Annotated in this window: 220 protein-coding genes, 5 tRNA genes, 1 other RNA gene and 4 riboswitches (2 of these 230 running past the window's edge); of the genes, 140 read left to right on the top strand and 86 right to left on the bottom strand. The window is 65.7% G+C overall.

The genetic code is table 11. The features are described from left to right. On the top strand, positions 1-169 hold the 3' portion of the coding sequence (locus B0G38_RS01360; protein ID WP_413542010.1) for a DUF2630 family protein. It extends 74 nt beyond the left edge of the window; the window shows 169 of its 243 coding nt (coding positions 75-243); its start codon lies beyond the left edge, outside the window; it ends in the stop codon at positions 167-169. A 38-nt stretch (positions 170-207) separates the two neighbouring features. Beyond that, the gene (locus B0G38_RS01355; protein WP_264667767.1) at positions 208-978 is read left to right on the top strand and encodes an MBL fold metallo-hydrolase; all 771 of its coding nucleotides are present in this window, start codon (positions 208-210) and stop codon (positions 976-978) included. A gap of 25 nt (positions 979-1,003) precedes the next feature. On the opposite strand, the gene ku is transcribed toward B0G38_RS01355, so the two are convergent. After that, the gene (gene ku / locus B0G38_RS01350; protein ID WP_264667766.1) at positions 1,004-1,936 is read right to left on the bottom strand and encodes a non-homologous end joining protein Ku; all 933 of its coding nucleotides are present in this window, start codon (positions 1,934-1,936) and stop codon (positions 1,004-1,006) included. A gap of 69 nt (positions 1,937-2,005) precedes the next feature. Between ku and B0G38_RS01345 the strand changes: the two genes are divergently transcribed. The 8 genes from B0G38_RS01345 to B0G38_RS01310 all read left to right on the top strand — a co-directional run bounded on the left by B0G38_RS01345 (position 2,006) and on the right by B0G38_RS01310 (position 12,688). Then, positions 2,006-4,537 (top strand): ATP-dependent DNA ligase, encoded by a 2,532-nt coding sequence (locus B0G38_RS01345; protein ID WP_264667765.1) that lies wholly within the window; start codon positions 2,006-2,008, stop codon positions 4,535-4,537. A gap of 58 nt (positions 4,538-4,595) precedes the next feature. Beyond that, entirely contained in the window at positions 4,596-7,001 is a 2,406-nt protein-coding gene (locus B0G38_RS01340; protein WP_264667764.1) for a phosphoketolase family protein, read from the top strand. 102 nt (positions 7,002-7,103) lie between these two features. Further along, entirely contained in the window at positions 7,104-8,171 is a 1,068-nt protein-coding gene (locus B0G38_RS01335) for a LacI family DNA-binding transcriptional regulator (RefSeq protein WP_264667763.1), read from the top strand. 10 nt (positions 8,172-8,181) lie between these two features. Next, positions 8,182-8,943: an alpha/beta hydrolase family protein gene (locus B0G38_RS01330; RefSeq protein ID WP_264667762.1), complete on the top strand. Its 762-nt coding sequence runs from the start codon at positions 8,182-8,184 to the stop codon at positions 8,941-8,943. Positions 8,944-8,993: 50 nt separating this feature from the next. After that, a complete protein-coding gene (locus B0G38_RS01325) occupies positions 8,994-9,911 on the top strand; it encodes a carbohydrate kinase family protein (RefSeq protein ID WP_264667761.1) in 918 nt (305 codons plus the stop codon). Positions 9,912-9,940: 29 nt separating this feature from the next. Beyond that, positions 9,941-10,744 (top strand): HAD family hydrolase, encoded by an 804-nt coding sequence (locus tag B0G38_RS01320; RefSeq protein ID WP_264667760.1) that lies wholly within the window; start codon positions 9,941-9,943, stop codon positions 10,742-10,744. A gap of 13 nt (positions 10,745-10,757) precedes the next feature. Beyond that, entirely contained in the window at positions 10,758-11,570 is an 813-nt protein-coding gene (locus tag B0G38_RS01315; protein ID WP_264667759.1) for a glycerophosphodiester phosphodiesterase, read from the top strand. Beyond that, on the top strand, positions 11,567-12,688 hold the full coding sequence (locus B0G38_RS01310) for a glycerate kinase (RefSeq protein WP_264667758.1): 1,122 nt from the start codon (positions 11,567-11,569) through the stop codon (positions 12,686-12,688). Before B0G38_RS01315 ends, B0G38_RS01310 begins: the two co-directional genes overlap by 4 nt. Before the next feature lie 11 nt (positions 12,689-12,699). Here B0G38_RS01310 and B0G38_RS01305 read toward each other — a convergent pair whose 3' ends face one another. After that, entirely contained in the window at positions 12,700-12,951 is a 252-nt protein-coding gene (locus B0G38_RS01305; protein WP_074700244.1) for a hypothetical protein, read from the bottom strand. 153 nt (positions 12,952-13,104) lie between these two features. Between B0G38_RS01305 and B0G38_RS01300 the strand changes: the two genes are divergently transcribed. After that, the gene (locus B0G38_RS01300) at positions 13,105-13,758 is read left to right on the top strand and encodes a dienelactone hydrolase family protein (protein ID WP_264667757.1); all 654 of its coding nucleotides are present in this window, start codon (positions 13,105-13,107) and stop codon (positions 13,756-13,758) included. Between the two features lie 38 nt (positions 13,759-13,796). Here B0G38_RS01300 and B0G38_RS01295 read toward each other — a convergent pair whose 3' ends face one another. Further along, positions 13,797-14,006, bottom strand: a complete 210-nt coding sequence (locus B0G38_RS01295) for a dodecin (protein ID WP_074700241.1) — start codon at positions 14,004-14,006, stop codon at positions 13,797-13,799. 99 nt (positions 14,007-14,105) lie between these two features. Further along, entirely contained in the window at positions 14,106-15,434 is a 1,329-nt protein-coding gene (locus B0G38_RS01290) for a uracil-xanthine permease family protein (RefSeq protein ID WP_264667756.1), read from the bottom strand. A 224-nt stretch (positions 15,435-15,658) separates the two neighbouring features. Here B0G38_RS01290 and B0G38_RS01285 point away from each other — a divergent pair, with 224 nt between their 5' ends. Continuing rightward, positions 15,659-16,288, top strand: coding sequence for a malonic semialdehyde reductase (locus B0G38_RS01285; RefSeq protein WP_264667755.1), 630 nt, complete (start codon positions 15,659-15,661; stop codon positions 16,286-16,288). A 26-nt stretch (positions 16,289-16,314) separates the two neighbouring features. Here the strand turns inward: B0G38_RS01285 and pgm are convergent, their stop codons facing one another. Next, a complete protein-coding gene (pgm, locus tag B0G38_RS01280; protein ID WP_264667754.1) occupies positions 16,315-17,961 on the bottom strand; it encodes a phosphoglucomutase (alpha-D-glucose-1,6-bisphosphate-dependent) in 1,647 nt (548 codons plus the stop codon). A 175-nt stretch (positions 17,962-18,136) separates the two neighbouring features. Between pgm and B0G38_RS01275 the strand changes: the two genes are divergently transcribed. Next, complete coding sequence (locus tag B0G38_RS01275) at positions 18,137-18,601, top strand: DUF4190 domain-containing protein (RefSeq protein ID WP_264667753.1); 465 nt, start codon at positions 18,137-18,139, stop codon at positions 18,599-18,601. A gap of 63 nt (positions 18,602-18,664) precedes the next feature. Here B0G38_RS01275 and B0G38_RS01270 read toward each other — a convergent pair whose 3' ends face one another. After that, complete coding sequence (locus tag B0G38_RS01270) at positions 18,665-19,030, bottom strand: ArsR/SmtB family transcription factor (protein WP_264667752.1); 366 nt, start codon at positions 19,028-19,030, stop codon at positions 18,665-18,667. Positions 19,031-19,154: 124 nt separating this feature from the next. Between B0G38_RS01270 and arsB the strand changes: the two genes are divergently transcribed. Genes arsB through B0G38_RS01240 form a run of 6 tightly spaced genes read left to right on the top strand, consistent with a single transcriptional unit; the run spans position 19,155 to position 24,792 of the window. After that, a complete protein-coding gene (arsB, locus tag B0G38_RS01265; protein WP_413542009.1) occupies positions 19,155-20,282 on the top strand; it encodes an ACR3 family arsenite efflux transporter in 1,128 nt (375 codons plus the stop codon). Continuing rightward, complete coding sequence (locus B0G38_RS01260) at positions 20,282-20,725, top strand: arsenate reductase ArsC (RefSeq protein ID WP_264667750.1); 444 nt, start codon at positions 20,282-20,284, stop codon at positions 20,723-20,725. Before arsB ends, B0G38_RS01260 begins: the two co-directional genes overlap by 1 nt. Positions 20,726-20,772: 47 nt before the next feature. Then, positions 20,773-21,750 (top strand): thioredoxin-disulfide reductase, encoded by a 978-nt coding sequence (gene trxB, locus B0G38_RS01255; protein ID WP_264667749.1) that lies wholly within the window; start codon positions 20,773-20,775, stop codon positions 21,748-21,750. After that, on the top strand, positions 21,743-23,137 hold the full coding sequence (locus B0G38_RS01250) for an FAD-dependent oxidoreductase (RefSeq protein WP_264667748.1): 1,395 nt from the start codon (positions 21,743-21,745) through the stop codon (positions 23,135-23,137). Before trxB ends, B0G38_RS01250 begins: the two co-directional genes overlap by 8 nt. Further along, on the top strand, positions 23,138-23,563 hold the full coding sequence (locus B0G38_RS01245) for an arsenate-mycothiol transferase ArsC (RefSeq protein ID WP_264667747.1): 426 nt from the start codon (positions 23,138-23,140) through the stop codon (positions 23,561-23,563). It begins immediately after the preceding gene. A 50-nt stretch (positions 23,564-23,613) separates the two neighbouring features. Further along, positions 23,614-24,792, top strand: coding sequence for an ArsO family NAD(P)H-dependent flavin-containing monooxygenase (locus tag B0G38_RS01240; protein ID WP_264667746.1), 1,179 nt, complete (start codon positions 23,614-23,616; stop codon positions 24,790-24,792). Between the two features lie 149 nt (positions 24,793-24,941). On the opposite strand, the gene B0G38_RS01235 is transcribed toward B0G38_RS01240, so the two are convergent. The 4 genes from B0G38_RS01235 to B0G38_RS01220 all read right to left on the bottom strand — a co-directional run bounded on the left by B0G38_RS01235 (position 24,942) and on the right by B0G38_RS01220 (position 30,850). Further along, a complete protein-coding gene (locus B0G38_RS01235) occupies positions 24,942-26,417 on the bottom strand; it encodes a peptide MFS transporter (protein WP_264667745.1) in 1,476 nt (491 codons plus the stop codon). Positions 26,418-26,534: 117 nt separating this feature from the next. Next, a complete protein-coding gene (locus B0G38_RS01230; protein WP_264667744.1) occupies positions 26,535-27,917 on the bottom strand; it encodes an amidase in 1,383 nt (460 codons plus the stop codon). Between the two features lie 57 nt (positions 27,918-27,974). Next, positions 27,975-30,032 (bottom strand): ABC1 kinase family protein, encoded by a 2,058-nt coding sequence (locus B0G38_RS01225; RefSeq protein WP_264667743.1) that lies wholly within the window; start codon positions 30,030-30,032, stop codon positions 27,975-27,977. 74 nt (positions 30,033-30,106) lie between these two features. Next, entirely contained in the window at positions 30,107-30,850 is a 744-nt protein-coding gene (locus B0G38_RS01220) for a Type 1 glutamine amidotransferase-like domain-containing protein (protein ID WP_264667742.1), read from the bottom strand. A 110-nt stretch (positions 30,851-30,960) separates the two neighbouring features. Between B0G38_RS01220 and B0G38_RS01215 the strand changes: the two genes are divergently transcribed. The 3 genes from B0G38_RS01215 to B0G38_RS01205 all read left to right on the top strand — a co-directional run bounded on the left by B0G38_RS01215 (position 30,961) and on the right by B0G38_RS01205 (position 32,628). After that, on the top strand, positions 30,961-31,287 hold the full coding sequence (locus B0G38_RS01215) for a rhodanese-like domain-containing protein (RefSeq protein WP_074700228.1): 327 nt from the start codon (positions 30,961-30,963) through the stop codon (positions 31,285-31,287). Then, positions 31,287-32,213: a prephenate dehydratase gene (gene pheA, locus B0G38_RS01210; RefSeq protein ID WP_264667741.1), complete on the top strand. Its 927-nt coding sequence runs from the start codon at positions 31,287-31,289 to the stop codon at positions 32,211-32,213. The genes B0G38_RS01215 and pheA overlap by 1 nt, the downstream gene beginning before the upstream one ends. Before the next feature lie 85 nt (positions 32,214-32,298). After that, positions 32,299-32,628, top strand: a complete 330-nt coding sequence (locus tag B0G38_RS01205; RefSeq protein ID WP_169992234.1) for a hypothetical protein — start codon at positions 32,299-32,301, stop codon at positions 32,626-32,628. 33 nt (positions 32,629-32,661) lie between these two features. Here the strand turns inward: B0G38_RS01205 and B0G38_RS01200 are convergent, their stop codons facing one another. Continuing rightward, positions 32,662-33,771 carry a diacylglycerol/lipid kinase family protein gene (locus B0G38_RS01200; RefSeq protein ID WP_264667740.1) on the bottom strand — a complete coding sequence of 370 codons (1,110 nt, stop codon included), beginning with the start codon at positions 33,769-33,771 and terminating at the stop codon, positions 32,662-32,664. 73 nt (positions 33,772-33,844) lie between these two features. Between B0G38_RS01200 and serS the strand changes: the two genes are divergently transcribed. The 4 genes from serS to B0G38_RS01180 all read left to right on the top strand — a co-directional run bounded on the left by serS (position 33,845) and on the right by B0G38_RS01180 (position 36,711). Further along, positions 33,845-35,128, top strand: coding sequence for a serine--tRNA ligase (serS, locus tag B0G38_RS01195; protein ID WP_264667739.1), 1,284 nt, complete (start codon positions 33,845-33,847; stop codon positions 35,126-35,128). An 83-nt stretch (positions 35,129-35,211) separates the two neighbouring features. After that, a complete protein-coding gene (locus tag B0G38_RS01190) occupies positions 35,212-36,090 on the top strand; it encodes an HAD family hydrolase (RefSeq protein ID WP_264667736.1) in 879 nt (292 codons plus the stop codon). 54 nt (positions 36,091-36,144) lie between these two features. Beyond that, positions 36,145-36,342: a CopG family transcriptional regulator gene (locus B0G38_RS01185; protein ID WP_264667735.1), complete on the top strand. Its 198-nt coding sequence runs from the start codon at positions 36,145-36,147 to the stop codon at positions 36,340-36,342. Positions 36,343-36,345: 3 nt separating this feature from the next. Then, a complete protein-coding gene (locus tag B0G38_RS01180; protein WP_264667734.1) occupies positions 36,346-36,711 on the top strand; it encodes a type II toxin-antitoxin system death-on-curing family toxin in 366 nt (121 codons plus the stop codon). A gap of 15 nt (positions 36,712-36,726) precedes the next feature. On the opposite strand, the gene B0G38_RS01175 is transcribed toward B0G38_RS01180, so the two are convergent. From B0G38_RS01175 to B0G38_RS01165, 3 genes are all read right to left on the bottom strand, one after another. Next, the gene (locus tag B0G38_RS01175; protein ID WP_264667733.1) at positions 36,727-37,155 is read right to left on the bottom strand and encodes a DUF1761 domain-containing protein; all 429 of its coding nucleotides are present in this window, start codon (positions 37,153-37,155) and stop codon (positions 36,727-36,729) included. 60 nt (positions 37,156-37,215) lie between these two features. Continuing rightward, on the bottom strand, positions 37,216-37,845 hold the full coding sequence (locus B0G38_RS01170) for a hypothetical protein (protein ID WP_264667732.1): 630 nt from the start codon (positions 37,843-37,845) through the stop codon (positions 37,216-37,218). 104 nt (positions 37,846-37,949) lie between these two features. Beyond that, positions 37,950-38,513: an inorganic diphosphatase gene (locus tag B0G38_RS01165; RefSeq protein ID WP_264667731.1), complete on the bottom strand. Its 564-nt coding sequence runs from the start codon at positions 38,511-38,513 to the stop codon at positions 37,950-37,952. Positions 38,514-38,699: 186 nt separating this feature from the next. Here B0G38_RS01165 and dacB point away from each other — a divergent pair, with 186 nt between their 5' ends. The 21 genes from dacB (at position 38,700) to B0G38_RS01060 (ending at position 59,416) form a co-directional block, all read left to right on the top strand. Then, a complete protein-coding gene (dacB, locus tag B0G38_RS01160; RefSeq protein WP_264667730.1) occupies positions 38,700-40,124 on the top strand; it encodes a D-alanyl-D-alanine carboxypeptidase/D-alanyl-D-alanine endopeptidase in 1,425 nt (474 codons plus the stop codon). 137 nt (positions 40,125-40,261) lie between these two features. Further along, on the top strand, positions 40,262-41,440 hold the full coding sequence (locus B0G38_RS01155) for a zinc-dependent metalloprotease (RefSeq protein ID WP_264667729.1): 1,179 nt from the start codon (positions 40,262-40,264) through the stop codon (positions 41,438-41,440). After that, positions 41,437-42,609, top strand: coding sequence for a tRNA lysidine(34) synthetase TilS (gene tilS, locus B0G38_RS01150; RefSeq protein WP_264667728.1), 1,173 nt, complete (start codon positions 41,437-41,439; stop codon positions 42,607-42,609). The genes B0G38_RS01155 and tilS overlap by 4 nt, the downstream gene beginning before the upstream one ends. A gap of 15 nt (positions 42,610-42,624) precedes the next feature. Further along, positions 42,625-43,176, top strand: coding sequence for a hypoxanthine phosphoribosyltransferase (gene hpt, locus B0G38_RS01145; protein WP_264667727.1), 552 nt, complete (start codon positions 42,625-42,627; stop codon positions 43,174-43,176). A 161-nt stretch (positions 43,177-43,337) separates the two neighbouring features. Beyond that, positions 43,338-45,404 carry an ATP-dependent zinc metalloprotease FtsH gene (ftsH, locus tag B0G38_RS01140; RefSeq protein ID WP_264667726.1) on the top strand — a complete coding sequence of 689 codons (2,067 nt, stop codon included), beginning with the start codon at positions 43,338-43,340 and terminating at the stop codon, positions 45,402-45,404. Positions 45,405-45,413: 9 nt separating this feature from the next. Continuing rightward, positions 45,414-46,022, top strand: coding sequence for a GTP cyclohydrolase I FolE (folE, locus tag B0G38_RS01135; protein ID WP_264667725.1), 609 nt, complete (start codon positions 45,414-45,416; stop codon positions 46,020-46,022). A 28-nt stretch (positions 46,023-46,050) separates the two neighbouring features. Continuing rightward, entirely contained in the window at positions 46,051-46,956 is a 906-nt protein-coding gene (folP, locus tag B0G38_RS01130) for a dihydropteroate synthase (RefSeq protein WP_264667724.1), read from the top strand. 35 nt (positions 46,957-46,991) lie between these two features. Next, positions 46,992-47,351, top strand: a complete 360-nt coding sequence (folB, locus tag B0G38_RS01125; RefSeq protein WP_264667976.1) for a dihydroneopterin aldolase — start codon at positions 46,992-46,994, stop codon at positions 47,349-47,351. Continuing rightward, a complete protein-coding gene (folK, locus tag B0G38_RS01120; RefSeq protein ID WP_169992259.1) occupies positions 47,348-47,842 on the top strand; it encodes a 2-amino-4-hydroxy-6-hydroxymethyldihydropteridine diphosphokinase in 495 nt (164 codons plus the stop codon). Before folB ends, folK begins: the two co-directional genes overlap by 4 nt. 19 nt (positions 47,843-47,861) lie before the next feature. Then, entirely contained in the window at positions 47,862-48,359 is a 498-nt protein-coding gene (locus tag B0G38_RS01115; RefSeq protein WP_264667723.1) for a DUF3180 domain-containing protein, read from the top strand. Then, positions 48,352-48,864 carry a PH domain-containing protein gene (locus B0G38_RS01110; protein WP_169992263.1) on the top strand — a complete coding sequence of 171 codons (513 nt, stop codon included), beginning with the start codon at positions 48,352-48,354 and terminating at the stop codon, positions 48,862-48,864. The genes B0G38_RS01115 and B0G38_RS01110 overlap by 8 nt, the downstream gene beginning before the upstream one ends. Next, a complete protein-coding gene (locus B0G38_RS01105; RefSeq protein ID WP_413542008.1) occupies positions 48,861-50,393 on the top strand; it encodes a PH domain-containing protein in 1,533 nt (510 codons plus the stop codon). Before B0G38_RS01110 ends, B0G38_RS01105 begins: the two co-directional genes overlap by 4 nt. Beyond that, complete coding sequence (locus B0G38_RS01100) at positions 50,380-51,297, top strand: Rossmann-like and DUF2520 domain-containing protein (RefSeq protein ID WP_264667722.1); 918 nt, start codon at positions 50,380-50,382, stop codon at positions 51,295-51,297. The genes B0G38_RS01105 and B0G38_RS01100 overlap by 14 nt, the downstream gene beginning before the upstream one ends. Next, positions 51,294-52,199, top strand: a complete 906-nt coding sequence (panC, locus tag B0G38_RS01095) for a pantoate--beta-alanine ligase (protein ID WP_264667721.1) — start codon at positions 51,294-51,296, stop codon at positions 52,197-52,199. The genes B0G38_RS01100 and panC overlap by 4 nt, the downstream gene beginning before the upstream one ends. 118 nt (positions 52,200-52,317) lie before the next feature. Further along, entirely contained in the window at positions 52,318-53,772 is a 1,455-nt protein-coding gene (gene lysS / locus B0G38_RS01090) for a lysine--tRNA ligase (protein WP_264667974.1), read from the top strand. Positions 53,773-54,500: 728 nt separating this feature from the next. Beyond that, entirely contained in the window at positions 54,501-54,830 is a 330-nt protein-coding gene (locus B0G38_RS01085) for a histone-like nucleoid-structuring protein Lsr2 (protein ID WP_169992271.1), read from the top strand. A 215-nt stretch (positions 54,831-55,045) separates the two neighbouring features. Further along, the gene (locus B0G38_RS01080) at positions 55,046-57,547 is read left to right on the top strand and encodes an ATP-dependent Clp protease ATP-binding subunit (protein WP_264667720.1); all 2,502 of its coding nucleotides are present in this window, start codon (positions 55,046-55,048) and stop codon (positions 57,545-57,547) included. A 140-nt stretch (positions 57,548-57,687) separates the two neighbouring features. Continuing rightward, on the top strand, positions 57,688-58,293 hold the full coding sequence (gene nboR / locus B0G38_RS01075; protein WP_264667719.1) for a nicotine blue oxidoreductase: 606 nt from the start codon (positions 57,688-57,690) through the stop codon (positions 58,291-58,293). An 82-nt stretch (positions 58,294-58,375) separates the two neighbouring features. Next, on the top strand, positions 58,376-58,885 hold the full coding sequence (locus tag B0G38_RS01070; RefSeq protein WP_264667718.1) for an amino-acid N-acetyltransferase: 510 nt from the start codon (positions 58,376-58,378) through the stop codon (positions 58,883-58,885). Between the two features lie 121 nt (positions 58,886-59,006). Beyond that, complete coding sequence (locus tag B0G38_RS01065) at positions 59,007-59,228, top strand: hypothetical protein (protein ID WP_264667717.1); 222 nt, start codon at positions 59,007-59,009, stop codon at positions 59,226-59,228. Positions 59,229-59,230: 2 nt separating this feature from the next. After that, positions 59,231-59,416: a CsbD family protein gene (locus B0G38_RS01060; RefSeq protein ID WP_074700205.1), complete on the top strand. Its 186-nt coding sequence runs from the start codon at positions 59,231-59,233 to the stop codon at positions 59,414-59,416. Between the two features lie 69 nt (positions 59,417-59,485). On the opposite strand, the gene B0G38_RS01055 is transcribed toward B0G38_RS01060, so the two are convergent. Then, positions 59,486-60,010, bottom strand: coding sequence for a hypothetical protein (locus tag B0G38_RS01055; RefSeq protein WP_264667716.1), 525 nt, complete (start codon positions 60,008-60,010; stop codon positions 59,486-59,488). 38 nt (positions 60,011-60,048) lie between these two features. Further along, positions 60,049-61,017, bottom strand: a complete 969-nt coding sequence (locus tag B0G38_RS01050; RefSeq protein ID WP_264667715.1) for an HhH-GPD family protein — start codon at positions 61,015-61,017, stop codon at positions 60,049-60,051. An 87-nt stretch (positions 61,018-61,104) separates the two neighbouring features. Here B0G38_RS01050 and B0G38_RS01045 point away from each other — a divergent pair, with 87 nt between their 5' ends. Then, positions 61,105-61,767, top strand: coding sequence for a hypothetical protein (locus tag B0G38_RS01045; protein WP_264667714.1), 663 nt, complete (start codon positions 61,105-61,107; stop codon positions 61,765-61,767). A 50-nt stretch (positions 61,768-61,817) separates the two neighbouring features. On the opposite strand, the gene disA is transcribed toward B0G38_RS01045, so the two are convergent. From disA to B0G38_RS01030, 3 genes are all read right to left on the bottom strand, one after another. Further along, a complete protein-coding gene (gene disA / locus B0G38_RS01040) occupies positions 61,818-62,891 on the bottom strand; it encodes a DNA integrity scanning diadenylate cyclase DisA (protein WP_264667713.1) in 1,074 nt (357 codons plus the stop codon). A 179-nt stretch (positions 62,892-63,070) separates the two neighbouring features. After that, positions 63,071-64,462 (bottom strand): DNA repair protein RadA, encoded by a 1,392-nt coding sequence (gene radA, locus B0G38_RS01035; protein WP_264667712.1) that lies wholly within the window; start codon positions 64,460-64,462, stop codon positions 63,071-63,073. A 39-nt stretch (positions 64,463-64,501) separates the two neighbouring features. Then, entirely contained in the window at positions 64,502-65,629 is a 1,128-nt protein-coding gene (locus tag B0G38_RS01030) for an FUSC family protein (protein WP_264667711.1), read from the bottom strand. Positions 65,630-65,916: 287 nt separating this feature from the next. On the opposite strand from B0G38_RS01030, the gene pstS reads away from it, so the two are divergent. From pstS to pstB, 4 genes are all read left to right on the top strand, one after another. Next, positions 65,917-67,032, top strand: coding sequence for a phosphate ABC transporter substrate-binding protein PstS (pstS, locus tag B0G38_RS01025; RefSeq protein WP_264667710.1), 1,116 nt, complete (start codon positions 65,917-65,919; stop codon positions 67,030-67,032). A 147-nt stretch (positions 67,033-67,179) separates the two neighbouring features. After that, positions 67,180-68,109 (top strand): phosphate ABC transporter permease subunit PstC, encoded by a 930-nt coding sequence (gene pstC, locus B0G38_RS01020; RefSeq protein ID WP_264667709.1) that lies wholly within the window; start codon positions 67,180-67,182, stop codon positions 68,107-68,109. Next, on the top strand, positions 68,109-69,224 hold the full coding sequence (pstA, locus tag B0G38_RS01015; protein WP_264667708.1) for a phosphate ABC transporter permease PstA: 1,116 nt from the start codon (positions 68,109-68,111) through the stop codon (positions 69,222-69,224). Before pstC ends, pstA begins: the two co-directional genes overlap by 1 nt. A gap of 31 nt (positions 69,225-69,255) precedes the next feature. Then, the gene (gene pstB / locus B0G38_RS01010) at positions 69,256-70,035 is read left to right on the top strand and encodes a phosphate ABC transporter ATP-binding protein PstB (protein WP_264667707.1); all 780 of its coding nucleotides are present in this window, start codon (positions 69,256-69,258) and stop codon (positions 70,033-70,035) included. A 102-nt stretch (positions 70,036-70,137) separates the two neighbouring features. Here pstB and B0G38_RS01005 read toward each other — a convergent pair whose 3' ends face one another. From B0G38_RS01005 to B0G38_RS00995, 3 genes are all read right to left on the bottom strand, one after another. Beyond that, positions 70,138-71,148, bottom strand: a complete 1,011-nt coding sequence (locus B0G38_RS01005) for an inorganic phosphate transporter (RefSeq protein WP_264667706.1) — start codon at positions 71,146-71,148, stop codon at positions 70,138-70,140. Beyond that, entirely contained in the window at positions 71,149-71,766 is a 618-nt protein-coding gene (locus tag B0G38_RS01000; RefSeq protein WP_264667705.1) for a DUF47 domain-containing protein, read from the bottom strand. It lies immediately after the preceding gene. A gap of 343 nt (positions 71,767-72,109) precedes the next feature. Continuing rightward, positions 72,110-72,757 carry a hypothetical protein gene (locus tag B0G38_RS00995; protein WP_264667704.1) on the bottom strand — a complete coding sequence of 216 codons (648 nt, stop codon included), beginning with the start codon at positions 72,755-72,757 and terminating at the stop codon, positions 72,110-72,112. 125 nt (positions 72,758-72,882) lie between these two features. On the opposite strand from B0G38_RS00995, the gene B0G38_RS00990 reads away from it, so the two are divergent. From B0G38_RS00990 to thpD, 5 genes are all read left to right on the top strand, one after another. Continuing rightward, positions 72,883-72,955: transfer RNA gene (locus B0G38_RS00990), tRNA-Lys, on the top strand. Between the two features lie 338 nt (positions 72,956-73,293). Then, positions 73,294-73,803, top strand: coding sequence for a diaminobutyrate acetyltransferase (gene ectA / locus B0G38_RS00985; RefSeq protein ID WP_264667703.1), 510 nt, complete (start codon positions 73,294-73,296; stop codon positions 73,801-73,803). 132 nt (positions 73,804-73,935) lie between these two features. Continuing rightward, a complete protein-coding gene (gene ectB, locus B0G38_RS00980; RefSeq protein WP_264667702.1) occupies positions 73,936-75,207 on the top strand; it encodes a diaminobutyrate--2-oxoglutarate transaminase in 1,272 nt (423 codons plus the stop codon). Positions 75,208-75,256: 49 nt separating this feature from the next. Continuing rightward, positions 75,257-75,655, top strand: coding sequence for an ectoine synthase (locus tag B0G38_RS00975; RefSeq protein WP_264667701.1), 399 nt, complete (start codon positions 75,257-75,259; stop codon positions 75,653-75,655). 91 nt (positions 75,656-75,746) lie between these two features. Then, positions 75,747-76,646, top strand: coding sequence for an ectoine hydroxylase (gene thpD, locus B0G38_RS00970; protein WP_264667700.1), 900 nt, complete (start codon positions 75,747-75,749; stop codon positions 76,644-76,646). A 90-nt stretch (positions 76,647-76,736) separates the two neighbouring features. Here thpD and B0G38_RS00965 read toward each other — a convergent pair whose 3' ends face one another. Beyond that, positions 76,737-77,642 (bottom strand): LysR family transcriptional regulator, encoded by a 906-nt coding sequence (locus tag B0G38_RS00965; protein WP_264667699.1) that lies wholly within the window; start codon positions 77,640-77,642, stop codon positions 76,737-76,739. A 128-nt stretch (positions 77,643-77,770) separates the two neighbouring features. On the opposite strand from B0G38_RS00965, the gene B0G38_RS00960 reads away from it, so the two are divergent. From B0G38_RS00960 to B0G38_RS00950, 3 genes are all read left to right on the top strand, one after another. Continuing rightward, positions 77,771-81,259 (top strand): bifunctional proline dehydrogenase/L-glutamate gamma-semialdehyde dehydrogenase, encoded by a 3,489-nt coding sequence (locus tag B0G38_RS00960; protein WP_264667698.1) that lies wholly within the window; start codon positions 77,771-77,773, stop codon positions 81,257-81,259. A gap of 126 nt (positions 81,260-81,385) precedes the next feature. Further along, positions 81,386-82,837: an amino acid permease gene (locus B0G38_RS00955; RefSeq protein WP_264667697.1), complete on the top strand. Its 1,452-nt coding sequence runs from the start codon at positions 81,386-81,388 to the stop codon at positions 82,835-82,837. Positions 82,838-82,888: 51 nt separating this feature from the next. Beyond that, positions 82,889-84,013 carry an endonuclease/exonuclease/phosphatase family protein gene (locus tag B0G38_RS00950; RefSeq protein ID WP_264667696.1) on the top strand — a complete coding sequence of 375 codons (1,125 nt, stop codon included), beginning with the start codon at positions 82,889-82,891 and terminating at the stop codon, positions 84,011-84,013. A gap of 22 nt (positions 84,014-84,035) precedes the next feature. Here B0G38_RS00950 and B0G38_RS00945 read toward each other — a convergent pair whose 3' ends face one another. Beyond that, positions 84,036-84,587 (bottom strand): hypothetical protein, encoded by a 552-nt coding sequence (locus tag B0G38_RS00945; RefSeq protein WP_264667695.1) that lies wholly within the window; start codon positions 84,585-84,587, stop codon positions 84,036-84,038. A 268-nt stretch (positions 84,588-84,855) separates the two neighbouring features. On the opposite strand from B0G38_RS00945, the gene B0G38_RS00940 reads away from it, so the two are divergent. Further along, the gene (locus B0G38_RS00940) at positions 84,856-85,083 is read left to right on the top strand and encodes a hypothetical protein (RefSeq protein ID WP_264667694.1); all 228 of its coding nucleotides are present in this window, start codon (positions 84,856-84,858) and stop codon (positions 85,081-85,083) included. A 126-nt stretch (positions 85,084-85,209) separates the two neighbouring features. Here B0G38_RS00940 and B0G38_RS00935 read toward each other — a convergent pair whose 3' ends face one another. From B0G38_RS00935 to B0G38_RS00915, 5 genes are read right to left on the bottom strand one after another with little or no spacing between them, the layout of a single operon-like run. Beyond that, the gene (locus tag B0G38_RS00935; protein ID WP_169992307.1) at positions 85,210-85,488 is read right to left on the bottom strand and encodes an HPr family phosphocarrier protein; all 279 of its coding nucleotides are present in this window, start codon (positions 85,486-85,488) and stop codon (positions 85,210-85,212) included. 26 nt (positions 85,489-85,514) lie between these two features. Next, positions 85,515-87,200: a phosphoenolpyruvate--protein phosphotransferase gene (gene ptsP / locus B0G38_RS00930; RefSeq protein WP_264667693.1), complete on the bottom strand. Its 1,686-nt coding sequence runs from the start codon at positions 87,198-87,200 to the stop codon at positions 85,515-85,517. 57 nt (positions 87,201-87,257) lie between these two features. Next, complete coding sequence (locus B0G38_RS00925) at positions 87,258-89,339, bottom strand: PTS fructose transporter subunit IIABC (protein ID WP_264667692.1); 2,082 nt, start codon at positions 89,337-89,339, stop codon at positions 87,258-87,260. Between the two features lie 33 nt (positions 89,340-89,372). Continuing rightward, positions 89,373-90,344, bottom strand: a complete 972-nt coding sequence (locus tag B0G38_RS00920) for a 1-phosphofructokinase family hexose kinase (RefSeq protein WP_264667691.1) — start codon at positions 90,342-90,344, stop codon at positions 89,373-89,375. After that, positions 90,341-91,123, bottom strand: a complete 783-nt coding sequence (locus B0G38_RS00915; protein WP_264667690.1) for a DeoR/GlpR family DNA-binding transcription regulator — start codon at positions 91,121-91,123, stop codon at positions 90,341-90,343. The genes B0G38_RS00920 and B0G38_RS00915 overlap by 4 nt, the downstream gene beginning before the upstream one ends. Positions 91,124-91,293: 170 nt before the next feature. On the opposite strand from B0G38_RS00915, the gene B0G38_RS00910 reads away from it, so the two are divergent. Both B0G38_RS00910 and B0G38_RS00905 read left to right on the top strand, forming a co-directional pair. Beyond that, on the top strand, positions 91,294-91,704 hold the full coding sequence (locus B0G38_RS00910; RefSeq protein ID WP_264667689.1) for a hypothetical protein: 411 nt from the start codon (positions 91,294-91,296) through the stop codon (positions 91,702-91,704). A 71-nt stretch (positions 91,705-91,775) separates the two neighbouring features. After that, positions 91,776-92,396 carry an alpha/beta hydrolase gene (locus B0G38_RS00905; RefSeq protein ID WP_264667688.1) on the top strand — a complete coding sequence of 207 codons (621 nt, stop codon included), beginning with the start codon at positions 91,776-91,778 and terminating at the stop codon, positions 92,394-92,396. On the opposite strand, the gene B0G38_RS00900 is transcribed toward B0G38_RS00905, so the two are convergent. Next, on the bottom strand, positions 92,393-92,644 hold the full coding sequence (locus B0G38_RS00900; protein WP_264667687.1) for a DUF6458 family protein: 252 nt from the start codon (positions 92,642-92,644) through the stop codon (positions 92,393-92,395). The two genes, B0G38_RS00905 and B0G38_RS00900, sit on opposite strands and share 4 nt — an antisense overlap. 193 nt (positions 92,645-92,837) lie before the next feature. Between B0G38_RS00900 and B0G38_RS00895 the strand changes: the two genes are divergently transcribed. Then, a complete protein-coding gene (locus tag B0G38_RS00895; RefSeq protein ID WP_264667686.1) occupies positions 92,838-93,839 on the top strand; it encodes a hypothetical protein in 1,002 nt (333 codons plus the stop codon). A gap of 84 nt (positions 93,840-93,923) precedes the next feature. Here B0G38_RS00895 and B0G38_RS00890 read toward each other — a convergent pair whose 3' ends face one another. Beyond that, a complete protein-coding gene (locus B0G38_RS00890) occupies positions 93,924-95,204 on the bottom strand; it encodes a DUF445 domain-containing protein (protein ID WP_264667685.1) in 1,281 nt (426 codons plus the stop codon). Positions 95,205-95,307: 103 nt separating this feature from the next. Here B0G38_RS00890 and B0G38_RS00885 point away from each other — a divergent pair, with 103 nt between their 5' ends. From B0G38_RS00885 to B0G38_RS00865, 5 genes are all read left to right on the top strand, one after another. Further along, a complete protein-coding gene (locus B0G38_RS00885; protein ID WP_264667684.1) occupies positions 95,308-96,180 on the top strand; it encodes a glycerophosphodiester phosphodiesterase in 873 nt (290 codons plus the stop codon). 104 nt (positions 96,181-96,284) lie between these two features. Continuing rightward, positions 96,285-98,510 (top strand): glycoside hydrolase family 15 protein, encoded by a 2,226-nt coding sequence (locus B0G38_RS00880; protein ID WP_413542007.1) that lies wholly within the window; start codon positions 96,285-96,287, stop codon positions 98,508-98,510. 26 nt (positions 98,511-98,536) lie between these two features. After that, positions 98,537-99,343 carry an AzlC family ABC transporter permease gene (locus B0G38_RS00875; RefSeq protein ID WP_264667683.1) on the top strand — a complete coding sequence of 269 codons (807 nt, stop codon included), beginning with the start codon at positions 98,537-98,539 and terminating at the stop codon, positions 99,341-99,343. Beyond that, on the top strand, positions 99,340-99,651 hold the full coding sequence (locus tag B0G38_RS00870) for an AzlD domain-containing protein (RefSeq protein WP_264667682.1): 312 nt from the start codon (positions 99,340-99,342) through the stop codon (positions 99,649-99,651). The genes B0G38_RS00875 and B0G38_RS00870 overlap by 4 nt, the downstream gene beginning before the upstream one ends. 86 nt (positions 99,652-99,737) lie before the next feature. Beyond that, positions 99,738-100,004 (top strand): DUF1876 domain-containing protein, encoded by a 267-nt coding sequence (locus B0G38_RS00865; protein ID WP_264667681.1) that lies wholly within the window; start codon positions 99,738-99,740, stop codon positions 100,002-100,004. Positions 100,005-100,050: 46 nt separating this feature from the next. Here the strand turns inward: B0G38_RS00865 and B0G38_RS00860 are convergent, their stop codons facing one another. Then, complete coding sequence (locus B0G38_RS00860; protein ID WP_264667680.1) at positions 100,051-101,193, bottom strand: acetate/propionate family kinase; 1,143 nt, start codon at positions 101,191-101,193, stop codon at positions 100,051-100,053. Between the two features lie 114 nt (positions 101,194-101,307). Between B0G38_RS00860 and B0G38_RS00855 the strand changes: the two genes are divergently transcribed. The 3 genes from B0G38_RS00855 to B0G38_RS00845 all read left to right on the top strand — a co-directional run bounded on the left by B0G38_RS00855 (position 101,308) and on the right by B0G38_RS00845 (position 103,265). Further along, positions 101,308-101,637: a thiamine-binding protein gene (locus B0G38_RS00855; protein ID WP_264667679.1), complete on the top strand. Its 330-nt coding sequence runs from the start codon at positions 101,308-101,310 to the stop codon at positions 101,635-101,637. Next, positions 101,634-102,332: an O-methyltransferase gene (locus B0G38_RS00850; protein WP_264667678.1), complete on the top strand. Its 699-nt coding sequence runs from the start codon at positions 101,634-101,636 to the stop codon at positions 102,330-102,332. Before B0G38_RS00855 ends, B0G38_RS00850 begins: the two co-directional genes overlap by 4 nt. Before the next feature lie 78 nt (positions 102,333-102,410). Next, positions 102,411-103,265 carry a spermidine synthase gene (locus tag B0G38_RS00845; RefSeq protein WP_264667677.1) on the top strand — a complete coding sequence of 285 codons (855 nt, stop codon included), beginning with the start codon at positions 102,411-102,413 and terminating at the stop codon, positions 103,263-103,265. Between the two features lie 267 nt (positions 103,266-103,532). On the opposite strand, the gene B0G38_RS00840 is transcribed toward B0G38_RS00845, so the two are convergent. Beyond that, positions 103,533-104,993, bottom strand: a complete 1,461-nt coding sequence (locus B0G38_RS00840; RefSeq protein ID WP_264667676.1) for an NCS2 family permease — start codon at positions 104,991-104,993, stop codon at positions 103,533-103,535. A gap of 73 nt (positions 104,994-105,066) precedes the next feature. Between B0G38_RS00840 and B0G38_RS00835 the strand changes: the two genes are divergently transcribed. Next, positions 105,067-105,696 carry a copper resistance CopC family protein gene (locus tag B0G38_RS00835; protein WP_264667675.1) on the top strand — a complete coding sequence of 210 codons (630 nt, stop codon included), beginning with the start codon at positions 105,067-105,069 and terminating at the stop codon, positions 105,694-105,696. A 1-nt stretch (position 105,697) separates the two neighbouring features. On the opposite strand, the gene B0G38_RS00830 is transcribed toward B0G38_RS00835, so the two are convergent. Beyond that, entirely contained in the window at positions 105,698-106,246 is a 549-nt protein-coding gene (locus B0G38_RS00830; protein ID WP_264667674.1) for an FAD-dependent monooxygenase, read from the bottom strand. Positions 106,247-106,445: 199 nt separating this feature from the next. On the opposite strand from B0G38_RS00830, the gene B0G38_RS00825 reads away from it, so the two are divergent. Then, complete coding sequence (locus tag B0G38_RS00825; protein WP_264667673.1) at positions 106,446-107,459, top strand: universal stress protein; 1,014 nt, start codon at positions 106,446-106,448, stop codon at positions 107,457-107,459. Positions 107,460-107,486: 27 nt separating this feature from the next. On the opposite strand, the gene B0G38_RS00820 is transcribed toward B0G38_RS00825, so the two are convergent. The 3 genes from B0G38_RS00820 to B0G38_RS00810 all read right to left on the bottom strand — a co-directional run bounded on the left by B0G38_RS00820 (position 107,487) and on the right by B0G38_RS00810 (position 110,674). Further along, positions 107,487-109,097 (bottom strand): C40 family peptidase, encoded by a 1,611-nt coding sequence (locus B0G38_RS00820; protein WP_264667672.1) that lies wholly within the window; start codon positions 109,095-109,097, stop codon positions 107,487-107,489. Positions 109,098-109,379: 282 nt separating this feature from the next. After that, entirely contained in the window at positions 109,380-110,306 is a 927-nt protein-coding gene (locus B0G38_RS00815; RefSeq protein ID WP_264667671.1) for a cation diffusion facilitator family transporter, read from the bottom strand. A 2-nt stretch (positions 110,307-110,308) separates the two neighbouring features. Further along, positions 110,309-110,674, bottom strand: coding sequence for a metallopeptidase family protein (locus tag B0G38_RS00810; RefSeq protein ID WP_264667972.1), 366 nt, complete (start codon positions 110,672-110,674; stop codon positions 110,309-110,311). Between the two features lie 108 nt (positions 110,675-110,782). On the opposite strand from B0G38_RS00810, the gene B0G38_RS00805 reads away from it, so the two are divergent. The 15 genes from B0G38_RS00805 (at position 110,783) to B0G38_RS00735 (ending at position 120,795) form a co-directional block, all read left to right on the top strand. Continuing rightward, a tRNA-Glu gene (locus B0G38_RS00805) sits at positions 110,783-110,855 on the top strand. Between the two features lie 83 nt (positions 110,856-110,938). After that, positions 110,939-111,012: transfer RNA gene (locus B0G38_RS00800), tRNA-Asp, on the top strand. Between the two features lie 58 nt (positions 111,013-111,070). Further along, positions 111,071-111,146 (top strand) — tRNA-Phe (locus B0G38_RS00795). 232 nt (positions 111,147-111,378) lie between these two features. After that, on the top strand, positions 111,379-111,924 hold the full coding sequence (locus B0G38_RS00790; RefSeq protein WP_264667670.1) for a hypothetical protein: 546 nt from the start codon (positions 111,379-111,381) through the stop codon (positions 111,922-111,924). 70 nt (positions 111,925-111,994) lie between these two features. Next, positions 111,995-112,486: an Asp23/Gls24 family envelope stress response protein gene (locus B0G38_RS00785; RefSeq protein WP_264667669.1), complete on the top strand. Its 492-nt coding sequence runs from the start codon at positions 111,995-111,997 to the stop codon at positions 112,484-112,486. Between the two features lie 32 nt (positions 112,487-112,518). Beyond that, a complete protein-coding gene (locus tag B0G38_RS00780) occupies positions 112,519-112,710 on the top strand; it encodes a DUF2273 domain-containing protein (RefSeq protein WP_074700154.1) in 192 nt (63 codons plus the stop codon). Beyond that, positions 112,707-113,099: a hypothetical protein gene (locus tag B0G38_RS00775; RefSeq protein ID WP_264667668.1), complete on the top strand. Its 393-nt coding sequence runs from the start codon at positions 112,707-112,709 to the stop codon at positions 113,097-113,099. The genes B0G38_RS00780 and B0G38_RS00775 overlap by 4 nt, the downstream gene beginning before the upstream one ends. Further along, positions 113,096-113,728 carry an Asp23/Gls24 family envelope stress response protein gene (locus tag B0G38_RS00770; RefSeq protein WP_264667667.1) on the top strand — a complete coding sequence of 211 codons (633 nt, stop codon included), beginning with the start codon at positions 113,096-113,098 and terminating at the stop codon, positions 113,726-113,728. Before B0G38_RS00775 ends, B0G38_RS00770 begins: the two co-directional genes overlap by 4 nt. Beyond that, positions 113,725-114,336 carry a hypothetical protein gene (locus tag B0G38_RS00765; protein ID WP_264667666.1) on the top strand — a complete coding sequence of 204 codons (612 nt, stop codon included), beginning with the start codon at positions 113,725-113,727 and terminating at the stop codon, positions 114,334-114,336. Before B0G38_RS00770 ends, B0G38_RS00765 begins: the two co-directional genes overlap by 4 nt. Positions 114,337-114,548: 212 nt before the next feature. Next, on the top strand, positions 114,549-115,904 hold the full coding sequence (locus tag B0G38_RS00760) for an ABC transporter substrate-binding protein (RefSeq protein WP_264667665.1): 1,356 nt from the start codon (positions 114,549-114,551) through the stop codon (positions 115,902-115,904). Between the two features lie 88 nt (positions 115,905-115,992). After that, positions 115,993-116,958, top strand: a complete 966-nt coding sequence (locus B0G38_RS00755) for a carbohydrate ABC transporter permease (RefSeq protein ID WP_264667664.1) — start codon at positions 115,993-115,995, stop codon at positions 116,956-116,958. Next, positions 116,955-117,920: a carbohydrate ABC transporter permease gene (locus tag B0G38_RS00750; protein ID WP_264667663.1), complete on the top strand. Its 966-nt coding sequence runs from the start codon at positions 116,955-116,957 to the stop codon at positions 117,918-117,920. Before B0G38_RS00755 ends, B0G38_RS00750 begins: the two co-directional genes overlap by 4 nt. A gap of 7 nt (positions 117,921-117,927) precedes the next feature. Next, positions 117,928-118,941 carry a LacI family DNA-binding transcriptional regulator gene (locus tag B0G38_RS00745; protein WP_264667662.1) on the top strand — a complete coding sequence of 338 codons (1,014 nt, stop codon included), beginning with the start codon at positions 117,928-117,930 and terminating at the stop codon, positions 118,939-118,941. Positions 118,942-119,079: 138 nt separating this feature from the next. Next, positions 119,080-119,523, top strand: coding sequence for a YciI family protein (locus B0G38_RS00740; protein ID WP_264667661.1), 444 nt, complete (start codon positions 119,080-119,082; stop codon positions 119,521-119,523). 27 nt (positions 119,524-119,550) lie between these two features. Continuing rightward, positions 119,551-120,795, top strand: a complete 1,245-nt coding sequence (locus tag B0G38_RS00735; protein ID WP_264667660.1) for an RNA polymerase sigma factor — start codon at positions 119,551-119,553, stop codon at positions 120,793-120,795. Positions 120,796-120,808: 13 nt separating this feature from the next. On the opposite strand, the gene B0G38_RS00730 is transcribed toward B0G38_RS00735, so the two are convergent. From B0G38_RS00730 to B0G38_RS00680, 11 genes are all read right to left on the bottom strand, one after another. Next, positions 120,809-121,636 (bottom strand): hypothetical protein, encoded by an 828-nt coding sequence (locus B0G38_RS00730; RefSeq protein WP_264667971.1) that lies wholly within the window; start codon positions 121,634-121,636, stop codon positions 120,809-120,811. Between the two features lie 2 nt (positions 121,637-121,638). After that, the gene (locus B0G38_RS00725) at positions 121,639-122,442 is read right to left on the bottom strand and encodes an exodeoxyribonuclease III (RefSeq protein WP_264667659.1); all 804 of its coding nucleotides are present in this window, start codon (positions 122,440-122,442) and stop codon (positions 121,639-121,641) included. 34 nt (positions 122,443-122,476) lie between these two features. Continuing rightward, positions 122,477-122,842 (bottom strand): DUF5655 domain-containing protein, encoded by a 366-nt coding sequence (locus B0G38_RS00720; RefSeq protein ID WP_264667658.1) that lies wholly within the window; start codon positions 122,840-122,842, stop codon positions 122,477-122,479. Next, the gene (gene nadE, locus B0G38_RS00715; RefSeq protein ID WP_264667657.1) at positions 122,830-123,654 is read right to left on the bottom strand and encodes an ammonia-dependent NAD(+) synthetase; all 825 of its coding nucleotides are present in this window, start codon (positions 123,652-123,654) and stop codon (positions 122,830-122,832) included. Before nadE ends, B0G38_RS00720 begins: the two co-directional genes overlap by 13 nt. Before the next feature lie 66 nt (positions 123,655-123,720). After that, positions 123,721-124,716, bottom strand: coding sequence for a sugar phosphate isomerase/epimerase family protein (locus B0G38_RS00710; protein WP_264667656.1), 996 nt, complete (start codon positions 124,714-124,716; stop codon positions 123,721-123,723). Positions 124,717-124,746: 30 nt separating this feature from the next. After that, positions 124,747-125,928: a Gfo/Idh/MocA family protein gene (locus B0G38_RS00705; RefSeq protein ID WP_264667655.1), complete on the bottom strand. Its 1,182-nt coding sequence runs from the start codon at positions 125,926-125,928 to the stop codon at positions 124,747-124,749. 24 nt (positions 125,929-125,952) lie between these two features. Continuing rightward, on the bottom strand, positions 125,953-126,804 hold the full coding sequence (locus B0G38_RS00700) for a sugar phosphate isomerase/epimerase family protein (RefSeq protein WP_264667654.1): 852 nt from the start codon (positions 126,802-126,804) through the stop codon (positions 125,953-125,955). Positions 126,805-126,846: 42 nt separating this feature from the next. After that, complete coding sequence (locus tag B0G38_RS00695) at positions 126,847-128,064, bottom strand: substrate-binding domain-containing protein (protein ID WP_264667653.1); 1,218 nt, start codon at positions 128,062-128,064, stop codon at positions 126,847-126,849. A 30-nt stretch (positions 128,065-128,094) separates the two neighbouring features. Continuing rightward, positions 128,095-129,201 carry an ABC transporter permease gene (locus B0G38_RS00690; RefSeq protein WP_264667652.1) on the bottom strand — a complete coding sequence of 369 codons (1,107 nt, stop codon included), beginning with the start codon at positions 129,199-129,201 and terminating at the stop codon, positions 128,095-128,097. Continuing rightward, positions 129,198-130,250 (bottom strand): ABC transporter permease, encoded by a 1,053-nt coding sequence (locus tag B0G38_RS00685; protein WP_264667651.1) that lies wholly within the window; start codon positions 130,248-130,250, stop codon positions 129,198-129,200. The genes B0G38_RS00690 and B0G38_RS00685 overlap by 4 nt, the downstream gene beginning before the upstream one ends. Further along, entirely contained in the window at positions 130,247-131,908 is a 1,662-nt protein-coding gene (locus B0G38_RS00680; protein WP_264667650.1) for a sugar ABC transporter ATP-binding protein, read from the bottom strand. Before B0G38_RS00680 ends, B0G38_RS00685 begins: the two co-directional genes overlap by 4 nt. 115 nt (positions 131,909-132,023) lie before the next feature. Here B0G38_RS00680 and B0G38_RS00675 point away from each other — a divergent pair, with 115 nt between their 5' ends. From B0G38_RS00675 to B0G38_RS00665, 3 genes are all read left to right on the top strand, one after another. Next, complete coding sequence (locus B0G38_RS00675) at positions 132,024-133,223, top strand: ROK family transcriptional regulator (RefSeq protein WP_264667649.1); 1,200 nt, start codon at positions 132,024-132,026, stop codon at positions 133,221-133,223. A gap of 220 nt (positions 133,224-133,443) precedes the next feature. After that, entirely contained in the window at positions 133,444-134,010 is a 567-nt protein-coding gene (gene pyrE, locus B0G38_RS00670; RefSeq protein ID WP_264667648.1) for an orotate phosphoribosyltransferase, read from the top strand. 39 nt (positions 134,011-134,049) lie between these two features. After that, positions 134,050-135,060 carry an alpha/beta hydrolase gene (locus B0G38_RS00665; protein ID WP_264667647.1) on the top strand — a complete coding sequence of 337 codons (1,011 nt, stop codon included), beginning with the start codon at positions 134,050-134,052 and terminating at the stop codon, positions 135,058-135,060. Positions 135,061-135,064: 4 nt separating this feature from the next. Here B0G38_RS00665 and B0G38_RS00660 read toward each other — a convergent pair whose 3' ends face one another. Continuing rightward, positions 135,065-135,859 carry an HAD-IIA family hydrolase gene (locus B0G38_RS00660; protein ID WP_264667646.1) on the bottom strand — a complete coding sequence of 265 codons (795 nt, stop codon included), beginning with the start codon at positions 135,857-135,859 and terminating at the stop codon, positions 135,065-135,067. 266 nt (positions 135,860-136,125) lie between these two features. Between B0G38_RS00660 and B0G38_RS00655 the strand changes: the two genes are divergently transcribed. The 6 genes from B0G38_RS00655 (at position 136,126) to B0G38_RS00630 (ending at position 141,667) form a co-directional block, all read left to right on the top strand. Beyond that, positions 136,126-136,701 carry a TrmH family RNA methyltransferase gene (locus B0G38_RS00655; protein ID WP_264667970.1) on the top strand — a complete coding sequence of 192 codons (576 nt, stop codon included), beginning with the start codon at positions 136,126-136,128 and terminating at the stop codon, positions 136,699-136,701. Between the two features lie 154 nt (positions 136,702-136,855). Continuing rightward, the gene (locus tag B0G38_RS00650) at positions 136,856-137,950 is read left to right on the top strand and encodes an FUSC family protein (RefSeq protein WP_264667645.1); all 1,095 of its coding nucleotides are present in this window, start codon (positions 136,856-136,858) and stop codon (positions 137,948-137,950) included. A 40-nt stretch (positions 137,951-137,990) separates the two neighbouring features. Continuing rightward, positions 137,991-139,067 carry a class II fructose-bisphosphate aldolase gene (gene fbaA / locus B0G38_RS00645; protein ID WP_264667644.1) on the top strand — a complete coding sequence of 359 codons (1,077 nt, stop codon included), beginning with the start codon at positions 137,991-137,993 and terminating at the stop codon, positions 139,065-139,067. After that, positions 139,068-139,487, top strand: coding sequence for a DUF3151 domain-containing protein (locus B0G38_RS00640; RefSeq protein ID WP_264667643.1), 420 nt, complete (start codon positions 139,068-139,070; stop codon positions 139,485-139,487). A 282-nt stretch (positions 139,488-139,769) separates the two neighbouring features. After that, positions 139,770-140,900 carry an LPXTG cell wall anchor domain-containing protein gene (locus tag B0G38_RS00635; RefSeq protein WP_264667642.1) on the top strand — a complete coding sequence of 377 codons (1,131 nt, stop codon included), beginning with the start codon at positions 139,770-139,772 and terminating at the stop codon, positions 140,898-140,900. Between the two features lie 140 nt (positions 140,901-141,040). Next, complete coding sequence (locus B0G38_RS00630; RefSeq protein ID WP_264667641.1) at positions 141,041-141,667, top strand: thymidine kinase; 627 nt, start codon at positions 141,041-141,043, stop codon at positions 141,665-141,667. Here the strand turns inward: B0G38_RS00630 and B0G38_RS00625 are convergent. Next, on the bottom strand, positions 141,631-142,506 hold the full coding sequence (locus B0G38_RS00625) for a DUF72 domain-containing protein (protein ID WP_413542006.1): 876 nt from the start codon (positions 142,504-142,506) through the stop codon (positions 141,631-141,633). The genes B0G38_RS00630 and B0G38_RS00625 overlap by 37 nt on opposite strands. Positions 142,507-142,738: 232 nt before the next feature. Here B0G38_RS00625 and B0G38_RS00620 point away from each other — a divergent pair, with 232 nt between their 5' ends. The 5 genes from B0G38_RS00620 (at position 142,739) to B0G38_RS00600 (ending at position 148,141) form a co-directional block, all read left to right on the top strand. Continuing rightward, complete coding sequence (locus tag B0G38_RS00620) at positions 142,739-144,028, top strand: adenylosuccinate synthase (RefSeq protein ID WP_264667639.1); 1,290 nt, start codon at positions 142,739-142,741, stop codon at positions 144,026-144,028. A gap of 43 nt (positions 144,029-144,071) precedes the next feature. After that, the gene (locus tag B0G38_RS00615) at positions 144,072-145,484 is read left to right on the top strand and encodes a pyridoxal phosphate-dependent decarboxylase family protein (RefSeq protein ID WP_264667638.1); all 1,413 of its coding nucleotides are present in this window, start codon (positions 144,072-144,074) and stop codon (positions 145,482-145,484) included. A 75-nt stretch (positions 145,485-145,559) separates the two neighbouring features. After that, on the top strand, positions 145,560-146,366 hold the full coding sequence (locus B0G38_RS00610) for a carbon-nitrogen hydrolase family protein (protein WP_264667637.1): 807 nt from the start codon (positions 145,560-145,562) through the stop codon (positions 146,364-146,366). A 249-nt stretch (positions 146,367-146,615) separates the two neighbouring features. Then, entirely contained in the window at positions 146,616-147,170 is a 555-nt protein-coding gene (locus B0G38_RS00605) for an RNA polymerase sigma factor (protein ID WP_264667636.1), read from the top strand. Beyond that, complete coding sequence (locus B0G38_RS00600) at positions 147,167-148,141, top strand: hypothetical protein (protein WP_264667635.1); 975 nt, start codon at positions 147,167-147,169, stop codon at positions 148,139-148,141. The genes B0G38_RS00605 and B0G38_RS00600 overlap by 4 nt, the downstream gene beginning before the upstream one ends. A gap of 86 nt (positions 148,142-148,227) precedes the next feature. Here the strand turns inward: B0G38_RS00600 and B0G38_RS00595 are convergent, their stop codons facing one another. From B0G38_RS00595 to sfnG, 4 genes are all read right to left on the bottom strand, one after another. Further along, positions 148,228-153,957, bottom strand: a complete 5,730-nt coding sequence (locus tag B0G38_RS00595; protein WP_264667634.1) for a peroxidase family protein — start codon at positions 153,955-153,957, stop codon at positions 148,228-148,230. Positions 153,958-154,316: 359 nt separating this feature from the next. After that, complete coding sequence (locus B0G38_RS00590) at positions 154,317-154,817, bottom strand: CoA-binding protein (protein ID WP_264667633.1); 501 nt, start codon at positions 154,815-154,817, stop codon at positions 154,317-154,319. Further along, positions 154,814-156,175 carry an O-acetylhomoserine aminocarboxypropyltransferase/cysteine synthase family protein gene (locus B0G38_RS00585; RefSeq protein ID WP_264667632.1) on the bottom strand — a complete coding sequence of 454 codons (1,362 nt, stop codon included), beginning with the start codon at positions 156,173-156,175 and terminating at the stop codon, positions 154,814-154,816. Before B0G38_RS00585 ends, B0G38_RS00590 begins: the two co-directional genes overlap by 4 nt. After that, the gene (gene sfnG / locus B0G38_RS00580) at positions 156,175-157,359 is read right to left on the bottom strand and encodes a dimethylsulfone monooxygenase SfnG (protein ID WP_264667631.1); all 1,185 of its coding nucleotides are present in this window, start codon (positions 157,357-157,359) and stop codon (positions 156,175-156,177) included. The genes B0G38_RS00585 and sfnG overlap by 1 nt, the downstream gene beginning before the upstream one ends. A 118-nt stretch (positions 157,360-157,477) precedes the next feature. After that, positions 157,478-157,572: riboswitch (SAM riboswitch) on the bottom strand. A 150-nt stretch (positions 157,573-157,722) separates the two neighbouring features. On the opposite strand from sfnG, the gene B0G38_RS00575 reads away from it, so the two are divergent. Continuing rightward, complete coding sequence (locus B0G38_RS00575) at positions 157,723-158,562, top strand: hypothetical protein (protein ID WP_264667630.1); 840 nt, start codon at positions 157,723-157,725, stop codon at positions 158,560-158,562. Between the two features lie 188 nt (positions 158,563-158,750). Here the strand turns inward: B0G38_RS00575 and acs are convergent, their stop codons facing one another. From acs to B0G38_RS00550, 5 genes are all read right to left on the bottom strand, one after another. Further along, on the bottom strand, positions 158,751-160,787 hold the full coding sequence (acs, locus tag B0G38_RS00570) for an acetate--CoA ligase (RefSeq protein WP_264667629.1): 2,037 nt from the start codon (positions 160,785-160,787) through the stop codon (positions 158,751-158,753). Further along, positions 160,763-161,689, bottom strand: a complete 927-nt coding sequence (locus tag B0G38_RS00565; RefSeq protein WP_264667628.1) for an ABC transporter permease — start codon at positions 161,687-161,689, stop codon at positions 160,763-160,765. The genes acs and B0G38_RS00565 overlap by 25 nt, the downstream gene beginning before the upstream one ends. Continuing rightward, positions 161,689-162,735: an aliphatic sulfonate ABC transporter substrate-binding protein gene (locus B0G38_RS00560; RefSeq protein ID WP_264667627.1), complete on the bottom strand. Its 1,047-nt coding sequence runs from the start codon at positions 162,733-162,735 to the stop codon at positions 161,689-161,691. The genes B0G38_RS00565 and B0G38_RS00560 overlap by 1 nt, the downstream gene beginning before the upstream one ends. Positions 162,736-162,875: 140 nt before the next feature. Beyond that, positions 162,876-163,730: an ABC transporter ATP-binding protein gene (locus tag B0G38_RS00555; RefSeq protein ID WP_264667626.1), complete on the bottom strand. Its 855-nt coding sequence runs from the start codon at positions 163,728-163,730 to the stop codon at positions 162,876-162,878. Between the two features lie 362 nt (positions 163,731-164,092). Then, positions 164,093-165,304 carry a cobalamin-independent methionine synthase II family protein gene (locus B0G38_RS00550; RefSeq protein WP_264667625.1) on the bottom strand — a complete coding sequence of 404 codons (1,212 nt, stop codon included), beginning with the start codon at positions 165,302-165,304 and terminating at the stop codon, positions 164,093-164,095. 11 nt (positions 165,305-165,315) lie between these two features. Next, positions 165,316-165,430: riboswitch (SAM riboswitch) on the bottom strand. 92 nt (positions 165,431-165,522) lie between these two features. On the opposite strand from B0G38_RS00550, the gene B0G38_RS00545 reads away from it, so the two are divergent. The 5 genes from B0G38_RS00545 (at position 165,523) to B0G38_RS00525 (ending at position 171,896) form a co-directional block, all read left to right on the top strand. After that, positions 165,523-165,939, top strand: a complete 417-nt coding sequence (locus B0G38_RS00545) for a CoA-binding protein (protein ID WP_264667624.1) — start codon at positions 165,523-165,525, stop codon at positions 165,937-165,939. Positions 165,940-166,019: 80 nt separating this feature from the next. Beyond that, positions 166,020-166,133: riboswitch (SAM riboswitch) on the top strand. 76 nt (positions 166,134-166,209) lie between these two features. Further along, positions 166,210-167,451: an acyl-CoA dehydrogenase family protein gene (locus B0G38_RS00540; RefSeq protein ID WP_264667623.1), complete on the top strand. Its 1,242-nt coding sequence runs from the start codon at positions 166,210-166,212 to the stop codon at positions 167,449-167,451. Positions 167,452-167,480: 29 nt separating this feature from the next. After that, complete coding sequence (locus B0G38_RS00535; RefSeq protein ID WP_264667622.1) at positions 167,481-168,728, top strand: acyl-CoA dehydrogenase family protein; 1,248 nt, start codon at positions 167,481-167,483, stop codon at positions 168,726-168,728. Beyond that, positions 168,725-170,200, top strand: coding sequence for an APC family permease (locus tag B0G38_RS00530; protein ID WP_264667621.1), 1,476 nt, complete (start codon positions 168,725-168,727; stop codon positions 170,198-170,200). The genes B0G38_RS00535 and B0G38_RS00530 overlap by 4 nt, the downstream gene beginning before the upstream one ends. 110 nt (positions 170,201-170,310) lie before the next feature. Further along, positions 170,311-170,400: riboswitch (SAM riboswitch) on the top strand. Positions 170,401-170,489: 89 nt separating this feature from the next. Next, a complete protein-coding gene (locus B0G38_RS00525) occupies positions 170,490-171,896 on the top strand; it encodes an LLM class flavin-dependent oxidoreductase (RefSeq protein ID WP_264667620.1) in 1,407 nt (468 codons plus the stop codon). 79 nt (positions 171,897-171,975) lie between these two features. Here the strand turns inward: B0G38_RS00525 and B0G38_RS00520 are convergent, their stop codons facing one another. Further along, positions 171,976-172,815 carry a DUF1206 domain-containing protein gene (locus tag B0G38_RS00520; RefSeq protein ID WP_264667619.1) on the bottom strand — a complete coding sequence of 280 codons (840 nt, stop codon included), beginning with the start codon at positions 172,813-172,815 and terminating at the stop codon, positions 171,976-171,978. Between the two features lie 181 nt (positions 172,816-172,996). On the opposite strand from B0G38_RS00520, the gene B0G38_RS00515 reads away from it, so the two are divergent. From B0G38_RS00515 to B0G38_RS00500, 4 genes are all read left to right on the top strand, one after another. Beyond that, positions 172,997-173,389 (top strand): MmcQ/YjbR family DNA-binding protein, encoded by a 393-nt coding sequence (locus tag B0G38_RS00515; protein ID WP_264667618.1) that lies wholly within the window; start codon positions 172,997-172,999, stop codon positions 173,387-173,389. Further along, positions 173,386-173,934, top strand: coding sequence for a hypothetical protein (locus B0G38_RS00510; protein WP_264667617.1), 549 nt, complete (start codon positions 173,386-173,388; stop codon positions 173,932-173,934). The genes B0G38_RS00515 and B0G38_RS00510 overlap by 4 nt, the downstream gene beginning before the upstream one ends. Next, entirely contained in the window at positions 173,931-174,482 is a 552-nt protein-coding gene (locus tag B0G38_RS00505) for a DUF1990 family protein (RefSeq protein ID WP_264667616.1), read from the top strand. Before B0G38_RS00510 ends, B0G38_RS00505 begins: the two co-directional genes overlap by 4 nt. A gap of 66 nt (positions 174,483-174,548) precedes the next feature. Beyond that, complete coding sequence (locus B0G38_RS00500; RefSeq protein ID WP_264667615.1) at positions 174,549-174,869, top strand: putative quinol monooxygenase; 321 nt, start codon at positions 174,549-174,551, stop codon at positions 174,867-174,869. 11 nt (positions 174,870-174,880) lie between these two features. Here the strand turns inward: B0G38_RS00500 and B0G38_RS00495 are convergent, their stop codons facing one another. Then, positions 174,881-176,173 (bottom strand): serine hydrolase domain-containing protein, encoded by a 1,293-nt coding sequence (locus B0G38_RS00495; protein WP_264667614.1) that lies wholly within the window; start codon positions 176,171-176,173, stop codon positions 174,881-174,883. Between the two features lie 631 nt (positions 176,174-176,804). On the opposite strand from B0G38_RS00495, the gene B0G38_RS00490 reads away from it, so the two are divergent. Beyond that, positions 176,805-177,389, top strand: a complete 585-nt coding sequence (locus B0G38_RS00490) for a hypothetical protein (protein WP_264667613.1) — start codon at positions 176,805-176,807, stop codon at positions 177,387-177,389. Positions 177,390-177,447: 58 nt separating this feature from the next. On the opposite strand, the gene purL is transcribed toward B0G38_RS00490, so the two are convergent. Genes purL through purS form a run of 3 tightly spaced genes read right to left on the bottom strand, consistent with a single transcriptional unit; the run spans position 177,448 to position 180,883 of the window. Continuing rightward, on the bottom strand, positions 177,448-179,838 hold the full coding sequence (gene purL / locus B0G38_RS00485; RefSeq protein WP_264667612.1) for a phosphoribosylformylglycinamidine synthase subunit PurL: 2,391 nt from the start codon (positions 179,836-179,838) through the stop codon (positions 177,448-177,450). Continuing rightward, a complete protein-coding gene (gene purQ, locus B0G38_RS00480; RefSeq protein ID WP_264667611.1) occupies positions 179,838-180,611 on the bottom strand; it encodes a phosphoribosylformylglycinamidine synthase subunit PurQ in 774 nt (257 codons plus the stop codon). Before purQ ends, purL begins: the two co-directional genes overlap by 1 nt. After that, positions 180,611-180,883 carry a phosphoribosylformylglycinamidine synthase subunit PurS gene (gene purS, locus B0G38_RS00475; RefSeq protein WP_139003965.1) on the bottom strand — a complete coding sequence of 91 codons (273 nt, stop codon included), beginning with the start codon at positions 180,881-180,883 and terminating at the stop codon, positions 180,611-180,613. The genes purQ and purS overlap by 1 nt, the downstream gene beginning before the upstream one ends. A gap of 191 nt (positions 180,884-181,074) precedes the next feature. Between purS and B0G38_RS00470 the strand changes: the two genes are divergently transcribed. From B0G38_RS00470 to B0G38_RS00440, 7 genes are all read left to right on the top strand, one after another. Next, positions 181,075-181,245, top strand: a complete 171-nt coding sequence (locus B0G38_RS00470) for a hypothetical protein (protein ID WP_264667610.1) — start codon at positions 181,075-181,077, stop codon at positions 181,243-181,245. Positions 181,246-181,383: 138 nt separating this feature from the next. Beyond that, positions 181,384-181,716 (top strand): DUF6507 family protein, encoded by a 333-nt coding sequence (locus B0G38_RS00465; protein ID WP_264667609.1) that lies wholly within the window; start codon positions 181,384-181,386, stop codon positions 181,714-181,716. Positions 181,717-181,719: 3 nt separating this feature from the next. Further along, positions 181,720-182,865: a hypothetical protein gene (locus B0G38_RS00460; RefSeq protein ID WP_264667608.1), complete on the top strand. Its 1,146-nt coding sequence runs from the start codon at positions 181,720-181,722 to the stop codon at positions 182,863-182,865. Next, positions 182,856-183,278, top strand: a complete 423-nt coding sequence (locus B0G38_RS00455; protein ID WP_264667607.1) for a hypothetical protein — start codon at positions 182,856-182,858, stop codon at positions 183,276-183,278. Before B0G38_RS00460 ends, B0G38_RS00455 begins: the two co-directional genes overlap by 10 nt. A 5-nt stretch (positions 183,279-183,283) precedes the next feature. After that, on the top strand, positions 183,284-183,739 hold the full coding sequence (locus B0G38_RS00450; RefSeq protein ID WP_264667606.1) for a hypothetical protein: 456 nt from the start codon (positions 183,284-183,286) through the stop codon (positions 183,737-183,739). Then, positions 183,736-184,578, top strand: a complete 843-nt coding sequence (locus tag B0G38_RS00445; protein WP_264667605.1) for a hypothetical protein — start codon at positions 183,736-183,738, stop codon at positions 184,576-184,578. Before B0G38_RS00450 ends, B0G38_RS00445 begins: the two co-directional genes overlap by 4 nt. Before the next feature lie 38 nt (positions 184,579-184,616). Further along, positions 184,617-185,024 (top strand): hypothetical protein, encoded by a 408-nt coding sequence (locus B0G38_RS00440; protein ID WP_264667604.1) that lies wholly within the window; start codon positions 184,617-184,619, stop codon positions 185,022-185,024. On the opposite strand, the gene B0G38_RS00435 is transcribed toward B0G38_RS00440, so the two are convergent. Continuing rightward, positions 185,021-185,365 (bottom strand): subtilase-type protease inhibitor, encoded by a 345-nt coding sequence (locus B0G38_RS00435; RefSeq protein ID WP_264667603.1) that lies wholly within the window; start codon positions 185,363-185,365, stop codon positions 185,021-185,023. The genes B0G38_RS00440 and B0G38_RS00435 overlap by 4 nt on opposite strands. A 226-nt stretch (positions 185,366-185,591) precedes the next feature. After that, positions 185,592-186,551, bottom strand: a complete 960-nt coding sequence (locus tag B0G38_RS00430) for a 3-methyladenine DNA glycosylase (RefSeq protein ID WP_264667602.1) — start codon at positions 186,549-186,551, stop codon at positions 185,592-185,594. Between the two features lie 334 nt (positions 186,552-186,885). Here B0G38_RS00430 and B0G38_RS00425 point away from each other — a divergent pair, with 334 nt between their 5' ends. Beyond that, positions 186,886-189,930 carry a S8 family serine peptidase gene (locus B0G38_RS00425; RefSeq protein WP_264667601.1) on the top strand — a complete coding sequence of 1,015 codons (3,045 nt, stop codon included), beginning with the start codon at positions 186,886-186,888 and terminating at the stop codon, positions 189,928-189,930. Between the two features lie 66 nt (positions 189,931-189,996). Here B0G38_RS00425 and B0G38_RS00420 read toward each other — a convergent pair whose 3' ends face one another. Then, a complete protein-coding gene (locus B0G38_RS00420) occupies positions 189,997-190,452 on the bottom strand; it encodes a MarR family winged helix-turn-helix transcriptional regulator (RefSeq protein ID WP_264667600.1) in 456 nt (151 codons plus the stop codon). 99 nt (positions 190,453-190,551) lie between these two features. Between B0G38_RS00420 and B0G38_RS00415 the strand changes: the two genes are divergently transcribed. After that, positions 190,552-190,761 (top strand): hypothetical protein, encoded by a 210-nt coding sequence (locus tag B0G38_RS00415; RefSeq protein ID WP_264667599.1) that lies wholly within the window; start codon positions 190,552-190,554, stop codon positions 190,759-190,761. 51 nt (positions 190,762-190,812) lie between these two features. Further along, entirely contained in the window at positions 190,813-191,031 is a 219-nt protein-coding gene (locus tag B0G38_RS00410; protein ID WP_264667598.1) for a hypothetical protein, read from the top strand. A 90-nt stretch (positions 191,032-191,121) separates the two neighbouring features. Here the strand turns inward: B0G38_RS00410 and B0G38_RS00405 are convergent, their stop codons facing one another. From B0G38_RS00405 to ehuB, 5 genes are all read right to left on the bottom strand, one after another. Further along, the gene (locus B0G38_RS00405; RefSeq protein ID WP_264667597.1) at positions 191,122-192,408 is read right to left on the bottom strand and encodes an aspartate kinase; all 1,287 of its coding nucleotides are present in this window, start codon (positions 192,406-192,408) and stop codon (positions 191,122-191,124) included. 252 nt (positions 192,409-192,660) lie between these two features. After that, positions 192,661-193,506: an ectoine/hydroxyectoine ABC transporter ATP-binding protein EhuA gene (ehuA, locus tag B0G38_RS00400; protein ID WP_413542005.1), complete on the bottom strand. Its 846-nt coding sequence runs from the start codon at positions 193,504-193,506 to the stop codon at positions 192,661-192,663. Continuing rightward, positions 193,490-194,143, bottom strand: a complete 654-nt coding sequence (ehuD, locus tag B0G38_RS00395) for an ectoine/hydroxyectoine ABC transporter permease subunit EhuD (protein ID WP_264667596.1) — start codon at positions 194,141-194,143, stop codon at positions 193,490-193,492. The genes ehuA and ehuD overlap by 17 nt, the downstream gene beginning before the upstream one ends. Further along, the gene (ehuC, locus tag B0G38_RS00390; RefSeq protein WP_169992470.1) at positions 194,140-194,871 is read right to left on the bottom strand and encodes an ectoine/hydroxyectoine ABC transporter permease subunit EhuC; all 732 of its coding nucleotides are present in this window, start codon (positions 194,869-194,871) and stop codon (positions 194,140-194,142) included. Before ehuC ends, ehuD begins: the two co-directional genes overlap by 4 nt. Before the next feature lie 9 nt (positions 194,872-194,880). Further along, complete coding sequence (gene ehuB / locus B0G38_RS00385; protein WP_264667595.1) at positions 194,881-195,810, bottom strand: ectoine/hydroxyectoine ABC transporter substrate-binding protein EhuB; 930 nt, start codon at positions 195,808-195,810, stop codon at positions 194,881-194,883. Positions 195,811-196,141: 331 nt separating this feature from the next. On the opposite strand from ehuB, the gene B0G38_RS00380 reads away from it, so the two are divergent. After that, positions 196,142-196,921, top strand: coding sequence for a GntR family transcriptional regulator (locus B0G38_RS00380; protein WP_264667594.1), 780 nt, complete (start codon positions 196,142-196,144; stop codon positions 196,919-196,921). Positions 196,922-196,928: 7 nt separating this feature from the next. Here B0G38_RS00380 and recR read toward each other — a convergent pair whose 3' ends face one another. The 3 genes from recR to ffs all read right to left on the bottom strand — a co-directional run bounded on the left by recR (position 196,929) and on the right by ffs (position 201,172). Then, the gene (gene recR / locus B0G38_RS00375) at positions 196,929-197,525 is read right to left on the bottom strand and encodes a recombination mediator RecR (RefSeq protein WP_169992473.1); all 597 of its coding nucleotides are present in this window, start codon (positions 197,523-197,525) and stop codon (positions 196,929-196,931) included. A gap of 23 nt (positions 197,526-197,548) precedes the next feature. Then, positions 197,549-201,013, bottom strand: coding sequence for a DNA polymerase III subunit gamma and tau (locus tag B0G38_RS00370; protein ID WP_264667593.1), 3,465 nt, complete (start codon positions 201,011-201,013; stop codon positions 197,549-197,551). A 63-nt stretch (positions 201,014-201,076) separates the two neighbouring features. Beyond that, an RNA gene (ffs, locus tag B0G38_RS00365) (signal recognition particle sRNA small type) lies at positions 201,077-201,172 on the bottom strand. Positions 201,173-201,475: 303 nt separating this feature from the next. Here ffs and B0G38_RS00360 point away from each other — a divergent pair. From B0G38_RS00360 to B0G38_RS00340, 5 genes are all read left to right on the top strand, one after another. Then, entirely contained in the window at positions 201,476-201,796 is a 321-nt protein-coding gene (locus tag B0G38_RS00360) for an SDR family NAD(P)-dependent oxidoreductase (protein WP_264667592.1), read from the top strand. 75 nt (positions 201,797-201,871) lie between these two features. Further along, positions 201,872-202,267, top strand: a complete 396-nt coding sequence (locus B0G38_RS00355) for an SDR family oxidoreductase (protein ID WP_264667591.1) — start codon at positions 201,872-201,874, stop codon at positions 202,265-202,267. A gap of 211 nt (positions 202,268-202,478) precedes the next feature. Then, positions 202,479-202,563 (top strand) — tRNA-Ser (locus B0G38_RS00350). Between the two features lie 172 nt (positions 202,564-202,735). Beyond that, entirely contained in the window at positions 202,736-203,320 is a 585-nt protein-coding gene (locus B0G38_RS00345; RefSeq protein ID WP_264667590.1) for a GT-D fold domain-containing glycosyltransferase, read from the top strand. Further along, positions 203,284-203,730: a GT-D fold domain-containing glycosyltransferase gene (locus B0G38_RS00340; RefSeq protein WP_264667589.1), complete on the top strand. Its 447-nt coding sequence runs from the start codon at positions 203,284-203,286 to the stop codon at positions 203,728-203,730. The genes B0G38_RS00345 and B0G38_RS00340 overlap by 37 nt, the downstream gene beginning before the upstream one ends. A 71-nt stretch (positions 203,731-203,801) precedes the next feature. On the opposite strand, the gene B0G38_RS00335 is transcribed toward B0G38_RS00340, so the two are convergent. Beyond that, positions 203,802-204,365 carry a TetR/AcrR family transcriptional regulator gene (locus tag B0G38_RS00335; RefSeq protein WP_264667588.1) on the bottom strand — a complete coding sequence of 188 codons (564 nt, stop codon included), beginning with the start codon at positions 204,363-204,365 and terminating at the stop codon, positions 203,802-203,804. A gap of 76 nt (positions 204,366-204,441) precedes the next feature. Here B0G38_RS00335 and B0G38_RS00330 point away from each other — a divergent pair, with 76 nt between their 5' ends. Next, the gene (locus B0G38_RS00330; protein WP_264667587.1) at positions 204,442-204,936 is read left to right on the top strand and encodes a DUF4188 domain-containing protein; all 495 of its coding nucleotides are present in this window, start codon (positions 204,442-204,444) and stop codon (positions 204,934-204,936) included. A gap of 33 nt (positions 204,937-204,969) precedes the next feature. On the opposite strand, the gene B0G38_RS00325 is transcribed toward B0G38_RS00330, so the two are convergent. The 3 genes from B0G38_RS00325 to B0G38_RS00315 form a co-directional block, all read right to left on the bottom strand. Further along, positions 204,970-205,875, bottom strand: a complete 906-nt coding sequence (locus tag B0G38_RS00325) for an oxygenase MpaB family protein (protein WP_264667586.1) — start codon at positions 205,873-205,875, stop codon at positions 204,970-204,972. A 166-nt stretch (positions 205,876-206,041) separates the two neighbouring features. Then, the gene (locus B0G38_RS00320) at positions 206,042-207,070 is read right to left on the bottom strand and encodes an isopenicillin N synthase family dioxygenase (protein WP_264667585.1); all 1,029 of its coding nucleotides are present in this window, start codon (positions 207,068-207,070) and stop codon (positions 206,042-206,044) included. Positions 207,071-207,171: 101 nt separating this feature from the next. Beyond that, a complete protein-coding gene (locus tag B0G38_RS00315; protein WP_264667584.1) occupies positions 207,172-208,083 on the bottom strand; it encodes a Cof-type HAD-IIB family hydrolase in 912 nt (303 codons plus the stop codon). A 227-nt stretch (positions 208,084-208,310) separates the two neighbouring features. Between B0G38_RS00315 and B0G38_RS00310 the strand changes: the two genes are divergently transcribed. From B0G38_RS00310 to B0G38_RS00290, 5 genes are all read left to right on the top strand, one after another. Then, positions 208,311-208,874 carry a hypothetical protein gene (locus tag B0G38_RS00310; protein ID WP_264667583.1) on the top strand — a complete coding sequence of 188 codons (564 nt, stop codon included), beginning with the start codon at positions 208,311-208,313 and terminating at the stop codon, positions 208,872-208,874. Then, positions 208,867-210,450, top strand: coding sequence for a cupredoxin domain-containing protein (locus B0G38_RS00305; protein ID WP_264667582.1), 1,584 nt, complete (start codon positions 208,867-208,869; stop codon positions 210,448-210,450). The genes B0G38_RS00310 and B0G38_RS00305 overlap by 8 nt, the downstream gene beginning before the upstream one ends. After that, a complete protein-coding gene (locus tag B0G38_RS00300; protein WP_264667581.1) occupies positions 210,447-212,129 on the top strand; it encodes a multicopper oxidase domain-containing protein in 1,683 nt (560 codons plus the stop codon). Before B0G38_RS00305 ends, B0G38_RS00300 begins: the two co-directional genes overlap by 4 nt. A gap of 73 nt (positions 212,130-212,202) precedes the next feature. Then, positions 212,203-212,502: a type II toxin-antitoxin system VapB family antitoxin gene (locus B0G38_RS00295; protein ID WP_169992490.1), complete on the top strand. Its 300-nt coding sequence runs from the start codon at positions 212,203-212,205 to the stop codon at positions 212,500-212,502. Next, a complete protein-coding gene (locus B0G38_RS00290) occupies positions 212,495-213,169 on the top strand; it encodes a LytR C-terminal domain-containing protein (protein WP_264667580.1) in 675 nt (224 codons plus the stop codon). Before B0G38_RS00295 ends, B0G38_RS00290 begins: the two co-directional genes overlap by 8 nt. A 3-nt stretch (positions 213,170-213,172) precedes the next feature. On the opposite strand, the gene B0G38_RS00285 is transcribed toward B0G38_RS00290, so the two are convergent. From B0G38_RS00285 to B0G38_RS00275, 3 genes are all read right to left on the bottom strand, one after another. Then, positions 213,173-214,378 (bottom strand): MFS transporter, encoded by a 1,206-nt coding sequence (locus B0G38_RS00285; protein WP_264667579.1) that lies wholly within the window; start codon positions 214,376-214,378, stop codon positions 213,173-213,175. Positions 214,379-214,459: 81 nt separating this feature from the next. Next, a complete protein-coding gene (locus B0G38_RS00280; protein WP_264667968.1) occupies positions 214,460-215,161 on the bottom strand; it encodes a DsbA family oxidoreductase in 702 nt (233 codons plus the stop codon). Between the two features lie 16 nt (positions 215,162-215,177). Then, complete coding sequence (locus B0G38_RS00275) at positions 215,178-216,653, bottom strand: amino acid permease (RefSeq protein WP_264667578.1); 1,476 nt, start codon at positions 216,651-216,653, stop codon at positions 215,178-215,180. Positions 216,654-216,801: 148 nt separating this feature from the next. On the opposite strand from B0G38_RS00275, the gene B0G38_RS00270 reads away from it, so the two are divergent. The 3 genes from B0G38_RS00270 (at position 216,802) to B0G38_RS00260 (ending at position 218,374) form a co-directional block, all read left to right on the top strand. Next, complete coding sequence (locus tag B0G38_RS00270; protein ID WP_264667577.1) at positions 216,802-217,452, top strand: CG0192-related protein; 651 nt, start codon at positions 216,802-216,804, stop codon at positions 217,450-217,452. 78 nt (positions 217,453-217,530) lie between these two features. Continuing rightward, a complete protein-coding gene (locus B0G38_RS00265; RefSeq protein ID WP_264667576.1) occupies positions 217,531-217,863 on the top strand; it encodes an ArsR/SmtB family transcription factor in 333 nt (110 codons plus the stop codon). 13 nt (positions 217,864-217,876) lie between these two features. Continuing rightward, complete coding sequence (locus tag B0G38_RS00260; RefSeq protein WP_264667575.1) at positions 217,877-218,374, top strand: SRPBCC family protein; 498 nt, start codon at positions 217,877-217,879, stop codon at positions 218,372-218,374. A gap of 384 nt (positions 218,375-218,758) precedes the next feature. Here the strand turns inward: B0G38_RS00260 and aceB are convergent, their stop codons facing one another. Then, positions 218,759-220,393 (bottom strand): malate synthase A, encoded by a 1,635-nt coding sequence (gene aceB, locus B0G38_RS00255; RefSeq protein ID WP_264667574.1) that lies wholly within the window; start codon positions 220,391-220,393, stop codon positions 218,759-218,761. Between the two features lie 97 nt (positions 220,394-220,490). After that, complete coding sequence (gene aceA, locus B0G38_RS00250; RefSeq protein WP_264667573.1) at positions 220,491-221,807, bottom strand: isocitrate lyase; 1,317 nt, start codon at positions 221,805-221,807, stop codon at positions 220,491-220,493. A gap of 131 nt (positions 221,808-221,938) precedes the next feature. Between aceA and B0G38_RS00245 the strand changes: the two genes are divergently transcribed. Beyond that, on the top strand, positions 221,939-223,465 hold the full coding sequence (locus B0G38_RS00245) for a helix-turn-helix transcriptional regulator (RefSeq protein WP_264667572.1): 1,527 nt from the start codon (positions 221,939-221,941) through the stop codon (positions 223,463-223,465). Positions 223,466-223,594: 129 nt separating this feature from the next. Here B0G38_RS00245 and B0G38_RS00240 read toward each other — a convergent pair whose 3' ends face one another. After that, a complete protein-coding gene (locus tag B0G38_RS00240) occupies positions 223,595-224,383 on the bottom strand; it encodes a DeoR/GlpR family DNA-binding transcription regulator (RefSeq protein WP_264667571.1) in 789 nt (262 codons plus the stop codon). Positions 224,384-224,420: 37 nt separating this feature from the next. Then, on the bottom strand, positions 224,421-224,457 hold the final stretch of the coding sequence (pdxA, locus tag B0G38_RS00235; protein ID WP_264667570.1) for a 4-hydroxythreonine-4-phosphate dehydrogenase PdxA. 956 nt of this gene lie beyond the right edge of the window; the window shows 37 of its 993 coding nt (coding positions 957-993); its start codon lies beyond the right edge, outside the window — the gene reads right to left on this strand; the stop codon is at positions 224,421-224,423.

Here is a 224,457-nt window from a genome sequence, read left to right as displayed (position 1 = left end):
GGACAACGAGCAGGCAGAGGCACGGGCAAGGGAGCTCGCGCGGCTGGAAGAACAGCTGGACCAGTGCTGGGATCTGCTGCGCCAGCGCCGGGCCAAGCGCCGTGCCGGCGAAGACCCCGACGAGGCCCACACCCGCCCGGTTGAGGAAGTGGAGGGTTACCGGCAGTAGCACTGGCCAGGGCACTCCCGGGGCGGCATGGTGGAGGTATGAATAAATTAGCACTCACTCATATCGGCGGTCCCACGGCGTTTTTCAAGCTCGGCGGATGGACCTTCCTGACCGACCCGACCTTTGACCCGCCCCAGGAGTACCCCACTCCGGCCGGAACCCTCGTGAAGACCTCCGGCCCCGCCGTCGAACTCGCTGACCTGCCCGGCGTGGATGTCGTCCTGCTGTCCCATGACGAGCATGCCGACAACCTGGACAACTCCGGGCGCAAGCTGGTCGAATCGGGCGGGTGCACCGTCTTTGGTACGCCTGAGGCCGCCGGGCGCATCCCGGCCGTCACCGGCATGTCGGCCTGGGAGGAAACCACGCTGCAAGCCGCCGGCAAGCAGGACCTCACCATCACGGCCGTTCCCGCCCTGCACGGTCCCGAAGGCTGCGAGCCAGTCACGGGTACAGTGACCGGTTTCGTGCTGTCCGGGGCCGACCTGCCCACGGTTTACGTCAGCGGCGACAACGCCTCGGTGGCTGTGGTGGGGACCATTGCGGAGCGGTTTGCCCCCGTGGACGTGGCAGTGCTCTTCACCGGCGCGGCGCGGATCGGGATTTTCGACAACGCTCCGCTGACCCTCACGGCCGGGGCCGCGGCCGAGGCGGCGGCGAAGCTCCGGACACCGGCGGTCGTGCCGGTCCATGCCGAGGGATGGACGCACTTCAGCGAGGGCCACAAGGAGCTCCGCGCGGAGTTCGCAGCCAAGGGACTCGGCGACTCGCTGCGCATCCCCACCCCGGGACAGGAACTCGTCCTGTAGCGAAAATGGCGTCGTTAGCTGTTCGTCAAGCGCCCTTTTTCGCCTTGGTTTTCGAGGAGGACGTCTTGGCGGCGGACTTCGCGGCCGGTCTTTCCTTGGTGTCCTCCGATTTAGCCGAAGAGTTGGAGGCGGACTTGGCGGCGGCCTTTGGCTTGGATTCCGCGGGCTTCTTGCCTTCGCGGTTCTTCTCGACGCTGCGGCGCAGAGCCTCCATCAGGTCCAGGACCTTGCCGCCTTCTTCCTCGCCCTCTTCGCCGAAGGTTGCCTCAGTGTCCAGGGTTTCGCCCTGCTCGAGTTTGGCCTCGATAAGGGTGCGCAACTGCTCCTGGTACTCGTCCGTGAAGTCCTCGGGCTTGAAGTCGCTGGAGAAGGATTCCACCAGCGCCGCCGACATTTCGCGTTCCTTCGCGGAAACCCGCACGTCCTCCTCGAGCGAGGGGAACGCGGCCTCGCGGACCTCGTCCTCCCAGAGCAGCGTCTGCAGCATCAGCACATCGCCGCGGACGCGCAGCGCAGCCAGCCGGGTCTTCTGCCGCAGCGCGAACTTCACCACCGCGGTCCGGTCCGTGTCCTCCAGCGTCCGGCGCAGCAGCACATAGGCCTTGCTCGATTTGGAATCCGGCTCCAGATAGTAGCTGCGGTCGAACATGATCGGATCGATCTGGTCGCTGGGGACAAACTCCACGACGTCGATCTCGCGGTTCTTTTCCACCGGCAGCGAGTCCAGGTCCTCGTCCGTGAGCACCACGGTCTGCTCGCCGTCGTCGTACGCCTTGTCGATGTCCTTGTACTCGACGATTTCCCCGCACACCTCGCAGCGGCGCTGGTACCGGATCCGCCCGCCGTCCTTCTCATGGACCTGGTGCAGCTTGATGTCATGGTCTTCCGTGGCGCTGTAAAGCTTGACCGGGACGTTGACCAGGCCGAAAGCGACAGCCCCTTTCCAGATGGCTCTCATGGATCAATACAACACCAAGCATGCTGGCAATTACTAGCCATCGGCCACAATATTGGCCAGACTAAGCCTATGGCCCAGACAAGCTCCGGCCAGCGCCAGCTGGTCACGGTGGACGGACACCGGCTGAAGCTGACGAGCCTGGACAAGGTGATTTACCCCGAAACCGGCACCACCAAGGCCGAAGTGCTGGACTATTACTCGCGGATTGCCGAGTACCTGATTCCGCATGCCGCGCACCGGCCGGTCACCCGCAAGCGCTGGGTCAACGGGGTGGGCACGGCGGACAAACCCGGGGAGGTGTTCTTCCAGAAGAACCTGGAGGAACACGCGCCGGCCTGGGTCAAGAGCCACGCCATCGAGCACAAGAGCGGGACCAACGTGTACCCGATGGTCAACGATCTGGCCACCCTCACCTGGCTGGCGCAGATCTCGGCGCTGGAGATCCACGTTCCGCAGTGGAAGTTCGGGCCGCGGGGCAAGATCAACAATCCGGACCGGCTGGTGCTGGACTTGGACCCGGGGGAGGGCGCCGGGCTGGCCGAATGCGCCGAGGTGGCACGGCTGGTCCGCGCCGTGCTGGCCGGGATGGGGCTGGATCCGCGGCCGGTCACCAGCGGCTCCAAGGGCATCCACCTGTATGCCGCGCTGGACGGGAAGCAGACCTCGGAGGAGGTGTCCGCCGTCGCGCATGAACTGGCGCGCGTGCTGGAGGCGGACCACAAGGACCTGGTGGTCAGCGACATGAAAAAGACGCTGCGCAGGGGCAAGGTCCTGCTGGACTGGAGCCAGAACCATTGGAACAAGACCACCATCACCCCTTATTCGCTGCGCGGGCGCGCCCACCCGATGGTCGCCGCGCCGCGCACGTGGGAGGAACTCGATGACCCGGACCTGGCGCACCTGGACTATCTGCAGGTGCTGGAGCGCGTCGCCGAGCTCGGGGACCTGCTCGAAGGCATGGGCTCGGGGACCGCGGACGAGGAATCGCTGGCCGAGGCGGTGGAGGAAGCCGGGGGGGACCCTTCAAACAACGACGGCGGGGCGCGCCGTTCCGGGGCCGCGCACGGTTTCGACCGGCTCACCAAATACCGGTCCATGCGTGACCCGGCCAAAACGGCCGAACCCGTCCCCGAGGCTCCGCCCGTGGACCGCGGCGGCAACACGTTTGTGATCCAGGAGCACCACGCCCGGCGGCTGCACTACGACTTCCGGCTGGAGCGTGAAGGCGTCCTGGTGTCGTGGGCCGTGCCGAAGGGCCCGCCCACCAGCGCGGGCAAGAACCACCTGGCCGTGCAGACCGAGGACCACCCGCTGGAATACGGCAGCTTCGAGGGCACCATCGCCAAGGGCGAGTACGGCGCAGGCGAGGTCTACATCTGGGATTCGGGCACCTACGACCTGGAGAAGTGGCGGGACGGCAAGGAAGTCATCGTCATTCTGCACGGCAAAGAGGGCGGCGGGCTCAGCAAGGACGGCGGTCCCGAGGCGCCGCGGCGCTACGCCCTGATCCACACCGGCGGGGAAAAGGGCGAGAACAACTGGCTGATGCACCTGATGAAGGACCAGAAGCCCGGGACGTACCGGAAAGGCACGCCGCACGGGCGCCAAGGCGATGACCTGGCCAAGGAGGTGGAGCCGACGTTCATCAAGCCCATGCTGGCAACGCAGGGCTCCGCCGCGGACATCACCGCTGAACACCAGTGGGCGTTCGAGATGAAGTGGGACGGCATCCGTGCCATCGCCGTTATCGAGGACCGCGCCGTCCGGCTGATCAGCCGCAACGGCAACGACCTGACCGCCGGCTATCCCGAACTGGCGGACCTGCCGGATCGGGTGCACGCGGAGACGGCCGTGCTGGACGGGGAAATCGTGGCCCTTAACAAGGCCGGCCGCCCGGACTTCGGTCTCCTGCAGACCCGGATGAAGCTGACCAAGAAGCGCGACATCGACCAGGCAGCGGCGCGGACCCCGGTCCACCTGATGCTCTTCGACCTGCTGCAGCTGGACGGCAAATCGCTGCTCCCGCTGGAATACTGCCAGCGCCGCGAGATACTGGCACAGGCCGTGGATGCCGGCGGCGACGGCCACATCCAGGTGCCGCCGGACCTGGACACCTCGCTGCAGGATGCCGTGGACACCAGCAAGGAACTGGGCCTTGAAGGTGTGATGGCCAAGCGGGTAGACAGTACGTACGCGGACGGACAGCGCTCAAGGAGTTGGATCAAGATCAAGAACCAGTTGACGCAGGAAGTGGTCATCGTGGGCTGGCGGCCCGGCAAGGGCAGCCGGGAACGCAAGATCGGCTCGCTGCTGGTGGCCATTCCGGACGGAGCAGACCTGCGTTACCTCGGCCGCGTCGGCTCCGGCCTGACCGAGCGGGACCTGGCGGCCGTGGGCGCGCGCCTGAAGAAAATGGCCCGCAAGACCCCGCCGCTGGACGACGTTCCCGCCGCGGACGCCTCGGACGCCCACTGGGTCAGGCCCGCCCTGGTGGGCGAGGTGCAGTTCAGCGAACGGACCGAAGCCGGCAAACTCCGCCACCCCGTCTGGCGCGGCTTCCGGCCGGACAAGAAACCATCCGACGTCGTGGTCGAGGTCTGATCCGACGTTCCGGCACCACCGTCGCGACACCACCGCACCACCGCCCCAAGGAGGCTCCATGACTGAGAACAATGCAGTGCTGACCACCAATCCGGGCTCGGACCAGCGGAGCCTGGACGGCGTGAACCTGTGGTGGCGGGCGGCCAACTACCTCTCCGCCGGGCAGATCTACTTGCGCGACAATCCGTTGCTGCGCCGGCCGCTGGAACCCGAGGACGTGAAGGCGCGGCTGCTCGGACACTGGGGCACGACGCCGGGGCTCAACTTCATCTACGCCCATCTGAACCGGGTGATCGCCGAACAGGGCCAGGACGTCCTTTTCGTCACCGGCCCCGGCCACGGCGGCCCGGCCAATGTGGCCAACGCCTGGCTGGAGGGTACCTACTCGGAGATCTACACACATGTGGGGAAGGACGAGGACGGACTGCGGGAACTGTTCAAGCAGTTCTCCTATCCCGGCGGCATCCCCAGCCACGCGGCGCCGGAAACTCCCGGCTCCATTAATGAGGGAGGGGAGCTGGGCTACTCGCTTGCCCATGCCTTCGGCGCCGTGTTCGATAATCCGCAACTGATCGCGGCCTGCGTCATCGGCGACGGCGAAGCGGAAACCGGAGCGCTGGCCGCCAGTTGGCACTCAAGCTCCTTCCTGGACCCGGTGCAGGACGGCGCGGTGCTGCCCATCCTGCACCTCAACGGCTACAAGATCGCCAATCCCACGGTGCTGGCCCGGATGCCCCAGGAACAGCTGGCCGCACTGATGACCGGCTACGGGTACGAGCCGATCTTCGTCACCGTGCAGGATCCGCGGGACACCGTGCGCGCCCATGAGGAATTCGCGCACGCCCTCGAGCAGGCCCTGGACGGAATCCGGCAGATCCAGGATCAGCACCGGTCGGACCAGGCCGCGCCGTCGGAATACGCCCCGCGCTGGCCGATGATCGTGCTGCGTTCGCCCAAAGGCTGGACCGGACCCGAAAAGGTGGACGGCAAACCGGTGGAGGGGACCTGGCGGGCACATCAGGTGCCGCTGTCCGAGGTGCGGACCAACCCTGACCATCTGGCCCAGCTACAGAGCTGGCTGCAGTCCTACCGGCCGGACGAGCTTTTCGACGGCGAGGGCCGGCTGCGCGCGGAAATCGCCGGGCTCGCGCCGCAGGGCGACAAGCGGATGAGCGCTACGGCCTATGCCAACGGAGGCCGGCTCCTGCAGGACCTGAAGCTGCCCGCCTACGGTGGGCACGCCGTCGTCGTTAATCAGCCGGGAACCGAGCGCGTGAGTCCAATGAAAAACCTGGGTTCATGGCTGCGCGAAGTGGTGCGGCTGAACCCGGAAAACTTCCGGATTTTCGGCCCGGACGAGACGGCATCGAACCGGCTGCAGGACGTCTACGAGGTCACGGACAAGGTCTGGCAGCAGCGGCTCGACGAGGTGGACGAGCATCTGGGCCGGGCGGGCCGGGTGATGGAAGTGCTCAGCGAAAACCTCTGCCAGGGCTGGCTCGAGGGCTACCTGCTGACCGGGCGGCACGGCGTGTTCAACTGCTACGAAGCTTTTGTGCACATTGTCGATTCCATGTTCAACCAGCATGCCAAATGGCTGCAGGTGCACCGTGAACTGCCCTGGCGGCAGCCGGTGGCGTCGCTGAACTACTTGCTGTCCTCGCACGTCTGGCAACAGGACCACAACGGCTTTTCGCACCAGGATCCGGGCTTCATCGACCACGTGATGAACAAGAAGCCCGAGGTGGTCCGGGTCTACCTGCCGCCGGATGCCAACACGCTGCTCTGCGTCACCGAGCACTGCCTGCGCTCCCGCGACTACGTCAACGTTATTGTCTGCGGGAAGCAGCCGTCGCTGACCTGGCTGGGCCCGGAGGAAGCCCGGAACCACTGCGAACGCGGGATCGGGGTGTGGGACTTTGCGGGCAGCGAGCGTCCCGGCGAGGAACCGGATGTGGTCCTCGGCTGCGCCGGCGACGTGCCCACCGTGGAAGCGGTGGCTGCGGCGGCGCTGCTCCGTGAACAGATACCGGAGCTGAAAGTGCGGCTGGTCAACGTGGTGGACCTGATGCGCCTCCAGGATGCCAAGGAACATCCTCACGGCCTGGAGCACCGGGATTTCGACCGGTTGTTCACTACCGACAAGCCCATCATCTTCGCGTACCACGGCTACCCCTGGCTGCTCCACCGGCTGACCTACCGGCGCACCAACCATGACAATCTGCACGTCCGCGGCTACGTCGAGGAAGGAACCACCACCACGCCGTTCGACATGGCCATGATGAACCGCATTGACCGCTACCAGCTGGCCATCGACGTCATCGACCGGGTGCCTTCCCTGGGTGCATCCCGCACCGGACTGCGCCAGCAGCTACAGGATCTGCGCATGCAGGCACTGCGCCACACCCGTGAATTCGGCGAGGACCCGGACACCATCACCGAATGGATCCTGTCCGCCCAATAAATGTTAAAGGTTTCCGTAGCCTTACCCCTGTCAAATGAACCATGAATGGCTACGCTGTTAGCCAGGGGATTAAATTCTGTTGGGGGAGAAGGCAGACGGACCATGGGGAGTCTATTTAAGCCGACCATCCGCGATGTCGCGGAAAAGGCCGGCGTATCACTGGCGACAGTGTCATATGTGCTGTCCGGCCGCAGCGGCGGGTCAACACGGATCAGCGAACCCACCAAAGCGCGTGTCCTCGAGGCGGCCAAGGAACTGGGCTATGTGGCCAACAGCGCGGCACGCGGTATGCGCCGCGGACGCACGGACACAATTGCCGTGGTCATCGAGAACATGGAGTCGCCGTGGGACCGCGCGCTGGCGGAGACCGCCAACCGGATCCTGCCGGCCCACGGCTACCGGGTGGTGATCCTGCTGGGGCAGGAGGCCTGGCGGAACTTCATGCTCTCCGGCGGAGCCGACGGCGTCATCCTCGGTTTCAGCAACGAAACCGAGGATGAAACCCGGACCATCCTGGACCTCGCCAAACGCGGGGTGGCCCAGGTGGTGGTGTCCCAGTTCCTCGAGCCGCAGGGCTTCGATGTGCTTTCGGTGGACGCCGCCGGCGGGATCGCGGAGGCGGCCGAGTACCTGGGCGGCCGGCATAAACGGATCGGCGTGATCCACCGCGGAACCTCCGCCCCGGGTCCGCGCGGCACCAGGCTGGAACTGTTCCGTACCGCCCTGGAGCAGATCGGCGTGCAGCTCGACGACTCGCTGGTCCGCGCCTCGGGCGGTTCCTGGCGCACGGCCTTCCAAGGCGCGCTGGAACTGCTCTCGCTGCCGGATCCTCCCACCGCATTCTTCACCACGGCTGATCTTGAGGCACTGTGCGTCTCGGGAGCGGCCACGTGGAAGGGGCTGGAAATCCCGGACCAGCTGGAGGTCATCGGGGTGGAGAATTCGCAGCTGGGGAAGAACTCGGATCCCGCGCTGAGCACGGTGGGCCCGGATCCCTCCGAGCACCTGGCGGTGGATCTACTGCTGGCCCGGCTGAAGGGCGAAGCCGGCGAACAAGGACGAAAGGTTCCGGTGCCGTGGAAGATGCGCTTCCGCGGGACCACGCAGCGCCAGGACGCCGAGTCGGGCAACGGAGACAACGGAGTTGTGAGCACCACGGCCGCCACTTAGAGTCCTGCCTATGGACTGCACCAGCTATAGCTACGGACCGGATCCCAGCCAGTACGGCCAGCTGTACCTGCCCGCGCGACGCACACATGACGCCGTCGTGGTTATTATCCATGGGGGCTATTGGCGCTCCCGCTATGGTCTGGACCTGGGCGAGTCGGCGGCCCGCGACCTGGCCTCGCGCGGCTACGTGTGCTGGAACCTGGAATACCGCCGCGCCGGCAACGGCGGCGGCTGGCCCGGAACGTTCGACGACGTGGGGGCCGGCATCGATCTGCTCGCCGAGCTGGGCGGCCGGCTGGCGTTCCCGGTGGAGAACGTGGTGGCGCTGGGTCACTCGGCCGGCGGACACCTGGTTGCGTGGGCCGGCGGCCGTGCGTCGCTGCCCGCCGGGGTGCCCGGAGCGGATCCGGCGGTTGGAATCTCCGCGGTGCTGAGCCAGGCCGGTGTGCTGGACCTGCGGCGAGCCTGGGAACTGGGCCTGAGCGATCAGGCGGTGGAAAACTTCCTGGGCTGCGGCCCGGACGGTGAGCCGCAGCGGTTCCGCTGGGCCGACCCTCTCCAGCAGGTCCCGCTGGCCGTCCCGGTCTACGCGTTCCACTCGGAGACCGACGACGCAGTGCCGGTGGAGCTGTCCGAAAACTATGTGGCCGCGGCCCAAGCAGCAGGCGGCCGCGCGGAACTCGTCAGGGTGCCCGGGGACCACTTCGACATCATCGACCCCGGATCGGCGGCCTTCGAGAAGATCCGCACCGTGCTTCAGACATTGGGCTGACGCCAGGCATACCCCTGCCGCCGACCCGCGTGCTCTGCTACGTTGACACTGTGCTGACAGTTATCGGTGAAGCCCTGGTCGACGTCGTCTCGAGCGATACCTCTGCCGAGCGTGTCCATGTGGGTGGCAGCCCGATGAATGTCGCGGTGGGGCTGGCTCGGCTGGGCCAGCCGGTGCAGTTCGTCGGGCGGTACGGCCGTGATGACCATGGCGCCCGGATCCTCCATCACCTGCGTGCCAACTCGGTGCTCACGCCGCTGGCTGCCGACGGCGAGCCGACCAGCGTTGCCAGGGCGACCCTGGACCGGACCGGCGCCGCGCACTACACCTTCGACCTGCTGTGGGAACTGCCGCCGCTGGAGACGGCCCTGCCGAGGCTGCTCGAGGAAACGCTCTGGCTGCACACCGGCTCGATTGCCGCCATGCTCGAGCCGGGGGCGCACACCGTGCTGGCCACGGTCCAGCGGGCGCATCCGCGGGCCCTGATCAGCTATGACCCGAACTGCCGGCCTACCTTGATCACGGACCGGGACTTCGCCCGCCGGCAGGCCGAGAAGTTCGTGGCGCTGGCCGATCTGGTCAAGGCCTCCGAGGAAGACCTCCGGTGGCTCTACCCGGACCGTCCGGTGGAGGAATCGGCGCGTGAATGGCTGTCCCGCGGACCGGGCATTGTCGTGGTGACCAAGGGAGCCCGGGGTCCGTGGGGCGTGGTGCGCGACGGCGCGGCCGAAGCCCCGGTGCCTGAGGTCGAAGTGGTGGATTCGGTCGGCGCGGGGGACTCCTTCATGGCCGCGCTGCTGGCGGCACTCGTGGAGCGCGGGCTGGCAGGTTCCCGGAGCCGCGAGCATTTACAGCACCTGTCCGCCGATGTCCTGCGGGAAATCCTGGACTTCGCGGCCAGCGCCGCCGCCGTCACCGTTTCCCGCGCGGGTGCCAATCCTCCCACCCGGAACGAACTTGCCCGCTGAAACAGCGGGTGACGCATAGACTGGGCTGTATGCGCTTGATTGCCAGTGATCTGGACGGGACCATCATTGGCCGGGACGGGAAAATCAGCGCCCGCACAGTCCGGGCGTTCAAGGACGCGGCTTCTGCCGGCGTCGAAATTGTCTTTGTCACCGGCCGTCCGCCGCGCTGGCTGGATCCGCTGCGCGAGCAGATCGGCCACGAAGGCACCGTGATTTGTTCCAACGGCGCGGTGGTCTACGACCTGGTCCGCAGCGAGGTCATCTCGGCCAAGACGCTGCCGCACACCAATATCTTCCAGGCCCGCCAGATCATTCTGCGGCTGCATCCGCGCGCTACCTTCGCCGCCGAAACCACCTTCGGCTTCCAGCTGGAACCGGGCTTCGTGGAGCAGGGGTCGGTGGAGCTGCTGGACGGGATCGAGCCGATGCTGCTGGAACAGTCCCTGACGGAAGGGGACGCGGTGGTGAAGTTCCTGGCCCGCGGCCGGGACCTGGATCCGGATGCTTTCCTGGCCGAGGTGCAGGACGCGGTGTCCCACCTCGTAGCAGTCACCCATTCGGCGCCTACCGTAGCTCTGCTGGAGATGGCGCAGCCGGGCATCAACAAGGCCGTGACCCTGGCGGGCTACGCCTCTTCGCTGAACATCGACCCGCAGGACGTGATTGCCTTCGGCGACATGCCCAATGACATCGAGATGCTCGAGTGGGCCGGCCACGGGTACGCCATGGCATCGGGCCACCCCGAGGCGATCGGAGCCGCGCGCTACCAGGCACCGGCTTTCGCCGACGATGGCGTGGCCCAGATTCTCGAAGCCCGTCTCGCCGAGCTGTAGGCGGAGCCGGAAGGTGAGTAGGGATTCCCCGTATCTGCATAACCCGTTCGGGGCTGCAGCCGGCGCCGAACCCTGGCCGGTAGCCTTCGCACACCGCGGCTTCTCGCCCGCCGGACATGAGAATTCGATGGCTGCCTTCCGCGCCGCCGTCGAACTGGGCTACGGGTATGTGGAAACCGACGTGCGTACCACCGCCGACGGCGAACTGATGGTTTTCCACGACGAAACCCTGGACCGGGTCACGGACGGCTCGGGGCCGATCGCGGAGCACACCCTGGCCCAGCTGCGGCAGGTCCGGATCGGCGGCGTCGAGCCGATCCCCACCATGGAGGAACTCCTGCGCGAGTGGCCGGACCTGAAGATCAACGTGGACGTGAAGGAGCGGGCCGGCGGCCCGCTGCTGGCCCGGCTGATCGAGCAGTTCAAGGCCCACGACCGCATCCTCGTCACGTCCTTCTCGGACCGGCGGCGGCTCGGGGTCTTCCGCGGCCTGACCTTGCCCGCGGCCAGTTCCGGCGGCGTCGTAGCGCTGAGCGCACTGGTGGGTTTGGGCCGCGTGGGGCTGACCAGGGCGGTGGGCCGCGCGGCGCGCATGCACGCGGTGCAGGTGCCGGTGGCCTACGGGCGGTTCCGCGTGGTCACCCCGGCCTTCGTACGGCGCTGCCATGCGGCCGGGTTGCACGTGCATGTGTGGACCATCAATGAGCGTGATGAGATGAACCGGCTGCTGGATCTGGGCGTGGACGGAATCATGACGGACCGGGCCGAGGTACTGGCACAGGTGATGGACGAACGCGGTTTCTGGCCGCAGAGGGAGCAGGCATGAAGGTTTTGGTGGCACCGGACAAGTTCAAGGGCACGCTGTCCGCTGCGGAGGCAGCCCAGGCCATGGCGGAGGGCGTGCTGCGTGTCTACCCGGACGCCGAGGTGCGGACCCTGCCGGTGGCGGACGGCGGCGAGGGAACGCTGGAAGCCGCACTGGCTGCCGGCGCCCAGGAGCACACCGGCCGGGTCCGCGGGCCGCTGGACCGCGAGGTCACCGCCTCCTGGGCCATGCTGGACCGCGGCGGCATCAAAACCGCGGTGATCGAGACCGCCCGGGCCTCCGGGCTGCTGCTCACCGAGCCCTCCGTCCAGACCGCGCTGGCTGCGCACTCCTACGGCAGCGGGCAGCTGATCGCCGCGGCCCTCGACGCGGGCGCGGAGGAAATTGTGCTCGGGATCGGCGGTTCCGCAATGACCGACGGCGGCTCAGGTGCCTTGTGCGCGCTGGGTCTGAAGATTTACGACGACGGCGGGGCGCAGGTTCCGCTCGGCGGCGCCGGCCTGGCCACGGCACACCGGATCGATGCCTCCGGCCTGGACGCGCGGCTGGCCTCGGTTGCGGTCCGGATTGCCGCGGACGTGGACAACCCGTTGCATGGTCCCGAAGGCGCCGCGCATGTCTTCGGCCAGCAGAAGGGTGCGGACGCCACCGGCCGGCAGCTCCTGGATGAAGGACTGCAACGGTGGGCGGAACTGCTGCGGACCGAGACCGGGGCCGAGATCAACGTCCCTGGAGCCGGTGCCGCGGGCGGCTTTCCGGCAGGCTTCCTCGGCCTGACCACGGCACGGCTGGAGCGCGGCTTCGATCTAGTGGCCGAACTGACCGGCCTCGATGCTGCCCTGGACGGCGCGGACCTGGTGATCACCGGCGAGGGGTCCATGGACGAGCAGTCGGAATACGGCAAGGCGCCCATGGGTATCGCCGACCGTGCGCACGAGAGGGGAATTCCCGCCGTCGTTGTTGCCGGGAAGATCACCTTGACGCCGGAGCAGCTGGCCGCGCACGGTGTGGAGGCAGCGGTCAGCCTGCTGGACCTTGCCCGCACGCCGGAAGAAGCGTTCGCCCAGGCGGCCAAATACGTTACCTGGGGAACACAGCAGGCCCTCGAGGGAGCGTAAACGGCAGGCCGTTAGTCCTCGGGGACGGGTTCCGGCGGGAGGAAACCGTCCTGGCCCGGATCGTCCTCACGCTCCGGGTCCTGCCGTGCCTCGTACTCGCCGTCCGGACTCAGCCCCGGAACCCGCTGGCCGGCGTTGGTCAGTCCGGAGGTGAAGGTGTCGCCGTCGAACTCGGCAGCGGATTCCCGTTCGGGCTCCGCGGCGTTGATGTCCTGACGAAGGTGCTCGTCCTCGGGGAGGTTCTCTTCTGGTATCTGGGTCATGATTCCAGCCAACCACCGCCGCCGGAAGGGCACAATGGCTTTCGCGTTCCCCGCCGGTGCTGAGGGCCAAAAATTTGCGGGCCGGCCAGTGCGTCGTGTCCGCCGCACGGGCCGGCCAGTGCGTTGTGTCCGCCGCTTTGGCATGCTGGAGACATGGACCAAGAGATCACCGTGCTGCCCGGGGGACCGGGGCTGGATGCGGATCTGCACCTGCCCGCCGGTGCCAGGGGGATGGTGGTTTTCGCCCACGGCAGCGGTAGCAGCCGCCGCAGCCCGCGCAATGTCCTGGTGGCCAGGGAACTGCAGCAGGCGGGACTGGGCACGCTCCTCTTCGACCTGCTGACCTCACAGGAGGAGCGGCGTGATGCCGTCGACGCGTCCCTGCGCTTCGACATCGGGTTCCTGACGGACCGGCTGACCGCGGTCGTGGACGAGGTAGTAGCCCGTCCCCAACTGGCAGGCCTGTCCGTGGGATTGTTCGGCGCCAGCACAGGCGCTGCAGCGGCGCTTGGCACGGCGGCGGCGCGCCCCGGCGTCGTGCTTTCGGTGGTGTCCCGGGGCGGACGGCCGGATCTGGCCCCTGAAGCGCTGCCGGGAGTGCGCGCCCCGACGCTGCTGCTGGTCGGATCGCTCGACCGGCAGGTCATCGCCTTCAATGAACAGGCAGCCGCGCGGCTGCCGGCGGAGCATAAGCTGTCCATCATCCCGGGAGCGACGCACCTCTTCTCCGAACCCGGGACGCTGGAGGAAGTTGCCCGCCAGGCCGCCGACTGGTTCAGCCGGACCCTGCCGCCGGCCCCGGGCTAAGGCCTAAGGAAAGCCCTGGGCTGGCGGCGGACGTGGTCTCAGCCTTCGTGCCGGAAGCCCAATTTGATGGTGACCTGCCAGTCTGCAATGGCGCCGTCCTTCAGATGGCCGCGTGTTTCCTTGACTTCGAACCAGTCCAGATTGCGCAGCGTTTTTGACGCCTCGGCGACGGCATTGGCGACTGCCTTTTCCATACTGTCCGGGGACGTGCCGACAATTTCGGTGACGTTGTAGACGTGATTGGCCATGCTTCCTCCTTGAAGATGGCCCCAGGGCCGGACCCTGAGGCGCGCTGTCTGCAACGCTAGTCGCCAAGCCCGAATCGGTCTAGGGCTCCGGCCGTACGGTCAGCCGAGCTTGGACGGTTTTACCCCGGAATCTTCGGCCGAATCCAGCGGTTCCGTGCCGCGCCACCGGGCGATCGCGCTCATGCCGTGGAAGATCAGCAACGCGGCGCCCGTGCCCAGGGCGATGCCCTCGAAGGTCAGTGCGCCGACGCTCCACGTGAAATTGGCGATGCCGACCACCAGCGAGACCCCGGCGACGGAGAGGTTGATGGGGTTGGCGAAGTTCACGCGGTTCTGCACCCAGATGCGCACACCCAGAATGCCGATCATGCCGTAGAGCACGACGCCGGCCCCGCCCAGCACTCCCGGCGGCACGGTTGCGATGGCCGCGCCGAACTTGGGGAGCAGGCTCAGCAACACGGCGATGATTCCGGCCACCCAATAGGCAGCAGTGGAGTAGACCTTCGAGGCCGCCATGACGCCGATGTTTTCCGCATAGGTGGTGGTTCCGGACCCGCCGCCGGAACCAGCCAGGACAGTGGCCAAACCGTCGGCCATCAGGGCACGTCCGGTGTAGGGGTCCAGATCATCTCCGGTCATCGCGGCTACGGACTTCACGTGGCCGATGTTCTCGGCAACCAGCACCAGCACGACGGGGATGAAGAGGCCGACGACGGAAAGGTGGAACTCGGGTGCATGGAAGTCCGGCAGGCCGAACCAAGCGGCATCGTTAATCGAGGAGAAGTCCACCTCGCCGCGGAAGATCGCCGTGACATAGCCCGCCAGGACGCCGATCAGGATGGACAGCCGTCCCAACAGGCCGCGGAAGAGGACGGTGGTCAGCAGGATGGCGACGACGGTGACCAGCCCGGTGATGACGCCCTGCTCAAAGTTCAGCTTCGCGGTGGGCGCAAGGTTGAGGCCAATGAGCGCCACGATGGAACCGGTGACCACGGGCGGCATGACCACGTGGATCCAGTGCGTGCCGGCCTTGTGCACGATCAGGCCGATGACGAACAGCACGGCGCCGGCCATGACGAGGCCGCCCAGCGCCCCGCCCATCCCGTGCTGGTTCATGGCGGCGGAGATCGGCGCGATAAAGGCGAAGCTTGAGCCGAGGTAGCTCGGAACGCGGCCGGCCGTGATGAGCAGGAACAGGATGGTGCCCACCCCGGAGAACAACAGGGTGGTCGACGGCGGAAAACCGGTCAGCAGCGGAACCAGGAACGTCGCGCCGAACATCGCCACTACATGCTGGGCACCGATGCCGATGGTCCGCGGCCAGCTCAAGCGTTCCTGCGGAGAAACTACGGACCCCGGGCCGATGTGCTTGCCATCGCCGTGCGTCGTCCAGCCGAGGCCGAGTTTGGTGGAACCGAGCGTACCCATGGCGAGTCTCCTGCAGGTAAGGGATTTTCTGAGCAAACTTTACCGCCAGCTGAGATACCGGGCTTCCACGGCGCAGCTGCTCAAACGGGCTTTGCTGACACCTGGCAGCAGTGCGGCGGAAATCGTGACACAGATCATGCCGGATGCCGGACGGTTCAGCGACGAAAAGACGTTAGCACCTTCGAACGCTGTATTCCTACGAAAATTCCTACGAAAGGTCCCCCATGAGCGCCCAGAGCACTGCCGAAATCAACCTTCAGGACGAAATGGTCCTCGACGCCGCGGCCACCGACACACTGTTCCTTGAGGGACGCTCGGCGAACACCTTTACCGACGAGCCGGTCACCGACGCGCAGTCGCGGGCCATCTACGAGCTGGCCAAAATGGGCCCGACGGCGATGAACATCCAGCCGCTGCGCATCACCTGGGTCCGCTCCGCCGAAGCGCGCGAGCGGCTGGTCAAGCACATGGCGGAGGGCAACCAAGCCAAGACCGCCGAGGCTCCGCTGGTGGCGGTGCTGAGCTTCGACACCGAATGGCACGAGCAGTTCCCCACGTTCTTCCCGCACGCGGCCGAACGCAAGGCAATGTTCGACGGCAACGAAGAACTCCGCGCCGTGATGGGCAACAACAACGGCCACATGCAGGCCGCCTACTTCATCATGGCCGTCCGCGCCATCGGCCTGGCCGCCGGTCCGATGGGCGGGTTCGACGCCGCCGGTATCGACGCCGAATTCCACGAGGGCCTGAACCGCAAAACCTTCATGGTGATCAACATCGGCAAGCCGGGCGAGGACGCATGGTTCCCGCGCCTGCCCCGCCTGGACTACGGGTTCGCCACCGCCACGGTCTAAACCCGAGCGCCGGCTCCGGCCCCGGGCTACGAGATGACGCCGTCGACGATGGCCTTGGCTTCGGCCTGGACCTGCTTCAGGTGGTCTGCGCCCAGATAAGACTCCGCGTAGATCTTGTAGACGTCTTCGGTTCCGGAGGGGCGCGCGGCAAACCAGGCGTTCTCGGTGGTGACCTTCAGCCCGCCGATCGGCGCCCCGTTGCCGGGCGCCTCGGTCAGCTTGGCGGTGATCGTCTCGCCCGCCAGCTCCGTCGCCGTGACGTCGGTGGCGGAGAGTTTGCCCAGTGCCGCCTTCTGCTCCCGGCTCGCGGCGGCATCGATGCGGGCGTACGACGGCGACCCGAACTTCGCCGTCAGCTCACCATAGATTTCGGACGGCGACTTGCCCGTGACGGCCTTGATCTCCGAGGCCAGCAGCGCCAGCAGGATGCCGTCCTTGTCCGTTGACCAGGGTTGGCCGTTGAACCGGACAAAGGACGCGCCCGCGGACTCTTCGCCGCCGAAGACGCCTTCGCCCGAGAGTAGGCCCGGGACAAACCACTTGAAGCCGACCGGAACCTCTACTAGCTTGCGCCCCAGGTCCGCCGCCACGCGGTCGATGATCGAGGAGGAGACCAGCGTCTTGCCCACGGAGGCTTCCGCCGGCCACTGCGGGCGGTGTGTGTAGAGGTACTGGATGGCCACGGCCAGGTAATGGTTGGGGTTCATCAGTCCCGCGTCCGGGGTGACAATTCCGTGCCGGTCCGCATCGGCGTCGTTGCCGGTGGCAATATCAAAGGAGGCACCGCCGTCGCGCACCTTGGCGATCAGCGAGGCCATGGCGAACGGCGAGGAGCAATCCATCCGGATTTTTTCGTCCCAGTCGAGGGTCATGAACGCCCACTGCGGATCCACGGTCGGGTTGACCACGGTGAGGTCCAGGTTGTGCCGGTCCGCGATCGCGCCCCAGTAGTCCACGGACGCGCCGCCCATCGGGTCCGCCCCGATCCGCACGCCCGCCTCGCGGATGGCATCCAGGTCCAGCACCTGCGGCAGGTCTTCCACGTAGTTGCTCATGAAGTCGTAGCTGCCCACGGCGCCGGAAAGCTGGGCCTGGCCGATGGGGATCCGCTTCACGCCGCGCAGGCCGGATTCGAGCAGCTCGTTGGCCCTGTTCGCGATCCAGCCGGTGGCATCCGAATCGGCGGGTCCGCCGTGCGGTGGGTTGTACTTGAAGCCGCCGTCCTGCGGCGGGTTGTGGGACGGGGTGATGACAATGCCGTCACCCTGCGCGTCCGGATGCGCCGCGTTGTGCTTGAGGATGGCATGGCTGACGGCCGGCGTCGGCGTCCACCCGGTCCGCGCGTCCACCCAGACGGTCACGCCGTTGCCGGCGAGGACTTCGAGGGCGGTGTTCTGCGCCGGATCGGACAATGCGTGCGTGTCCTTGCCAACAAACAGCGGTCCGCTGATCCCTTGGCCGGCGCGGTATTCCACAATGGCCTGCGTGATGGCGGCGATGTGCTCCTCGTTGAAGGAGCCCTTGAGGCTGGTGCCGCGGTGCCCTGAGGTGCCGAACGCGACGCGCTGGACCGGATCGCGCGGATCCGGCTTGATATCGAAGTACGCGTCGAGGAGCGCGGTGAGGTCAACAAGGTCGCTGGGTTGGGCCACGGTGCCCGCACGGTTTGCCATTGCACCAGCATGCCAAACATCGGGCCAGCCTAGTGACTTGGGTTACCGGAAATTCATCAGATTACGACGGCGGCGGCTCACCTCCGCGTTGTCCACAACAAAGTTCTAAACTAGTAGCGGCAGGCGGCCCGCGGGTAGGCTGTACTGAGCTAGGCGGATCAAGGGGAGCAGGACCATGTCAGGTACGGACCACGGGCAACAGCCACCGTTCAACGATCCCAAGCATCCGAGCTGGTACACGGAGCCGGGTGCCGGGGGCGGCAGTCCGGTCCCGCCGTCGTCGCCCGAGGTCGCCCCGAATCCCTACGCCTTCCAGCCCGGCCCGGGTTCCCAGCCTGCACCGCAGTACAACCCGTACGGCGGCCCCGGTTACAACCAGCAGATGTACTACCAGCCGCAGCCTCAGCCCAAGGGCTTGAGCATCGGCGCACTGATCTGCGGGATCGTAGGCGTGGTGACCTTTGGCTTCCTTTTCCTGCCCCAGATTGCCGCCATCGTGCTGGGCCACATCGGCCTGTCCAAAGAGCCGGCCGGACGGGGACTGGCCATCGGCGGCCTCGTGATGGGCTATCTCGTGGCCGGACTCTGGGCCATTCTGCTGTTCTTCGGATTCATCGGCGCGGCCAACAGCGGTTTCTGACGCGTCCCGCACAGGCCTCCCTGGCGGTCCGCCCCTAACTGCTACTTCCTGCTACCGGCGTTGCTACTTGGGTTCGGCCAGCACTCCGGCCAGATTGTCCAACGCTCCCGGCACCAGTGAGAAGTAGGCCCAGACGCCGCGCTTCTCCCGGCGGAGGATGCCCGCATCGACCAGGACCTTCAGGTGGTGGGACACCGTGGGCTGGCCAAGGTCCAGCGGCTCGATCAGGTCGCAGACGCAGGCTTCCGCCCCTTCGCTGGCCGAGATGATCGAGATCAAACGCAGCCGGTTCGGATCCGCCACGGCCTTGAACTGTGCCGCCAGTGCGGCGGCGCGCTCGGCACTCATGACCGGTGCTCCGGCCGGGGTGCAGCATGATGCCTGATCCTCTTGGATACGGGGTGACTCAAACTCAGTAACGGAAGTCATGTCATCCATTATGCACAGAGATTGACACTCGTCGATATCTACCTCCATACTCGGTGTCGATACACATCGATTCCTGTCAATGTTTGCGGTGCCAAACGCTTGGCCTCGCACCGAACAGATCCCCATGCCGAGGAGCTACGTGAGCACCCCCGTCGCAACACCCGAAGCCGGGCAGGTTACCGCCCGTCTTTCCACTCTTGACCGCTTCCTGCCCGTTTGGATCATCGCCGCCATGGCGGCAGGCTTGCTGCTGGGCCGCTTCATCCCGGGCCTGGCCGGCGCGCTGGACGCGGTCCAGGTTGCGGATGTTTCGCTCCCCATCGCTATCGGGCTGCTGGTGATGATGTATCCGGTGCTGGCCAAGGTCCGCTACGACGAAACCCACCGCGTGATGGCCGACAAGAAGCTCATGATCAGCTCGCTGGTGATCAACTGGCTCGCGGCCCCGGCCTTTATGTTCGCGCTGGCCTGGATCTTCCTGCCTGACCTACCCGAATACCGCACCGGCCTGATCATCGTGGGGCTCGCCCGCTGCATCGCCATGGTCATGATCTGGAATGATCTGGCCTGCGGTGACCGCGAGGCCGCGGCGGTGCTGGTGGCGATTAACTCCGTCTTCCAGGTCATCGCCTTCGGCGCGCTGGGCTGGTTCTACCTGCAGCTGCTGCCCTCCTGGCTGGGACTGCCCACCACCAGTGCCGAATTCTCCTTCTGGGCCATCACCATAAGTGTCCTGATCTTCCTGGGCATCCCGCTGCTGGCCGGCTTCCTGACCCGCACCATCGGGGAAAAGGCCAAGGGCCGCGACTGGTACGAGAACAAGTTCCTGCCCAAGCTCGGCCCCTGGGCTCTCTACGGCCTGCTATTCACGATCGTGCTGCTGTTCGCCCTGCAGGGCGACGAGATTACGTCGAATCCGCTGGACGTCGCCCGGATCGCGCTGCCGCTGCTGGTCTACTTCTCCGTGGTCTTCGGGGCCGGCATGGTGATCGGCAAACTCCTGAACATGGGCTACGCACGGACCACCACGCTGGCGTTCACCGCAGCCGGGAACAACTTCGAACTGGCCATTGCGGTGGCGATCGGCACCTACGGCGTCACCTCCGGGCAGGCCCTCGCCGGCGTCGTCGGTCCGCTGATCGAGGTCCCGGTCCTGGTTGCCCTGGTCTACGTAGCGCTCTGGGCTCAGAAGAAATACTGGCCGGCAGCCACCCCCGCACTCTCCGCACCGATCGAAGGAAAGACGAAGTAATGACCACCAGTGCCGAATCCACCGCCAAAAAGCCGTCCGTCCTCTTCGTCTGCGTCCACAACGCGGGACGTTCCCAGATGGCCGCGGCCTACCTGACCCATCTGGCCAAGGGCGCTATCGAGGTTCGTTCCGCCGGATCCCAGCCCGCAGACCAGGTCAACCCTGCAGCCGTCGATGCGATGCGCGAAGAGGGCATCGACATCTCCGCGGAACTGCCCAAGGTCCTGACTGCCGAGGCGGTCAAGGATTCCGACGTCGTTGTCACAATGGGTTGCGGCGACGAGTGCCCCTACTTCCCGGGCAAGCGCTACGAAGACTGGGTGCTGGAGGATCCGGCCGGCAAGGGCGTGGACTCCGTCCGCCCCATCCGCGACGACATCAAGGGCCGCATCGAAAAGCTCATCTCCGAGCTGCTGCCTGCCGCCCACCCGGACGCCAACTAACCGCGATCCACACCGCCACGCGCCGCCGGCACAAAGGACGAACGACTATGAGCAGTGACAAGATCATCATCATCGGATCCGGTCCCGCCGGATACACCGCCGCCGTCTACGCCGCCCGTGCCGGCCTGCAGCCCCGGGTCATCGCCGGCGCGGTCACCGCCGGCGGCGCCCTGATGAACACCACGGAGGTGGAAAACTTTCCCGGTTTCCCGGCAGGTATCCAGGGCCCGGAGCTGATGGAACAGCTGCGGCAGCAGGCGGAGAAGTTCGGCGCGACCATTGAGTACGACGACGTTTCCTCCGTCTCCCTCGAAGGCCACGTCAAAGAGGTCGTCACCATGGGCGGCAACACCTATCAGGCGACCGCAGTCATCCTGGCCACCGGCTCCGCCTACAAGGAGCTCGGCCTGCCCGAGGAAAAGAAGTTCTCCGGCCACGGGCTGTCCTGGTGCGCCACGTGCGACGGCTTCTTCTTCCGCGACCAGGACATCATCGTGGTCGGCGGCGGGGATTCGGCCATGGAGGAAGCGCTTTTCCTGACGCGGTTCGGAAAGTCCGTCACCGTCGTCGTTCGCCGGGATGCGCTGCGGGCGTCAAAGATCATGGCCCAGCGGGCGCGGGACAACGAGAAGATCCGCTTCGAGTGGAACAGCACCGTTTCCGCCATCCACGGCGACGGCAAGGTCTCCGGCGTGACGCTGACGGACACCATCACCGGGGCTACGCGCGAACTGTCCGCCACCGGGATCTTTGTGGCCATCGGGCACCTGCCGCGGACCGAACTGGTCAAGGGCCAGATCGATCTGGATGCGGAGGGCTACATCAAGGTGGACTCCCCCACCACCGTGACCAGCCAGCGGGGCGTTTTCGCTTGTGGCGACGCCGTGGACCACCGCTACCGCCAGGCCATCACCGCCGCGGGTACCGGCTGCTCCGCCGCCCTCGACGCCGAACGTTACCTTGCAGCACTGGAAGACTCCGACAGCATCGCCACCGCACTCGTAGAGGAGAGCACCCATGCCTGACAACCTTGAACTTCCTGTTGCGGTTATCGGCGCCGGTCCCGGCGGACTCGCCGCCGCCGCACACCTGCTCGAACGCGGCCTGACCCCGGTCATCTTCGAAGCAGGCGACACACCAGCTGCCGCCGTCAAGGCCTGGGGGCACATCCGGCTCTTCTCGCCGTGGCGCTACAACACCGACGCCGCCGCCCGCCGGCTGCTCGACGGCACCGGCTGGCAGGAACCGGACCCGGAAGCACTGCCCACCGGCACCGAACTCCTTGAGCAGTACCTGTTGCCGCTCGCCGCAGCCCCTGCCATCGCCAACGCCCTGCGGACCTCCCACCGGGTCATCGCTGTCACCCGGGCCGGCATGGACAAGACCCGTTCCCACCGCCGGGAGGAGACCCCGTTCCTGGTCCGCGTCCTGGACGGCACCGGGGCTATCACCGACCACCACGTGCGGGCCGTCATCGACGCATCCGGCACTTGGAACACGCCGAACCCCCTCGGGCAGGCCGGACTCCCGGCACCCGGAGAAGCAGAGGCCACGGCGGCCGGATTCATCACAGCCCCGCTGCCCGACGTCACCGGCCGCGACCGCGCCCGCTTCGCCGGCAAGCACGTCCTGGTCGTCGGTGCCGGGCACTCGGCCGCCAACACCCTGCTGGCACTGGGCGACCTGGACGCACAGGAACCGGGCACCCGGATCAGCTGGGCCATCCGCGGCTCCTCCGCCAGCAGCATCTACGGGGGAGGGGACCTCGACGGGCTGCCCGCCCGCGGCGACCTGGGCACCCGGCTCCGCGCCCTGGTCGAAGCAGGCTCCATCGAACTGCACACCTCGTTCACGATCACCGGTTTCAAGAGCGCCGACACGCTGGCCGTCCTCGGCGCCACTCCGGACGGCGAGGCGCAGCTGGACGTGGACCTGCTCATCCCGTCCACCGGCTTCCGCCCGGATCTGGACATGCTGCGCGAACTCCGGCTCGACCTCGACCCAGCCGTGGAAGCGCCCCGCGAACTCGGCCCGCTCATCGATCCGGAATTCCACAGCTGCGGCACCGTTGAGCCCCACGGGGCGAAGCTGCTGTCCCACCCGGAGCAGGATTTCTACATCACCGGCATGAAGTCCTACGGACGGGCCCCGACCTTCCTGATGGCCACCGGCTACGAACAGGTCCGCTCCATTGCAGCAGCCCTCGCCGGCGACCGGACCGCGGCCGACAATGTCGAACTCGTCCTGCCCGAAACAGGAGTGTGCTCCACCGATCTCGGCGGAAGCTGCGACACACCGGCCACCACCGCCACCGGCACGGACGAGGGCTCCTGCTGCGCAGCCCCGGAACCGGCGTTCCTCGGCATTCCCACCGGACTGGCCCACGGCCGCTCCGTAGAGCAGGAGAACTAAATGCCCGCCACACCCAAGGTCCTGTTCATCTGCGTGAAAAACGGCGGCAAGTCCCAGATGGCCGCGGGCCTGATGCGCGATCTGGCCCAGGGAACCGTGGATGTCCACTCGGCCGGAACCAAACCCGGCAACGCCATCAACGCGCTTTCGGCCGAATCCCTGGCCGAGCTCGGCATCGACATCAGCGCCGAAAAGCCGAAAGCGGTCACCGAAGAAGCGCTGCGGGCCGCCGATGTCGTCGTTACCCTCGGCAGTGAAGCGAAGGTCACGGCGCCCGCGGGCACCCGGTACGAGAACTGGGACATCGACGAGCCCTCCGAACGCGGCATCGAGGGCATTGAGCGGATGCGTCTGGTCCGCGACGATATCCGCCAGCGGGTACAGGCGCTCCACGTAGAGCTCACCGGCACCGCAGCCAGCGACTGAACCGGCCAGCTTTCACCGCAGCGAAACCCGCCGACGCAAGGGGAACAACAGTGCAGGAGACAGAGCCAACCGGTGCATCCCGTGATGTCGATGTCCTCGTCCTGGGTGGTGGCCAGGCCGGGCTAGCCGCAGGGTTCTACCTGAACCGGCTGCGGCGGGACGCGGCCGCAGGAAGGACTGGCACGGCCCCGACCTTCGCGATTCTCGACGCCAACGCTCAGCCGGGCAGTGCCTGGCAGCACTACTGGGACAGCCTGGAACTGTTTTCTCCGGCCGCCTACAGCTCCCTGCCCGGCTACCAGATGCCGGCTTGGCACGGAGAGGGCAATCCGTCTGCCCGCCACGTCGTGGAGTACCTGCGCACCTATGAAACCCGCTACGGCCTCCCGGTCCATCGGCCCGTCACCGTCACCGCCGTGCGGCAGGAGCCGGACAGCGGGTTCGCCACGATCACCGACCAAGGGCGTTGGACCAGCCGGGCCGTCATCAGCGCCACCGGGAACTGGAACGCTCCCTATGTCCCGCAGCTGCCCGGCAGCGAGCAGTTCACCGGACGCCAGCTGCACACCGCCGACTACCGTGACCGGGACAGCTACGCCGGACTCCGCGTCATTGTCGTCGGCGGCGCCAACTCCGGGGCGCAGATCGCAGCGGACCTCGTCCCCGTCGCAGCCGTCACCTGGGTCACCCGCAAGCCGCCGCACTACCTTCCCGACGACATCGATGGCCGGGCGCTGTTCCAGATCGCCACCCACCATGCACGCGCCGTCGCCAACGGCGAACCCAGCCCCGGCGGCGTCGCGTCCTTCGGGGACATCGTTGCCGTTCCCGCGGTCAGAGCAGCACGCGACGCCGGGCAGCTCAACGCCCGTCCGATGTTCTCCCGGCTCACATCCGCAGGCGTCCAGTGGGACGACGGACAGGAGGTGGCAGCGGACGTGATCATCTGGTGCACAGGATTCCGGCCAGACCTCCAGCATCTCCAGCCGCTGGACCTGACCACCCTGAACGGCATCCCCGAAACCGACGAACACCTGGCAACACACTCAACGGATCACCCGGGCCTGTTCTTCCTCGGCTACGGAGACTGGTGCGGACCGGCGTCGGCCACCCTAATCGGCGTCGGCGCCATGGCGCGCGACTCGGTGAAAGCCGTCGCGCAGTACCTCGACAATGCGCCGCAAGTGTTGGCAGCAGTGAACTTGAACCACCGCCCATCCATAAGATAGGCCGTAGGCTGAGGTTCTCGCTGTCTGAAAGCCCATCTCAGCGAACGACGACGCCGCCCAAGGTGAGCTGGTAAACCCACCTTGAGCGGCGCCGTCGTTGGTTGGTTGCAGGTGCAAAGCCGGCGCGAGGCCGGCCGGTCAGGTCCGGGTCAGCGCACGCCGCCCATGATTTTCTTCAGGGACGGTGCCGCGATGGCCAGGGCAACGCCCAGGATGATCGCGGTGACGCCGATGAAGCCGAAGTACGGGGCCTCGTTCGTCGGGTCGTAGTAGCCGGCGAGGATGCCGGCCAGCGTGGTGCCCAGCGAGATGGAGAGCAGGAACAGCGCCACCATCTGGGTCTGGAACGCCTTCGGCGCCAGCTTGGTGGAGACGGAGCTGCCGGTGGGGGAGAGGAACAGCTCGGCCATGGTGAACAGGAACAGGATGCCCACCATCGCCAGCAGCGGGGTGCTGTTGGTGCCGCCGCCGGCCAGCGGGATGAAGGCCAGGAAGGCCAGTCCCATCACGGCCAGGCCGATCGCGAACTTCAGCGGGGAGCCGGGCTGCTTGGGGCCGAGCTTGGTCCAGACGGTGGCGAAGATGCCGGCAAAAATGATGATGAACACCGGGTTGATGGACTGCACCCAGGTGGCAGGCATTTCCCAGCCGAAGAGGCTGCGGTCCAGCTGCTTGTCCGCGTACAGCGCCACCACGGTGAACTGCTGCTGGAACAGTGCCCAGAACGCCGCGGACCCGATGAACAACGGGATGAAGGCGTAGACGCGGCCGCGCTCCAGCGGCGTGACCTTTTTACTGGAAAGAATCACCGCGAAGTAGGCTACGGCGGCAAGAATCGCCAGCCAGGCCATGATTGGGGCGAGGTTCTCGGCGGTGACGAGGCCCAGTGCTACGGCCAGCACCATGACTACCAGGCCGGCGATGCCGATTCCGGCGACCTTGCCGAAGTGGGTGTGCGGCAGCGGGTTGGCCACGAAGTGGGATTCCTCGGGCAGGTTCTTGCGGGTCAGCGCGTACTGCGTCAGGCCGATGGCCATACCGATGGCGGCCAGGCCGAAGCCGTAGTGGAAGCCGAGCTGGACGTGGGCAAGGCCGGTCAGCAGCGGGCCCAGCAGCCCGCCGATGTTCACGCCCATGTAGAAGATGGAGAAGCCGGCGTCGCGGCGCTCGTCCTTCTCCCCGTAGAGGGAGCCGACCAGCGAGGTCGCGGTGGCTTTCAGCCCGCCGGAACCGACGGCCACCAGGATCAGGCCGACGGCGAGACCAACGGTGCCCGGGATCAGGGCCAGCGCGATGTGGCCGAACATAATCATGATGCCGGAGTAGAAGAGGACCTTTTCGGAACCGAGGAGCCGGTCCGAGACCCAGGCGCCGAGGATGCTGGAGAGGTAGACACCGCCGCCGTAGGCGCCCACCAGTCCGGTGGCAATGCCTTCGTCGATGCCCAGGCCGCCCTCGGCGGCCGAGAAGTACATGTAGTAGAGGAGGATGCCCTGCATGCCGTAGAAGGAGAAACGCTCCCACAGTTCTACGGAAAAAAGGTTGGCGAGCATTCGGGGGTGCCCGAAAAATGTCTTACCGCCGGTAGCTTGTGGCCGAGTAGCCGATTGTGAGGTTTGGCTCATTTACGCCATTTTGCCACCGCGCTTTATGCATTGTCATATTCTTGGTTGCCTGCTGCAACCGATGGTATCGCCATAGCCCAGGATCCGGCCCGGGTTCTGCCTGGGCATCCGCCCCGGTCAGCGCTCGTTTTCGAGCTGCGCGGCGACCGCCAGCAGGAGCGCTTCCGAACCGGGTTTTCCCACCAGCTGGATGCCCATCGAATGCCCGCGCGCGGTGGTCAGCACGGGCACCGCGATGGCCGGCAGCCCGCACACGTTGATCATGGAGGTGTAGGGCGAGTACTGGCACTGGTGCATGTAGTCCACCTCCGCGCTGGTGGAGGTGTACCAGCCGACCGGACGCGGCGTCATGGCCAGCGCCGGCGTGAGCACCAGATCGTAGACCCCGAATTGCGCCACGGTGTCTTCCTGGAACCGCGCCAGAATCCCCAGCGCAGCTGCCAGCTCGGCCGGGGATTTTTTCAAAGCACGACGGCGGAAGGCCCGGGTGAGCGGCATCAGCTGCGGTTCGCGGCTGGCCGGCATCCGCAGCTGCGCCAGCGACGAGGTCCACACGGTGGTGAAGGCGTCCGGATAGCGGTTGTCGTACCGGAAGTCCGCGTCCAGCACGTCGTGGCCGAGGCCGTTCAGCAGCCGGATGCCTTGGTCGAAGGCGGCCTGGGCCTCGGGCTCGAGCCAGAGCGGGTAGCTGGCGGCGAAGGGGGAGAGCGTGCTGGCACCGATCCGGAACCTGCCTTCGGCTCGCAGCGCGGCACCGAGGAAATCTGGCTCCGTCCCGAAGGCCGCGCGAGCGAGCGGTTCGTCCACCATCGCGTCCATCAGCAGGCCGGCGTCCGCGGCGGTCCGGGCCAGCGGACCTGCCACCACCAGCCGCCCGGCATCCTCGCCTGAGGAACCGGCCGGCACCCGGGCCCGTCCCGGTTTCAGCCCGACCAGTCCGGTGGCCGCGGCAGGGATCCGGATGGAGCCGCCGCCGTCGGAACCCGGCGCGAACGGCAGCATTCCCGCCGCCACTGCCGCCGCGCTGCCGCCTGAGGAGCCGCCCGGGCTTGTAGCCGGATCCAGCGGATTGCGCGCGGGCCGGGCGATCCTGTTTTCGCTGTAGGAGGTCAGCCCGAACTCGGGGACCTGAGTCTTGCCGAGGCTGATGGCGCCGGCGGCCTGCAGTACGTCCACCAGCGTGTGGTTGGCCGGCGCGGGAACATGGTCAACGGCGGAACTGCCGTGGGTGGTGGGCACGCCGGCCACATCGGTCAGGTCCTTGAAGGCCAACGGCAGCCCGTGCAGCCGGGGCAGCTCCTGGCCGTGGGCCTGGCGCTCGTCGGCGTCGCGGGCGGCGGCAAGGGCCTGCTCCGCGGTGACGGTGATGAAGGCGCCCAGCTGGGGGTTCAGCGCCTCGATCCGGGTTAGGTAGTGCTCGGTGAGCTCCCGTGAGCCGACCTCCCCGCGGCGGACGGCGTCCCGCTGCTGCAACGCCGAGAGTTCGTGCAGATCGCTCATGAATGTCAGATGCCCTTCGGTAGCCCGAACCACCATGCTACGACGGCGGCCACCGGCTCAGACGTCCCGGTTGGCGCTTTCGGGATGCCGCCGGAACACCAGCGCCACAGCCCGCAGCGAGAGGACAAACCCGGCAAAGAGCAGCGTGTAGCCAAAGAACGCGTGCATTCGGACGTTCTCCGTGAGCATCGGACCGGTATCGCTGGCAATGAGCACAATCGCGCCCAGCGTCGCCGCGCTGGCCAGCAGCGCCACCACCACCTGCTGGACCAGCGTGTCCAGGAAATGCCGGTCGCGGTTATCGGCCAGCATCCGCACGTTCATGGAGAAGCGGCCCTGCTCCAGGTCCTCGGTCAGCTTGTTGATGCGGCGCGGCATGCGGTCCAGCAGCGGCAGCAGCTGCAGCATCCGGCTTTCCAGCTGGTCCTTGAGGTTGCCCGGTTTGAACTGCCGGCCCATGATGCGCTTGCCTTCGGCGCGGGCCGCGGCAACGACGTCGAAATCCGGGCTGATCTGCCCCAGCGTCCCCTCGAGGGCGGCCAGGGCGCGGAACGCCGCGGCAATCTGCGGCGGCACGGCGAAACCGTGCTGCACCAGGAGATTGAGCAGCACCGAGAACATGCTGCGGCTGCCGTGCGCGCCGAATCCGGTGCGGTAGCGGGTGAGCAGTTGGCCGACCCCGCGCTCCAAGGCCCGTTCGTCGAGTTCGTCCGGGCGGTCCAGCAGCTCGATCAGGGCGTCCGTGGCGGAAACGCCGTCGTCCTTCTCCACTGCATACAGCAGCGTGCCCAGGGACTGGCGGGTGGCCGGATCCAGTCGCCCAACGGAACCGAAATCCAGCAGGCCGATGCCGCCGTCGTCGCGCAGGAAGATGTTGCCCGGGTGCAGGTCCGCGTGGAACACCCCGGTGTCCACAATTTGGCTCAGCGTAGCCTTGACCAGTTTCTCGGCGACCCCATGCCGTTGCCCCGGCTGCATTGCAGCCAGCAGCTTATGGGCGTGCGAGATGGGCAGGCCGTCCAGTTTGTCCATGACCAGCAGGCGGCTGCCGGAAAACTCCTCGTAGGCGTGCGGGACCAGGACGTCCGCGATCCCGGACTCGGCCAGCGCGGCCGCCACGCTGCGCATGTTCTCCAGCTCCACCCGGTAGTTCAGTTCCTCCCGCAGCGAGTCCGCGAATCCCTGCGCCAGGTTGTTGATACCCAGCGAGCGGGCCCAGGGCGCGGTGCGGTCAAGCCAGCGGGCCATCCGCAGCACAATGTCAATGTCCCGGCGGACCTGCCGCAGCGCCGAGGGCCGCTGCACCTTCAGCACCACTACCTGCCCGGAGAGCAGCGTGCCCTCGTGGACCTGGGCAACGGAGGCCGAAGCGAGCGGTTCCGGATTGACCCAGGAGAAGACTTCGTCCAGGTCCCGGCCGAGGTATTTGCCGATGGCAGGCCGGATCGCCGACCACGGTTCGGGCTCGGCGTGGGTCTGCAGTTTGGAGAGTTCCCGGATGTAGGGCTCGGACAGGACGTCGCGGCGGGTCGAGAGCATCTGGCCCAGCTTCACGAACGTCACGCCCGCTTCGTTCAGGGCCAGCCGCAGGTGCAGCGCCGTTTCTTCCTCATCCGCGCTCCGGGCGTTGCGCGTGAGCCCGCGCAGCTGCGAACCGAGCCCGTGCTTGAAGGCTATCCGCACCACGTCGGTGTAGCGCTTGGCGCGCTGCCGCCGGGCGCGCCAGCCGGAGAAGAAGCTGGTGAGCTTCGGCAGCGAACCGGTGGGAAAGGCAACCTCCAGCCCTACCAGCACGGCGACGCCGATCGCGAAGACCCACGCCACTGCGAGCACCAAAAACATCAGTACGACGGCGGCAGGAACGTTCAGTTGGCTGCCGTCCACGCTGCCCAGATCCGCGGCGTCGTAGAGGTACCTGGACATGGCGGAGAAGGACAGGATCATGAACACGCCCACCACCATGGAGCGCGGCCAGCCCACGGGGACCCCGAGCACACGGCGCGCAATAGTGGCAGCCAGCCACGCCAGCAAGAGCAGCGTCAGGGCGGCCGCAATGAGCGCGACGGCGGTCCCGAGCCCGGAGACAAACCCATCGCGTAGCAGCTGCAAATCCATATATCCCCCGTCAGTTCCGCGGCCGGCGTTCCCCGCCTCTCATCCGGCGGGCAGCCGGAACCGCGGTGCGTGCATCAGCCCAGGTAGCGCGGCTCGATCGGTTCCTCTACCGCCACGGCTTCCGGGCCGTCCCCGGCCTTGGCCGTAACCCGGTACGCCAGCTTGCCCTTGACCTCGGTGACCGCCTCCGCCAGCTCGGTGCCGTGATAAACCAGCCCCACGCCGTCGTCGGTGCAGTGGGTCTCGCCGAGGGTGCCGTTGCTGACCAGCTGGTGGACCAGGGGCCGGCGTTCGGCTTCGGAGTCGTAGTGGACGCCGTTGTCATAGGGCAACAGCGCCAGGCCGTTGGTGACGGCACGTAGCTCCGGGCCGAACGAATCCGTGGTGCCGCCGCGGAACCAGCAGATGGAGCCGGCGGACACACCTGCCAGCACCACGCCCGCCTCCCAGACTTGACGGAAGATCGGGTCCAGGCCGTGGACTCGCCACACGGCCAGGAGATTGGCCACCGACCCGCCGTTAACCCAGACCACGTCCTGGCCCAGCAGGTGCTCCTCGATGTTGCCGATGTTGGGCATGCTGAACAGGTTCAGATGGGACAGCTCAAAGCCGGCCACCCGGGCGGCCTCGTCCAGCTCGGCCGCGTACCAGCGTTGGTCTCCGCCGGCCGTTCCCAGGTGCGTGATTTTCGGTGCCCGTCCGCTGGCGCCGGAGAGCGCGACGGCGTGGTGGACCAGGTGGTTGAACTCCAGCCGGGTGCGGGATCCGGCTTTGTAGCCACCGGAAGTGGCCAGAATGGTGGGCTGCTCAGCGGCCATCAGTACCTCTGTCTGGAAGTCTTGTTAAGGTGCACAGCGTGATCCCACTATAGGCTGGAGAGGACGGCAAGCAGTCCGTCTTACGACTGATTTCTGCGGAGGATTCCCCGATGAGCGACTTCGAGAACGTTGATGTGGACAGCATCGGCGCCGACGCCAAAGTGCTGGACGTGCGCGAAGATTACGAGTGGGAAGCGGGCCATATCGACGGCGCGCTGCACATCCCGCTGGACCAGCTGCCCGAACGGCTCGACGAACTGGATCCGGACGAGGACCTGCACGTGATCTGCCGCACGGGCGGGCGCTCCTATCGCGCCGCTGCCTGGCTGGTGGGCAACGGCTACTCGGCCGTTAATGTCGACGGCGGAATGGGTGCCTGGCTCGAGGCCGGCAAGCCGATGGTTTCCGATAACGGGCAGGAGCCGACGGTCAAGTAATGAGCGGCACCTATACCTTCCTGGGTCCCGAGGGCACCTTCACCGAAGCCGCCCTGCTGCAGGTCCCGGGGGCCGCCGCGGCACGGCGCATACCGGCGGCCAATGTCAGCGGTGCCCTCGAACTGATCCGCAACGGCACAGCAGATGCCGCGATGGTGCCGATCGAAAATTCCGTAGAGGGCGGCGTCAGCGCCACGCTGGATGCCATTGCCACCGGGGAACCGCTGCAGATCCTGGGCGAAGAGCTGGTTCCCATCCGCTTCGTTTTGGTGGCCCGTCCGGGTCTGGCGCTTGCCGATATCAAGGCTGTTTCCACCCATACCCATGCCTGGGCCCAGTGTCGCAGGTGGAGCGAAGCAAATATTCCTGGGGCCGCATATCTCCCAGGATCGTCTACCGCCGCCGCTGCTGTGGGGCTGCTCGATGACAACTGTCCGTACGACGCGGCCATCTGCTCGCCTTTAGTGGCAGAACAGCGTGGCCTCCACGTGCTGGCCGAGGATATCGGGGACATTTCCGATGCTGTCACGCGCTTCATCCTGGTCAGCCGGCCCAACGGGCTGCCTGAGCCCAGCGGGTCCGATAAGACCACGCTGGTGGTTCCGCTGCCCGAGGACCGCCCGGGAGCCCTGATGGAAATTCTGGAACAGTTCGGCACGCGGGGAGTGAACCTGAGTCGCATCGAGTCACGGCCTACCGGCCAGTTCCTGGGTGACTACTTCTTCAGCTTCGACGTTGACGGGCACCTCTCCGAGCAGCGCGTTGCCGACGCCGTCCGGGGACTGCATCGGATCAGTCCGGATACCCGCTTCCTGGGCTCCTATCCCCGTGCCGACGGCCGCGCCTATGCAGTTGCCCGGAACAATCAGGACAAAGCATTCCGCGAGGCGCATGAATGGGTCCAGCGACTGCTGCAGCCTGCCTGAGAAGCCGTGAGCTTTCGCTGGCACCACTTGCTAAGTAAGCTGATCGAAGTTGGAGCCTAGCAATACTGAACGGAAGGTGCCTACGATGACCGAAAGCAACGAGGAACTGCACAGCGAGACCGGCGCCGACGGCGGCCAGTATGACGAGCAGCTGCAGCAGACCAACAGCGAGTTTCGTTCCGGCGATGCCGGCGACCTCGGCAATGACCTGCGCCTGGCTGAAGAGCAGGAAATGATCAAGCACCAGGCCAAGGGCGAATTTCCGAATCCGGAAGATGAGAGCGAAAACCTCGAGGACGTGCCGCCGCTGGACGCAGAGCGCGAAGCCCTCGATGTTCCGGGCGACGATCTGCACAACACGGACGAGGCGGACTCCAGCGACGATCCATACAACCTCGGCGGCCAGGACACGTAGGACTGGTCCGGCCCGGTGGAACGGCGCCGCAGCTTAGGCCAGGTCCGTCCGGCGGTCCTGGGCGGTTGCGGCGCCCACATTGGCCAGGGTCTGTGGATCCACCCGCACGCTGAGCGCGGAGGGCCGGACCTGGACGGTCAGTGAGGTCACGTCGCCCGAGAGGTCTCCGTCCAGCTGCGTGCCCATCGGTTCATGGGCCGTCACCATAACCTTGCGCCCTCGGTAATAATCGATGACCGGGATCCGGGCATTGTGCCGCAGCAGCGTCTTGGCGGCAATCCGGATCCAGCCCAACGCGTTACGCGGGCTCATCACCACGATGTCCAGTTCGCCGTCGTCCACCGTGGCGGACGGGATGAAATCGATGCCTGCCGGCAGTTTGCCGCAGTTGGCAAACAGGATGCTGCGGATGCTGCGGGTCTGGACGGGACCGTCGTCGATACTGATGGTGACTTTTTTGCGTTTGCCCGGCAGGTTCCGCACGCCCGCTTCGGAGTAGGCCAGCCAGCCGTACCTGCGTTTGAGATCGTCCTTGGTGTCCGCGAGGACCTGGGCGTCCAGCCCGATGCCGGCGATCACCAGGAAACTCTCCGTGATGCTGCTGCCGGTCACCGAATTCTCCAGCGTGATGGTCGCGGTGTCGATCCGGCGGTCCGCACCGTGCAGGGCCGTGAGGATGTTTGCGTCCAGTTGTCCGGGGTTGATGCCGAGGTTGCGGGCCAGCAGATTTCCGGTGCCCAGCGGCACCAGGCCGAAGGGTATGTTCGTGCCAGCCAGCTCGCCGGTGACCATGCGGACCGTTCCGTCGCCGCCCCCGGCCAGGACAACGTCGGCGCCGGCTTCCAGCGCGCGTCTTGTCTGCGTGTGCCCCGGATCGTCCCGGGTCGTCTCGAAGACCATCGGCTCGGGCCACCCGGCGGCGGTGCAGGCCAGCCGGATCTTCTCCCGGGCTAAGTCGGCGTCGTTCTTCACGGGGTTGAGGATCACAGCCACCCGCTGGGCCCTGGCATCAAGGACTTCCACCGGCACGCCGGGGACCGTGGCCGCCCGGCGGGCCGGCAGATGGCGCACACTGAGCCAGCTCACGATAAAAACCACCGCGGCGATAACAACAACGAGGCCAACCATCCAATGAGTCTCCATGATGCTCTTAGAATAGCCGCACCACCCGGGCGCGAAATCGAGGTGGCGGCCGGTTGTTCGGTACCCTTAGCAGGTGATCGATGTAAATGAACTCCGCGCCAATCCTGAGATTTTCCGAGCCTCCCAGCGTGCCCGGGGAGCCGATGATTCCCTGGTTGATGCAGTCATTTCCGCAGACTCCGCCCGCCGCGAAGCCATTACCCGCTACGAATCGCTGCGCGCCGAGCAGAACGCTTTCGGCAAGAAGGTTGCCCAGGCCAAGGGCGAGGAAAAGCAAACCCTGCTGGCTGAAGTGAAGGAACTCGCCGCGTCGGTCAAGGCGGCCCAGGCCGAATCGGACGCCGCGCAAACGGAGCAGGAGTCGCTGCTGCGGCGGATCCCGAACCTCATCGAGGATGGCGTACCCGCCGGCGGCGAGGATGACTTCGAGGTCATCAAGACCGTTGGCAAGCCCCGCGACTTCGGCCCGGACGGGTTCGAGCCCCGGGACCACCTGGAGATCGGCGAGCTGCTGGGTGCCATCGACATGGAGCGCGGCGCGAAGGTTTCCGGTGCGCGGTTCTACTTCCTCAAGGGCGTCGGTGCCCGGCTGGAGCTGGCGCTGCTGAATATGGCCATGGACCAGGCCATCGCGGCCGGCTTCACGCCGATGATCACCCCCACGTTGGTCCGCCCGGAAACGATGCAGGGCACCGGATTCGATGTGGCGCACGATGACGAAATCTACCGTCTGGCCGAGGACGACCTGTACTTGGTGGGCACCTCCGAGGTTCCGCTGGCGGGCTACCACGGGGACGAAATCCTGGATCTGGCCGCCGGTCCGCTGCGCTATGCGGGCTGGTCCTCCTGCTACCGCCGTGAAGCGGGCTCGCACGGGAAGGATACGCGCGGGATCATCCGGGTCCACCAGTTCAACAAGGTGGAAATGTTCATCTACACCACGGTCGAGAACGCCGCCGAAGAGCATGCCCGGCTGCTGGCTTGGGAAGAGGAGATGCTCGCCAAGGTGGAACTTCCCTACCGGGTGATCGATACTGCCGCCGGCGACCTGGGCATGAGCGCCGCCCGTAAGTTCGACTGCGAAGCCTGGGTCCCCACGCAGAATGCCTACCGCGAGCTGACCTCCACCTCCAACTGCACGACCTTCCAGGCCCGTCGCCTGAATGTGCGTGAACGCATCACCGGCGAGGAAAAGAAGGGCACCCGTGCCGTGGCTACCCTGAACGGCACCCTCGCCACCACGCGCTGGATCGTAGCCATCCTTGAGCACCACCAGAATGCCGACGGATCGGTGACTGTGCCCGCGGCACTGCGCCCGTACCTAGGCGGCCTCGAGGTCCTGCCCGTACTTAGCTAGTTCGGCCGGTATTCATCAGCCGTTAATTCCCAATGTGAGCGTCGCCCTACCGTTTCGGGGCTTGCCTCTGATTCACTGGAATAATGACAACTACAGCTGACAATGCGATTGCTGGCATCGAAGACCAGCAAAAGAACACAAGCCGGAATTCGTTGCAGACGGACAACCAGGTGCGGAAAATGGTCTGCCTGGATGTGGACGGCACACTGGTGAACCACGACGGACACATGAGCGATGCCGTCCGCGAGGCCGCGCAGGCAGTGGTCGACTCCGGCCATGAAGTGGTGGTCTCGACCGGCCGCTCGTTGAACGCCACGCTGCCGATTATCGAACTCATCGGGCTGACCAAGGGGTACGCCGTCTGCTCAAACGGCGGCGTGACCTTGCGGATCGACACCGGCCTGGAGAACGGCTACGAGGTCATCGACCGCGTCACCTTCAAACCCGGCCCGGCACTGCGTGCCCTGCGCACGAAGCTGCCCACCGCCAAATTCGCCCTTGAGGACAATGAGGGTCAATTCCTCTCGACCGAGCGCTTCCAGGACGCGAGCTTCGGGATAGAAGCCATCGGCGTGGACTTCGAAACCATGCTGGAAGCCTCGGCCGTGCGCGTGGTGGTGTTCAGTGCCGAGAACACGCCGGAAGAGTTCAAGGAAGCCATCGACAATGCGGGTCTGCACGGTGTGGCCTACTCGGTGGGCTGGACCGCCTGGCTGGATATTGCGGCGAACGGCGTTACCAAGGCCAGCGCGCTGGAGACCCTGCGCCGCAAGCTCAAGGTGGACCCGGCACAGACCGTGGCCATGGGGGACGGCCGCAACGACATCGAAATGCTCGACTGGGCCGCCCGCGGTGTTGCCATGGGCCAGGCGCCAGAGGAAGTCATCGCCGTCGCCCACGAAGTGACCGGAACCGTAGACGAAGACGGTGCCGCCCCGATCCTGCAAAGCCTGCTGGCCTAGATCAAGGTATCTATTCCGTCGTTGGTATCAGATTGGTATCATGGGTGCATGCCTATGACTCTGCGACTGACCCCTGAACAAGACGAACTGCTGGAACGCCTTGCTGTTGCCGAAGGCGTTAGCAAGAATGAGGCTGCTGTTCGTGCGATCGTAGATTCGGCTGCACGCCTCGACAAGGATTCCCAAGTACGGGAGATGGCCCGGGCAGCCATCCAAAAATACCGCCCTTTGCTGGACCGTTTGGCCCAGTAGTCCATGACCGTCTATCTGGATCTGGAATCTTTGCTGGCCCTCGCGGATGAATTGGGAGTGCGGCAGGTGCGCGACGTTGGCCTGTTGTCTGCTGCTGCAAATCGGCCGCAGACTACGCTCTATGGTGAGGAGGCGTATCCCTCAATCCACGAGAAAGCAGCCGTGCTGCTTGAATCCATCGTGCGGAATCATCCACTTGTAGACGGAAACAAGCGGCTGGGCTGGCTTGCCGTGGTTGTGTTTTACGGCTTGAACTCACTCTCGCTGGACGCGCCAGAAGATCCTGCCTATGACCTGGTGATAGGCGTGGCGACGGGCCAGATGGACTATCAGTCCGTAGCTGAGGCCCTGTCCGCTTGGGTTGGGTGAGCGAATGCCTGAGAATCAAGCCGCACTGATGCCGAACAGGCCGATAATCAGCGCCATGATCAAATAGGTGACCAGTTCGTGGGCGCAGTTCAGAACGGTCAGCCCGGCGGGCCGGCCCTCGAAGGCATCGTGGGTGATGAACCGTGCGGCGGTGAAACCGGCCCACAGGATCACCGCGGTGAGCACGGTATTCCAGAGGAAGCTGCCGCCGTAGAACTCCTGCGCGATAGCTGCCGCGCCCGCGAGCACCCAGGCGCTGATGAAGCTGACCACCAGCGTGATCAGGATCGGTTTGACCGCGTCCTTGGCGTCACCGCTGGGGCTGACCTTGGCTACGCGCATCCAGTAGTTGCCGAACGCCTTGGGCGTGTACCAGATGGACCCCACCACCATGGTGGACAGCGTTGCCACCAGCACCGCCCAGAAATTGATCTCCGGAATCATCGTCAGCTCCTATTGCTTGTCGGGGTACTCCCTTCTCGGAGTCTAGGCCCCAGCCGCAGGTCAGCGGTACGGAAGGCTCGCCTCGGGCAGCGCTCTGGGTCCGTAAACCAGGTCGAGCAGGCGCGCCGCGGCCGGACGGCAAGCCCATTCCTCCACCCAGTGCGAGCGGACCACGGCCTTGCTGACCGCCTGCGTGGTGATGCCGAGTTCCTCGGCGATGAATTTCTGCTGTCCCCGGGCGCCGGGGGTCATCAGGTCCAGCACCTTCCACTCGGCGTCGGTGCGGGTGGAGACGATCTGGCCGATCAGCCGCAGCACGGCCTCGGCCTCGGCGGCGATGTCGGCGTCTGGCCCGGAGACCGCCAGCGGTACCCGTTCACCAGTCTTCTGGGCCCGCTCCACGGCGCGCCGCGCATAGACCAGCCCGAATCCCTGGGCCTCGTTAACGTCCTCGGGCAGCGGTACCAACAGTTCGCCCACGCCGATCCCGACATGCCAACGCCGGCTCCGCAGGGCGATCATGGCGGCGTCGATAGCCGTCTTCGGGTCTTCCAGCACGCCGATGGCTTCGTCCCCGACCGAACGCCGGAAGGCAATGGCGGTTGGCAGGTGCCGCAGCGATTTGATCAGCTCCGGAACCAGATCGCCTACCTCGCGGGAGTCGCGCTGATTGATGGTGAGCACGTACATGCCCTAAGTATTGCGGACAAATAGACGGATCAACTGATTTCGGTTGCCAAAAAGGGCGGTCCCGACTGAAATCAGTCCGGACCGCCCTCGAAGCAGTGTCAGATCTAGCGGCCCTGTGCTTCCGAACCGCTGGTGGTGCCTTCATCGACGTCGCGGCCTTGGGGCTCGTCCGGAGCGGACTCTTCGCCGAGCGCGGCAAAGCGCTTGATGGAAGCTTCCAGCTCGGCCTCGGCGGCGGCACGGTCGGACCAGCCCTCGGCCTTGACCCACTTGCCCGGCTCAAGATCCTTGTAGCGGGTGAAGAAGTGCTCGATCTCCTTGACCAGGAACTCCGACACGTCGGAGAGCTCCTGGATGTGGTCGAAGCGCTTGTCGGAGGGAACGCAGAGCACCTTGGCGTCCCCGCCGCCGTCGTCGGTCATGTTGAACACGGCGATCGGGCGGGACTCGACCAGCACGCCCGGCAGCAGATCGAAGTCCTGCAGCATGACCAGCGCGTCCAGCGGATCGCCGTCTTCACCCAGGGTGTCCTCGAAGTAGCCGTAGTGCGTGGGGTACTGCATGGAGGTGAAAAGGACGCGGTCCAGGCGGAGGCGGTGCGTCTCGTGGTCGATCTCGTACTTGACGCGCGATCCCTTGGGGATCTCGATGGTCACATCGTGCTGCATGGAAGTCTCCTTGGTGTTTGGTCTCACTGGCGCGGTGGACAGGGCAGGGCCCGGCGCCGGTCTACGCTTAACGATATAGGTCTTGGCAGCCCGGCCCGACATCAACCGGAGCAGCCGATTCACAAACCGCGTTCCGCCCGTTGCCGGATGCGGAGACGCGCTCGGGCTAACAGGGGGAGGGGCAGGATGAACCGTGGCTTCCGGCTACTGACATCCTGGCTGCTGGCCGCGGCCTTCGCCGTGCTCGCCATTCCCGCCGCCTGGCATCTTGCCCCCGCCCTTGACTGGAATCCCGGGGCAGCCAAGCCGGTGGTCACCACTCCGGAAGCCCAGCTGCCGCCGGCGAAACTGGCCGCCGCCGAACTCCTGACGGACTCGCCGGAGGCCGCGCCGGTGCCGGATCCGAAGGTGCTGGGCGAGGCGCTGGATAAAGCATTGAAGTACGACGGCGCCGGGGACTTCGCGGCGCTGGTCACCGATGCGCAGAGCGGCGACGTGCTGTATGAGCGCAACGGTTCGGAGCCGCGCATTCCGGCCTCCAACATGAAGCTGCTGACCGGGGCTGCGGCCCTGCTGACTCTCGGCGCGGAGGCACGGTTCTCCACCGAGGTCATCCAGGGCAACGTGCCCGGGACGCTGGTGCTGCGCGGCGGGGGAGATGCCCTGCTGGGTGCTGGCGAGTCGGAGCGGGAGGACGTCCTCGGGCGGGCGGGTCTGGCCACGCTGGCCCAGGCCGCCGCGGAACGGCTGGCCACCGTGAAGTTCACCGGGGAACTGCGGGTGCTGCTGGACGACACCGCCTACGCCGGCCCAACGCTGAGCGCCGCGTGGGACCCGGCCGATATCCAGGCGGGAGAGATCGCGCCGATCTATCCGCTGGCGCTCTCCGGCGGCCGGGAAAACGCGGACGGCAGCGGCGAGCTGGTCGATGATGCGGCCCTCACGGCGGCACGGGCCTTCCGCGTGGCGCTGGCGGAGGAAATGTCCCGGCGCGGCGTCAAGGTGGCGCCCGATGTGGTCCGCGGTGCCGCGCCCAAGGACGGCATAGTGCTCGCCTCCGTTGAATCCGCCACCGTGGCCGAGCACGTCAACTACATGCTGCAGGAATCCGATAACTACGTTGCCGAGGTCTTGGCCCGCAATACGGCCCTGGCCAGCGGCAAACCCGGGTCCTTCGGCGGCGGCACCGAGGCGATCAAGGAGGCCATGGAGAAGCTCGACATTCCCACCTCCGGCCTGCTGATCAGCGATGCCAGCGGGCTGGCCCTGGGCAACAAGGTCTCGGCGGAACAGCTCTCCGCAGTGCTCCGCGAGATCACCAGCGGCTCCAACGAGGACTTGCGGGCGGCCATCGACGGACTGCCCGTGGCGGGACTGACCGGCACTCTTCAGGAACGCTTCGCCGGAAAGACTGCCGGCGGTGCCGGGCTGGTGCGGGCCAAGACCGGCACACTGCACACGGTCACCTCGCTCAGCGGCTACGCGGTGACGGCGGACGGGCGGACCCTGGTCTTTGCCTTCGTGGCCAACGGCCTGCAAAACTCCACGCCACAGGCCCGCGAAGCGGCCGACCGCGCGGCCACAGTCCTTGCCGGCTGCGGCTGCCTCTGACACCCGGCTCCTGACCCGCACCTGGGCGCCGCGTGAGCGCCGCCTGACCCGGTCCGCTGGTCCGCCGTCGAAATTTCCTTCACCGTTGGGCGAACGGCCGGTGACCTGCCGGGCCCCGGTGTGATCTGATGGTCAGCATGGACAGCACCGCAAGCACCGGCAGCGCCGGAAACACCCCGTCCGCTCCGGAAACCCCGCCGCGCCTGATCAACTGGGACCTGGCGGCAACCACCGCGGCCAAGCTCACTCCGGCCGGCCCCAAGATGCCGCAGGCGCAGATCCGTGCCGCCGTGGCCAACCTGCGCGAACTCTCGGAAGTTTCCGTGGACCACGTGCACCGGATCACCGGACTGGAGGCGGCAAGGGACCTGCGGGATTCGCAGGTGCTGATCGTGGACCGGGCCGAGTGGTCCAAGGCCAACGCGCGCAGCTTCGAAGCACTCCTGCAGCCCGCCCTGACCGAGCTCGCCCGGAAAAAGCCCGAGCAGGTCAAGAGCGCGGCCACGGGCCTGAGCAGTTCGCTCACGGGAACCCAGATGGGCGCCATCCTCTCCTTCCTCTCCAGCAAGGTGCTGGGCCAGTACGACCCGTTCTGCTCGCTGCTGCCCGGCGGCCCTGCGGGCGGCCGGCTGATGCTGGTGGCGCCGAACATCATCGCCGTCGAGCAGGAACTCAACGTCGAACCCGCGGACTTCCGGCTCTGGGTCTGCCTGCACGAGCAGACCCACCGCGTGCAGTTCGCGGCCGCGCCCTGGCTGCGGGACCACATGATGGAGCAGATCGGAAAGCTCTCCTCCGGCCTGGTGGCCAAGGCCGACACCTTCGGCGAGCGGCTGCAGCAGGCGGCCAAGGCCCTGATGTCCGGCAAAGACAAGAACGACGACGGCGCCGGCACCGGCGGCGGGAAAGTCGACGTCGGCGCCACCGGCACCATCATGGACCTGTTCCAGGACCCGGAAGAGAAAGCGATCTTCTCCCACGTCACCGCGGTGATGAGCCTGCTCGAGGGCCACGCCAATGTGGTGATGGACGAGGTGGACGCCAGCATTGTGCCCACGGTGAAGACCATCCGCCAGCGCTTCAACGCACGGGCCAAGACCCGCGGCGCGCTGGAATCCTGGATCCGCAAGATCATGGGCCTCGATGCCAAGGCACGCCAGTACACGGACGGGGCGAAGTTTGTCCGCGCCGTGGTGAAGCAAGTGGGCATGGAAGGCTTCAACCAGGTGTGGATCCGGCCGGAAAACCTGCCCACCGAAGAAGAGATCCACAACGCCGACCTGTGGATCAGCCGCATGGACCTCAGCCGTCCATGACCGAACCGTCCACTGCATCCGCAGTCGGCATGCCACGGCGCAAACAACGGCTGCATCCGCTGGTCGGCACGGCCCGGAACCACATCAAGGCGGCGCTGGAGCTGCTGGATTCGCCGGAGGACAAAGCTGCCGGCACCACCGATCCAGCATCGAGCCGGGGCGAACCGCCCTTGCTGCTTGTGGCCTGCAGCGGCGGGCCGGACTCTCTGGCCCTGGCCGCCGTGGCAACCTACTTTGCCCGGCCCTTGCGGGACGGTAGCCGGCGTTACCGGGTGGGCGCCGTCGTCGTCGATCATGCCCTCCAGCCCGGCAGCGCCGAGGTGGCCGAACGGACACGCAACCAGCTTGTGAATCTCGGGCTGGCGCCGGTGGAAGTCCGCCGGGTCAGCGTCGGCCAGCCCGGCATGGGGCCCGAAGCCGCCGCCCGGGTCGCGCGGTACGCCGCCCTGGACAGTGCCGCTGCCGAACATGGCGCCGCCGCCGTGCTGCTGGGCCACACCCTCGATGACCAGGCCGAACAGGTACTGCTTGGTCTCGGCCGGGGCTCCGGAACGCGTTCGCTGGCCGGCATGGCGCCGCGCCGCGGGGACTATCTGCGGCCGTTCCTGGGGCTGCGCCGGAAGCATACCGAAGAGCTGTGTGCCCTCGCCGGACTGGAACCATGGCATGATCCGACCAACGCGGATCCTAAATTCCTGCGCTCACGCGTACGGGCCGAGGTGCTGCCTTTCCTGGAGCAGCAGCTGGGCCCGGGCGTCGCCGAGGCGCTGTGGCGTTCGGCGCAGATTCTGCGGGCGGATGCCGACTACCTTGACGCCCGGGCGCGGAGCGAATACCTGCGGCTAAGGATCGATACCGCGGACGGCATAGAACTGGAGCGGACCGGCCTCGAAGCGCTGCCGGCAGCGATGAAACACCGGGTCATCGCGTTGGCGGCGGCCGAAATGGGCGGCGAGAACCCCAGTTACGAGCGGCTCATCGCGGCCGAAGCGCTGCTGGCGAGGCAGGGGTCCGCCGGACCGGTGCAGCTGGCCGGAATGGTCAGTGTGTACCGCCGGGTGCGGCGGCAACCGGACCAACAAACAGGCCCGGTTGCGCAAGAGCGCGGCGGCTATGGCAATCTTGTCTTTAGAACAACTGGCTCGCGCCCAGTGACGCCACATCATTAATTACGGGAGTATCTGGTGGATTCCAACGACGTTCAGGCGGACCTCAAGCACGTTCTGTATACCAAGGAGCAGATCCAGCAGCGCGTGCAGGAACTGGCTGCCGAGATCGACAAGGACTACGAGGGCCGCGACCTGCTGATCGTCGGAGTCCTCAAGGGCGCCGTCATGGTCATGGCGGATCTGGCCCGCGCACTGCACAGCCACGTGAAAATGGACTGGATGGCGGTGTCCTCCTACGGTTCCGGCACGCAGTCTTCCGGCGTCGTGCGGATCCTCAAGGACCTGGAAACCGACCTGATGGGCAAGCATGTGCTCATCGTCGAGGACATCATCGACTCCGGCCTGACACTGTCCTGGCTGAAAACCAACCTGCTGTCCCGCGGCCCGGCTTCGGTGGAGATCTGCACGCTGCTGCGCAAGCCGGATGCGGCGAAGGTAGATATCGACGTCAAGTACGTCGGCTACGAAATCCCCAACGAATTCGTGGTCGGGTACGGCCTGGACTTCGCCGAGCGGTACCGCAACCTGGACTTCATCGGCACGCTGGCACCGCACGTCTACGAGTAAAACGCACATTTCCGTCTCCAGCTGAGCCAAAGGCTTGCTTGTACGCCGAGAGGGAACTAATCTTTGCCGCCGTGCGTGAATTATTGCGGACGGTGTATAGCTATATGGGTGACACCACGGGCTGATCAGCAGGAGGGACGGGGCATTGTGCCCTTAGACGCATGAAATTGAAGAACATTTTCAAGGGACCAATCATCTGGATTGTGCTGGTCCTGGCAATCCTGCTTATTGTGGTGCCCAATCTTGCCGGCCCGCAGGCCTCCCGTGTGGACACCAGCGTCGGGCTGCAGCTGCTCGCCGACGACAAGGTTGAGCAGGCCCGCATCAATGACGGCAACCAGAGCGTTGAACTGACCCTGCGTGAAGACTTCATCCAGGACGGCGCCAACGAAGGCAAGAGCATCACCTTCTTCTACAGCACCGCCCGTGCCGAAGATGTGGTCGACGCCATCAGCGCCTCCAACGTGGACGTGTTCACGGACCAGCCGGTGGAAAACAACTGGTTCACGGGCTTCATCAGCCTGATCCTGCCGATCCTGATTATCGGCATCATCTTCTGGTTCCTACTCTCACGCATGCAGGGCGGCGGCTCCAAGGTCATGCAGTTCGGCAAGTCCAAAGCCAAGCTGATCACCAAGGACATGCCCCAGGTCACCTTCGCCGACGTCGCCGGCGCGGACGAGGCCGTGGAAGAACTCCACGAAATCAAGGAGTTCCTGCAGGAACCGGGCAAATTCCAGGCGCTCGGCGCCAAGATCCCCAAGGGCGTGCTGCTCTACGGTCCACCCGGAACGGGTAAGACCCTGCTGGCCCGCGCGGTTGCCGGTGAAGCCGGCGTGCCCTTCTACTCCATCTCCGGCTCGGACTTCGTTGAAATGTTCGTCGGTGTGGGCGCCTCCCGTGTCCGCGACCTGTTCGAACAGGCGAAGAACAACGCTCCGGCCATCATCTTCGTCGACGAGATCGACGCCGTTGGCCGCCACCGCGGGGCCGGTGTGGGCGGAGGCAACGACGAGCGTGAGCAGACGCTGAACCAGCTGCTGGTCGAAATGGACGGGTTCGACGTCAAGACCAACGTCATCCTGATCGCCGCCACCAACCGCCCTGACGTCCTGGACCCCGCACTGCTGCGGCCCGGACGTTTCGACCGCCAGATCGCGGTGGAGGCGCCGGACCTGCAGGGCCGCCACCAGATTCTGCAGGTGCACGCGGCCGGCAAGCCGATGGCCCCGGACGTGGATCTGCGTGCGCTGGCCAAGCGCGCCCCGGGCTTCACCGGTGCGGACCTGGCCAACGTGCTCAACGAAGCCGCGCTGCTGACTGCCCGCTCCAATGCGCAGCTGATCGACGACCGCGCCCTGGACGAGGCGATCGACCGCGTCATGGCCGGCCCGCAGAAGCGTTCCCGCGTCATGAAGGAACACGAGCGCAAGATCACCGCCTACCACGAAGGCGGCCACGCCCTGGTGGCGGCAGCCCTGCGCTACACCGCGCCGGTCACCAAGGTCACCATCCTGCCGCGCGGGCGTGCCCTCGGCTACACCATGGTGGTGCCGGAAGACGACAAGTACTCGATCACCCGCAATGAGCTGCTGGACCAGCTGGCCTACGCCATGGGCGGCCGGGTGGCGGAAGAAATCGTCTTCCACGATCCGTCCACCGGCGCCTCCAATGACATCGAGAAGGCCACCAGCACCGCACGCCAGATGGTAACGCAGTACGGCATGAGTGAACGCGTCGGCGCCGTGAAGCTGGGCCAGGGCGGCGGCGAACCGTTCCTGGGCCGCGACATGTCGCACGAACGCAACTACTCCGACCACGTGGCATTCGTGGTCGACGAGGAAGTACGGCGCCTGATCGACACCGCGCACGACGAGGCCTATGCCGTGCTGACCGAAAACCGCGACGTGCTGGACCGGCTGGCGCTGGCCCTGCTCGAGCGGGAGACGCTGAACCAGCGCGAGATCGCCGAGGTCTTCGAGGACATCCGCAAGCGCGAGTACCGCGACGTGTGGCTGTCCAAAGAATCGCGCCCGGTCCACAACATTCCGCCGGTCATGAGTGCCAAGGAACGTGCCGAGGCCGCCTCGGCCCAAAGCCCGGACGAAGAGGGCCATTCGGCCGTCATCGTTGATCCGGATCCGGCGCTGCCCGAACTGCCCGTCGAAAGCCCTCCCGGCAGCACCCCCGGAACCAACCCGGGCGGGACCACCGGCGGCAACGGCTAGGATTCACAAGTGACCGAATACGACGATGTAATCGCCGAGCTGGAAATCGACAGCTCGATAGACCTGCCCCGGATCGAGCGCGCAGTGCGCGAAATCCTCATTGCCGTGGGCGAAGACCCTGACCGCGAGGGGCTGGTGGAGACACCCCGGCGGGTGGCCAAGTCCTACGCCGAAGTCTTCGCCGGCCTGCACCAGGACCCGGCGGACCTGCTGGCCACCACCTTCGATATTGACCATGAAGAAATGGTGCTGGTCAAGGACATTCCGTTCTATTCCACCTGCGAGCACCACCTGGTTCCGTTCCACGGCACCGCCCATATTGGCTACATTCCTTCCCATGAAGGTAAGGTGACGGGGCTGAGCAAACTGGCCCGGCTGGTGGAGGTCTATGCCCGCCGCCCGCAGGTCCAGGAACGGCTCACCACGCAGATTGTTGATGCCCTGATGGAGCATCTCGAGCCCAAGGGTGCCATCGTCGTCATCGAGTGCGAGCACATGTGCATGTCCATGCGCGGTGTCCGCAAGCCGGGCGCCAAGACGGTAACGTCCGCAGTCCGCGGTCAGCTCAGGGAAACTGCCACCAGGGCAGAGGCCATGAGCCTGATCATCGGGCGATAAGCGAAACAAGCAGAAACGGTAGACATTTATGGATTCACTCGCAGCAGTGCCCGGAACCGGGCCCGCAACTTCCCCGCTGCCCGTTGTCCGCAAGGTGCGCGCACCCCGAAAGTTTTCGGATCTGCCCACCGACCGCGGCGTGGTGATGGCGATCCTGAACGTCACTCCGGATTCCTTCAGCGACGGCGGCAAGTTCGTCTCCCCGGACAAGGCCATTGCCCAGGGGCTGAAATTGTTCTACGGCGGCGCAGACATCATTGACGTTGGCGGTGAGTCCACCCGTCCGGGTGCGGAGTCGATCACTCCCGAAGAGGAACAGGCCCGCATCCTGCCCGTGATCGAGACGCTGTCGAAGGCCGGTGCCCTGGTCAGCGTGGACACCATGCACGTGGATACCGCGGCCAAGGCGATCGACGCCGGTGCCGGCATTATCAACGACGTTTCCGGCATGACCTTCAGCCCGGAAATGCCGGGCCTGATTGCCGAACGCAAGGTTCCCTACGTGCTGATGCACCGCCGCGGCGATGCGCGCAATGTTGACCCCGCCGCCAAGTACGACGACGTAGTGGCCGAGGTTGTGGCCGAACTCGCCGAGCTGCGGGACAAGTTTGTGGCCGCCGGCGTGGCCGAAGACCAGATCATCCTTGATCCGGGGCTGGGCTTCTCCAAGAACGCCGAGCACAACTGGGCCCTGCTGCGCGGGCTGCCGGAGTTCACAAAGCTCGGCCACAAGGTCCTCATCGGGGCATCCCGCAAGCGCTTCCTCGGCACCCTGCTGTCTTCCGCCGGCAAGGTTGCCGCGCCGGCAGAGCGCGACCACGCCACGCTGGCCATCAGCGCCCTGGCCGTTGCCAACGGTGCCTGGGGCGTGCGCGTGCACGACTCCGGTGCAAGCCTGGACGCGGTCAAGGTCGCCGCAGCCTGGGCCGGGTAGAGCCGGTGCAGATGGGCACAGCCGGGTCCGGCCGCATGGACGTCATCAAACTCTCCGGCATCACCGCCGTCGGTTACCACGGAGTGTTTGACCATGAACGCCGGGACGGCCAGCCCTTCACCATCGACGTCGCCCTGCACACGAACATCCGTGCCGCGGCCGCCGCCGATGACCTGACCCTGACCGCGCACTACGGCGAGCTGGCCGAGGGTGTCAAAGAGATCATCACGGGCGAGCCGGTGAACCTGATCGAGACCCTTGCGGAGCGGATCGCCGGTTACGTTCTGGCCACATTCAGCATCGCCGCCGTGGAAGTGACGGTCCACAAGCCCCAGGCGCCCATCGAAGTGCCGTTCGGGGACGTCACCATCACTATCTACCGGGAGAATTCATGAGTGTACGCGCGGTTTTGGCCCTTGGCAGCAATCTCGGCGAACGCAGCGACACGCTCTCCCACGCCGTCGCGGATCTGGTGGACACGCCCAACGTCCGCCTTTGCGCGGTATCGCCGGTTGTGCAGACCAAGTCGGTAGGCGGTCCCGAGAACCAGCCGGATTACCTGAACATGGTGATCGAGGTGGAGACGGATCTGGAGCCCCATCGGCTGCTGGAACACTGCCAGAGCGTGGAAAACAAGCACCACCGGACCCGCGAGGTGCGCTGGGGGCCGCGGACTCTGGACGTGGACATCATTACCTACGGCGACCTCAAGCTCGACGACGAGGCCTTGACCGTCCCGCACCCGCGTGCCCATGAGCGGGCCTTTGTGCTGCAGCCCTGGGCCTGGATGGACGCGCACGCAACCCTCAACGGCGTCCCGGTCGGCGAACTGGCCGAAGCCGCAGGGGACCTGGACGGCCTGGCGCCTTTCGAACCAGGGCACTGAGCCGGATGGGCGCGGCATCGTGAGGACCATCAAGTACAGCTGGCTGGGGGCGATCGCCGTCGTCACCGCGGTGCTGGGCTGGCTGGCCAACCTCGTGACCGCGCGCGGCGGCCTGCCGGTTCCCGTTCTGCACTTGAGCTCGCTGGCCACCATGGGCGCCATCATGGTGTTCACGCTGGTCCTCGGCCTGCGCGTGCGCAGCTGGCGCAACGGCAAGCGCGAGAAGCCGCTGGATCCCATTCTTGCCGCCCGTACGCTGGTGCTAGCCCAGGCCTGCGCCTACGCCGGTGCGCTGCTGCTCGGCTGGCATGCCGGCATTCTGGTTGACCAGCTGGTGCTGCTGTCCTACCGGCCGGCCGGCAGCATCCTGCTGCAGGTGCTGGCTATGATGGGCGGTGGCCTGGTCATGGTCATTATTGGTCTGATGGTGGAACGGTTCTGCAAGCTCCCGCCGGAGGATCCGGAATCGGCCGAACGCGAAGACGGTTCGACCGAGGGCGAGGGGGAGTATGCGTAGCGAGCCGATAGATCCGCCGGACATCAGCTGGATCCGGGTGGCACCGAAGTACATCACGGTGCGGCTGATCGGCTGGGCCGTGTCCGCGTTGATCAGCCTGGCCATCCTCAGCGTCCCGCTGATCCTGCTGCTCACGGGCGTCTGGCCCGGCTTTCCGGCCTGGCTCGCCTGGCTGCTGGCCGGCGGCACGCTGGTCATCCAGGTCTGGATCGGCCTGCTCATTCCGCGCCAGGTCAAGGCCATCGGCTATGCGGAGCGGGACGAGGACCTGCTGATCCGCCAAGGCATCTTCTTCCAGCGCCTCATGGTGGTTCCCTACGGCCGCATGCAGTATGTCGACGTCGCGGTCGGCCCGCTGGAGCGCGCCTTCAAGCTGGCCTCGGTCAAACTGCACACCGCCTCCCCGCAGACCAATGCCTCCATTCCCGGACTCCCCGCAGAGGAAGCCGCACGGCTGCGTGAGCAGCTTTCCGCGCGCGGGCAGGCAAGGCTGGCCGGGCTGTGACCACTCCGGAGGGCAACGGCCCGGTTTCCCCCTCAAGCGAGGTGCCGCTGACTCCGGACCGCGCGGAAAACTGGCACCGCGTCCACCCCGTTTCCCCGTTTGTCCGGGGCTGGATCGCCCTGGCCGCCATGGCCTACTTCTTCGGGCGCGACTGGTTCGAAGCGATGTTCCGCGGCGAGCCCCTGTGGATCCTGACAGAGGGCCGGGGCATCTGGGCCGTCGTCGTACTGCTGGTTGTGGTGCTGCTGCTGGTGGGTGCCTTCGTGCTGTCCTGGTGGTTCACCCGGTACCAGGTCACTGAGGAACACGTCCGCGTGAATTCCGGCATCCTGTTCCGCCAGCACCGCCAGGCCAGGCTGGACCGGGTCCAGGCGATCGACGTTATCCAGCCGCTGCTGGGCCGGATCTTCGGGCTCGCCGAGCTGAAGTTCGAAGTGGCGGACGCCGGCGAATCCGCGGTGCGGCTGGCCTACCTCCCGCTGGCTTCCGCGCAGCAACTCCGCGCGACCATTCTGGCCCGGGCCTCCGGCGTCGAGCTGGACCCCGAGCATCCGGACGAGGCGCCCGAGGCCCCGGAACATCCCATTGTCCAGCTCGCCCCGCAGCGGGTTGTCGGCGCCACAGTGCTGTCTGGCGCAACGGTAGCGCTGGCCGTCGTCGTCGTTGTTATCGGCGTGGCCGCAGCGGTGGGCTACGTGGCGGACTGGGGCGGCCTGCCGGTGCTGCTGTCGGCGCTGGTGCCCGGCATGATCGCGGTGGCGGCCGGCTACTGGAGCGTTTTCAGCACCGCCTACAACTTCCGCGCGGCCGTGTCCCCGGACGGCATCCGGTTGCGCTACGGATTGCTGGAGACGCGGGCCCAGACCGTGCCGCCCGGGCGGGTGCAGGCCGTGGCAGTGTCCCAGCCGCTGCTCTGGCGGACCAAGGACTGGTACCGGATCAAGATCAACGTGGCCGGCTACGGCGTGAGCGCGGAGAACTCCGGCGCGCGCACCACCCTGCTGCCGGTGGGCACACGGGACGAGGTCATGCAGATGCTGGCCTTGGTGCTCCCGGACCCCGGCACCGAGGACCCGTTCGGCGTTTTCACCGCCGGGCTGGTGGGGCAGGACAACGACGGCGGCTTCGTCACCTCCCCGCCCCGCGTGCGGTGGCTGTCCTTCCTCACCTGGCGGCGCAACGGCTTCGCCGTGACGGAGACGGCGCTGCTGGCCCGCTCCGGCAGGTTGGTACGGAACCTGGCCGTGATCCCGCACGAACGCACCCAGTCGATGGCCCTGCACCAAGGACCGGTGGCGCGGAAGCTGCGGGTGGCGGATCTGCAGCTGCAGACCACGGTGGGGCCGGTCAGCCCGGTGGTCTACCAGATGGACATCGACGTGGCCCGCCGCCTGTTCAACGAACAGTCGGTCCGCGCCGCGGCGGCCCGGCGGCACAGTGTGCCGGAGCGTTGGCTGGAACGCCGGCAGGAGACCGTGCAGGAGCAGGCCGGCGCAGAGAACGGAAAGGCCGAGGATGAACAGCGTTAGACCGGGCAGGCTTGGTATCGGCGTGATCGGCGCCGGCAAGGTGGGCGCCGTGCTGGGGGCGGCCCTGCGCGCGGCCCAGCACGCCGTCGTCGGTGTTTCCGCCGTGTCCGAGGCCAGCCGGGAGCGGGCCGAAATGCTGCTGCCCGGTGTGCCGGTGCTGGAGATCCCCGAGATCATCGAGCGGGCCGAACTGGTGCTGCTGGCCGTGCCCGATGATGCCCTGCCGGAACTGGTGGCCGGCCTTGCCGAGACCGGTGCCTGGCAACCGGGCCAGCTGGTGGCCCATACTTCCGGGCGGCACGGCGTGAGCGTGCTCGCGCCGGCCCAAGCCAAGGGTGCCATCGGTCTGGCCATCCATCCGGCCATGACTTTCACCGGCATGAGCCTGGACCTGACCCGGCTCACGGACTGCGCCTTCGGGGTGACCGCTGCGCGCACGGTGCTCCCCATTGCCCAGGCCCTGGTGGTCGAGATGGGCGCCGAACCCATCGTGATCGAGGAGCAGGACCGGCCGCTTTACCACGCAGCCCTGGCGCATGCCTCGAACCACCTGGTCACCATTGCCGCGCAGTCCGCGCAAATGCTCAGCTCAGCCGGAGTGGACCAGCCGGAGCGGCTGCTGGGTCCGCTGATGCGGGCCTCGCTGGAAAACGCGCTGGCGTCCGGTGAGGGCGCGCTGACCGGACCGGTGGCCCGCGGCGACGCCGGTACCGTCCGCGTCCACCGCGAGGCGCTGCTGGGGTACGAACTCGAGCACGGCAGCACCGACATCCGGCAGGCGTATGAGGAGCTGGCCCGCGCCACGGCCAAGCGGGCGTTCGAACGCGGCCTGCTCAAAGACGCCCAGGCCACCGAAATCCTGGATATTCTCAGTACCCGTTCCACTCCGGAGGACCCTCAGTGAGTAACCGCCCCCAGCTGGCCACCACGTACGCCGAGCTCAACGCCGCCAGCGCGGAGCTGCTGCGCGAGGCCGCCGGCAGGCACCATGCCGGCCACGCGAGCCAGGGCCTGGTCCCGACCATGGGCGGCCTGCATGCCGGGCACGCCGCCCTGGCCACCGCTGCACGCCAGGCGAACGACGTCGTTATTGCCACCATCTTCGTCAACCCGCTGCAGTTCGGCGACGCGGCAGACCTGGAGCGGTACCCTCGCACGCTGGACGCGGACCTGGACCTGTTGGGCTCTTGCGGGGTGGACATCGTTTTCGCGCCGGCCGTGGAAGAGGTCTACCCCGGCGGCGAACCGATGGTGCGGGTGGCGTCGGGTCCGTTGGGTGGGAAACTCGAAGGCGCTTCACGGCCCGGGCATTTCGACGGCGCCCTGACGGTGGTCGCGAAACTGCTGCATTACGGCATGCCTCCCATCCCGGCGGACTACCGCGCCTACTTCGGCAAGAAGGACGCGCAGCAGCTGGCCCTGGTCAAGCGGATGGCGGCGGACCTGAATTTCCCGGTCGAAATCGTCGGGGTGCCGATCGTGCGGGACGAGGACGGGCTGGCGCTGTCCAGCCGGAACCGCTTCCTCTCCGCCGAGGAGCACGAGGCCGCCCTGGTCCTGCCGCGCAGCCTGCGCTATCTGAAGGAGCAGGCGGACCGGCACGAGCCGCTGGACATCGAGGGTGCCCTGGCCATGATCAAGTCCGCCCGACTCGTGGAGCTGGATTACCTTGAAGTGGTCGATCCGGTCACTTTGGAGCCGCTGGCTTTCAACTGCCAGGACACCCCGTTTACCGGCGAAGCCCTGGCTCTGGTCGCCGCCAAAGTAGGCCCGGTGCGGCTGATCGACAACGTCGACTTGGGCTAGCCGGAGCACCCGGGAAGATCGAATAGGAGCCACCGGAGCACAACCGGTAACCTTAACTATCGTGACCACACATAAAACCCCCACCCCTTCCCCGGAACCTTCGGACGTCTCCGAGCAGATGCGCGTGCGCATGGACAAGCGCGCCAAACTGCTTGAGAGCGGTGTGGAGCCCTATCCGGTGGGTGTTGACCGGACCCGCACTCTCAATGAGGTCCGCGAGAAGTACGGTCACCTAGCGGCCGATGAGACCACCGGTGAAACCGTCGGCGTCTCCGGCCGAGTGGTTTTCGTCCGCAACACGGGCAAGCTGTGCTTCGCCACCCTGCAGGAGGGCAACGGCACCCGGCTGCAGGCCATGCTGAGCCTTGCCAACGTCGGTGAGGATGCGCTGGCCGGCTGGAAGTCCATGGTGGATCTGGGCGACCATGTGTTTGTGCGCGGCGAGGTCATCTCCTCCAAGCGCGGAGAGCTCTCGGTCATGGCCGATTCCTGGTCGATGGTCTCCAAGGCGCTGCGCCCGCTGCCCGTCCTGCATGCCGGCCTGAACGAAGAGACGCGGGTGCGCCAGCGCTACGTGGACCTGATGGTCCGCGACGAGGCGCGCCAGATGGTCTACACCCGCGCGGCGATCATTCGCTCCATCCGGGAAACGCTGCACAACCGCGACTACGTGGAGGTGGAGACCCCGATGCTCCAGCTCATCCACGGCGGTGCGGCCGCCCGGCCGTTTCGAACCCATTTGAACGCCTTCGACCAGGACATGACGCTGCGCATCGCCACCGAGCTCTTCCTGAAGCGCGCTGTGGTCGGCGGTATTGACCGCGTGTTCGAGATCGGGCGCATCTTCCGCAACGAAGGTGTGGACTCGACCCATAGCCCGGAATTCACCACGCTGGAAAGCTACGAGGCCTACGCCGACCAGTTTGTGATGGCCGACCGCATGAAGGAAATGATCCTCAATGCAGCGGACACCGTGGGCAGCCGCGTCATCGAGACCGACGCCGGCACCATCGACCTCAACGGGGAATGGCGCTGGCTCGGCGTTTACCCAGGACTTTCCGAAGCCGTGGGCGAGGAGATCACGCCCGAAACCCATGGCAGTACCTTGCGGGCCATCGCCGAAAAGCATGGCGTCAGGGTGGAACCCCAGTGGGACACCGAAAAGACCGTTATCGAACTTTTCGGTGAAATCGTGGAACCGACACTGCTGCAGCCGACCTTCGTGTACGACTACCCGCCGGCAGCCCAGCCTCTGGCCCGAGCGCACAGGAGCAAGCCCGGGCTCATCGAAGCCTGGGACCTGATCATCGGCGGCATGGAACGCGGTACCGCCTTCTCCGAGCTCATCGACCCTGTTGTGCAGCGTGAACGGCTCACCGAACAGTCGCGCAAGGCGGCCTCGGGTGACCACGAAGCGATGCAGCTGGACGAAGATTTCCTTCGTGCGCTGGAATACGGCGCGCCGCCCATGGGCGGCATTGGCCTGGGTATTGACCGGCTGGTCATGCTCTTCACCCAGACGGGAATCCGGGAGACCATTCTCTTCCCGCTCTTGAAACCTGAATTGGGATAATCATGTTGGAATATTTGTGGGTATTGGCTCCTTCAACCGGTGTCGGCCTGATTTTTTACTTCGCTATGAAAGCCGTGTTCAACGCTGACCGCCGGGAGCGTGAAGCCCTCGCTCAAGCCGAGTACGAGGCCGATCAGCAGGGTCACAGTAATTAGCTTCAGCCTCTATATGTCTGTCTGGCCGTATTGAACTGCCCGTTGACAGTCATGGCCAGGCCCGCGGTCGCGTCACCGCTGGCCTGGCCATAATTCTTCTACCGGTGTCTGTCGCCTACGCATGAGCGGCAGGACCGATATTTACCTGTGCCGTGGCTGATATTCTTCGCCGCCGGGCTAATCATTTAGCAGCGGGTAATGACGGCCCTCTGCGCCCGTGCAACCCCGGCTACCGCTCCGTGAGCTCCAAGGCAGCCGCTATCCCTGGCGCGGGACAGGATTGTGATGGGAGACCTCAGCGTCGCCTGCCGCCCGCCGGCACGTAAAGCAACATCGATAATACTAATTATCCGGGCTATGCAGCGTCGGCCTTCAATTACCTGTGGGAAGCGGATTAGCGGCATTCACTGAAATCGGCGCGGCTTCCATTTGGGATCGATTCGCATAATCGCGAGACTCTTTTGTGCACAGCAGAAACATCCCGTGTTGCCAGCTATTCATTGATAGGCAATAATCAAATTGGTTTTGGGGAAGCCAATGGGATTACTAAAACTTCAATATTGAGGAGCTCCTGTGGCACAGGAAGTGAAAATCATTCTGGTTGATGACCTGGATGGTGGCAGTGCCGATGAAACGGTGCGTTTTGCGCTGGATGCAATCAATTACGAGATTGATCTTTCATCGAAGAATGCTGAAGCGCTGAGAGATGCGATGAAGACTTATGTCGAGAAGGCCAGAAAGGTTCCCACCCGCGCCGGAAAGGTCAAGCCGGCTTCTGCAGGCCGGAGCCAGGACGCATCGGCCGTGCGGGCCTGGGCGCGGGAGAACGGTTACACCGTCAGTGAGCGCGGCCGCGTACAGTCCGAGATCATCGAGGCTTACCGCCGGGCCCACGGCGGCTAGCAGCACAGTCCCCCGTCATCAGCAGCGTGGGCGCAAGTAGATTTTTATAACTCTTCCATAAAGGGCGGACCCGCAGGTCCGCCCTTTATCCATACGGCAGGCGGGCCTGTCCCGGATCTGGTTTACGGTCGGCCATTATCCCTAGGGCGAACAGACCCCAAAATCGTCTTTCGGCCACGTAGCATCAAAGTACGCAGTAGCTAGGAGTGTGCGAGATGTTTGAGAGATTTACCGACCGTGCCCGTCGCGTTGTCGTGCTGGCTCAAGAAGAAGCCCGCATGCTCAACCACAATTACATTGGTACCGAACATATCCTTCTTGGATTGATCCATGAGGGTGAAGGTGTTGCCGCGAAGGCGCTGGAATTCCTCGGTGTCTCCCTCAATGGGGTGCGCGAGCAGGTGCAGGAGATTATCGGCCAGGGCCAGCAGGCTCCCAGCGGCCACATTCCCTTCACGCCGCGCGCCAAGAAAGTACTGGAGCTCTCCCTCCGTGAAGCTCTACAGCTAGGCCACAACTACATTGGCACCGAGCACATTCTGCTCGGTCTCATCCGCGAAGGTGAAGGCGTCGCCACTCAGGTTCTGGTCAAGCTCGGCGCGGATCTGAACCGTGTGCGCCAGCAGGTCATCCAGCTGCTCTCCGGCTACCAGGGTAAGGAGCCCGTATCCGCCAGCGGCCAGCAGCAGGAAGGTACTCCGGCTGGTTCCGTAGTGCTGGACCAGTTCGGCCGCAACCTGACCCAGGCTGCCCGCGAGTCCAAGCTTGACCCTGTTATTGGGCGCGAGCATGAGATGGAACGCGTCATGCAGGTTCTCTCCCGCCGCACCAAGAACAACCCTGTCCTGATCGGCGAACCCGGCGTTGGCAAGACGGCAGTGGTTGAAGGTCTGGCCCAGGCCATTGTCCGCGGCGACGTCCCCGAAACCATCAAGGACAAGCAGCTGTACACCCTTGATCTGGGTTCGCTCGTTGCAGGATCCCGCTACCGCGGTGATTTCGAAGAACGCCTGAAGAAGGTACTGAAGGAAATCCGCACGCGCGGGGACATCATTCTGTTCATCGATGAGATCCATACTCTCGTCGGCGCGGGTGCCGCCGAAGGCGCCATCGATGCAGCCTCGATCCTTAAGCCGATGCTGGCCCGCGGCGAACTGCAGACCATCGGTGCCACCACTCTTGATGAGTACCGCAAGCACATCGAAAAGGATGCTGCACTGGAACGCCGCTTCCAGCCCATCCAGGTCAACGAGCCTTCGGTGGAGCATTCGATTCTGATCCTCAAGGGTCTGCGCGACCGTTATGAGGCACACCACCGTGTGTCAATCACGGACGGTGCCCTGGATGCTGCTGCCCATCTGTCGCACCGCTACGTTTCGGACCGCTTCCTTCCGGACAAGGCCATCGACCTGATCGACGAGGCCGGCGCGCGGCTCCGCATTCGGCGGATGACGGCGCCGCCGGAGCTGAAGGAAATCGATGAGCGCATTGCGCAGCTGAAGAAGCAGAAGGAATCTGCCATCGATGCCCAGGACTTCGAAGGTGCTGCCTCGCTCCGCGACAAGGAAAGCAAGCTCCAGGATGAGCGTGCCGACAAGGAACGCGCCTGGAAGACAGGTGACCTGGACGAGATAGCGGAGGTTGACGAGGACCTGATTGCCGAGGTTCTGGCGAACTCCACCGGCATCCCGGTCTTCAAGCTCACCGAAGAAGAGTCCAGCCGCCTTATGCACATGGAAGACGAGCTGCACAAGCGGGTCATCGGCCAGCATGAGGCCATTAAGTCGATTTCGCAGGCTATCCGCCGTACGCGTGCCGGCTTGAAGGATCCCAACCGCCCCAGCGGCTCGTTCATCTTCGCCGGTCCCACCGGTGTTGGTAAGACGGAGCTGGCCAAGGCGCTGGCAGAGTTCCTCTTCGGCGAAGAGGATGCCCTGATCACGCTGGACATGTCGGAATACTCGGAGAAGCACACCGTGTCCCGGCTCTTCGGTGCCCCTCCCGGCTATGTCGGCTATGAGGAAGGCGGCCAGCTGACCGAAAAGGTCCGGCGCCGTCCGTTCTCGGTGGTGCTGTTCGACGAGGTGGAGAAGGCCCACGCGGACCTGTTCAACTCGCTGCTGCAGATCCTGGAAGACGGCCGTCTGACCGACAGCCAGGGACGCGTGGTGGACTTCAAGAACACCGTCATTATCATGACCACCAACCTCGGTACCCGTGACATCTCCAAGGGCGTCATGACCGGCTTCCAGTCCGGTACGGATACCAAGACCGGTTATGAGCGGATGCGGGCCCGGGTCCAGGATGAGCTCAAGCAGCACTTCCGTCCGGAATTCCTCAACCGTGTCGATGACACCGTGGTCTTCCCGCAGCTGACGCAGGAAGAGATCGTCCAGATCGTGGACCTGTTCGTCACACGGCTGGAGAAGCGCCTGGCCGAGAAGAACATGACCATCGAGCTGACGCCGGCGGCCAAGGTTCTGCTGGCAACCCGCGGCTACGATCCGACCATGGGCGCGCGGCCGCTGCGCCGCACCATCCAGCGCGAGGTCGAGGACCAGCTCTCCGAGAAGATCCTCTTTGGCGAGATCCTGCCCGGCGAACTCATCAGCGTGGACGTCGACGGCGAAGGCGAGGACGCAAAGTTCACCTTCTCCAGCGCCGGCGCCCCCAAGGCGATCGAGGAAGTACCGGATACCCCGGCACTCTCCCAGTAGGGTCCGCCCGCACGGGCTCCTGAGCAACTAACGCGTCGAATCGGCGGGTCCTGGAGATTTCAGGGCCCGCCGGTCGCGTAGACGCTTGGTGCAGCAAGTTGTCCACTATCAGGCTGCGGACGCGTGCCTATAGTGAGGGCATGACATCTCCTTCGCAGCCGACCGCCGCTGTGCTGCTCGCGGCCGGAGCAGGCACACGGCTGGGCTGCGGACCGAAGGCGCTGCTGGAATACCGGCAGGAACCGCTCGTCGCACACGTGGCATCAGTGCTGCGGGACGGCGGATGCGCCGAAATCGTGGTGGTCCTCGGAGCAGGCTCCGACCAGGTCCGGCGGCAGGCCGATTTGTCCGGCTGCCTTGTCCTGGACAATCCTTATTGGTCAGGCGGCATGGGCAGCTCCTTCCGGCTGGGCGCAGCCGCGGTGCCATCGGGATTCCATATGTTGGCCGCATTGGTGGATCAACCCGGCCTCACGTCTGCAATCGTGAGGAGGTTGCGGGACAGCCATAAGCCCGGCCGCATCACCGCGGCCGCTTATCGGGGAGCGGACGGCGAACTGCAGCGCGGCCATCCGGTGTTGTTCGATGCGGCGCTCGTGGCGCAGGCCGCGGAGGCAGCGAGCGGCGATAGCGGGGCACGGGCCTTTCTGCAGAGCCATGCGTTCCTGGTAGATCTCGTGGACTGCTCGGATGAGTCCGACGGCGGCGACGTCGACACCGTCGCCGACCTTTACCGTCTCGAATGACAACCCGGCCCCGCTGGCAGTGTCGTAGGCGGCTGAAGCCCCGGCGGCAGGTTCGACCGGAAACGGGCCCTAAACTTGCACCATGACTCCATCCTTCACGATCCGGCCCGCGCGTACGTCCGATGTTGCCGAGATCCGCCGTCTGGTGAAGCCGCTCGCCGACAAGCGTGTGCTGCTGGAGAAGGAAGCCGTGGCCTATTTTGAGAGCATCCAGGAGTTTAAGATCGCGGAGGCTTCCAACGGCGAAGTAATTGGCTGCGGGGCACTGCACGTGATGTGGGAAGACATCGCCGAGGTACGCACTCTTGCCACCTCATCGAACTGGCAGGGCCAGGGGGTGGGCCGGGCGCTGCTCGAGGCCCTGCTGGCCGGGGCAGTCAGCCTGGGCGTCAACCGGGTCTTCTGCCTGACCTTCGAAGTGGACTTCTTCACCCACCACGGCTTCGAGGTCATGGCCGACCAGTCCGCAGTTGACCCCGAAGTTTATTCGGAACTGCTGCGTTCGCAGGATGAAGGTGTCGCCGAATTTCTGGACCTGGCCCGGGTCAAGCCAAATACTTTGGGAAACACCCGGATGATTCGGGCGGTCTAACCGCCACGAGGGGTGGACAGCCGAAAGCGGCCTGTGCCACGGTGAAGATGTTGGGAATGACCAGCAAGCGGACGGGCTGATCTCGCGATCGGTCTGTCTCTCTACCGAAAGTGAGAACGCTATGGGTATTGACGACATCACCAATGCAGCCAAGGATGCCACGGGTAACAACGAGGGCGGCGAAGGACAGGGCGGCGGCCTCTCAGACAAGGCCAACGACGCTGTGGACAACACGCAGGAGCACCACGGCGAAAAGCTCGGCGGCTTCGGCGATCAGGCAAACGAAGCTGTCGACGGCGCCCAGGAGCGCTTCGGCGGCGGCCAGCAGGAAGAAGGGCAGTAGCCATGGGTCTGGGCGACAGGATCGAGAACAAGGCACAGGAAGCCAGCGGCAAGATCAAGGAAAAGGCCGGCGACGCTACCGATAACCGCGATCTGGAGGCTGAAGGCCAGCTGGATCAGGCCGAGGCCAAAATCAAGGATGTCGGTGAAGACGTGAAGGACCGCCTGGACGGCGATCCGAACCGCTGAACCTGCAGATCACCCAAATGAGGGAAAGGGAGGGACGGCATGTCCCTCCCTTTTTCCTGCCGTGTGTATCTACCGTGGACGCAGTCCCGACGCGTCAAGGATCAACGCCAGCTGCTGTGCTTCACCCGGGCACTCTTCGCCGTTGGGGAACACCGTTTCGGTAGCGGCGGAAAGCGGCTCCGTTTCGACACGCGAGCCATCGTGGCGCGTGGTGTGGGCTCGGACCTGAACTTCGCCCGCCGGCAGCGAGTCGAGCTGTGCGAAGCCGGTCAGCGTGCCATCCGGCGTGGAGGTAGCCGAACATACTGCATCGGGTTGATTCGACCCGCACCCCAGGTCGACCATGCGTTCGCCCGGGTGCAGATCAAGCGGAAGCCTTTCGCAGGTGCCGTCCCAGCAGATCTGTATCTCCGCCGCGCGGACTTCGTCGGCGAGCTCCGGTTCAACGGTGAGACCGATTCCCGACACTGCACCGATTTCGGTACACGCGTATCCCCCGGAGCCGGTGGAGGCCCCGCAGCCGGTAACCAATACCAGCAAGGCGGCTACCGCCGTCGTCGTAAGGGAGGTTCCCTCCCTGCGGTTTAGGCGCATACCCGAAGCTTAGGAGCGGCGGCTGTCGCAGCCAAGCGTCAATTTGGTAACCGCACGCCGCTGCCGGCCGTTTCTGCGAGCCCGTCAGCGAGCAGGCCGTCCAAGGAACGTGCCAGCTGCTCGTCGCTGGCCCCGAGCGATCGCAGCTTAGTCAGGGGGACCGCATGCCCCGTGCCGTGGTCCACGAGATCCACCGTGCCCAGCAGCACCTCGCGCAGGACGGGCGTTTCCGCCTCGCGGAGCACGGCCATCATGGCGCCGCGTACCTGCCGGTCGGTACCGGCCCAGGCTTGTCCCTTAGGCACGTAATGCGGTTCGGGTTGGCCTGCGGCTACCCAGGCACACCGCTCCCGTACCGGGCATGCGCCGCATTTGGGGGAGCGCGCGGTGCAGACCAATGCTCCGAGTTCCATCACGGCGGCATTCCATGCCTTGGTCTCCTGGCGAGGCATGAGCGCGGCCGCCAGTTTCATCTCTGCCGACGTCAGGGACGGCGCGGGCAGGGCGTGGCCGGTGACCGCCCTGGCGTGGACACGGCGGATGTTGGTATCCACCACGGTTTCCGGGCGTTCGAACGCGAAGGAGGCGATTGCGGCGGCGGTGTAGGTGCCAACGCCCGGCAGCTGCAGGAGTTCCTCCCGGGTGCCGGGAACCTGCCCGCCGTGCCGGCCCACAATCGCTGCTGCGGCCGAGTGCAGCCGCAGCGCCCGGCGCGGGTACCCCAGGCGGCCCCAGGCGCGGAGCGCTTCGCCGCTGGGCTCGGCGGCAAGCGCGGCAGGCGTCGGCCACCGCTGCATCCACTGCTCCCAGACCGGGAGAACGCGGACCACGGGAGTCTGTTGGAGCATGAATTCGCTGACCATGATGCCCCACGGGCTGCACCGGGGTGCCCGCCAGGGTAGTTCGCGCGCATTGTCGGCGAACCAGGAGGTGATCTGCTCGTGCAGATACCGTGTTTGACTGGGCGCCGGAACCGATTTTGCGCGGGTAATCATGTGGTTGGGCATGGCATTCCTTGTCTGTGACCACCAATACCTTACTGCCTCGGCGTGGTGTTACCGCTTCGGCCGCGGAACTGTCTCTAGCCTTAAGGTATGGCAGGTACAGGCAGGGGATCATCGCGCGGCGGCGGTGCCTCGGCGACCCGCAATACCCCAGGTTCCGGCCGCAAGCCGAGCCCGGCTGTCTACCGCAGACGCAGGCTGGCGCTTCTGATCGCAGCCTTGGTCGTGATGGCGCTGCTTGTTGCTATTGGGTTCTGGATCGCCAGCCTCTTCGGCGGGGACAAGCCCGCAGCGGACAACGACGACGGCGGCGGCAGCGTTCCGGCGGTGTCCTCGCCGGCTGCTTCCCCCAGCCCGATGGCCAGCGCAGCCTGCGATGAGTCCAAAATTTCAGTGACCGCATCGACGGATGCCCCTGCCTATGCGGCCGGTGAGAATCCAACCCTGATCCTCGAAGTCGTCAACAAAGGCAACTCGGCTTGCGAGGTCAACGTGGGCACGGACGCCATGGAGTTTCTGGTGACGAGCGGTGAAGACCGCATCTTCTCGTCCAAGGACTGCGCCGTGGACACCAGCGAACTGATGCGGACCATCGAGCCGGGCGAAAGCGAACGGGCGCAGTTCACCTGGGAACGCAACCGGAGCGCCCCGGGATGTAAGGCGGTCAACGCCAATCCGCAGCCGGGCACGTACGTCTTGACGGCGAAACTGGGTCCATGGACCAGCGACAAAATCGTGTTTAACCTGCAGTAAGCCAAGCAGGCCCCTTTGCCCTGGAGGCGAAGCGGGCGGGTCCCCCGCTCCTACATAAAGCGGTCGAGGAGGCTGGTCTCGGCGATTCTGGACAGTCCCTCGCGGATGACACGTGCGCGCTGCTCTCCGATGCCGTCGACGGCCATCAGGTCATCGATGTTTGCCGCCATCAGGTTCTGCAGGCCGCCGAAGTGGTCCACAAGCCGGTCGGCCACGGCCCGCGGAACGGATTTCACTGCCGAGAGCAGCCGGTAGCCGCGCGGTTGGACAACCGCTTCTAGCGAGTCCACACCGGGCTGGAAGCCCAGAACGCTGGCAATCCGGCCCAGATCGATCAGGTCGGTGGAGCTGAACGTGCGCAGGGATTCCAGGGCAGGCTCGACCTCGATGCCACCCTTGACCTCGGCGTAATCACGCAGAATCATTTCGCTGTCGGGGCCGAGCCCGGAGGTGAGCTCATCGAGTTGCAGGGACAGCAGCCGTCCGTCGACGCCGAGCTCCAGAACGTACTGGGAGATTTCCTCCGAGATGCGCCGGACCATTTCCTGGCGCTGCAGCGTCACGGCGACGTCCCGCAGCGTGACCATGGCTTCGATCTCCAGGGCTGAAAGCGAGCTGGTCACCTGGTCCAGGCGTGCGCGGTAGCGTTCCAGGGTGGCCAGGGCCTGGTTGGCCCGGGCCAGTACGGGCTCCGAACCTTCGAGCACGTGCCGGATTCCGTCCACGTACAGGGCAATGATCTGCATGGACTGGCTGACCGAAATCACCGGCAGCCCGGTCTGAATGGCCACGCGCTCGGCCGTGCGGTGCCGGGTGCCCGATTCCTGCGTGGGGATGGACGGGTCCGGAACCAGCTGTACGGCGGCTTTGATGATGTTCGTCGCGTCCTGGTCGCAGACAATGGCCCCGTCCATTTTGGCCAGCTCCCGCAGGCCTGTGGGCGAGAAGCCGATGCCGATGTCGAACCCGCCGCTGCTGATCGACTCCACCTGCTTGTCATAGCCGAGGACGATCAGGGCGCCCGTGCGACCGCGGAGAATCCGTTCCAGTCCGTCGCGTAGCTGAGTGCCCGGAGCGACACGTGCCAAGGTAGCCTTCAAGGCGTCCTCGGGGCTCTTAGCCATGAAGTTTCCTTTGATCAGTCGGTCGCAGTGCAGTCAGGCGGAAGCCCGCAGCCCTCCTGTTTCGGAAGGCAGCGGGAAACAGCCATTAGGCACCATAATAGGCCGACGAGGCGTGCGCCGCCGCCGCGGTTGTACAGGACTGGTGCTGTGGCGGCGGCTGTGCGCCAGGTGCTGTCCGCCTAATTGGAGCTGGCAGTGCCTGCGCCGAAGAGCAGATCCAGGGCCTCGGCCACGGTGCCGACCTCCTTGACGCGGAAGCCCTCGGGTACCTGCCCGGGCCCACCGTGGGAAGCAGGAACGACGGCATGGGTGAAGCCCAGCCGTTCCGCTTCCTGGATGCGCCGGCCGATTCCGGGGACGGGCCGGACCTCCCCGGCCAGGCCGACCTCGCCGAAAGCGATCAGGCCCTTGGGCAGCGGCTTGTTGCTCTTGGCCGAGGCGATGGCCAGGGCCGTGGCCAGATCCGTGGCCGGTTCCGTCAGCTTCACGCCGCCGACGGTGGCCACGTAGCTGTCATCTTTGTGCAGCGACATGGCTGCCCGGCGCTGCAGCACGGCCATCATCATGGCCACCCGGGAGGAATCAAGGCCGCTGGTGGCCCGGCGCGGCTGCGCGTTGGAGGTTTCCGCGAGCAGCGCCTGTACTTCGGCCAGCAGCGGCCTGCGGCCCTCCAGAGTCACGGTGATGCAGGTACCGGAAACCGGCTCCGCCGCCGTGGACATAAACAGCCCGCTGGGGTCAGCCAGCCCTTCAATCCCCTCTTCGGTCAGGTCGAAGCAGCCCACTTCATCCGTGGGGCCGTAGCGGTTCTTGATGGCACGAAGCAGCCGCAGCCTGGAGTGCCGGTCCCCCTCGAACTGGCAGACCACATCCACCAGGTGCTCCAGCAGCCGGGGCCCGGCAATGGAACCATCCTTGGTGACATGGCCAACCAGGATGGTGGTCATGTTCCTGGTTTTCGCCGCGTTGATCAGCGAGGCAGCTACTTCGCGGACCTGGGTCACGCCACCGGCGCTGCCTTCAACTGCGGAGCTGCTCAAGGTCTGGACCGAATCCACGATGAGCAGCGAAGGATCCGTTTTTTCGATCTGCCCCAGCGCGATGCCCAGATCAGATTCGGCGGTCAGGTACAGGGAATCCGCGATGGCGGAAATGCGTTCGGCGCGCAGCTTGACCTGCGCGGCCGATTCCTCGCCGGTGATGTACAGGACATCCCTGGCCAGTCCGGCCACGCGTGCGGCAACGTCCAGCAGCAGGGTGGATTTGCCGACGCCGGGCTCGCCTGCCAGCAGGATGACGGCGCCCGGCACCAGACCGCCGCCCAGCACCCGGTCCAGTTCGCCGATGCCGGTGGCCTGGAAAGCCGCCGTCGAGGCGTCCACGTCCGCGATGCGCTGCGCCGGTTTCGCAACGGCCGCGGCCGGCGTCGTTCTTGAAATGACGGCCCCGGCCTCCTCCACGGTGCCCCAGGCCTGGCACTCGCCGCACCGGCCTACCCATTTGACGGTGCTCCAGCCGCATTCGGCACATCGGTAGGCGGGCGCTTTGGCGCGTGCGGTCTTCGAACTCATGGAATCAGGCTAACGGAACGGTGTGACAATCCCGGCCGGTCACAGTTTTGGCAGGTACGCGGCCGCTTCGTCATGGGTCAGACCGGTTGCTTCGAGGAGGTCGACCATGAGCGGGCGGAAGACGAGGACCAAGCCTTCACCTTCCAGCTTCTGGATGCCCAGGGTCTTCGGATGCAGGCGGGTGGCCACGGCGGCCAGTTCGTTCCGGGCGGAGCTGAGCCTGCGCTCACGTGCCGCGGCGTCCGGATCCGAGAGGCCGGCGGAGAGCACCTCGACGGCGTCGGCGGCTTCCAGCAGCACCTCGGCGAAGGATTCGATGGCGTCGTCGGTCATCGCCGCATGGTTGATGGCCGAGGTCAGGCGCCGGGAAAAGACCCGGCTGTTGCGCATCGCCAGGTCGATCATCTCCGCCGACTTCTGCAGGTCGCCCACTTCTTCGCGGTGGCGGCGGTACGCGGGGGAAATCCGCGCCACTTCCTGCGCGCCCGAAAAGGACGTGCGGACCTCGTCGATCAGCTTCTGCGAGGCGCGCGCCCGGACCAGGGCGTGCCAGGCCAGCGTGGAGTCACTGCGGCTGAGCGCGTTGGAGCATTCGCGCAGCACGGACGCCAGCTCGCTGAGCAGCTTCTGCAGGTTGGTTTTCGGGGCGGACCGCGGGTCGCCCGGGATCAGCATGGTCACTATCAGCGCCATTGCACCGCCGACCACCGCGTCCAGGCTGCGGGTGAACGGTCCGCCGTCGGGAGCCGGCAACAGCACCACCAGCACGGACTGGATGCCCATCTGGGTCGAGAAGATGGACCCGCTGTCCAGGAAACGCGCCAGCAGGATAGAGATCAGTAGGACAGCGGCAGCCTGCCAGATCCCCGAGCCGAGGAAATGCAGGAGCAGATCACCGACGGCGATGCCCAGGGTGCAGCCGATGGCCACTTCCATGACCTTGCGGAAACGCGGACCGGTGGCGAACCCGAGGGCGACCAGCGACGCCGTTGCCGCGAACAGCGGACCCTCGTGGCCCAGGAGCTGCTCGGCGATCACGTAGGCGGCGACGGCACAGAGTGTCATCCGAGCAGCCGGAAACAGTGAAGCCTTGCTCCGGCTGAAACCCACGCGGGTGCGGTTGCGCAGGAAAGTACGGGCTCGGGAGAGAGGGCCGCCGGTACTCATGGATTCAGTCTAGGCGGGAAGCCGAGGGCCTTCGGAACTGTGCCGTTGTGCGTCGCCGGAGCACCGGGATGGGCAGCGGCGGTGCGGTCCTCTAATACGATTTCCATCACAAAAGCAACAGCATCAGCGGCGATGTTAGCGAATGGCCTGCATCTGTTCACTTTCCGTTCATTTTCACCCGTCAATCTCGTTACCTGACACGAATAGCTTCGTAGAAGTACGAAACCGCACGGCCCTAACCGCGCATTTTCGTCCATCTCGTTTGCTAACCCTGAAAGGGACCCAAAGTGAAGGCATTCCGCTTCGGCCGCGCGGCCGCAGTACTTTCCGTAGCAGCACTGGCCCTAACCGCCTGCGGCTCCGACAACGCCACCGGTTCGCAGGCACAGGCCGGTGGCAGTGCCGCGGCAGCTGAAGGCGTCTCCGGCACTCTGTCCGGCGCCGGTGCTTCTTCCCAGGACGCGGCTATGCAGGCTTGGATGGCCGGCTTCCAGGGGCAGAACCCGGAAACCACCGTGCAGTACTCCCCGGACGGCTCGGGGGCCGGCCGCGACAACTTCCTGGCCGGCGGCGTGCAGTTTGCCGGTTCCGATGCCTACATGGACGAGGAGGAACTGGAGAAGTCCAAGGAAGTGTGCGGACCCGAGGGAGCCTTCCACATCCCGGGTTACGTATCTCCGATCGCTGTCGCCTTCAACCTTGAAGGTGTTGACGAGCTGAACCTCGACGCGGAGACCATCGCCAAGATCTTCCGCGGCGAAATCAGCAACTGGAACGACGAGGCGATCGCCACCCTGAACGAGGGCGTGGAACTGCCGGACACCCCCATCACGGTGGTCCACCGCGCCGACGACTCGGGCACCACCGAGAACTTCGTGGAGTACCTGGCCGCAGCCGCTCCCGAGGTCTGGACCGACGAGCCGTCCGACGCCTGGCCCGCCGACATCGTGGCCGAGAACGCCCAGGGCACTTCCGGCGTTGTGTCCGCCGCCAGCGCAACCGATGGGGCCATCACCTACGCCGATGCTTCCGCCGTCGGCGATCTGGGCACCGTCAAGGTCAAGGTCGGCGAAGAGTTCGTCGGCTACAGCCCGGAAGCCGCGGCCAAGGCCGTTGAGGTTGCCACGCCTGTCGAGGGCCGCAGCGACATCGACATGTCCCTCGACCTCAAGCGCGACACCAGCGAATCCGGTGCCTACCCGATTGTGCTCGTTTCGTACCACATCTACTGCACCGCTTACGATAACCAGGAGACCGTTGACCTGGTCAAGGCATTCGGCAACTATGTGATCAGCGAAGAAGGCCAGCAGGTCGCTGCCGACTCCGCAGGCAGTGCGCCGATCTCCGAAACTCTGCGCGAGCAGGCCCAGACTGCTATCGAATCCATCACGGTGGCCTCGTAGCACCACGTACCCAGGGGAGCCCCGCCGTCGGACTAATGACGTGCGGGGCGCACCCGTGTCAGGGAGCCGACGTTGCTCCCGTGGACAAAACAGTGAAAACTGACAAAGCCAGACCGTTAGACAACAGGGAGCCCGAAGGGTTGTGAAGTGTCCAACACATTGACAGAAAGCGGCAGCAGAGGCCGTGCCGGAGATAAGGTATTCTCCGGCATCGCATTGTTCGCTGGCTGCCTGATTCTCTTCGTCCTTTTCTGCGTGGCGGTATTCCTGCTGTGGCAGGCCCTTCCCACGTTTACCGCGGATCCGGCCGAAATCACCGGCGGCAGCGGCTTCTGGACCTACATCTGGCCGATCGTGATCGGCACGCTCATCGCCGCAGCCATCGCGCTGCTGATTGCTACCCCGATTTCCATTGGCGTGGCGCTGTTCATCTCGCACTACGCGCCGCGGAAGCTGTCCCAGGGGCTCGGCTACGTCATCGACCTGCTCGCCGCCATCCCCTCCGTGGTTTACGGCGCGTGGGGCATGACCGTGCTGGCGCCAGCCCTGGTGGGCCCGTACGTCTGGCTGGCGGAGAACGCTGGCTGGATCCCGATCTTCGCGGGCCCGGCGAGCCAGACCGGCAAAACCATGCTGACCGCCGGCATCGTGCTCTCCGTCATGGTGCTGCCGATCATCACCTCGCTCAGCCGGGAGATCTTCCTGCAGACGCCCAAGCTGCACGAGGAGGCCGCGCTGGCCATGGGTGCCACCCGCTGGGAAATGATCCGCATGACCGTGTTCCCCTTCGCCCGCGCCGGCATCATCAGTGCCATCATGCTGGGTCTGGGCCGTGCCCTGGGCGAAACGATGGCCGTTGCTATGGTGCTCTCCGGCGGCGGCCTGATCGCCAGCCTGATCAAGAGCGGCAACCAGACCATCGCGGCCGAAATCGCGCTGAACTTCCCGGAGGCTTTCGGGCTACGCCTGGCGGAGCTGATTGCCGCCGGCCTGGTCCTGTTCGTCATCACCCTGGCCGTGAACATGATCGCCCGCTGGATCGTTAGCCGTCATAAAGAATTCTCGGGGGCAAACTAATGTCGCAGACCGCCACGCGCACGCCTTCGCCGCTGCGTAAGAACACCCTGACCAAGAACCAGTTGCCGAAGTGGGCCATCTGGGCCGTGCTGGCCGGCTCGCTGGTACTGGGCGCTGCCGTTTCCTCCCTGATCGGCTTCCATGTGGTCGGCTGGGCGTTGTTTTCCGCCGTGATCTTTGTGATCGCCGGGTTCCTGGTCACGCTGTCAGTTGAGGGTGAGCGCAAAGCCAAGGACCGTTTCGCTACCAACCTGATCTACGCGGCGTTCATCGTTGCGCTGGTGCCGCTGGTCTCCGTCATCTGGACTGTCCTGGAAAAGGGCCTTCCCGGCATGACCTCCAACTTCCTGTTCACCTCCATGAACGGCATGACCGGCGTGGTGGACAACGAGACCGTCGAGAACGGCACCCCGGTGCTCGGCGGCGCGTACCACGGCATCGTCGGTACGGTCCTGATCACCTTCTGGGCGACCGTCATATCGGTGCCGGTGGGGTTGCTGACCGCCGTCTACCTCGTCGAGTACAGCCGGGGCGGCCCGCTCTCCCGCGGCATCACGTTCTTCGTCGACGTCATGACAGGTATCCCGTCCATCGTGGCGGGCCTGTTCGCGGCGGCGCTCTTCGGCCTGATCTTCGGCCCGTCCACGCGTACCGGCTTTGTCGCCGCCGTGGCGTTGTCCGTGCTGATGATCCCCGTGGTGGTGCGTTCCACCGAGGAAATGCTCAAGATCGTGCCCAACGAGCTGCGCGAGGCCTCCTATGCCCTGGGTGTACGCAAATGGCGCACCATCATCAAGGTCGTGGTGCCGACGGCGATCTCCGGTATCGCTTCCGGTGTCACCCTGGCGATCGCCCGGGTTATCGGCGAAACAGCTCCGTTGCTGGTCACCGCCGGCTTCGTCAACAGCATCAACTTCAACGCGTTTGCGGGCTGGATGACCACCCTGCCGACGTTCATCTACCGGCAGCTGATGAACCCCACTTCGCCGACGAACATCGATCCGAGTGCCCAACGGGCCTGGGCGGCGGCGCTGCTGCTGATCTTGATCGTCATGCTGCTGAACCTGATCGCCCGGGTTATCGCCCGCCTCTTCGCCCCCAAGACCGGCCGCTAAGCTTCCCCCTGCGTCCAAGAGAAGGAACACTATGTCCAAGCGTATCGACGTCAATGACCTGAACGTCTACTACGGAAATTTCCGGGCCGTTGAAGGCGTGAACATCAACATCGAGGCTCGGTCCGTTACCGCGTTCATCGGCCCCTCCGGCTGTGGCAAATCCACCTTCCTGCGGACCCTGAACCGGATGCATGAGGTGCTTCCGGGCGCCCGGGTCGAGGGCGAGGTGCTCCTGGATGGGGAAAACCTCTACGGGCCCGGCGTCGACCCTGTGACCGTGCGCAGCCAGATCGGCATGGTCTTCCAGCGCCCGAACCCGTTCCCCACCATGTCCATCCGGGACAATGTCCTGGCGGGCGTGAAGCTGAACAACAAGCGGATCAGCAGGTCGGATGCGGACGCGTTGGTGGAGAAGTCGCTGACCGGTGCCAACCTGTGGAACGAGGTCAAGGACCGTCTGGACAAGCCGGGCTCCGGCCTCTCCGGCGGCCAGCAGCAGCGCCTGTGCATTGCCCGTGCCATCGCCGTCTCCCCGCAGGTGATCCTGATGGATGAGCCGTGCTCGGCTCTGGACCCGATCTCGACGCTTGCCATCGAGGACCTGATCGAGGAACTCAAGACCGAATACACCGTGGTGATCGTGACCCACAATATGCAGCAGGCCGCCCGCGTCTCGGACAGGACGGCGTTCTTCAACATTGCCGGCACCGGCAAGCCCGGCAAACTGATCGAATACAACGACACGCCCACCATCTTCAACAACCCGAGCGAGAAGTCCACGGAAGACTACGTCTCCGGCCGCTTCGGCTAACCAGGAGCGCCCCGGGTACTCAACCGGGGTCTGCCCAGCTGCCCGCGGCGGCACCCGGCGGTTACACGCCAGCCGGGTGCCGCCGTCGTGCTTTGGCGGAAGCTACAGCAGCGGGTCCAGCGCCAGGTAGAAGACCGCGCCCATGATTGCCGTTGCGACGGCGGTCAGTACCCAGGTCAGGAAAACCCGGTTCGCGACGCGCCAGCGGACGGCGTCGAAGCGCTGGTTGGCCCCGGCGCCCAGAATGGCGGAGGTCATGGTGTGCGTGCTGGAAAGCGGGATGTGCAGGGCGATCGCGCCGAAGAACAGCATGGCCGAACTCACGCCTTGTGCCACCGCCCCGCGCAGCGGATCCATCCTCACCAGCCGGTAGCCCAGCGTGTGCGAGAGGCGCCAGCCGCCAAACAGGCTGCCGGCGGCCAGCAGGGTCGCCGCGAACAGCTGCACCCACAGCGGCATCCGGTCCCCGGTATCCAGCCCCGCAGCGACCAGCGCCAACAGCAGCACGGCCATGGTCCGCTGCCCGTCCTGGAGTCCGTGCCCCAAGGCGAAAGCACCGGCGAGGATGGACTGGAGCATCCGGTTGTTCTCGTTGGCCCGTTTGGGCACCGTGTAGCGCGAAATCCAGGTCAGCGGAAACACCACAACGTAGGAGATGGCGAAGGCGATGACGGGGCTGAGCAGCAGCGGCAGGACAATCTGCGTGCCGATGAAGTTCTCCCCGGCGATGATGTTGTGCCCGCCGAGGAAGGCGGAGGCCGCGCCGGAGCCCACCAGCCCGCCCACCAGCGCGTGGGTGGACGAGGAAGGCATCCGCCGCCACCAGGTGTAGATTCCCCAGCCGCAGGCGCTTAGGAGGCCGGCTATGAGGATGCCGAGGCCCTCGGGCCCTTCCGGCAGGCCGATCCAGGCCTCGCTGACCAGCAGGGCCAGGCCGGTGGAGATCATCGCACCGGCAAAGTTGAAAAAAGCCACAAGAACGACGGCGATGCTCGGCGTGAGTGCGCGGGTGCGGACGGCAGTGGCTACGGCGTTGGATACGTCATGGAAACCGTTGATGAAGGCGAAGGATCCGGCGAAGACGACAACTGCTGCGAACAGGAACAGCTCCACCTACGATTCCTTGATCAGAATCTGGCCTACGTGGTTCGAAACGCGCCGCAAGTCCTTGGTGACTTCCACGAGTTGGTTGGCGACGTCCCGGTGGCGCAGGTAGTTGGGGGTCTTCAGCTCCTTCTGCGCCTCCGCGGTCCAGTTGCGGTGGGTCCGCTCCGCGCGCTTGGCCAGCCGCAGCATTTCCACGTAGTACTCATCCAGATCCAGCAGGGAACTCAGCCGTCCCATCGCGTCCCGGGTCAGCTCCGACATGCGGGCGATGACCTCCAGCTGCTCCGACGCCCTGGTGGAAAGCCTTTTTACCCGGTTCAGGGCGATCAGTTCGGCGGCGCCGTCGAGCTTTTCGTAGGCCTCCACGATGTACCGGGAGATCTGGAACAGGTCCTCACGGGGCAGCGGCGTGATGAAGCTGGTGCGTACGTGTGTCATCAGCGCGAAGTGAAGCTCGAAAACCTTGGCGTCATGCTGGTGCAGTTCTTCGGCCAGCCGAGCGTAGTCATCTGCCGACGCGCCGAGGATCTCGGAAAGCGTGGTGACGCCGTGGGGGATTTGACCCGCCATCTCGGTCAGCAGATCCAGGCTCTTGTTCTCCTGGGGGAAGAGGCTTAGCTTCACTGTTTCACCGAAAGTCTCTAGCTGTGGAAGAAATCTGCGGAGCTGAGGACGTCCGCAAGGCTAAGAGTATCGCCTGAAAGTGAACAAGAATAATGGTGCCGAACTGGGAGCGCCTCTCGGCGGATGGCCGCTCAAAGCGGCTAAAAGTTGGAGCCCGGGGCTGCCACAGTTCGACACCACCTTCAGTTTTCTACGCCGGAGCATCGATGTCAACCACTGCGGAATAACGGGGAAAAAACGCTAAATCTGCTGGAAAATCGGGCCGGGCAGGGCTAACATGCCCCGCGGTCGGCGACGGTGCGATGCCGGTGCTGCGGTGCTGTGGGGGACTGGCTGCGCGGCCCTAGTCCAGCTCGCCGCGGCGCCAGGCAATGGCCGCCGCTTCGAGGTCCTCTGCCGTCTTGATCAGGCGATGGGAGCTCTGCGTAAGTTTTGCCGCATGATTCTCGTTGGCGGGTTCGGCAGCGTCCGCGTGGTGCGTCTGTCCGAGGGCCACAACGCGGCAGAACGCAGCGGAGCGGTCCAACGCGATGTCGAATTCGCCGTCGAAGGCTCCGGACAGAATGGTGTCCGCCATCTTGGTGACTTCGTCCGCCCCGGGAGGTTCGGCAACACCGGCCACCACGTTGGATACTTCGGCGACGTCCTTGCCGGCCTTGAAGAAGGCGGACATGCGCTCGGGGTTCTGCTGCGTGGCGGTGCGCAGGGCGTAGAGCCGCCAGAGCGCGCCGGGCAGCGACCGTGCGGGGCTCTCGGCCCACATCTCCGCGATGGCTTCGAGGCCCTGCTGGTCCGCCAGCTTGACCAGCCGCTTGGTGATCTCGGGGTCATCCGATTCCCGGCCGTGGTGGACCAGTGCCTGCGCTGCCAGATGGGCCGCTTCGGAAACCCGTGCCGGGTCCGCCCCGCCGGTGAATCCTTCGAAGTCCAACGGAGCAAATGGCTTTGGCTTATGCGGCCGGGGTGCGTCAAATCCGTTGTTTCCGTTCATGCCATGACGATACTCCTACGGTTCATATCGGTCGAGGACCGGCGATTCATCTGTAGGGGCGTGGGTGCGATAAAGTAAGTAGCGGTCAATTTGGTCCGGGTCTTGCATCCGGCCGGATGGCTGGCGGGCCTTTAGCTCAGTTGGTAGAGCATCGGACTTTTAATCCGCGGGTCGCGGGTTCGATCCCCGCAGGGCCCACCGCTGCAGTACCCCTGCCAGACGATATGTCGGGCAGGGGTACTGTGCTTTAATCAAGGCCGCCGAGGTGCGTGAATCGGCCGTTCGCGTGGCCGGCGCTCCCGGGAACCGACCTTTTTGACTCAATTTGTCGGTTTTGTCACACCCTGAATGTCACGGAATGGTAACGATAATTATTGCGGCGATATCCGCCGTCGTTATTTCGCCGATTGCCAATCAAAATAAGGCCAAACCCGGAATGCACCGAAGAGGGCCCGGGAACCCCCTAGGCGGCCAAAACCTGTCAAATCCGCCGATGTCAGGTTGATTATCATCCAGATCTCGTTACGGTCGAATAGATGGTTCAAGAACTCGCAGAAACCCAGACACGTCCGAGGCTAGAAGCAAAATTCCGTAAACCAACCCTGAATGACGGCGCCGCGCTGTGGCGCATGGCGAAGGACTCCCAGGTCCTGGATTTGAATTCGTCCTATTCCTACTTGCTGTGGTGCCGCGACTTCGCGGAGACGTCAGTCGTGGCCACCATTGATGATGAACCGGCCGGTTTTGTTACCGGCTACGTACGTCCCGATGAGCCGGGCACCCTCATGGTGTGGCAGGTTGCCGTCAACCAAGCGTTCCGAGGTCAGAAACTCGCCGCCACCATGCTCGATGAGTTGGCCGCACGGCTGGATTCCGACTTCGTCGAAACGACGATCACAGACGACAACGCTGCATCAATGCGGCTGTTCTCCAGCTTTGCCGAGCGCCGGGATGTTCCGCTGGAGCGCGATCCCCTGTTTACCCGGAGCATGTACCCCGACGGCCATGACACGGAATTCCTGTTCCGGATCGGCCCGCTGAACTAGGTAATCAATCCCTGTTCGTCCTGCTTTTCTCCGCAGTTTTGCTCCAGCACTAATTTTGTTAATCCGCGGCTGCATTGCGCGTACCTCCCAGGAGGTTGCAGCGGCCGCACCACATGAAGGAAGTACTTTCTCATGACTGATATTTTTGAAACGCTTGAATCAGAGGTCCGTGGATATTGCCGCAGCTGGCCCGCCGTTTTCGAACGCTCGCAGGGCAGCACGATGTACGCCGAAGACGGCAAGGAATACCTTGACTTCTTCTCCGGCGCCGGCGCGCTGAACTACGGCCACAACAACCCGCTGCTGCTCGAGCCGCTGCTGGACTACCTGCGCAGCGGCGCCGTGGTGCACTCGCTGGACATGAAGACCCCGGCCAAGCGCCGTTTCCTGGAAACCTTCCAGGAGGTCATCCTCAAGCCGCGCGGCATGGACCACAAGGTCATGTTCCCCGGCCCCACCGGCACCAACTCGGTCGAGGCCGCCCTCAAGCTGGCCCGCAAGGTCACCGGGCGCCAGCACATCCTCAGCTTCACCAACGCGTTCCACGGCATGACGCTGGGCTCGCTGTCCGTAACGGGCAACTCGATGAAGCGCAAGGGCGCTGGCATCCCGCTGACCAACAGCTCCAAGATTCCCTACGACGATTACTTCGACGGCGAGACCGCGGACTTCCTGTGGCTGGAGCGGGTGCTCGAAGACAGCGGTTCCGGCGTGGATAAGCCCGCCGCCGTCATCGTGGAGACCGTCCAAGGCGAAGGCGGCCTCAACGCCGCACGCCTGAGCTGGCTCAAGGGCCTGTCCGAGCTGTGCAAGAAGCACGACATCCTGCTGATCGTCGACGATGTCCAGGCCGGCTGCGGCCGCACCGGCACGTTCTTCAGCTTCGAGGACGCCGGCTTCACCCCGGACATCATCTGCCTGTCCAAGTCCATCTCCGGCTTCGGCCTGCCGATGGCCCTGACCCTGTTCCGTCCGGAACTCGATGTCTGGGAGCCGGGCGAGCACAACGGAACGTTCCGCGGCCACAACCCGGCCTTCGTCACCGGCACCGCTGCGCTGAACACCTACTGGCGCGACGACGCCTTCCAGCAGCAGGTCGCTGCCCGTATCGCCCAGCTGCACGACGGCCTGGAGCGCCTCGCCGCTACGGTTGAGGGCGCCAGCGTCCGCGGCCGCGGCCTGCTGGCAGGTGTGTTCTTCCCGGACACCGAAACCGCCGGCAAGATTGCAGCCGCTGCCTACGAACGCGGCCTGCTGGTGGAAACCTCCGGCCCCGAGAGCGAAGTTGTCAAGCTCATGCCGGCACTGACGATCACCGCCGAGGAACTGGAGCGCGGCCTCGAGATCCTGCTCGACGCCGCCAGCACCGTCACCGGTGCACGCGAACTGGTCGGTGCGCTCTAACCAGCGCCGCTGCCCGAAGATTTACGCCCCCAAGACTTAAGGAGCATCCATGCTTGTTACCAACCTGAACGATCTGAACGACACCGACCGCGACGTGAAGTCCGAAACCTGGCGCAGCCGCCGCATGGTGCTGGCCGGCGAAGGCGTAGGCTTCTCGTTCCACGACACCGTGATTTACGCTGGTACGACGTCGACGTTCCACTACGCGAACCACATCGAAGCCGTCTACTGCGTGCAGGGCGAAGGTACCCTGACCAACGAGGTCACCGGTGAAGTCCACGAAATCAAGGACGGCACCATGTACCTGCTGGATGGCAACGAGAAGCACACCGTGCGCGCCACTACGGAACTGCGCATGGCCTGCGTGTTCAACCCGCCGGTCACCGGACGCGAAATCCACGACGAAAACGGCGTCTACCCGCTGGTGGTTGAAGAACCAGCCCACTAAGACCCCCGGTCAGGTAAAAAGTCCGATCAGCCCAAAGCTGGCCGGGCTTTTTCCTTATCGGTAGCAAAAAAGGAAAACGAGGAGGATAGGAATGACTGCAACAGCAGAACCGCGCATTGATGTTTATCCGACACGTGTGGCAGGAAAGCCCAGCGTCCAGACCCGTGAAGACAAGGTTGTCTGGGGAACTGCGGCTGAGGGCCCCATGGACGAGGCCACGCTCGCCGGTTACGAGGAAAAAGGCTACCTCACCATCGAGCAGCTCATCACGCCGGAGGAACTCGAGACCTTCCGGGCAGAACTGAAGCGGCTTTCCGAAGATCCGGTGGTCCGCGCGGACGAGCGCACCATCGTGGAGGCCAAGTCGCAGGAAGTCCGTTCAATCTTCGAGGTGCACAAGACCAGCGAGGTCTTCAAGCGGATTGCCAACGACCCGCGGGTGGTCGGCCGGGCCAAGCAGCTGCTGGGCTCAGATGTGTACATCCACCAGTCCCGCGTGAACTTCAAGCCCGGTTTCGAGGGCAAGGATTTCATGTGGCACTCCGACTTCGAGACCTGGCACGCCGAGGACGGCATGCCGCGGATGCGCGCCGTGAGCATCTCGATCTCGCTGACGGACAACTACTCCTTCAACGGGCCGCTGATGATCATGCCCGGCTCCCACAAGGAGTACATCTCCTGCGATGGCAATACGCCGGAGGACAACTACAAGAAGTCCCTGGTGATGCAGGGCGCCGGCGTCCCGGACAAGGGGATCCTGGCCGAGTTCGCCGACCGCTTCGGCATCGATGTGCTCGAAGGCAAGGCCGGTGGAGCGATCATGTTCGATTGCAACTGCATGCACGCATCGAACGGGAACGTCACGCCGTTCTCCCGCTCCAACGTGTTCATCGTCTTCAACAGTGTGGAGAACACTTGTGAAGAACCGTACTCCGCCGGCGCACCGCGTCCGGAGTTCGTCGGGGCAACGGACTTCACGCCCGCAGGCTGATAGCAAATAGTCCGACTGATACGGTTGCGGCCCGCCTGGCAAAGGCGGGCCGCAGCTGTTTAATGCCTAGAGCCGAGTGGCGCGGCGAGGCTAGGTGCCCGCTACCTGCTCCGCGGTCTGCTCCAGCACCCGGCGGAACGCCAGGATGGCCGGCCGGTGGGCGCTGGCGTGGCGGACTGAAGTGAAGACCGTACGCCGCGGTTGGCCGGGAAGCTCCAGCAGTTCGCAGCTGGTGCTCCGGCCGGTCCAGACCAGATCGGGCATGAAGGCCACGGCGTTGCCGGATTCGATCAGGCGGATCTGGGCCTGCAGGTCCGCGGTCTCGTAACGCACGTCCGGTTCGAAGCCGGCGGTACGGCAGGCCTGTTCAGCCCAGTGACGGGAGGCCGTGCCGCGCGGCTCCATCACCCATGGCAAGTTGCGGGCATCGTCCACCGAGGCAACGGTACGGCGGCTGCTGCCCTGCGGCGGGACGGCCAGCCGGATGGCGTCCGTGGTGAGCCTGGTCCGGTCCAGCTCAGGGTGGTGCGGGGCCGCATGCCCGGGGTATTGCTCGGCAACCACCAGATCGAAGTCCCGGGCCCAGGTTTCATACAGCGCGGTTTCCGGCTCCCGCTGCACCATTTCGATCCGCACCTCCGCATAGCCGGCGTGCATGGCGCTCAGGGCATCGGGCATCAGCGCCAGCGCGGCCGACTGGAACACGGCCACGCGCACGGTGCCGGTAACGGTGGTCAGCGATGCGGCCAGGTCCGTCTCGGCCCGCTCCAGTGTCTGGAGCAGCTCGGCGGTGTGGGCCACGAGGACTTCGGCCTGCGGTGTCAGCTGCACTTTGCGCCCGGTTTTGCGCAGCAGCTCCACCCCGGCCTCCTTCTCCAGCAGTGCGAGTTGCTGGGACACGGAGGACGGGCTGAAGTTCAGCGCCGCGGCGACTTCGGCGAGGGTGCCGCGGATCTTCAGCTCGCGCAAGAGGCGCAGCCTGCGTACGTCCAGCATGGCACTCCTATTATTCGTGATAACCAACGGATAATGATCGGAAAACATCACTTTATCTAATCGAACGGCGGACGCATACTAGGGGAAGAAGGTACTAAAAGCCCCGTTCCAGAAGGAGCCGAATCGCTATGACCGATGTCCTGAAAGAGCCCGCCGCACAGCCCCAGGCGCTGGCCGACGAGCAGGTCCACGACCTGGCCGAGGATGCCATCAAACTGGTCCGCCACTGGCTGACCGAGGCGTCCAAGATCCCGGTTGATGCCTCCGCGCAGCAGTTGGCCGGGGTCCTGAAGGATCCCAACGGCCTGGACTTCACCGTCGGGTTCGTCGACGGCGTGATCCGCCCCGAGGACCTCCACGTGGCTGCACGGAACCTCGCGGCGCTGGCGCCCAAGGTCCCGTCCTTCCTGCCCTGGTACATGCGCAGCGCGGTCCGCCTCGGCGGCGCCATGGCGCCGGCCCTGCCGCAGGTGGTCATTCCGATCGCCCGCCGGGTGCTGCGCGAAATGGTCGGACACCTGATCGTGGATGCCACCGATGCCAAGCTCGGTCCCGCGATCGCCAAGATCAAGAAGCACGACGTCGGGCTGAACGTTAATCTGCTCGGCGAGGCAGTGCTGGGCCGGCACGAGGCATCCCGCCGGCTCGAGGGCACCCACAAACTGCTGGCGCGAGACGACGTCGACTATGTCTCCATCAAGGTGTCCTCCACGGTGGCCCCGCACTCGATGTGGGCCTTCGACGAGGCGGTCGAGGAGGTCGTCGAAAGCCTGACGCCGCTGTACCGGCAGGCCGCGGAGGCCGCCACACCCAAGTTCATCAACCTAGACATGGAGGAGTACAAGGACCTGGAGATGACCATCGCGGTCTTCACCCGGATCCTGGACAAGCCCGAGTTCAAGAACCTCTCCGGCGGCATCGTCCTGCAGGCCTACCTGCCGGACGCGCTGTCCGCAATGATGCGCCTGACCCAGTGGGCGCAGGCCCGCCGCGCCGCCGGCGGCGCCCCGATCAAGGTGCGCGTAGTCAAGGGCGCCAACCTGCCGATGGAGCATGTTGAGGCCTCGCTGCATGACTGGCCGCTGGCCACCTGGAACACCAAGCAGGATTCGGACACCAACTACAAACGAATCATCAACTACTCGCTGCAGCCGGACCGCGTGGACGCCGTCCGCATCGGCGTGGCCGGCCACAATCTGTTCGACGTCGCCTTCGCCTGGCTTCTGGCCAAGCAGCGCGGCATCCCCGCCGAGCAGAAGGCAGTCGAGTTCGAGATGCTCCTGGGCATGGCGCAGGGGCAGGCCGAGGCGGTCAAGCGCGACGTCGGCTCGCTGCTGCTCTACACGCCCGTGGTGCAGCCGCAGGAATTCGACGTCGCCATCGCCTACCTGATCCGCCGGCTCGAAGAGGGGGCGAGCCAGGAAAACTTCATGTCCGCCGTTTTCGAGCTGAGCGAAAACGAGGCGCTCTTCGAACGCGAGAAGCAGCGTTTCCTCGCCTCGCTGGAGAACCTGGACAACACCGTTCCGCTGCCCAACCGGCAGCAGGACCGCAACGTGGCGGAAGCCCCTGCTCCCCGGGACAGCTTCCGTAACACTCCGGACACGGACCCGTCCCTGCCGGCCAACCTCGCCTGGGGGCGCGCCATCCTGGCCCGCGTGCCCGAGTCCACCCTGGGCATCGACGCCGTGGAAGCTGCAACCCTGCGGACCCCGGACCAGCTTGAAAAGGTGGTCGCGGCCGCCGTCGAACGTTCGAAGGCCTGGGGCGGGATGACCGGTGCCGAGCGCGCCGAAGTCCTCCACCTCGCCGGCGACAAGCTCGCGGCCAACCGGGCCCGGCTGATGGAAGTTGCCGCCGCCGAAGCGGGGAAGACGCTGGACCAGTCCGATCCGGAAGTCTCCGAGGCGATCGACTTCGCGCACTACTACGCCGAGCTGGCCCGCAAGCTGGACTCGGTGGATGGGGCAGCGTTTGTCCCGTCCAGGCTGACCGTGGTGACACCGCCGTGGAACTTCCCGGTGGCGATCCCCGCAGGGTCCACGCTGGCCGCGCTCGCCGCGGGCTCCGCCGTCGTGATTAAACCGGCCAAGCAGGCCCGCCGCACCGGCGCCGTCATGGTGGAAGCCATCTGGGAGGCGTTCGATGAGGCCGGCATCCCGCGCGACGTGCTGCAGCTGGTGCAGCTGGAGGAACGCGACCTGGGCCGGCAGCTGATCTCCCATCCTGCCGTGGACCGCGTCATCCTCACCGGCGGCTACGAGACGGCGGAACTGTTCCGCTCCTTCCGGCCGGACCTGCCGCTGCTGGCGGAGACCTCCGGCAAGAACGCCATCATCGTTACCCCCAGCGCGGACTTCGACCTGGCCGCCAAGGACGTGGTGCAGTCCGCCTTCGGCCACGCCGGCCAGAAGTGTTCGGCGGCCTCGCTGGTGATCCTGGTGGGCTCGGTGGCGCAGTCGCCGCGGTTCCGCAACCAGCTGGTGGACGCGGTCACCTCGCTCAAGGTGGGCTACCCGGTGGATGCGTCCACCCAGATGGGTCCGGTGATCGAACCGGCCAACGGGAAACTGCTGGACGGGCTCACCAACCTCGGCGACGGCGAAACCTGGCTGCTCAAGCCGGAGAAGCTGGATGAGTCCGGCAAGCTCTGGAGCCCGGGCGTGCGCACCGGCGTCAAGAGGGGCTCGCACTACCACCTGACCGAGTTCTTCGGCCCGATCCTCGGCGTCATGACCGCCGAAACCCTCGAGGAGGCCGTGGCCATCCAGAACGAGATCGACTACGGGCTGACCTCCGGGCTGCACTCGCTGGATCCGGCCGAGCTGGATTACTGGCTGGAGAACATCCAGGCCGGCAACCTGTACGTCAACCGCGGCATCACCGGCGCCATTGTGCAGCGCCAGCCCTTCGGCGGGTGGAAGAAGTCGTCGGTGGGCGCCGGCACCAAGGCCGGCGGCCCCAACTACCTGGCCGGCCTGGGCGAGTGGGAACCTGCCCGCAGCCACGCCGCCGCGGCCGTCTCCCACGACGGCGCCCGGCACCTGCTGGACGCGGCCCGGCTTTCCCACGCTGCGGTGTCCGCCGAGGACGCGGTGTTCCTGGAACGTTCGCTGTCCTCCGACGCCGAGGCCTGGGCCGCCGAGTTCGGCGCGGCCAAGGACGTCACCGGGCTGAGCGCCGAACGCAACGTCTTCCGCTACCTGCCGCTGCCGGTGACCGTCCGCCTGGCCGAGGGTGAGCCGCTGGCCAAGCTGGTCCGCGTGCTCGCCGCCGGAGTGTTGGCCGGTTCCGAAGTCAAGGTGTCCACCGCCGTCGAGCTTCCGGCCGCCCTGCGCGCCGTGGCGATCGATCGGAACATCGAGGTAACCACAGAGAACGACGCCGCGTGGCTGGCTCGTGCGGGCCGGTTCACCGCCGGACGCATCCGGCTGATCGGCGGGAGCGCCAAGGCGCTCGCCGAAGCTACCGGGGGACGGGTTGACCTGGCGGTCTACGCGCACCCCGTCACCGAGGCGGGCCGGGTGGAAATGCTGCCCTTCCTGCACGAGCAGGCCGTCAGCATCACAGCCCACCGCTTCGGCACCCCGAACCACCTCTCGGACGAATTGATCTAGGAGACGGATCCCACCGGGCAAAAGCCTAGTCTGCCGGCCGCCGGAGGACTACTATCAGTTCACCTTTAAGCTGCCCGGGGTTGCGGGGGACCCCGGGCAGAGAACCTTCGACTCTAAGGTACGCACATGAGCACCCCTGATAGGAGCAAGTCGGTCCTCCGGCGCAAGCCGATCGACCTGGTTGAAGACGAGAACATCGACAGCGGGCTGTTCAAGAGCCTGGGTCTGTGGCAGCTGACCGCCATCGGCGTCGGCGGCATCATCGGTATCGGAATTTTCACCCTGGCCGGGCTGGTGGCCAACGGCGGCGAAGACGCCGATCCGGTCGGCCCGGCCGTCATGATCGCGTTCCTGATCGCCGGCCTGGCCAGCGCCGCCGCGGCTCTCTCCTACGCCGAGTTCGCCGGCATGATTCCGCGCGCCGGCTCCGCCTACACCTATGGCTACGTTGCCCTTGGCGAAATTATCGGCTGGTTCATCGGCTGGGACCTGCTGCTGGAATACACGGCCATCGTGGCTGTGGTCGCCATCGGGATCTCGGGATACTTCTCCGAGTTCATGTCCGGAATCGGTGTAGACGTTCCCATCTGGATGCAGGGCACGGCGGACACGATCGAGGGCGGGGTGATCAATCTGCCCGCCATCGTGGTCTGCCTGTTCATCACCTGGATCCTGAGCCGTGGGACGAAGACTTTCGGCCGGTTCGAACTCGTTGCCGTGGGGCTCAAGGTCCTGCTGATCCTGTTCATCATCGGACTCGGTTTCTTCTTTGTCGACGTCGATAACTACACGCCGTTCATGCCATCGGGCTTTGGCGCGGTGTTCGCCGGTGCGGCCACGGTGTTCTTCGCGGTCTTCGGTTACGACGCCATGAGCACGGCCGCGGAAGAAGCCGTGGACGGCAAGAAACACATGCCCAAGGCCATCCTGCTCTCGCTGGTGATCGCCATGACGCTGTACGTGCTGGCGACGCTGGTGCTGACGGGCATGCAGAACTACACCGACATCAGCCCCACCGCCGGTTTTGCATCCGCCTTCCAGAATGTCGGGCTGCCGGTTATCGCGACTATCATCTCGGCGTTCGCGGTGGTTTCCATCCTGACCGTGATGCTGACCTTCCTGCTCGGCGTCACGCGCGTCTGGTTCTCGATGAGCCGCGACGGCCTGCTGCCCACCTGGTTCGCGGCAACGGACCGGCACGGAACTCCACAGCGGGTCACCTGGATCGCCGGCATCGCCTCGGCCCTGCTGGCCGGTGTCTTCCCGATCCGGGCCGTGGCGGACCTGACCAACATCGGCATCCTCGCCGCCTTCGTGGTGGTCTGCGTGGCCGTGATCGTGCTGCGCCGCACCCGGCCCGACGTGCACCGCACGTTCAAGCTGCCGTGGATGCCCGTGGTGCCCGCGTTCGGCGTGCTGGCCTCCGGATTCCTGATGCTGCAACTGCACTGGGAGACCTGGGTGAGGTTCGGCGTCTGGCTGCTAATCGGCCTGGTCATCTACTTCTTCTACAGCCGCCGGCACTCCCTGATGAACCCAGAAAGCCCGCGCCACGGCCGCCACAAGACCCGCACCTGACACAAGCGTTCGCCTGCCGTTCTTCCGGCAGGCGAACCGCATACTGGGAAGATGCCGCAGGACACCGTCAGGATCGCCACCTACAACGCCAGCCTCAACCGTGCCGCCCAAGGCCAGCTGGCGGCGGACCTGGCCATGCCGGGCAATGCGCAGGCCCGGAACATTGCCGAAGTGATCCAGCGGAACACCCCGGACATCCTGCTGCTCAACGAGTTCGACTACGACCAGGACCATGCGGCGGTGGACCTGTTCCGGACGAACTACCTGGAAGTCAGCCAGCACGGCCAGGCGCCCGTGAGCTACCCGTACGCCTACACCGCCCCGTCCAACACCGGCGTCGATTCGGGGCTGGATCTGAATAACGACGGCGAACTGGGCACTGCCGATGATGCGTTCGGTTTCGGCGAATTCGAGGGGCAGTACGGCATGGTGGTGCTGTCCAGATTCCCGATCGAAACGCCGGGCATCCGCACTTTCCAGACGTTCCGCTGGCAGGATATGCCGGGCAATCTCATGCCCGCGGACTACTACTCCGCCCAGGCGCAGGAAGCGCTGCGCCTCTCCAGCAAGTCCCACTGGGATGTGCCGGTGCGGATGGGCGGCAAGCCGGTCCACCTGCTCGCCAGCCATCCGACGCCGCCGTCCTTCGACGGTGATGAGGACCGCAACGGGCGGCGGAACAATGACGAGATCCGCTTCTGGGCGGACTACGTCTCCGGCGGCACGCAGGCCGACTATATTTACGACGACGCCGGGCAGCATGGTGGCCTGACGCCCGGGGAACGGTTCGTCATCATGGGCGACCAGAACTCGGACCCGCGGGACGGCGGCTCCTGGCCGGGCTCCATCGACCAGCTGCTGAAGCACCCGCGGGTCCAGGATCCGCAGCCGGCTTCGCGGGGCGCGGTGGAGGCGGCCAGGCGGCAGGGAGCCAACAACATCAGCCACCTCGGTGATCCGCGGCTGGACACGGCCGACTTCCAGGACGACCCCGCGCCGGGAAACCTGCGGGTTGACTACGTGCTGCCTTCCAAGAACCTCAATGTCAGCGGTGCCGGGGTCTTCTGGCCCGAGCCGGGGGAGCCGGGTGCCGACCTGACCGGCGAATTCCCGTTCCCCACCAGCGACCACCGGCTAGTCTGGGTGGACCTGTTGCTTCCGAAAGGTCCGGCTTGAACCCGGCGGCCAGGCGGGTGACCTAACCCCTGCGGCGCTGCCAGGCCAGGCTGTGTAGGACGAGTGCGGCGGCGAGAGCCATCAGGCCGCCGGCAACGAGGCCAGGCGAGAGGATGCCGAGGAGGTACATCCACTCTGGCGGGCCGAAGCCCGAGCTGGTACCGAACGGATCGTTCATGGTCATTACCGGTCCTAGCGCGGCCCAGAAGCCCAAGGTAATGGCGCCTGCCCCCAGCAGCCAGAGGGCCAGCAGGAACGGATTGAACTTCGACCGCGGGGCCGGAGCGGCATCGTGCTCCTCTTCCCGCCCGGCCAGCTCGGGTGGTACGACCTCGGAGATGCCCGCCGCGCCGGTCAGGTCGGTGGAGGTGGGATGGGCCGCCGGGGTGGGACGGGCCGCCGGTGCTGCCGCGAAGCCGGCTTCAGCCCGTTCGTTGCCAGCGCTACCCGCCTTAGACCCGTTACCCGCTGTCCGGCCCGCGGGCTCTGCGGAAAGGTCCTGCGGCCGGCCGTCGGCCGGTAGCCGGTGCCCGCGCTGGTAGATCGGGTCGTACCGGTCATCGAACTGCTTCATGGCGTCCCCCAAATTCTCTTGCAGAAAAATCTACCCGAACTTAGGCCGCGCTGTTAGGCTTGCACGCATGGGAACACTGATTTTCGAGTAGAGACGGTCTCCGCTGTACCGGCCGGCTCCAAAGCTGCCCAAAAGAAAATCCTGCTTGTTGAGGCTGTGCCTCCGAGTTCTTTTCCCGTACCTCTTGATGAAAAGACCCGTTTTGCCGGGCTTTGTTCCGGCATCTGGCGCATCCTCTCAGGCGTACATCGCTGAAAACGGAGGAACCATGACCACCATCGACAACAACCCTGACGCGGCCAAGGCCGAACTCAACGTCCATCTTGCCCCCGCTGCCGCTGAGAAACTGAGCAAAGAGCAGCAGCAGCGGCTCACTGACACCAAGGGCGCCAAGAGCCCGGGGGACCTGCCCGGCTGGCACAGCATCGGCAACAGCCACAAGCCCACGCATGCCAGCAACAGGCGCGGGCCAGCGGAGAAGAAGGTCCGCTGGTAGCAGCGGGCTCACCACCGGCAACCCAACCAACGGCACAGGCTCCGGTTCAGTCGCAGGACTGGACCGGAGCCTGTTCCGTCCCGGAACCGGTGGGACCGGAAACGGTGACGCTGTCAGCGGTAGGTGCTATTCGGCGTCGTGGTCTGTTTCGAGTACCTGCACCAGGGCGTCGAGGGCCGCATCGGCGCCGTCCCCCTCGGCCCGCAGCACTACCTTGGAGCCGTGTTCGGCGCCCAGGCTCATCAGGGACAGGATGCTGGAGGCGTCCATGGCCTCGTCGGCGGGGGCACCTTCCAGCGCGATGGTGACTTCCACCGGCTGGTCTCCGGCGGCCTCGGCGAAAATGGCGGCGGGGCGGGCGTGCAGGCCAACGCGGCTGGCGACGGTTGCGATACGTTCGGGCATGGTTTCTCCTTTGTGACGGGACGTGCTTAGAGTCCGAGGGTTTCAAGCAGGGGCAGTTCGGCGCGCACGGCGGCGCGGGCTTCGGCAGCACTGTCAGCTCGCAGCGCCAGGGCGGCCAGTTGCTGGGCCTGCTCCAGCGGAACGGACTTGAGTACCGCGGCCACGGCGGCCAGCGAGCGGGCGCTCATGGACAGCGAGTTGATACCCAGGCCAACAAGTACGACGGCGAGGGCCGGGTCCGCGGCCGCCTCGCCGCAGACTCCCACCGGCTTGGGTGCTTCCTGCAGACTGGCCGCGCCGTCCACGGTGGCCTTGACCAGGTGCAGAACGGCCGGCTGCCAGGGGTCGTTCAGCGCCGCCAGCGGGCCGAGCTGCCGGTCCGCAGCCATCGTGTACTGGGTCAGGTCATTGGTGCCGATGGAGGCAAAATCCACTCGCTTGAGGACCGAGCCGGCGGTCACCGCGGCGGAGGGAACTTCCACCATGACGCCCGGTGTTTCCAGCCCAGCTGCCTGGCACAGTCCGGCGAACCGGCTGGCTTCCTCGGCGGTGGAGATCATCGGCGCCATCACCCAGACCTCGGCCTCGCTCTGGCCGGCCGCCGTGGCGATGGCCTGCAGCTGGCGCTCCAGCACGCCGGGGGTGGCCAGATCCGTGCGGTAGCCGCGCACGCCCAGCGCCGGGTTGGGCTCGGTGCTGTCGGTCAGGAACGGCAGCGACTTGTCGGCGCCGGCATCCAGCGTCCGGACCACCACCTTCTTGGCCGGGAAGGCGTCGAAGACGGCTTTGTAGGCGGCGACCTGTTCGTCGATAGTGGGTTCCGCATCGCGGTTAAGGAAGCAGAATTCGGTGCGCAGCAGGCCAACCCCCTCGGCACCTGCCTCGGCGGCCTTCAGGGCATCGTGGCCCCCGCCCACGTTGGAGAGCAGCGGGACCAGGTGGCCATCCGCCGTCATACCCGTGCCGTCAAAGGGCTGCAGCGGTTCACGGGAGGCATAGGCCGTAGCGAGGTCGCGCTCTGCCTCCCCCGGGGAGGACGTGACAATGCCCGTGGCGCCGTCCACGAAGACCTCGGTGCCCGGAGCCAGCTTCGTGGCACCGGTGGCGGCGACGACGGCGGGCAGCCCGAGCGAGCGGGCGATGATGGCGGTGTGGGACTGCGGCCCGCCGCCGGAGGTGACCAGCGCCAGCACCAGCGCCGGATCCAGCGTGGCGGTGTCCGCCGGTGCCAGGTCCTCGGCGGCCAGCACGAACGGGACGTCCGAGGCGGGGATGCCCGGGGCCGGTTCGCCGCGCAGCTCGGCCACGATCCGCGCGCGGACGTCGAGCACGTCGGTGGCGCGTTCGGCCATGTAGCCGCCGAGCGACTTGAGCTGTTCGGCGACCTGCTCCGCTGCTTCCCAGATGGCGCGTTCGGTGCCGCGGCCGGCCTCCAGCAGCTTGACCGCGGACTTGAGCAGCATCGGATCCGCGGCCATCAGCGCGGTAGCCTGGAGGACCTCGGCCGCCTCCTTGCGTGCCCCGGCGGCGCGGTCCTTCAGCGCAGCCTGGACCGTCTTCGCCGCGGCACGCAGCCTTTCGGCCTCTCCTTCGGCGGTGGCTCCGGCCGGCAGCCCGGCGCCGGGTGCCGGCTCGGCGACGGCCGGTGGCATCTGCAGAACCGGCCCGATCACTCGCCCCGGGCTGACGCCTACTCCGGTAATGCTGGTCATTGCGTACCCCTTGCTCAACTACTAGATGGCTTGTCTGTCAGCGTAGGCTGCTGCGGCCTAGGCCGCGACAGTTTCTGCCGGAGCGGTCTTCTTCGTTGCGTAGCGTTTCAGGGCCAGGACGGCCAGGGCCGAAATGATAGCTCCCACCACAACGGCTACAACAAACATAACCACATTGCCCATCGCAAAGAAGACGAAGATGCCTCCGTGCGGCGCTTGCGAGGTCACACCGGTGGCCATCGTCAGGGCGCCGGTTACCGCTCCGCCGAGCATGCTGGCGGGAATTACGCGCAGCGGATCGGCCGCGGCGAACGGAATGGCGCCTTCGGAGATGAACGCCGCTCCGAGCAGCCAGGCGGCCTTGCCGTTTTCGCGTTCGGCCAGCGAGAAGCGCTTGCGGTCCAGCACCGTGGCCAGGGCCATCGCCAGCGGCGGCACCATGCCGGCCGCCATCACGGTGGCCATGATCATCCACGGGGCTTGGTTGTCGGCGCTGCCCGCACCGAGACCGGCGACGGCGAAGGCATAGGCAACCTTGTTGACCGGTCCGCCGAGGTCGAAGCACATCATCAGACCCAGGATGATGCCCAAGGCGGCGGCGGAAACACCGGTCAGGCCGGAGAGCCAGGCGTTCAGCGCAGTGGTCAGGCCGGCGATCGGGCCGCCGAGCACCAGGAACATCAGGCCCGAGGCCACAATGGAGGCCAGCAGCGGGATGATCACCACGGGCATCAGGCCGCGCAGCCAGCGCGGGACGGACCATTGCCCGATCAGGTGGGCAATCCAGCCGGCCAGCAGGCCGCCGACCAGGCCGCCCAGGAAGCCCGCGCCCATGAAGCCCGCAACCGCGCCGGCGGTGAAGCCCGGGGCGATGCCCGGCCGGTCCGCAATGGCATAGGCAATGTAGCCGGCCAGCGCGGGGACCAGGAAGGCCATGGACAGCGCGCCGATCTTGAAGGCGACGGCACCCAGGTAGGTGAGCAGTCCGCCGTCGGGCAGGTTGCCGAAGTTGTTCTCCAGCACCACGGTGTCCGCAACATCGGTGATGGCGTAGCCGCCGAGCAGGAAGCCCAGCGCAATGAGCAGTCCGCCGCCGGCAACAAACGGGATCATGTAGCTAACGCCGGTCAGCAGGGCGCGCTTGAGCTTGGCGCCGATGCTTTCGCCGGTCTGGCCGGTCTGGTGCGAGGCCACGTCGGCGGTGCCGCTGACGCGCCGGGCGTTCGGATCGTCCGCCGCGGCCAGCGCCTCGCGGAGCATCACGTCCGGTTCGTCGATGGCCCGCTTGACGGGGGACTGGATGACCGGCTTGCCCGCGAACCGTTCCTTCTCGCGCACATCGACGTCGACGGCGAAGATCACGGCGTCAGCCCTGTCGATGACGGCCGGATCCAGCGGTGTCGCGCCGGCCGAGCCCTGGGTCTCGACCTGCACCTCGATGCCGGCCTCCTTGCCCGCGGCGACCAGGGAATCGGCTGCCATGTACGTGTGGGCGATGCCGGTGGGGCAGGCCGTGACGGCAACGAGGGACTTGGGGCGGTTGGGATCGGCTGCGGCAGCAGCGGCGTGCCGGCCGTGCTGGTCGGTAGCGGTAGCGGTGGCGGTGCCGGCGGCGGAACCGGCTGCACCGGCGCCTGCCGTGGCACCGGCACTGGAACCCGCAGCGGCGCCGGCCGGAGCACCTTCGTCCGGGAAGAGCGCGCCGTTGACCAGTGCCACGATGTCCGCAGGCGACTCGGCGGCCCGCAGGCTGGCGGTGAAGTCCTTCTTGATCAGGGAGCGGGCGAGCTTGGAGAGCAGCTTCAGGTGCTCCTTGTCGGCTCCCTCGGGCGCGGCGATGAAGAAGACCAGGTCGGCCGGGCCGTCCTTGGCGCCGAAGTCCACGGCGGGCGCCAGCCGCGCCATCGCGAGCGTGGGTTCGAGCACCGCAGTGGAGCGGCAGTGCGGGATGGCGATGCCGCCGGGCACCCCGGTGGCGGTCTTCTGCTCGCGGGCGACGGCGTCGGCATAGAGGCCGTCGAACCCGCTGGCGCGGCCGCTGGCGAGCACCACCTGGGTCAATTGCCGGATCACATCCTGGCTGGTGGTGCCGAGGTTCTTATCCAGAGTGACAAGTTCTTCGGTGATGAGGTGGGACATGGCGTCCTCCTTGTGGGCTTGGAAGGAATGAAGTCAGGGTGCGGGAACGGAAAGCGAGCTAACGACGACGGCGTCCGGCGTCGTCTGTGACAGGGCGGGCAGAGTGGTGCCGGGCAGTGCCGCGGCCGCGGCACCGTGGGCTACGGCCTGGCGGAGGCAGTCCGCGGCGCCCGCGCCCGAGCTGTGCGCGAGCAGGTAGCCGGCCAGGGAGGAATCCCCGGCCCCCACGGTGCTGCGCGCACTGACCGGCGGATGCGTGGCGTACCAGGCGCCCTCCCGGGTGACGAGGACGGCGCCCTTGGAGCCCAGCGTGGCCAGCACCGCCTCGGCGCCCTTATCCAGCAGGAGCGCGGCGGTCTGCGCGGTGAGTTCCGGATCCGCCTCCAGCGCCGCCTCGCTGTGGACGCCGGCCAGCTCGGCCAGCTCCTCCGCATTGGGCTTGACCAGATCCGGCACGGCGGCCGGGCCGGCGGCAAATGCCTGGCGCAGCGGTTCGCCGGACGAATCCACGGCAATCCGCGGAGCTGCGGAGCCGAGTTCTTCGCGGACGCGGACGGTGAGCCGGGCGTAGAAATCGGCTGGTACGCCCGGCGGCAGGGAACCGGCGAGCACAAGCCAGGCCGCGCCGTCGCACTTTGCCAGCACCGCCGCGGCGAGCTCCTCCTGCCGGTTGCCGTCCAGGTGCGGGCCCGGTTCGTTGATCTTGGTGGTGGTGCCGTCCGGCTCGGTCAGCGTGATGTTGCTGCGCAGGGCCTGACCGATGGGCAGCCCCACGTAGGCCAGGCCGTCCTGCCGCAGCCCGGTGATCACGGGATCCTCGGGGTCGCCGGGGAGGACGGCCAGATTGGCGACGCCGGAGGCGGTCAGGGTGCGGGACACATTGACGCCCTTGCCGGCCGCCTGCTGGGAGGCGGCCACCGCGCGCTGTACGCCGCCGCGGATCAGGGAGCCGGGCAGTTCTACTGTGCGGTCCAGGCTGGGGTTGGCCGTAAGGGTGATGATCATGCCACTACCACCTCGACGTCCGCGGCCTCGAGCGCCGCGGCCAGCGCGGCCGGGGGTGCGGCGTCGGTAATCAGGGTGTCGATTTCTTCAAGGCCGGCGAAGCGGACCAAGGTTTCCTCCTCGAGTTTGGATGAATCCACCAGCGCGACCACGCGGCGGGCACAGCGGACTATTGCAGTTTTCACGGCGGCCTCCAGAGCGTCCGGGGTGCTTAGGCCGAAGCCGGCATCGATGCCGTTGGCTCCGATGAACGCGATGTCCGGGCGCAAGGCGGCAAACTGTTCCAGCGTCCGCGCGCCGATTCCGGCGCTGGTCAGGCCGCGGACCCGCCCGCCGACCATTTCCAGCTGCAGCTTCGAGCCGGTGGAGATCCGGTAGGCGATGGGGACCGCGTGCGTGATGACCAGCAGGTCTTCGTGCCGGCCGTTGGACTCGGAAGCCAGCAGTTCGGCCAATTGCTCCGTGGTGGTGCCGGCGTCGATCACCAGCGAGGCCGGGCCGGAGGGAATGAGCTCCAGCGCCTTGCGGGCAATCCGCTGCTTCTCCTCGTGCCGCTGGAGCTGGCGGCTGCCCAGGCTCTGTTCGCTGGTGCTGGCACGGCCGGCCGCCACGGCGCCGCCGTGGACCCGGCGGAGCACGCCCTGCTGCTCGAGGGTGGCGAGATCGCGGCGGACGGTTTCCTTGGTGATGTCGAAGCGGTCCGCAAGTTCACCCACGGTGGCCCGGTTTTTGACGGCCACAAGCTCACCGATCTTGCGGTGGCGTTCGGCGGCAAACATGTTTTCTCCTTCGAGAAGTCGGACCGGGAGGGGGAGTGACTGGCATCACGTGGATCTTTGTTTTGATGACTTTATCTGTGTTTGTTTCTGCTTGTCAACGAAAACCAACATAAAAACAGAAAAGCGGGCCTCCAAAGGTTTTGGAGAGCCTCTGATGCAGCTCTTATACAGTGGGTGCCATGAGGGCCGATGTGCGCAGGTTGATGCTGCTCCAGGCCGGCAACGTGCTTTTCCTGATGGCCGGACTGGGTGTGGTGGTGATCGGGGTGGACGCCCTGACAGCGCTGCTGGTGGGGTCCTCCGGGAACCTGGGGCTGGGCGGGTTCGGTGCCGTTGTGATGATCGGCGGCGGCCTGCTGTCCCTGGTCTTCGGCGTCTTCGCCTATCGCTGGACGGCACGCGGGGAACGCTACGCGCCGCTGTTCGGCGTGCTCGGTTGGGCGGTGCTGTGGCTGCCGCTGTCCCTCGCCGCGGCCGTGCTCACCGGCGGGCATCCGGTTGCCTCGTTCATCGCCACCGGGATCAGCGGAGTGGGAATTGTGCTTTCATTGGTCGCGCTGGGCAGTAAGAAGCCGCGCTGACCGGCCTGCCCGCATGGTGCCACCGCCCGGCACGCGCGATGCCCTCGGCCCGCGAATGGTAGAAGTAGTCCATGACGACTGCCGTATGGTCCCGCCCCGAGGATGAGCGCGCCGGCACCGAGCTGCTGGTCATGATCCACGGTTACGGTTCCTCCGAGGAGCGGGTGCTGCCGCTGTTCGAGGCGCTGCCCGCGAACGTGACCGGGGTGGCGCTGCGCGGCCACTTCGATGTCGGGGCCAACTACGGCTGGTTCCTGCTGGACGCGTTCCTTGCCTCGGACTTTGCCGACGTCGTCAGCTCGGCAAACAAGGTCTTCGCCTGGCTGGACCCGGTGCTGGCATCCGGCAAGTTCACCGGGACCAGCCTGCTGGGCTTCTCCCAGGGCATGGCCATGGCGACAACGCTGATCCGGCTGCGGCCCACGGCCTTTCGTGCCGCCGTCGGGCTTTCAGGTTTTGTGCTGCAGAACGAACTGCTGACCCTGACGGATGACCTGGACGGCACGCTGCCGTTTTTCTGGGGACGGGACGCCGCCGACGTGGTAATCCATCAGGACGCGGTGGACTATGCGGCGGACTGGCTGGAGGCCCACACCCGGCTCACGGCGCGCACCTATCCCGGGATGGGGCACAACATCGGGCCGGAAGAGATCCGCGACGTCGGCATTTTCCTGAAGGCCTACCTGGGCTAGAGGCCGTTGTCCCGGGTGTCGTCCCTGCGGACGGTCTCCCCTGTGTGCGGATCGTGCAGCTGGCGGCTCTCGGTCACGCGGCGCCTGCTGGTGCCCGCCATGACTACCGAGATGATCAGGCCGAGCACGCCAACGCCCATCAGGATCCAGCCGACCAGCGTCAGGTCGATAAAGTCGACGACGTCGGCCACCGCGAACGCGAGGATGGCGCCGATGGCGATCAGGGCAATCGAAGATCCGATTCTCATAACCAACTACTCCTTGTTCCTGACGCCCGCCTGCCAGTGGCCGCGGACGTCGATAGAGGAATACTGCGGTACTTTCCTCAGCATACTGATCTTGTTCCCGTGCGGGGGAAAATTGCCGGTTCCCGGCGTGCTGCCGAGCCGGTGATCTAGTGTTAAAGCGAACGGCCATGTCCGCTACCTCAAGGAGGACTTCGTGGCGAAGAACAGGAAATTCAACCCGGCGGTCAAGATGGCTGCCGGCGCGGCTTTTGACGAGAAGGGCAACCCCAAACCGGGTGTTGCCAACGGAATTATGAAGGCTCTTGATGTCCAGCGCCCGCTGGTACTGGCCAACCTGAACCGGCTGCGGAGCAAGTATCCGGAGGCCTCGCCGGCGGAGCTGTCCGCGAAGCTCGAGAAGTACTATTTGTCCGCCATCACCGGGGGCGGGGCGGCCGTGGGCGGATCCGCACTGATCCCGGGCGTGGGCACCATCGCCGCCCTGGGACTTTCCGCCGCAGCGACCGTAGGATTCCTGGAGGCGACCGCGCTCTATGCCCAGTCCATCGCTGAGCTGCACGGAATCCACACGGACAACCCGGAACGGTCCCGCACCATGGTCATGGCCATCCTGATGGGCGAAGAAGGCAGCGCCCTGATCCGTGAACTGGCAGGCCAGACCAACGGGCGGAACAAGCCGGGCCAGGCATGGGGCAACGTCATCGGCACCAGCATGCCTGCGGGCATGATGGGCACCATCATGGACAGCATGCGCCGGCGTTTCCTGAAGAAGTTCCTGGCCAAGCAGGGTACCGCCCTGCTCGGCCGTGCTGTGCCGTTCGGTATTGGTGCCGTGGTGGGCGGTGCCGGGAATCACATGATGGGCCGACGCGTCATCGAATCCACCCGCGAGGCCTTCGGCGAGCCGCCGCTGACGCTGCCGATGCCCCTGGTGGAGGAGCTGGCCCAGCGCAAGCACCTGATTCCGCGCAAAAAGCTGATTCCGGGCAGGCGCAAGGAGCTGGCGGCAGGTGCCGATGGTGCAGCTGCAGGCGCGGTGGTGGGCGCGAGCTCGTTGTCCACGACGCATGCCGGGCCTGAGTCCTCCCAGCCGCCTCGGCCCGAGGATCTTGCGGCGTCGCCCGGGCCGGACCTGCCGGCCGAGACGGACCCGCAGACCGGGCAGCACCGCGGGGCCGAGCCGGACGACGTCTGACCGGGCCTCGCGCTCCGGGTTGGGAGGGTGCTCCGCGAAGGGCGCGTGCTCCGCGACGCTCCGGAGCACGCGCCCATTGCGGAGCTAACCGAAGATGGCGTGCGCAACGGCGAAGATCACCAGTCCGGCCAGGGACCCTACCACCGTGCCGTTGATCCGGATGAACTGCAGGTCCCTGCCGACCTGCAACTCGATCTTGCGGGAGGTTTCCTCGGCATCCCAGCGCTCCACCGTTTCGGTGATGACGGACGCGATCTGGGACCGGTAGGTCCGGACCAGGTAACCCGCGGCGTCCTCGATCCAGCCGTCCACCTTGGCCGCGAGTTCCTTGTCCGTGGCCAGCCGGTTGCCGAAGTCGCGGACGGCCGTGGTGAACTTGCGGCTGAGCTCGCTCTGCGGATCCTCGACGGCCTCCAGCAGGGCGCGCTTGAGGGTGTCCCATGTCCGGACCGCCAGCTGGCGTACTTCCGGGTCGCCCAGTGCGTTCTTCTTGAGGTTTTCCACCCGGGCGATCATGTCCGGGTCGGTCTGCAGATCCTGGGCCAGCGACTGGAGGTAGACGTCAAGCTGCTGCCGGACCTGGTGCTCCGGGTCCGCCTGTACGGCGGCGATGAACTTGTACAGCTCGAGGTGGACCTTGTCGCCCATCAGCGAGTCCACAAAGGAAGGAACCCAGGTGGGGGAGCGGTCCGCCACCAGACGGGCCACCGTTTCCTGGTTGTCCAAAACCCAGTCAGCTGCACGGTCCAGGAGCAGTTCCACCAGTTTCAGGTGGTGCCCGTCGTCGAGCAGCCGCTTGGCGAGCTTGCCCAGCGGCGGGCCCCATTCCGGATCCAGCAGATGCCGCCGCGCCATCGACTCGATGACGTCCTGGACATCCTCGTCGTTGAGGACCAGCATTGCCGCGCGGATGGCGGTGGCGCCTTCCCTGGCCACCCGGTCCGCGTTTTCGGGCCGGGCCAGCCAGGCGCCGGTTTTTGCGGAAACCCCCAGCGAGGCGATCTTGGTTTTGACCACCTCTTCGGAGAGGAAGTTCTCCTCCACAAAATAGCCGAGGCTGGCGCCGATCTGGTCCTTCTTGCGCGGGATGATCGCCGTGTGCGGGATCTTCAGGCCCATCGGGTGCTTGAACAGCGCCGTGACCGCGAACCAGTCCGCAAGTGCGCCCACCATGCCGCCTTCGGCCGCGGCGCGGACGTACTGCAGCCAGGGATACTGCTCCTGCAGGGCGAAGGACACAATGAAAATCACCGCCATGAGCCCCAGCATGCCGGTGGCCAGGCGTTTCATCTTCGTCAGCCCGGCGGCGCGTTCGGCGTCCCCGATAACGCTGCGGCCGTCGTCGTACATCAGCTGTGTGGTCATCTGGCCTCCGCGGCAAAAAGTTCTGGGACCCGTCAAGCTAAGTTAACCAGTCCGCCGTCGTGAAAGCGGGTTCCGGTCGGCAAATTCACGTACGGTGAAAACCATGAAGCACAAGATCTTCGCCCATCGCGGTTCCAGCGAACAGTACGCGGAAAACACCCGGGCCGCCTACCTGCAGGCGATTACCGACGGCGCCGATGGGCTTGAGTGCGACATCCACCTGACTGCGGACCTGAAGCTGATCTGCTTCCACGACTTCGATCTGGACCGCACGTCCACCGGTACCGGCCACGTAGCCGACCACACGCTCGAAGAGCTGCTGCGGCTGGACTTCTCGTCGTGGCGCGGCGTGCCGATTCCGCCTGAGTACGGTGGCGTGGCGGACCAGTTGCTCACGCTGGACGCGCTGATCGACCTCATGCGCGAGGCCGGCCGGCCGCTGGACCTGGCGATCGAGCTTAAGCATCCCAGCCCGTTCGGCCAGACCCTCGAGGACGAACTGCTGAAGTACCTGATGGCGGAGGGGTGGGACCCGGAGACGTCAAGGTTGGACAACCTCAAGCTCTCGTTCATGAGCTTCCACCCCGACACAGCCAAACATCTGGAAGACCATGTGCCTACGGACCACTTGTGCCAGTTGCTGGACAACATTGAGGCCGAGGAGATCAAGAGTTCCCTCTTCATGGGCTCCCTGACTGTGGGCGCCGTAGTGGCGCTGCTGCGCCGGGCGCTATCCGAAGGCGAGGCGCTGATCGAACAACGCGCCGTGGGGATGGCGGGCCCGGGCGTCGACTACATCAGGTCGCACCGGCCGCTGATCGAGCGTTGGCTCGCGGCGGGCCTGCGCTTCAGGGTTTGGACCGTCAATGACCCGGAAGACGTCCGGCTTTGCCACGAGCTGGGGATCCACGAAATCACCACCAACCGGCCCGTGCAAGTGCGGCAGTTGCTGGAACAGCTGGAGGCCGGTTCCTGAGCTTGCGGTGTCCGGCAGACGTTGCACCCCCGAGGACGGCACCAGCAGGGCGGATAGTCGCGGCAGATTAACCCGGACCGTGGCACACCCGCTCCTGCCTGTGGTTGAGTGGAGAAATGGCATCTCCAATTGAGGACTACGCGCTCATATCGGATCTGCACACGGGGGCACTGGTCTCCAGGGACGGCAGCATGGACTGGCTCTGCTTCCCGCGCTTCGATTCAGACTCCACGTTCGGTGCCCTGCTGGGCACACCGGAGCACGGCCGCTGGCTGCTGGCGCCGGACGGTAGCCATGAGCAAACAGGCGTGCCGTTGGGCACCGGGCCCGCAGGGAAGGCGGCGGGTGAAGGCGCCGGGCCTGCCGAGAGCGCCCGCGACGCCGGCAAGGAGATCGCCCCCGACACAGCCGCGAGCGGCGCCGATGCGAAAGCCCGGGACCGGGACGGGTCTACGGAGGGCAAAGCGGATGCCGGCGGCACAGCTACGGCAAAAGTCGCCGACCAGAACCGGAACCAGAACCAGCGCCTGAAGGCGGCCGGGGGCAGCACCACCACGGAGGCCGCACACCGCGGCGGTGAGGTCCGCGGGCAAGCCAAAGACCCGCGCGGAGACCTCGCCGAGCGGGAAGAATCCGTCCACGCCGAGGAAGGCAAACTCACCGGGGCAGACGAGGAAGACGAAGCAGAACGCAAGAAGCGCGCCGGAGCCGCCGTCGTCGTCGAACGCAGTTACATAGACTCCAGCTTTGTGCTCCGCACGCATTGGAAGACGGATACCGGCGAAGCAACCATTACCGAATTCATGCCGGTGGGAGACCGCCGCGCCTCCCTTGTCCGGCGGGTAGAAGGTGTCAGCGGCACCGTGACCATCACCCAGGAGGTTGTCGTGCGGTTCGGTTACGGCGTGGTGGTGCCGTGGGTCAACCGGGTCAGGAACGCCGACACCGACGAGGAATCCATCGTCGGCATCGCCGGGCCGGACGCGGTAGTGCTGCACGGGTCCAACCTGCCCACCGCCAAGGAGCGCCGCCACCGGGGCCAGTTCGAGGTCAAGGCGGGCGAAACGGTGGACTTCGAGCTGTGCTGGTTCCCATCGCACCGCGAAGTCCCGGACATGATCGACGTGGACAAGGCGCTGGACGAGACCCTGAAGTACTGGCGCGACTGGTGCTCGCGCTTCCCGCCGCAGGGCGAATACCACGAGATGGTCAAGCGCTCGCTGCTGGTGCTGCGCGCGCTGACGCACGAGACGACCGGCGGCATCGTGGCCGCTCCCACGACGTCGCTGCCCGAGCATTTCGGCGGGGAACGCAACTGGGACTACCGGTACGTCTGGCTCCGGGATGCCGCCCTGACGCTGGAATCCATGATGACGCACGGCTATGAGACCGAGGCGCTGGAATGGCGCAACTGGCTCCTGCGCGCGGTCGCCGGTGACCCGGAGGACCTACAGATCATGTACGGCCTGGCCGGGGAGCGCCATCTGGCCGAGCGGGAGCTGGACCAGTTCCCCGGCTACGCGGACTCCAAGCCGGTGCGGATCGGCAACGGCGCCGTCGGGCAGTACCAGGCCGACGTGATCGGCGAGGTCATGGTCGTGCTCGAGAAGCTGCGCAACATGGGCGGCAAGGAGGACCACTTCTCCTGGCCCCTGCAGAAGGCGCTGCTGCATTACATCGAGAAGCACTTCGACAGCAAGGACCACGGCATCTGGGAGATGCGCGGCGAGAAGAAGTACTTCACTCACTCGCGCGTGATGATGTGGGCTGCCTTCGACCGCGGTGTCCGGGGTGTGCGGGACCACGGGCTGGACGGCGAGGCCGAGCACTGGAAGAAGCTCCGCGACGAACTGCGTGACGAGATCATGGACCAGGGTTTCAACAAGGAGATCAATTCCTTCGTCCAGACCTACGGCAGCACCGAAGTGGACGCTTCCCTGCTGGTCATCCCGCAGGTGGGCTTCGTGAAGTACGACGACGACGTGATGCTGGATACCGTGGCCCGCCTCGAGCAGGAGCTGGTCGAAGAGGCCGGCCTGATCCTGAGGTACCGGACGGAAGCCGGCGTGGATGGCTTGGAGCCGGGCGAGCACCCGTTCCTGGCCTGTTCCTTCTGGCTGGTGGAGCAGTACGCGCGGTCCGGCCGGATCGAAGACGCCCGCGAGCTGATGGACCAGCTGGTGGGCTACGCCAACGAGCTGGGGCTGATGGCCGAAGAGTACGACCCGGTGAACAAGCGCATGGCGGGCAACTATCCGCAGGCCTTCTCGCACCTGGCCCTCATCCGGGCCGCTGACGCCATCAACGGCCACGCGCAGGAGGCGCTGTAGCTCCCGTGGAGGACTAGTCTGGTGGGGTGAAGTTTTTGCAGTCCCCCGCGGTGAAGGTGGGGCTTTCCATCGCCATCGCCACCGGGCTCTACGGGATTTCGTTCGGTGCCCTGTCCGTGGCTTCCGGCCTGGATTTCTGGCAGACCATGGCCCTGAGTTTCCTGCTCTTCAGCGGCGGCTCCCAGTTCGCCTTCATTGGCGTCATCAGCGGCGGCGGCACCGGCATCGCGGCGATGAGCGCCTCGGCCCTGCTGGGCATCCGCAACGGGATCTACGGCATGCAGATGAACGCACTCCTGTCGCCGCGGACCTGGCGGAAACTGCTCGCCGCCCAGGTCACCATCGACGAGTCCACCGCCACTGCCTCCGGGCAGACCGACCCGGGCGAGCAGCGCCGCGGCTTCTGGGCCGCCGGGGTGGGCATCTTCATCCTGTGGAACCTGTTCACCGCCGTCGGCGCGCTCGCCGGCAATGCGTTGGGAGACCCGAAGCAGTGGGGACTGGACGGGGCAGCCGTGGCGGCGTTCCTGGCACTGCTGTGGCCCCGGCTCAGGGGCAAGGAGCCGGCCGCCATCGCCGTCGTCTGCGGTTTGGCCACGCTGCTGGCTGTTCCCTTCCTGCCCAGCGGCGTTCCCATTCTCGTCGCCGCGGGTGTCGCCGGGGTCATCGGCTGGTCCGCGCATAATCGTGTTCCCGCCGGCATGGCCCCGGACATCGAACCCTACGACGAGCCGTATTCCGAGCACGACTGCCACCACATGGTGCTGCCCGAAGACGCCACGGCCAGCCGCGGCCGGGCCGAGAACGGCCCGCAGGACAGGAGGCCCGAATGAGTCTGTGGTTCTGGATCATCGTTGCCTGCGTGGTCAGCTACGCCACCAAACTCGTGGGCTATCTGGTACCGGCGAAGTGGATGAAGAACGAGCGGATGTCCCGCGTTGCTGCCACGTTGACCATCGGCTTGCTGGCCTCGTTGACCGTGGTCAACGCGTTCTCCTCCGGGCAGCAGCTGACCTTCGATGCGCGGTTCGGTGCACTGCTGGCCGCGGCGGTTGCCCTGGTGCTGCGCGCGCCGTTCCTCGTCGTCGTCATCGCCGGCGCCGCTGCGGCGGCCCTGCTCCGACTTGCCGGCTGGGGCTAGGCCGGACCGGCAAACTCTGTGTCCGCGGACCCTTGACGCAGTTGCCATGGCGTCGGAAGGTGGGGGTGTTAGAGGAGGCGGTGACCATGGAGGAAAAGCGCTGGTCGGTGGAGATCGTCATCGACGAGTATGAAGGGAAAACGCGGGCCGAGGCGAAGTTGACGGCGGACGGCGGACGAGATCACAGGGGAATCGGCTTGGCCCGGCTCAACCCGATCGACTCCGATGTCCCCAGCATCGGCGATGAGCTGGCCGCGGCACGGGCCCTGTCGGACCTGGCGCATCAGCTGATCGAAGCCACGGCGTCGGATATCGAAAATTCGACGAAGGAGCGGGCGCACCTCAAGGGCTGACAGGGAGCGCAGCGCACTTAACCGCGCCGGCTGAGGAGCGCGCCGGCTAACTGCGCTGACTAACGACGGCGGCTGCCGCCTCGGCGATGACCTTTTCTTCGTCCGTGGGCACCACCAGGACGGGAATGGCGGATCCGGCGTCGGTGATCACGCACGCCTCCTCGGGATCGTCGGCGGCCTCGTTGGCTTCGCTGTCCAGGGTGATGCCCAACGGGCCGAGGCGGTCGACGGCGAGGGTGCGGAAGGCCGCAGAATGCTCACCTACGCCGGCGGTAAAGACCAGGGCCTGGGCTCCGCCGCAGGCAACATGGTAGGCGCCGACGTACTTGGCCAGCCGGTAGCTCGCCACCTCCAGCGCGAGGGCCGCCTTGGCGTCGTCGTTGTTTGCCGCTTCGACGATCTTGCGCATGTCGCTCTCTCCGGCGAGAGCTTTCAGGCCGGATTCATGGTTGAACAGGTCTTGCAGATCGTCCGGGGTCCGGCCGGCCTGCTGCAGAAAGAGCACCAGCCCCGGATCGAGATCGCCCGGCCGGGTGCCCATGACCAGACCCTCCAGCGGGGTCAGCCCCATGGAGGTATCCACGCTTTGCCCGCCGGAGATGGCGGTGGCCGAGGCCCCGTTGCCCACATGCGCAATCACGGCGCTGAAGGAACCGAGCGGGATGCCGAGCAGCCTGGCCGCCTCTCCGGTGACGTATTCAAAGCTGCTGCCGTGGAAGCCGTAGCGCCGGATTCCATGTTCGCGGTACAGCTCATCGGGCAGCGCATAACGCCAGGCATGTTCGGGCAAGGTGCGGTGGAAGGCCGTGTCGAAGACGGCAACCTGGGGAATGTCAGGCCACTTCTGGCCGATGGCCCGGATGCCTTCGGCGTTCGCCGGGTTGTGGAGCGGTGCCAGCGCGCTGAGGCGCTCGATCGTGGCCAGAACCTCGGGCGAAATCAGCACGGGGCGGTCATAGTCCTCGCCGCCGTGCACCACCCGGTGGCCCACGCAGTCAATGCGGCGGGAGCCGAGTTGGCGGTCCAGCTCCGTGGCCATGGCCTCAAGGGCGTCGGTGTGGTCGCGGACGTCACCGTCGCCGATCTGCTCGATGCTGCCATCGGCCAGAACGGCATTGTCATCCGAGGGGACCTCGCGCACCTGGTACTTCAGGGACGAGGAGCCGGAGTTGATGACGAGGATCAGCATAAAACGTGCCTCCCGGGGAAGTGTGGTCCACCCCATCCTGCCAAAGCCCGCCGCCACGGACTACCGCCATGGCAAAGCCTGTTGCGCCGCAGGTGGCTGTGTAAGACTGGGCTCATGCTTGTAGCCTTCTCTGTTTCTCCGTCCGGCGCGCCTGCCAAAGGGCCCGCACCGCACGACGCTTCGGTCCACGGGGCCGTCGCCGCCGCCGTGAAAATCGTCCGCGAATCAGGCCTGCCCAATAAGACGGATGCCATGTTCACCACCATCGAGGGTGAGTGGGACGAGGTCTTCGACGTGATCAAGCGGGCCACGGAGGCCGTCGGGCAGTTCGGTGAGCGCGTCTCGCTGGTCCTGAAAGCGGACATCCGGCCCGGCTACTACGGTGAGCTGACCGGCAAGGTGGAACGGCTGGAAGCAGCCATCACCGAAGTAGACCGTGCATGAACGCCGGGCCGGGAGAGCGCTGGGTGGAGGTGGAGGAGTACCTCACCGCCACGCTGGTCGGCGAGGACGAGGCGCTGGCCGCGGCCCGTGACGCCACGGTGGCCGCCGGATTGCCGCACATCGAGGTGGCCGCGCCACAGGGAAAACTGCTGATGCTGCTGGCACGGTTGACCGGGGCGCGGAAGGTGCTGGAGATCGGCACCCTGGGCGGCTACAGCACCACGTGGCTGGCGCGCGGACTACCTGACGACGGCGAAGTGGTCACCTGCGAGTACGAGGCTCGCCATGCCGAGGTGGCGCGGGAGAACCTGGAACGGGCCGGCATTGGTGCCAAGGTCAGCATCCGGGTGGGCGCCGCGCTGGACACGCTGCCGCAGCTCGAGGCTGAAGGAGCGGGCCCCTTCGACCTGGTCTTCATCGACGCCGATAAGGAAAACAACGCCAACTACGTCAACTGGGCACTGAAGCTGACCCGCTCCGGCAGCCTGATCGTGGTGGACAACGTGGTCCGCGGCGGCAGCGTCCTGGATGCGGACAACGCCGGTGCGGGTGGGGACGATGCGGAGGCGGCGGCCATCCGTGGCACGCGCGATGCCTTGGCGCTGCTGGGCAGCGATGGGCGGCTGGATGCCACGGCCTTGCAGACCGTAGGCTCCAAGGGCTGGGACGGCTTCGCCTTCGCGCTTGTGAAGTAGGCCGGTTTCCGGCCGGAGCGGCGGACGTCTTACGATCAACGGTATGACTGCGCCTGAATTCGCCGATAGGAACGGCTGATGGGACGGCGCAACCGCGGCCGGAACCCCGAGCCGGCCGAAACTGCTGCCGGGCCCGCCGAAGGACGGTACGAGATTTCCTCCGGCGTGGCCGAACTGGTCCGGGACGCCGACGGAACGGACGCCTGGCTGCTGAAGATCAACGGGGTCCAGTCCTCGCATGTGGTGATCGGCGAGCCCGAGCGGCTGGACTTCGAGTACATGCGCTGGATGGCGGCGCTGATCGAATCGCACTGGCCCGCAACGGGTTCACTGCGCGCGCTCCACCTGGGCGGCGGGGCCTGTTCGATGGCCCGTTACCTCGCGTCGCGTTACCCGGACGCGCGGCAGGTCGTCGTCGAAATCGATGCCAAGCTGGCCGAGCTGGTCCGGCAATGGTTCGACATTCCCAAAGCGCCGCTGGTACGCATCCGCGTCGGCGAAGCCCGCGAGGTTACCGAGTCGCTGTCCGAAAACAGCCGGGACTTGATCATCCGGGACGTGTTCGCCGGCAGTCTGACGCCGGACAGCCTGGTCACACTGGAATTCACCCAGGCGGCCCGCCGGGTACTGGCACCGGGCGGAATCTACCTGGTCAATTGCGGGGATACTCCGCAGCTGCTGGGCGCCCGTGCCGAGGCCGCCACGATCTCGAGCGTCTTCGAACATACCCTGATCATTGCCGATCCGCCTATGCTTAAAGGGCGGCGCTATGGCAACGTCATCATCGCCGGCAGCGACGTTCCGTTCGGCGACGACCCGCAGCTTGTGCGGGCCCTGCTGGGCGGCGCGGTCCCGGCGCAGCTCTGGGGTCGTGGCGAAGTGGCAAAGTTTTCCAGAGGTGTTGCCGTTCTGCAAGACCGCGCAACGAATTAGGATCGTTTCACCGAATGTTGTGACTTGTCAGCAGGTTCTGTATTAGATTTAGAACGAACGGTCATGGGAGACCGTAAAAGGCCCGGGAGGGATCCGCTTGCGGTGAACTCTTCGGAGGCAGACCGGGGACAAAATCGGCTTCGACACTATGGATGGTGGCTGGAGCACCCTGTCTGCTCAACCGGACCTGATCCGGTGCCGGATGCCGGGAGCTGAAGCCTAATCCCCCCAAGTTAGGCCCAGCACCCGGCATCTCGGTTTAACCCGTCAGGAAACGCCCAGGAGCTGCTCGATCGGGCCGATGCCGAAGAAGATGACAAACGCCCCGGCAACTGCCCACATCAGCGGGTGCACGTCCTTGGTCCGTCCCTGCACAGCGCGGATGATGACGTAGGCGATGAAACCGGCGCCCAGGCCGTTGGCAATCGAGTACGTGAACGGCATCAGCGTGAAGGTCAGGAAGGCCGGCAGGGCCACGCCCCAGTCCGACCAATCGATCCGCCCTACCTGGGCCACCATCATGAAACCAACGACGACGAGCGCCGGCGCCACCGCCTCGAACGGCACCAGGTAGATCAGCGGGGTGAAGAACATGGCGACGACGAAGAGCAGGCCTGTGACAATGCTGGCCAGTCCCGTCCTGGCTCCTTCCCCGATCCCGGCACCGGATTCAACGTAGATCTGGCTGGAGGAGACCGAAGCCCCGCCGCCGGCAATGGCACCGGCCGCGTCGACCAGCAGCACGCGGTCCACAAGCGGGATGTTGCCTTCCTTGTCGGTCAGCCCGGCTTCGTTGGCCAGACCCACCATGGTGCCCATCGCATCGAAGAAGATGCTGAGCAGGATGGCGAAGGCCAGTAGGCTCGCGGCCGTGACGCCGAGTTCGCTGAACGCACCGAAAATGCTGACTTGGCCGATCAGGCTCAGGTCCGGCGCAGACCAGTCCGGCAGGCTCGGTGTCACGAGGGACCAGCCGGTGGGGACGCCGGCACCTTGCGAACCGGGCTGGGCAACGGCCTCCACGATCAGGGCGAACACCGTGGCAGCCACGATGCCGATCAGGATGGCACCTTTGACCTTCCGCACCACCAGGACCATGGTCAGGACCAGGCCGAAGATGAAGACCAGGGTGGGCCAGCCCATGAGCTTGCCGTCGAAGCCCAGACCAACCGGAACGGTGGTGCCGGCAACGTCGGGGACGCGGCGGACGAACCCTGCGTTGACCAGGCCGATCAGCGCGATGAACATGCCGATGCCCACTACAATGGCGGTTTTCAGGCTCGCGGGGACAGCTTTGAAGACGGCCGTTCTGAACCCGGTCAGCACCAGGATCAGCATGGTGACGCCGGACAGCACCACCAGACCCATCACATCGGGCCAGGTGAGGCCCGGGTTGCTGGCCACAGTGACGGCAACGAACGCGTTGACGCCCAGGCCGGTCGCGAGGGCGAAGGGGTACTTCGCCCAGGCACCCATGACGATGGTCAGCACGCCGGCCACCAACGCGGTGACGGCAGCAACGCGGGCACCACCGAGTTCATCTCCGTTGGCGTCTGCGCCGCTGAGAATCAGCGGATTGAGCACCACAATGTAGCTCATGGCAAAGAAGGTAGCCAGACCACCGCGGATTTCACGCGAGTAGTTGGAGCCTCTTTTGGTGATCTCAAAATACGTATCGACCTTGGCCAGGAAGCCTTGCTTGGTCTGTATATTTCCCTGTCGGGGCATGGAGAGGTCCTCCGCAGAAGTGTTGGGATGGCGCGTTTCCCATGAATCCTAACCCTCGACGTAGGCTGGAGGAGTGAAAAAGCTTTCCCTGAGTGCCTCCGCAGCCGTTAGGTTAGTCACGGCTGTGCTGGTGGCCGCCGCCTTTGTACTGTTTCCCGCCGCCGGGGCACAAGCCCACGATGAACTCCTCTCGCAGACGCCGGAAGCCGGTGCGGTGGTGGAGACCATGCCCGAGGAGTTGACGCTGAACTTCAGCAACGTCCCCGTGGCGCTGGGTTCCGTGGTGCAGATCCAGGACTCATCGGGAACCAACTGGGCCGACGGCGAGGTGCAGATCACTGACACCGAAGTCAGCCAGCCGATCAAGGCCGATGCGCCTGCGGGCGAATACTCGGTGGTGTGGCGGGTGGTGTCATCCGACGCCCATCCGATCGAAGGGAACTTCACCTTCACTGTGGAATCCGGCGCAGAGGGCACAGAAGGTGCCAGTGCCGGCGCCAGTGCTGGCGCGGGCACGGATGCCGGTGCGGGAACGCCCGAGCCGATCGAGACGCAAGAAAATCCGGCCGACGAGCCAGCAGGCATTACGGTAGCCGGCCAGACGGTTCCGTGGAGCGTCCTCGGCATGGTCGCCGCGCTCGTGGTGCTTGGCGTCGTCATCGGGGTGACGGCGAAGCGCCGTCTCGGCAAGGGCGGCGAGTAGCTCAGGCGAGAAGCATGCGGCCGCCAGCAATGGCGTCGCCGACCAGTTTGGCCTGCCGCACAATCTCCCGGGTACTGGGCGTGAGCAGGTCGGCCACGCCGACCAGGTAGAGGCCCAGGGACTTCAACGTTGCCCGGAGGTCTCGGCCGAGGTTGATCCCGAGACCGCGCAGGAACCGGCGGACCTGGTTCTGCGGGCAGTCCGTGAGCACCACGGACTCCGCCTGCAGGATGCCCTGCTCAGTGTGGATGACCCACTTCTGCTGCTGGTCCCGACTCAGTTTGTTGGCCATCGTGCTGGGGCGGACGTCCAAGCGGTGGCTGGTGGCATAGCCACGGAGCAGCCGCAGCAGTTCCGAGCGTTCCGTCAGCGAGACCGAGTCCGTCATGACACTCCGGCGCTTGCCGGCCGTGCCCATGCCCTCCAGCACAATGGAGGCGACGCCGTGCCTGCTCAGTTCACTGGCCACGGCGAGGCCGGGCAGGCCCGCACCAATGACAACGGTGGTGGTGGACTCGATCGGTACGTCTGCGGGGCACACAGCACTCACCGTACAGCCTCCTCGAACGGGTAGGAGAGTGCCACGGCGGCGGGATCCGCATCGGGCACAGGTCACAGGCCGAGGGAGAACTCGACAGCGATTTCTCGAAGCCTATCCAAATTTGCCCTCCCTGAGAAGAGGCTTCTCTGGGAGTAAGCTGAGAGTAGATGGCAACGGAGCAGTTGCCCATTCGAGGGAGGCGGGAGCAATGACAAACGCAACACCCGGTAATGCCAGCCGCGGCGGAACGCCCCGCGGAATCGTGGTTGGTGTGGACGGTTCGGACCAGAGCCACTGCGCGCTGGTATGGGCAGCCCAGGAGGCACAAAAACGCCGGACCCCGCTGCATGTCATCACCGCCTATACCGTTCCCGTCTTCGCCGCTTCGAGCATGGATGCCGGCTACGCCACTTTGGATGATGCGGTGATCCGCGAGGGCGCGGAAGCCGTACTTGAGCAGGCCGTGGAGAAGCTGGACGGCTACGGCGTCGAGGTTCATGCCACGGTGGAAACCGGGGACGCCGCCGGGGTGCTCCTGGAGCTGTCGGAAGAGGCGGAGCTGGTCGTCGTTGGTACACGTGGACGCGGCGGCTTCATGGGCCGGCTGCTGGGTTCTGTCAGCAGTGCCGTCCCGGCGCACGCCCATTGCCCCTCGGTGACTATCCCGCTGGCCTGCGCTCCGCGGCTCGAAGGCGTCGACTTCGAACTGCCCAAGGGCAAGGACGTCCCGGTCAAGCCCGACGACGTGGAAAAGGTTGTCCTGGTCGGCGTCGACGGCTCGGAGCAGGCACGCATGGCCACCCTCGTCGCTGCTGAGCAGGCCGCGCGCTGGGGCCGGCCGCTGCGCGTCATCTGCGCTCTGCCGCCTTTCACCGGTTCGCTGGCCTGGGTGCCCGCGCCGCTGGACCGGGAGGCGCTGTACGCGGACCTCAGGACACAGCTGGACGCCGGCGTGGCCTGGTTGCGCAGCCACTTCCCCGGCCTGCAGATCAGCGGCGAGGTCCAGGACGGCTCTCCCGTGGAGCTGCTTATCGAAGCCACGCGGACGGCAGAACTGCTGGTTATGGGTACGCGCGGACGCGGCGGCTTTGCCGGCATGCTGCTCGGTTCCACCAGCCAGGGAGTCCTGCATCACGCCAAGGGACCCGTCATGGTGGTACCGGACGCCCATGATCCACGGCTCGACGACCGCAAGAAGTTCGGCCCTATGCCGGAGGAATGATCCGGCCCTGCCCGTAGCCTCCCGGTTTTAGGTCCAGCGGGCTCCATAGCCGTGCAGTTTGCCGTACATGTAGCCGATGGGTGTGACGCGCAGGCCGTCGTTCGGGTTCATGGCGTGGACCACCTGGCCGCCGCCGATGTAGAGGGCCACATGCCAGAAGTTTCCTTCGGTGCCCCAGAACACCAGGTCTCCGGGCTGCAGATTGCCCAGCGAAACCTTGTGCGGTGCCTGGTCGTACTGTGCCGCGGCCGTGCGCGGAATCCACTTGCCCGCCGTGCCGAACGCCTGCTGCGTCAGGCCGGAGCAGTCGAAACCCCAAGGCCCGTTGCCGGCCCATTCGTAATAGGACTTCTTGTTTGAGGCCTTGGCTGTCGCGTAGTTAATCGCCGTCTGCGCCGTGGAGTAATTCGGTGCGGGTGCGGGTGCGGGAGCCGGCTCCTGCTTCGGTGGAGCTGGTTTCGGCGAAGGCTTAGGTGCCGGCGCGGGGGCCGGGGCCGGAGGTGGGGCAGGTGCCGGTGCCGGTGCACGTTCGGGCTCGGGCGCAGGTTCCGGTGCCCGGTCCGGGGCAGGTGCCGGAACGGCGGCTGGAGGGGCCGGGGGAGCCACCGGTGCGGCAGGCGCCGCAGGGGTGCTGGGCGCGGCGGGAGGCGGCGCCGCCGGGGCTGGCGTGATGCCGTCCGCGGCCGGAACTACCGTTGCAGGTGACGGGCTTCCGGTACCGCCGGAGGCCGGTACATTGGCGGCTGCTGCTGGCTGCGCGGCTGCCTGGCGTTCGGATTCGGCCACCAGAGCCTCGAACTGGCGTTGCTGCTCGGCTTCTTCCAGTGCGGAGATCCGCTGGTTCTCCTCGGCCACGCTGGTGCCGCGGAGTTCGGCCAAATGGTCCAGCAGGACGTGGCGCTGTTCTTCCTGCTTGCTGACGAGCTGCTCGTGGGCGGCGCTGGCGGCCTTGGCGTTCGACTCCGCGGCCTTGGCCGCGGCAGCCGCGTCCTGGGCAGCTTCTTCGGCTTCCGAAACGTGGAGTTCCCAGGCTGCCCACAGCTGGGCTGCCTGCTGGGCAGAGGTGAGGGTTTGGAACCGGTTGTCGGAGAGGGCGTCCAGGGCGGACGCCTTGTAGAGCACTTCGTCAGCATCGGCGCTGGCCAGCAGGGAGCTCAAACCCGGGTTGACGCCACCATTGCGGTACAGCTCTCCCGCCAGCTGGCCCACTTGGTCCTGAACGGCTTCGAAGTATTCACCGGCCTGCTTCGCCTTGCTTCGAGCGTCCTCCAGTTCGGACGTGCGGTCCTGTTGGATGAGCAGGGCGGTGCTGTAGTTGTTCTGCGACTGCATCGTCTCGTAGCGGGCGCTTTCCAGCTCCCCGCTGGCCGCGCGCAGCTGCTCTTCGATCCGTTCGACGAGCGCCTTCGTCGCCTCGGCGTCCCCCTTGGCCGCGTCAATGTCTTTGTCAGACAGGGCGGGACTGGCAGGAATCTGCACTGTGGACACTGAAACCTGCGGCAGTTCGCCCGTGGGTGCCGCGACGGCCGGTGGCAGGCCGGCTGTGGTGAGCAAAGCGACAGTGGCAGCCGCCAGCGAAATGGTACGCACCGGCGTCGTGCGTTTTGAACGGGCAGAGCGCCCTTCAGACATCCCCATGTGTACGGTCCCCCAGCTGCAAGTGAGCAGTGAATGCGCACGTTCAGGAACGGCCGATCACGGGATCGAGGCGGTCTCAAGGCCCGCAAAGAAGGCCGAACAGGAGACCGGGCTGCATTCACAACTCCTTGAGAATATGCATCGCAAGCCACTTTGGCAACATTCGTCCCATTAGAAACATTAGTAACAACAGTGTAGTTCTGTCGCTATTGTGCGGGCGTGTCGCAGAAACGGAGGTGGCTTTGCCAAGGAGATCCAGGGTGGACGGGGTGAGCGGAAACGTCAGTCGTGGTGACGGGTTTCGTGGTCGGCGTGGGAGACCGGCTCGATCTGGAAGGTGCAGTGTTCGGTATCGAAATGGCTGCCCAGGCACCCGGAAAGCCGGTCTAGTACGCGGTCGATCCCCTCGGCATTTAGGGTCTCGTCGGCCACCACCACGTGCGCCGAGAACACCGGGACGCCGGACGTAATGGTCCAGATGTGGATGTCATGGACATCCACCACGCCGTCGGCGCTCATGATGTGTTCGCGGATGCTGGCCACGTCCACGTTCTTGGGCGTTGCCTCGAGGAGGACATTGACGACGTCGCGCAGCAGGCTCCAGGCGCGCGGCAGGATCATCACGGCAATCAGGATGGAGGCGAACGTGTCCGCCTGCACGAAGCCGGTCAGGGCGATAACGATGGCGGCGACAATCACCGCGACCGAGCCCAGCAGGTCTCCGAGCACCTCCAGATAAGCGCCGCGGACGTTGAGGCTTTCCTTGTGCCCGCCTTGGAGGATCAGCAGGCAGACGAGATTTGCGACGGCGCCGAGCACGGCAGTCAGGAGCATCGCGCCGGTATGGATCTCCGGCGTCTGCCCGAGCCTGCGCAGCGCCTCCAGGAAAATGATGACCGCAATGACGATCAGCACCATGGCATTGGCCAGTGCCGCCAGGACTTCGGCGCGCTGGTAGCCGTAGGTGCGTTTGTCCGAGGGCGGACGTGTGGCAATCCACGCGGCCAGCAGGGCAATCGAGACACCCGCCGCGTCGGACAGCATGTGGCCGGCGTCGGCCAGCAGGGCAAGGGAGCCGGAGATGAAGGCGCCGATAATCTGGATGACCACCACGGCAAGGGTGATGGCGACCACCCAGATGAGCTTCTTGCGGTGTTTGGCGGTCGCGGTGCCGGAAGCGGGCAGTCCGTGGCTGTGTCCGTGGCCCATGCTCAGCCCCACCCCAATTCGTGCAACCGGTCGTCGGCGATGCCGAAGTGGTGTGCTACTTCGTGGATCACGGTGACCAGGACCTCGTGGATGACCTCATCCCGGCTCTCGCACATCCGCAGGATCGGTCCGCGGAACACGGTGATCCGGTCCGGAAGCGAGCCTGCGTCCCACCATTGGTCCCGCTCCGTCAGGGGGGTCCCTTCGTAAAGGCCGAGCAGCTCCGTTTCGGGGTCCTCCCACGGCTGCGGGGTGTATTCCTCCTCGACAAAGATGCCCACGTTGGTCATCTCGCGGGCGATCTTGTCCGGAATCTGATCGATCGCGTCGTTGACCGCGTCCTCGAAATCCGGCAGGGACATTTCCATCGGCACGTATCGACTCTACCCGGGCCAAAAACCCGTTTTGGAAAATCCGGATCTAGGCTCTATAGTTTTATGAGTCCACAGCGGGTGACAATCCGAAGTGGTCCTAAGGCCCCCATCGTCTAGCGGCCTAGGACACCGCCCTTTCACGGCGGCGGCACGGGTTCGAATCCCGTTGGGGGTACTCAGTAAGCTGATTTCCAGTCAGCCGGACGTGGTCAAGACCGCTCCAAAAGACTGGTAAGATGAATGCTGGCAAAAAAGCAAGGCCCTGTAGCGCAGTTGGTTAGCGCGCCGCCCTGTCACGGCGGAGGTCGCGGGTTCGAGTCCCGTCAGGGTCGCTCTGGTTTTCTAGAGTGATTTAGAAAGTCAAACGGTGATCATCGTCAGATGTTCCCAGGCTCTGTAGCTCAGTTGGTAGAGCGTTCGACTGAAAATCGAAAGGTCACCGGATCGACGCCGGTCGGAGCCACCACTAGATCCCCGCCTTCGTGGAAGCGCGGGGTTCTCTCATTTAACGCAGCCCTCGCCGCCTGCCGCATCCGGCACCCGGATTATCGGGGGTTGTCCGCCCGGCAGGGCTGAAACGTTCCCATGGTCTTCACAGAGTGGCCCGATACCCTGTTTTCGTGGGTACGGCGTTATTTTCATTCGGGAGGACAGGACTGTTCCTGGCGAAGCTCGCGGTCATTTTCACGGCCGCGATAGTGGGACTGACTTCCTGCACAGCCTTCCCGCAGTCCCCGTCCGAGGCTTCGGCCAAACTGCCGTCGCCCGGTGTGATCGAACCGGACCCACCGCTTGAAACGGAAGCCGGGCAACCGCCGTCGTCCGCTCCCGGCTCCGCAACATTCGGTGACGGGGAAGCAGGGACGCCGGCCGACGAAGTGCCTCTGGCGAGTCCGGAGGGCGCCGACAGCAGTTTCGATGATTCCGCGGCGTCCTCGGACCCCGCCAAGTGGGGCAGTTACGGCACCAGGACCGAAGCCTGCACGGCCGTGGCGGCCAAAGTCGCCGCCCTGATGCTGGCGCCGCTGAGCTTTATTGCGGGCGTGGATGAAGCGCGGCTGGATGAGCTGCAGGCCGAGGTCGAGGATCTGCGGGACAAGGCGCCGGCCGGGCTGCACAACGAGCTGGACGAGGTTGAAGCGGAGCTGGCAAAGCACGAGGACCTGACCGATTTCGACGACGAATCATTCCGGGAGGCGGTCGAGCCCATCCAGGAGTGGCTGGAGTCCAACTGCACCTTTTAGCCGGGCGCTCCCGCCGTCGGCCATACGCGTTAGGCTTGCTTCAAGAGAAAGCACGGCGATGGGAGAACAGGTGGAGAACCAGAATCCGGCAGGTCAACCGCCGGCGTACCAACCCGCCATCCCCGACCCTGCCCTCCAGGAACCGGCCTTGCACAAGGCAGGTCCGGAGGCACCCGGGCGCACAACCATCTCGGATACCGCCGTAGCCAAGGTCGCCGCGGTGGCGGCCCGCAGCGTCAGCGGTGTCTACGCACTGGGCTCGGGCACAGCCCGTGCACTGAGCGCGCTGCGTGATGCCGTGGGCGGCAGCGATATCGGCCAGGGCGTCCGCGTGGAGGTGGGGCAGACCCAGGTAGCCGTGGACATCAATCTGGTGGCCCAGTACGGTGTGCCGCTGCAGCAACTCGCGCAGAAGGTCCGTGCGGCGGTCTACAGTGCCGTGGAGCAGTTCGTCGGGCTGGATGTCATCGAAGTCAATGTGGAAATCAACGACGTTCACGTGCCCGGCCTCAATGACGCGAAAACGACGGCGGAGAAATCCGCCCGGCAGCCGGCGCCATGAGGGCCGCCGGAGAACTTGGAGGCAGGCCAAAAATGAGCAACACCGTAGTCGGCATGGCCGTGGGCGCGGCCCTGGCCTGGGCGGCACTGGTATTCGAATTCTGGGGCTTCCTGCTGATGGCCGTGTTCCTGGCCGTCGGCGCCCTGATCGGCCGTGCCGCGGACGGCAAACTCGATCTGCGCGGTGTCCGCGACGCGCTGACCGGACGCCGCTCCTCTTCATGACTGCCGCTGATGCCGTGGTTCCGGCCCGCGGAGCAGAGCGCAGGCTCGCCGGGCACAACCGAGTCAGCACGCAGGCCCTCACCAGCACCGCCCAGGGCGTGGCCGGTGAGGTCCTCGGCGTTTCCCCCACCCTCATCCGGGCAAGCTGGCGGGATGACCAGGGCTATCTGGCGCTCTCGCTGGCCCTGCCGATAGGCATTCCCTCGCTGACCCGGGTCCTGCAGGATCCTCAGCTGGTGGCCGGCTTCGGCGGCTCGATCTGGGAGCGCGTCCACGCGGCCAAAGGGGAAATCCTTGACCGGGTCATGCGCATCAGCGGATCCACGCTGAGCCGGGTGGATATCCGCGTGACCGGAATCCGGATCCAGGGCGGAGGCCGCGTTCGATGAGCGGCACCGACTACCAGGAACACTATGACGGCCAAGCCACCGCCTACGAGGCGGGGGACCGCTTCAACGATCGGCTGGCCCTGCGCGAAACCCGCAGTTCCCGTGCCCCGGCAGCGATCATCGCCGCGGTCCTGGTTTCGCTTATCTGTCTCTACGTCCTGCTCGAAGCCGCGCTGAAAGCTATCGGCCAACCCGCATGGCTACTTGAGCCCCGGGACTTCGCGGCCTGGCTGAACCAGCTGCCCCGGAACGTGCCCACGCTGATCCTGGGCACCAGCGGCGTGCTGATCCTCTTCGCCGGCCTGTTCTTCTTCCTGCACGGTGTCCTGCCCGGCCGTCTGCACCGCCACGTCCTCCCCAGCCGGCGCGGAATCGCCGTCGTGGACGACGAAGTTCTGGCCTCTTCGCTGGCGCGCCGTGCGCGGACCCGGGCGAATGTAACCGAGGAACAGGTGCTCGTGACGGTTTCGCGCACCCTTGTGGAGGTCCAGCTGCGTCCTACTTCCGGCATCCCGGTGGAGGAATCCGCAATCCAGTCGGCGGTGGAGGACGAGTTGCTGCACTCGCACATCGATCCCATGCCCGAGGTCCGGGTCAGAGTCTCGACGTCGGGAGTGGTCGGCCAGTGAACGAGACTCCGCGGGCACTCAACCGCGTGCTCCTGACCCTGATCGGACTGCTGCTGATCGCAGTCGGCGCCACGGCCGTGGCGCTGGCCGCCGTTCCGGCACTCGCCGGCACCTGGCATGCGCTGACGCGCCGGGCCGGGGCCGGCATCGAAAACGTGCTGGCCGCGACTACCTTGCCCGGCCAGCGGGACAGCTGGCTGTGGATTGTGCTGGCGCTGGTGATGCTGGTGCTGATCGTGCTGATGATCGCGTGGGTGGCGCAGCAAGGCAAGGGCCGGGCGAGTACCTTGGCTGCGGATTACAACGACGACGGCGGCCCGGGCACCGTTGAGCTGGGCGCTGCGGTTGCGGAGCAGGCGCTGAAGACCGCACTGCTGGAGCGCGAGGAGATCCTGCACGCCACCGTCGCCACCTACGAGTTCCGGGGCACGCCGGGCCTGCGCGTCAGGGTGCTGCCTCGCAAGGGCGTGCCGCCTTACCTGGTGGCCGAGCAGGTCTCGGATCTGGTGGAAGCGCTGGACCTGGTGATCGGACGGGAGACGCCTGTGGTCATCAGCATCGGTACCAGCGCTCGCGCCCGGCTGGGACGCACCGAACGCGTCCACTAGCTCTCCCTGGCGGTCCTGCCTGGTTCCACGAAGGCCTGGGGTCGGCGGCTCCATGGCTTGCATCACAATTCAGCATCAAAGGCTACCGGTCGGTAAAACGTTCTTGTCTTGCGCAGCGTAAGCGTTTACGTTTCAGATACCCGATCCACATTTGGTGGCTTACTGCTGCTTTGTCCAGTTCACTCGCGGCCACCTGACAAAGGAGTCACATCATGGGATTTGTCCGCTCGAAAAAGGCAGTTCTGCCATTGGCAACGCTCAGTGCGCTGGCCCTCACCCTCTCCGCCTGCGGCCCAGGCGGCTCGGAAGAGGGAGGAGGGGGCTCGGAGGCGGCCGCGGACTGCAGTACCTACGAGACCTACGGAACGTTCGACGGCGCCGAAGTCAGCGTCTACTCAACCATCACCGACCTCGAAGGGGAGCGCCTCGAAAACTCCTGGGTGGACTTCGAAGAGTGCACCGGGATCGATGTAGTGTACGAAGGCTCCAACGAGTTCGAGACCCAGATCGGGGTGCGCGCCCAGGCCGGAAATCCGCCGGACGTTGCCATCATTCCGCAGCCCGGCCTGCTGGCCGCCCATGCCAAGGCAGGCTACCTGAAGCCGGCTCCGGCGGAAGTCGAAGCGCTCGTGGATGAAAACTGGTCCGAGGACTGGAAGGGTTACGGAACCGTGGACGGCACGTTCTATGCCGCTCCGATGCTGGCCAGCGTCAAGGGCTACGTCTGGTACGTGCCGTCCACCTTCGAGGAGAAGGGTTGGGAAGTCCCGCAGACCTGGGACGAAATGATGACCCTGTCGCAGACCATTGCGGACGAGGGCACCATGAAGCCCTGGTGCGCCGGTTTCGAAGCCGGCGAGGCCACCGGCTGGCCGGGCACGGACTGGGTCGAGGACGCCGTGCTGCGCCAGGCCGGCCCGGAGGTCTACGATCAGTGGATCAGCCACGAGATCCCGTTCAACGACCCGCAGATTGCCGACGCGTTCAACGCAGTGGGCGACATCGTCAAGAACCCGGACTACGTCAACGGCGGCTTCGGTGATGTCCGTTCCATCCTTTCGACCACGGTTGAAGAGGGCGGCCAGCCGGTGCTCGACGGCGCCTGCGCCATGCACCATCAGGCCACCTTCCAAGCCGCCAACTGGCCGGAGGGCACCACCGTGGCCGAGGACGGCGACGTCTGGGCGTTCATCACTCCGGGTGAGGAAGCCGGTGCCGACGCCATCACCGGTGGCGGCGAATTCGTTGCTGCCTACGCGGACCGCGAAGAAGTGTCGGCATTCCAGCAGTACATGGCCTCGGCGGAGTTCGCCAACAACCGCGTGCAGCAGGGAGCGGCCATCAGTGCCAACAAGGGCCTGGACCCGTCGCTGGCACAGAATCCGCTGGACCGGCAGTCCATTGAGCTGCTGCAGGATGAAAACACGGTGTTCCGCTTCGACGCTTCGGACCTGATGCCCGGAGCGGTCGGGGCCAACTCCTTCTGGAGCGGCATCGTCGAGTGGATCAACGGCAAGTCCACCGAGGAAGTGCTGGATTCCATCGAGTCCAGCTGGCCCAGTGAGTAACTGAGTCCACAGGCCCGGCCGGTCCGCCTGAACAGCTGCACCGGCCGGGCCTCTTTCGCTTCATTCCCCGCATCAAGGAGGCTGCGCCATGGAGGATCTTGGCGAGAAGTTTTTGCAGGTGGTGATTGCCCTTGCCATCTTCGCCGCGATCATCGGCCTGATCATGTTGCTGGTCGACAGAGCGCCAAAGTCGTTCCGGGACAAGGCCACGATTATCGGATTCCTTGCCCCGGCGGCCGTTCTGCTGGCGATCGGACTGGTCGGCCCGGCCGTACTGACGGCCCTCCTGGCCTTCACGGACCGGAATGGCGACCCCAACGGACTGGACAACTTCGTCTGGATGTTCACGCAGCCCGAAGCCTTGGTCACGCTGCGCAATACGGTGCTCTGGGTCATCCTGGTGCCGCTGCTCTCGACAGGTATCGGACTCGCCTATGCGGTCTTCATCGATAAGGCCAGGGGCGAAAAAGGCCTGAAGGCGCTGGTCTTCATGCCGATGGCCATCTCGATGGTCGGTGCGGGCGTGATCTGGCGCTTCATGTACGCCTACCGCGGGGCCGAACAGGAACAGATCGGCCTGCTCAACCAGATCCTGGTGTGGTTCGGCAGCGAGCCCAAACAGTTCCTGCTGGACGCCCCCGAAAACACGTTCTTCCTGATCGCGGTAATGATCTGGATCCAGACCGGCTTTGCCATGGTCATCCTGTCCGCGGCGATCAAAGGCATTCCGAACGAGATTGTGGAAGCGGCCCGGCTGGACGGCGCCAGCGCCTGGCAGCAGTTCCGCAACATCACCATTCCGTCCATCCGCGGTGCGCTGATCGTCGTGATCACTACCATCACGATCGGCACATTGAAAGTATTCGATATTGTCCGGACCATGACCGCCGGCAACTTCGAAACCTCGGTCATCGCCAACGAGATGTACACCCAGGCGTTCCGGGCCAACGAGCCCGGCCGCGGTGCCGCGCTCGCGCTGGTGCTGTTCCTGATGGTCCTGCCGATCGTCGTGTACAACGCACGGCAGCTGAAGATGCAGAGGGAGATCCGATGAGCGCCATACCAGCAGATGCGTCCGCGGCGACGGCGGTGGCGACCGAAGATGTCATCGAGTCCCGCCGGCCGGAACCAATGGCCCGACGGGTTCGGCAGCGGCTGACTTCCCGCGGCGCCACGGCGGCCGCCATCATCATCGCCACCATCTGGACCATCCCGACCTTCGGGCTTTTTATCTCCTCCTTCCGGCCCGAAGACAGCATCCAGAACAGCGGCTGGTGGAACTTTCTGGGGGACTTCCAGTTCACTCTGGAGAACTACGGCGACGTGCTGGCCTCCGGCAGAAGCTCTTCGCCCAATCTGGGGCAGTATTTCCTGAACTCCCTGGCCATCGTCATCCCGGGGACCATCTTCCCGCTGGTGCTCGCGTCCATGGCGGCCTATATCTTCGCGTGGGGCAGGTTCAGGGGCAAAGATGCGCTGTTCATCTTCGTCTTCGCCCTGCAGATCGTTCCGCTGCAGATGGCCCTGATTCCGCTGCTGTCCCTGTTCATCAACCTGAAAATCGGTGAATTCCAGCTGCTGCCCGCGGGCACCTATGCACAGTTGTGGATAGCGCACACCATCTTCGCCCTGCCGCTGGCCATCTTCCTGCTGCACAACTTCATCTCCGAGATTCCCGGCGAGGTGATCGAAGCGGCACGCGTGGACGGCGCGGGCCACGCCACCATCTTCTGGCGGATCATCCTGCCGCTTTCGGTGCCGGCGATTGCTTCCTTCGGCATCTTCCAGTTCCTATGGGTGTGGAACGACCTGCTGGTGGCGCTGGTCTTCTCCGGCGGCACCGCGGATGTCGCCCCGATTACGCAGCGGCTGGCCGAACTGACCGGCACCCGGGGCAACGAATGGCACCGGCTCACCGCGGGAGCCTTCGTCTCCATGATCGTTCCGCTGGCGGTGTTCTTCGGCCTGCAGCGCTACTTTGTCCGCGGCCTGCTCGCAGGTGGCCTCAAGGGGTGAGACTGCCATGACCGGGATCGACGACGTCGCCCGGGCCCTGGGCGTATCGACGGCAACGGTGTCCCGTGCGCTGCGCGGATTGCCCGGGGTGTCGGCAGCCACGCGCGGCAAGGTGCTGGAGAAGGCGGAGGAGCTGGGCTATGTGGCATCCTCTTCGGCCGCGCACCTGGCCTCCGGACGCACTATGGCCATGGGCGTGCTGCTTCCGCTGATTGACCGCTGGTATTTTTCCTCCGCGCTGGAGGGCGTTGACCGGGCACTGCGGGCCGCCGGCTATGACATGGTGGTCTTCAGCCTCGGCGGCACCGGCCTGAACCGGGACCGGGTTTTCCACCGCTCGATGCTGCGCAAGCGGATCGATGCACTGCTGGTGATGTGCATGGAGCTCACCCCCGAGGAACTGGCGGCGCTGCAGCAATTGGACTATCCCAACGTCACCATCGGCGGATACGTGGACGGGTTACGCAACGTCAGCATCGACGACGGCGGGGCGGCCACGGATGCCATGGAGTACCTGATCGGCCTGGGCCACACCCGGATCGCCCATGTACGCGGAGGCGGTGAGTACGGCATCGAGTTCGCCGTCCCGCAGCAACGCGAGGAAGCCTACCGGGCAGCGCTGGAACGCCATGGGCTGGAGGCCTCGCCCCAGTGGCTGATCACCGGAGAATTCAGGTTCCTGGAGTCCAAGTTGGCAGCCGCCCGGCTTTTCGACCAGCCGGGGGAGCGCCCCACCGCCGTCTTCGCATCCTCGGATGAGATGGCCTTCGGGGTGCTGGTTGCCGCACAGGAGCGCGGGATCCGCGTCCCCGAGGAACTTTCCGTGATCGGAATCGACGACCACGAATTCGCCGAGCCGATGGGGCTGACAACGGTGCGCCAAAGCCCGGAGGACCAGGGCAGCTACGCGGCGGAACTCCTGCTCGGCGAACTGCAGGGGGCACCGCGGCTGGCCACGCCGCCCTTCCAGCCGCATGAGCTGATCATCCGCCGCTCCACGGCACCGCCGCCGTCGTCGTAATCATTGGCAGGCCCGGTTAAGAGACGGCGATGCAAAGAGGTAAAGAAATTTTCGGGCCGGTGTCGATTCCCACGGGTCCGGTTCGACGCAATAGTAGAAGGACGTGCACGGCGCCTTCATCCAGACAAGGAGAGAACCATGAAATACATGTTCATCATGCGCAGCACCGCCGAAGCTCTTGAGGCCGCCAAGGAGATCCCTTTCGAGGAGATGATCAACAAGATGGGCGCCTACAACGAATCGCTCATCAAGGCCGGAGTCATGCTCGGCGGGGACGGTCTGGCCGACGTGTCCGAGGACGCGAACTTTGTTGTCGACTTCTCGGGTGAGCCGCCCGTTGTCACGGACGGCCCCTACGGCGAGACCCATGAGCTGTTCAACGGTTTCTGGATCATCCAGGTCTCGTCCAAGGAAGAGGCAGTCGAATGGGCGAGCCGCTGCCCGCTGGGGCCCGGTGCCAAGCTCGAAGTCCGCCGGATCACCGAGGAGGCAGATTTCGCCGACTTTGCGGACAACGAATACATCCAGAAGGAATCCGAATGGCGCAAGCAGGAAGCGGACCTGAACAGCGAGAACGGCTAGGACCCAGCCGCGCGGCGGGAACCTGCCATGACCGGGGCGGAGGCAGCGGACAAGGTCCGGCGCCGGATCGATGCGCTATGGCGGATCGAAGGTGCTCGGATCGTTGCGGTCCTGGCGCGGGCGACCGGGGATGTCGGACTCGCGGAGGATCTGGCCCAGGAGGCGGTGGCCGATGCCCTGGCCCAGTGGCCGGAATCCGGCATTCCGCGCAACCCCGGCGCCTGGCTCACCACGGTGGCCAAACGCAAGGCCATCGACGGATGGCGCCGGGCCGCGCGGCTCGACGAGCGCTACCGCGATATCGCCCGCGGGCTGCAGGACGAAGACGCGGTGGCGTGGGAACCGCTGGACGACGACGTGCTGCGGCTGGTGTTCAGCGCCTGCCATTCCGTCCTCTCGCGCGAGGCCCAGGTGGCGCTGACGCTGCGGATCGTCGGCAGCCTGACCACGGAGGAGATCGCGCGGCTGTTCCTGGTGCCCGTCGCCACTATCCAGCAGCGGATCGTGCGGGCCAAAAAGACCCTCGCGGCCGCCCGGGTTCCCTTCGAGGTCCCGGAACCGAACGAGTGGGGCGAACGGCTCGGTGCGGTCCTCGGCGTCGTGTACCTCATGTTTACCGAGGGGTACGCGGCAACGTCGGGCGACCGCTGGATCCGGCCCGACCTCGCCAACGAGGCGCTGCGGATCGGCCGCATCCTTGCCGGCCTGGTGCCCCGCGAGCCCGAGGCCCATGCGCTCGTGGCGCTCATGGAGTTCCAGGCCTCCCGTTTCGCCGCCCGCACCCGCCCGGACGGGACCCCCGTCCTGCTGGCAGACCAGGACCGGAGCCGGTGGGACCGGGCCCAGATCAGGCGGGGCGAAGCTGCGTTGGCGAGGGCCGATGCGCTGGGCCGGGGGAGGAACAGTTATGCCTTGCAGGCCGCGATAGCCCAATGCCACGCCCTTGCAGCGAGCGTCGATGAGACCGACTGGGCGGGCATCGTGCTGCTGTACGAGGCGCTCGGCCGGATTGCACCGAGTCCGGTGGTGGAACTCAACCGCGCCGTCGCCGTCTCCATGGCCACCGGGCCGGCAACGGCACTGGCCATCGTGGACCGGCTCGGTTCCGACGGCGCGCTGCGCGGATCGCACCTGCTGCCCAGTGTCCGCGGCGAACTGCTGGCCCGGCTCGGCCGGCGGGAGGAGGCCCGCGCGGAGTTCACGGTGGCCGCGGCCTTGGCCCGGAACGACCGTGAACGGGCTGTCCTGGAAGGCAAGGCCGCCGAGGCCTGAAGGCCCGGAAGGCTCAGGAGGCGCGGGCCAGTTGCCGGATCTTGATCCAGCGGGTGGCCAGGCGCCGGTAGGCGGCAGCCGCCCCGGTCATGTCGCCCTCGGCCAGCGATTCGATGCCGGCCTGGACATCGGAGGGCGAATCGTCCGGGTAGACCATGTCCGCTACGCGCCCGTAATCCAGTTCCAGCATGCCCGTCAGCGTGAACGTCTCCATCCACTCGGTGATCTCGGTGAGTTCGTCGAGCAGGTCGAGCCCCGGCGCGGCCACCGCAAGGCTGGCCGCTGCGTACCGGGCGCGGTCGATGCACTGCATCAGCGGGGCGCTCAGCCGCACGGTTTCCACTCCGTGGCGACCTTCGATCACCTCGGCATGGTCGTCTTCACGGAAGAGGACAAACCAGCCGAACGGGATACCCCAGGTGGAACTTCTGGTGTGCAGCTTGGCCAGCGAATCCGCGAAGGTGTCCGGATCCAGCCGCTGCTGCTGGGCATCGCGCGCCGCTTCCGGCAGGAGCAGTCCCAGCAGCGGGTTGTGCAGGCTGTGCGAAATCGACTCCGCCGCCAGGGTGCTCCGGACGGCCAGCTGGTTGGGGCAGTAGTACGGCGTGGTCAGGCCCTCCGGCGACGGGTAATGCAGCACCCGCACCAGATCCTCGCTGTCGTGCGGGAACGGGTCGGAGACCGTCCGCGTGATGCGGCGCAGCGACTCCCCGCGGTCCAGTTCCTCGGTGATCCGGCGGTCCCGGCTGCGCTGTTCCATGATGAGCAGCTGCTCTTCATCGGAGAAGGCATCCAGGGGCTCGAAGACCCGAAGGTAGGAAACGTACGGGAAGCTGGTCATCACTAGTCCAGTTCCACAATCACGGGCGCGTGGTCGGAGGCGCCCTTGCCCTTGCGTTCCTCGCGGTCAATGATCGCGTCCGTCACCCGCGCAGCCAGCGCCGGTGAGGCCAGCACAAAGTCGATCCGCATGCCTTCCTTCTTGGGGAAGCGCAGCTGGGTGTAGTCCCAGTACGTGTAGGTGCCCGGGCCGGGGTGGATCGGGCGGACGACGTCGATATAGCCGGCTTCCTCGAAGGCGCGGAAGGCGGCGCGCTCGGGTTCGCTGACGTGGGTCAGTTCCTCGCGCTGGAACTTGTCGATGTCCCAGACGTCCTCGTCCCGCGGGGCGATGTTCCAGTCCCCGGTCAGGGCGATCTGTGCCTGCGGGTCCGCCTGCAGCCAGTCCGCGGCGTGTTTCTTGAGCACATCGAGCCACTGCAGTTTGTACGCCATGTGCGGATCATTCCGGGCCCGGCCGTTCGGTACATAAAGGCTCCAGATCCGGACGCCGTTGCAGGTCGCCGCGATGGCACGGGCCTCGGCGTGGACGGCGTCATCGGTCTTGCCGAAGTGCGGCTGGTCCATAAACGTGCGCTCCACGTCGTCAAGTCCCACCCGGGAGGCGATGGCGACGCCGTTCCACTGGTTCAGCCCGAAGTGGGCCACTTCGTAGCCGTTATTTTCGAACAGCTCCCACGGAAAGTTCTCATCGGTGGCTTTGGTTTCCTGGATGGCCACCACATCCACGTCGGAGCGCAGCAACCATGCCTCGATACGGTCGGCGCGGGCACGGATCGAGTTAACATTCCACGTAGCAATCTTCACGCTCACTACGTTACCGAACTGGCAGCCGTGTTGTTCATCGGGTGCCGGGACCGACGGTGTCGAACGATTCGACCAGCAGGGCGCGGATGTTTTCGTCAACCTGGTCCGGCGATGTGAGGGACAGCCGGTGGGTGATGACCCGTTTGGTGGTCGGGAAAGCCTGAAGCAGCAGCGGGTGCTCCACCTGCCGGAGCAGGTCAATGCTGATCTCCAGCCGGGAGGACAGGGTGAAGGCTACCGCGAAGGCGCGCCTGTCAGCCCAGGTGACGTCGGTCCGGTGGACCCGCTCCTCAACCTCTCCCACGGCCAGCACAGCGTCACGGAACGCCAGGAAGATCGCGGCGGCGTTCTCGTTCTTGCCGGCGAGGTAGCCGGCCAGCTCGGAGCTTAGTTCCGCCACCACTCGTCCGCGATGGTCACCGGGACGGTGCGCTTGTGCCGGCTGACCAGGTACCGGTGCTCGATCGCCTCGGCCACTGCCTCCGGCACTTCGCGGCCCTCGAGGTAGTCGTCAATGTGGTCGTAGGAGAGGCCGAGCTCGTCCTCGTCCGTGCGGCCGGGCTGGTCATCGAGCAGGTCAGCCGTCGGTGCCTTCATGTACAGCCGTTCCTCGGCGCCGAGGTGTTCCAGGAGCTGGCGGTTCTGCCGCTTGTTCAGCCCGTACAGCGGGAGGACGTCCGCCCCGCCGTCGCCGAATTTGGTGAAGAAGCCGGTGACGGATTCCGCGCCGTGGTCGGTGCCGATGACCAGGTAGTTGTGCTGTCCGGCCAGGGCGTACTGGGCGATCATCCGGGTCCGTGCCTTGATGTTGCCCTTGTTGAAGTCGGTGATCTTTTCGCCGGTGGTGGTGGTGAATTCGGTTTCGAAACCGTCCACGGCCGGAGCCACATTGAAGGTCCACGACGTCTTCGGGTCGATGAACTTCAGCGCCGCCAGGGCGTCGTCCTCGTCATGCTGCACGTTGTAGGGCAGGCGGACCGCCACGAAGTTGGCCTCCACGCCTTCGGCCTCGAGCTCGTCGACGGCCAGCTGTGCCAGCTTGCCGGCCACGGTGGAATCCAGACCGCCGCTGATGCCCAGGACAAAGCCCTTCGTGTGGCTGGCCTTCAGATAGTCCTTCAGGAAAGTGACCCGCCGGCGGGTTTCCTCAGCGGGATCAATGGTGGGCCGCACGCCCATTTCTGCAATGATTTTCACCTGGAGTTCACGCATGGAAGCCAGCCTACCTGCACTCTGTTTCCGGCGGGTTGCCCGCGCCGACATTGTGCCCGGTGCCCGTCACTGCTTGAAGGCGGAGTCGAAGGAAGCCTCGGGCCGGGTGAAGTCGAACTGCTTCAGGAAGGCTAGGGCTTCCGGCGCGCCGCGCAGCCGGTCCATCCCGGCGTCCTCCCATTCCACGCTGATCGGGCCGTCGTAGCCGATGGCGTTCAGGGCCCGGAAGCTGGCTTCCCATGGCACATCGCCCCGTCCGGCCGAGACGAAGTCCCAGCCGCGGCGCGGATCGCCCCACGGCAGGTGCGAGCCCAGCCGGGTGTTGCGGCCGGTGATCCGCAGCTTCGTGTCTTTGCAGTCCACATGGTAGATCCGGTCCTTGAAGTCCCAGATCAGCGAGACCGGGTCGATGTCCTGCCACATCATGTGGCTGGGGTCCCAGTTGATCCCGAAGGCCTCGCGGTGGCCGATCGCCTCCAGCGCCTGCACCGTGGACCAGTAGTCGTACGCGATTTCGGACGGGTGGATCTCGTGCGCGAACCGGACTCCGCACTCGTCGAACACGTCCAGGATCGGGTTCCAGCGGTCGGCGAAGTCCCGGTAGCCGGCCTCGATTACCTCGGCCGGCACCGGCGGGAACATCGCCATGTACTGCCAGATGGACGAGCCGGTGAACCCCACCACGGTCTTCACGCCGAGCTTCTGGGCCAGCCGTGCGGTGAGCTTCATTTCCTCCGCGGCGCGCTCGCGGACGCCCTGCGGGTCGCCGTCGCCCCAGACCCGCGGGCCGACGATGTCACGGTGCCGGAAGTCGATCGGGTCATCGCACACCGCCTGCCCCTTCAAGTGGTTGGAGATCGCCCAGACCTGCAGCCCGTTGCGCGCGAGGATATCCAGCCGGTCCTGGATATAGGCGTCGTCGTCCCAGCGCCACGCGTCCAGATGGTCCCCGGACACGGCGATCTCCAGGCCGTCGTAACCCCAGCCGGCGGCCAGCTCGGCCACCTTTTCGAAGGGCAGGTCCGCCCACTGGCCGGTGAAGAGGGTGTAGTTGCGTGCCATGGCTGCTCGCTTTCTGTCAGGACTAAAGGATCAAATAACGACGGCGGTGCTCGCCTGCGCGGCGCTGCGCTCCATCGCGTCGAGCACCCGCTGCACGGCTAGCCCGTCCTCGAAGGACGCCGCGGGCGGGGTGCCGGTCCGGATGGCGGTCAGGAAGTCCGCCGCCTGCGAGGTGAAGGCGTGGTCCCAGCCGAGGATGTGTCCGGGCGGCCACCAGGCGTTTAGGTAGGGGTGGTCCGCGTCGGTGACCAGAATCCGAGCCGAACCCTGCAGCGTTGCCGGCGCCCCGGCGTCGTAATAATGCAGTTCGTTCAGGTTCTCCAGGTCGAAGCGCAGGTGCCCGCCCGAGCCGTAGACCTCGATCTCCAATGCGTTGCGCCGGCCGGTGGCGAACCTGCTGACCTCCACGCTGGCCACGGCGCCGGAGGGCATCCGGAGGGTGGCCCAGGCGGCATCGTCCACGGTTACCGGCTCCGGGCCGTCGGGGCCGGGGCGCTGCGGAACAAAGGTGTTGATGGTGGCGGAGACGCTGTTCGCGCGCTCGCCGAGCAGGAACTGCACCTGGTCCACGGCATGCGAGGCGAGGTCCCCCATGGCGCCGGAGCCGGCCGTTTCCTTGCGCAGCCGCCAGGTCATCGGCGCGGCCTCGTCGGCGAGCCAGTCCTGCAGGTAAGCGATGCGCACCTGCCGGATCTTCCCCAGCTTCCCGTCCGAGATCAGCTGCCGCGCCAGCACCAGGGCCGGAATCCGCCGGTAGGTGAAACCGGTCATCGCGATGACGCCCCGGGTGGCGGCCTCCCGGGCGGCGGCGGCCATCTTTTCGGCCTCGGCCACCGAGTTGGCCAGCGGCTTTTCCACCAGCACGTGCTTGCCCGCTTCCAGCGCCGCGATGGCCTGTTCGGCGTGCAGATGCCCGGGCGTGCAGATGTCCACAATCTGCACATCGTCCCGCGCCAGCACCGCGCGCCAGTCGGTGGAGGTTTCCGCCCAGCCGTAGCGTTGCGCGGCCGCACTCAGCTGGTCCTGGTCCCGTCCCACCAGCACCTGCCGGGTCACCGGGGGAGTGTCGTAGAATGCGCCCACGTTGCGCCAGGCATTCGAATGAGCCTTGCCCATGAACGAATACCCCAGCACGGCTACTCCCAACGGAGCCGCAGGGGTGGCCGGGGCAGGGGAGGGCGCCGGAGCGGGATCCGGGACGGTTGCGGTCATCTCTTTTCCTCTTCTCAGGTGCGGTCACAGCCCGCGCAGAAAGGCCAGGCCGTCCGCGGCCAGCCGGTCCTGGCTCGGCGCCAGCGGACGCCAGATGGACGCGGCCGTGGCGATGGCGGCGTTATCCGCGGTAAAACTCTCGATATTCAGCGGGCCGGTGTACCCGACGTCGTCCAGCGCCTTCACCAGTTCCGGCCAGTTGGTCTGGTCTCCGCCCGGCGCCCCGCGGTCATTGCCACAGACCTGCAGATGCACCAGGTGAACGCAGGCCGCGCGGATGGCCGCGGCGCTGGACCGTTCCTCGATGTTCAGGTGGTAGCTGTCCAGTGCCAGCCCCACGCCGTGGCCCAGCAGCGGTCCCAGCGCGTCCAGCGCCTGCTCCACGGTATTGACCAGCGAGGTCTCGTACCGGTTCAGCGGTTCAATACCAATTACGACGCCGGCCTCCGCCGCCTGGGCAGCGAGCGGCGCCAGATTGCGGCGCAGCTCGCGGTACGCCCCGGCCCGCTCGGCCTCGGTCAGCCGCCAAACTCTCCCCGTGGCGGAGTAGAACGGTCCGCACACAGCCGGCGCCCCGACGTCGTACGCCATCTTGATGCAGGCGGCGAGGTAGTCCTGTGTTGCTGCAACGGTCGCGGCGTCGGCCGCGACGAGGTCCCGCCCCGGCGCCATCGCCCCCACAATGAAGGGCTTCAGGCCGGTCGCCGCAAGTGCCTGGCGGGCAGTTGCGGCGGTGAAGTCGCCCGCGTTTTCCAGCGGCAGCTCCACCGCGCCGAAGCCCAGCGCAGCGATCTTCTCCAGCAAAGGAGGCAGGTTGGCGTCGGTCAGCGGGGAGTCCCACACCCAGGTGTTCACTCCGATGAGCCGGTCCGTCATATCCTGCCTCCTTTGCTGTTCTGGATGGTGCTGGTTTTGTGGTCAGGGCATCTGGCGTTCCTGCCAGACCTCCGGGTAGCCCGGCAGGTCCTCGCCGCCGAACTTGGCGTAGTGGCCGTCCGGCATGCCCTCGTTGAGCTCCAGCCACTGGTCGAGTTCATCCGCGGGGATGGGCTCCTGCGGCAGCACCCACTCGGCCGGGACTTCCTCGCCCTTGAAGATCTTCTCCAGCGCCAGCAGCGGTGTGCGCCACTGGAAGTTGGAGTAGACCGGGGCCAGCGCGTCGATTCCGGTTTCCTTCCACTTGCGCAGGAAGCTCATCTCGTCCTCGCCGGTCATCACCGGCAGGTCCTTGCCCGCGTCCTCGAACGCCTCGATGGCGGCCACGGCACCGTCGCCGGCATCCATCCAGATACCTTGGACGTCTCCGGTGGCCAGTTCGTCCGAGATGATCTTCTTGATTTCGGTGGGATCGGCGCCGGTGAAGTAGTCCGTGGCCTCGATCCCGTTTTCGGTGAAGATCTTCTCCGCGGCGGCCCAGCGGTGTTCCAGCACGTCCACGCCGGGCAGGATGCGCAGGGCCACTACCTTGTCGCCCTCCTGCAGCCGCTCGGAGAGGAACGTCGCGCTGTCGATGCCCCAGGCGAAGCCGCCGATCGGGTGGATGAAGGTGGTGGCGCAGTCCGTTTCCACGCCGCGGTCGAAGACCACCACGGGCTTGCCGGTGTCGCAGGCGCGCTCCACGGCGGGCGTCAGGGCCGCGGTGGAGTTGGGCGAGATGATGAACGCGTCGCAGTTGCCTTCCTTGATGAAGTAGTCGATGTCCGCGATCTGCGTGTTGTCGTTGTCCTTCGCGTCGCGGGTCTCCATCTCGGAGATCACGCCGGAGTCCTGCAGCACCTTGAGCTGCTGGTTCATGGTGATCCAGCCGGTCTGCCGCCATGGGTTGGAGATGGAGGCGTTGGCGAAGCAGACCTTCTGCGCGCCCTCCACGGCGAGGTCCGAGGTGTCCTTCATCTCGCCGGCGATGTACTGCAGGTACGGCTTCTCCGGATCCCCCACGAAGTCCGCCGTACGCTGTTCGAACTGTTCGTCGTAGAGCGCCTGGTCAAACCACTCCTGCTCCGTGGCTTCCGGCGACGCCGCCGCACTGCCGCCCGGGTCCTCGGTCACGGATGGATCGGTGGTGCAGGCGGCCAGCGCCAGCAACGATGTTGCCGCTGCGAGCGTAACCGCGGTACGGATACTTTGATTGCGCATCAGTATCTGTTTCCTCCCTGTTCGGTGCCCTCAGCGGGCGGTGGTGCCGTTGTGATGTTCGGATTGTTTGGCCTTTTTCGGTGGCTGCGCTTCCTGCGCGGGCGCTGCCGTGCCCTTGCGTTTGCGCTGCCAGGTCTTGGCGGCGGCCGCCACGGCGACGATGATGATGGCGCCCTGCACGCTGTCCCGCCAGGTCGACTGCACGCCGACGAAATTCAGCAGCGTGAACAGCGACTCCAGCGCAAACGCGCCGGCCGCGGCGGAGAGCACCCAGCCGCGTCCGCCGCCGAGGACAACACCACCAAGTACGACGGCGGTGATCGCCGTGAACTCATAACCTCGCCCTACGGACGGGTGGACACCGGCATAGCCGACCAGCAGGATTCCGGAAACGGTGGCGGCCAGCGAGGAGAGCATGAAGGCGCGGGTCTTGACCCACCACACCGGGGCACCCGTCAGCGCTGCCGCCGTCGGGTTGTCGCCGGCGGCGATCAGCGTGCGGCCGTAGGGCCGGCGCATCAGCCAGAAGGCCAGCGCGGCCACCGCGGCCAGGATGATCACCGGATAGGGGATGACCCCCAGCACGGGCACACCCTCGATGCCGCCGCGGCCGATCTGCCGGAAGCTGTCCGCCGGATTGCCCTGCGCGGCGCCGCCGGTCCAGAACAGCACCAGCCCCAGCAAGGCCAGCATCATGCCCAGGGTGACGATGAAGCTCGGCACCCGCAGCAGCGTGGTGACCAGGCCGTTGACCAGCCCGATGAAAGCCCCCAGCGCGAACATCAGCAGCAGCACCGGGATGACCTTGGCGTCGTCGTCCCCGATGAGGTTGCCGGCGGTGATCACCTGCATGGTGACTACGGAGCCCATGGACAGATCGAACTCGCCGGAGACGATGACGAAGTACTGCCCGATGGCGGCGATGGCGATGGGCGCGGTGCGGCCGATGAAGCGGATGAAGGAATCGGGTTCCCCGAAGGACGGGTTGACCGCGATGATGGCCGCCAGCAGGGCGACCAGCAGGACGAAGACGGCGCCGCCGGGGGTGCGCAGAGCCCGCAGGAAGCGTTCGCCCCGGCCGGCCCGGTTCTGCTGCAGCACGGCGCTGCGGTCGCTGGGAGTCAGGGTCCGGCTCATGCCCGCACCTCCTGGGTTTCCTCGGTGCCGGGCATTTCCTGCCGGCTGTGTCCGTCGTGCCCGAAGCGCGGTGGCCGGTTCACAATCCTGCGCCGCGCATAGACCGCCACGGCCACCACGATCACGATCCCGCGGACCACGTCCTTGAGGAACGGATTGACCTGCATGACCGACATAATGTTGTCCATCATGGCGAAGATCAGGACGCCCCCGAGGGTGCCGGTGATGCTGCCCTTGCCGCCGGCCAGCAGCGTGCCGCCGAGCACTACCGCGGCGATGGACAGCAGGTCGTAGCCGCCCTGCGAGCCGACGGTGGGGCTGCCGACGCCGAGCCTGCTGGCCAGCAGCAGCCCCGCCATGCCGGCCATGACCGAGCAGATGACGTGGGCGGTGATGACCGGCGTCTGGATGCGGATGCCTGACATCCTCGCCACGTTGGGATTCCCGCCGACGGCGTAGATCTGGTGGCCTACGCGGGTGCGGTGGAGCAGCAGCATGGCCAGGGCGGCGCAGGCCAGCATGATCAGCGTGGATATGGGCACCGGGCCCAATCCGGTGGCACCGACCAGCCGGAACGAAAACGGCGTCTGGCCGAAGCTGCCCTTGAAGTTAGTGGCCAGGAAGCCGCTGATGATCAGCCCCATGCCGAGGGTGGCGATGAAGCCATGGACCTTCAGGCCGGAAACGATGAGCCCGTTGAACAGGCCGATTACCGCCGAAACGCCCAGGGCCAGCAGTACCCCGGCGAGTATGTTGGCGCTGTTGTTCGCCATGACTCCCGCGGCGATCAGGCTGGCCAGGCTGGTGACGTACGGAACGGACAGGTCAAGACTGCCGACCAGGATGACCAGGGTCTGCCCGATCGCGATGAAGCCCAGCACGCTGGTGCCGGTGAGGATGCTGGAGATATTGCCGGGGCTGAAGAAGCTGCGTCCCGCGGTGGCCACCAGGACGGATCCGACGGCGAGGGTCAGCAGCGCGACCAGGTAGACGATGTGGGTGGAGGACAGCCGGCTGAAGATGCTGCCGTCGCCGCGGGCCTTGTTCATGCGTTCTCCCCGGTTCCGTTGCTTTCCTCGGGACGGACACTTCCATTGGTCCCGCCGGCGCCGTCGTCGTTATTTGTGCTGTTTGCCGCCGGCCGCGCGCCGGTGCCGAGCTGGAGGATCTGTTCTTCGGTGGCGCCGGCGGGCAGTTCCCCGGCGATGCGGCCGTCCCGCATGACGATGATGCGGTCGGACATGCCGATGACCTCGGGCAGTTCACTGGAGACCATGAGGACGGCCTTGTCCTCGGCCGCAAGCTGGCGCATCAGCCGGTAGACCGCGATCTTGGCGCCGACGTCGATGCCGCGGGTGGGCTCGTCCAGCAGGACCACGCGGGGGCTGATGGCGAGCCACTTGGCCAGCACCACCTTCTGCTGGTTGCCGCCGGAGAGGTACTGCACCTCCTGGTCCAGGTCCCGCGCGATGACTTCCAGCGCGGAGAACACGCCGGGGATGTCCTGCTTGACCCCGCCGGTGCTGCGCGGAAAGACGGAGCGGATCACGCCCAGCGCGTTGTCCAGGATGGACTGGTTCAGGCTCAGGCCCTCAGCCTTGCGGTCCTCGGTGATCAGCGCGATCCGGGCCCGGATAGCCTGCCGTGGCGACTTGGGCAGCAGCTCAGTGCCGTCCAGCCGCATGGTGCCCCGGGTGAACGGGGCCGCGCCGAAGATCCCCTGGACCAGCTCCGTCCGGCCCGAGCCCTGAAGCCCGGCGACGCCGACGATCTCGCCGGGGGCGATGCTCAGGCTGATGCCATCCAGCTGGTCGTTGCCGGCGTTGTCCAATGCCAGCAGCGGGGTCTCGGTCAGCGGCTCGTCGGCCTCGTCGCGGGGTAGTTTGTCCGGGAAGTAGGCGGAGATCGGGCGTCCGACCATGAGGCGGACGAGGGCGGCGTCGTCGAGCTCCGCCGCGGGGCGGGTATCGACAATGCGTCCGTCCTTGAGCACCGTGATGGTGTCGCACAGATCGAAAATCTCGCGCAGCCGGTGGGAGACGTAGAGGATGGCGGTTCCGCGTTCCTGCAGCCGGCGCACAATCTGGTAGAGCAGTTCCACTTCCGGTCCGGCCAGTGCCGCGGTCGGCTCATCCATGGAGATGATGCGCGCGTCGTAGCTGATGGCCTTGGCGATTTCCACGATCTGCTGCTCGGCCACGGAAAGGGAACGCACCGCCGTCGTCGGCTTGATGCTGGTGATGCCCAGGGACTCGAGCAGCTCGGCGGTGGTCGCGTTCATTCTGGCTTTGTTGACCAGCAGTCCCTTGCGCGGTTCCCGGCCGAGGTAGATGTTTTCGGCCACGGTGCGGTCCGGCAGCAGGTTGAACTCCTGGAAGACCGTGGAGAGGCCCGCTTCGTGCGCCTGGGTGGGGTGGCTGAAGTGGACCTCTTTGCCGTCCAACAGGACGGTGCCGGTGTCGCGCTGGTAGACGCCGGCGAGGACTTTCATCAGGGTGGACTTGCCGGCGCCGTTTTCGCCGACCAGCCCGTGGACTTCCCCGGCGTGGAGTTTCAGCGCGGCGTCCTCGAGCACGGGAATGCCGAAGAAGCTCTTGGTCAGTCCGCGGACTTCCAGAACGGGGCCGGCTCCCGGCCTGACGGGACCGCTTCCTGCCGGCGACGACAGGGCACCGGGACCGGCATGTTTGCTGATGATTTCACCCACGCTCCAAGAGTGGCATGGCTCACACACTTCTGTCGATAGTCTGGCAAAAGTTGTGCGGAAAACATTTATTAGTCGAGTAGAGACGAACGTAAGTACTGCATGCTTTACTGAAAGTGTGTCGAACCCCCAGGTGGCTTCTCCGCCGCGAAACGCAGCCCTTCCGGCTCCCGGCGCCAGCGACGTTTTCCAATTGCTGCGCGACGGACAGCCGCGGACCCGGGCCGAGCTGGCGCAGCTGACCGGCCTGGCCAGATCCACCGTGGCCCTGCGGGTGGACACCCTGATGAAGCTTGGCTTTATCGCGCCGTACGGCGGGGCGGTCTCCACCGGCGGCAGGCCGCCGTCGTTGTTTGCCTTGAATTCCGGCGCGCGGGTGGTAGTCGGCGCGGACCTGGGTGCCACGCATGCCTTGGTCATCCTCACCGACCTGGCGGGCACCGTTCTGGCTGAGGAACGTGCCGCCCTGAACATCGCTGCCGGGCCGGACGAGGTGCTCGGGTGGCTCGCCGCGGCGGTGGGCCGCTTGCTTGAGGCAGCCGGACGCCAGGCGCGGGAACTGGGCGCGATCGGCATCGGGCTACCCGGACCGGTGGAGCACGACACCGGCAGGCCCATCAATCCGCCGATCATGCCCGGCTGGGACCGCGTGGATGTGCCGGGGCTGGTGCAGCGGCATTTCGACGTGCCCGTGCTGGTGGACAACGACGTGAACATCATGGCGCTCGGCGAGCAGGCGACCGCCTGGGCCGAGGTGCCGGAACTGATGTTCATCAAGGTGGCAACGGGCATCGGTGCCGGGATCATCTCCAACGGGCAGCTGCAGCGCGGCGCGCAGGGGACGGCCGGGGACCTGGGGCACGTGAGGGTTCCGCGGGGTGAAGACGTACAGTGCCGCTGCGGCAACACCGGCTGCCTCGAAGCGCTCGCCGGCGGTCCCGCGCTCGCCGCCGTGCTCTCGGGGGAAGGCCGGACGGCGTCGACGAGCCAGGACGTGATCGACCTGGTCCGGGCAGGGGACCTGCAGGCGATCCAAGTTGTGCGGCAGGCCGGGCGGGACATCGGCGACGTGCTGGCGACCTGCGTGAACCTGATCAACCCGTCCGTGATCGTGATCGGCGGCAGCCTGGCCCAGGCCGGCGAGCACCTGCTGGCCGGAATCCGCGAGGTGGTCTACCGGCGCTCGCTGCCGCTGGCTACCGAGCATCTGCGGATCGCGCCCTCGGTCGCCGGCCAGCGGGCCGGGGTGGTGGGGGCGGCCTCGCTCGCGATCAGCCACGTGCTTTCGCCGGAGGCCATCGAAGCCGCCGCGCGCTGAGCGTCGTTCACGCCGCTGGGCTTCCCGGACGCTAACTACCCTGCAGCCAGGGCGATTCCCGGCTTCGAGCCCATGTTCAGGCGTATCTGTCCATGTTTAGCCACCAAAATCCGCAGAACCATACGGGTGTGGAAAACGAAACATGGGCTCGAAAGCGTAGGCGCAGTGGCCTACGTCTCTCGAATCCGCCGCTCCACGCCCGCCTACTACACTGGTGCCCATGACCCAGACTTCCGCGGACGACCGCGCCCGCCTGCTCGAACTGATCAAAGAACTCGCCGTCGTCCGTGGAAAGGTGACCCTCTCCAGCGGTGCCGAAGCGGACTACTACATTGATCTGCGCCGCGTCACCCTGCACCACGAAGCCTCCCGGCTGGTCGGCAAGGTCATGCTCGGCATGCTCGATGAGGCCGGCATCGAATTCGAAACCGCCGGCGGCCTGACCATGGGCGCCGACCCCGTCGGTACCGCGGTCATGCACGCAGCGGCGGATGCAGGCCGCGCCGTCGACGCGTTTGTGGTCCGCAAGGCGCAGAAGTCCTACGGCATGGGCCGCCAGGTTGAAGGGCCGGGTGTTTCAGGCCGCGGCGTCGTCGTGCTGGAAGACACCTCGACCACGGGCGGTTCCGCGCTGACCGCGGTGGAAGGCGTACGCAACGCCGGTGGCGAGGTCAGGGCCGTTGCCGTCATCGTCGACAGGGACACCGGCGCCAAGGAACGGATCGAAAAGGAAGCCGGCGTCCCGTACCTGTTCGTCTTCGGCAAGGACGAACTGGGCCTGGAATAGGCCCGGGAGGCCCGGCCAACGCGCCGGGCCGGCGGCACAATGAACATCCATGACAGCGAGCACGCCCACCAGCTGAGACTGGCCGCCGGAATGCATCGTGTCTCGCGGCGCTCGTTCCTGGTCAGTGCCGCCTTCGGTCTCGCCACCGCGGCCGATCTGACGGTCACGCGGGCCATCCAGGAGCAGCGTGAACTGCCGCAGATCCTCACGCTCCCGGACGAATACGCCGAAACACGCTTCCCGAAGACCAGCTGGGTCCTGTTCCCCGGTTACAAGACCAGTTGGGAAGAAGGCCTGTTCATCCTGAACTCGCTGCGCCCGGCTTTGACCCAACGCGGTCAGATGGCAATGGCAGGGTATTCCAACCGCGGCCTGGATCTGCAGCATTTGGCCGAGGTGCTGGAGCAGCACGTCGCAGAGCACGGGCTGGAGAAGCTCTACTTCTACGGGCACAGCTTCGGCGGGATGGTGGCGGTGGAAATGACCGCTCGCATGCTGGCCAAGGGCATCCCGGTTGAACTGATCATGATGGACTGCACCCCGTACAGCCGGTTCGACGTGCTGGACCGCGCCATGTTCGAGAGCGTGGTGTTCTTCTACGAGGCGGGTTACCGCGTGCCCAGCTACCTCCGCGGCACCTACGAACTGGGCGAGCGGATTGTGCACAAGGATGAGCGCAGCTGGCGCCAGATCATGGACCAGACCTTGGAGCAGCTCTCCCCGCTGGCCGTCTCCAGCACGCTGATCCAGTCCCAATCCTCGTACATTTACCACTTCGATGCCAAGCGTTTCCAGAACAGCATCGGAGACACCATGGTTTCCTGGATGGGCAACCCGGGCGACGGCACCGTGGACTACAACACCGCCCGCCGCAGCTGGAGCGTGAACTACTCCTCGTGCCTGCTCACCGCCGATCTGGTGACCGCAGGCGCCGTGCCGGCGCATGCCTCGCCGCAGTGGAACCCGGGTGTCTACCAGCCGCTGATCCTGAAGGTGGAGAAGGAGTACTTCCCGCTGCCGGGCGGCGGGGGCCGGCGGATGGTCTTCTGATTTTCTATAGCTGGGGGAGCAGATCCGCCACGGACTTGAGCGTCTGGTTCGGGCGGAACGGAAACGCGGAAACGTCCTCGGGCCGGGTAATGCCGGTATAGACCAGGACCGTGTGCAGGCCTGCCTCCATGCCCGCGATGATGTCGGTGTCCATTCGGTCCCCGATCATGGCGGTGGTCTCCGAGTGGGCCTCGATCTGGTTCATCGCGGAACGGAACATCATCGGGTTCGGCTTGCCCACCACGTACGGGGCGCGGCCGGTAGCCTTACTGATCAGGGCAGCAACGGCGCCAGTCGCCGGCATCAGCCCTTCCCGCGACGGGCCGGTGGCGTCGGGGTTGGTTGCGATGAACCGCGCGCCGTCCACGATGAGCCGGATGGCCTTGGTGATGGCCTCGAACGAGTACGTCCGGGTTTCGCCCAGCAGCACGTAGTCGGGGTCCTGGTCGGTCAGGATGAAGCCCGCGGCGTGCAGCGCCGTCGTTAATCCCGCCTCGCCGATGACATAGACGCGCGCGCCGGGCATCTGGTCCTTGACGAACTCCGCAGTGGCCAGCGCCGAGGTCCAGATGTTCTCCTCGGGCACCTCCAGGCCGGACTGGTGCAGCCGCGCCGCCAGGTCACGGGGTGTGTAGATGGAGTTGTTGGTCAGCACGAGGAAGCGCCGCGAGGTGTCCACCCAGCGCTGGATCAGCTCGGCGGCACCCGGAATGGCCGAATTCTCGTGAACCAGCACGCCGTCCATATCCGTCAGCCAGCACTCGATGTCGGCTGGCTTTCGGCTCTCCGCTTTGGCCATAGATGCAAGACTCCTTGGTGCTCGCTGGGACTGGATAATGTTCAGTTGGTGCTCGGTAGGGGCGGTGCGTGCCCGGTGCCCGGTACGCGCTTTGCGGCTGGCCTTAGTCTGTCACCTACCCTTGAGAGGTGGAAGAGACGAACAACCAGCTCACCGTGGCCGCACCAGCCGCGGACTCCGAGAATGACTCCGGGAATGCTGCCGCCGCGGCCGTTGAAACCGGGCCGGATGTCCCGGCGGTAGGCGTCGGTCCGTGGGAAGGCCCGCTGCCGGAGGGCGAGCACTGGGATCCGGAGCTGCTGGCCCACGGGGACACCCGCAACGTGGTGGACGAGTACCGCTACTGGAAGCACGAGGCGATCGTGGCGGAGCTGGATTCCCGCCGGTACAACTTCCACGTGGCCATTGAGAACTGGCAGCATGACCTGAACATCGGCTCCGTGGTGCGCTGCGCCAACGCCTTCCTGGCCAAGGAAGTGCACATTATCGGACGACGGCGGTGGAACCGCCGGGGTGCCATGGTCACCGACCGCTACCAGCACGTCCGCCACCACCCCACGGTGGAAGACTTCGTCTCCTGGGCGCAGGAGGAGGGGCTGCGGGTGATCGGGATCGATAACTTCCCCGACTCGGTGCCGCTGGAAACCTACGACCTGCCGGAAAACTGCGTGCTGGTGTTCGGCCAGGAAGGCCCCGGCCTGACCGCGGAGGTCCACGAGGTGGCCGATGCCACGCTCTCCATTGCGCAGTTCGGCTCCACCCGGTCCATCAACGCCTCGGCCGCGGCGGCCATCGCCATGCATGCGTGGGTCCGCCGCCACGTCTTCGCCCAGCACGTTTAGGGATTTTGCCCGCGCACCCGGAACACAGCCCGCCACATCCAGGGCACGTGGCAGGCCGCTTTGTGTCGCTTTGGGGCCTTGTGTGACGGGCCGATAGGGGACCGCCGTCCGCTCTGCTAACTTCCGATAGTTGGTTCAATGAGGGGATGTGCGGGTGAAGCTGGTCAGGCGCCATGTCCGCACGCTGCATTCCCTCGGCCCGGCCAGCAACGATCATCTGGCGGCATTTCGTGTGGCGGTCAGCGTGGCCGTGCCGTCGCTCGCCCTGCTGTTCCTGGGGCGGCCCGACCTGATCATCTACGCCGTCTTCGGGGCGCTGACGGGGATGTACGGCAGGAATGAGTCCCACCAGCTCCGGCTGAAACACCAGACGCAGGCGGCCTTGTTCCTCCTGTCCGGCGTGGCCGTTGGGGTCCTGCTCTCGGTCGCCCACATCCATTCCTGGGGGCTGGTGCTCGTTGAAGCCCTGCTCGCGGGAGTCGGGTCCATGGTGGCCGACAGGCTGCGGCTCCGGCCGAACGGGCCGTTCTTCGGCATCCTGGCCTTGGGCGCCTGCGCCTCGGTCCCCACCACCATTCCGATGCTGGCGGCGGTACTGATTTGCGCCGGATCGGCCGCGTTCTCCATCGCGGTCGGTTTCGGCGGCTGGATACGGCAGCGCGCCTGGAACCCGGCAACCATGCGCGCCGCCGCACCCTTGGGCCGGCAGAAGACCATGGTGCACGCCGCACGCTACATACTGGCCGTCGGCGCCGCCGGAGCCATCGGGGTCCTCAGCGGAAGCGGGCATCCGCACTGGGCCATGGCCGCGGCCGCCGTACCGTTGGCCGGCGCCGACCTGCCCAGCAGCGTCCATCGCGGACTTCACCGGATTGTCGGCACATTCCTCGGGCTGGCGATTGTCGCCGTCGTACTTTTTCCTGGCCCCGCCTCACCGCTGCAGTTCTTTCCCGGCCAGGAAGCCGCCGTCCTGGCCATCCTCGTGATCATTTTCCAATTCACCACCGAACTGTTCATGACCCGGCATTACGGGCTGGCCATGGTGTCCTTCACGCCGGTCATTCTGCTGATGACGCAGCTTGCGTTCCCGGAGGACCCGCTGCTGCTGGTCACGGAGCGCGGTGTGGAGACGCTGGTGGGAGCGGCGATCGGCATCCTCGTGGTGGTTGCCGTCCGCGCGCAGCGGGCTGCTGCGGCGCCGGATCCGGGGGAATCGCGCGACCGGCAGGACCTCACTGCGGCTTCATAGACCTATCCGTTTGGCCCGGTGCGCGGGCCGACTGGATAGGATGGAGGCAGAGGCCACCTCCCTCGAGAACTCACTTATCTATCAAGGAGTCCGCATGCCTATTGCAACCCCTGAGATCTATACCGAGATGATTGACCGCGCCAAGAGCGGCGGCTTCGCCTACCCCGCCATCAACGTCACCTCTTCGCAGACGCTGAACGCCACGCTGCAGGGCTTCGCGGACGCGGGCTCGGACGGCATTATCCAGGTGTCCACCGGCGGCGCCGCCTACTGGTCCGGCGCAGGGGTCAAGGACATGGTCGCCGGTTCCCTCGGCTTTGCGGCGTTTGCCCGCGAGGTTGCCAAGAAGTACCCGATCAACGTTGCGCTGCACACCGACCACTGCCCGAAGGACAAGCTGGACGGCTTTGTGCTGCCGCTGCTCGCTGAATCCGAAGCCGCCGTCAAGCGCGGCGAGGACCCGATCTTCAACTCCCACATGTGGGACGGCTCGGCCGAGACCCTGGAAGACAACCTCCGCATCGCCGAGGAACTGCTGGCCCGCACCGCCGCGGCCAAGATGATCCTCGAGGTCGAGATCGGCACGGTCGGCGGCGAGGAAGACGGCGTCGAGAACGAGATCAACGAGAAGCTCTACACCACGGTCGACGACGGCCTGAAGACCATCGAGGCGCTCGGCGCCGGCGAAAAGGGCCGCTACATCACCGCCCTGACCTTCGGCAACGTGCACGGCGTCTACAAGCCCGGCGGCGTGAAGCTGCGCCCCGAGCTGCTCAAGCAGATCCAGGACGAGGTCGGCGGGAAGATCGGCAAGGAGAAGCCGTTCGACCTGGTCTTCCACGGCGGCTCCGGCTCCTCCGAGCAGGAAATCGCGGACGCCGTCTCCTACGGCGTGATCAAGATGAACGTCGACACGGACACCCAGTACGCGTTCACCCGCCCGGTTGCCGGCCACATGCTTTCAAATTACGACGGCGTCCTCAAGGTGGACGGCGACGTTGGCAACAAGAAGGCCTATGACCCGCGCGTCTGGGGTGCCGCTGCCGAGAAGAGTATGGCAGCCCGTGTGGTCGAGGCCGCCCAGCGGCTGGGTTCGGCCGGAAAGTCCGTGAAGTAGATGGCCGAGTTCCGCAAGAACCTGCTGGGCCCGGACGCCACGAAGCTGCCCGAGGAAACCGAAGTCCTGACGCGCCTGGATGCCGGCGACGAGGCCCTTGACCTCGCAGCCAAGCACCCGACGTCGTCATTGGTTTGGGCCATCCTGGCCGATGAGGCCTACGGCGAGGGCCGGACCATCGAGTCCTACGCCTTCGCCCGTGTGGGCTACCACCGCGGCCTGGACTCACTGCGTCGGGCCGGCTGGAAGGGCGCCGGGCCCATCCCCTGGGAGCACGAGCCGAACCGCGGCTTCCTGCGCGCCCTGTATGCGCTGGGCCGCGCTGCCGCAGCCATCGGTGAGGACGAGGAAGTAGCCCGGATCGACAAGTTCCTGAACGAATCGGACCCCGAGGCGAAGGCTGCCATCGAGGCTTTCTGAGGCTTGCCGGTTGCCGGCCGAGGGCTGTCCTGAGCAGTCTGACGCAGCAGCCTGACGAATAACTGGAGAAAAGGCGGGAGCAGCGGCGTGTAAAGCGCCCCTGTTCCCGCCACTCGTTTAACAGGGGCCGCAGCGGGAAAAACGTTCCGACTGGCGCATATGCCCCGGATCACTTATATTTCTGCTTAGGTCCGGATGAAGCCGGCCGCAGGGCGCGGATTTCATCGGATTGGCGCGAGTGCTGCCCTGCCTGCACAGCCAAGTTGGGGACAGGACATCCACGTGACATCACGACTGCGCTCAGCGCTGCTCACCGGCGCCGTTGCCGCCACACTCGCCCTCGGCGCCGCACCGGCCCAGGCTGACAACCAACAGGATCCGTTAGGCCTGCCCGCCGCGGAACAAACCGCGCCCGCGCCCGCCGCGGACCTGGTTGCCACTGACCTGGAAGCTGCGCCTGCCACCGCGACTGCACCTTCCACGGAACCGGCCCCGGCTACCGAAATTGTGCCGTCCGAACCCGCACCTGCTCCGGTGCCGGCGGACGAGCTGCTGGCCGACGCGCTGATTCCCGTGCTCGTGGAGGAAACCGAGACCAACGACGACGGCGGGACGCCCACCGGGGCAGTCGAGGAATCGTCTGAGGATGTTGACGGTGGCGCCGGTGAAGCGGCTCCGTTGGACGACGGCGCGGTTGACGCATCGGACAGCGGCTCGGGGGAGGAGCAGGCTCCGGTGTCTGATCCGGCCGATCCAGAATCAGAAACGGCGCCCGGCGGCGGAAGTGAGCTTGCCCCGGTTGTTGAACCAGGCACCCCGGCGGCGCCCAAACCCTCTGCACCTCAGGCCCCGGTTCCTGCTGGCTTCGAGTCCATCGTTGTGGGCGACCGAACCCTGACCCATGCCGACTTTAATATCCCCGATGACATCGCCGCCAGCGACGAGGAGACCGTCGCCCGCTGGATGGAGGAGAACATTGACCGTGTCCTCGAGTCCGAGGGCATGATCTACCTGGTTGACCTCATGATTGACTACCTCGAAACGGGAGACCGGGAAGGTCTGGAGGCCCTGATCCGCGAACTTGGCGCCTCCGATCCGGCTGCCGCGGAAGTCATCATTCGAGATTTGGACGGATGGTTCCTATGGTTCGAAGAATGGCCGATGGACGAGCCCTTCCCCGCTGCGCCGGCAGGCGAGCCTGCACCGGCCGTCTCCCCAGCAAGCGTCGAGGTAGCCCCGGCCGCACTGGTTCCGGCTCAGAAGCCAGCCGAAAGTGCCGCCGCCCCTGCCGCAGCTCCGGCCGGACAGCTGGCAGAGACCGGCGCCTCGGGCACCATCTGGCTGGCCACGGGAGGAGCAGGATTGCTGCTTCTCGGCGTCGCCATGGTCGCCTTGCGTCGCCGGATGGCCTGAACGTCGCCAGAGCGAACCTGAGCCCCAGCGGCGCCGGAGCCTTCAGCCCGACGCCGCTGGAACTCTTGAGCGACGGCTGAACCGGACCGTCATTGCGGGTCAGTAGAATCGACTGCTGGACCGCTTTGAAAGGTACGATTTTGGCCAAACTCTATTTCCGGTACGGCGCGATGAATTCCGGAAAGTCCACCGGGCTGCTCCAGGTTGCCTTCAACTACGAGGAGCGCGGGCAGCGCGTGCTGCTGGCCAAACCCCAGCTCGACACCAAGGGCGACACCGCGATCGTCTCCCGAATGGGCATGACCCGGGAGGTGGACTTCCTGATCCGCCCGGGCGATAGCGTCCGGGAACTGTTCGCCAAGGTCGCCTCCGGTGACGATCCGGATGCCTTGCTGGAGCATGTGGAGGTCAAGCCGGTGGCCTGTCTGCTGGTGGACGAGGCGCAGTTCCTGACACCTGGCCAGGTGGATGACCTCTTCCGCATCGCGGTGCTGGACGGCGTGCCGGTGATTGCCTACGGCATCCGTACGGACTTCCGCACGGTTGCCTTCCCCGGTGCCGGCCGGCTACTCGAACTTGCCCACTCGCTCGAGGAATTGAAGACCATCTGCCGGTGCGGGCGCAAGGCCGTCTTCAACACCCGGCGGATCGGGAACGAGTTTGTGTTCGACGGCGAGCAAGTGGCCATCGACGGCCAGGACATTGCGTACGAATCGTTGTGCGGGAATTGCTACCTGGAGGCATCCGGCGGCCGGCTCGGCAGCTGAGAGTCGGCCAGCCGCTTCGCCAGGCCCATCGCGTCGTAGGGTGCGCGGACCTTCACATCGTTGTCGAAGTACAGGTAGGCGTCCCGGCCGATTCCGTCAGGGCAGCCGCTGCCGTCCAGCCAGCCGCCGACCGTGTCCGCCCAGTGGTCCAGGTCCGCGTCGCCGTAGCCGCTGACGTAAAGCTCGTCCTTGCCGTGCAGCCGGACGTAGGCGAAGTCCGCGGTGATCTCGTGCAGCATCGGCCACGTCCCGGCGCTGTCCGCCATGACCAGGGCGATGTTGTGCCGGCGCAGCTGCGCGTAGAAGTCCTCGGTGACGAAGGTGGAACTGCGCACCTCCATGGCATGGCGCAGCGGCCGGTCCTCGGGAACTTCGAACCAGGTCCTGTCCCGCATCAAATCCGTATGTTCGGACGCAAGGCGGGCCGCCGCCGTCGTTGTTCGAGGGAGCAGCGCCAGGAACTCCTCGACGACGTCCGGGTCGTATTTGAGGTTCTCCGGCAGCTGCCACAGGAAGGGCCCGAGCTTGCCGCCGAGCGCCAGCACACCCGAGGCGAAGAAGTTTGCCAGCGCGCCGCGGGCGTCCCGGAGGCGGCGCATGTGCGTGATGAAGCGGCCGCCCTTGACCGCGAAGACGAAGTGCTCCGGTGTGGCATTGCGCCACTGCATCCAGCTGGACGGGCGCTGCAGCGAGTAGAAGGAGCCGTTGATTTCCAACGAGTCCAGTTGGGTCGCAGCGTATTCGAGCTCCTGGCGCTGGGGCAGGCCCTTCGGATAGAACGTCCCGCGCCACGGTGTGTAACGCCACCCGGAGATGCCGACCCGCGCAACTGGTTTCAAAGTCCCCACGCTCCGCACGCTACTCCGGCCGGGCGCATCCGGCCAGAGCCGACCCGGCCGCATTGCGTCGTCCCGCGGCTGCAGGAATCCGCGGTTAATCGGGGCATCGGCTAAACTTGGCAGGTAAGAGCCCCAGAACTCCACCCGGAGTCGGGGCGTTCTCATGCGCGGCAGATGCTTCCTGCCTCTCCCCTTGGCAGGGTTTCCGCCGCATCGAATGGGGGAGGATCCCATGCCAGCAATTGTGATCGTCGGAGCCCAGTGGGGCGACGAAGGTAAGGGCAAGGCAACGGACTTGCTTGGCGGCCGCGTGGACTACGTGGTTAAGCCGAACGGCGGCAACAACGCCGGCCATACCGTCGTCGTCGGTGGTGAGAAGTATGAGCTCAAGCTCCTTCCCGCCGGCATTCTCAGCCCCAACGCCATTCCGATTATCGGCAACGGCTGCGTGGTGAACCTGGAAGCCCTGTTCGAGGAGATCGACGGTCTGGAGGCCCGCGGCGCGGACACGTCCAAGCTCCGCGTCTCCGCCAACGCCCACCTGGTGGCGCCGTTCCACCAGACCATGGACAAGGTGACCGAGCGCTTCCTCGGCAAGCGTGCCATCGGCACCACCGGCCGCGGCATCGGCCCCGCCTACATGGACAAGGTGGCCCGGCTGGGCATCCGTGTGCAGGACGTGTTCGACGAGTCCATCCTGCGCCAGAAGGTGGAAGGCTCGCTGCACCAGAAGAACGAGCTGCTGGTCAAGGTCTACAACCGGCGCGACGTCGACGTCGAAGAGATCGTCGAGTACTTCCTGTCCTTCGCCGAGCGGCTGCGGCCCATGATGATCGACTCCACTTTCGTGCTGAACGAGGCGCTCGACGACGGCAAGGTAGTGCTGATGGAGGGCGGCCAGGCCACGTTCCTGGACGTGGACCACGGCACCTACCCGTTTGTCACCTCCTCCAACCCGACGGCGGGCGGCGCGTCCGTGGGCTCGGGCATCGGCCCCACCCGGATCAACCGCGCCGTGGGCATCATCAAGGCCTACACCACGCGCGTGGGTGCCGGCCCGTTCCCCACCGAGCTCTTCGACGAGATGGGCGAGTACCTGCAGAAGACCGGCGGCGAGTTCGGCGTGAACACCGGCCGCCCGCGCCGCTGCGGCTGGTACGACGCCGTGCTGGCCCGCCACGCCTCGCGCGTCAACGGCTTCACGGACTACTTCGTGACCAAGCTGGACGTGCTGACCGGGATCGAGCGGATTCCGGTGTGCGTGGCGTACGACGTCGACGGCGTCCGGCATGACGAGATGCCGATGACCCAGACCGAGTTCCACCACGCCAAGCCCATCTTCGAGTACTTCGACGGCTGGACCGAGGACATCACAGGTGCACGGAGCATCGCGGACCTGCCGCCCAACGCCCAGCTCTACGTGAAGGCGCTGGAGGACATCTCCGGCACCCGGATCTCCGCCATCGGGGTGGGTCCGGACCGGGACCAGACCATCGTGGTGCGGGACCTCATCGCGGAATAGCGGTACCCTGTCCGGCCTCCGGGATTGGGCGTAGCATGCAGGAATGGCGGATGACTATGGCATCCTGCGGCGCACTGCGGAGCTGGCCACCGAGTACTTGCGCTCGCTGCCGGAGCGCCCGGTCAAGAGCGGCATGGCTGCTGCGGACCTGCGCCGCGAACTGATCACCGCACTGCCCGAAATGGGCGAGGAACCGCAGGCAGTGATCGAGCATCTGGCCGAGGTGGGCGGCCGTGCCGCAGTGGCCATGGCGGGACCGCGCTACTTCGGGTTCGTCGTCGGCGGGGCCCTGCCACCGGCTCTGGCCGCGGACTGGCTGACCTCCACCTGGGACCAGAACGCCGGGCTCTATGCGGCCGGACCGGCAGCCTCAGTGGTGGAAGAAGCCGTCGGCGCCTGGCTGCTGGAGCTGTTCGGCCTGCCGCCGGCCAGCGGGTTCGGCCTGGTGACCGGCTGCCAGATGGCGCACTTCACCTGCCTGGCCGCCGCGCGGACCGCAGTACTGGAGCGTGCGGGCTGGGACGTTACCGGCCGCGGGCTTTTCGGCGCGCCGGAGGTGGAAGTGGTGGTCGGCGACGAGGCGCACAGCACGGTCCTGTCCGCCCTGCAGTACCTGGGGCTCGGCCGCGACCGGGTGCACACCGTGGCCACGGATGGCCAGGGCCGGATCCGGCTGCGGGAGCTGGAGAAAGTCCTCGCGCAGATTCCGCAGCGGGCTCCGATGATCGTGAACCTGCAGGCCGGCAACGTGAATACCGGCTCCTTCGATCCGATCCGCGCCGCCATTGACCTGGTCCGCCGTCGGGAGGCAGGCTGGGTCCACCTGGACGGGGCCTTTGGGCTCTGGGCCGCCGCGAGCCCGGAACTGCGGCCCCTGCTCGACGGGATGGAACTGGCCGATTCCTGGGCCACGGACGCGCACAAGTGGCTCAACGTTCCCTACGATTCCGGCCTGGCGTTTGTCGCCGACGCCGATGCGCACGTCAAAGCGATGGCGCCGCCGCACGCCTCTTATCTCGAATACGGGCAGGAACGCGATGAAGTCTCCTGGGTGCCGGAGTTCTCCCGCCGCGCCCGGGGCTTCCCCATCTACGCGGCGCTGCGCACCCTCGGCCGCGACGGAGTGCGGGAGATGGTTGAAAAATGCTGCGCGCTGGCCCGGCACATGGCGGCCCAGCTCGGGCAGGTGGACGGCGTCGAAATCCTCAACGACGTGGTGCTCAACCAGGTGCTGGTCCGCTTTATCCCACGCGGCGATGGAAACATTAGCGGCGCCGGAGCGGATGACTTTACCCACGACGTCGTACGCCGTGTGCAGGAGGACGGCACACTGTGGCTCTCCGGCACCACCTGGCACGGGCTGGCCGCGATGCGGATCAGCGTCAGCAACTGGTCCACCACGCTGGAGGACGCGGACCGCTCCGTGGAGGCGATCCTGCGCTGCGCCGGCCGCTGAAAACCCTTGAGAGATTCCGTGCCGCGGGTTCTGTAGTCTGGAATGACAACGCCGCCATCGAGACGGGAGCGCATCATGAAGGTCAGTGTTGGGCAATTCGATCCTTCCGGGGACGTCAACGAAAACCTCAGCGTCATGCGCGCGCAGGCCGAAGAGGCCAAGGCCGCGGGCGCCGAGCTGATCCTGTTCCCCGAAGAGTCCATGTTCACTGTCGGCAAGGTCGAAGGGAGCCTGATCTCCGCCGTCAACGAGCACTGGAGTGCCTTCGTCCAGAAGCTCTCGTTCATCGCCGCCGAGACCGGGATCGCCCTGATCGCCGGCGGCTATGAGGCCAGCGGGGAAGAGCGCCCCTACAACACGCTGGTGATCGTGGACGCGACCGGCCGGATTGTGGATACCTACCGGAAGCTGCATCTGTATGACGCGTTCTCCTATCAGGAGTCCACCAAAATCAAGCCGGGCGACGGCGGCCTGAAGCTCGTGGAGATCGGCGGGCTGCGGGTGGGTGTGATGACCTGCTACGACGTGCGCTTCCCGGAGATGGCCCGCGGCCTGGCGGACCAGGGCGCGGATCTGATCTGCGTGGCGGCGGCCTGGTTCAAGGGGGACCACAAGATCGAGCACTGGGAGACGCTGCTCAAGGCCCGCGCCATCGAGAACACCTGCTGGGTTGCCGCCGCCGGCACCTCCAGCAGCCATACCGTGGGGCATTCGGCCATCCTGGATCCCATGGGCATTGTGCAGGACTACCTCAACGACGAGCCGCGCGGCGTTGTCACCGTGGATGTGACCCGCCGCCGCATCGACGAGGTCCGCGAGTTCCTCCCGGTCCTGCGGAACCGGCGCCTGGCCAGCACGGTGGAAGTGGTTGAAGCCCACTAAAGGCGGGCACCGGGACGGCCGGGAAAAAGTTTTCAGAAAGTTTTTTGAAATTGCATAACTTTTCCTCAAGCCGGTTCGATTACTTATATGTAGAGGCCGCGCCAGAGCTTCCCCCCCAACGAGCTGTGGCGCGGCTTTCTCTTCTTCTGGATGGGCCCCGGCCGAATGTCGGGTGCTGCATCCAGCGCGGAGCGAGTGGCGCGGCTATGATAAGGGACGCCGGGCCAGTCGCTACTTAAAGGAAAAACCGTGGATGGAGTGCTGACAGATGAGGATCTGTTGTCAGCTGTATCCGGAGACGGTCGTTCCGCCGAGAAAATCTACCGTTCGTTGTCACCCAAGGTCATGGGGTACCTGCAGGCCAGGGGCGTTGAGGACGCCGAAGCCGTCGCCCAGGACGTCTTCCTGACGGTTTTCCAGAAACTCGACAATGTCACCGGGGGTGTTGCAGGTTTGAAGACGTTCACTTTCTCGGTAGCCCACGCCAGAGTGGTGGACGCCGCCCGAGCCCGTGCGCGCCATCCCCACCTCGCCGAGTACGACCCGGATTTCGACACCCGGACCGTCTCCTCCGCAGAGCAGGTTGTGGTGGACCGCTCCGGCGGCGACGTCGTCCAACTGATGCAGACCCTGAACCCGGACCAGCGTGAAGTCCTTTCGCTGCGCATCGTGGCGGACCTGCCCATTGACCAGGTGGCCCGGGTCATGGACAAGTCGGAGGGCTCGGTGAAGCAGCTCCAGCGCAGGGCTCTCGCGAAACTCAAAGACATGGTCGTCGGCAGCAAGGTAGGAGGGGCATCATGAACCAGCAACGCCCCGGCGATGCGCCGGACGCGGATCTGCTCGCCGACGCGGGCGACTCCCCGGAACTGCACACCCTGCTGGCAGAGCTCCGCGACCTCGGCCAGGGCCCCGCTCCCGAACCTTCCCCTGAACTTGCTGCCTTCTTCAAGCCCAAGGTCGTCCCGCTGCGCCGCAAGCGCCGGGGCGCCGTCATCGGCGTCGTCGTCGCCGCCTCTATGAGCCTGGGCGTGGGCACCGTGGCGGCCAACGAGGAGGTCCGCGAGAACCTGTATGCCGCCGTGGATACCGCGGTGGACCTGGTGCAGCCGGACGAGCAGGACCAGCTGACTAACCAAGCTAACGACGGCGGTGCCTCCGACAGCGCACTGCCCGCACTTCCGCCGGTGGTCGCCATGCCGGGCGGAGCGGACATCCCCGCCGGAGCCGGGCAACGCGTAGAACGTTCGGGCGGCCCGGTGAAGGCCACAGCCGCCAAGGGGCCCGACAGGCAGGGCGGCAAGGAACCGGGTACCCAGCGCGGCAACGGTGCCAGGCCTGCTGCACCCGCTGCGCCGGGTCCGGTAGCGAAGGCTTCGGCCGGCCAGGGCCAGCAAGCCGGCGGCCAGGCCAACGAAAAGGCCAAGGGCCAGGCTAACGAAAAGGCCAAGGCCAACAACAAGGTCCAGGACAAACCCAAGGCGAACAAGCCGAACAAGCCCGCCGGCGAAGCGGTCCGGAACGCCGTGCCGAACGTCGCGCCGAACGCCGGGAAGGCGCAGCAGCCCGTGAAGCGGCTGGTCCGTCGTGCCGTCGAGGGTGCTCCGCTCGTCACCAATGACCAGGACAAGCAGGCGCCCGGGCCGGCCGAGGAAAAAGGCCGCGGCGCAGCGGAAAAGCGATCCGGCCCGGTCGAAAAGATCGTGGAGAAGGGCGTGGACCCAACCGTGGAGAGGTTGGGCAGGACCCCGGGCAAAGTAGTGGACCGGGACTGACCCGCAGAAATCACTAGCCGCAGAACGCAGGCAAAAAGCCAGGCCCCGGTTTCCCGGGGCCTGGCTTTTTGGCTGGCCGGTTCAGCTCAGAACAGGATGCTCATCGCATTCCAGCCGCTGTTGCCGATGACCTGCCGGGGCGAGAACCCGCCGGTGCCGTTGCCCGGGTAGAGCAGCAAACGTCCGTCCCCGTCGCGCGAAACCACATCCGGGTTGTCATCGCCGGTGAGGTCGCCCGGGCTGAAGATGGCGCTCATGGAGTTCCATCCCCACCCGATCTGGATGCGCCGTTCCAGCCGGCCGGTGCCGGTGCCCGGGTACACCCACAGCTTGCCGTCAGTGGTCCGTGCCACCACGTCCGAGTTACCGTCCTCGCCGAAGTCGCCAGGACTGTGGAGGCTGGTGATGGAGTTCCACCCGCTGCTGCCCATCAGCTCGCGCGGCTCGAAGCGACCCGTGCCGGTGCCCGGGTAGAACCAGAGCCGGCCCGAGGTGTCACGGGTGATGAGGTCCGTGTCGCCGTCGTTGTCCGTATCGCCTCCGCTGAAGACCGCGTTGATCGCGTCCCAGCCGCTGGAGCCGATGAGGATCCGGGACCGGAGCCGGCCCTCGCCGTCGCCGGGGTAGAGCCAGAGCCGGCCGGAACCGACGCTGTCCTTGGCAATGATGTCCGCCTTGTCGTCCCCGTCGAAGTCGCCGGGGCTGGCGATGGCGTTCATGACGTTCCAGCCGCTGGAGCCGAGCACGGTGCGGGCCTTCAAAGCGCCTTCGCCGTCGCTGCGGTACAGCCACAGCCTGCCGTTGCCGTCGCGCGCCACCAGGTCGGCAAAACCGTCGCTGGTGAAGTCGACGTTCTTGACCGTGGCAGGCTTGCCGGCCTCCGTGGTGAAGCTCCAGGTGGCCGAAGCCACCGGGTTGTTGAACGGGTCCCGGATGGCCGTGGCGCCGCCCGTCACCGTCACCTGGTACCGGGTGTTGGCAGCCAGGTCGGCAACCGGATCGAGTACCGCTGTCATGTTCTCCTTGGTGTAGGTCACGGTGGCTTCAACGGTTGCGTTGGTGGCGGCGTTGCGAAGCACCATGGTGGTGCCGCTGACGTCGGTCACGTGTTCGCTGAAGGTCACCGTGGGATTGGCGCCGATCAGGATTCCCGTCGCTGCATCCGCCGGGGTCTTGGCTGTGACCGTCGGAGCTACCGTCTCCACCGGCTCGACGGCGTTCGACGCCGCCGAGAAGGCTCCCGTGCCCACCGTGTTCACCGCGGCCACAAGGAACCGCAATCGGCTGCCGGCCGGCAGGTCGGTGACCACCATGCTCGTGGCGGTGGCTCCGGCGTTCCGGAGTTCACCCACCTGCGCATTGGCGGCGTCGATAACCTTGACCGTGTAGCCCGTGACTGCCGAACCGCCGTTGCTTGCCGGAGCACTCCAGCTGACGGTGGCCTGCCGGTCGCCGGCGGTGGCGGTGCCGATGGCCGGGGCAGCGGCCGCAACCGGAGCCGGGGTCACCGGCGCACTCGGAGCGGAGTAGGCGCCGGCGCCTGCTTCGTTGACCGCGCGGATCTGGAACCGGTACGCCGTTCCGTTGGTCAGGCTGTCCACCAGCAGTGACGTCGTTGTGGCATCGACCCGCCGAAGCGCGCCGACCTGGGCGCCGCTGGCATCCAGTACCCTGACGTCGAAGCCGGTGATGGAGGAACCTGCCGGTGCAAACCAGCTGACGGTGGCCGAAGCGTTGCCGCCCGTGGCCGTGACACCGGTCGGTGCCGCCGGTACCTGCGTGTCGGCGAACACCAGGCGCTCGATGTTGCGCAAGGTGTCGGTACCGTCGCCGGTCAGGGCGGCGTCATCTCCGTCCGCCGCGTTGTGCGTGACGGTAGTGATGCTGCCCGCCGCGCCCGGCTGGGCGCCGGCCGGGGTGGTGGTGACGGTGTAATTGCTGCTGATATCGCTGAACACCGCGACGTCCGCATTGCCCGGGCTGGCGCTGTCCGCGATTTCACGAACGACGACGACGTTGCCCGGATCCACCTTGCCGGCAAAGATTGCCTGCTGCAGTGTCTCCGTGCTGCCGGCCAGGTAGGGCTTGGCCAGCGCCGTTGCCGATCCGATCTCGGTGGTTGCGTCGGAGGCGTTGGTCCGGACGCTGAGCCGGACTTTCAGTTCCTTGTCGCCGTCGAGGATGTCGTCGGCGCCGCGTCCCTCGATGGTGTCGTTGCCGCCGCCGCCGAGGATGATGTTGCCTTCGCCCCAAACAGCGTCGCCGGCGGTTGCGCCGGCAGGCAGCAGGGCTTCCAGGCCGCGGACGCGTGCCACGCCGTCCGCGTCCAGCCAGTTGCCTCCGGAGAAGCCCTCGGCTACGGCGGTCCGGGGCACCACGCTGTCGCCGCGCAGGATGTCGTTCCTGCTGCCGCCCGAAAGGGCCTCGACTTCCGCATGGCGGTCGCGCAGGACGTCCACCGGAAGCGGGACACCCAGCAGCTTCAGCTCCAGGTCCGCATCCGCGGGCAGCTCGTCGAACTCGTAGCTGGACCAGTCGAAGCCGGCCGCTCCGGCGTTGCGTTCGATGCCGGGTCCGGCGAGCAGAATGTCGTCCCCGCCTTCGGCGTCGTAATCGTCGTCGCCGTTCTGGCCGTTGATCACGTCATGGCCCGGCTTGTTGGGATCGTCGAAGAAGGGAGCGCCGGAATCGCCCTGCAGCAGGTCGGCTCCGTCACCGCCTTCCACCCAGTCATCGCCGGAGTCCGCGAACACCGTGTCCGCGCCGCCGCCGGCAATGATGAAGTCATCGCCCGGCCCGCCGAAGTGCTCGTTGGTGTTGGCCCCACCGTTGAGCAGGTCCTTGCCGTCGCCGCCCAGGATGATGTCCAGGCCGGGTCCGGCGTCGATCGCGTCATTGCCCGGACCGCCCTTGGGGACGTCGTCCCCGGCAGCGTCGGTGATGATGTCGTTGCCCTCGCCGCCCAAGGCGGTGTCGGCGCCGTCGTTGCCTTCGATGCGGTCATTGCCCGGGCCGCCCCAGAACGTGTCATTGTCGACGCCGCCCCAGACCAGGTCCCTGCTGTCGGTACCGTTGAAGACGCTTTGGCCATTGATGCCCGGAGGATCGATCGAGTTCATCGTCCGGTAGCGGATGGTGCCGTCCGGCATCCGGATGAGCAGCTCGGTCTCGTTGCATTCCGACGCCGGGTCATCCGCGATGTTGGTGCCGGTGCCGCCCAAGTTGGCCAGCTGGAATTTGCAGTCAGCGGTGGAGAAGACGTCGGCCGTGATGGAGTGCGCGTTGGTGTTGCGCATGATCATCTCGCCGAAGGAGTTGCCTTCCAGCTGCGAGAACAGGTTCATGCCCGGTGTGCGCACTAGGTAGTAGAACCGGTCGCCGTTCTGCAGGTCCAGCATCTGCTTTTCGAACACGTAGTTGAAGGTTGAGCCCAGCAGGCCGCCGAACAGGTTGGTGCGTTCGGCCAGGCCGCCCATCCAGAGGTCCACGGTGTCCAGGCCGGTTGGCTTGTCCGCCCAGGTCCCCGTGGCGCCCATGAAGTCGCCGGCATCGGCGGGAATGGTTTCCGGCGCGGTGTCGAACGGCGGATCCACGATCAGCCGGGCGGCCTCCCGCTTCTCCGCCAGGGTGGTCTTGGACGTGATGGTTTCGTGCGTGCCGTAGGCGGCAACGAAGTTCACCAGCGACTCGGGATGCTTAATGTTCAGCCCGAAGTCGATCCAGTTCTTGTACGGCATCAGCTGGCTGTCGTTGGTCTTGGCGTGCAGCTCCTTGCGCAGCTCGTTCAGCGACGGCAGACCGGTTTCCCGGGCCCGGGCGATGTTGATGGCGGGAAGGTCCAGCGGCAGGCCCAGCAGGTTGCTGCGCAGCGTGTCGGTCACGAACTCGTCGAGCTCGTTGCCCACCTGGTTGGACATACCCATGGCGATGCTGCCGGCCGCGGACTTGGAGTCCAGGACACCGGCCGAACCGCCGTCGGTGTAGGCCAACGGGTTGAGGAAGCCGTTCAACAACGGCGTATCGTTCGACGAGCCGTCCTCGTTGGTGCGCGCGATGGTGTCGGTGAGCATCGAGTGGCCGAACCGGTACACGGCATGGGCAAACTCGGCGCTGATCGCGGAGTTCACGTCGTCGTGATAGCCGGAGAACGGTTCGATGAGGGGCTGGACCTTGCGGGCGAACTCCTCGAAGGCCAGGTGCTGGTACTCCATCTCGGTGATGAACCGGGCAGCCTGGAAGATCCGCTCCCCGTTCCAGCCTTCCGCGCCGGCGGCGAGCTGCCATTCCTTCAGGGCAGCATCCCCCCGGGCATTTCCTGTGTCCTCGGTGAGGACCCGCTGAATGTCTCCCACCAGGCGGTTGTGCTCGGAATGGAAGATCTGGTGGATCGAGGTCAGGCCGATGTTCTCGTTGACGCGGCCGTCACCGGCGACGAAGTGCCGGTCCAGCATCTCGTTGTCGTACGTGCCGGCGGTCTGGCGCGCGGTGGCCGGGGTGATGGCGGTGTCAGTGTCCGCGATCAGTCCCGGAGCGGGAACCGCGTTGTGGGCGATGTCCTCGATAAAGGCCTCGCTGACCCGGTCAACGTTGGCGGGTGCGGGCACGGGGGCGGCAAGGTTGCCTTCCACGGTTCCGGTCGGCGTCACATACTGCGGGAGGCCGTTGGGGCCCGGAACGAACTTGCCGTACGGATCGGTGAGGATCACCGGGATGTTCAGTGCATCGGCGTCCACCAGCTTCAGGCCGAGCAGCTCGGCCGCCTGCTTCTTCAGCAGCTGCCAGGTGCCCATGCCGCCGTCGGCGGAGGTCATCAGCTCGCCGGTGGAGACGGGTTTGCCGGCGGTGTTCTTCACGTAGGTGCGCAGGAACACCTGGTGCGCCGGGTGGGAAGCGTAGGTCTGGGACTGGTCCACGTAGGGATTGGTCCGGTTGGTGGCTTCCTGGATATCGTCGTCGGTGCCCATCAGGCCGTCGGGGCCGGGTTGGTTGGTTGCCCGGGTCACAGCCATGAAGCGCAGGTGCGGGGGCAGGTCATCGGCCGTGTTCAGCGTTCCGTCGCGTCCGGGGATCAGCGGATCATCGTCCTTCAGCGGGACATAGACCGTGCCGCCGGACTTGCTGACCAGATCGAGGCCGTGGTCGAAGAACTGTCCGAAGAGCGTGAACAGGCCGTTGTAGGGCGGCGAGAGTCCGACGTCGGTGGTGACATTCGGGATGAACAGTGTTTCCCCTGACGGAACACAGTCCTCGGGAACGCCCGCCGTCGTCGGTGTTGGATCCGTGGTGCAGGGGACAACGCCGTCGGTGCCCTGGCTGCGCACGGGAAAGCCCGCCGCCTTAACGGCTGCGGGGTTGGTGGACGTCTGGTCCACGATCAGGTTGCTGATGACGCGCGGCTGCGAGTCCCAGACGTCCTTCTTGGAGGCGTACCCGGGGTCGGCCGTGGCGGCGACCCGAGGGGACTGGCTGTCTTCGGCCGGCCGGAAGTCCGGCGTGGTGAGCCGCGGGAACGATTCCTGCGCCGCGCCGAAGTTTTCGCGGTCTTCCTGCAGGTTGTTGCAGGAACCGTCCACCGTGCGCAGGCCGTAGGAGACCAGCGGGCCCGGCACCTGGTTGGGGCCGTCGCCGAGCAGTGCTCCGCAGGGGCCCGTGGCGGACGTTGTGTTGGCCACGTGGGCCTCGGAAATCTTGATCTGCTTGAGAATGAACGCCAGATCCGCTGGCGTAACGGTAAATCCCTGGCCCACCACCCCAGCGTGGGCCGGACCTGCAAGGGCTGGAAGGCCCAGCGACGTGGTCAGTACAAGTGCGAGCATGCCGGCGACGCCGCGGCGCCGGTACCCAGTTTGTTTCGTGGCCGGTTGCCCGGCACCAGTTTGACGGGAGGAAGATTTGCGCCCCCGCGCATCCTCCCGCTTATTCCCCATAACCCGGTGAGTGAACATCTAAGACCCCTCGGTCTCGAGTGATCGGCTCATCAGTCGACGCGGACTTCATCGATTGTTAATGGGCCGGGGTTAATCGTCTAGGCCCGACCTTGGTAAAAACCTAGAGATTGGGGGTCACCGGCATCCCCTAAATGAGGGGACCGGTACGCTTTGCGTTGGATTGTAGGGAAAAACAGAGGGGGCAAGCGGTTGCCATAGGCACCGCTTGCCCCCTCCAGATGGGTGGATCAGGCTGTCAGCTGGCGTTTCGAGGAGATGACCCCGGTATCGAAACCGGCCAGGTGCAGGCCGCCGTGGAAGCGCGCATGCTCGATCTTGACGCAGCGGTCCATGACCACGTTGAGCCCGGCCGCTTCCGCCTTGGCCGCGACTTCCTCGTGCCAGGAGCCGAGCTGGAGCCAGATGGTCTTCGCGCCCACGGCGAGGGACTCATCGAGCACGCCGGGGAGGTCATCGTGCTTGCGGAAAACCTCAACCAGATCCGGCACCTCGGGCAGATCCGCCAGCGAGGCGTAGACCGGCTGGCCCAGGATCTCCTTGGCTACCGGGTTCACGAAGTAGACCTTGTACTTGCTCGAGGAGAGCAGGTAGGTGGCCACGAAGTAGCTGGCCCGGCTCGGCTTGTCCGAGGCGCCGACGATGGCGATGGTCTTGGTGCTGCGCAGGATGTTCAGGCGCTCCGGTGCGGACGGCCCTACCCAGGTGCGCTCTTCAACGGCGGTGCTCATGCCCGTGCTCCAATCTCGCAGGCTGCGGCTTCGGAATTGAGTTCCCCGAGGTCCAGGTCGCCCGCTTCGGCGGCGGCCACCGCGGCGGTCAGGGCCTGGTCCAGGTCCCAGATGATGTCGTCGACGTCTTCGAGGCCCACGGAAATGCGGATGAGGTCCTCGGGCACGCCGGCGGCCTGCAGCTGCTCGGCGGAGAGCTGCTGGTGCGTGGTGGAGCCGGGGTGCAGGACCAAGGTCCGTGAGTCACCGATGTTGGCCAGGTGCGAGGCGAGCTGCAGGGACTCGATGAACTTCTGTCCCGCGGTGCGGCCGCCCTTGACACCGAAAGCGAACACGGAGCCGACGCCCAGCGGCAGATACTTGCGCCCGCGCTCGTAATCCGGGTGCGAGGGCAGGCCGGCGTAGTTGACCCACGAAACGCGCTCGTCGGCCTCAAGCCACTCGGCGACGCGCTTGGCGTTCGTGAGGTGCTCGTCCATGCGCTGCGGCAGCGTCTCCACGCCCTGCAGCAGCTGGAACGCGGACTGCGCCGACAGGGACGGACCGATGTCGCGCAGCTGCTCGGAGCGGAGCTTGGTCAGGAAGCCGTACTCCCCGAAGTTGCCCCACCAGGAAACATTGCCGTAGGAAGCCACCGGCTCGGTCATCGCCGGGAACTTGCCGTTGCCCCAGTTGAACCGGCCGGATTCGACGACGACGCCGCCGAGCGTGGTGCCATGGCCGCCGAGGAACTTGGTGGCGGAGTGGATCACGATGTCGGCACCGTAGTCGATCGGGCGGATAAGGTACGGCGTGCTCAAGGTGGCGTCCACGACAAGGGGGACGCCGGCGTCGTGCGCTACCTTGGCCAGGCCCTCAAGATCGGCAATGTCGCCGGAAGGGTTGGCCACAATCTCGGTGTAGACGGCCTTGGTGTTCTCGCCGATGGCCGCGGCGAAGTCCGCCGGGTCCGTCGAATCGACGAACGTGGTCTCCACGCCGAAGCGGCGCAGCGTGACATCGAGCTGCGTGATGGTGCCGCCGTAGAGCTTGGACGAGGCCACGATGTGGTCGCCCGCACCGGCCAGCGCGGCGAAGGTAATGAACTCCGCGGCCATGCCGGACGCGGTCGCCACGGCCCCGATGCCGCCCTCGAGCGAAGCGATGCGCTCCTCGAAGGCCGCTACGGTCGGGTTGCCGATGCGCGAGTAGATGTTGCCGTACTTCTGCAGCGCAAAGAGGTTGGCGGCGTCGTCGGTGTCTTTAAAGACGAAGGACGTGCTCTGGTAGATCGGCACGGCGCGGGCGCCATGCTCGGCGTCGGGGGTTCCGCCGGCGTGCAGGGCGCGGGTGCGGAAGCCAAATGTGCGGTCAGCCATCAGGCGGATGCTCCTTCAAAGTTGGTGGCGGGCAGCAGCGAAGTGTTCAGTTCGGTGCCGTTGGCGCGGGCCAGGTCCGCCTCGAGTTCGCGGACGATCGGCAGCACGTTGCGGCCGAACGCTTCCACTTCCTCCTGGAAATGCAGGTAGCAGGTCAGCATGAGGTTCACGCCGATCTTCTTGAAGTCCACGATACGTTGGGCAATCTGCTCCGGGGTACCTATAAGTCCTGTCTTGAAGCCGTCGTTGTACTGGACCAGGTCCTCGTAGCTCGAATCGGCCCACATGCCCTTGCCGTCCTTGGTGGAAGCGCCGGCTTCCTGGACTGCGGCGCGGAAACCTTCGACGGCGGGACGGTGCGCCTTGGCCACGATTTCCCGCAGCGTGTCCTTCGCCTCAGCCTCGGTGTCGCGGGCGATGACGAAGCCGTTCAGACCGAACTTCGGGGTGCGGCCGACGGCGGCTGCGGCGGCCGTGACGCCGGAGATGTTGTCCTCGAAACCGGCCAGGTCCTTGCCGTTGGAGAAGTACCAGTCGGCGGTGCGGCCTGCGGCGGCCTGGGCGGCGGTGGAGTTGCCGCCGAAGAAGATCTCCGGGTGCGCCCGGCCCGGGACGTCCAGCGGCGCCGGGTTCAGCGTGAAGTTGTTGATGTTGTAGTACTTGCCGGACTGCGAGTACTCCTGCTCGGTCCATAAGCCGCGCAGCACGCGGATGAACTCCTCGGTGCGGACGTAGCGCTCGTCATGCTCCAGCCACTCCAGGCCGAAGTTCACGAACTCGTCCTTGAGCCAGCCGGAGACAACATTGACGGCAGCGCGGCCGCCGGAGATGTGGTCCGCGGTGATGATGAACTTGGCCAGCACGCCCGGATGCCACATGCCCGGGTGGACGGCGGAGATGACCTTGAGCTTTTCGGTGGCGCCGAGCAGGGCCAGCGAGAAACTGGTGGCCTCGTGCTGCTTGTCCGCGCCGTAGCTGGCGGCGTAGCGGGTCTGGGTCAGGGCGTACTCGAAGCCGGAGTTCTCGGCGATCCGGGCCAGCTTCTTGTTGTAGTCGAAGTCCCAGCTGGTGCGCTGTTCAATGGTGGAAACCACCAGGCCGCCCGAAACGTTCGGGACCCAGTAGGCGAATTTCAGCGGGGTTTCGAGATCAGCGATCTGGCTGACCGAGGTGTTGGTGTTCATGGCGAATTCCTTCAAAGTCTGCGCCGCGGCGCGATGTGCGGGAATCCCGGGCAATGACGATCCATCGGGCGCAGGCCGGACAGCCTTGCGCCATCCGGATCAAAGATTGCTTGCGCTCTCTCCATCGCTTCTGGCGGTAGCACCTCTCCGGCGGAATCCGGATGGTTGCTGCGGCGTCAAAGAGCCAGATCTCTCGGCCGCTCGGGATGGTCCCGTCTATTCTCGCAACTGTTACGGGCCGCACCAAAAATGTTTAGCCGCATTGCGTTCTCCCGTGAGTTTGCCGAGTGTGCTGGATATCGACAATGTTTTCCACAGCTGCGAAGAGACTCTGGCCGCGGAGCTGCATGTCCGGACATCCTCTTGACTATGCAGAACGTGGATCCCATCGCAGAGTATGTGGCGCGGTACGGGGGTACGCTCCAAGCCGCGGACTTGGCCAAGGCGGGCTTCGGGTCTTACCGCAGCAGGGCAGCCATCGCGCAGGGGGACATCGTTGCGCTGAGGAGGGGACTCGTCGGAACGCCGGATGCCGACCCGGTTCTCCGGGCTGCGCTGATGCCGGGCGGGTTGCTCACTTGTGTCTCAGCCGCCAAAGAGCTCGGCTTATGGACCATTAAGGATCCGGGCCAAGTGCATGTGTGGACCCACAACGGCCGGCACACCGGCCCCTTCGTCAAGCACCGCGGGCAGCTGTTGGGCGAGCGAGGCCCGGGCAATTACGTCTCAGTCCTCGACTGCGTCCTTCATGCCATCCGTTGCCGTCCCCGGCTGGAAGCACTGGTGATTGCAGAGTCGGCAGTGCGACGGAACGCAGTAACCCGGGAGCAGTTGTTGGAACTCTTGCCGGGTAAACGGAACGGCGTCCGGCGGGAAGTGGTTTGCGGCATTGGGGACGACGCCGATTCACCGCTTGAAGTCATTGCCCGGGATCTGTTCCGCACGGCAGGACTTCATGTAGAAACGCAAGTGCGGATCCGAGGCCTTGGACGCGTGGACATGATTGTCGAGCGATGCCTCATCGTCGAGTTGGACGGCTTCGACTTTCACTGGGACCGGGCATCATTTCGAAACGACCGGAAGCGGAACAACGCCGGGGTCCTGAGCGGCTATCCTACTTTGCGCTATCTGTACGAGGACCTGGTATTTACGCCGGAGAAAGTCGTGGCAGAGGTAAAAACGGCAGTTCGTCGAGTGGCCTGAGGCGAGTTATGCGCGAACGATGGATGCTCGAGCCCAAGTTCAAGCCTAACGGTCCATGTTTTGGAACCTGCTGAAGCTGTGACTAGGCATGATGCAGATGCCTCCTTCAAAACATGGGCTCGAGCAGGGCCCGGAGCCCGGTAGCCCAGGCTCGGGGCCGGCTGAGTTGCGGGCCCCCCGGGCACGGGCTACCGCGCCTCGCAGATCTCCTTGATGTCGGCGATGCACGGCTCGTTCTGCAGGCTCGTGGTGTCACCCAACGCGCTGCCCTCGAACAGCTGGGTCAGCAGGCGACGCATAATCTTGCCTGAGCGCGTCTTGGGCACGTCCGGAACAAACACGATCTCGCGCGGCTTGGCGATCGGCCCGATCTGCGTCGCAACATGCGCGCGCAACTCGGCAGCGGCCGCAGCCTGCTCAGCCGTCGGCTCCGCGGCCGTGGACGCGGCAATCAACGACTTGTCGGCCGGCACCACAAACGCGGTGGCGGCGTGGCCGGTCTTCGCGTCATACGTGGGGCAGACGCCGGCCTCCACCACCGCCGGGTGCGAGACCAGGGCGGACTCGATCTCGATGGTGGACAAGCGGTGGCCGGAAATGTTGATCACGTCATCCGTACGGCCCAGGATCCACGTGTCGCCGTCGTCGTCGAAACGCGCACCGTCGCCGGCCAGGAACCAGCCTTGGTCCGCGTACTTCTCCCAGTAGGACGTGAAGTAGCGCTCGGGATTGCCCCACACCGTCCGCGCCATCGAGGGCCCGGTCTTGGTGACCACGATGTTGCCCTGGACGTTCGCGCCCACGCGGGCACCGGCGTCGTCGACAATGTCGGTGGCCACGCCCGGCAGGGCGCGGGTAGCGCAGCCGGGCTTGAAGGACGCGTCCGTCTGCCGCGGGGAGAGGATGGTCGCGCCGGTTTCGGACTGCCACCACGTGTCCACCATGGGAACGCCCGACGCCGGATCCCCGGTCAGCGAATCGCGGCCGACCTGGGTGCGCAGCCAGCGCCATGCCTCGGGGTTCACGGCCTCGCCCACCGTGCCGCACAGGCGGATGGAGCTCAGATCGTATTCGGCGGGGATGCCGTCCGGGAACCAGCCCATCAGGGACCGCACCAGGGTGGGCGCGGTGTAGTAGCTGGTCACGCCGTAGCGCTGGATGATCTCGAAGTGCCGGCCCGGGTGCGGGGTGTTCGGCGTGCCCTCGAAGATGACCTGCGTGACGCCGTTGGACAGCGGGCCGTAGATCTCGTAGGTGTGCGCGGTGACCCAGGCCAGATCCGCCGTGCACCAGTGGACGTCGCCGTCGCGCTTGGCCGGGTCCGGGTTGCTGAACAGGTATTCGTGGCTGAAGGAGCTCTGGGTCAGGTAGCCGCCGGTGGTGTGGACCAAGCCCTTCGGCTGGCCGGTGGTGCCGGAGGTGTACATGATGAACAGCGGCGTCTCGGCGTCGAATGCCTCAGGCTTGTGGACGTCGGAGGCGGTGTCGACGACGTCGTGCCACCAGACGTCGCGGCCTTCCACCCAGTTGATGTCGGTGTGGCCGGTCCGGTTGATGACCAGCACGTGCTCGATCGCGTTGTCGCCCGCGACGGCTTCATCGGCGTTGGCCTTGACCGGGACGGCCTGGCCGCGGCGGAACTGTCCGTCGGTGGTGACCAGCAGCTTGGCGCGCGTGTCCTCCACGCGGAACTTCAGCGCCTCGGAGGAGAAGCCGCCGAAGACCAGCGAGTGGACGGCGCCGATGCGGGCGCAGGCCAGCGTGATGACCACGGTCTCCACGATCACCGGCAGGTAGATGACCACGCGGTCGCCCTTGGTGATGCCCAGCGCCAGCAGCGCGTTGGCCGCCTTGGAAATCTCGCGCTGCAGATCCGCGTAGGTGACTGTGCGGCAGTCGCCCGGCTCGCCCTCGAAATGCAGGGCCACCTTGTCGCCGCGGCCGGCCTCCACATGCCGGTCGGCACAGTTGTAGGCGGCGTTGAGCCTGCCGCCGTCGAACCAGCGCAGCTCCGGCCCGCGGCGCGCTTCCGTGTCTACCGGGGTGGAGGAGTGCGCGGTGTGCCAGGGCTCGGTCCAGTCCAGGCGCCGGGCGGCCGCCTCCCAGAACGCGATGCGCTCGGCCTCGGTCTGCGGCTCGGCCCAGACGGTGGCCGGGAGCTCCGGCGCAGGGGTCTGTCCGACGGTGGTTTCGGCTACGTTTATGCCCATCGTTTTACTGCCCATTTCTCCGCGACTCCGAGGAGCGCGTCGGTTATCTTTCCAATCACAGCCAGCAGGACGATCGCCAGCAGCAATCGGTCCGTACGGCCATTATTCTGTGAGTCTGTCAGCAGGAAGCCTAGTCCCATCGAGGAGGCGATCAGTTCCGCCGCCACCAGGAACAGCCAGGCCTGCGCCAGCGCCAGCCGAAGTCCGGAAAACACCGAAGGAACGACGGCGGGGAGCTGCACCGTGGTCAGCAGTTTCAGCCCCTTGAGCCCGAAGGCCCGGCCGGCTTCCACCAGGTTGCGGTCCACGTGGCGCAGCGCCAGCGACACCGTGGTGAAGACGGGGAAGAAGGCGCCGATCAGGATCAGGGTGACCTTGGAGTCCTCGCCGATCTTCATCCATAGGATCAGCAGCGGGACCCACGCCAGGGAGGGAACCGCACGCAGGGCGCCGATCATCGGGGCCAGCAGGACATCGGCCCAGCGGGACAGGCCCACCAACGCACCGAAGGCCAGGCCCAGGGCGGCACCGCCGGCGAAGCCGATGAGTACTCGCTGCGTCGAGATGGCAACGTGCGTAGCCAGCTCGCCGCGCTGGATCAGGTCAGCCGCGGCCTCGAACACCATGGCCGGCGGAGGCAGCTGCACCACGCTGAAGAGGCCAACCGAAGTGCTCCACTGCCAGGCCGCGATGAGTGCGGCGGGAATGAGCAGTCCAAGGAACAGGCGCGCCCAGCCATGGTCCAGTACCCCGGCCGGGGACCATCCGTTTGCCGGGGAGCGGTCCTGTGAAGGACCTGCCGGACCCGGCTGGGCTGCGCCTGCGGTTGTTATCGTCACGCCAGTAGCCTCGAGGCCTTCTTTACTGGTGGCGATAACGCTGTTGCCGGTGGCTCCCGGATTCCCGATATGCGTCATCAGGATTCCTTGATGGCTGACGGATCAGCCTTGAGCACCAGCGAGTCTACGAGAAGCGTGTCGACGGCGTCGTCGATCTGCTTCTGGGTCTTCACGTCGCCGGTTTCGACGAAGGCCGGGCCGATCTTCTCCAGCACTGCGCGCTGCACTTCGCCCGGGGCCGGGTCGACGTCCAGGTTGCTGCGCTCGGTGATCACCGTGGTGGCCACCTCGAGATCCAGTCCCGCCACGTCGGCGAGGATCTGCGCGGTCTCCTCCGGGTTCTCGGCGGCCCAAGCACGCGCCTTCTCATACGCGTTCACCACGGTCTGCGCGAGCTCGGGCTCCTCCTCGAGGAAGGATTCGGTGGCGTTCAGGAAGCCGTAGGTGTTGAAGTCCAGGTTCCGGTAGAACAGCTCCGCGCCCTCCTGCTCGGCGCCGGCCATGATCGGATCGAGGCCGGACCAGGCGTCCACCGAGCCGTTGTTGAGCGCGCTCCAGCCGTCGGCGTGCTGCAGGTTCTGCACGGTCACGTCCTCCGGCGACAGCCCGGCTTCCTCGAGGGACTGCAGCAGGAAGAAGTACGGATCCGTGCCCTTGGTGGCGGCCACGGACTTGCCCTTGAGGTCCTCGACCTTCTCGATGCCGGAGTCGGGCAGCGCCACCAGGGCGGACCACTCCGGCTGGGAGTAGAGGTCGATGGTCTTGATCGGCGAACCGTTGGCGCGGGCCAGCAGGGCGGCGGAACCGGCAGTGGATCCAACATCGACGGCGCCGGAACGCAGCGCCTCGTTGGCCTTGTTGGAGCCGGCGGACTGGATCCAGTTGACCTCAACGCCGTCCTCGGCCAGCGTGGCTTCGAGCCAGCCCTTTTCCTTGATGATCAGGCTCAACGGGTTGTAGGTGGCGAAGTCGATGTTCAGGACACCGTCGCCGGCGGCACCCGCAGCGGCGGTAGCTTCGGAGTCCTCGCCGGCCACGCAGCCGGTCAGGGCCAGGGAAGCGGAGGTGGCAACGGCGGCGGCGCCGAAGAGTGAACGGCGGGAAAAGCGACTGGCAAGCGACATGATTGATCCTTCAAAAGTAGTGCGGAACAGGAGACGTTCCGCGGAACATGGGTGGTTCGGGCCGCAACGGACCCGGCATAGCTCAGGGAAAACAGGGGAGGTACGACGGCGCTGCTGGCCGTCGTACCAGTCGGGCGAGGCTAGTGGCCGTCGACGCCGAGGCTTGCCAGCAGGGAGCTGCGCATTCGGGCCAGCTCCACGGAACCACGGTTACGCGGGCGGTCGCCGGGGACATCGACGGTACGCACGATGGTGGCGCCGTCGTGCTCTTTGCCGGTTTCCTTGCCCAGCACGATGATCCGGTCGGCCAACTGCAGGGCTTCGTCGACGTCGTGCGTGACCAGCAGGACGGTGGTCGGTTCGGCGGCGTGGACGTCCAGCAGCAGGTCCTGCATCTTGATCCGGGTCAGCGCGTCCAAGGCGCCGAAGGGCTCGTCGAGCAGCAGGACACCGGGGTTGCGGGCGAGGGCGCGGGCCAGCGAAGCGCGCTGGGCCATGCCACCGGAGACCTCGCGCGGGCGGTGCTTGGCAAACTTGTCCAGCCCCACCAGCTCCAGTAGGCGGCCCACTTTTGACTTGCCCTGCTTGGCGCTGGTGCCCTTCGGCAGTCCGATGGCCACGTTGGCCTGAAGCGTGTGCCAGGGCAGCAAGCGCGGTTCCTGGAAGGCGAAGGCGCAGCGCGAATCGATGCCCTGGACCGGCGTGCCGTCGATGTCCACGGAGCCCGCGCTGGGTGCGTCGAGTCCGGCCGCGGCGCGCAGCAGCGTGGACTTTCCGCAGCCGCTGGGGCCGAGGATGGCGAGGACTTCACCGCGCCGGACGTCGAAGTCGATGTCGCGGAGCACGGTGTGGGCGGCGTTCCCGGTGCCGAAGGTGCGGCGCAGCGCGCGGAAGGAAACAGGCAAAGCCGAGGCGTGGTGGGCCGGGTCAACGGTGCTGGAAGAGTCCGGGCTGGAAGGGGCCGCCGGCCGCACAGACGGGATTACTGCAGTCATGAGATCACTCCATCGATCCTGGCAGTAGCACCCTACGGATCAAGCCTTGCGGCGCAGCTTTCGCTTAGCCGTTCCCGTGGCTTGTCACCTCGTTATCGCCGGGAACCAGGGGAGGTTTCCAACGACCAGGGTTGCTGCGGCTTCATCGATCCAGGTCTCTCGGCCGCTCGGGATGGTCAACGCCAACTAAACTGCACGCAAGGCCCATTCGGCAAGGCGGCTGTAACAATGCCGCGTAACAAAAGCTGCGCCCCTAAGAGCCCTAACCGCCGTTCACTGTGCAGATAATGCCCTTTCAAGGCGGGCAAACGGGCATTATCTGCACAGTCAGCGGGAGACAGCCGTGCAAATTACCGGGGAGGCTACTTCCAGAGCCGCTTGGTGGCGAGCTCCGCGCCCTGGCCCAGCGCCTCCAGCTTGGCGATCGCGATCTGCGGGTGGACGCGTCCGCCCAGGCCGCAGTCGGTGGAGGCGATGACATTTTCGCGGCCCACCAGACGGGCGAAGCGCTCAATCCGGTCCGCCACCAGTTCGGGATGCTCGACGACGTTGGTGGCATGCGAGACCACGCCCGGAATGATGGACTTGCCCGCGGGCAGCTTGGTGCCTTCCCAGATGCGCCATTCGTGCTCATGCCGGACGTTGGCGGCCTCGAAGGAGTACGCGCCGGCGTCGATCTGCAGTACCGAATCGACGATGTCCGCGAACGGGATGTCCGTGGTGTGCGGGCCGTGCCAGGAACCCCAGCAGACGTGCAGCCGGATCTGCTCTTGCGGCAGGTCGCGCAGCGCCCAGTTGGTGGCCTCGACGCGCAGCTGGATGAACTTCAGGTAGTCCTCCAGGCTGGGTTCCGGGTTGATCTGGTCCCAGCTCTCCGCCAGGGACGGGTCATCGAGCTGGACCGTCAGGCCGGCGTCGATAATCGCTTTGTATTCCTCGCGCATGGCATCGGCGCAGGCGTACAGCAGCTCTTCGTCCGTCTTGTAGTACTCGTTGGCCACGCGGGCGCAGGAGCCCGGGGACAGTGAGGCCACGAAGCCTTCGGACAGCCCGGCGGCGTCGAGGCCCTTCTTCAGGTTGGTCACGTCAGACTTCACCAGGTCATGCCCGGTGTAAGTCAGCGGGCCGGCGATCTTCGGCTGCGTGACGGACTTGCGATGCGCCAGGATGCCCGACGACGGATCGTTGTAGGCGTCGTTGAACTTCTGCCGGTCGCGGCGGTCCGGGAAGGACGTCAGCACAATGTTGCCGGGGGAGGAGCGGCGCACTTCGGCGTCGGCCCAGCGGTCCACATTGGTCGGCTCGAGTCCGCCCAGGCGCGCGAAGGAGTAGTTCCACCAAGCGCCGTAATCAACGGAGCTGGCCATGGCATGCCCGTACTCGCCGTCGTTCGGTATATCGATACCTAGGTTCCGCTGGCGAGCGACGACGTCGATCACCGAGGTTTCGAGCAGGTCCAGGAATTCCGGGGTAATTCCGTTGGCTTCCTTGGACTCGTTGGCGGCCAGCAGCTCCGGCGTGCGGGGCAATGAACCGGCGTGGGTGACGCGGATGTGGTCGGTGTTTGAGGACATGGTGGAGTTCCTTTCCATCGGTCCTGGCAGTAGCACCGTTGCCCGTGTTCAGCCTGACGGCATGTTCAAGGGGGCGGGTTGCTGCGGCTTCATCGATCCAGGTCTCTCGGCCGCTCGGGATGGGTCCTCCCACTAAATGGCATTTGGTGTTGCCGGCGCAAGTCCGCCAACCGCGCCCCGCCATTCCCGGGTGAATGTGACGCAGGTAGTCTGGCGGCATGGCACATCAGAATGATCCCGAAGTCATCAAGCGGTTGCTGAGCACGCCGGCCCGCTGGGCCGTGGTCGGCCTCTCCAACAACCCCCGCCGCGTGGCGCTGAGCGTGTCCCGCTACATGATGGATCGGCTGGGCATGGAGATCATTCCGGTCAGCCTCAAGGGCGACGACGTCCATGGGCAGAAGGGCTACAAGAAACTGGCGGAGATCCCTGGCGAGATCGACGTGGTGAACTGTTTTGTGAACTCGCAGAAGGTCGGTCCCGTGGTGGACCAGGCGATCGAGGTCGGCGCGAAGGCCGTGTGGCTGCAGCTCGGCGTGATCGACGAAGCCGCCGCGGAACGGGCCAAGGCCGCCGGGCTGGACGTCGTGATGGACACCTGCCCGAAGATCGAGGCGCCCTACCTCGGTTTGTAGCCGCGGCCCAGCTGTGCCCGCATTCACATAACTTCATCTTTGTTTCGGAGAGCCCGGCTCCTCGGCATACTGAACTCCAAGATCAAGAGTCCCAACGACAAGCTCTGGCTGGTTGGGCGGCAACCCTCTCCCGTAGTGGGGTGCCCCAGATGAGGATCTGGCCGCGCACAAACCGTGTCCGGCAAGTACGGCCCCCTCCCGGCTGCGTCCCCTTCCCTTTGGGTTGTTGCGCGCCGCAGGCAGGCGGGAGCCTCTGCCCAGGAGTACCTCATGACCACCCCTGTCATCGAAAAAACCGTGCACACCGCTCCGCGTTCGCCCTGGTCAGGGCAAGCCAGCAGGGAAGAGTTGGCCCATTGGCGCCAGATCGCCCAGGGCGTCGCGGCAGCGTTGAGTCCGGATGTGTTGGAGCGCGACCGCAGGAACGAAGACCCCCACACCGAGGTGGAGTTGCTACGCAATTCCGGCTTGATCAATCTCATCATTCCGCGCGAATGGGGCGGCGAGGGCGGGCACTGGGAAAGCGCGCTGCACGCCGTGCGGATCCTCAGCCGGGTGGATGCCTCCATCGGCCAGATCCTTGCTTACCACTACGCGAACCTTGGTGCCGTCGTTTTCTACGGCAGTCCGCAGGTCCAGGAGCTTTGGCTCCGCCGCTCGGCCCTGGGCCGCTGGTCGTGGGGTGACTCCGTCAATCCGGTGGACCCGAACCTGGAGCTGGTTCCGGAGGGCGATGGCTATCGGCTCACAGGAGTCAAGCACTTCTCCACAGGAGCTTCGGTGGGGGACGCCATCCTGGTCAACGCCGTTGTCAACGGCGGCGCCGAGAACGGGAAGTTCCTTGCCTTGGCGCTGGAGCATGACCGCGAAGGGATCCACTTCCTCGGTGATTGGGATGCGCTTGGCCAGCGCCTCTCAGCCAGCGGCTCCGTCAAGTACGACGGCGTGCGCGTCACCTCCGCGGACAGCATCGGCGTAGTGGGGGATGAGCCGTTCTCGACCCTGGTCACGCCCTACATCCAGCTGGCGTTCGCCAACCTTTATCTGGGCATTGCAGAAGGGGCGCTGGAACGCGGCCGGCAGATCACCCTGGCCCGCAAGAACTCCTGGTTTCTCAGCCCCGCTGAAACCTATGCCCAGGATCCGCTGACCCAGCGAGTCTACGGCGAACTCTCCTCGCGGATCGCCGCGGTCGAAGCGCTCGCAGACAAGATCGGTACGGAGTTCGACGCCGTGATCGCCCGGGGGAATGAACTGACCGCCGCAGAACGCGCCCGCATCGCGATCAGCATCGCGCAGTTGAAGGTCGTCTCGACTGAGGTGGGAGTCGAGGTAGCCAACAGGATCTTCGAGGTCACCGGTTCCTCCTCTGCCAAGTCGGAGACCGGACTCGACATCTTCTGGCGCAACGTCCGCACCCATACCCTGCATGACCCAGTGGACTACAAAAAAGTCGAGGTAGGCGCGAACTACTTGCTCGGCGAAGTCCAGCCCATCTCCCTCTACACCTAATCGATTCGAACGAGCCACAGGAGCACACAATGACCGACAACGCATTCTCCAAGGCCGCCGCCAAGTACCGGCCGATCTTCACCCGCATTGCCGCCGGCGCGCTGGACCGTGAACAGGCCAGGGAACTGCCGTTCGAGCAGATCGGCTGGTTGAAGGAAGCCGGCTTCGGCGCCGCCCGCATCCCCGCGGAATTCGGTGGGGACGGCCTGAGCTGGGAAGAATTCACCCAGCTGCTCATCGAGCTCGCCGCCGCCGACAGCAACATCCCGCAGGCGCTGCGCTCGCACATCGCCCTGACGGAGGAACACCTCTACCACCATCACCGCGAAGACCGCAGCGTCTGGCTGCAGCGGTTCGCGAACGGCCAGCTGGCAGGCAACGCGTGGACCGAGCCCGGTGTCGGCGGCACCGGCACCGCGCTGGACGAAGCCGGCGGCAAGCTGGTGCTGAACGGGCGCAAGTTCTACACCACCGGCACCATCTTCGCCGACTGGGTCGATGTGACGGCCAAACGCCCGGACGGTTCGGACGTCTCGGTCATCGTCTCCACCAAGACCGCCGGCGTGGAGACCTTCGACGACTGGGACGGCTTCGGCCAGCGGCTCACAGGCAGCGGGACCACCGTGTTTAACGACGCCGAAGTGGACCCGGCCAACGTCTCCGCCTTCGCCGACCGCTTCCCCTACCAGACGGCCCTCTACCAGCACATCCTGCTGGTCAGCCTGGCTGGCATCGCCAAGGCCGTGGTCACTGACGTCGCGGCGAACGTGCGCGAGCGAAAGCGCGTCTTCGGCCACGGCAACGCCCCGCTGGTGCGCAACGACGCCCAGATCCTGCAGGTTGTCGGCGAAATCAGCGCCAAGGCCTACGCCGCGGAAGCCACCACCCTGCGCGTGGCCCAGAGCCTCGACCGGGTCTTCGCTTCACGGCTACAGAACGACGACGCCGAAAAGGCCGCCAACATCGCCGTCGAACTTGAATCCGGGCAGGCGCAGATTGTGCTGAGCGCTCTCGTGCCCGACGCGGCGGGAGCCCTGTTCAATGTGCTGGGTGCATCGTCAACAAGCACGGGGAAAGCGCTGGACCGCCACTGGCGCAACGCGCGCACCGTGGCCACGCACAACCCGTTCATCTACAAGTCGCGGATCGTTGGCGACTGGGAAGTCAACGCCACCGAGCCGCCCTATGTCTGGACCATCGGTGTCGCCGGCGCCGATGCAGGCCGGGAAGCTGCCGCCACGCGTGCCGAAGCCAATCACGTGGGAGCAGCGAAGTGAGCATTTCCAGCCCGCCGACGATTGCCCCGCAGACAAACACAGACTCTCCCCGCCTGTCCGGCCGTCTCGGCGTCGCAAGCATCGTCTTGATCGTTGTAGCCGCCGCGTCGCCGCTCGGTGTCATCGGCGGCACGGTGCCGTTGGCCATTGCCAGCGGCAACGGGGCCGGACTCCCATTCATCTATCTGCTGGCGACGGGCATCCTCCTGCTGTTCTCCGTCGGCTTCACCACGATGACACCGCATGTTCCCACGGCCGGTGCGTTCTACAGTTACATCGAGAAGGGGCTGGGCCGACGCGCAGGCTTGGGCGGCGCGTTCGTGGCGCTGCTGTCCTACCTGGCCTTGGAAGCCGGGGTCTACGGGCTGTTCGCGCCGGCGGTCGACGAAGTGGTGCGCGCCTACGGTGGACCGTCACTGCCCTGGTGGTTGTGGGCCGCCGCGGCCCTTGCGGCCGTGGCATGGCTGGGACACCGGAACATCGAAGTCTCAGGCAAGGTGCTGGCAGTCCTGCTGGTCGCCGAAGTCCTGATCGTGCTGGTGCTTGACGCCTTCATCATCTTCGGCGGAGGCGGGCCCGAGGGCCTGTCAACAGGGTTCGTCACGCCGTCCACGGTCCTGTCCGGCGCCCCGGGCATCGCGTTGCTGTTCGCCATCCTCAGCTTCATCGGCTTCGAGGCCACCGCGATCTTCCGGGATGAAGCCCGCGATCCGGACAAGACAATTCCTCGGGCCACCTACCTGGCCTTGATCGTGGTGGGCGGCTTCTATGCCCTCTCCACCTGGTTGCTCATCAGTGTCTGGGGAGACGAAACGATCGTGCAAAAAGCCACGGATGCGCCTGGCACACTGTTGTCCGAAACGACCGCTCTGTACCTTGGGACGGCGGGGAGCCACATCGTCCAGGTGCTGCTGGCCTCCAGCCTCTTCGCCTGCATTCTGTCCTTCCACAACATTGGCTCGCGCTACTTCTTCCAGCTGGCGGGACAGGACGTCTTTCCTCGCAAGCTCGCACGGACCCATGCCCGGCACAACTCGCCGCATCTCGCTTCCATTGCGGACAACGCGGTAGTAGCCCTGTTCCTGCTGACCGCCGTCGTCGCCGGCTGGGATCCGATCGTGCAGTTCTACACCTGGTTCGCGGGCTTCGCCTCGCTGGGGATCGTGGTCCTGATGACGTTGACCAGTGTGGCGGTGCTCGTGTTCTTCCGGCGCCGGCAAGCTGCCGCGGCCGATTGGAAACGCTCGGTCGCGCCGGCGCTCGGATTCGTGGGCCTGCTGGGGATTCTGGTGCTGATCCTGCAGAATCTGCCGTCGCTGGTCGGCAACAGCACCGCGCTGGCGGTCGCCGTCGTCGTTCTTATCCTGCTTTGCTTTGCTACGGGTGCCGTCATCGCTTCGAAGCAACGACGGCTGCAGGGAACCGAGACCTCACTGGTCCAGGATGTGCCTGCTCCCATTTCCCGGGACTAGACGCATCAGCCACGGCAGCGGACGGCGGGTGCGTGAAAAGCAGCAGGGGGATTACCCGGTATGACGTATGGATTTCGCGCCCGTCGCCGTACTGCGGTGGAATAGACATGTAACCATCCAGAGCGGCTGAGAGACCTGGCTCGTTGACGCCGCAGCAACCCCCTCTTTGAGGAAGGTGCTACCGCCAGGACCGATGGAGATCCAAGATTCTTTCGGTAGCCGCCGCGGCATTCCGCGTCGACCGCAGCTACCGGTGTATAGGCTCTTCACGGTCATGAAGGAGTCTGAAATGACATTGGTACCCGCCACCAGGCAAATCCGCTTCAACGCCTTCGACATGAACTGCGTTGGACACCAGTCGCCCGGTTTGTGGCGCCATCCCCAGGACAAGTCCGCCGACTACAAGACGATCGGCTACTGGACGCACTTGGCAAAGGTGCTGGAAGAGGGCCTCTTCGACGGGCTGTTCATCGCCGATGTGCTGGGCACCTACGACGTGTTCGGCGGCTCTAATGAAGTCACGCTTCGCGCAGGTACCCAGGTCCCGGTCAATGATCCGTTTATGCTGGTCTCCGCCATGGCCGCGGTGACGGAGAACCTCGGTTTCGGCCTCACGGCCGGTACCGCTTATGAGCATCCGTACCCCTTCGCCCGCCGGCTGGCGACGCTGGACCACCTGACCAACGGCCGCGTCGGCTGGAACGTGGTCACCGGGTATCTGCCCTCCGCCGCGCGCAACATGGGCCAGACGGACCAGATGGAGCATGACGAGCGGTACGCACACGCGGACGAGTACCTCGAGGTGGTTTACAAGCTGCTCGAAGGTTCCTGGGAAGAAGACGCCGTGGTCAAGGACCGCGAGGCCGGAGTCTTCGTTGACCCGGCGAAGGTGCACGAGATCGGCCACGAGGGCAAGTACTTCAAGGTTCCGGGCATCGCCATTACCGAGCCGAGCCCGCAGCGCACCCCGGTGATCTTCCAGGCCGGTGCCTCGAAGCGCGGGACGGAGTTCGCCGCGGAAAACGCCGAAGCCGTCTTCGTCACGTGCCCCACCAAGGAAATGCTGGCCGCCTCGGTCAAGAAGATCCGCGATGCGGTGGAGGCCGCCGGCCGCGGCCGCTACGACGTGCGCATCTACGCGATGCAGACTGTGGTGACCGGTCCGGACAGCGCCACCGCGCAGGCCAAGTTCGAGGACTACAAGTCCTACGCGGACGTCAACGGTGCGCTGGCGCTGATCTCCGGCTGGATGGGCGTGGACCTGTCCAGTTACGGGCCGGACGACGTGATCGGCGAGAACGTGAAGTCCAACGCCATCCAGTCATCAGTGGAGACGTTCCAGAAGGCCTCCGGCGACGACGGTAAGCCGTGGACCATCCGGCAGTTGGCCGAGTGGGTCGGCGTCGGCGGTTTTGGCCCGATCACCGTTGGGTCCGGCGAAGAAGTTGCCAAAAAGCTCATTGAGTGGGTGGACGAGACCGATGTGGACGGCTTCAACCTGGCCTACGCCATCACTCCGGGCACCTTTGAGGACATCGTCGAATTCGTCGTTCCGGAACTGCAGAAGCGCGGCGCCTACCCGACCGAGTACGCGGAGGGAACACTGCGTAACAAAATGTTCGGCAAGGGCGACCGGCTGCCTGAGCAGCACCGCGGCGCCGGCTACCGCCTCGGCGCAGCCGTCTCCGCGTCCTGACCCAGTTGGGAAGGCTGTCTTGACCCTGGCCCGGGGCGGCGACAGGAAGCCCGGCCACATGTAGGCCCGGCCGTGCCCGCTACATCTTGGCGTAGCGGGCACGTGCGCCCAGGTACAGTCCGTAGCAGATGAGGCCGAGGGCCACCACAATCAGCGCGGCGTCGCCGAAAGGCTGTTCTTTCAGCGCCTTCAGTGCGCCGTCGAGACCCTTGGCTTCCTCCGCATCCTGGTGGAACGCCGCGACCGAGAAAAGAGTGCCAAGCACCAGCAGCGCCGCACCTTTGCCCACGTAGCCGAATGAACCGGCCCAGCTGATGCCGATCCTCGCGCCGCCCGGCGGCAGGGACTCCAGATCGTCCAGGAACTTCTGCGTAATGCCCCTGTAGATGTAGAAGACCCCGGCAACCGCGATGCCCGCGCCGATCAGGAACAGCACCAGCGCGCCGCCGGGGAAAGCCATCAATTGGGCGCTGGCGTCCTGTGAGGATTGACTGCTGTCGCTCTTGCCGCCAAGGGCATAGATGCCGAACGTGAAACCGATGGCGGCGAAGACGATTGCCAGACCGGCTGCCTTGAACCGTTTGCCCCACTTCTTTTTGGTTTCCAACCCGCGGTGGCCGAATGCGGCGTCGGCGAGTTGCCACAGCGCCAAGGCGGCGCAGGCGATGAGCCCGGCCCACAGCAGGAAGACCCCTCCCGGTGTGCTGGCCAGCTGGGAGATAGCACCGGTTTGGTCCGCTTCCCCCGATGCCCCGAGGCCCAGCCGCAAGGCAATAAAGCCGATCAGCAGATGCATCAGCCCGTTGGCGGCCCAGCCAAAGCGCGCCACCACTTCCAAAGTCTTCGACTCCGAGGCCTCCTCGGCGCCGTCTTTCGCCCTTTTCGCCTGGTGCTTCGCCTTCTCCACTTCGCCGCTCATGCGCCGCACCTCCGCCTGCCTCATACCGCCCAAGGCAACGCGTCCCCACAGGGGCGTGCCGCCGTCGTACTCTTGAGGCCATCTTCCCACCAAAGACTTGGACGGGACTTGGAAAGCCGGACTTCTCCACAGGCAGATCGTCGATCTTCCTGACTCCGGGTGCCAGCGGTAGGCTCGATGCGTGGACGGATCAACGCTGCGCGGCATGTGCCTGGACCAGCCGGGCGCCTTCGAGGACTTTCCCTTTGGGCCCGAGGCCTCGGTGTTCAAGGTGCGCGCCGGCAGCGGACCCGCCAAGATGTTCGCGCTCTCGGACCTGGGTGCGGATCCGTTGAGCATCAGTCTCAAGTGCGAACCGGCGCTGGCCGAGCAGCTCCGTGCCGCCCATCCGGAGATCACCGGCGCGTACCACATGAACAAAACGCACTGGAACGGCGTCCGCTGCAACGGCGAGCTGCCGGATGACATGATCCGCGACATGATCGAGGACTCCTATGACCTGGTAGTGGCAGGCCTGCCCCGTCGCGACCGCGAATCCCTGGGCTGGACCAGGCTCGCGCGGGAGGAAGCGTGATTTCGCAGGACCTGCTGGATGACCTGTGGGACTTCTCGGATCCAAAGGGGTCGGAGCAGCGGCTGCGGGCGGCGGACACCAACAGGTTTGCGCTGCGTACCGACCGCAACGAGCTGGCCACCCAGATCGCCCGGGCCCTCGGGATGCAGTCCCGTTTCGCGGAAGCGCTGGACCTGCTGGAGCGGATTGACGACGGCGAACCGGTGGTCCTGGCCCGGATCCTGCTGGAGCGCGGAAGGGTCCTGAACGCGAGCGGGCGCAAAGCGGAGGCCGTAAGCCTGTTCGAGGACGCCGCGCACCTGGCCGCCCGGATCGGACATGACTTCATCGCCGTGGACGCCATGCGGATGGTCGGGCAGGCGGACCCCTCGCTCGCCGAGGAATGGGCGGAAAGCGGGCTGGCGGTGATCGCGCGCAGCCAGGATCCGCGGCTGGAACGCTGGGCCAGGGACTTCCACACGGACCTGGGTGATGCAATGTACGACGGCGGTGCTGGCCAGTGTGCGCCCGTCAAGTCTCAGCAGGGCCGGGACAGCGGAAAATGACGAAGAAGGGCGACAGGTTCGACGTGGATGCAGAGCTCACCTACGCGGAGCACGGCTGGACACAGAGCAGCCGCGCGCCGGCGGGCTACCGGGTTGCCCGGCACCGCGTGGTCGTGGGTGAGGGACGGGACGCGTTCAGCCGGCTGGCCGGGGGAATCCTGGGCTGGGAGTTGCACCGGCTGGCCGGGCTCAACGTCAGGGCCCAGGCTCCGCGCGCAGGCGAAGGCGTCCACGTGGTGCCCGGCTTCGGCTTCGGGAGATTGCGGCTGGCGGCGCCGTGCAGGGTGGTCTGGGTCGAGGAAGGCACCACACGTGCCGGGTTTGGCTACGGCACATTGCCCGGCCACCCGGAAACGGGAGAAGAGTGTTTCGTGGCGGTGCTGGAGCCGGATGGCCAGGTGTATTTCGAGTTGTTTGCCTTCAGCCGGCACTCCAACTGGTTCTACAAGCTCGGCGGACTAGTTGCCTCGGCCTGCCAGCGATTGGTCACGCGCCGGTATCTGGCAGCGGCGCGAAAGCTGGCATCCGGCATCCCAACGGATGCGTGAAAGGATGAAAGGACAGTTCTGATCGGAGCCGTGGACCGGCTTCGCCCAACAGGAAGGCAACAATCCGTGATCTTTATTGTGGTCAAGTTCAAGGTCAAGCCCGAGTTCGCTGCCCAGTGGCCGGAGCTCGTGCGGGAGTTCACCGAGGCTACACGTGCGGAGCCGGGAAACCTGTGGTTCGACTGGTCCCGCAGCGTTGACGATGCCAACGAGTACGTCCTGGTGGAAGCCTTCCAAAATGACGCAGCCGGTACGCACGTCAACAGCGAGCACTTCAAGAAGGCGATGGCCGAACAGCCGCAGTACCTGCAGGAAACCCCGCGCATCATCAGCCGCCAGATCGACGGCGAGGACTGGGACCAGATGGGCGAAATGACCGTCGCCTGACCACGCCTGCGTTACTGGGCAGGGGCTCCGGCCGGGGCATACAGCTCCCCGATCAGTTCGCGGGCAATGGCCGCGGCCGGATCCCGCCCATCCGCTGCGGGTGCCAGGTTCGTCCACACCACCAGGGTCAACTCGTTGCCCGGATCGTGCCCCGCGAATGAGTTGAAGCCGGGAAGCTCCCCGGTGTGGCCGTAGAGCTCGCCGAACTTCGCGATGGCCATACCGTAAAGGAGCGAGTTCGGATCGTCAGGATTCACCGGCTGGAGGCTGTCCAACCGGATCTGCTGCATCTCCTCATTCAAAACGCTGCCATCTGCGAGGGCCTCCGCCCAATCAGCCAGGTCGCCCGCCGTTGACGTGCCTTGGCCGGCCGCCCACGTCCACGAGGCGTTCTCGTCCGTCACGTCGTGCGGTTTCAGCGTTCCCTCCTGCGCCTGTGCGATGAGGTCCGCCGGCAGCTTGGTGCTCGCGATGGTCATCACGTTGTTCATGAACATATAGCCGCGCGGGTGCGGCGAAGGGATGGGCGTGGAATCCGACGGCGGGAAGGCCGATTCCGTCAGCTCCAGCGGTTCGAGGATGCGGTCCTGAATGATCTCCGCCAGCGGCTTGTCCTCAAGTTCCTCGGCAATCAGCCCGAGCAGCACGGTATTGGTATTCGAGTAATGATAGCCCTCGCCGGGCGGGAAATAGACCGGCAGCGGCAGCGCGATCTCCAGCAGTTCTTCCGGTGTCCAGATGCGCTGCGGGGTCTCGTCGAGGGCTAGGCTGAGTTTGTAGGACTCCGAGTAGTTGTAGAGCCCGCTACGCATGTTGAGCAACTGCTCGATGGTGATGTTCTCGCCGTTCGGCACGTCATCCCGGTACTTCGAGACCGGATCGTCCAGCTTGAGCTTGCCTTCCTGCACCAGCTGCAGGATGACCGTTCCTGTCCAGGTCTTGGTGATGGAGCCGATCCTGATGTGGTCCTCCAGCGAGACGGGGTCGCTGCCGTTCAGCGCGTCCGTGCCGTAGGTGAAGGTGAACTGGTCCTCCGGCGTCCGCAGGAGCATCACCGCGCCGGGAACCAGCAGTTCATCGGCCAGGCTCTCAAAGGTCCCGCGAAGACTTTCCTCATCCACCGGCGGCAGACTGGAAAGAGCCGGGGATTCCAGCGGCTCAGCCTCTACCGTCTCCATCGACTGCGGCGGGCCTCCCGAGGTGCAAGCCGTCGCTCCGAGGAGGGCGGCTGCTGCCAGGCAAAGGGCGGCAAACCAACTGCCGCGGGAACGGTCTCTGGGGCTGGGGCTGGGCGTTTGGGGCATGACAGACTCCGGGTTGAAGTGTTCCGCCCCCTGACGTCGGCGGGCAGGAGGGCACGCCGATCGCTACCGCCAAGATACTCCCTTTGGCCGCCACCATCTACCACCCACTCCCGATCGAAGAGACAGCAGATGACCTACTCAGCCCGGGGAAGGACGTCTGCTGCTCCCTCGTTCGACGGGTCCGCAGGGGATCCGTCCTACGGCTGTGGATAACGGCCAGCGGCGCGCGCTATCGGTCCAACATGGAGAGATGCGCTATCCGCAGGAGCTTCACGATCATCTGGCCGCCACATCATTCCGCTGGCAGGATGGTGTGAACGCGGGCATGTCCGTGAAGCAGCTCAGGAACAGCCAGCTCGACAGGCCGAGCAGGGGAGTGAGGGTGCCCCGTTCGGTCCCGCTGTCACGGGCAGATGAAGTCCGGGCGCTTTCATGGGTTACGTCCAGCTCCGCCGTTTCGCACGCAACTGCTGCGGCGATCTGGGAGTTCCCGTTGCCGCGCTGGGTGGAGGAATTGTCCGAGGTGCACATCTCCAGACCAAGCGCAGCCAGTACTCCGCGCCGACGGGGGATAGTCGGGCACCGTGTTGTATTGCTACCGGGTGAGTTTGCTGTGCACCAAGGCGTACGAGTGACCTCCCGGACGAAGACGTGGCTGGATCTGGCCCAGATCCTGCCGGTCGATGACCTGGTCGTGATCGGCGACCACTTGGTACGCAAACCGCGGCGGAACTTAGAAAACCGGAACAAGCCGCATGCTGCTATTGCGGATCTACGTGATGTCATCGCAGCCCACAAGGGGATGCGGGGCGTGGCCCGGGCGGCAGAGGCGGTAGGACTTGTCCGAGTAGGCGCTGATTCCGCTCAGGAGACACGGCTGCGGCTGGCCTTGCTTGATGCTGGACTTCCCGAACCCATGCTGAACCAGCCCTTGGTCGATGACTCCGGGCGCAGCTGGCATTCTCCCGATATGCAGTACCGCGAATTCAAGATCGCCATAGAGTACGAGGGAGACCATCACCGCTCGGCCGAACAGATGGCACGGGATGTCCGGCGCGGGGACATCACGGCAGCTGCCGGCTGGTTGGAGCGCCGGATCACTAAGGGAGAAATGTCCAACGGCGCCCGAGCGGCCGTAGCCAAGATCCGCACAGCGCTCGTCGACCAAGGTTGGTCTCCGGGTTCTGCCCCCGCCCCTGAACGAGGAAGCAGCTGATGCCCTTCCCGAGTCTGGGAAGGGCATCAGCTGCTCAGCGGATCGGAAGAGCGGAAACCTACGCGAAATACTTCGGCAGGGTGCCCTCGTGGGCTTCCTTCAGCTCGGCCAGTGGCAGGGAGAACTGGTCCTGGAAGTCCAGTGCCTGGTTCTCGGTGTCCACCACACCGATGCGGATGTGGGCGAAACCGCGGGCGCTGCACATGTCCTTGAAGCGCACCTCTTCGCTCCGGGCCACGCTAACGACGGCGCGTGCCTGGCTTTCGGAGAACAGCGCAGTAAACAGGTCCACGCCATCGCGCTCGCAGACCTCGCCCAGGCCGATGCGGGCGCCGACGCCGAAGCGCAGGGCCATATCGGACAGGGTTGCCGCGAGGCCGCCTTCAGAGAGATCGTGTGCGGCGTCGATCATGCCGTCGCGCGATGCGTTGATCAGCAGTTCGCCCAGCAGCTTCTCGGCTGCCAGATCCAGTGCCGGCGGCTTGCCGCCCAGATGACCGCGCAGGTTGGCCCACTCGGAACCGTCCAGCTCGTCCTTCGTGACGCCCATCAGGTAGATGGCCTGTCCGTCTTCGCGCCAGCCGGACGGGGTGCGCCGGGCGACGTCGTCGAAACGGCCCAGCACGCCGACTACCGGGGTGGGGTGGATGGCCACGCCGCCGGTCTGGTTGTACAGCGAGACGTTGCCGCCGGTCACCGGGATGCCCAGCTCCTGGCAGCCATCCGCCAGGCCGCGGACGGCCTCGGCGAACTGCCACATGACCTCGGGGTCCTCGGGGGAGCCGAAGTTCAGGCAATCGGAAACCGCCATCGGGACAGCGCCGGTGGTGGCGACGTTGCGGTAGGACTCGGCCAGGGCAAGCTGTGCGCCCTGGTACGGATCCAGGTAGGTGTAGCGGCCGTTGGCATCGGTGGAGACGGCGACGCCCAGACCGGTCTCTTCGTCCACGCGGATCACACCGGCGTCGTCCGGCATGGCCAGCGCGGTGTTGCCCTGGACATAGCGGTCGTACTGGTTGGTGACCCAGTCCTTGGAGCACATGTTCGGCGAAGCCATCAGCTCCAGCACGGCGGCCTTGAGCTCCTCACGGGAGGCGGGACGCTCGGCTGAGCTGCTGTTGAAGGTATCGGCCTGCACACCGTCCAGCCACTCGGGGCGGTGGTACGGACGGTCGTAGACCGGGCCTTCGTGCGCCACGGTGCGGGGATCGACGTCGACAATCTTTTCGCCGTCCCACTCGATGATCAGGCGGCCGGTATCGGTGACCTCGCCCAGCCAGGAGAACTCGACGTTCCACTTTTCCATGATCGCCTCGAACGCGGCGACGTTCTCCGGCGTCACCACGGCCATCATGCGTTCCTGCGACTCGGACATGAGGATCTCGCCCGGGGTCAGGGACGGATCCCGCAGCAGCACCGAGGTCAGCTCAACATGCATGCCGCCGTCGCCGTTGGAAGCCAACTCCGAGGTGGCGCAGCTGATGCCCGCGGCGCCGAGGTCCTGGATACCCTCCACCACGGAGGACTTGAACAGCTCGAGGCAGCACTCGATGAGCACCTTCTCCGCGAACGGATCGCCCACCTGCACAGCGGGGCGCTTGGCTGGCTTGCCATCGTCCTCGAAGGACTCGGACGCCAGCACGGAAGCGCCGCCAATGCCGTCGCCGCCGGTGCGCGCACCGAAGAGGACCACCTTGTTGCCTACGCCGGACGCATTGGCCAGGCGGATGTCCTCATGGCGCATCACGCCCACGGCCAGCGCGTTGACCAGCGGGTTGCCCTGGTAGACGGAGTCGAAGACCACTTCGCCGCCGATGTTCGGCAGGCCCAGCGAGTTGCCGTAGCCGCCGATGCCGGCCACAATCCCGTGGACCAGACGCGCGGTGTCCGGGTGGTCGATCGCGCCGAAACGCAGCGGATCCATCACCGCAACCGGGCGGGCACCCATGGAGATGATGTCGCGGACAATGCCGCCCACACCGGTCGCGGCGCCCTGGTAGGGCTCCACGAAGGACGGGTGGTTGTGGGACTCGATCTTGTAGGTCACGGCCCAGCCATCACCAATATCGACGACGCCGGCGTTCTCGCCGATGCCCACCATCAGGTGCTTCTTCATGTCCTCGGTGACCTTCTCGCCGAACTGGCGCAGGTGGACCTTGGAGGACTTGTAGGAGCAGTGCTCGCTCCACATTACCGAGTACATGGCGAGCTCGGCCGCGGTGGGGCGCCGGCCCAGGATTTCGACAACCCGGTTGTATTCGTCTTCCTTCAGGCCCAGTTCGGCCCAGGGGAGCGGGGTGTCAGGGGTCTCCTCCGCGTGCTTGACGGTGTCGATGTTGAACTTGCGTCCCTCAATATGCTCGACGGCGTCAGCGACGTACCCGAATTCCGCGTGCTCGTTCTTCGCCTCGTCGGCGGTCTCCAAGCGGGCGTCCACTCGTTCACTCATTACTTGGCACCTGCAACAATCTTCTTCAGTACAGAGGTGAAAATTCCCAGTCCGTCCGTGCCGCCGCCCAGCTCAACCTCGCCGAAGGCGGAGGAGTCCGGGCCGAAGCCGGCTTCCACGGCGTGCTCGGGATGCGGCATCAGGCCCACAACGTTCCCGGCCGCGTTGGAGATGCCGGCAATATCCCGGCGCGAGCCGTTCGGGTTCACGTCAACGTAGCGGAAGACCACGCGGCCTTCGCCCTCGAGTTCGTCCAGCGTCTTTTCGTCGGCGACGTACTGGCCGTCCTGGTTCTTCAGCGGCACCACAATCTCGGAGCCAGCTTCGTATTCGGAGGTCCACGCGGTGTTGCTGTTTTCCACGCGCAGCCTCTGGTCGCGGCAGAGGAAATGCAGGTGGCTGTTCTTGATCATGGAGCCGGGCAGCAGGTGCGCCTCGGTCAGGACCTGGAAACCGTTGCAGATGCCCAGCACGGGCAGTCCGGCCTTGGAGGCGTCAACAACCTGCTCCATCAGCGGCGCGAAGCGGGAGATCGCACCGGCGCGCAGGTAGTCGCCGTAGGAGAAACCGCCGGGAATTACGACGGCGTCAACGCCCTTCAGGTCATGGTCGCCGTGCCAGAGGCTGACGGCCGTGCCGCCGGCGATGCGGACCGCGCGGGAAGCATCCCGGTCATCCAGCGTGCCGGGGAAGGTGATGACGCCAATGCGGGCACCGGACAGGCCGCTGTCGGGTGCGGGCGAGAAGTCGCCGATCAGGGGAGTTTCAGTCATTACTCGCCGGCTCCGATGGTGGCCTCGACGATGACCTCAACGCGGGTGACGTCTTCAATCACGGGGTTGGACAGCAGGGTGGTGGCAGCATGGCGGGCCTGCTCCAGGATCTCTGCGGTCACTTCGCCGTCAACGGTGAGCTCAAAGCGCTTGCCCTGGCGGACCTCGCTGAAGCCGGTCTGGCCCAGTCGTTTCAGCGCGCCGGCAATGGCTTTGCCCTGCGGATCAAGAATTTCGGGCTTGGGCATGACATCAACAACGATCCGGGGCATCCGGTAACTCCTGTGCTTGGAATCTGGCTCTTCAACGAAGCGAGGCGCGCGGAAACCGTGCCGTCTCACGCTGATCCAGCGCTCCGCGAGCTTGCATCCTCCATTCTACCGGCTCTGGCAAACCGCAAATTCTACGTGACCGAGACCCCAAACCGGTGCCAAAACCGCGCACGCCCCCGTACGATTGCGCCATGCCCGAGAAACCCAAGTCCCTGCTCCTGCCCATCATGGCGGCGGCCATTGCCGGCGGCCTGGCCCGCATGGTGGTCCAAAAGTACCGCGCGGACAAGCAGGCCGAGCGCGCCGCTAACGAGGATCTTGCCCGCAGGGTCAGCGAAGCCGTCCGCAACCCCCGCCGCTAGCCAGCGCCCGCACAACCCAATAACGACGCCGGAACCCGGCTGCCGCCGTCGTCCTCCTTGCTCTTAGCAAACTGCCACTGGTTATACGGTTGAGGGCGGAGTTGTGGCGGGAAGACTAATCAATCGGGGTGGCGGGGCTTGGCACTGAGTGGATGGGACATCGATGTGGCGCCAGCCAGCGGTGTCATTGGCGGAGCCGAATCCTGGATCGAAGACCTGCAGGCGGAAGAACAAACCATGCAGGCGGCGGTGACCGCTGCGGCGTCGACGGCCAACAGCACATTGGTCATCGGTGCGCTCCAGGAGGTCTACGACGGTTACCTCTCCAAGGCGCTGGCCAACGCCAGCGTCAGGGCCGCCAATGCGTGCACGGAGACCGGCAATGCCGTCTCGGCGTATGTCCGCGGCGACCGGGACATGGCGGAGAACGCCAACGCTGCTGCCGCACGTATGCCCGATGGTGAGGCGTAGACGGTGGCCGTGGATTTGAGCGGCCTCCCGGTGCTGCCGGACCCGGACCTGCTGGAGACAGAAGCAGCCAAGATCAGGCAGTCGGGCGAGCGGGCGTCGGCTGCGGGTAGGGAGACCAAGGCCGTCTGGGCCGGAATCCAGGCGCACTATGACGCTCCGGAGCAGGAGACCGTCTACTCCGCCATGGACCGGGTGGAGATTTACGGCGACGAGGCCTCGGCAGTTGCCACCCTGATCGCTGCCGCGCTGGAGGCTTTCGCCGCGACCGTGCGGAGCCTGAAACCCCTTTTGGACGCCCAAGTGACTGCGGCAAGCGTTTGCTATGTGGAGTCCACCCCGGAAGATCCGGATTTCGGGGAAAACAAAGAGGCAGACATTCAGCGGGCGATCAGCGGTCTCGCCGAACAATACGCCGAAGCCGAGCGGCTGTGCGCTGACCAGATCCGGCAGGCGGACCCGGCCAATGTCTCGGGCCCGCCTGCCTGGGCAACCCATCAGGACGCGGCGGCCTTCATGAACGGTACCGGCGCTGTGCTCGCGCGCGTCCGGTCCGATCGCACCCGCGTGACCTTCGACAGCGGCGCCATTCCCCACGGGCGGCTGGATGTTCGAAAACTGGAAATTCTCTATGTCGACGGCACGAGGCTCGCCGCGGCGAACCTGAGCATGACCGAAACCAGCATCCGGTTCCGCGCGACGGCGGAGGTGGATCTGCCGCGCGTGACCACAACACCCGATATCGGCAAGCCGCCAGCATGGGCCCTGCATGCGGGAAATACCCTGGCAGCCGTGGATGTAGGGCTGACCATCTGGGATAAAGGCAGCGAGCAATGGAACGAGGACCTGGCCGCACACCCTGAATGGGACAATTGGGAACGGCTCGGCAGTGCGGCCACCACCGTTGGCTTCCAAGGGACGGGTGCCGTAGTAGGAGGCACCGTCGGGGCGGCCATTGGCGCAGCGGCCGGGCAGGCGCTGATTCCGATCCCGGGAGTTGGTGCCTTTATCGGCGGCGCTGTCGGCGGCTGGGTCGGCAGTTCGGCAGGGTCGGCGCTGGGTGGACTTGCCCAGGATCTGAGCGAAGGTGAAGATCTCGGGGATGCAATCGAAGATGCAGCAGAGGAGTTCTGGGACGGATTATGGGGCTAGAGTCGATTGCCTTTCTGGCAGTGATTACCATGATCGGAGCGGGATTCTTTGCCGCCGGTTACCTCGCCTATGCCGGACGTTGGCGCAGGTGGGCGGCCTACAAACGGTACTGGGAATTCGGCAAGACTTCCCACTTCGGGTTTATCTGCCTGTTCGTAGGGATCGCAGTGCTGGTGATTCCGCTATCAGCACTGACGGACGAGCTACTGGGGGCTCAAGCGGTTGCCAGGGCAGTGGCGTGGCTGGCGCTTCCCGCTGGTCTGCTGGCTGTGATGAGCTTTGTTGGCCTGCCGGGCTTTCTGAAACCGGGCTGGTACAAGGAGTGGGTGGCGCGTGGGGCCATCCAGCACGAGGTATACCCTCCCGCAGCCGCGGGTGCTGCGGGTTGGGCGCGCAAGGGCAGGGAGTCGTGAACGGTATGAACACCGAGCTGGTGCCGGAAACCAGTCGGCACATCACCATCGATCGCCTTCCGACCTGGCAACGCCTCGAAGCGGAAGGTGCGGACCTGGTCCTCGCTGCAGAACCCGTGCAGGAAGGACACTTCCGGCCGAATCTGGTGGTGACGAGCTTCCCCTTCCTGGGCAGCATCGAGAAGTTCTCCACCATGGCCATGGCCAACACACGTGCCAGGCTCAAGGCTGTTTACTTCATTGCTGTTGAAGAATGGCAGGCTGGCGATGCTCCCGGCCGCCGCTTCCAGTACAACCACAGGCTGCAGGGCAGGTCCGTTCATTGTCAGGACTGGATCGTGCTGACCGGTCGCCGCGCCGTTATGGTGACAGCCAGTTGCGCCTCAAACCAGCTCGGAGCCAACGATTTCGCTTTCGCCGTCATGGCGGACTCCATCACCGTAAAGGGGCAGGAAGCATGATGTTCGAGCCCGGGAAGGAACCGGCTCTACAGTCCTTTGCCAGCGACTACCGTGGCCGTAACCTGGAACGGCTGGACGGTCTGGCTGGTACCCAGCCGTATTCCTCGCGCGGCCCCTGGCTCAGCACTGCGGACTCTGCACTGCTGGAAAAGGTGGCCCAAACCGGACGCCTGGGCCGGTTCGAGCGTTCCGGGAACGAGGAATCCATCGCGGTGCTGGCGGATGCCGGCATCGTGGACGCCAAGGGCCGGCTGACGGACCAGGGCGGAATGGTCACCCGGCCGCTGTCCCAGGGCGTGGCAGCCTTGAATATCACGGGGACCTACCTCGGCCGCACGACAAACTTCCGGGCCTGGCTGGACACCAATGACGCGATGGTGCTGGCAGGCCCGTCGCACCATCTCATGACCTCGGCCGCGGACGAAGCAGCGGACTATGCTGACGGGCGGCAGCTGGACTACATGAGCATCAATGATCTGTACACTGCAATGGCTGCTTGGGTGGGGTTGTCTCCGGCCTGGTCCATTCCCGTGCTGCCTGCCATGGTCGACCTGCAGGAAATGGACCGAAGGTGGGCCGCGGTGACGGATCCTCCGCTGCAGGCCGACGAGGCACTGATGCAGATGTGGCGCGAGCCCTGGTTTGTGTGGCAGCTGGCTGCCGTTCCCGGATCAGGCCAGCCGGTTACCTATATCAATGCCGGTGCAGCCGGCCATTACCGCACCGGAGTCCTTGAGGGCGCCGGCCTGTTGGAGGCGACATTGTCCTCTAACGTTTACCGGCACTTGGGGGACATCGTTGAAGCGGCAGTCTTCAACCGGCCACCGCGGTTCGACTGACCGGCAAAACCGGAGGATTTCGGGGACGGATTATGGCGATGGAAACAGTGCTGGTGCTGGCGGTCTTTATCGTGATCGGCGCGGGGTTCGCCCTCGCCGGTGTGCTCGCGTACACGGGGCGATGGCGCTCCTGGGCCGCCAGCATGCGGTGGTGGGAGTTCGGCAAGCGGCCACGTTTCGGATTTTTCTGTCTCTTCGTGGGGATCGCAGTGCTGGTGGTCCCGTTATCGGTAGTGATACATGAGGTCATCGGGGTCGAAGCGATCGCCAAAGCGATAGTGTGGTTGGCCATTCCGGCGGGAGCGTTAGCCCTGATGTGCTTCGTGGGCCTGCCGGGTTTCCTGAAGCCGCGCTGGTACAAGGAATGGGTGGCGCGGGGCGCCATCCAGCACGAGGTTTATCCGCCTGCAGCCCCGGGCGCCGCAGGTTGGCTGCGCAAACGCTAGACTGCTCCGCCGATGCCGCCGAGCAGCGCCTTCATGGCGTTCCACTCGGAGATCTTGCAACCGTCGGTGAGGGAGAAGTGTTTATCCACGGGCTGCCCGTTGAGGGTTCCCGTAACGTGTGCCTGCTGCGGGCCGCCGTACTCCTGGGTGCAGATCACGTTCGGATCCGGCAGCCCAAAGAACACTTCCTCGCCGGCATTCGCCAGGGCCTCGCAGGCGGCTTCAGGCTCCCGCACCGTAGAACTCTCCAGCGGTTGCGAGTCGGCGCACTCCAGAGTGCGTTCCTGCATGGCGTCGGACCCGGCAGAGGTCAACTCGATTCGCAGGCTGGCATCGACCATGGCGCTTCCTTCCTCTGGGCTGCTCGGCGGGGCACTGCCGGGGGCGGACGGGGATGGTGAACCCGGCGCCGAAGGCGAGGCCGGCGCCGTCGTTTGCGGCGGAGACGTGGTCGGAGGTGGCTCCTCTTCCGGCGGTGTGCACCCGCCCAGCAGCAGAGCCAGTGCCACCGGCACGGCCAGTAGAGCCCGCGTTGCCCTTGTTGCAGTGCATTTGCCGTTCATGATCTCACCCGTCCATACGGTCCAGACTGTCAATGTTCTCCAGCGCGGCCAGCAGCCGGCCGCGCAGTTTTTGGGATTCCTCCGAGAAGCCGCGCTGGGCTGCAGCGTACTGGGCCCGGCCCTCGGCTGTTTCGATCCGGATCGGCTCGTAACCCCAGGCGGCCAGATCGTACGGCGAGGCCTGCATGTCCATTTCGCGGATCCGCCAGGACAGTTCGAAGCAGTCCATCACCAGTTCGCTGGGCAGCGCGGGGCTGAGCTTGTAGGCCCATTTGTACAGGTCCATGTTTGCGTGCAGGCAGCCGGGCTGTTCCATGTCCCGCTGGTTCTCGCGGGTGGGCCGCAGCGTGTTCAGCGGCGCGGCCTGGGGTGTGTAGAAGCGGTAGGCGTCGAAGTGCGAGCAGCCGATCCGGCTTTCCTCCACCACGGTGTCCGTTCCTTCGGCCCCGAGCCGCAGGTCAAGGTATTCGTGCCGCACCCCGTTGAGCCGGGACTTGTAGGCCATGGCCCATTCATGCAGTCCAAAGCAGGCGAACCGCGCCGGACGGGCGGCGGTTCCGGCCAGGATGACCCGCGCGTAGGCGATGATCTCGGCCCGCTCCCGGCGGAACTTTTCGTGATCAAAGGTGACCGCACCGCCCTCGTTAGCCAGGCCCTCATTTGGCAGTTCCAGCGCCCTGCATTCCCGGGCAGAAAGCGGGCGATAGTACTTCCAGCCCTGCCGTTCCGCGGCGGCTCCGCCGGTCAGGACGACGCCGGCGCCCGGATGCCAGCGCAGCAGCTGGCCGGGCTTGTGGCTGTAGTAGGTGAAGAGGAAGTCCTCCACGGGATGCTTGCGCCCGGCCGAACGCCGCTGAAGATAGGGCTCCGTAAAGCGGGCAGCCCTGTACTGGTGCTCCTGCGCCCGGAGCAACCACTCCTCGGGCGCGAGGGTTTCCGGCCGGATCAACTGCCTTTGCCACATGCATCCATTCTCGCAGGTCCGGGCCGCTCATATCACTACGCCTATATCACTATCCCGGGCGCGGCGCTAGACTCAGATCACGGATTGGTGGCGCCGTGAGGGAAGTAATTCGGAAATACCTGAAAGGCTTCTTTGAGAAAAATATCTGCTGTATTTTGAGCTCACAGGCCCGCCAAAGTGACTTCGGTCACGCCGTTGGGGGGAAGGGGGCCGGCTTCGTAGCCGGATCGCACGCCGTTCGGTGAATCGTTTCTGCGCCGATGACGGGCAGCCTGGCGGGCCTGGGGAGCGGATCAAGTTGGTTCGGTCCACAGGATGAAAGGCTTTCCTTCTCATGACCATGCAAAGCAACAGCTTTGTGCGGCGGCGCAGCATCCGCGCCGCCACTGCACTCGCACTGGGGCTGCCGCTGCTAGTTTCCGGCGTGGCCGCACCGGCCGCAGCAGCACCTCCCACCATATCCACCACGATTCAAACCTCCCCGCTGGCGGAGGTGCCCGAGCTCTACCAGGACGGGCACTACATCGTCATGCTCGAAGCGCAGCCCGTGGCAACATACGACGGCGGGGTGGCGGGTATCGCTGCCACCAAACCGGAGAAGGGCCGCAAACTGGACGTTGGCAACGCCAACGCTAAGAAATACCAGCAGCACCTGAAGAAGAAGCAGCAGGCGGTAGCGGCCGAGGAGGGCGTGGAAATCCGCAGGAGCTTCACCACCGCCGTGAACGGATTCGCCGCGGACCTGACCGGTGTCCAGGCGGCCGCGCTCGCCAAGACTCCCGGCGTGCTCGCCGTCACCGAGGACGAGCAGCACCATCCGGTCTACTCCAGCGTGGATTACCTGGGGCTGCCCGGGAAGAAGGGCGTCTGGAACCAGCAGTACGGCTCGGAGAAGAACGCGGGCAAGGGCACTGTGGTCGGCGTGATCGATACCGGTTACCACCCGCAGAATGAATTCCTTGCCGGCGGGGAAGTGGCAGCGCTCAAGGGCAAGCCGAAGGTCGGGGAGCCCTACCTGAACGGCGAGGGCAAGATCGCCATGCTCAAGTCGGACGGCTCCACCTTCATCGGCGAATGCCAGACCGGTGCGGCCGGCTCGGGTTTCACCGGCGCCGAATGCAACAGCAAGGTCCTGAGCGCCCGCTACTACGCCGATGATTTCCTCAAGTTCGTGCCGCCGGAAAACCGGCACCCGAAGGAGAGCATTTCACCTCTGGACCTCAACAGCCACGGCACCCACACCGCTTCAACCGCCGCCGGCAACAGCGGTGTGGAAGCCGACGTGGACGGCCGGGACTTCGGCACCGGCTCCGGCGTGGCGCCGGCGGCGAAGGTCTCCGTCTACAAAATCTGCTGGCAGGACAACAACGCTGCGACCGGTGGCTGCTACTCCTCGGCCGCCATCGCTGCCATCGAACAGGCAATCAAAGATGGAGTGGATGTGCTGAACTACTCCATTTCCGGCAACAACAACTCGGTGATCGATCCAGTGTCGATGGCCTTCCTGAGCGCGGCCGAAGTCGGCATCTTTGTCTCCGCTGCCGCGGGCAATGCCGGCCCGGCCGACACTACGGTGAACCACAGCGCGCCGTGGCTGACTACCGTAGCGGCAAGCACGTTCTCCAACGAGCTGCAGGGCACGGTTGAACTCTCCGACGGCACCAAGTACCGCGGCACGTCGATCATGAGTTCCGAGCTGGGGCAGACCGCCCTGGTCCTGTCCAAAGACGCCGGCACGGCCGCGGCCAAACCGGAGGACGCGGCCTTGTGCACCCCCGGTTCACTGGACCCGGCCAAGGTCCGCGGCAAGATCGTCATCTGCGACCGCGGCGTTATCGCCCGCGCCGAGAAATCGGTGGCGGTGAAGCAGGCCGAGGGCGTGGGCATGGTCCTGGTCAACACAGTGCCCGGCTCCCTGGACCTCGATCTCCATGCCGTGCCGACGGTCCACATCGGAGACCCGGGCATCAAGGATAAGGTCGCCCAGGACCCGTCACTCACCGCGGCTCTGGTTGATTCGGATACCACCGGCCTGCCGGACAGCCCGGTGCCGCAGGTGGCGGCGTTCTCCTCGCGCGGCCCGTCCACGGCCGTAGGGTCAGACCTGCTCAAGCCGGACGTCGCGGCCCCGGGCGTCAATGTGCTCGCCGGTGTCTCGCCCGTTGAGGGCGGAGAGAACTACGGCTTCATGTCCGGAACCTCGATGGCCGCACCGCATGTTGCCGGTTTCGGCGCCCTGCTGCTGGGCAAGAATCCGCTGTGGTCGCCCTCCACGATCAAGTCCGCGCTGATGACCACGGCCGGCGATCTTGTAAACGAGGACGGCACAACGAATACGGACAACTTCGCCACCGGCGCCGGCCAGGTGGACGTCCGGCAGATGGCGGACCCAGGGCTGGTCTATGACGCGGGCATCGAAGACTGGTACGGCTTCCTGCAGGGCGCGGTGGGCGACATCGGGCTCGACGAAGACCTTGCCATCGAGGCCAAGGACCTGAACGTGCCCTCGATTGCACTGGGGTCGCTGACCGGTGAAATTTCCGTGACCCGCTCGGTGACCGCGCTGAAATCCGGGACCTACCGGGCCAGCGTTGATCTGCCGGGTATCGAGGCCACAGTCGAGCCCTCGGTGCTGAGGCTGCGGAAGGGCCAGGAGGCCTCCTTCACGGTGACCTTCAAGAACGACGGCGCAGCATACGGCAAGTTCGCAATGGGCGAGCTGGCGTGGCAGGACGGCAAGCGTTCGGTGGCGTCGCCGATCGCCGTCCGGCCGGTGGCAGTGCTGTCGCCGGAGACCGTTGTGGTTGACGAGGCCGCGGGCGAAGGCTCGGCGGCCATTGAGGTCACTTCCGGAACGGACCAGCCCATCGACGTCGTCGTGGAGGGCATGGCGAAGGCCAACGCAATGACGGCTGAACGGACCGCTGATCCGAACGCCATCACACAAAAGAGTGCGGTGGTCGCCAGCCTGGTGGTCCCCGAGGGTGCCACCATGGCCCAGATGTCCATCAACGCGGCAGTTCCCACCGCGGACTGGGACCTCTATGTGATCACTCCCGCCGGTGAACAACTGACGCAGGCAACGGCCGGCTCCAGCGAGACCTTGGTGCTGAACAAGCCGAAACCCGGCACGTACCAGGTGATCGGGCATCTTTGGGGCATCTCCGACGGTGCCACTACAAGTACCGGAACAGTCAACACGGTGGCCCTGGCCGGCGACGCGGGCAACCTGACGGTAAGCCCGGATCCGCTGGAACTGGCCAACGGGGAAGCCGGTTCCGTTGAGGCCAACTGGGCTGGCCTGGGATCAGGCAGTTGGGTTGGGCTGGTCCGGTTCGGTGACAGTGCCCGCACCGCACTGACCGTGAACGTCCCGTAGCGGAGCGGCCGTACCAACAGCAAAGCGGCGGAGGCCGGCGGGAAGCCGCCGGCCTCCGCCTACGGCTCAGTGCGCGGCGGCCTGAGCGGCGGTAATCAGATCCCGCATGGACTCGTTGAGCGCCACCAGCTGCTCGCGGTCCAGCCCGAGCCGCTGCAACATGGCGCCCGGCACGGACAGGGCATCTTCCCGCAAAGCTTTGCCCTTCACCGTCAGTCCGATGGCCAGGGCGCGTTCGTTCCCCGGTATCCGGTCACGGGTGATGAGTCCGGCGGCTTCGAGCCGCTTGAGCATCGGCGAGAGCGTGGCGGGCTCCTGGGCCAGGGCTTCGCCAAGATCCTTGACCATCCGGGGGCTTTTTTCCCACAGCGCCAGCATCACCAGGTACTGGGGATGGGTGATGCCGAGTTTCTCGAGGACCGGTTTATAAGCGCCGATCACGCTGCGGGAGGCTACTGACAAAGCGAAGCAGAGCTGGTGTTCGAGCAGCAGGTCCTCGTCCCGGTGTACGGCTGCGGTCATACGGATCACATCCCTTCAAATAGTTAGCGCACTAAGTGTTAGCCTATGCTGGAAGAAGGAATCATTCCAATTGGCGGAGCAGACGTAAGGGGGCCCACAATGGCCGGCAAGAAGAACTCGGTGCAGAGGTTCATGAACTTCACCGGCAAACTTCGCATGATCTTGGGCCCCGCGCAAAAGAGCGGCGTGGACCATCCCATGACCGAGGACAACCGGCGCCTGCTGCAGGAACGCGAAGCGGACGCGGCGCAGTGGGAAACGGTGCGCCGGGCGGACGGCAGTACCTACATCGTGCCCAAAAAGCAGTAGAAGTCGTACACTGGTCATACGGATAACAGCCTCGTCAAGAAGGTGATTCAGATGGCTGAGAATTCGCGCTTCCTCCGCACATTCATGCGTATAACCGCGGAGGCCGCCAAAGTGTGGGGTCCAGCAGACCGGATTGATTCTGATACCCCAGTGGTCCACAAGCACGACGACGCCGAAAAGGCCTCGGAAGAGCAGCTTGCGGAAATTGAGGTGGAGCGGGACGCCGAAGGCCATGCCTATGCAATCCGCAAACACCGTAACGTGACCTGAGGCCAAATCCAACTAGCCAACAAAAAAGACCGACGGCGGTTCCTGCGTAAAGCGGGACCGCCGTCGGTCTTCGTTTTGGTCAGTGGCGGATCAGCGTCCAGTGCCGCCGTACACGGTGGCCTCGTCCTCGGTGTCCAGGCCGAAGGCAGCATGGACGGCGCGCACGGCGGTGTCCAGCAGATCGGCGTGGGTGACGATCGAGATGCGGATCTCGGACGTGGAGATCATGTCCACGTTCACGCCCGCCTTGTGCAGGGCATCGAAGAACTTGTAGGAAACGCCGGGGTTGGAGCGCATGCCCGCACCGATCAGGGACAGCTTGCCCACCTGGTCGTTGTAGTCGATGCTGTCGAACCCAACCACGTCCTGGGAGGCCCGGAGCGCTTCCAAGGCTTCCTTCCCCTCCACCATGGGAAGCGTGAACGAGATGTCCGTCTTGCCGGTTCCCTTGGTGGAAACGTTCTGCACGATCATGTCGATGTTGGAGTGGGCGCCGGCAACAATGCCGAACAGCTCTGCCGCCTTGCCGGGGATGTCGGGCACGCCGATGATGGTGACCTTGGCTTCGGAACGGTCATGGGCCACTCCGGAAATGATGGGCTGTTCCATGGGTTCTCCCTCTTGGATCTTGATCTTGTCGTCGGGGCTGGGCAGCACCCAGGTCCCTTCGTTGGTGCTGAACGACGAGCGCACGTGCAGCGGGACACCGAAGCGGCGGGCGTATTCCACGCAGCGCAGGTGCAGGATCTTGGATCCCGAGGCTGCCATTTCCAGCATTTCCTCGCTGGAGATCTCGTCGATCTTCTGCGCGTTGGTGACGACGCGGGGATCCGCGGTGTAGATGCCGTCGACGTCCGTGTAGATCTCGCAGGAATCGGCGTCCAGCGCCGCGGCCAGTGCCACTGCGGTGGTGTCGGAACCGCCGCGGCCCAGCGTGGTGATGTCCTGACTTTCGCGGCTCATGCCTTGGAAGCCGGCAACAATCGCGATGTCGCCCTTCTCCAGCGCCGTCTTCACCCGGTGCGGGGAGACATCAATGATGCGGGCCTTGCCGTGGATGGCATCGGTAATCATGCCGGCCTGGCTGCCGGTGAAGGACTGGGCCGTGGCGCCCTGCTCCTGGATAGCCATGGCCAGCAGGGACATGGAAATTCGTTCGCCGGCGCTCAGCAGCATATCCATCTCGCGTGCGCTGGGGGCGGAGGTAATCTGGTCAGCAAGATCAAGCAGCTCGTCGGTGGTGTCGCCCATCGCGGACACAACAACCACAACTTCGTTGCCGGCAGCCTGCGTGTCGACCACGCGCTGGGCAACCCGCTTGATGCCTTCGGCGTCCGATACTGAGGAACCACCAAACTTCTGCACTATCAAGCTCATGCGCTCTCTAAACAACTCCTGGATTGGCGCCGACCGGCAGCCGGGCACGGTAGGCAATTGGGAAATCTGCCGATGGATACGCGTCGGCTGCAGACGCACTCGGCAAGGAAAGTCTAGCGCCGCGGAGCTACCCGCGGTGAATAGATTTGAACAAACAGGCCAGTGTGACCTTCGGAAAATCAGGAACCACGACGGCGGCGGACCGGCTTACGCGCGGCAGTTGCCGCCGTCGTTGGTTGGGTTTTATCGGTGTCAGTGTGTGCCGATGTGGCCGTCGCCGCTGCCGAGCACCGCGTGCAGGAATGCCTGCGTCCGCTCGTGCTGCGGGTTAGTGAACATGACGTCCGGCGTGGCCTCTTCCACCACGCGGCCGCCGTCGAACATCATCACCCGGTTGGAAACATCGCGGGCGAACTGCATCTCGTGCGTGACGATCAGCATGGTGATGTCGGTGGTTTCGGCAATGTGGCGCAGAATGCCGAGCACTTCGCCCACAATTTCCGGGTCCAGCGCCGAGGTGACCTCGTCCAGCAGCAGGATGTCCGGATCCATGGCCAGGGCGCGCGCAATCGCGACGCGCTGCTGCTGGCCGCCGGACAGCTGCAGCGGATGGGCGTTGGCCTTGCCCGGAAGCCCCACGCTTTCGAGCAGTTCCATGGCGCGCTTGGTAGCCTCCGCCTTGGACTGGCCGAGCACATGGACAGGCGCCTCGATGATGTTTTCCAGCACGGTCATGTTGGGAAACAGGTTGAACTGCTGGAAAACCATGCCGATGCGCTTGCGGATCTGCTTCTGGGCCTTCTCGCTGCGCGCAACGCGCTTGCCATCGCGCAGCTCGTGGGTGAGCGGCTCGCCGTCGATGTAGATATACCCGTCGCTGAGGCTCTCCAAGGTCATGACCAGGCGGAGAATGGTGGTCTTGCCGGAGCCACTGGGGCCGATCAGGGTGACGCGGTCGCCCTTGGCCACCTCGAAATTAAGGTCCTTGAGGACCACGTTGTCGCCGAACCGCTTCTCCACATTCTCGAACCTGATGGCCGGAACGGCGGCTGCGGTGCCGTCACCGGCCGCGGCGTGGGGGTCAGTAGTTGTAGGCAAGGCGCTTTTCCAATCTGGAGATGAGCAGGGAGGTCGGGTAGCTGGCCAGCAGGAAAATCACGCCGGCCAGGGTGATGGCCTCCATATATCTGAAGTTGTTGCCGCCGAACGTGAGCCCGGCCCGGACCATTTCCACCACGCCGATGGTCAGCAGGAACGGGGTGTCCTTGAACATCGAAATGGCGTAGTTGCCCAACGCCGGAACCGTTGCCCGCAGGGCCTGTGGAACGATAACGGCAGTCCAGGCCCGCCGCTTCGACATGGACAGCGCGGTGGTTGCCTCCCACTGGCCCTTGGGAACCGAGTCAATGCCGGCCCGGTAGACCTCGGCCATGTAGGTGGAGTAGTGGATACCGAAGACCACGATGCCGATGGTCAGCGGCTCGATGGTCAGGAAGGTCCAGTAAGCGAACAGCAGCTGCACCACGATCGGCGTCATCCGGATGAAGTCGCCGATGAAAGTGATGACGGCGGCAATCGGTTTCGGCACCGACATGCGCAGGATCGCGATGAAGAGTCCGAGCACGGCCGCGATGGCGGTGCTCAGGACGGTGACAATTAGGGTGACCTGGACGAAGGCCAGGAGCAGTTCGGGCAATACCGCCCAGGCGGCGTCCCAATCCCATAAGCCGTTCATGCTTTGCGGCCTCCTTCCGCTGCGGCGGTCTCCGGAGTCTTCGGGGTCAGCGCCTCGCGCAGCGATTCGCCGCGGCCGAGGCGGTGTTTGGCCCGTACCTCAAGAGCGTTCATGATCAGCGTCAGGATGTACGCGATGACGAAGTAGATCACCAGGCTCACGCCGTAGGCGAAGAAGGTGTCCGTCTGTTCGCGCAGCTGTTCGGTGTGGTAGGTCAGGTCGGCGAGGGTGATGAAGCTGACGATTGCCGTGCCCTTGAGCATGTGGATGAGGTAGTTCGTGAGCGAGGGAATCATCAGTGCCCAGGCCTGCGGGAAGATGACACGGATCATCTGCTGCGATTTGGACATGCTCAACGCCGTCGTGGCTTCCCATTGCCCAGTCGGAACCGAATTGATGGATCCGCGCACTACCTCGGCCGCGTAGGCACCGTAGTTGAGCCCGAGGCCGAGGATGCCGCAGACCATCGCCGGCAGCGCCAGCCCCAGCTGCGGCAGAACGAAGAAGAAGAAGAACAGCTGGACTACCAGCGAAGTGCCGCGGAAAAATTCCATGATCGCCCGGCACAGGCCGCGGAGCACAATGTTGTGCAGCCGCGAGCCCAGGCCGAGGACCACGGCAATAACCATCGCCAGCAGGGCGCCGCCGAGGGTCAGCTGAAGGGTAATCCACAACCCGTCCAGGATCCTCGGCCACGCCTCTGCCAGCGCTTCGAAATTGCTTTCCATAAAGGTGGACTAGCCCAAATCTCCGGAGCAGAGCTGCTCGGTCGTCAGGTCCTTGGGCGGGAGGTTCTCGGCGGTGAAGCCGAAGTCGCCCACTACGTCCACGTAGGTCTCTTCTGACTCGGTGATCTTGGCCAGCTCGGAGTTGTAGGCCTCCAACAGTTCCGTGTCGCCCTGGCGGAAGACCGTGGCGCCGGCACCGATTTGCTCTACGCCGTCGATGACCTGGACAAAGGGTTCCGTAACCTCGACGCCGGCGTCCGGATTCTTCTCGGCCAGCCAGTTCAGGGAGATGGCCGTCATGGCGAAGGCGTCAGCGCGCCCTGCCGCGACGGTGTCCATGCCGTCCTGGGCATTGCCGACGGACTGGGGATCCAGGCCCAGTTTGTCGGCGTAGCCGGCTTCGATACCGCCGGAGAGAACGGCCAGCTTGATGTCCTCGCCGCCTTCTTCAGCAGCCACGATCGAATCCAGGTCCGTCAGGTTCTTCGGGTTGCCCTCCTGAACCATCAACGCGGTGGTGTACATGATTTCCGGGTCGCTGAAGGCCGCCTGCTCGCAGCGCTCCGGCAGGATGGACATGCCGGCACTGACCACGTCGAACCGGCCTGCATTCAGACCCGGGATCAGTGCGTCCCAATCCACCAGCTTCGCTTCAACGTTCTCGACGCCGAGCCCGCTGAAGATTTTCTCGTGCATGGCAATGGTGGCACCGGTGGCCTCGCCACCTTCCTGGAAGGAATACGGGGCCTCGCCCGCGATGCCAACGGTGACGGTGCCCGATTCCTGGATTTCCGCCAGGGTGCCGCCGGCCGCCGGGCTCGCGCCCTCTTCTCCGCCGCCCTGCTCGATCTGTCCGTCGCCGCAGCCGGCCATCAGTACCAAGGCCAGCACGCTTCCCGCGGCCAGTGCCGCCCGGGACTTAGTGGTACGAGCGTTCATCATGTTCCTCTTTCGGTCGTGAAATGGGCGAAGCCACCCGGTCTACGCACATGCGCACCCCAGCCGACCCGACCCGAATTTGGGATGACTGAGGTCCACGCTAGTAATTTTCGCCACCACATACAATCTGCAAGTCTGCATGTATGATTGTCGACAGTAGTGCGACCCGGGGTGTTCCTTCCCGGTTTAGGGCTAAATTCCGCGTACTTCCGCGGATGTCGGCCCTCACACTTATACTGATTACGATTTGGCCACGATGCGGATTCGTCCCCAACCTGTGCACCATGCAGGAGTAATCCGGGTGCCAAACGCAAGACACGTAAGGACCCAGATGCCCCATCCCTCTGCACACCGCAACGCGCCGGCCGTCCTGAGAGTGCATCGTCCCTCGACCGTGGACCTGATCGCTACGGAACTGCGCAACGCCATCTATTCCGGTGCGCTGGCCGTACGTTCACCGCTGCGCGAAGTGGAAATCGCCCGGCAACTCGGCGTGAGCCGCAGCCCCTTGCGCGAAGCCGCCCAGCGTTTGGTTCAGGAAGGGCTGCTGACGGCCAAACCGGGGCAGGGGATGCGGGTGGCCGTGGTCGGCGAAGACCGGCTGGATGACCTGTTCGAGGCCCGGGTCGCGGTGGAGACCCACGCTGCCCGGATGATCATCGATAAGCACGACGGCGCCGCTGTCGCCAAGGTTCAGAGCGCTTTCGACCACCTGTTGCGGACGGCCGAGGGTAACGATGCCCGTGCCATCGGTGACGCGGACCTGGATTTCCACTTCGCCCTGGTCGATGCTGCGGACAATGCACATCTGAGCCGTTACATGTCAACGCTAGTCGTGGAGACCCGGCTCGCGAGCTTCAGCAGCAAGCGCGGCTATGTCGTGCGGAAGGACATCACCCAATCGCACCACGGCATCATGGCCGCGCTGCAGGACTGGGATGCCGAGGCAGCGGCCGATGCCATCAGGGATCATATGGTCGAGGCGGTAGACCGGCTGACGGGCGTACTCGAAGAGCGCGGCGTTCACGTGGAAACGGTCACCGAAGAGCCCACGCCCGCGGGAGCCTACGCATTGGGGCCGATCACCCAGCCGCTTACGGAGCTTTCCTAAACTCCAGCTAGCTGACCTGGCGCCGGCCTTCGAAGGCCCGGCCTAGCGTCACTTCGTCGGCGTATTCCAGGTCGCCTCCGACTGGCAGGCCCGAAGCCAGCCGGGTGACCTTTATGCCGAAGTCCTTGAGCAGCCGTCCCACGTAGGTCGCAGTCGCCTCGCCCTCCAGATTGGGGTCCGTGGCGATGATGATCTCCTGGACCTGGCCATCGGCGAGCCGGGTCAGCAGTTCCCGCATCCGCAGCTGATCGGGACCGACGCCGCCGATCGGATTGATGGCGCCGCCGAGCACATGGTAGCGGCCCCGGAAGGACCGGGTGCGCTCAACGGCCATGACGTCCTTCGACTCCTCCACCACGCAGATCACAGTGGGATCCCGCCGGGGATCACGGCAGATGTTGCAGGTTTCCTGCTCGGAGACGTTGCCGCAGATCGAACAGAACTTCACCCGCTCCTTGACATTGGTGATGGCCTGCACCAGTTGCTTCATGTCGGCCGGTTCGGCTTCAAGGATGTAGAAAGCGATGCGCTGGGCGGACTTCGGTCCGATACCGGGAAGCCGGCCAAGCTCGTCGATTAGCTCCTGGACGGCACCTTCGTACACTGAACCTCAATCTCCAAACAGTTTTAGGAACCGTCGAGGCTCTGTTCCTCAATCAGCCGGCCGCCCAAAATCCGTTCAATGGCGGCGCGGCCTACCAAGCCCGAGTCTTCGATGGCTAAGTCATCTTCACTGGGGATGTCCTCGACGTGCCTCAAGTTTAGGCCACTGCCGCCCTTGCTGCCGAAGCCAGGCCCAGCGGGAGCGCCGGCAGGCCGGCTTTGCGCCTCGGCAGCCCTGGCCTGGTTCAGCAACCGCTGGTAGCGGCTCATGGGTTTATTGGGATCCGGTGCAGCTGCCGCGTCAGGAGTCTGGGCCGAAGCTGGAGCAGGAGCAGGAGCTGGAGCTGGAGCAGGAGTAGGCGCAGGCGCCGACGCCGGGGCTTGGGATGTTGCTGGCGCCTGCGGGGAGGCTTGGGCCGGAGCTGGCGGTGATGCCGGTGACGGGACGTGGGGCCGCCTTGGCTCGAAGTCCGGGCTGGCGTCCCATTCTTCGGACGGCGGTTCCTCATCCGAGAAGGGAATGTCGTCGTAGGGAGACTTCGGCACATTTGGCACATTCGGCGCAATAAGCGTTTCAGGCCGCGGCCGACTGGTCGCAGGACGCTGTCCGTTTTGCGCGGGAGCTTGCGGCGCAGACGCTTCACCGGAAGCCTGAGGCGGTTCCCACACGGTTGGCCTGGCGGCTGCCGGTTGTCCTTGGGCGAGGTGGCCGAACACCGGCCGTTCCCCTGGCGCCGGCGGGGGTACGGTGACCGGTTCCGCTGCTACCGGACGGGGCGCCACGGCGGAGGGTGCGCTTGCCGCGGACGGTGCGCTCTGCGCGGAGACGCTGCTGGCAGCCGATGGGCTGCTCTGGGCTGAAGGTGCGCTTTGCGCTGACACGGCACTGGTGCCTGACGGAGTGCTGGCGGCAGACGGTGTGCTTAGAGCGGATGTTGCGCTGGCTCCCGATGGAACACTGCCCGCGGATGGTGCGCTTTGTCCAGACGCCATGCTGCTGGTGGAGGGCGCGCTCTGTGCAGAAGGTTCGCTGACCGCCGACGGAGTCCGGGCGGGGAGCGTGGTGGTTGCAGTAGCAGCGCCTGCTGATTGAACACCCGCGGATCCCGAGTTGGCGCCCGGGACAGGAGCCACCGGTCCCCAGACATTGCCGGCATCCTGCGCGGGAACAGGCTGACGATTTTGGGCAGGCTCAGCCGCAGGCGCCGCAGGGGAGCTGGCGGTGGGCGTGGCCGGTGCGGGCGCGTTCATAGTCCGTGGTGCCGCACCGTCTGCCGGCGGCTGCCAGCTAGTAGGTACTTTTGGGGCGGGTTCACCCGCTGCCCGGGCAGAGCCTCCGGCCGTAACATCGACTGCGCAGTCGACGCCGAGCACCTTGAAGATGCATTGTCTGAGGATTCCTGCGTTCTCCTGCTTGCTGTTGAACGCATTCATCGCACCGGAGTTCGAGAAGGCCACTGTCAGCGTCCGGCCGTCGAAGCCGGCAAGCGAGGTGTGTGGTTCGACTGTCATCCAGAGGAACTTCTTCTCGGTTTTCAGGACATCCATGATTTCCGGCCACGCGCGGCGGAACATCTCCACCGAACCGGTGGCACCAGACGCGGCAGGGCGCTGTTGGGATGGCGCGGCGAGGGGGACCGATTGCGCCGACGGCGGAGCTTGGTGGCTTGTTGGGGCGCCCGGCTGCGTTGTGGATCGCGGGCCTGACTGCGCAGGGGAAGCGGGGCCTGCTTGTGCTGCCGCGGGTGCAGCCGGTTGGCCCGGTGCACGCTGCTGTGCCGGTGCCGGTGCTTGTTGGCCTGGTGCTGCCTGTTCCGCAGGAACTTCAGGCCCGGGGGTGGCGGGCTTCGCCGGTTCGGGCTCGGGAACCGCGCCCCAGGTACCGCCCCAATCACGCGAGGCAGGAGGTTCTTCCGCCTGCGGTGCGGCAGGGGCTGCGGAGGTTGCAGGAGCAGGCGCCGGCTGACCGGAGCCAGCCGCCGGTTCTGCCTGGGCAGGCCGAGCCTGGGGCTCAGCCTGGGCGGGCTGGGCCTGAGAACCCGTTGGCACAGTCTCGGCAGCCGGCTGCGGTTGCGGTTCCTGCGAGGGCTGGGTGGGAGCGGGAGCGTACTGTGGCGCGGGCTCGACGGGGGCCGGGACGTTCTGCGGCGATGGCTGCGTTTCTGCTGTCGGTGCTGCTTGGGTGCGCGCGGCGCGCAGCGCCTCCCGCACTTTGGCTGCCCCGCCGGCGCCTTCAGCACTTGGTACGGAAGGTGCGGACCCGGCGTCGTAATTGGTTTCGGTGGCGGGTGGAGCGTGGTTGGGCGCTCCGGCGGGAAGCTCCCCGGCATACGCGAGCCGGCGTTCGATCCGGTCCACACGGGCGGCGACGCCTCGTTCCGCCTGGTCGGCGACGGGGAGCAGGATGCGGGCACAGAGCAGTTCCAGATGCAGGCGCGGCGAGGTGGCGCCTGTCATTTCGGTGAGTGCCTGGTTGGTGATGTCCGCGGCGCGGGAGAGTTCGGAGGAGCCGAGCTGGTTGGCCTGGGTCTGCATCCGCGCGATCTGGTCTTCGGGGACACCGCGGAGAATGGCGTGGGCGCTCTCCGGCATGGCCTTGACGATGATCAGGTCGCGGAAGCGCTCGAGCAGGTCTTCGACGAAGCGGCGCGGGTCATGGCCGGTCTGCACCACGCGGTCCACGGCGTTGAATACGGTGGAGGCGTCCTGCGCGGCGAAGGCATCGACGACGTCGTCCAGCAGCGAGGCATGGGTGTAGCCGAGCAGGGAGACGGCCAGTTCGTAGTCCAGCCCTTCGGGCCCGGCGCCGGCCATGAGCTGGTCCAGCACGGAGAGCGAATCACGCACGGAGCCGCCGCCGGCACGGACGACGAGCGAGAGCACGCCCGGGGCCACCGGCACGTTTTCCTGGTTGCACAGCAGCTCCAGGTACTGCATCAGCGGCTCCGGCGGCACCAGCCGGAACGGGTAGTGGTGCGTGCGCGAGCGGATGGTGCCGATGACCTTGTCCGGCTCGGTGGTGGCGAAGATGAACTTGATGTGTTCCGGCGGCTCTTCCACGATCTTCAGCAGCGCGTTGAAGCCGGCCGACGTGACCATGTGGGCCTCGTCGATGATGAAGATTTTGTAGCGGTCCCGCACCGGGGCGAAGGTGGCGCGTTCGCGCAGATCGCGGGCGTCGTCCACACCACCGTGGCTGGCGGCGTCGATCTCGATGACGTCCAGGCTGCCCGGGCCGCCGCGGCCGAGCTCAACGCAGGAATCGCATTGTCCGCAAGGGGTCGGCGTCGGGCCTTGGGCGCAGTTGAGGCAACGGGCCAGGATCCTGGCCGAGGTGGTCTTGCCGCAGCCGCGTGGGCCGGAGAACAGGTAGGCGTGGTTGACGCGGTTCTTCTGCAGAGCGGCCATCAGCGGATTTGTGACATGTTCCTGCCCAATAACGTCCGCGAAGGAATCGGGGCGGTAACGACGGTAGAGGGCTGTACTCACGATAAGAACCCTATCGGTTGCGGCTCGTACTTTGCATCAGGCATCCCGGCGCTGGGGATAGACGTAAAAGACCCCTCATGCACCTGCCAGAGCCCGCTTACCCTTGCTACCTTCCGGTCCTGGGGGAGTTCACAGGATGACACCACATGAGGGGCCGTCCAATAGTCTACCCGAGATGTCCGGGTGGCTGAAAATCGGCCCATCGCGGAGGGGTTGACAGCCCTTGGCGGAGGGGCGTCGAGGCGTCCCCGCGGGGGACGAAGCGGTTCTGATCGTGGCAATCGAGCAGACGGAGCCTCTTCGACTCGGCAAGCTCTAAGGACAGACGTTTCCGGAAGCGCGGATTCAGGTCCTTGCGACTGAGACTAACCAGCAAGGACTTCGTCCGGCGGGGCTAAAGTGACAAGCAGCGCAGCAACGCGCTTGTCATGAGACACGACCAGTCTTGCTCAGGAAGGCACTATGGCACGCACAATTGTCGTCACCGGCGCGGCATCAGGAATCGGTAAGGCGACCTCGCAGATCCTCGAGGACGGCGGGGACACTGTCCTCCGCATCGACCTCAAGGAAGGGGACATCACGGGCGACCTGGGCGACCCCGATTCGATCGCGCAGATAGCGAACGCAGTCGCCGAGAAGGCCGGTGGCGTCATCGATGGACTGGTCGCGAATGCGGGTGTCTCGGCTCCCACCGAGCTGTCACCGAAAATCAACTTCCTCGGCACGGTCCGGCTTATCGAGTCCCTCCGGCTCTGCTGGCGAAGTCGGACGCGCCGCGCGTGAGCGTGACGAGCTCGGCTGCGACCCTGCAAGGGAACGATCCGCAGCTCGTCGACCTGCTGCTCGCTGGCGACGCCGATGCCGCGTTGGCACGCGGGGCGCGAGCTGGCCGAGCAGGGCCCTGAGGTCGGTTACGCGAACTATTCGAGCTCAAAGCGGGCGATGTCCCGGTGGATCCGCCGCATGGCGCCGACCGACGCGTACGCGGGTGCCGGCATCGGTCTCAACGGCGTCGGGCCGGGACAGGTGCGCACCGGAATGACGAAGGACCTGTTCTCCACCGAGGAGGGGCGCAACCTAGCAGCCCAGGTTATGCCGGCCCCGTACAACGGCGTCGCCGAGGCCGAACATATTGGCGCAGTCCATGCCTTCCTCGTCTCCGCGCAGAACGCCCGTATGACGGGACAGGTCGTCTTCGTCGACGGAGGCTACGACGCGCTGTGGCGAGGCGACGACATCTGGGAATCCGTCTGAGCAGTCGCCGAAGGCGACTCGCTGCGATCGATTAGTCCCGGAGGAGAAGGGGCGGGAACCGTCACTGTGCCCGAGAATAGCCGCAGGTGTTGCTCCGGCAAACAGGAAAAGCGGCAGCGAACGGATGTGCCTGGTGACGTGGGTCGCGCGATTCGCCACTTTCGGAAACGGTCAGGTAGTCTTGTACCTGCTCTTGTTGAGCAAAACATCTGGAGGATTCGCCTAGCGGCCTATGGCGCACGCCTGGAACGCGTGTTGGGTTCACGCCCTCGGGGGTTCAAATCCCCCATCCTCCGCGGATAGGAAAAAGCCTCGCCCCTGTGGCGGGGCTTTTTTCTTTAAGTGGCGGCCTTGTTTTGGCCGATTCGGCGTTGGCCCGCCGAGGCTAACAGGGATTAGACGCAACTGGCGCTAAAATCCGGTGATACGTACCATCGGCCGGGGCTGGCCGTACAAGCAGGGAGCGTTATGTCGAAAGTTGATGTACTGCGGCGGATCGTTGCAGGAACACTCCAACATCGAAAAAAGACGGTCGACGCCGCCAACCGGCAGATCAAGCTCCTTGAAGAGCAGAACAAGCTGCTGAAGTCGCTCGTCCAGACCCAGAATTCGCTCGTCCAGACCGAGAAGAAGCGTGACGAGGTTATCGCGAAGCTGCACTGGGAGGCCCAGCGCACGCGTACGATCGCGGAGAACATCCGCGGAGCCGTCATGGCGCCTATCCGCCAGGACATTGCTGAGGTGATGCAGGCCAAGCAGTTGGATCACCTGGAGACGTTGGCGGTCATCCGTGACGAGCGTAAGAGCTTTGCGCGGTTCGGCGACGGAGAGTTCCGTCTGATGTACCGCCGCGAGCACAAGCTGAAGTTCCATAAGAACTCACCGGAGCTGATGACCGCGCTGAAGAGCGTCCTGGTGTCGCCCCATCCCGACACTTTGCTTGGAATGCGCAGGTGTTCCTGGGGCTGCACTGGTCCATCGTGTTTGCGGAGACCTGGCATTTCGTCGGGCCGCTGGTGGCAACACAGGAACGTTTCGGCAACAGCCATGTGACCCGCCCTGCCATGTTCGACGAATACGGTCAGGACGCCGTGGAGGCGTGGCGGTCTGTCTGGGCCGGCCGGGATGCAGCCGTGATTACCGGCGAAGGTTCCCGCTTCGACCTGATCGACCCCTTGTTTGGCTCGCTGCGCAGTTCTACGGAGTTCTTCTCGAAGCCGACGGACGCCTTCGACGATCTGCCCCGACTGGTGGACCAGGTTGTTGCCTCCGGGCTGGATCTGGCGTTGCTCTCGCTGGGGCCCGCGGCGACGGTGGCGGCAGACATGCTCGCCGCGCGCGGAGTGCAGGCTTTGGATATCGGACACCTGTCGGCAAGTTACCTGAACGTTCTTGAGGGTGCCGCCCTGCCGGAGGAAATGCCGACTGCACGTCGGGTTGCGGCCGAGGTCACCGCCAAGTAGCCGGGATGCTGTTGCCCTAGCCGGTCCCCAGGTCACGCAGGTCCCCAACCGGCGCGGCCGGACCCGGGTGACTATACGGGGTAGGTGCGCTCGATGGCACGGAGCGCCGTTTCATAGGCAGCGGCCCAGTCGGTTCCGGGGACGTTGGCGAGTTCGAGGCTGACGAGCCCATGGACCTGGCCCCAAATGGCTGCGGCAACCAGCGACACGGATTCTTCGGATCCGGCCGCGGCGAGTGCTTTGCCGACTGCCTCGTATAGGGGCTGGATCGAGTTCGCGGAGGCGTCCGGACTAGGTTCGCAGGGGGTCTGCGCGGCTGCGGAGCCGAACATCAGCGCGTAGAACGCAGGGTGATCCAGGGCCCATTGGCGGTAAGCCCTGCCGAGTGCCGCCAGGCCGCGGGGCGAGGCGGCCCGTTGGGAATCCCCGAACGAGCGGAAGGCGTCGTCGACCACTGCTGTCAGCAGCTGCGACTTGCCGCCGAAAAGCGAGTAGACCGCCGTCGTCGATGTGTTGGCTGCTGCTGCCACATCACGCAACGCTACCCGGCTGGGTCCCCGCTCCGCCATGAGGTTCGCAGTGGTCTCGATGAGCCGCTGCCGCAGTTCGGAATCATAAACAGTAGGTCTTGCCATAGCCCCCATTGTTCCATAACATTGTTTTATAACGCCGTTACGAAATGAAGCGGCACCAAGAACGTAGGAGAAGGCCATGGGCCAGAGTGTTATTCCCGGAAGGTTTACCGCGGTCCCGGAGACAGACACCGTGACGGTTTTCCTGATCGGCATGCGGGCCAACCGCTGGTGGAAATTCGGCAAGCTGCTGCCCATGTCAACGGCCATGGCGCGCATGCTCAACCACTTGGTGGCCACGCCGGAAGCAGGTCTGCTGGGCTTCCATTCATGGTTCGGCAGGACCACCATCATGCTCAGTTACTGGGAAAGCCCCGAGCACATCCAGCGGTTCGCCGCGGACCGGACCGCGCCGCATCTTGAACCCTGGCGCAAATTCATGCGGGAATCGGCCGGCAGCGGCGACATCGGGGTATGGCACGAGACCTACCAGGTTGCTGTGCGAGACCAGGAGTCTGTTTACAGCGACATGCCGCCCTTCGGCCTGGGCGCTGCGACCAACAGCGCACCGATCGGCCGCGGCGGCAATACGGCGCGGCAGCGGATGGGGCGGCAGAAGCCCGCCAAGATCTGAGTCCTCTCGGGTACCGGGGATCCGGCCTGACATTCAGGCATTCTGCTGGGACAGCCGGGAGATCCGGCGGCGGGCAGAGATTTCGCTCGGTGGTCTCGGGCCGAGGCCCAGCCGCACAAAGGCCAGCACCAGCCGGGTAGCCGGACGCACCGGAAGCGGGAACGGGCCAAGCGAAGGCTTCTTCAGGCCTAGCAGATCCAAATAGTGCGGCTCCAGCGTGTTGACCGCGCCAGCGAACAGGATCCGGTAGCCGAGGCGCTGGGAGCGGGGGAGCGGCGGATGGCGGATGAACTCCACTGCCTCCGCCACCTTGGCATCATGCAGCAGTTCCGGACGAAAAGCTGCCAGTTGCTCATCCAGTTCCGTCCGGGTCCGGGGCGGATGGGGAACCTGCATCAGCTCACCGGCTTTGGCCCACCCGGCGACGTACGGGTCCTGCCCGCCCGGTATCGGTTTTTCATAGGCAGAATGCGCGGCCAGGAAGGCCTCGACGAAGGCCAGATGTACCCAGCTGAGCAGATCAGGATCATTGGCGTAGTAACTGCGCGTTGCTCCGCGGGCATCCGTGTAGGTGCCGCGGACCCTTTCGTGCAGTTTCAGGATGCGCTCGCAGGCGATGTGCGCCGCCGCCGTGTCCCCGTAGGTGACCGTCATGATCCAGCGACTGGTGGACGCCAGCCGGACCAGCGGCCGTTCACGGTACATGGAGAAATCGTCCACACCGGCCAATGCGCCCGGATGCAGCGATTGCACCAGCAGCGCCCTGATCCCTCCTACCAGCGTGGTTACGGAACCATGTACGGTCCAGACGGCCGAACCTGGGGCGAAGAATCCTTCGTCCTTCCCCTCGGCGAGATCCAGAGCCCACTGCGGAACCTCCCCGCCGGTAGCCGACAAGGTTTTCCGGAGCTCGCGCCGCAGCGCCATTAGTGCGCCCATGCCTTCATTATTGAACGGGCGGCACCAGCTGTCATCGCCACCGGACGGATTGCCGCTGATTAACCAAAGCACGACGCCGGGTGACCGGCGAACGTAGACCGGGCACCCGACGTCGTACGCGGGGTTGGAGAGGCGCCAGTCAAGAAGGTCGAAAAGGCGCTTGAAGCTACTTGGCGAGCAGCTCGGGGTAGTACTTTTCGGTCACGTCCGGGTGGGCGCGCAGCCGGCCCTTGAGCATGTTGAGGCCGAAGCTGGCCAGCATCGGGTTGTTCGGATCGTCCGAGAGGCCGCGGGACTCGGACTTCAGCTCGTCCGGCAGCGGGATCGGGTCAATCACGGCGTCCAGGCGCGGCGACCAGAAGAACGGTACCGAGTAGCGGTCCACGCCGGGCGGCGGGGCCTGCACGCGGTGGATCGTGGCGGTGATGTAGCCTTCCGTGGCCACCTCCAGCATCTCGCCCAGGTTCACCACTAGAGCGCCTTCGATCGGCTCGACGGGGAGCCATTCGGTGGTGCCGGGAGGCTGGACCTCAAGGCCGCCCACCTGATCCTGCAGCAGCAGCGTGATGAAGCCGTAGTCGGCGTGGATGCCCACGCCCTGGTCCCCGGCATCCTCGACGACGCCGCCGACGTAGTGCACCAGCTTGCCCATCCAGTGCGGGCTGCCGGCGTAGGCAGCGTCGAAGTAGTCCTCCGGAAGGCCGAGGCCCACACCGATGCCGGAGAGCAGTTCCCGGCCCACGGCGGACATCAGGTCCGCCCAGGCCATGGCCCTCTCGCGCAGATCCGGTTGGACCTGGTCCGGCCACTGGTTCGGGCCGCGCAGCAGCCAGTACTTCTCGTCCTCGGTGTATTCGGCGACCGGCTCGGACTCCGGCGAGTAGTCCAGCTGCTCGCGGGCATCCGCTTTGCCCTGGGTGCGCTCGGTGCCCATCCGGGTATAGCCGCGAAAGTGCGGCGAGTTGCGGTTGTCCAGCTTCAACCGTTCATCGAGCGGCAGGTTGAAGAAGCGCTGCATGGCGTCGAAGAGCTCCGCCACCTGGTGCTCGCCGGCGCCATAGCCGGTGATCTGGAAGAACCCGACCCGGTGGGCGGCGTCGCGCAGCTGGTCGACGAAGGCGGGGTTGAAAGAACCGTCTTCGAGGCGTGCTGTTCGGAGGTCTAGAACAGGTATGGTCCCCTGGTTGTTTGACATGCTCGCAGACTAGCACTCGTCATACTTGACATCGGCGCGTCGGTTACGAAATGTGTTTTTCTGCCCCAGTCCGGGCTCAGTGGCCAGCCCAAAACCCCGGCTTAAAGCGTCTGGGCGATGGCCGCCCAGGTACGCAGGAAAGCGCCGCCGGAGTACTCGTGGATGGAGTCCGGGAAACCCAGATGCGCGGCGGTCAGCACCGGGTACGGCTTCTGCGGGATGCCGTCCGCGGGCCGCACGTCCACGTGGACCACCGCATGCCCGTTGTAGTGCAGCGTGTCCGCCATTGCGTAGTCGGTGCGGGAATCGCCCATAGTCCGCCAGGCGTGCGGGATGACCCCGTCCGCCGCGAGCATTTCCAGGGCGCGCTGGGCGCCGAGGTCCTTGCCCAGCCGGATCGATTCGATATCGGTGGAGATGATGGTCGGATCCAGCCGGTAGTCCACCTGGTCATCGCTGTCCGGTGCATGGTGATCCAGCCGGCTGGCACCCAAGTTGAACTTGCCCATCAAAGCCAGCGCCTCGGCGTCGAACTCTTCCTGCAGCCGCAGGTACTCGAGGTTGTCCGCCTCCACGACCTGTTCCACCGAGACCATGGCGTGTTTGGTCTCGTCGAAGAACATGTGGCTGGAGTAGCGGGTCGCCACCAGCTGCCGGATCTCCGCGGCGTAGTCCTGCGGGACGGACAGCGAGCGGTCAACGTGGATGGTGCCCGGGCCCTCTGCGCCGAAGCTGAACCAGACCGCGCCCTTCTCGCAGACTGCGTGGAACCGGATGCCGCTGGGGATGCCGGCGGCCAGCATCGGCTCCATGACCTGCTCGCGGATGAAGGCATCCGAGCGGCCCGTGTTGAAGACCACCGGCCAGCCCTTCGCGGCCATGGTCAGCAGGGCCTCGAGAATGCTCGCCGGCACGGTGCGGCTGACCGGGCTGGCAATCGGGCCATCCACATCCAGCAGGAGTCCGATGGGTGGCTGGGAAGGGCGGTGCGGTGTGCCGGCGGTGAGAGTCATGCTCTCATTATCTCTATCCGCCCCGCTGAGCCGAAGTCCGCCGGCGGACCCTACGTTTTCTCCAAGGTTTTGGCGGCAAGCTGTTGGGACCACACCATCCAGACGTAGTTGGGGATACGGAAATGATGACAGTAGTTGGGGAACATACTGTCGCGCCTGAGTCCGAGGGAACCGAGGTTCCAACGGGCTTGACGCGCAGGGTTTTTGGAGTACTTGTAGGTGCCGGCGTGGCCGGCATTATCGGCGGAGGCAGCCTTCTCGCAGCCTCGAAGAACGCCGCAGAAACCGGGGGGATCAGCCGCGGCTCCGGGGTATGGACGTCCTTCGGGACCGTCCGCATCGCAGCTGCCGAAAGACAGTCGCGGATGCCGCAGGCGCCCGGCGCGGGGGGTTCTACCGCGGCCGCTACCGGTGCGGCAGGTTCCGGCCATGATCATGGCGGCGCAGCCGTGTCCGGCACCCAGCCGGCCAACTTCACGTGGGGCGACCATGTGGTGCTGCAGCTGGAAGTCCACAACGGCATGGACCGGCCGGTCCTCTTCTCGCCCGGCCAGCTGCGGCTGAAGGTGGGACCCGACGGACCCACTGTCACCAACAGGTCATCCGGCGCAGGCAAGGGCGCCTTGGAGCCAGGTGCCACCAACAACTTCTGGATCAGCTTCCTGGTCCCCTCCGACGTCGAGCAGCTCTCGGCCGAATTCACTGATCCGTGGTCGGACGGCGCGCCGCTGGCCCTGGAACTGCCCGCTGTCCTTCGCCGGCCCGGATGGTTGGAGAACAATCATGGGTGAGTTCGAAAACAACAGCCAGCAAAACAACGACGGCGGTGCCCCCTTGGAGGAGAACACACCGGTGAGCCGCTGGAGCTTTGTGAAATACGGAGCTGCCGCGGGGCTCGGCGCGCTGGCGCTGGCCGGTGCCCAGCCGGCCCACGCGCGAACCACGAGGCCGGCCGAGGAGGCTGAGGCCCCGGAGCCGACCGATGTCGCGACAGGTGTTGCGACCGGTGTGGCCACCGAAGAGGCTGAGGATCTGGAGCCGGCTGACGATGCGAGCGGTGAAGCTGAGGACCTGAAGCCGACTGACGAGGCGAGCGACGAAGCGGAAGCTCCTGACGCAGAGCTGCTTGAATCGGACCGGGAAGTGCTTGATGTCTATATCAACGAGGGCTACCTCAAGATGGTGGATGACTCGCTGGTCTACTTCCGCGGGTTCGGCGACCGCCCCACAGAGAAGAACGACGCCAATCCCAGCCTCACTATCAAGCCCAAGGTCTTCCTGAAGGACGACACCTGGGTGGACAGCCGCGTCTACCCGGTGGGGGCACCGGAACCGCCCCGCGGTACGCCGACGCCGCTGGGGCCGGATCCTCACAATCCGGGCCAATATTATGTCCGCAGGGCCCACTGGGGCAGCTTCATGCCGGAGCGGGTGATCGTTGCCGAAACCGGCAGCAAGATCAAGCTGCGGGTCCACAACCGGCTGGCCAAAGAGCACGAGTTTGCCATCCACAAGGCCGGCGACGACGGCGCAGACGTCAGCACGGGCAAAATCGCCCCCGGCAAGTACGGCATGCTGGAGCTCAAGGCGCCGGACCCCGGAGTCTACATTTACAGCGATCCGGGCAATCAGCCGGTGGAACGGACCCTGGGTCTTTACGGTGCACTGGTGGTCATGGACCCGTCGGACGCCTGGTGCATCTCACTGGACGCGGCCGAGTTCGAACGCCAGTGGGTCTGGCTCTGCCACGCCGTCGATCCGGTATGGGCCAACATCGAGGCCAAGGGCGGCACCGTGGATCCGGCCCGGCAGAAGGCCGTGCCGCGCTACTTCACGCTCAACGGCCGCAGCGGCTACGAGTCCATGGGCATGACCCGCAACGAGGAGTTGAACCGGGCCTCCGATGAGGAGACCACCATCTCGGGGTACCCGCGGCAGTTCGACGCCCGGGAGTTCGCCGAAGGCTCGGCCATCGGCTCCCTGCGCGGCGGGCAACTCGTCCGCATCGTCAACTGCGGGATTGTCTACCACCAGATGCACTTCCACGGCAACCATCTGTGGACAGTGCGCTGCAATAACGAGGACTGGGGCCGCACCGAAGGCCATGTGGACGAGAGCGGCTACGTCTGCATCCAACAGTGGGAAGACGTCATCAAGGTCAGGGGGATGGAGATCAAAGAGGCCATCATCCCGATCAAGCGGCCGCCGGACGCGGTCGACCCGGTCTGGGACAACAGGAAAACCGACTGGGCGTACCCCATGCACTGCCACTCCGAATCCTCCCAGACCGCTGCCGGCGGCATGTACCCGGGCGGCCTGACCTCACACTGGATCATTAAAGCGCCTCTCGAAGGAGCGACATCATGATGGAAACATTGCTCCCGGGCAGAAGGCTGAGCTTCCAGGAGCGGAAGGCCGCCGAGAAGAAGCGCAAAGAGGCCGCAGCCAAGAAGAAGCGGGACCAGGAGGCCCGGCGCAAGCGCGAGGCCGAGGCGAAGAAGCGGGCCGCGGAGGCGCGGAAGAAGCGGGAGGCCGAAGCCAAGAAGCGCGCTGCCGAAGCCAAGCGCAAGTCCGATGAGGCGAAGAAGCGGCGCGAGGCGGAAGCCAAGAAGCGTGCCGAGGAGGCCAAACGCCGGCGCGAGGAAGATGCACGCCGGAAGCAGGCGGCCGAGGATAAGCGCCGCCGCGAGGAGGAAGAGGCCAGCAAGCCGAAGCCCACTCCAAAGCCGACCGAAACGACGAAGCCGACGCCGGCACCAACGGCATCAGCCACGCCGACGCCAACCGAGACGCCCAAGCCCGAGCCGACCGAGACGATCGAGCCGGAACCTATCGAAACGTCGGAACCGGATCCCACCGAAACTGCCGAACCGACGCCGACTGAAACTGCCCAGCCGGAACCTGAACCGGAGCCGGACCCTCCTGTTCAGGAGGAGGAATCTAGGCACATCTTCGACAGCCAGGTGGACTTCAGCTCGAATCAGAACGAGCAGGATAAACCGGTCACCGAATTCAAGATGACCCCGAATATCAGCTACGAACTCGACTTTTACGGGACAGATCTGAGGTTCGACGATGGTGCCGAAGTGGAGATGTGGAGCTTCGAAACCGATGATCAGCGCAAGTGCTTCCCCGGCCCGCTGGTCAGGCCGAAGGAAGGCCAGATTTTCCACGCCAATTTCAGCCCGAGCAAAGGCAACCACACAATCCACTGGCACGGTATGGAACCGGACCCCCGGAACGACGGGGTCGGGCACACCTCCTTCGAGATCGCCGGGGACTACACCTACCAGTGGCAGCCGGAGAAGGGCCGCCCGGGCGTCGCCGACTACGGGACGGCCGGGACGTACTTCTATCACTGCCATGTGAATACCACCCTCCACGTCCAGATGGGCATGTTCGGGCCGCTCATCATCGACCCGATCGAGCATGAGGACTTCCCTGTCACGCCGGGGGCCCGGCGGGCGTTTGTGGACGGACCGGAGTACGACATCGACACCGAAGCGCTGCTGATCCCGTACAGCCTGGATACGCGCTGGCACGGCATGAACCACGCCGCCGGTCTGTCTGGTGAAGACGCGGGCCTGAACCACTTCCAGCCGAAACATTTCTATGCGCTGGGCGGGGAGCTCGCGCGCCGTCCCAGTGGAAAGGAAAAGGTTTGGTCGATGAAGTCGCTGCGCGCCAACGTCTACAAGAAGGGCGACACGCGCAAACCCACCCTGCTGCGGCTGCTGAACGCCAACTACCTGCCCACCATGCTGCGGTTCCAGGATAAGTACGGCAACCCCGTGGCCATGGCCGAGGTCATCGCCCACGATGGCCGGCCGTACCGCGACACCCATGAGAAGGACGGCGTCTCACTGCCCTGCCGCGAGGCCGGCTACCCGATGATGACCAGCATGCTGGCATCTGGCTCCGCCGAGCGGTATGACCTGCTGCTCTTTCCGCCGGCGGCGGGGGAGTACCAGGTGGTGCTGGACTTCAAGGACTGGATCAGCGACGAGGTGATTGGCCAGCGCGTTATCCCGCTGACCGCCTCGTAACCTTTTGGGTACAAGAAGGGCACGCGCCGGATGAAATGTTTTGTTCGGCGCGTGTCTTCTCTACGCTGGATTGGTGATCTTCAAAGCCGTAGGCGACAGCCGCCCATATCCTGACCATGGTTACGAGAGCCCCAAGGACTGGGCCAGCGTAGCGCCGCGCCAGGTCCGGCTCGATGAGCTCATCACCACCAAGAGCACGCTCGACCTGGAGGCCCTGCTGGCCGAGGACTCCACGTTCTTCGGCGATCTGTTCCCGCACGTGGTCCAGTGGCAGGGCAAGTTGTACCTCGAAGACGGCCTCCACCGGGCGGTCCGCACAGCCCTGCACCAGCGCGCGGTCCTGCACGCCCGGGTGCTGGTCATCGATGACTAATCGCTCGCACCTGCCCCGGAAGCCGAAGCGGAAACCGAAGGAAACACTGCGCTTGCAGGGCCGCAACATCATCACCGAGGACGATCTGGACGAGGTCTTCGCAGACGTCGGCGAAGTGGAGAAGCCGGAGGTCTATACCCACCGGAAGATCCTGCACGGAGTTGTCCTGACGCTGCTGGTGGCTCTCATCATTGCCGCCGTCCTTACTGCCCTGGCTGTGGTGCGCGGCGACTTCAAGATTCCGGGCTGGTCCCATACCCCGGCACCGGAGGCGACGTGCCCTGCAGCCGTGCACGAATACCCGCCGACCGATTCCATTACCGTCAACGTATATAACGGCACGCAGGAGGAAGGCCTGGCTGGCCAGACCTCCGGCCTGCTTGCCAAACGCGGTTACCAGATCGGCGAAGTCGCCTCGAAACGGATAAGCCATAGCGGCGTCACCGCCGTCGTCATTTCCGGTCCTGCCGGGGAGGCCAACGCCTTCAACCTGCAGCGGAACATTCCAGAAACGGAATACGTTGCGGATCAGCGCGCCGACGCCAGCGTGGACGTCGTGCTCGGAAAGGAGTTCAAGCAGCTCGTGCCCGAAGACCGTGTGGACCTGACTGCGGGGCCCTTGAGCTGTCCGCGGCTCTCGCCGGAACCCAGCAAGGTCGCCAAGTAGGATTCAGGCGGCCCTGGGCGGACGGTGCTTGCTGCCGTGGACCACGTAATAAAGCACGACGGCGGCAAGCACCAGGACGCACAGCGCACCGAACATTCCTTGGTAGCCCGTCAACGGCAGGAGGGCGCCGAGAACCACCGGTCCCACGCCGACTCCCAGGTCGAGCATCAGGTAGAAGGTGGAAGTCGCCGTGCCGAGGCGCATTTCGGGCGCCTCGGTAACCGCAATGGCTTGAACGCTGGGTGTCAACGTGCCGAAGCCGAGGCCGCTGAGCGCGCCGGCCGCGGCGATGGACCACACGGCCGGCTCCAGGGCGAGCAACCCGAGGCCCGCCGCGAAGACGGCCAGTGCGGGGTAGATAACTGCGTTGTCGCCCCGGCGGTCGTGGATCCGGCCCACGAACAGGCGCGAGACCAGCACGGCCACTGCGTAGACCAGGAAGAACATGCTCGCTGCGGAGGCGATTCCCTGCTCGAGTGCATACGAGGTGAGGAAGGCCAGGAAGCCGGAGTAGGCCACGCCGCAGGCCAGAATGACCGTTGAGACCGGTAGCGCGTCCGGTTCGAGCACCGCGGCCAGCGAGATTCGTCGCCGGCCGGTTCCGCGTTTTCGTCCGGACCGCTGTGGCAGCTCCGGCAGGCGGATGGTCAGGGCGATCAGGAACGCGGCCACCGAGCACGCCGCACAGAATAAGAACAGGCCGGTGTAACTGCCGCTGGCCGAGAGCAGCACCGCCAGGAACGGCCCCAGCGCGATGGACAGCGTGGTCGACAGGCCGAAGTAACCCGTCCCCTCGCTCCGCCTCGCCGGCGGGATGAGTGCCTGTACCGAGGCGGCGACGGCGGTGCTCCCAGCGCCGAAGGCCATGCCGTGGATGATGCGCAGCGCCAGCAGCAGCGGCAGCGAGCCCGCCGGAATGTAGAGCAGTGAGGCGGCAACGAAGACCAGCAGCGCCGCCAGCAGCAACCGGCGTCGGCCCACCACATCGAGCAGCCAGCCGGCGAAAATCCGCGCCATCACCGAGCCGATGATGAAGGAGCTGGAGGCCAGGCCGGCCAAGGTGTCAGAGGCCCGGAACCGCTCCACCGCGTAGAGCGCCATCGAGGTCATCAGCAGGTAGAAGACCATCGAGATGAACAGGTTGACGGCGATCGCGAGAACGAAGTCCTTAGTCCAGAGCTGTCCGGACTGCCGGCCGCTCCCGCTCATGCACTGTTCCCTTCGCCCACACGCTGATGGGCCGGGAAAGCTCCCGGCCCATCAGCAATTATCCCCGGTCTAGGGGTGCGGTTAGTTGCAGCCGTCCGGGCCGCAGGTGGCGCCGTCGTCGTTGTTTCCGGAAAGCACGGTGAGCGGATTGCGTTCCGCCCAGGCCTGCGCCAGCGCCTGGCTGAAGCTCTCCGTGGGCTGCGCGCCCGAGATCCCGTACTTACGGTCCAGCACGAAGAACGGCACGCCGGTCACGCCGAGCGCACGGGCCTCGGCGATGTCCGCCTGTACGTCCTCGGTGTAGCGGTCGCCCTCGAGCGCCTCGCGGATTTCCGCCTCGTTCATACCAAGTACGACGCCGGTGCGCACCAGATACTCAACGTCGCCAATGTCTTCGCCATGTTCGAAATGGCCGGACAGCAGCGCTTCCTTGGCTTGCGCGTCCAGGTTGTGCGCCTTGGCCAGGTGCAGGAAGCGGTGCGCAGTAAAGCTGTTGGCCACCACGATCTTGTCGAAATCGTAGGCCAGGCCTTCGCCGGCGGCCTGCTCCGTGACATGCGCGAACATCTGGCGGACCTGGTCCTGCGGCATGCCCTTCATCTGGCTCAGGTACTCGGTCTCCGTGCCGTCATAGTGCGCCGGCAGGGTGGGGTCCAGCTGGTAGCTGCGCCACTGGACGTCTATCTGGTCCTTGTGCTCGAACTTCTCGAGGGCTTTCTCGAAGCGGCGCTTTCCGATGAAGCACCAGGGGCAGGCAATGTCGGACCAGATCTCAATCTTCATGGACACGTCAACATTCCTAGCGGTCGATGTATTCCGGCCGGACGGTGCCGGTCTCGGCATCCCGACGAGCATGGTAGCGCTCCGGAGTCTCGCCGACCTGTCCGGTTTCGTCCACCAGTTCGGCCCGCACATGGCCCTTGCCCTTGACCCCGACGTGGTACGCCACGAACAGCACCGCGATCCACCCAACCCCGACAACCAGGGCCACACGGGTGTCCGGCATGATGCCCAGCAGCACCACTACGAACACCATGAACGCCAGCGCCGCGTAGGACGCCACCGGCCAGAACGGCACGCCGAACTCGGAGGCCGGCATGTTCTTCCGCGCAATCTCGCGCTTCATGGCGATGTGCGAGAGCAGGATCATCAGCCACACCCACACGGTTGCGAACGTGGCGATCGAGGCGATGATCAGGAACAGGGATTCGGGCAGCAGCACATTGAGGACGACGCCGACCAGCAGTACCGCCGTCATCGTCGCCACCGTCATCCACGGCACTCCGTGCCGGGAGATCCGCGCGAACGAAGCCGGCGCGTGGCCCTGCTGCGCCAGTCCGTACATCATCCGGCCGGCCCCGAACGTGTCCGAGTTGATGGCCGAAATCGCGGCGGTGATGACCACGGCGTTCAGGATGTGCGCGGCGGCGGGAATGCCCAGCGCGTCGAAGATCTGTACAAACGGGCTGGTCTCGCCGTCGATCTGGTTCCACGGGAAGATCATCATGAGCACACCGAGCGTGCATACGTAGAAGAGCAGGATGCGCACCGGCACGGTGTTGATCGCCGCCGGAATGGCCTTCTTCGGGTTCTCTGCCTCGCCCGCGGTGATGCCGATGGTCTCGATCCCGCCGAAGGCGAACATCACAATGGAGAAGGAAGCCAGAAGGCCCCAGAAACCGTTGGCGAAGAAACCGCCCGAGGCGAGCATCGTCCCCAGCCCGGGGTTCGCCGCGTCGGGCAGCCCGAAGCCGAACACCACAATCGCGGCGCCGCCGGCGATCATCGCGATAATGGCGGCGACCTTGATGATCGACAGCCAGAACTCGGTCTCGCCGAACACCTTGACCCGCATTAGGTTCAGCGCGGCGATGAGGCAGACGACGGCGAGGATCCAGATCCAGCGCGGTACGTCCGGGAACCAGAAGCCCATGTAGATGCCGAACGCCGTCACATCGGCAATCGCCACGATCGCCATCTCGAACGCGAAGGTCCAGCCGGTGATGAAGCCGGCGAACGGGCCCAGATAGCGGCTCGCGTACTGCCCGAAGGAGCCGGACACCGGATGCCGCACGGCCATCTCGCCCAAGGCCCGCATGACCAGGAAGACTGCGGCGCCGCCGATCGCGTAGGCCAGCAGGACGGCCGGGCCGGCAGCCTGGATGGCGGCGGCCGAGCCGTAAAACAGCCCGGTGCCGATGGCCGAGCCGAGCGCCATGAACCGGATGTGGCGGACTGTCAGACCGCGCGCGAGTGCCTGGGCAAATTGTGCCATGGGAAACGTACCTAGTTTCACGAAAGGGGAGGGCCGGAAAGAAAAAGGCGGCCGCTTAATGTTACTCCCGTCCTGCTGGGCCAATCTCACAGACGGCGGTTCCAGTGGCCAACCCCACAGCGCAAAGGAAGTCTCGTACGCTTCTGGAATGGCCATTATTTACGACGCAGTCCTGAATCCCTCCAAGATCGATCTCCTGGCATCATGGCTGCCCCGCCAGCCGTGGTTTCCGCACATAGGGGAGCAGGGTACGGAGGCAGGGGAGCCCCTAACGCTGGAGCCCATCGGCGCGTACCGCTTCGACGACCCCACCGGCGACATCGGGATGGAAGTGCACCTGCTGCGCCTCGACGACGGAACCATCCTGCAGGTGCCGCTGACGTACCGCGGCGCACCGCTGGACGGCGCCGAACCGTGGCTCGCCGGCACCATGGAACACTCCGTGCTCGGCAAGCGCTGGATCTACGACGCCTGCGGCGACCCGGTCTTCGCGGCAGCACTCGCCACGGCAATTCTGCAGGGCGGCACCGAGGCCGAGCAGTTCCTCGACAAAGACGGCACGCTCGAACCCCTGGAGCGTTCGGTCACCGTGCGCGGCAGCGGCACGTCCGGCACCGAAGTCCCGCAAATTACGACGGCGGTGCCCGCCACCATGGGTGCCGTCACCACCATCACTGCCGGACTGCTGGCCCTTTCGCTGTACCGCATCCCCGTGGCGGATGAACCCGGCACTCACGGGAATACCCTCACCGGAACCTGGGGTGGTCACCCTCCGGTGGTTCTGGCCTCCATTCCGTAACTCCCAATTTTCACTCCCCAATTTTCGGCAGACACTACCTATTGACCCTGCTGCCAGGGAGGACTAATCTACAACCAAATGGTTGTAGATCAAGTTTCCGATTCCGAGTTGGACCGCCTGTTCCAGGCGCTCGCCGACGCCACCCGCCGCGACATTGTCGCCCGGGTCCTCACCGGCGAGTATTCCGTTTCGGGGTTGGCTGCCGAATACGCCATGAGTTTTGCCGCCGTACAAAAACATGTGGCGGTGCTGGAGCGGGCTTCCCTTGTCACCAAGGAGAAGCGCGGAAGAGAGCAGATGGTGCGGATTCATCTCGAAGGGTTGAGAAGGGCGCGGCGGCTGCTCGATGACTACGAGGAGATCTGGCAACAGCGTGTTGCCCGGATCGACGACATTCTCGCTGAGGGATAGAAAGGGCACCATCATGCCGGTTATCAGTTCGGAAAAGGACGTCGAAGCGCTGCGCTTCACCATCGTCGCGGAGTTCGACGCAAGTGTTGAGCGCGTCTGGCAGATCTGGGAGGATCCGCGCCAGCTCGAGCGCTGGTGGGGTCCGCCCACCTGGCCCGCCACCTTCGAAAAGCATGAGTTCGAGCCCGGTGGCAAGGCCAACTACTACATGACCGGACCCGAAGGAGAGAAGGCCCGCGGGTGGTGGAAATTCACCGCCATCGAAGCGCCCAACCGGTTGGAGTTCGACGACGGGTTCGCCGACGAGAACTGGGCACCTGTGGACGACATGGGCATCACCCACGCCGCCGTAACCCTGGAAAATATCGACGGCAAGACCCGAATGACCACGGTGTCCGGTTTCGAGTCTGCCGAGCAGCTGCAGAAGATGCTCGCAATGGGCATGGAAGAGGGAATGAAGGAGGCCATGGGCCAGATCGACGCCGTCATCGCCGCGCCGGCTCCCATCTGAGCACCCAGCGTGGGTGTCGAATCATCACTTCCGAGTCAAGTGATGATGTTAACTCGACGGGATCGTCGGATGGCGCCCGGGACTCCGGAAATGGGGCCCGGCCGGAATATGCGCTGGCGGGGAAAGATGTGGCGGTCTCCCGAGGTGCTAACTGCCCTTGACCGCTTCGCCGAACGCAACGGACGCCGGTAAGACGATGCCCCGGACCGTATGGCCCGGGGCATCCTCCTATTCATTTAGTTATTGCTTCCGCACAGCCATCCGGTCCGCCCGGCTTTCGGGCAAACTGTGGCGAATGATGGACCGGACGGCTCTGCGGAAAGTTCAGGCCGGCGGCGGGGAGGGCAGTTGCTGGCCGATGGTCCTCCCCGGCCGCCGGACGGTTTAGGCGGCGACGAGCTCTTCGCGCTTTTCGTGCAGGTAGCGCTCGTAGGCCGGGACGGTGAGGAAGGCGGGGAACTCTTCGCCGAGGGCCACTTCCTCGAAGATCTCGCGTGCGTCGTCGAAGAGGTCGTCTTCGAAGCGCGGCAGCTTGGCGAATTCTTCGTCCAGCAGCCGCTGCACCCAGTCCAGGCTGATGATCTCGCCTTCATCGGTGATGGCGGACTGGCGGATCCACTGCCAGATCTGTGAGCGGGAGATTTCCGCGGTGGCGGCGTCCTCCATCAGGTTGTGGATGGCCACCGCGCCGTTGCCCCGCAGCCAGGACTCGATGTAGCGGATGCCTACCTCGATGTTGGTGCGGATGCCGCGCTCGGTGATCTTTCCCTCCGTGCCGGCGATGTTCAGCAGGCCGCGGTCATCGGGCGTGACGTCCTCGCGCCGGCGCTCGATCTGGTTGGGCCGTCCGCCGAGCACGGAGTCGAACACGTCGCGGGCCACCGGCACCAGGTCCGGGTGCGCCACCCAGGAGCCGTCGAAACCGTCGTTGGCTTCGCGGGTCTTGTCCGCGCGGACCTTCTCCATCGCGATGGAGTTGGCTTCCGGGTCGCGGCGGTTCGGGATGAAGGCCGCCATGCCGCCGATAGCCATTGCACCGCGGCGGTGGCAGGCCCGCACCAGCTGCTCGGTGTAGGAGCGCATGAACGGAGCGGTCATGGTCACCTGCGTACGGTCCGGCATCACGTACCGGGCGCCGCGGGTGCGGAAGTTCTTGATCACCGAGAAGATGTAGTCCCAGCGGCCGGCGTTCAGGCCCGAAGCGTGCTCGCGCAGTTCGTAGAGGATCTCCTCCATCTCGAACGCGGCCGTGATGGTTTCGATCAGGACGGTGGCGCGGATGGTGCCCTGCGGGATGTCCAGCATGTCCTGGGCCAGGATGAAGATGTCGTTCCACAGCCGTGCCTCGAGGTGGTTCTCGATCTTCGGCAGGTAGAAGTAGGGTCCGCGGCCCTGGGCGATCAGCCGCTGGGCGTTGTGGAAGAAGTAGAGGCCGAAGTCCACGATCCCGCCGGCAACCGGCTCGCCGCCGACCAGCATGTGCTTCTCCGGCAGGTGCCAGCCGCGCGGCCGCACCACAATGGTGGGCAGGTCGGTCAGGCGCGTGCCGTGGACCTTGTACTCCTTGCCCTCCGGGGAGGTGAAGTCGATCTTCCTGTCCAGCACATCGGTGAGGTTCAGCTGCCCGTTGATGACGTTGGACCAGGACGGGGTGGAGGAATCTTCCATGTCCGCGAGCCAGACCTTCGCGCCGGAGTTGAGGGCGTTGATGGTCATCTTCTTCTCCACCGGCCCGGTGATTTCCACCCGGCGGTCCTCCAGCCCCGGTGCGGGCGAGGCAACCTGCCAGGACTCGTCCTCGCGGATGCTCCGGGTTCCGGGCAGGAACTTCGGGTCGTGGCCCTTGGCGATGCAACGCCGGCGGTCCTTGCGCAGCTGCAGCAGTTCCTCGCGGCGGCCGGCGGTGGCCTTGTGCAGGCGGGCAACGAAGTCCAGTGCCTGCGGGGACAGGATTTCCTCCTGGCGCCGCACGGGCGTAGCGGTCAGCGTGATGCCGTTCAGGGTGATCGGATCGTTCATGGCACTTACTCCTCGGAATATGTCCATCGAGTGGGCAGCTGATGCCCTGTTCGGCCCTCGAAAGGGGCATCAGCTGCTTCGTCGATGGGAAAACTGTTTAGTGGAACTGGCCTTCTTCGGTGGAACCCACCAAAGCCAGGGTGCTGCCATTGGGGTTGAGGGCAGTTGCGATCTGGTCGAAGTAGCCGGTGCCTACTTCGCGCTGGTGCTTGGTTGCGGTGTAGCCGCGGTCTTCTGCGCCGAATTCCTTTTCCTGCAGCTCGACGTAGGCGCTCATGCCGTCACGGGCGTAACCGTGGGCCAGATCGAACATCGAGTAGTTCAGGGCGTGGAAGCCGGCAAGCGTGATGAACTGGAAGGTGAAGCCCATGGCACCGAGTTCGCGCTGGAACTTCGCGATGGTGGCGTCATCCAGGTGCTTCTTCCAGTTGAAGGACGGGGAGCAGTTGTAGGAGAGCATCTGGTCCGGGAACTCCGCCTTGACGGATTCGGCGAACTTACGGGCCAGCTCCAGATCCGGCGTCCCGGTCTCCATCCAGATGAGGTCGGAGTACGGGGCGTAGGCCTTGGCCCGGGCGATGCAGGGCTCAATGCCGTTGCGAACCTTGTAGAAGCCCTCCGGGGTGCGCTCGCCGGTGATGAACTCGCGGTCCCGCTCGTCCACGTCCGCGGTGATCAGCGTGGCCGCTTCGGCGTCCGTCCGGGCGATGATGACGCTCGGAGTGCCGGCGACGTCGGCGGCCAGGCGGGCCGCGTTCAGCGTGCGGATGTGCTGCGCGGTGGGGATGAGGACCTTGCCGCCCAGGTGTCCGCACTTCTTCTCCGAGGCGAGCTGGTCTTCCCAGTGCACGCCGGAGGCGCCGGAGGAAATCATGGACTTCATCAGCTCGTAGGCGTTCAGCGGGCCGCCGAAGCCGGCCTCGGCATCGGCCACGATCGGAACCAACCAATCCTCAACACTCTGGATGCCCTCGGAGTACTCGATCTGGTCGGCACGCAGCAGCGCGTTGTTGATGCGGCGGACCACCTGCGGCACCGAGTTCGCCGGGTACAGGCTCTGGTCCGGGTAGGTGTGGCCGGAAAGGTTGGCGTCGGCGGCGACCTGCCAGCCGGAAAGGTAGATGGCGCGGAGGCCGGCCTTGACCTGCTGCACAGCCTGGTTGCCGGTCAGGGCGCCCAGGGCGTTGGTGTACTGTCCGGTCTTGGCTTCCTCGGTCAGTTGATTCCACAGCTTCTCGGAACCGCGCTTGGCCAGCGTGTGCTCTTCCTGCACACGGCCACGGAGGCGGACGACATCCGCTGCGGTGTAGTCACGAGTGATGCCCTCCCAGCGGGGATTGGCGGCCCACTCGAGCTCCAGTGCCTTCGCTGCTTCTTCAGCGGTCTGCGGTGTGGGCTCAAATGATGCTGTCATTGCGCTTCTCCTTGGTTTCCCCGACGTCCCTGCCGGGTGACTTCAGTTACGGCTTGAATGCCGAACTTCTTCGTGAAAACGACTATTCCGTACCTTGCAAGGGGTTATCTAGACCAAAATGGTGGAAAGATTTGCGTTTCTTCGCGTATCCTCAAGAAATGACCTCCGCAAGCTGGAATCGCCCCGCAAAGAGCAAGACCGCTACGCCCACTGCCGCCGGTCCGGACGATCTGGACATGATCAGCCTGGGCCGCCGGGTGCGCCATCTGCGCAAGAACCTCGGGTTGACCCTGGACGAGCTCGGTGAGTCGGTCGGCACGGCGCCGTCGCAGCTGTCGCTGATCGAAAACGGCAAACGCGAGCCCAAGCTCGGCATGCTGCAGTCGCTAGCCGCGGCCCTCGGCGTCGGGATGGACCAGTTGCTCGGCACGGAGCCGCCCAGCCGCCGAGCCGCCCTGGAAATCGAGCTGGAACGCGCCCAGCGCGGGCCGCTCTACCAATCGCTCGGCCTGCCCAAAGTGCGCATCGGTTCAAGGCTTCCCATGGACGTGCTCGAGTCGCTCCTGGGCCTGCAAAGCGAGCTGGAGCGACGGCTCAACGAACAGCTCGCCACCCCGGAGGAAGCCCGCCGCGCCAACGCGGAGCTGCGGAAGAAAATGCGCGAGCAGAACAACTACTTTCCGGAGATCGAGCAGGAAGCCGAGCGCGTGCTCAAGGCCGTGGGGCACACCACCGGCCCGCTGTCCCACCACCTCGTCGCAGACATTGCGGCCCACCTCGGTTTCAGCCTGCACGACGTGTCCGACCTCCCGCATTCCACCCGTTCTGTGACGGATTTGAAGAACATGCGGATTTACCTCACGCAGTCGCAGCGCTCCGAGCACAGCACCCGTTCCATCCTCTTGCAGGCCTTGGGGCACTACGTGCTGGGCCACGAGACGCCGGAAAGTTATGCGGAATTTCTCCGGCAGCGCGTCGCGACCAACTATTTTGCGGCGTCGCTGATGATGCCGGAGAAGGCCACGGTGGACTTTCTGCAGCAGGCCAAGAACGCCAAGGAACTGGCCGTGGAGGACATCCGCGATGCCTTCGCCGTTTCATATGAAACCGCCGCGCACCGCTTCACCAACCTCGCCACCGAGCACCTGGGCATTTCCGTCCATTTCCAGAAGGTCCATGAGAGCGGCATCATCCACAAGGCTTATGAGAACGACGGCGTGAACTTCCCGTCGGATCACATCGGCGCGATCGAGGGGCAAAGCATCTGCCGCTACTGGACCTCGCGCGCGGTGTTCGAGGTGGCGGACCAGTTCAGTGCCTACAACCAGTACACGGACACCTCTGTGGGAACGTTCTGGTGTACCGCCCGCACCGAGCGGTCCGCGGCCGGCAAGTTCTCGCTGAGCATCGGCGTGCCCTATGTGCATGTGAAGTGGTTCCGCGGCCGGGACACCACGGAGCGCTCCACCTCCACGTGCCCGGACGAGCAGTGTTGCCGCCGCCCACCGAAGTCGCTGCTGGACCAGTGGGCCGGCCACGCCTGGCCGAGCGCCCGCGCCCAGACCCACCTGCTGGCAGCCATGCCCCAGGGAGCGTTTCCCGGCGTGGACGAGACCGAAGTGTATTCCTTCCTCGCCCAGCACTCGCCGGAAGACTGATTCCCCTCGATGGGGACGACGATATTCCTGCCCGGACGGGAATGTGAGGTGTGCTTGAACTCCCCGGAGCGGACCTACTATGACAGCCCGGCAAACTATGTTGTCGGGCAGATTTTGTGTAGAAGGGCTTTACGAAGGCGGTCGAGGAGAAGTGGCAACAACCTCCACCACGGCTCCGGCGTTACGGAACTTCTCGACTTCAATGGCGCTGGCTCCGTCATCAGTCACCAGAGTCCACGGACCGGGAAGCCGCACCCAGGCGTGGAATGGCCGCTGGCCGAGCTTCGAGGAATCGGCCAGCAGGTAGACTCGCTCAGCGCGGCGGGCCATGAGCTCCTTAAGACGAGTCTGGATAGCGTCGGCCTCACAGATTCCATCCTCGGCGGTGACCGCGTCAGCTCCAAGGAATACTCTGTCGAATGTCATTCGTTCAAGCGCTGCCTCGGTCAGCGGCCCCACGAACGTCTGGCTGGCCTCGCGGAGTAATCCACCCAAGCAGCGCACTCGGACGCCGGTGGCCCCAGCGAGCTCGTGAATTGTGTTCAAACCGACGGTGGAAACGTCCAGATCTGCCACGGTTTTCAGCTGGTGCGCGAGCGCAGCGACCGTGGATCCGCCGTCCAGCAGTATGTTCTCGCCGCGCTGGATCTCTTGGGCGGCCCATCGGGCAAGCGCCTGTTTTTGCTCGTATGCCAGGCCAACGCGCTGACGCAGCGAAGCCTCGGGGTGCGCTTCGACGGGCATAGCCCCGCCATAGGTGCGGGCTAGGCGCCCGTCGTCCTTGAGTACGGCAAGGTCGCGACGGATCGTCGACGCGGTGACACCGAACCTGGCGGAGAGGTCCTCTACCGACGCCAGGCCTGTCGTGACTGCCAAGTCATAGATGGCCTCCCGCCTGGCACGTGCCGATCGTGTCATTCCTGCCCCTCATCGGATTTCCTGATTTGCCTGCCCCCTAGTGCCGGGTGGCCATCTCCGCTGCCTGCCGAAGC

It is taken from the genome of Crystallibacter permensis (assembly GCF_025960875.1).
In the GTDB taxonomy this organism is placed as follows: domain Bacteria; phylum Actinomycetota; class Actinomycetes; order Actinomycetales; family Micrococcaceae; genus Crystallibacter; species Crystallibacter permensis.
This window is presented reverse-complemented; position numbering and strand designations above follow the sequence as displayed.

What these genes read in the sequence shown, in the direction of transcription:
- B0G38_RS00855 (WP_264667679.1), top strand. Translation starts at nt 101,308, where the DNA reads ATGCTTGTAGCCTTCTCTGTTTCTCCGTCCGGCGCGCCTGCCAAAGGG.
- lysS (WP_264667974.1), top strand. Translation starts at nt 52,318, where the DNA reads ATGCGCGTGCGCATGGACAAGCGCGCCAAACTGCTTGAGAGCGGTGTG.
- B0G38_RS00470 (WP_264667610.1), top strand. Translation starts at nt 181,075, where the DNA reads ATGCCCGAGAAACCCAAGTCCCTGCTCCTGCCCATCATGGCGGCGGCC.
- B0G38_RS01175 (WP_264667733.1), bottom strand. Translation starts at nt 37,155, where the DNA reads ATGATTCCGGAGATCAATTTCTGGGCGGTGCTGGTGGCAACGCTGTCC.
- B0G38_RS00265 (WP_264667576.1), top strand. Translation starts at nt 217,531, where the DNA reads ATGGTTGTAGATCAAGTTTCCGATTCCGAGTTGGACCGCCTGTTCCAG.
- B0G38_RS01295 (WP_074700241.1), bottom strand. Translation starts at nt 14,006, where the DNA reads ATGGCCAATCACGTCTACAACGTCACCGAAATTGTCGGCACGTCCCCG.
- ptsP (WP_264667693.1), bottom strand. Translation starts at nt 87,200, where the DNA reads ATGACCAGCATTACCGGAGTAGGCGTCAGCCCGGGGCGAGTGATCGGG.
- B0G38_RS00700 (WP_264667654.1), bottom strand. Translation starts at nt 126,804, where the DNA reads ATGACGGACCGGCTCATCGGAGTGAACACCTGGGTGTGGGACTCCCCG.
- B0G38_RS00690 (WP_264667652.1), bottom strand. Translation starts at nt 129,201, where the DNA reads ATGAGCCGGACCCTGACTCCCAGCGACCGCAGCGCCGTGCTGCAGCAG.
- B0G38_RS00850 (WP_264667678.1), top strand. Translation starts at nt 101,634, where the DNA reads ATGAACGCCGGGCCGGGAGAGCGCTGGGTGGAGGTGGAGGAGTACCTC.
- B0G38_RS01320 (WP_264667760.1), top strand. Translation starts at nt 9,941, where the DNA reads ATGCGCTTGATTGCCAGTGATCTGGACGGGACCATCATTGGCCGGGAC.
- B0G38_RS00705 (WP_264667655.1), bottom strand. Translation starts at nt 125,928, where the DNA reads ATGACCGCAACCGTCCCGGATCCCGCTCCGGCGCCCTCCCCTGCCCCG.
- B0G38_RS00305 (WP_264667582.1), top strand. Translation starts at nt 208,867, where the DNA reads ATGGGTGAGTTCGAAAACAACAGCCAGCAAAACAACGACGGCGGTGCC.
- B0G38_RS00410 (WP_264667598.1), top strand. Translation starts at nt 190,813, where the DNA reads ATGGCTGAGAATTCGCGCTTCCTCCGCACATTCATGCGTATAACCGCG.
- pstA (WP_264667708.1), top strand. Translation starts at nt 68,109, where the DNA reads ATGTCGCAGACCGCCACGCGCACGCCTTCGCCGCTGCGTAAGAACACC.
- B0G38_RS00915 (WP_264667690.1), bottom strand. Translation starts at nt 91,123, where the DNA reads ATGTTTGCCGCCGAACGCCACCGCAAGATCGGTGAGCTTGTGGCCGTC.
- B0G38_RS00610 (WP_264667637.1), top strand. Translation starts at nt 145,560, where the DNA reads ATGAAGGTCAGTGTTGGGCAATTCGATCCTTCCGGGGACGTCAACGAA.
- B0G38_RS00730 (WP_264667971.1), bottom strand. Translation starts at nt 121,636, where the DNA reads ATGACCAGCTTCCCGTACGTTTCCTACCTTCGGGTCTTCGAGCCCCTG.
- sfnG (WP_264667631.1), bottom strand. Translation starts at nt 157,359, where the DNA reads ATGAACACCAACACCTCGGTCAGCCAGATCGCTGATCTCGAAACCCCG.
- B0G38_RS00860 (WP_264667680.1), bottom strand. Translation starts at nt 101,193, where the DNA reads ATGCTGATCCTCGTCATCAACTCCGGCTCCTCGTCCCTGAAGTACCAG.
- purS (WP_139003965.1), bottom strand. Translation starts at nt 180,883, where the DNA reads ATGCCCCGGATCGTTGTTGATGTCATGCCCAAGCCCGAAATTCTTGAT.
- B0G38_RS00565 (WP_264667628.1), bottom strand. Translation starts at nt 161,689, where the DNA reads ATGACGCATATCGGGAATCCGGGAGCCACCGGCAACAGCGTTATCGCC.
- B0G38_RS00755 (WP_264667664.1), top strand. Translation starts at nt 115,993, where the DNA reads ATGGAGGATCTTGGCGAGAAGTTTTTGCAGGTGGTGATTGCCCTTGCC.
- B0G38_RS00345 (WP_264667590.1), top strand. Translation starts at nt 202,736, where the DNA reads ATGTCGAAAGTTGATGTACTGCGGCGGATCGTTGCAGGAACACTCCAA.
- B0G38_RS00275 (WP_264667578.1), bottom strand. Translation starts at nt 216,653, where the DNA reads ATGGCACAATTTGCCCAGGCACTCGCGCGCGGTCTGACAGTCCGCCAC.
- B0G38_RS00840 (WP_264667676.1), bottom strand. Translation starts at nt 104,993, where the DNA reads ATGCCCCGACAGGGAAATATACAGACCAAGCAAGGCTTCCTGGCCAAG.
- B0G38_RS01180 (WP_264667734.1), top strand. Translation starts at nt 36,346, where the DNA reads ATGACCGTCTATCTGGATCTGGAATCTTTGCTGGCCCTCGCGGATGAA.
- fbaA (WP_264667644.1), top strand. Translation starts at nt 137,991, where the DNA reads ATGGAGGCAGAGGCCACCTCCCTCGAGAACTCACTTATCTATCAAGGA.
- arsB (WP_413542009.1), top strand. Translation starts at nt 19,155, where the DNA reads ATGCCGAGGAGCTACGTGAGCACCCCCGTCGCAACACCCGAAGCCGGG.
- B0G38_RS01220 (WP_264667742.1), bottom strand. Translation starts at nt 30,850, where the DNA reads ATGGCCGCTGAGCAGCCCACCATTCTGGCCACTTCCGGTGGCTACAAA.
- B0G38_RS00685 (WP_264667651.1), bottom strand. Translation starts at nt 130,250, where the DNA reads ATGAACAAGGCCCGCGGCGACGGCAGCATCTTCAGCCGGCTGTCCTCC.
- B0G38_RS00760 (WP_264667665.1), top strand. Translation starts at nt 114,549, where the DNA reads ATGGGATTTGTCCGCTCGAAAAAGGCAGTTCTGCCATTGGCAACGCTC.
- B0G38_RS01345 (WP_264667765.1), top strand. Translation starts at nt 2,006, where the DNA reads ATGGCCCAGACAAGCTCCGGCCAGCGCCAGCTGGTCACGGTGGACGGA.
- ftsH (WP_264667726.1), top strand. Translation starts at nt 43,338, where the DNA reads ATGAAATTGAAGAACATTTTCAAGGGACCAATCATCTGGATTGTGCTG.
- folP (WP_264667724.1), top strand. Translation starts at nt 46,051, where the DNA reads ATGGATTCACTCGCAGCAGTGCCCGGAACCGGGCCCGCAACTTCCCCG.
- ehuD (WP_264667596.1), bottom strand. Translation starts at nt 194,143, where the DNA reads ATGAACGGCTTATGGGATTGGGACGCCGCCTGGGCGGTATTGCCCGAA.
- B0G38_RS00885 (WP_264667684.1), top strand. Translation starts at nt 95,308, where the DNA reads ATGAAGCACAAGATCTTCGCCCATCGCGGTTCCAGCGAACAGTACGCG.
- B0G38_RS00540 (WP_264667623.1), top strand. Translation starts at nt 166,210, where the DNA reads ATGACCACCCCTGTCATCGAAAAAACCGTGCACACCGCTCCGCGTTCG.
- B0G38_RS01270 (WP_264667752.1), bottom strand. Translation starts at nt 19,030, where the DNA reads ATGACTTCCGTTACTGAGTTTGAGTCACCCCGTATCCAAGAGGATCAG.
- purQ (WP_264667611.1), bottom strand. Translation starts at nt 180,611, where the DNA reads ATGACTGAAACTCCCCTGATCGGCGACTTCTCGCCCGCACCCGACAGC.
- B0G38_RS00815 (WP_264667671.1), bottom strand. Translation starts at nt 110,306, where the DNA reads ATGGGCCACGGACACAGCCACGGACTGCCCGCTTCCGGCACCGCGACC.
- B0G38_RS00845 (WP_264667677.1), top strand. Translation starts at nt 102,411, where the DNA reads ATGGGACGGCGCAACCGCGGCCGGAACCCCGAGCCGGCCGAAACTGCT.
- dacB (WP_264667730.1), top strand. Translation starts at nt 38,700, where the DNA reads ATGAACCGTGGCTTCCGGCTACTGACATCCTGGCTGCTGGCCGCGGCC.
- B0G38_RS01110 (WP_169992263.1), top strand. Translation starts at nt 48,352, where the DNA reads ATGCGTAGCGAGCCGATAGATCCGCCGGACATCAGCTGGATCCGGGTG.
- B0G38_RS00925 (WP_264667692.1), bottom strand. Translation starts at nt 89,339, where the DNA reads ATGTCCCACCTCATCACCGAAGAACTTGTCACTCTGGATAAGAACCTC.
- B0G38_RS01285 (WP_264667755.1), top strand. Translation starts at nt 15,659, where the DNA reads ATGAGCGCCCAGAGCACTGCCGAAATCAACCTTCAGGACGAAATGGTC.
- B0G38_RS00640 (WP_264667643.1), top strand. Translation starts at nt 139,068, where the DNA reads ATGGCCGAGTTCCGCAAGAACCTGCTGGGCCCGGACGCCACGAAGCTG.
- B0G38_RS00425 (WP_264667601.1), top strand. Translation starts at nt 186,886, where the DNA reads ATGACCATGCAAAGCAACAGCTTTGTGCGGCGGCGCAGCATCCGCGCC.
- B0G38_RS00775 (WP_264667668.1), top strand. Translation starts at nt 112,707, where the DNA reads ATGACTGCCGCTGATGCCGTGGTTCCGGCCCGCGGAGCAGAGCGCAGG.
- B0G38_RS00495 (WP_264667614.1), bottom strand. Translation starts at nt 176,173, where the DNA reads ATGCCCCAAACGCCCAGCCCCAGCCCCAGAGACCGTTCCCGCGGCAGT.
- B0G38_RS00525 (WP_264667620.1), top strand. Translation starts at nt 170,490, where the DNA reads ATGACATTGGTACCCGCCACCAGGCAAATCCGCTTCAACGCCTTCGAC.
- B0G38_RS00315 (WP_264667584.1), bottom strand. Translation starts at nt 208,083, where the DNA reads ATGACTCTCACCGCCGGCACACCGCACCGCCCTTCCCAGCCACCCATC.
- trxB (WP_264667749.1), top strand. Translation starts at nt 20,773, where the DNA reads ATGAGCAGTGACAAGATCATCATCATCGGATCCGGTCCCGCCGGATAC.
- B0G38_RS00660 (WP_264667646.1), bottom strand. Translation starts at nt 135,859, where the DNA reads ATGGCCAAAGCGGAGAGCCGAAAGCCAGCCGACATCGAGTGCTGGCTG.
- B0G38_RS01185 (WP_264667735.1), top strand. Translation starts at nt 36,145, where the DNA reads ATGACTCTGCGACTGACCCCTGAACAAGACGAACTGCTGGAACGCCTT.
- B0G38_RS00695 (WP_264667653.1), bottom strand. Translation starts at nt 128,064, where the DNA reads ATGCGCAATCAAAGTATCCGTACCGCGGTTACGCTCGCAGCGGCAACA.
- B0G38_RS01275 (WP_264667753.1), top strand. Translation starts at nt 18,137, where the DNA reads ATGTCAGGTACGGACCACGGGCAACAGCCACCGTTCAACGATCCCAAG.
- B0G38_RS01300 (WP_264667757.1), top strand. Translation starts at nt 13,105, where the DNA reads ATGGACCAAGAGATCACCGTGCTGCCCGGGGGACCGGGGCTGGATGCG.
- B0G38_RS01045 (WP_264667714.1), top strand. Translation starts at nt 61,105, where the DNA reads ATGGCAGGTACAGGCAGGGGATCATCGCGCGGCGGCGGTGCCTCGGCG.
- aceA (WP_264667573.1), bottom strand. Translation starts at nt 221,807, where the DNA reads ATGACAGCATCATTTGAGCCCACACCGCAGACCGCTGAAGAAGCAGCG.
- B0G38_RS00585 (WP_264667632.1), bottom strand. Translation starts at nt 156,175, where the DNA reads ATGGCTGACCGCACATTTGGCTTCCGCACCCGCGCCCTGCACGCCGGC.
- B0G38_RS00240 (WP_264667571.1), bottom strand. Translation starts at nt 224,383, where the DNA reads ATGACACGATCGGCACGTGCCAGGCGGGAGGCCATCTATGACTTGGCA.
- B0G38_RS00430 (WP_264667602.1), bottom strand. Translation starts at nt 186,551, where the DNA reads ATGTGGCAAAGGCAGTTGATCCGGCCGGAAACCCTCGCGCCCGAGGAG.
- B0G38_RS01190 (WP_264667736.1), top strand. Translation starts at nt 35,212, where the DNA reads ATGACAACTACAGCTGACAATGCGATTGCTGGCATCGAAGACCAGCAA.
- B0G38_RS00745 (WP_264667662.1), top strand. Translation starts at nt 117,928, where the DNA reads ATGACCGGGATCGACGACGTCGCCCGGGCCCTGGGCGTATCGACGGCA.
- pheA (WP_264667741.1), top strand. Translation starts at nt 31,287, where the DNA reads ATGAGCGGCACCTATACCTTCCTGGGTCCCGAGGGCACCTTCACCGAA.
- B0G38_RS00330 (WP_264667587.1), top strand. Translation starts at nt 204,442, where the DNA reads ATGGGCCAGAGTGTTATTCCCGGAAGGTTTACCGCGGTCCCGGAGACA.
- B0G38_RS00355 (WP_264667591.1), top strand. Translation starts at nt 201,872, where the DNA reads ATGCCGCGTTGGCACGCGGGGCGCGAGCTGGCCGAGCAGGGCCCTGAG.
- disA (WP_264667713.1), bottom strand. Translation starts at nt 62,891, where the DNA reads ATGGCTAAGAGCCCCGAGGACGCCTTGAAGGCTACCTTGGCACGTGTC.
- B0G38_RS00590 (WP_264667633.1), bottom strand. Translation starts at nt 154,817, where the DNA reads ATGAGCACCGCCGTTGAAGAGCGCACCTGGGTAGGGCCGTCCGCACCG.
- B0G38_RS00320 (WP_264667585.1), bottom strand. Translation starts at nt 207,070, where the DNA reads ATGTCAAACAACCAGGGGACCATACCTGTTCTAGACCTCCGAACAGCA.
- B0G38_RS01080 (WP_264667720.1), top strand. Translation starts at nt 55,046, where the DNA reads ATGTTTGAGAGATTTACCGACCGTGCCCGTCGCGTTGTCGTGCTGGCT.
- B0G38_RS01290 (WP_264667756.1), bottom strand. Translation starts at nt 15,434, where the DNA reads ATGGGTACGCTCGGTTCCACCAAACTCGGCCTCGGCTGGACGACGCAC.
- B0G38_RS01165 (WP_264667731.1), bottom strand. Translation starts at nt 38,513, where the DNA reads ATGCAGCACGATGTGACCATCGAGATCCCCAAGGGATCGCGCGTCAAG.
- B0G38_RS00740 (WP_264667661.1), top strand. Translation starts at nt 119,080, where the DNA reads ATGAAATACATGTTCATCATGCGCAGCACCGCCGAAGCTCTTGAGGCC.
- B0G38_RS00545 (WP_264667624.1), top strand. Translation starts at nt 165,523, where the DNA reads ATGGCACATCAGAATGATCCCGAAGTCATCAAGCGGTTGCTGAGCACG.
- ehuC (WP_169992470.1), bottom strand. Translation starts at nt 194,871, where the DNA reads ATGGAAAGCAATTTCGAAGCGCTGGCAGAGGCGTGGCCGAGGATCCTG.
- B0G38_RS00905 (WP_264667688.1), top strand. Translation starts at nt 91,776, where the DNA reads ATGACGACTGCCGTATGGTCCCGCCCCGAGGATGAGCGCGCCGGCACC.
- B0G38_RS00380 (WP_264667594.1), top strand. Translation starts at nt 196,142, where the DNA reads ATGCCCCATCCCTCTGCACACCGCAACGCGCCGGCCGTCCTGAGAGTG.
- B0G38_RS00560 (WP_264667627.1), bottom strand. Translation starts at nt 162,735, where the DNA reads ATGTCGCTTGCCAGTCGCTTTTCCCGCCGTTCACTCTTCGGCGCCGCC.
- B0G38_RS01100 (WP_264667722.1), top strand. Translation starts at nt 50,380, where the DNA reads ATGAACAGCGTTAGACCGGGCAGGCTTGGTATCGGCGTGATCGGCGCC.
- B0G38_RS00445 (WP_264667605.1), top strand. Translation starts at nt 183,736, where the DNA reads ATGATGTTCGAGCCCGGGAAGGAACCGGCTCTACAGTCCTTTGCCAGC.
- ehuB (WP_264667595.1), bottom strand. Translation starts at nt 195,810, where the DNA reads ATGAACGCTCGTACCACTAAGTCCCGGGCGGCACTGGCCGCGGGAAGC.
- B0G38_RS00455 (WP_264667607.1), top strand. Translation starts at nt 182,856, where the DNA reads ATGGGGCTAGAGTCGATTGCCTTTCTGGCAGTGATTACCATGATCGGA.
- B0G38_RS01335 (WP_264667763.1), top strand. Translation starts at nt 7,104, where the DNA reads ATGGGGAGTCTATTTAAGCCGACCATCCGCGATGTCGCGGAAAAGGCC.
- B0G38_RS00450 (WP_264667606.1), top strand. Translation starts at nt 183,284, where the DNA reads ATGAACACCGAGCTGGTGCCGGAAACCAGTCGGCACATCACCATCGAT.
- B0G38_RS00710 (WP_264667656.1), bottom strand. Translation starts at nt 124,716, where the DNA reads ATGGCACGCAACTACACCCTCTTCACCGGCCAGTGGGCGGACCTGCCC.
- B0G38_RS00900 (WP_264667687.1), bottom strand. Translation starts at nt 92,644, where the DNA reads ATGAGAATCGGATCTTCGATTGCCCTGATCGCCATCGGCGCCATCCTC.
- B0G38_RS00780 (WP_074700154.1), top strand. Translation starts at nt 112,519, where the DNA reads ATGAGCAACACCGTAGTCGGCATGGCCGTGGGCGCGGCCCTGGCCTGG.
- ectB (WP_264667702.1), top strand. Translation starts at nt 73,936, where the DNA reads ATGACTGATATTTTTGAAACGCTTGAATCAGAGGTCCGTGGATATTGC.
- B0G38_RS01310 (WP_264667758.1), top strand. Translation starts at nt 11,567, where the DNA reads ATGAAGGTTTTGGTGGCACCGGACAAGTTCAAGGGCACGCTGTCCGCT.
- B0G38_RS00260 (WP_264667575.1), top strand. Translation starts at nt 217,877, where the DNA reads ATGCCGGTTATCAGTTCGGAAAAGGACGTCGAAGCGCTGCGCTTCACC.
- B0G38_RS01205 (WP_169992234.1), top strand. Translation starts at nt 32,299, where the DNA reads ATGACCGAAAGCAACGAGGAACTGCACAGCGAGACCGGCGCCGACGGC.
- B0G38_RS00865 (WP_264667681.1), top strand. Translation starts at nt 99,738, where the DNA reads ATGGAGGAAAAGCGCTGGTCGGTGGAGATCGTCATCGACGAGTATGAA.
- B0G38_RS01060 (WP_074700205.1), top strand. Translation starts at nt 59,231, where the DNA reads ATGGGTCTGGGCGACAGGATCGAGAACAAGGCACAGGAAGCCAGCGGC.
- B0G38_RS01200 (WP_264667740.1), bottom strand. Translation starts at nt 33,771, where the DNA reads ATGGAGACTCATTGGATGGTTGGCCTCGTTGTTGTTATCGCCGCGGTG.
- thpD (WP_264667700.1), top strand. Translation starts at nt 75,747, where the DNA reads ATGACTGCAACAGCAGAACCGCGCATTGATGTTTATCCGACACGTGTG.
- B0G38_RS01260 (WP_264667750.1), top strand. Translation starts at nt 20,282, where the DNA reads ATGACCACCAGTGCCGAATCCACCGCCAAAAAGCCGTCCGTCCTCTTC.
- pgm (WP_264667754.1), bottom strand. Translation starts at nt 17,961, where the DNA reads ATGGCAAACCGTGCGGGCACCGTGGCCCAACCCAGCGACCTTGTTGAC.
- B0G38_RS00360 (WP_264667592.1), top strand. Translation starts at nt 201,476, where the DNA reads ATGGCACGCACAATTGTCGTCACCGGCGCGGCATCAGGAATCGGTAAG.
- nboR (WP_264667719.1), top strand. Translation starts at nt 57,688, where the DNA reads ATGACATCTCCTTCGCAGCCGACCGCCGCTGTGCTGCTCGCGGCCGGA.
- B0G38_RS00290 (WP_264667580.1), top strand. Translation starts at nt 212,495, where the DNA reads ATGACTAATCGCTCGCACCTGCCCCGGAAGCCGAAGCGGAAACCGAAG.
- B0G38_RS00335 (WP_264667588.1), bottom strand. Translation starts at nt 204,365, where the DNA reads ATGGCAAGACCTACTGTTTATGATTCCGAACTGCGGCAGCGGCTCATC.
- B0G38_RS00505 (WP_264667616.1), top strand. Translation starts at nt 173,931, where the DNA reads ATGACGAAGAAGGGCGACAGGTTCGACGTGGATGCAGAGCTCACCTAC.
- folK (WP_169992259.1), top strand. Translation starts at nt 47,348, where the DNA reads ATGAGTGTACGCGCGGTTTTGGCCCTTGGCAGCAATCTCGGCGAACGC.
- B0G38_RS01065 (WP_264667717.1), top strand. Translation starts at nt 59,007, where the DNA reads ATGGGTATTGACGACATCACCAATGCAGCCAAGGATGCCACGGGTAAC.
- ku (WP_264667766.1), bottom strand. Translation starts at nt 1,936, where the DNA reads ATGAGAGCCATCTGGAAAGGGGCTGTCGCTTTCGGCCTGGTCAACGTC.
- B0G38_RS00965 (WP_264667699.1), bottom strand. Translation starts at nt 77,642, where the DNA reads ATGCTGGACGTACGCAGGCTGCGCCTCTTGCGCGAGCTGAAGATCCGC.
- B0G38_RS01170 (WP_264667732.1), bottom strand. Translation starts at nt 37,845, where the DNA reads ATGTACGTGCTCACCATCAATCAGCGCGACTCCCGCGAGGTAGGCGAT.
- B0G38_RS00420 (WP_264667600.1), bottom strand. Translation starts at nt 190,452, where the DNA reads ATGACCGCAGCCGTACACCGGGACGAGGACCTGCTGCTCGAACACCAG.
- B0G38_RS00615 (WP_264667638.1), top strand. Translation starts at nt 144,072, where the DNA reads ATGGCGGATGACTATGGCATCCTGCGGCGCACTGCGGAGCTGGCCACC.
- B0G38_RS00550 (WP_264667625.1), bottom strand. Translation starts at nt 165,304, where the DNA reads ATGTCCTCAAACACCGACCACATCCGCGTCACCCACGCCGGTTCATTG.
- B0G38_RS01355 (WP_264667767.1), top strand. Translation starts at nt 208, where the DNA reads ATGAATAAATTAGCACTCACTCATATCGGCGGTCCCACGGCGTTTTTC.
- pyrE (WP_264667648.1), top strand. Translation starts at nt 133,444, where the DNA reads ATGACCCAGACTTCCGCGGACGACCGCGCCCGCCTGCTCGAACTGATC.
- B0G38_RS01305 (WP_074700244.1), bottom strand. Translation starts at nt 12,951, where the DNA reads ATGACCCAGATACCAGAAGAGAACCTCCCCGAGGACGAGCACCTTCGT.
- purL (WP_264667612.1), bottom strand. Translation starts at nt 179,838, where the DNA reads ATGAGTGAACGAGTGGACGCCCGCTTGGAGACCGCCGACGAGGCGAAG.
- B0G38_RS00600 (WP_264667635.1), top strand. Translation starts at nt 147,167, where the DNA reads ATGAACCAGCAACGCCCCGGCGATGCGCCGGACGCGGATCTGCTCGCC.
- B0G38_RS00735 (WP_264667660.1), top strand. Translation starts at nt 119,551, where the DNA reads ATGACCGGGGCGGAGGCAGCGGACAAGGTCCGGCGCCGGATCGATGCG.
- B0G38_RS00995 (WP_264667704.1), bottom strand. Translation starts at nt 72,757, where the DNA reads ATGAACGGAAACAACGGATTTGACGCACCCCGGCCGCATAAGCCAAAG.
- B0G38_RS00300 (WP_264667581.1), top strand. Translation starts at nt 210,447, where the DNA reads ATGATGGAAACATTGCTCCCGGGCAGAAGGCTGAGCTTCCAGGAGCGG.
- B0G38_RS00920 (WP_264667691.1), bottom strand. Translation starts at nt 90,344, where the DNA reads ATGATCATCACCCTTACGGCCAACCCCAGCCTGGACCGCACAGTAGAA.
- B0G38_RS00810 (WP_264667972.1), bottom strand. Translation starts at nt 110,674, where the DNA reads ATGGAAATGTCCCTGCCGGATTTCGAGGACGCGGTCAACGACGCGATC.
- B0G38_RS00285 (WP_264667579.1), bottom strand. Translation starts at nt 214,378, where the DNA reads ATGAGCGGGAGCGGCCGGCAGTCCGGACAGCTCTGGACTAAGGACTTC.
- B0G38_RS01235 (WP_264667745.1), bottom strand. Translation starts at nt 26,417, where the DNA reads ATGAGCCAAACCTCACAATCGGCTACTCGGCCACAAGCTACCGGCGGT.
- B0G38_RS00520 (WP_264667619.1), bottom strand. Translation starts at nt 172,815, where the DNA reads ATGAGCGGCGAAGTGGAGAAGGCGAAGCACCAGGCGAAAAGGGCGAAA.
- folB (WP_264667976.1), top strand. Translation starts at nt 46,992, where the DNA reads ATGGACGTCATCAAACTCTCCGGCATCACCGCCGTCGGTTACCACGGA.
- B0G38_RS00435 (WP_264667603.1), bottom strand. Translation starts at nt 185,365, where the DNA reads ATGGTCGATGCCAGCCTGCGAATCGAGTTGACCTCTGCCGGGTCCGAC.
- B0G38_RS01050 (WP_264667715.1), bottom strand. Translation starts at nt 61,017, where the DNA reads ATGCCCAACCACATGATTACCCGCGCAAAATCGGTTCCGGCGCCCAGT.
- B0G38_RS01245 (WP_264667747.1), top strand. Translation starts at nt 23,138, where the DNA reads ATGCCCGCCACACCCAAGGTCCTGTTCATCTGCGTGAAAAACGGCGGC.
- B0G38_RS01330 (WP_264667762.1), top strand. Translation starts at nt 8,182, where the DNA reads ATGGACTGCACCAGCTATAGCTACGGACCGGATCCCAGCCAGTACGGC.
- B0G38_RS01225 (WP_264667743.1), bottom strand. Translation starts at nt 30,032, where the DNA reads ATGGATTTGCAGCTGCTACGCGATGGGTTTGTCTCCGGGCTCGGGACC.
- B0G38_RS01155 (WP_264667729.1), top strand. Translation starts at nt 40,262, where the DNA reads ATGGACAGCACCGCAAGCACCGGCAGCGCCGGAAACACCCCGTCCGCT.
- nadE (WP_264667657.1), bottom strand. Translation starts at nt 123,654, where the DNA reads ATGCGTGAACTCCAGGTGAAAATCATTGCAGAAATGGGCGTGCGGCCC.
- B0G38_RS01340 (WP_264667764.1), top strand. Translation starts at nt 4,596, where the DNA reads ATGACTGAGAACAATGCAGTGCTGACCACCAATCCGGGCTCGGACCAG.
- B0G38_RS00595 (WP_264667634.1), bottom strand. Translation starts at nt 153,957, where the DNA reads ATGCTCGCACTTGTACTGACCACGTCGCTGGGCCTTCCAGCCCTTGCA.
- B0G38_RS00945 (WP_264667695.1), bottom strand. Translation starts at nt 84,587, where the DNA reads ATGAAGCAGTTCGATGACCGGTACGACCCGATCTACCAGCGCGGGCAC.
- B0G38_RS00405 (WP_264667597.1), bottom strand. Translation starts at nt 192,408, where the DNA reads ATGAGCTTGATAGTGCAGAAGTTTGGTGGTTCCTCAGTATCGGACGCC.
- B0G38_RS00415 (WP_264667599.1), top strand. Translation starts at nt 190,552, where the DNA reads ATGGCCGGCAAGAAGAACTCGGTGCAGAGGTTCATGAACTTCACCGGC.
- B0G38_RS00535 (WP_264667622.1), top strand. Translation starts at nt 167,481, where the DNA reads ATGACCGACAACGCATTCTCCAAGGCCGCCGCCAAGTACCGGCCGATC.
- B0G38_RS01230 (WP_264667744.1), bottom strand. Translation starts at nt 27,917, where the DNA reads ATGAGCGATCTGCACGAACTCTCGGCGTTGCAGCAGCGGGACGCCGTC.
- B0G38_RS00750 (WP_264667663.1), top strand. Translation starts at nt 116,955, where the DNA reads ATGAGCGCCATACCAGCAGATGCGTCCGCGGCGACGGCGGTGGCGACC.
- radA (WP_264667712.1), bottom strand. Translation starts at nt 64,462, where the DNA reads ATGAGTTCGAAGACCGCACGCGCCAAAGCGCCCGCCTACCGATGTGCC.
- B0G38_RS00665 (WP_264667647.1), top strand. Translation starts at nt 134,050, where the DNA reads ATGAACATCCATGACAGCGAGCACGCCCACCAGCTGAGACTGGCCGCC.
- B0G38_RS01215 (WP_074700228.1), top strand. Translation starts at nt 30,961, where the DNA reads ATGAGCGACTTCGAGAACGTTGATGTGGACAGCATCGGCGCCGACGCC.
- B0G38_RS00960 (WP_264667698.1), top strand. Translation starts at nt 77,771, where the DNA reads ATGACCGATGTCCTGAAAGAGCCCGCCGCACAGCCCCAGGCGCTGGCC.
- B0G38_RS00940 (WP_264667694.1), top strand. Translation starts at nt 84,856, where the DNA reads ATGACCACCATCGACAACAACCCTGACGCGGCCAAGGCCGAACTCAAC.
- pstB (WP_264667707.1), top strand. Translation starts at nt 69,256, where the DNA reads ATGTCCAAGCGTATCGACGTCAATGACCTGAACGTCTACTACGGAAAT.
- B0G38_RS01055 (WP_264667716.1), bottom strand. Translation starts at nt 60,010, where the DNA reads ATGCGCCTAAACCGCAGGGAGGGAACCTCCCTTACGACGACGGCGGTA.
- B0G38_RS00280 (WP_264667968.1), bottom strand. Translation starts at nt 215,161, where the DNA reads ATGAAGATTGAGATCTGGTCCGACATTGCCTGCCCCTGGTGCTTCATC.
- tilS (WP_264667728.1), top strand. Translation starts at nt 41,437, where the DNA reads ATGACCGAACCGTCCACTGCATCCGCAGTCGGCATGCCACGGCGCAAA.
- B0G38_RS01250 (WP_264667748.1), top strand. Translation starts at nt 21,743, where the DNA reads ATGCCTGACAACCTTGAACTTCCTGTTGCGGTTATCGGCGCCGGTCCC.
- B0G38_RS01070 (WP_264667718.1), top strand. Translation starts at nt 58,376, where the DNA reads ATGACTCCATCCTTCACGATCCGGCCCGCGCGTACGTCCGATGTTGCC.
- B0G38_RS00975 (WP_264667701.1), top strand. Translation starts at nt 75,257, where the DNA reads ATGCTTGTTACCAACCTGAACGATCTGAACGACACCGACCGCGACGTG.
- B0G38_RS00890 (WP_264667685.1), bottom strand. Translation starts at nt 95,204, where the DNA reads ATGACCACACAGCTGATGTACGACGACGGCCGCAGCGTTATCGGGGAC.
- aceB (WP_264667574.1), bottom strand. Translation starts at nt 220,393, where the DNA reads ATGAACGATCCGATCACCCTGAACGGCATCACGCTGACCGCTACGCCC.
- B0G38_RS00555 (WP_264667626.1), bottom strand. Translation starts at nt 163,730, where the DNA reads ATGACTGCAGTAATCCCGTCTGTGCGGCCGGCGGCCCCTTCCAGCCCG.
- B0G38_RS00620 (WP_264667639.1), top strand. Translation starts at nt 142,739, where the DNA reads ATGCCAGCAATTGTGATCGTCGGAGCCCAGTGGGGCGACGAAGGTAAG.
- B0G38_RS01030 (WP_264667711.1), bottom strand. Translation starts at nt 65,629, where the DNA reads ATGAGTACCGGCGGCCCTCTCTCCCGAGCCCGTACTTTCCTGCGCAAC.
- ectA (WP_264667703.1), top strand. Translation starts at nt 73,294, where the DNA reads ATGGTTCAAGAACTCGCAGAAACCCAGACACGTCCGAGGCTAGAAGCA.
- B0G38_RS00440 (WP_264667604.1), top strand. Translation starts at nt 184,617, where the DNA reads ATGGAAACAGTGCTGGTGCTGGCGGTCTTTATCGTGATCGGCGCGGGG.
- acs (WP_264667629.1), bottom strand. Translation starts at nt 160,787, where the DNA reads ATGGGCAGTAAAACGATGGGCATAAACGTAGCCGAAACCACCGTCGGA.
- B0G38_RS00325 (WP_264667586.1), bottom strand. Translation starts at nt 205,875, where the DNA reads ATGGGCGCACTAATGGCGCTGCGGCGCGAGCTCCGGAAAACCTTGTCG.
- B0G38_RS00270 (WP_264667577.1), top strand. Translation starts at nt 216,802, where the DNA reads ATGGCCATTATTTACGACGCAGTCCTGAATCCCTCCAAGATCGATCTC.
- B0G38_RS00955 (WP_264667697.1), top strand. Translation starts at nt 81,386, where the DNA reads ATGAGCACCCCTGATAGGAGCAAGTCGGTCCTCCGGCGCAAGCCGATC.
- B0G38_RS00825 (WP_264667673.1), top strand. Translation starts at nt 106,446, where the DNA reads ATGACAAACGCAACACCCGGTAATGCCAGCCGCGGCGGAACGCCCCGC.
- B0G38_RS00770 (WP_264667667.1), top strand. Translation starts at nt 113,096, where the DNA reads ATGAGCGGCACCGACTACCAGGAACACTATGACGGCCAAGCCACCGCC.
- B0G38_RS00820 (WP_264667672.1), bottom strand. Translation starts at nt 109,097, where the DNA reads ATGGGGATGTCTGAAGGGCGCTCTGCCCGTTCAAAACGCACGACGCCG.
- B0G38_RS00870 (WP_264667682.1), top strand. Translation starts at nt 99,340, where the DNA reads ATGAGTCTGTGGTTCTGGATCATCGTTGCCTGCGTGGTCAGCTACGCC.
- B0G38_RS00950 (WP_264667696.1), top strand. Translation starts at nt 82,889, where the DNA reads ATGCCGCAGGACACCGTCAGGATCGCCACCTACAACGCCAGCCTCAAC.
- B0G38_RS00935 (WP_169992307.1), bottom strand. Translation starts at nt 85,488, where the DNA reads ATGCCCGAACGTATCGCAACCGTCGCCAGCCGCGTTGGCCTGCACGCC.